The 227,397-nt window shown below is 60.2% G+C and carries 220 protein-coding genes, 4 tRNA genes and 1 riboswitch (1 of these 225 only partly in view); of the genes, 151 read left to right on the top strand and 73 right to left on the bottom strand.

The genetic code is table 11. The annotated features are described in order from the left end of the window. Window positions 1-8: 8 nt before the first annotated feature. The 3 genes from KSS91_RS21150 to phhA form a co-directional block, all read right to left on the bottom strand. Window positions 9-1,202 (bottom strand): amino acid aminotransferase, encoded by a 1,194-nt coding sequence (locus KSS91_RS21150; protein ID WP_217836017.1) that lies wholly within the window; start codon window positions 1,200-1,202, stop codon window positions 9-11. Further along, window positions 1,202-1,558, bottom strand: a complete 357-nt coding sequence (locus KSS91_RS21145; RefSeq protein ID WP_007975310.1) for a 4a-hydroxytetrahydrobiopterin dehydratase — start codon at window positions 1,556-1,558, stop codon at window positions 1,202-1,204. The genes KSS91_RS21150 and KSS91_RS21145 overlap by 1 nt, the downstream gene beginning before the upstream one ends. 105 nt (window positions 1,559-1,663) lie before the next feature. Beyond that, window positions 1,664-2,449, bottom strand: coding sequence for a phenylalanine 4-monooxygenase (gene phhA, locus KSS91_RS21140; protein WP_095963831.1), 786 nt, complete (start codon window positions 2,447-2,449; stop codon window positions 1,664-1,666). 384 nt (window positions 2,450-2,833) lie between these two features. On the opposite strand from phhA, the gene KSS91_RS21135 reads away from it, so the two are divergent. From KSS91_RS21135 to KSS91_RS20815, 65 genes are all read left to right on the top strand, one after another. Continuing rightward, window positions 2,834-4,393 (top strand): sigma-54-dependent transcriptional regulator, encoded by a 1,560-nt coding sequence (locus tag KSS91_RS21135; RefSeq protein ID WP_217836016.1) that lies wholly within the window; start codon window positions 2,834-2,836, stop codon window positions 4,391-4,393. Between the two features lie 318 nt (window positions 4,394-4,711). Beyond that, window positions 4,712-5,452: a flagellar basal body rod protein FlgF gene (locus KSS91_RS21130; protein WP_015096283.1), complete on the top strand. Its 741-nt coding sequence runs from the start codon at window positions 4,712-4,714 to the stop codon at window positions 5,450-5,452. Between the two features lie 45 nt (window positions 5,453-5,497). Beyond that, entirely contained in the window at window positions 5,498-6,283 is a 786-nt protein-coding gene (flgG, locus tag KSS91_RS21125; protein ID WP_007975316.1) for a flagellar basal-body rod protein FlgG, read from the top strand. A 52-nt stretch (window positions 6,284-6,335) separates the two neighbouring features. Further along, the gene (gene flgH / locus KSS91_RS21120) at window positions 6,336-7,031 is read left to right on the top strand and encodes a flagellar basal body L-ring protein FlgH (protein ID WP_015096281.1); all 696 of its coding nucleotides are present in this window, start codon (window positions 6,336-6,338) and stop codon (window positions 7,029-7,031) included. Between the two features lie 18 nt (window positions 7,032-7,049). Next, complete coding sequence (locus KSS91_RS21115) at window positions 7,050-8,159, top strand: flagellar basal body P-ring protein FlgI (RefSeq protein WP_217838458.1); 1,110 nt, start codon at window positions 7,050-7,052, stop codon at window positions 8,157-8,159. An 11-nt stretch (window positions 8,160-8,170) separates the two neighbouring features. Next, window positions 8,171-9,457, top strand: a complete 1,287-nt coding sequence (gene flgJ, locus KSS91_RS21110) for a flagellar assembly peptidoglycan hydrolase FlgJ (RefSeq protein ID WP_217836015.1) — start codon at window positions 8,171-8,173, stop codon at window positions 9,455-9,457. 23 nt (window positions 9,458-9,480) lie between these two features. Next, a complete protein-coding gene (gene flgK, locus KSS91_RS21105; protein ID WP_217836014.1) occupies window positions 9,481-11,526 on the top strand; it encodes a flagellar hook-associated protein FlgK in 2,046 nt (681 codons plus the stop codon). Window positions 11,527-11,539: 13 nt separating this feature from the next. Beyond that, a complete protein-coding gene (locus KSS91_RS21100) occupies window positions 11,540-13,111 on the top strand; it encodes a flagellar hook-associated protein 3 (protein ID WP_217836013.1) in 1,572 nt (523 codons plus the stop codon). Between the two features lie 115 nt (window positions 13,112-13,226). Next, a complete protein-coding gene (locus KSS91_RS21095) occupies window positions 13,227-16,820 on the top strand; it encodes a glycosyltransferase (protein WP_217836012.1) in 3,594 nt (1,197 codons plus the stop codon). Window positions 16,821-17,161: 341 nt separating this feature from the next. After that, a complete protein-coding gene (rfbF, locus tag KSS91_RS21090) occupies window positions 17,162-17,935 on the top strand; it encodes a glucose-1-phosphate cytidylyltransferase (protein ID WP_217836011.1) in 774 nt (257 codons plus the stop codon). After that, the gene (gene rfbG / locus KSS91_RS21085; RefSeq protein ID WP_217836010.1) at window positions 17,917-18,999 is read left to right on the top strand and encodes a CDP-glucose 4,6-dehydratase; all 1,083 of its coding nucleotides are present in this window, start codon (window positions 17,917-17,919) and stop codon (window positions 18,997-18,999) included. Before rfbF ends, rfbG begins: the two co-directional genes overlap by 19 nt. Further along, window positions 18,996-19,556, top strand: coding sequence for a dTDP-4-dehydrorhamnose 3,5-epimerase family protein (locus tag KSS91_RS21080; protein ID WP_217836009.1), 561 nt, complete (start codon window positions 18,996-18,998; stop codon window positions 19,554-19,556). The genes rfbG and KSS91_RS21080 overlap by 4 nt, the downstream gene beginning before the upstream one ends. Then, window positions 19,553-20,779: a class I SAM-dependent methyltransferase gene (locus KSS91_RS21075; RefSeq protein WP_217836008.1), complete on the top strand. Its 1,227-nt coding sequence runs from the start codon at window positions 19,553-19,555 to the stop codon at window positions 20,777-20,779. Before KSS91_RS21080 ends, KSS91_RS21075 begins: the two co-directional genes overlap by 4 nt. Beyond that, window positions 20,776-21,897 (top strand): DegT/DnrJ/EryC1/StrS family aminotransferase, encoded by a 1,122-nt coding sequence (locus tag KSS91_RS21070; protein ID WP_015096271.1) that lies wholly within the window; start codon window positions 20,776-20,778, stop codon window positions 21,895-21,897. Before KSS91_RS21075 ends, KSS91_RS21070 begins: the two co-directional genes overlap by 4 nt. Further along, a complete protein-coding gene (locus KSS91_RS21065) occupies window positions 21,894-22,559 on the top strand; it encodes an acetyltransferase (protein WP_217836007.1) in 666 nt (221 codons plus the stop codon). The genes KSS91_RS21070 and KSS91_RS21065 overlap by 4 nt, the downstream gene beginning before the upstream one ends. A gap of 30 nt (window positions 22,560-22,589) precedes the next feature. Continuing rightward, window positions 22,590-23,318 carry a cephalosporin hydroxylase family protein gene (locus KSS91_RS21060; RefSeq protein WP_015096269.1) on the top strand — a complete coding sequence of 243 codons (729 nt, stop codon included), beginning with the start codon at window positions 22,590-22,592 and terminating at the stop codon, window positions 23,316-23,318. A 52-nt stretch (window positions 23,319-23,370) separates the two neighbouring features. After that, entirely contained in the window at window positions 23,371-26,295 is a 2,925-nt protein-coding gene (locus KSS91_RS21055; RefSeq protein ID WP_217836006.1) for a TIGR00180 family glycosyltransferase, read from the top strand. A gap of 134 nt (window positions 26,296-26,429) precedes the next feature. Continuing rightward, window positions 26,430-27,620: a UDP-4-amino-4,6-dideoxy-N-acetyl-beta-L-altrosamine transaminase gene (pseC, locus tag KSS91_RS21050; protein ID WP_217836005.1), complete on the top strand. Its 1,191-nt coding sequence runs from the start codon at window positions 26,430-26,432 to the stop codon at window positions 27,618-27,620. Beyond that, window positions 27,620-28,240: a pseudaminic acid biosynthesis-associated methylase gene (locus tag KSS91_RS21045; RefSeq protein WP_015096266.1), complete on the top strand. Its 621-nt coding sequence runs from the start codon at window positions 27,620-27,622 to the stop codon at window positions 28,238-28,240. The genes pseC and KSS91_RS21045 overlap by 1 nt, the downstream gene beginning before the upstream one ends. Beyond that, window positions 28,237-28,944, top strand: coding sequence for a pseudaminic acid cytidylyltransferase (pseF, locus tag KSS91_RS21040; RefSeq protein WP_217836004.1), 708 nt, complete (start codon window positions 28,237-28,239; stop codon window positions 28,942-28,944). The genes KSS91_RS21045 and pseF overlap by 4 nt, the downstream gene beginning before the upstream one ends. After that, entirely contained in the window at window positions 28,941-30,446 is a 1,506-nt protein-coding gene (pseG, locus tag KSS91_RS21035) for a UDP-2,4-diacetamido-2,4,6-trideoxy-beta-L-altropyranose hydrolase (RefSeq protein ID WP_217836003.1), read from the top strand. The genes pseF and pseG overlap by 4 nt, the downstream gene beginning before the upstream one ends. Further along, window positions 30,439-31,491, top strand: a complete 1,053-nt coding sequence (gene pseI, locus KSS91_RS21030) for a pseudaminic acid synthase (protein WP_217836002.1) — start codon at window positions 30,439-30,441, stop codon at window positions 31,489-31,491. The genes pseG and pseI overlap by 8 nt, the downstream gene beginning before the upstream one ends. Window positions 31,492-31,718: 227 nt before the next feature. Beyond that, on the top strand, window positions 31,719-32,645 hold the full coding sequence (locus KSS91_RS21025) for a ketoacyl-ACP synthase III (protein ID WP_056721553.1): 927 nt from the start codon (window positions 31,719-31,721) through the stop codon (window positions 32,643-32,645). Window positions 32,646-32,734: 89 nt separating this feature from the next. Then, the gene (locus KSS91_RS21020) at window positions 32,735-34,027 is read left to right on the top strand and encodes a motility associated factor glycosyltransferase family protein (RefSeq protein WP_217836001.1); all 1,293 of its coding nucleotides are present in this window, start codon (window positions 32,735-32,737) and stop codon (window positions 34,025-34,027) included. Next, entirely contained in the window at window positions 34,024-34,290 is a 267-nt protein-coding gene (locus KSS91_RS21015) for a hypothetical protein (protein ID WP_217836000.1), read from the top strand. Before KSS91_RS21020 ends, KSS91_RS21015 begins: the two co-directional genes overlap by 4 nt. Before the next feature lie 244 nt (window positions 34,291-34,534). Then, window positions 34,535-35,386: a flagellin domain-containing protein gene (locus tag KSS91_RS21010; RefSeq protein WP_015096259.1), complete on the top strand. Its 852-nt coding sequence runs from the start codon at window positions 34,535-34,537 to the stop codon at window positions 35,384-35,386. A 72-nt stretch (window positions 35,387-35,458) separates the two neighbouring features. Beyond that, a complete protein-coding gene (locus KSS91_RS21005) occupies window positions 35,459-35,812 on the top strand; it encodes a flagellar protein FlaG (RefSeq protein WP_217835999.1) in 354 nt (117 codons plus the stop codon). Between the two features lie 83 nt (window positions 35,813-35,895). Then, window positions 35,896-37,332 (top strand): flagellar filament capping protein FliD, encoded by a 1,437-nt coding sequence (fliD, locus tag KSS91_RS21000; protein ID WP_217835998.1) that lies wholly within the window; start codon window positions 35,896-35,898, stop codon window positions 37,330-37,332. Window positions 37,333-37,461: 129 nt separating this feature from the next. Next, window positions 37,462-37,857, top strand: coding sequence for a flagellar export chaperone FliS (gene fliS, locus KSS91_RS20995; protein ID WP_217835997.1), 396 nt, complete (start codon window positions 37,462-37,464; stop codon window positions 37,855-37,857). A 10-nt stretch (window positions 37,858-37,867) separates the two neighbouring features. Next, window positions 37,868-38,164 carry a flagellar protein FliT gene (gene fliT / locus KSS91_RS20990; protein WP_015096255.1) on the top strand — a complete coding sequence of 99 codons (297 nt, stop codon included), beginning with the start codon at window positions 37,868-37,870 and terminating at the stop codon, window positions 38,162-38,164. A gap of 172 nt (window positions 38,165-38,336) precedes the next feature. Further along, complete coding sequence (locus KSS91_RS20985) at window positions 38,337-39,812, top strand: sigma-54 dependent transcriptional regulator (protein WP_102699435.1); 1,476 nt, start codon at window positions 38,337-38,339, stop codon at window positions 39,810-39,812. A 128-nt stretch (window positions 39,813-39,940) separates the two neighbouring features. Beyond that, complete coding sequence (locus KSS91_RS20980) at window positions 39,941-41,146, top strand: sensor histidine kinase (RefSeq protein ID WP_437179762.1); 1,206 nt, start codon at window positions 39,941-39,943, stop codon at window positions 41,144-41,146. Between the two features lie 5 nt (window positions 41,147-41,151). Then, window positions 41,152-42,537, top strand: a complete 1,386-nt coding sequence (locus KSS91_RS20975) for a sigma-54-dependent transcriptional regulator (RefSeq protein ID WP_217835995.1) — start codon at window positions 41,152-41,154, stop codon at window positions 42,535-42,537. A 240-nt stretch (window positions 42,538-42,777) separates the two neighbouring features. Next, the gene (fliE, locus tag KSS91_RS20970; protein ID WP_102674967.1) at window positions 42,778-43,104 is read left to right on the top strand and encodes a flagellar hook-basal body complex protein FliE; all 327 of its coding nucleotides are present in this window, start codon (window positions 42,778-42,780) and stop codon (window positions 43,102-43,104) included. Window positions 43,105-43,120: 16 nt separating this feature from the next. Next, window positions 43,121-44,908 (top strand): flagellar basal-body MS-ring/collar protein FliF, encoded by a 1,788-nt coding sequence (gene fliF, locus KSS91_RS20965; RefSeq protein ID WP_217835994.1) that lies wholly within the window; start codon window positions 43,121-43,123, stop codon window positions 44,906-44,908. After that, the gene (gene fliG / locus KSS91_RS20960) at window positions 44,901-45,920 is read left to right on the top strand and encodes a flagellar motor switch protein FliG (RefSeq protein WP_007983391.1); all 1,020 of its coding nucleotides are present in this window, start codon (window positions 44,901-44,903) and stop codon (window positions 45,918-45,920) included. Before fliF ends, fliG begins: the two co-directional genes overlap by 8 nt. 4 nt (window positions 45,921-45,924) lie before the next feature. Continuing rightward, complete coding sequence (gene fliH, locus KSS91_RS20955; protein WP_217835993.1) at window positions 45,925-46,722, top strand: flagellar assembly protein FliH; 798 nt, start codon at window positions 45,925-45,927, stop codon at window positions 46,720-46,722. Continuing rightward, window positions 46,712-48,070 carry a flagellar protein export ATPase FliI gene (fliI, locus tag KSS91_RS20950; protein ID WP_217835992.1) on the top strand — a complete coding sequence of 453 codons (1,359 nt, stop codon included), beginning with the start codon at window positions 46,712-46,714 and terminating at the stop codon, window positions 48,068-48,070. The genes fliH and fliI overlap by 11 nt, the downstream gene beginning before the upstream one ends. Before the next feature lie 6 nt (window positions 48,071-48,076). Then, window positions 48,077-48,526: a flagellar export protein FliJ gene (gene fliJ, locus KSS91_RS20945; RefSeq protein ID WP_102699429.1), complete on the top strand. Its 450-nt coding sequence runs from the start codon at window positions 48,077-48,079 to the stop codon at window positions 48,524-48,526. Between the two features lie 137 nt (window positions 48,527-48,663). Then, window positions 48,664-48,963, top strand: coding sequence for an STAS domain-containing protein (locus KSS91_RS20940; protein ID WP_126046775.1), 300 nt, complete (start codon window positions 48,664-48,666; stop codon window positions 48,961-48,963). Between the two features lie 5 nt (window positions 48,964-48,968). Beyond that, entirely contained in the window at window positions 48,969-50,675 is a 1,707-nt protein-coding gene (locus tag KSS91_RS20935) for an ATP-binding SpoIIE family protein phosphatase (RefSeq protein ID WP_217835991.1), read from the top strand. An 84-nt stretch (window positions 50,676-50,759) separates the two neighbouring features. Further along, the gene (locus KSS91_RS20930) at window positions 50,760-51,059 is read left to right on the top strand and encodes an Hpt domain-containing protein (protein WP_217838457.1); all 300 of its coding nucleotides are present in this window, start codon (window positions 50,760-50,762) and stop codon (window positions 51,057-51,059) included. 100 nt (window positions 51,060-51,159) lie between these two features. Next, window positions 51,160-52,527: a flagellar hook-length control protein FliK gene (locus KSS91_RS20925; RefSeq protein ID WP_217835990.1), complete on the top strand. Its 1,368-nt coding sequence runs from the start codon at window positions 51,160-51,162 to the stop codon at window positions 52,525-52,527. Window positions 52,528-52,734: 207 nt separating this feature from the next. Further along, window positions 52,735-53,238: a flagellar basal body-associated protein FliL gene (fliL, locus tag KSS91_RS20920; protein ID WP_095963853.1), complete on the top strand. Its 504-nt coding sequence runs from the start codon at window positions 52,735-52,737 to the stop codon at window positions 53,236-53,238. A gap of 9 nt (window positions 53,239-53,247) precedes the next feature. Then, window positions 53,248-54,216, top strand: coding sequence for a flagellar motor switch protein FliM (gene fliM, locus KSS91_RS20915; protein ID WP_015096242.1), 969 nt, complete (start codon window positions 53,248-53,250; stop codon window positions 54,214-54,216). Between the two features lie 66 nt (window positions 54,217-54,282). Then, the gene (gene fliN / locus KSS91_RS20910; protein ID WP_015096241.1) at window positions 54,283-54,729 is read left to right on the top strand and encodes a flagellar motor switch protein FliN; all 447 of its coding nucleotides are present in this window, start codon (window positions 54,283-54,285) and stop codon (window positions 54,727-54,729) included. Further along, entirely contained in the window at window positions 54,730-55,185 is a 456-nt protein-coding gene (fliO, locus tag KSS91_RS20905; protein ID WP_225923705.1) for a flagellar biosynthetic protein FliO, read from the top strand. Further along, a complete protein-coding gene (gene fliP / locus KSS91_RS20900) occupies window positions 55,185-55,943 on the top strand; it encodes a flagellar type III secretion system pore protein FliP (RefSeq protein ID WP_015096239.1) in 759 nt (252 codons plus the stop codon). Before fliO ends, fliP begins: the two co-directional genes overlap by 1 nt. Beyond that, window positions 55,940-56,209 carry a flagellar biosynthesis protein FliQ gene (gene fliQ / locus KSS91_RS20895; RefSeq protein ID WP_015096238.1) on the top strand — a complete coding sequence of 90 codons (270 nt, stop codon included), beginning with the start codon at window positions 55,940-55,942 and terminating at the stop codon, window positions 56,207-56,209. The genes fliP and fliQ overlap by 4 nt, the downstream gene beginning before the upstream one ends. Before the next feature lie 3 nt (window positions 56,210-56,212). Next, window positions 56,213-56,995, top strand: a complete 783-nt coding sequence (fliR, locus tag KSS91_RS20890) for a flagellar biosynthetic protein FliR (RefSeq protein WP_217835989.1) — start codon at window positions 56,213-56,215, stop codon at window positions 56,993-56,995. 3 nt (window positions 56,996-56,998) lie between these two features. Then, window positions 56,999-58,138, top strand: coding sequence for a flagellar biosynthesis protein FlhB (flhB, locus tag KSS91_RS20885; protein WP_217835988.1), 1,140 nt, complete (start codon window positions 56,999-57,001; stop codon window positions 58,136-58,138). Window positions 58,139-58,367: 229 nt separating this feature from the next. Further along, window positions 58,368-60,497, top strand: a complete 2,130-nt coding sequence (gene flhA, locus KSS91_RS20880; protein ID WP_217835987.1) for a flagellar biosynthesis protein FlhA — start codon at window positions 58,368-58,370, stop codon at window positions 60,495-60,497. A gap of 11 nt (window positions 60,498-60,508) precedes the next feature. Further along, the gene (flhF, locus tag KSS91_RS20875; RefSeq protein ID WP_217835986.1) at window positions 60,509-61,837 is read left to right on the top strand and encodes a flagellar biosynthesis GTPase FlhF; all 1,329 of its coding nucleotides are present in this window, start codon (window positions 60,509-60,511) and stop codon (window positions 61,835-61,837) included. A gap of 116 nt (window positions 61,838-61,953) precedes the next feature. Next, entirely contained in the window at window positions 61,954-62,784 is an 831-nt protein-coding gene (gene fleN / locus KSS91_RS20870; RefSeq protein WP_007975361.1) for a flagellar synthesis regulator FleN, read from the top strand. After that, complete coding sequence (gene fliA, locus KSS91_RS20865) at window positions 62,781-63,521, top strand: RNA polymerase sigma factor FliA (protein ID WP_007975362.1); 741 nt, start codon at window positions 62,781-62,783, stop codon at window positions 63,519-63,521. Before fleN ends, fliA begins: the two co-directional genes overlap by 4 nt. A 167-nt stretch (window positions 63,522-63,688) precedes the next feature. Beyond that, a complete protein-coding gene (locus KSS91_RS20860; protein ID WP_003183998.1) occupies window positions 63,689-64,060 on the top strand; it encodes a chemotaxis response regulator CheY in 372 nt (123 codons plus the stop codon). A 21-nt stretch (window positions 64,061-64,081) separates the two neighbouring features. Then, a complete protein-coding gene (locus KSS91_RS20855; protein ID WP_217835985.1) occupies window positions 64,082-64,870 on the top strand; it encodes a protein phosphatase CheZ in 789 nt (262 codons plus the stop codon). Window positions 64,871-64,918: 48 nt separating this feature from the next. Next, the gene (locus KSS91_RS20850; RefSeq protein WP_217835984.1) at window positions 64,919-67,180 is read left to right on the top strand and encodes a chemotaxis protein CheA; all 2,262 of its coding nucleotides are present in this window, start codon (window positions 64,919-64,921) and stop codon (window positions 67,178-67,180) included. Between the two features lie 48 nt (window positions 67,181-67,228). Then, entirely contained in the window at window positions 67,229-68,359 is a 1,131-nt protein-coding gene (locus tag KSS91_RS20845) for a protein-glutamate methylesterase/protein-glutamine glutaminase (RefSeq protein WP_217835983.1), read from the top strand. Continuing rightward, window positions 68,359-69,099, top strand: coding sequence for a flagellar motor protein (locus tag KSS91_RS20840; RefSeq protein ID WP_007980738.1), 741 nt, complete (start codon window positions 68,359-68,361; stop codon window positions 69,097-69,099). Before KSS91_RS20845 ends, KSS91_RS20840 begins: the two co-directional genes overlap by 1 nt. A 15-nt stretch (window positions 69,100-69,114) precedes the next feature. After that, complete coding sequence (gene motD, locus KSS91_RS20835; RefSeq protein WP_217835982.1) at window positions 69,115-70,005, top strand: flagellar motor protein MotD; 891 nt, start codon at window positions 69,115-69,117, stop codon at window positions 70,003-70,005. 43 nt (window positions 70,006-70,048) lie between these two features. Further along, a complete protein-coding gene (locus tag KSS91_RS20830) occupies window positions 70,049-70,837 on the top strand; it encodes a ParA family protein (protein ID WP_217835981.1) in 789 nt (262 codons plus the stop codon). Between the two features lie 126 nt (window positions 70,838-70,963). Continuing rightward, window positions 70,964-71,899, top strand: a complete 936-nt coding sequence (locus tag KSS91_RS20825) for a CheW domain-containing protein (RefSeq protein ID WP_217835980.1) — start codon at window positions 70,964-70,966, stop codon at window positions 71,897-71,899. A gap of 73 nt (window positions 71,900-71,972) precedes the next feature. Then, complete coding sequence (locus KSS91_RS20820) at window positions 71,973-72,458, top strand: chemotaxis protein CheW (RefSeq protein ID WP_007980742.1); 486 nt, start codon at window positions 71,973-71,975, stop codon at window positions 72,456-72,458. Continuing rightward, on the top strand, window positions 72,459-72,851 hold the full coding sequence (locus KSS91_RS20815) for a DUF2802 domain-containing protein (RefSeq protein WP_126046754.1): 393 nt from the start codon (window positions 72,459-72,461) through the stop codon (window positions 72,849-72,851). A 188-nt stretch (window positions 72,852-73,039) separates the two neighbouring features. Here the strand turns inward: KSS91_RS20815 and KSS91_RS20810 are convergent, their stop codons facing one another. Continuing rightward, window positions 73,040-73,327 carry an EscU/YscU/HrcU family type III secretion system export apparatus switch protein gene (locus KSS91_RS20810; protein ID WP_217838455.1) on the bottom strand — a complete coding sequence of 96 codons (288 nt, stop codon included), beginning with the start codon at window positions 73,325-73,327 and terminating at the stop codon, window positions 73,040-73,042. A 290-nt stretch (window positions 73,328-73,617) separates the two neighbouring features. On the opposite strand from KSS91_RS20810, the gene KSS91_RS20805 reads away from it, so the two are divergent. From KSS91_RS20805 to solA, 4 genes are read left to right on the top strand one after another with little or no spacing between them, the layout of a single operon-like run. Next, window positions 73,618-74,439 carry a pyrroline-5-carboxylate reductase family protein gene (locus tag KSS91_RS20805; RefSeq protein ID WP_217835979.1) on the top strand — a complete coding sequence of 274 codons (822 nt, stop codon included), beginning with the start codon at window positions 73,618-73,620 and terminating at the stop codon, window positions 74,437-74,439. After that, window positions 74,429-75,280 (top strand): methyltransferase, encoded by an 852-nt coding sequence (locus KSS91_RS20800; protein WP_015096225.1) that lies wholly within the window; start codon window positions 74,429-74,431, stop codon window positions 75,278-75,280. The genes KSS91_RS20805 and KSS91_RS20800 overlap by 11 nt, the downstream gene beginning before the upstream one ends. A 4-nt stretch (window positions 75,281-75,284) precedes the next feature. Next, window positions 75,285-76,205, top strand: a complete 921-nt coding sequence (locus KSS91_RS20795) for an EamA family transporter (RefSeq protein WP_217835978.1) — start codon at window positions 75,285-75,287, stop codon at window positions 76,203-76,205. Further along, the gene (gene solA / locus KSS91_RS20790) at window positions 76,195-77,355 is read left to right on the top strand and encodes an N-methyl-L-tryptophan oxidase (RefSeq protein ID WP_217835977.1); all 1,161 of its coding nucleotides are present in this window, start codon (window positions 76,195-76,197) and stop codon (window positions 77,353-77,355) included. Before KSS91_RS20795 ends, solA begins: the two co-directional genes overlap by 11 nt. A 63-nt stretch (window positions 77,356-77,418) precedes the next feature. Here the strand turns inward: solA and KSS91_RS20785 are convergent, their stop codons facing one another. Together KSS91_RS20785 and fliK are read right to left on the bottom strand one after the other, a co-directional pair. Next, entirely contained in the window at window positions 77,419-77,748 is a 330-nt protein-coding gene (locus tag KSS91_RS20785) for an EscU/YscU/HrcU family type III secretion system export apparatus switch protein (protein ID WP_217835976.1), read from the bottom strand. Further along, window positions 77,745-79,319 (bottom strand): flagellar hook-length control protein FliK, encoded by a 1,575-nt coding sequence (gene fliK / locus KSS91_RS20780; RefSeq protein ID WP_217835975.1) that lies wholly within the window; start codon window positions 79,317-79,319, stop codon window positions 77,745-77,747. The genes KSS91_RS20785 and fliK overlap by 4 nt, the downstream gene beginning before the upstream one ends. A 199-nt stretch (window positions 79,320-79,518) precedes the next feature. Here fliK and ccmA point away from each other — a divergent pair, with 199 nt between their 5' ends. From ccmA to phnN, 11 genes are all read left to right on the top strand, one after another. After that, complete coding sequence (ccmA, locus tag KSS91_RS20775; protein WP_217835974.1) at window positions 79,519-80,154, top strand: cytochrome c biogenesis heme-transporting ATPase CcmA; 636 nt, start codon at window positions 79,519-79,521, stop codon at window positions 80,152-80,154. Beyond that, window positions 80,151-80,819 (top strand): heme exporter protein CcmB, encoded by a 669-nt coding sequence (gene ccmB, locus KSS91_RS20770; protein ID WP_007980754.1) that lies wholly within the window; start codon window positions 80,151-80,153, stop codon window positions 80,817-80,819. The genes ccmA and ccmB overlap by 4 nt, the downstream gene beginning before the upstream one ends. A 73-nt stretch (window positions 80,820-80,892) precedes the next feature. Next, complete coding sequence (locus tag KSS91_RS20765; protein ID WP_015096219.1) at window positions 80,893-81,648, top strand: heme ABC transporter permease; 756 nt, start codon at window positions 80,893-80,895, stop codon at window positions 81,646-81,648. Further along, window positions 81,645-81,821, top strand: coding sequence for a heme exporter protein CcmD (gene ccmD / locus KSS91_RS20760; RefSeq protein ID WP_007980758.1), 177 nt, complete (start codon window positions 81,645-81,647; stop codon window positions 81,819-81,821). The genes KSS91_RS20765 and ccmD overlap by 4 nt, the downstream gene beginning before the upstream one ends. Continuing rightward, complete coding sequence (gene ccmE / locus KSS91_RS20755) at window positions 81,818-82,273, top strand: cytochrome c maturation protein CcmE (protein ID WP_217835973.1); 456 nt, start codon at window positions 81,818-81,820, stop codon at window positions 82,271-82,273. The genes ccmD and ccmE overlap by 4 nt, the downstream gene beginning before the upstream one ends. A 3-nt stretch (window positions 82,274-82,276) precedes the next feature. Beyond that, window positions 82,277-84,265: a heme lyase CcmF/NrfE family subunit gene (locus KSS91_RS20750; RefSeq protein ID WP_007980762.1), complete on the top strand. Its 1,989-nt coding sequence runs from the start codon at window positions 82,277-82,279 to the stop codon at window positions 84,263-84,265. After that, window positions 84,262-84,798 carry a DsbE family thiol:disulfide interchange protein gene (locus KSS91_RS20745; protein ID WP_126046738.1) on the top strand — a complete coding sequence of 179 codons (537 nt, stop codon included), beginning with the start codon at window positions 84,262-84,264 and terminating at the stop codon, window positions 84,796-84,798. The genes KSS91_RS20750 and KSS91_RS20745 overlap by 4 nt, the downstream gene beginning before the upstream one ends. Beyond that, window positions 84,795-85,268: a cytochrome c-type biogenesis protein gene (locus KSS91_RS20740; protein WP_217835972.1), complete on the top strand. Its 474-nt coding sequence runs from the start codon at window positions 84,795-84,797 to the stop codon at window positions 85,266-85,268. The genes KSS91_RS20745 and KSS91_RS20740 overlap by 4 nt, the downstream gene beginning before the upstream one ends. Continuing rightward, window positions 85,261-86,463, top strand: a complete 1,203-nt coding sequence (ccmI, locus tag KSS91_RS20735) for a c-type cytochrome biogenesis protein CcmI (protein ID WP_217835971.1) — start codon at window positions 85,261-85,263, stop codon at window positions 86,461-86,463. Before KSS91_RS20740 ends, ccmI begins: the two co-directional genes overlap by 8 nt. Before the next feature lie 14 nt (window positions 86,464-86,477). After that, window positions 86,478-86,885: a hypothetical protein gene (locus KSS91_RS20730; protein WP_007980770.1), complete on the top strand. Its 408-nt coding sequence runs from the start codon at window positions 86,478-86,480 to the stop codon at window positions 86,883-86,885. 795 nt (window positions 86,886-87,680) lie between these two features. Next, window positions 87,681-88,232: a phosphonate metabolism protein/1,5-bisphosphokinase (PRPP-forming) PhnN gene (gene phnN / locus KSS91_RS20725; protein ID WP_217838454.1), complete on the top strand. Its 552-nt coding sequence runs from the start codon at window positions 87,681-87,683 to the stop codon at window positions 88,230-88,232. A 111-nt stretch (window positions 88,233-88,343) separates the two neighbouring features. Here phnN and KSS91_RS20720 read toward each other — a convergent pair whose 3' ends face one another. From KSS91_RS20720 to gcl, 10 genes are all read right to left on the bottom strand, one after another. Further along, entirely contained in the window at window positions 88,344-89,231 is an 888-nt protein-coding gene (locus tag KSS91_RS20720; protein WP_217835970.1) for a LysR family transcriptional regulator, read from the bottom strand. 46 nt (window positions 89,232-89,277) lie between these two features. After that, the gene (locus KSS91_RS20715) at window positions 89,278-90,483 is read right to left on the bottom strand and encodes an MFS transporter (protein WP_217835969.1); all 1,206 of its coding nucleotides are present in this window, start codon (window positions 90,481-90,483) and stop codon (window positions 89,278-89,280) included. Window positions 90,484-90,728: 245 nt separating this feature from the next. Then, the gene (locus tag KSS91_RS20710; RefSeq protein ID WP_217835968.1) at window positions 90,729-91,724 is read right to left on the bottom strand and encodes a sulfate ABC transporter substrate-binding protein; all 996 of its coding nucleotides are present in this window, start codon (window positions 91,722-91,724) and stop codon (window positions 90,729-90,731) included. A 180-nt stretch (window positions 91,725-91,904) separates the two neighbouring features. Next, the gene (locus tag KSS91_RS20705; RefSeq protein ID WP_217835967.1) at window positions 91,905-92,729 is read right to left on the bottom strand and encodes an ion transporter; all 825 of its coding nucleotides are present in this window, start codon (window positions 92,727-92,729) and stop codon (window positions 91,905-91,907) included. Window positions 92,730-92,750: 21 nt separating this feature from the next. Continuing rightward, window positions 92,751-93,665 (bottom strand): urea transporter, encoded by a 915-nt coding sequence (locus KSS91_RS20700; protein ID WP_217835966.1) that lies wholly within the window; start codon window positions 93,663-93,665, stop codon window positions 92,751-92,753. 146 nt (window positions 93,666-93,811) lie between these two features. Next, on the bottom strand, window positions 93,812-95,227 hold the full coding sequence (gene pyk / locus KSS91_RS20695) for a pyruvate kinase (protein ID WP_217835965.1): 1,416 nt from the start codon (window positions 95,225-95,227) through the stop codon (window positions 93,812-93,814). Next, complete coding sequence (locus tag KSS91_RS20690; RefSeq protein ID WP_007971416.1) at window positions 95,217-96,497, bottom strand: glycerate kinase type-2 family protein; 1,281 nt, start codon at window positions 96,495-96,497, stop codon at window positions 95,217-95,219. Before KSS91_RS20690 ends, pyk begins: the two co-directional genes overlap by 11 nt. Before the next feature lie 204 nt (window positions 96,498-96,701). Then, window positions 96,702-97,595: a 2-hydroxy-3-oxopropionate reductase gene (locus KSS91_RS20685; protein ID WP_095963879.1), complete on the bottom strand. Its 894-nt coding sequence runs from the start codon at window positions 97,593-97,595 to the stop codon at window positions 96,702-96,704. Window positions 97,596-97,787: 192 nt separating this feature from the next. Further along, window positions 97,788-98,570: a hydroxypyruvate isomerase gene (hyi, locus tag KSS91_RS20680; RefSeq protein WP_217835964.1), complete on the bottom strand. Its 783-nt coding sequence runs from the start codon at window positions 98,568-98,570 to the stop codon at window positions 97,788-97,790. A gap of 137 nt (window positions 98,571-98,707) precedes the next feature. Then, window positions 98,708-100,483 carry a glyoxylate carboligase gene (gene gcl / locus KSS91_RS20675; RefSeq protein ID WP_015096202.1) on the bottom strand — a complete coding sequence of 592 codons (1,776 nt, stop codon included), beginning with the start codon at window positions 100,481-100,483 and terminating at the stop codon, window positions 98,708-98,710. Between the two features lie 268 nt (window positions 100,484-100,751). Between gcl and KSS91_RS20670 the strand changes: the two genes are divergently transcribed. Then, window positions 100,752-101,192, top strand: a complete 441-nt coding sequence (locus KSS91_RS20670; RefSeq protein ID WP_015096201.1) for a GlcG/HbpS family heme-binding protein — start codon at window positions 100,752-100,754, stop codon at window positions 101,190-101,192. 213 nt (window positions 101,193-101,405) lie between these two features. Further along, the gene (locus KSS91_RS20665) at window positions 101,406-101,864 is read left to right on the top strand and encodes an REP-associated tyrosine transposase (RefSeq protein ID WP_217835963.1); all 459 of its coding nucleotides are present in this window, start codon (window positions 101,406-101,408) and stop codon (window positions 101,862-101,864) included. 110 nt (window positions 101,865-101,974) lie between these two features. On the opposite strand, the gene KSS91_RS20660 is transcribed toward KSS91_RS20665, so the two are convergent. After that, window positions 101,975-102,583 carry a TetR/AcrR family transcriptional regulator gene (locus KSS91_RS20660; protein ID WP_217835962.1) on the bottom strand — a complete coding sequence of 203 codons (609 nt, stop codon included), beginning with the start codon at window positions 102,581-102,583 and terminating at the stop codon, window positions 101,975-101,977. Between the two features lie 134 nt (window positions 102,584-102,717). On the opposite strand from KSS91_RS20660, the gene KSS91_RS20655 reads away from it, so the two are divergent. Further along, window positions 102,718-103,632, top strand: a complete 915-nt coding sequence (locus tag KSS91_RS20655) for a DUF808 domain-containing protein (RefSeq protein WP_217835961.1) — start codon at window positions 102,718-102,720, stop codon at window positions 103,630-103,632. A gap of 141 nt (window positions 103,633-103,773) precedes the next feature. Here the strand turns inward: KSS91_RS20655 and KSS91_RS20650 are convergent, their stop codons facing one another. Together KSS91_RS20650 and KSS91_RS20645 are read right to left on the bottom strand one after the other, a co-directional pair. Continuing rightward, window positions 103,774-104,562, bottom strand: a complete 789-nt coding sequence (locus KSS91_RS20650; RefSeq protein WP_095963885.1) for an MlaA family lipoprotein — start codon at window positions 104,560-104,562, stop codon at window positions 103,774-103,776. Next, window positions 104,555-105,853: a serine/threonine protein kinase gene (locus KSS91_RS20645; RefSeq protein WP_217835960.1), complete on the bottom strand. Its 1,299-nt coding sequence runs from the start codon at window positions 105,851-105,853 to the stop codon at window positions 104,555-104,557. Before KSS91_RS20645 ends, KSS91_RS20650 begins: the two co-directional genes overlap by 8 nt. A gap of 225 nt (window positions 105,854-106,078) precedes the next feature. On the opposite strand from KSS91_RS20645, the gene KSS91_RS20640 reads away from it, so the two are divergent. Beyond that, window positions 106,079-106,447 (top strand): hypothetical protein, encoded by a 369-nt coding sequence (locus KSS91_RS20640; protein WP_015096195.1) that lies wholly within the window; start codon window positions 106,079-106,081, stop codon window positions 106,445-106,447. A gap of 126 nt (window positions 106,448-106,573) precedes the next feature. On the opposite strand, the gene KSS91_RS20635 is transcribed toward KSS91_RS20640, so the two are convergent. Continuing rightward, window positions 106,574-108,169: a glycoside hydrolase family 17 protein gene (locus KSS91_RS20635; RefSeq protein ID WP_217835959.1), complete on the bottom strand. Its 1,596-nt coding sequence runs from the start codon at window positions 108,167-108,169 to the stop codon at window positions 106,574-106,576. Window positions 108,170-108,457: 288 nt separating this feature from the next. Here KSS91_RS20635 and KSS91_RS20630 point away from each other — a divergent pair, with 288 nt between their 5' ends. From KSS91_RS20630 to KSS91_RS20620, 3 genes are all read left to right on the top strand, one after another. After that, complete coding sequence (locus tag KSS91_RS20630) at window positions 108,458-109,309, top strand: glycine betaine ABC transporter substrate-binding protein (protein ID WP_015096193.1); 852 nt, start codon at window positions 108,458-108,460, stop codon at window positions 109,307-109,309. Window positions 109,310-109,549: 240 nt separating this feature from the next. Further along, window positions 109,550-109,861: a DUF485 domain-containing protein gene (locus tag KSS91_RS20625; protein WP_007971395.1), complete on the top strand. Its 312-nt coding sequence runs from the start codon at window positions 109,550-109,552 to the stop codon at window positions 109,859-109,861. Continuing rightward, the gene (locus tag KSS91_RS20620) at window positions 109,858-111,516 is read left to right on the top strand and encodes a cation acetate symporter (RefSeq protein WP_015096192.1); all 1,659 of its coding nucleotides are present in this window, start codon (window positions 109,858-109,860) and stop codon (window positions 111,514-111,516) included. Before KSS91_RS20625 ends, KSS91_RS20620 begins: the two co-directional genes overlap by 4 nt. A 1,002-nt stretch (window positions 111,517-112,518) precedes the next feature. Here the strand turns inward: KSS91_RS20620 and gltA are convergent. Beyond that, window positions 112,519-113,808, bottom strand: coding sequence for a citrate synthase (gene gltA, locus KSS91_RS20615; protein ID WP_007977501.1), 1,290 nt, complete (start codon window positions 113,806-113,808; stop codon window positions 112,519-112,521). A gap of 363 nt (window positions 113,809-114,171) precedes the next feature. Between gltA and sdhC the strand changes: the two genes are divergently transcribed. The 12 genes from sdhC to KSS91_RS20555 all read left to right on the top strand — a co-directional run bounded on the left by sdhC (window position 114,172) and on the right by KSS91_RS20555 (window position 128,609). Then, the gene (gene sdhC, locus KSS91_RS20610) at window positions 114,172-114,546 is read left to right on the top strand and encodes a succinate dehydrogenase, cytochrome b556 subunit (RefSeq protein ID WP_015096190.1); all 375 of its coding nucleotides are present in this window, start codon (window positions 114,172-114,174) and stop codon (window positions 114,544-114,546) included. Beyond that, window positions 114,540-114,908, top strand: a complete 369-nt coding sequence (sdhD, locus tag KSS91_RS20605) for a succinate dehydrogenase, hydrophobic membrane anchor protein (protein ID WP_007977503.1) — start codon at window positions 114,540-114,542, stop codon at window positions 114,906-114,908. The genes sdhC and sdhD overlap by 7 nt, the downstream gene beginning before the upstream one ends. A 3-nt stretch (window positions 114,909-114,911) precedes the next feature. After that, window positions 114,912-116,684 carry a succinate dehydrogenase flavoprotein subunit gene (sdhA, locus tag KSS91_RS20600; protein WP_015096189.1) on the top strand — a complete coding sequence of 591 codons (1,773 nt, stop codon included), beginning with the start codon at window positions 114,912-114,914 and terminating at the stop codon, window positions 116,682-116,684. A gap of 11 nt (window positions 116,685-116,695) precedes the next feature. Next, the gene (locus tag KSS91_RS20595) at window positions 116,696-117,400 is read left to right on the top strand and encodes a succinate dehydrogenase iron-sulfur subunit (RefSeq protein ID WP_003223007.1); all 705 of its coding nucleotides are present in this window, start codon (window positions 116,696-116,698) and stop codon (window positions 117,398-117,400) included. Between the two features lie 253 nt (window positions 117,401-117,653). Then, window positions 117,654-120,485 (top strand): 2-oxoglutarate dehydrogenase E1 component, encoded by a 2,832-nt coding sequence (locus KSS91_RS20590; protein ID WP_015096188.1) that lies wholly within the window; start codon window positions 117,654-117,656, stop codon window positions 120,483-120,485. Window positions 120,486-120,527: 42 nt separating this feature from the next. Further along, window positions 120,528-121,745 (top strand): 2-oxoglutarate dehydrogenase complex dihydrolipoyllysine-residue succinyltransferase, encoded by a 1,218-nt coding sequence (gene odhB / locus KSS91_RS20585; RefSeq protein ID WP_217835958.1) that lies wholly within the window; start codon window positions 120,528-120,530, stop codon window positions 121,743-121,745. 98 nt (window positions 121,746-121,843) lie between these two features. Continuing rightward, window positions 121,844-123,280 carry a dihydrolipoyl dehydrogenase gene (gene lpdA, locus KSS91_RS20580; protein ID WP_007977515.1) on the top strand — a complete coding sequence of 479 codons (1,437 nt, stop codon included), beginning with the start codon at window positions 121,844-121,846 and terminating at the stop codon, window positions 123,278-123,280. A 181-nt stretch (window positions 123,281-123,461) separates the two neighbouring features. Then, window positions 123,462-124,628: an ADP-forming succinate--CoA ligase subunit beta gene (sucC, locus tag KSS91_RS20575; RefSeq protein ID WP_003223015.1), complete on the top strand. Its 1,167-nt coding sequence runs from the start codon at window positions 123,462-123,464 to the stop codon at window positions 124,626-124,628. Then, window positions 124,628-125,509 carry a succinate--CoA ligase subunit alpha gene (sucD, locus tag KSS91_RS20570; protein WP_003223019.1) on the top strand — a complete coding sequence of 294 codons (882 nt, stop codon included), beginning with the start codon at window positions 124,628-124,630 and terminating at the stop codon, window positions 125,507-125,509. Before sucC ends, sucD begins: the two co-directional genes overlap by 1 nt. A gap of 401 nt (window positions 125,510-125,910) precedes the next feature. Further along, window positions 125,911-127,224, top strand: a complete 1,314-nt coding sequence (brnQ, locus tag KSS91_RS20565) for a branched-chain amino acid transport system II carrier protein (RefSeq protein ID WP_015096185.1) — start codon at window positions 125,911-125,913, stop codon at window positions 127,222-127,224. 246 nt (window positions 127,225-127,470) lie between these two features. Then, on the top strand, window positions 127,471-128,208 hold the full coding sequence (locus KSS91_RS20560) for a DUF599 domain-containing protein (RefSeq protein WP_015096184.1): 738 nt from the start codon (window positions 127,471-127,473) through the stop codon (window positions 128,206-128,208). Further along, window positions 128,208-128,609, top strand: coding sequence for an MAPEG family protein (locus tag KSS91_RS20555; RefSeq protein WP_015096183.1), 402 nt, complete (start codon window positions 128,208-128,210; stop codon window positions 128,607-128,609). The genes KSS91_RS20560 and KSS91_RS20555 overlap by 1 nt, the downstream gene beginning before the upstream one ends. Window positions 128,610-128,676: 67 nt before the next feature. On the opposite strand, the gene KSS91_RS20550 is transcribed toward KSS91_RS20555, so the two are convergent. Beyond that, window positions 128,677-128,940 carry a hypothetical protein gene (locus KSS91_RS20550; RefSeq protein ID WP_217835957.1) on the bottom strand — a complete coding sequence of 88 codons (264 nt, stop codon included), beginning with the start codon at window positions 128,938-128,940 and terminating at the stop codon, window positions 128,677-128,679. 159 nt (window positions 128,941-129,099) lie between these two features. Between KSS91_RS20550 and KSS91_RS20545 the strand changes: the two genes are divergently transcribed. The 4 genes from KSS91_RS20545 (at window position 129,100) to KSS91_RS20530 (ending at window position 132,807) form a co-directional block, all read left to right on the top strand. After that, window positions 129,100-129,576 carry a PaaI family thioesterase gene (locus tag KSS91_RS20545; protein ID WP_217835956.1) on the top strand — a complete coding sequence of 159 codons (477 nt, stop codon included), beginning with the start codon at window positions 129,100-129,102 and terminating at the stop codon, window positions 129,574-129,576. After that, window positions 129,573-130,025: a PaaI family thioesterase gene (locus KSS91_RS20540; protein WP_217835955.1), complete on the top strand. Its 453-nt coding sequence runs from the start codon at window positions 129,573-129,575 to the stop codon at window positions 130,023-130,025. The genes KSS91_RS20545 and KSS91_RS20540 overlap by 4 nt, the downstream gene beginning before the upstream one ends. An 81-nt stretch (window positions 130,026-130,106) precedes the next feature. Then, window positions 130,107-132,011, top strand: a complete 1,905-nt coding sequence (gene htpG / locus KSS91_RS20535; RefSeq protein ID WP_095964057.1) for a molecular chaperone HtpG — start codon at window positions 130,107-130,109, stop codon at window positions 132,009-132,011. A gap of 67 nt (window positions 132,012-132,078) precedes the next feature. After that, window positions 132,079-132,807 (top strand): dienelactone hydrolase family protein, encoded by a 729-nt coding sequence (locus KSS91_RS20530; RefSeq protein ID WP_217835954.1) that lies wholly within the window; start codon window positions 132,079-132,081, stop codon window positions 132,805-132,807. A 146-nt stretch (window positions 132,808-132,953) separates the two neighbouring features. Here the strand turns inward: KSS91_RS20530 and KSS91_RS20525 are convergent, their stop codons facing one another. Both KSS91_RS20525 and KSS91_RS20520 read right to left on the bottom strand, forming a co-directional pair. Next, on the bottom strand, window positions 132,954-133,814 hold the full coding sequence (locus KSS91_RS20525) for a pirin family protein (protein ID WP_217835953.1): 861 nt from the start codon (window positions 133,812-133,814) through the stop codon (window positions 132,954-132,956). A gap of 62 nt (window positions 133,815-133,876) precedes the next feature. Beyond that, a complete protein-coding gene (locus KSS91_RS20520; RefSeq protein WP_217835952.1) occupies window positions 133,877-134,293 on the bottom strand; it encodes an OsmC family protein in 417 nt (138 codons plus the stop codon). Between the two features lie 235 nt (window positions 134,294-134,528). Between KSS91_RS20520 and KSS91_RS20515 the strand changes: the two genes are divergently transcribed. Next, entirely contained in the window at window positions 134,529-136,154 is a 1,626-nt protein-coding gene (locus tag KSS91_RS20515; protein WP_217835951.1) for a methyl-accepting chemotaxis protein, read from the top strand. Window positions 136,155-136,286: 132 nt separating this feature from the next. On the opposite strand, the gene KSS91_RS20510 is transcribed toward KSS91_RS20515, so the two are convergent. From KSS91_RS20510 to purM, 3 genes are read right to left on the bottom strand one after another with little or no spacing between them, the layout of a single operon-like run. Further along, window positions 136,287-137,000, bottom strand: a complete 714-nt coding sequence (locus KSS91_RS20510; protein WP_217835950.1) for a DUF3108 domain-containing protein — start codon at window positions 136,998-137,000, stop codon at window positions 136,287-136,289. A gap of 8 nt (window positions 137,001-137,008) precedes the next feature. Continuing rightward, window positions 137,009-137,659, bottom strand: a complete 651-nt coding sequence (gene purN / locus KSS91_RS20505; protein ID WP_007977542.1) for a phosphoribosylglycinamide formyltransferase — start codon at window positions 137,657-137,659, stop codon at window positions 137,009-137,011. Further along, window positions 137,659-138,717, bottom strand: coding sequence for a phosphoribosylformylglycinamidine cyclo-ligase (purM, locus tag KSS91_RS20500; protein WP_217835949.1), 1,059 nt, complete (start codon window positions 138,715-138,717; stop codon window positions 137,659-137,661). The genes purN and purM overlap by 1 nt, the downstream gene beginning before the upstream one ends. A 386-nt stretch (window positions 138,718-139,103) precedes the next feature. Between purM and KSS91_RS20495 the strand changes: the two genes are divergently transcribed. The 6 genes from KSS91_RS20495 to KSS91_RS20470 all read left to right on the top strand — a co-directional run bounded on the left by KSS91_RS20495 (window position 139,104) and on the right by KSS91_RS20470 (window position 144,456). Beyond that, entirely contained in the window at window positions 139,104-140,162 is a 1,059-nt protein-coding gene (locus tag KSS91_RS20495; protein WP_015096172.1) for a DUF2066 domain-containing protein, read from the top strand. A gap of 36 nt (window positions 140,163-140,198) precedes the next feature. Beyond that, the gene (locus KSS91_RS20490) at window positions 140,199-141,272 is read left to right on the top strand and encodes an AI-2E family transporter (protein WP_217835948.1); all 1,074 of its coding nucleotides are present in this window, start codon (window positions 140,199-140,201) and stop codon (window positions 141,270-141,272) included. A gap of 230 nt (window positions 141,273-141,502) precedes the next feature. Next, a complete protein-coding gene (gene hda, locus KSS91_RS20485) occupies window positions 141,503-142,207 on the top strand; it encodes a DnaA regulatory inactivator Hda (RefSeq protein ID WP_007898944.1) in 705 nt (234 codons plus the stop codon). Between the two features lie 221 nt (window positions 142,208-142,428). Then, complete coding sequence (locus tag KSS91_RS20480; RefSeq protein ID WP_217835947.1) at window positions 142,429-143,073, top strand: C40 family peptidase; 645 nt, start codon at window positions 142,429-142,431, stop codon at window positions 143,071-143,073. A gap of 165 nt (window positions 143,074-143,238) precedes the next feature. Further along, complete coding sequence (locus KSS91_RS20475; protein WP_102701790.1) at window positions 143,239-143,775, top strand: C40 family peptidase; 537 nt, start codon at window positions 143,239-143,241, stop codon at window positions 143,773-143,775. Window positions 143,776-143,793: 18 nt separating this feature from the next. Next, the gene (locus KSS91_RS20470; RefSeq protein WP_217835946.1) at window positions 143,794-144,456 is read left to right on the top strand and encodes an O-methyltransferase; all 663 of its coding nucleotides are present in this window, start codon (window positions 143,794-143,796) and stop codon (window positions 144,454-144,456) included. Between the two features lie 119 nt (window positions 144,457-144,575). Here the strand turns inward: KSS91_RS20470 and KSS91_RS20465 are convergent, their stop codons facing one another. Together KSS91_RS20465 and KSS91_RS20460 are read right to left on the bottom strand one after the other, a co-directional pair. After that, a complete protein-coding gene (locus KSS91_RS20465) occupies window positions 144,576-145,889 on the bottom strand; it encodes a PQQ-dependent sugar dehydrogenase (protein ID WP_217835945.1) in 1,314 nt (437 codons plus the stop codon). 66 nt (window positions 145,890-145,955) lie between these two features. After that, window positions 145,956-146,540, bottom strand: coding sequence for a hypothetical protein (locus KSS91_RS20460; protein WP_217835944.1), 585 nt, complete (start codon window positions 146,538-146,540; stop codon window positions 145,956-145,958). A gap of 153 nt (window positions 146,541-146,693) precedes the next feature. Then, window positions 146,694-146,926: riboswitch (cobalamin riboswitch) on the top strand. An 82-nt stretch (window positions 146,927-147,008) separates the two neighbouring features. On the opposite strand from KSS91_RS20460, the gene cobO reads away from it, so the two are divergent. The 14 genes from cobO to KSS91_RS20395 all read left to right on the top strand — a co-directional run bounded on the left by cobO (window position 147,009) and on the right by KSS91_RS20395 (window position 158,637). Next, entirely contained in the window at window positions 147,009-147,620 is a 612-nt protein-coding gene (gene cobO, locus KSS91_RS20455) for a cob(I)yrinic acid a,c-diamide adenosyltransferase (protein ID WP_007984541.1), read from the top strand. Then, a complete protein-coding gene (locus KSS91_RS20450; protein WP_217835943.1) occupies window positions 147,617-149,017 on the top strand; it encodes a cobyrinic acid a,c-diamide synthase CobB in 1,401 nt (466 codons plus the stop codon). Before cobO ends, KSS91_RS20450 begins: the two co-directional genes overlap by 4 nt. Further along, a complete protein-coding gene (bluB, locus tag KSS91_RS20445) occupies window positions 149,014-149,664 on the top strand; it encodes a 5,6-dimethylbenzimidazole synthase (protein WP_217835942.1) in 651 nt (216 codons plus the stop codon). The genes KSS91_RS20450 and bluB overlap by 4 nt, the downstream gene beginning before the upstream one ends. Continuing rightward, window positions 149,661-150,569 carry an adenosylcobinamide-phosphate synthase CbiB gene (gene cbiB / locus KSS91_RS20440; RefSeq protein WP_217835941.1) on the top strand — a complete coding sequence of 303 codons (909 nt, stop codon included), beginning with the start codon at window positions 149,661-149,663 and terminating at the stop codon, window positions 150,567-150,569. Before bluB ends, cbiB begins: the two co-directional genes overlap by 4 nt. Beyond that, window positions 150,562-151,554, top strand: coding sequence for a threonine-phosphate decarboxylase CobD (gene cobD, locus KSS91_RS20435; RefSeq protein WP_217835940.1), 993 nt, complete (start codon window positions 150,562-150,564; stop codon window positions 151,552-151,554). Before cbiB ends, cobD begins: the two co-directional genes overlap by 8 nt. After that, on the top strand, window positions 151,551-153,002 hold the full coding sequence (locus KSS91_RS20430; protein WP_217835939.1) for a cobyric acid synthase: 1,452 nt from the start codon (window positions 151,551-151,553) through the stop codon (window positions 153,000-153,002). Before cobD ends, KSS91_RS20430 begins: the two co-directional genes overlap by 4 nt. A 149-nt stretch (window positions 153,003-153,151) precedes the next feature. Further along, window positions 153,152-153,673 (top strand): bifunctional adenosylcobinamide kinase/adenosylcobinamide-phosphate guanylyltransferase, encoded by a 522-nt coding sequence (gene cobU / locus KSS91_RS20425; RefSeq protein WP_015096160.1) that lies wholly within the window; start codon window positions 153,152-153,154, stop codon window positions 153,671-153,673. Then, on the top strand, window positions 153,670-154,725 hold the full coding sequence (cobT, locus tag KSS91_RS20420) for a nicotinate-nucleotide--dimethylbenzimidazole phosphoribosyltransferase (protein WP_217835938.1): 1,056 nt from the start codon (window positions 153,670-153,672) through the stop codon (window positions 154,723-154,725). The genes cobU and cobT overlap by 4 nt, the downstream gene beginning before the upstream one ends. Beyond that, the gene (gene cobC, locus KSS91_RS20415; RefSeq protein WP_217835937.1) at window positions 154,722-155,297 is read left to right on the top strand and encodes an alpha-ribazole phosphatase family protein; all 576 of its coding nucleotides are present in this window, start codon (window positions 154,722-154,724) and stop codon (window positions 155,295-155,297) included. The genes cobT and cobC overlap by 4 nt, the downstream gene beginning before the upstream one ends. A gap of 2 nt (window positions 155,298-155,299) precedes the next feature. Then, complete coding sequence (locus KSS91_RS20410; protein WP_217835936.1) at window positions 155,300-156,031, top strand: adenosylcobinamide-GDP ribazoletransferase; 732 nt, start codon at window positions 155,300-155,302, stop codon at window positions 156,029-156,031. A 200-nt stretch (window positions 156,032-156,231) separates the two neighbouring features. Next, complete coding sequence (locus KSS91_RS20405) at window positions 156,232-156,636, top strand: MarR family winged helix-turn-helix transcriptional regulator (protein WP_007984513.1); 405 nt, start codon at window positions 156,232-156,234, stop codon at window positions 156,634-156,636. Window positions 156,637-156,688: 52 nt separating this feature from the next. Then, window positions 156,689-157,897 carry an MFS transporter gene (locus KSS91_RS20400; RefSeq protein WP_217835935.1) on the top strand — a complete coding sequence of 403 codons (1,209 nt, stop codon included), beginning with the start codon at window positions 156,689-156,691 and terminating at the stop codon, window positions 157,895-157,897. Further along, complete coding sequence (locus KSS91_RS28515; RefSeq protein ID WP_263288213.1) at window positions 157,894-158,016, top strand: hypothetical protein; 123 nt, start codon at window positions 157,894-157,896, stop codon at window positions 158,014-158,016. Before KSS91_RS20400 ends, KSS91_RS28515 begins: the two co-directional genes overlap by 4 nt. A 54-nt stretch (window positions 158,017-158,070) precedes the next feature. Continuing rightward, complete coding sequence (locus KSS91_RS20395; protein ID WP_217835934.1) at window positions 158,071-158,637, top strand: glutathione peroxidase; 567 nt, start codon at window positions 158,071-158,073, stop codon at window positions 158,635-158,637. Window positions 158,638-158,726: 89 nt separating this feature from the next. On the opposite strand, the gene KSS91_RS20390 is transcribed toward KSS91_RS20395, so the two are convergent. From KSS91_RS20390 to KSS91_RS20380, 3 genes are all read right to left on the bottom strand, one after another. Beyond that, window positions 158,727-159,998, bottom strand: a complete 1,272-nt coding sequence (locus tag KSS91_RS20390) for an OmpP1/FadL family transporter (RefSeq protein ID WP_217835933.1) — start codon at window positions 159,996-159,998, stop codon at window positions 158,727-158,729. A gap of 146 nt (window positions 159,999-160,144) precedes the next feature. Further along, window positions 160,145-160,627: a hypothetical protein gene (locus KSS91_RS20385; RefSeq protein ID WP_217835932.1), complete on the bottom strand. Its 483-nt coding sequence runs from the start codon at window positions 160,625-160,627 to the stop codon at window positions 160,145-160,147. 278 nt (window positions 160,628-160,905) lie between these two features. Beyond that, on the bottom strand, window positions 160,906-161,130 hold the full coding sequence (locus tag KSS91_RS20380; protein ID WP_007898912.1) for a hypothetical protein: 225 nt from the start codon (window positions 161,128-161,130) through the stop codon (window positions 160,906-160,908). A 996-nt stretch (window positions 161,131-162,126) separates the two neighbouring features. Here KSS91_RS20380 and KSS91_RS20375 point away from each other — a divergent pair. Next, window positions 162,127-162,450, top strand: coding sequence for an SEL1-like repeat protein (locus tag KSS91_RS20375; protein WP_367617146.1), 324 nt, complete (start codon window positions 162,127-162,129; stop codon window positions 162,448-162,450). A gap of 175 nt (window positions 162,451-162,625) precedes the next feature. After that, complete coding sequence (locus KSS91_RS20370; RefSeq protein ID WP_217838453.1) at window positions 162,626-163,990, top strand: DNA recombination protein RmuC; 1,365 nt, start codon at window positions 162,626-162,628, stop codon at window positions 163,988-163,990. A 147-nt stretch (window positions 163,991-164,137) separates the two neighbouring features. On the opposite strand, the gene KSS91_RS20365 is transcribed toward KSS91_RS20370, so the two are convergent. Then, window positions 164,138-167,608, bottom strand: coding sequence for a hybrid sensor histidine kinase/response regulator (locus KSS91_RS20365; RefSeq protein WP_217835930.1), 3,471 nt, complete (start codon window positions 167,606-167,608; stop codon window positions 164,138-164,140). Window positions 167,609-167,815: 207 nt separating this feature from the next. Between KSS91_RS20365 and KSS91_RS20360 the strand changes: the two genes are divergently transcribed. The 3 genes from KSS91_RS20360 (at window position 167,816) to KSS91_RS20350 (ending at window position 171,355) form a co-directional block, all read left to right on the top strand. Then, window positions 167,816-168,127 carry a cupin domain-containing protein gene (locus KSS91_RS20360; RefSeq protein ID WP_217835929.1) on the top strand — a complete coding sequence of 104 codons (312 nt, stop codon included), beginning with the start codon at window positions 167,816-167,818 and terminating at the stop codon, window positions 168,125-168,127. 105 nt (window positions 168,128-168,232) lie between these two features. Continuing rightward, window positions 168,233-169,384 (top strand): TDT family transporter, encoded by a 1,152-nt coding sequence (locus KSS91_RS20355; RefSeq protein ID WP_217835928.1) that lies wholly within the window; start codon window positions 168,233-168,235, stop codon window positions 169,382-169,384. 96 nt (window positions 169,385-169,480) lie between these two features. Beyond that, window positions 169,481-171,355 (top strand): MFS transporter, encoded by a 1,875-nt coding sequence (locus KSS91_RS20350; RefSeq protein ID WP_217835927.1) that lies wholly within the window; start codon window positions 169,481-169,483, stop codon window positions 171,353-171,355. 122 nt (window positions 171,356-171,477) lie between these two features. Here KSS91_RS20350 and sugE read toward each other — a convergent pair whose 3' ends face one another. From sugE to rdgC, 3 genes are all read right to left on the bottom strand, one after another. After that, window positions 171,478-171,792 carry a quaternary ammonium compound efflux SMR transporter SugE gene (gene sugE, locus KSS91_RS20345; protein WP_007977599.1) on the bottom strand — a complete coding sequence of 105 codons (315 nt, stop codon included), beginning with the start codon at window positions 171,790-171,792 and terminating at the stop codon, window positions 171,478-171,480. A 118-nt stretch (window positions 171,793-171,910) separates the two neighbouring features. Next, a complete protein-coding gene (locus KSS91_RS20340) occupies window positions 171,911-172,876 on the bottom strand; it encodes a bile acid:sodium symporter family protein (protein WP_217835926.1) in 966 nt (321 codons plus the stop codon). A gap of 147 nt (window positions 172,877-173,023) precedes the next feature. Beyond that, entirely contained in the window at window positions 173,024-173,944 is a 921-nt protein-coding gene (gene rdgC / locus KSS91_RS20335) for a recombination-associated protein RdgC (protein ID WP_007969735.1), read from the bottom strand. A 159-nt stretch (window positions 173,945-174,103) separates the two neighbouring features. Here rdgC and KSS91_RS20330 point away from each other — a divergent pair. The 4 genes from KSS91_RS20330 to KSS91_RS20315 all read left to right on the top strand — a co-directional run bounded on the left by KSS91_RS20330 (window position 174,104) and on the right by KSS91_RS20315 (window position 174,645). Beyond that, window positions 174,104-174,179: transfer RNA gene (locus KSS91_RS20330), tRNA-Val, on the top strand. 19 nt (window positions 174,180-174,198) lie between these two features. Continuing rightward, a tRNA-Asp gene (locus tag KSS91_RS20325) sits at window positions 174,199-174,275 on the top strand. Window positions 174,276-174,473: 198 nt separating this feature from the next. Then, window positions 174,474-174,549, top strand: a tRNA-Val gene (locus tag KSS91_RS20320). A 19-nt stretch (window positions 174,550-174,568) separates the two neighbouring features. After that, window positions 174,569-174,645: transfer RNA gene (locus KSS91_RS20315), tRNA-Asp, on the top strand. 128 nt (window positions 174,646-174,773) lie between these two features. Here the strand turns inward: KSS91_RS20315 and KSS91_RS20310 are convergent. Both KSS91_RS20310 and KSS91_RS20305 read right to left on the bottom strand, forming a co-directional pair. Continuing rightward, on the bottom strand, window positions 174,774-175,910 hold the full coding sequence (locus tag KSS91_RS20310) for a catalase family protein (RefSeq protein WP_217835925.1): 1,137 nt from the start codon (window positions 175,908-175,910) through the stop codon (window positions 174,774-174,776). A 28-nt stretch (window positions 175,911-175,938) separates the two neighbouring features. Beyond that, on the bottom strand, window positions 175,939-177,741 hold the full coding sequence (locus KSS91_RS20305) for a di-heme-cytochrome C peroxidase (protein ID WP_217835924.1): 1,803 nt from the start codon (window positions 177,739-177,741) through the stop codon (window positions 175,939-175,941). Between the two features lie 267 nt (window positions 177,742-178,008). On the opposite strand from KSS91_RS20305, the gene bamJ reads away from it, so the two are divergent. The 5 genes from bamJ (at window position 178,009) to KSS91_RS20280 (ending at window position 180,705) form a co-directional block, all read left to right on the top strand. Next, a complete protein-coding gene (bamJ, locus tag KSS91_RS20300) occupies window positions 178,009-178,725 on the top strand; it encodes a BamJ family beta-barrel-assembly machinery protein (protein WP_015096142.1) in 717 nt (238 codons plus the stop codon). A 292-nt stretch (window positions 178,726-179,017) separates the two neighbouring features. Next, window positions 179,018-179,473 carry a YkvA family protein gene (locus KSS91_RS20295; RefSeq protein WP_217835923.1) on the top strand — a complete coding sequence of 152 codons (456 nt, stop codon included), beginning with the start codon at window positions 179,018-179,020 and terminating at the stop codon, window positions 179,471-179,473. Between the two features lie 114 nt (window positions 179,474-179,587). Then, window positions 179,588-179,929: a helix-turn-helix domain-containing protein gene (locus KSS91_RS20290; protein ID WP_015096140.1), complete on the top strand. Its 342-nt coding sequence runs from the start codon at window positions 179,588-179,590 to the stop codon at window positions 179,927-179,929. Next, window positions 179,926-180,297 (top strand): hypothetical protein, encoded by a 372-nt coding sequence (locus KSS91_RS20285; RefSeq protein WP_003223109.1) that lies wholly within the window; start codon window positions 179,926-179,928, stop codon window positions 180,295-180,297. Before KSS91_RS20290 ends, KSS91_RS20285 begins: the two co-directional genes overlap by 4 nt. After that, the gene (locus tag KSS91_RS20280; RefSeq protein ID WP_217835922.1) at window positions 180,298-180,705 is read left to right on the top strand and encodes a sel1 repeat family protein; all 408 of its coding nucleotides are present in this window, start codon (window positions 180,298-180,300) and stop codon (window positions 180,703-180,705) included. It begins immediately after the preceding gene. Between the two features lie 100 nt (window positions 180,706-180,805). Here KSS91_RS20280 and KSS91_RS20275 read toward each other — a convergent pair whose 3' ends face one another. Next, window positions 180,806-182,596 (bottom strand): bifunctional diguanylate cyclase/phosphodiesterase, encoded by a 1,791-nt coding sequence (locus KSS91_RS20275; protein WP_217835921.1) that lies wholly within the window; start codon window positions 182,594-182,596, stop codon window positions 180,806-180,808. A gap of 146 nt (window positions 182,597-182,742) precedes the next feature. Further along, window positions 182,743-184,824, bottom strand: a complete 2,082-nt coding sequence (locus KSS91_RS20270) for a carboxy terminal-processing peptidase (RefSeq protein WP_217835920.1) — start codon at window positions 184,822-184,824, stop codon at window positions 182,743-182,745. Window positions 184,825-184,962: 138 nt separating this feature from the next. Between KSS91_RS20270 and KSS91_RS20265 the strand changes: the two genes are divergently transcribed. Then, window positions 184,963-185,925: a zinc-binding dehydrogenase gene (locus KSS91_RS20265; RefSeq protein WP_217835919.1), complete on the top strand. Its 963-nt coding sequence runs from the start codon at window positions 184,963-184,965 to the stop codon at window positions 185,923-185,925. 113 nt (window positions 185,926-186,038) lie between these two features. Here the strand turns inward: KSS91_RS20265 and KSS91_RS20260 are convergent, their stop codons facing one another. The 6 genes from KSS91_RS20260 to KSS91_RS20235 all read right to left on the bottom strand — a co-directional run bounded on the left by KSS91_RS20260 (window position 186,039) and on the right by KSS91_RS20235 (window position 191,391). Then, the gene (locus KSS91_RS20260) at window positions 186,039-186,692 is read right to left on the bottom strand and encodes an HAD family hydrolase (RefSeq protein ID WP_217835918.1); all 654 of its coding nucleotides are present in this window, start codon (window positions 186,690-186,692) and stop codon (window positions 186,039-186,041) included. 34 nt (window positions 186,693-186,726) lie between these two features. Next, entirely contained in the window at window positions 186,727-187,716 is a 990-nt protein-coding gene (locus KSS91_RS20255) for an ABC transporter ATP-binding protein (protein WP_007974966.1), read from the bottom strand. After that, window positions 187,713-188,513, bottom strand: a complete 801-nt coding sequence (locus tag KSS91_RS20250; RefSeq protein ID WP_015096134.1) for an ABC transporter permease — start codon at window positions 188,511-188,513, stop codon at window positions 187,713-187,715. Before KSS91_RS20250 ends, KSS91_RS20255 begins: the two co-directional genes overlap by 4 nt. After that, a complete protein-coding gene (locus tag KSS91_RS20245; protein ID WP_173900798.1) occupies window positions 188,500-189,336 on the bottom strand; it encodes an ABC transporter permease in 837 nt (278 codons plus the stop codon). The genes KSS91_RS20250 and KSS91_RS20245 overlap by 14 nt, the downstream gene beginning before the upstream one ends. 5 nt (window positions 189,337-189,341) lie before the next feature. Beyond that, window positions 189,342-190,148, bottom strand: a complete 807-nt coding sequence (locus KSS91_RS20240; protein ID WP_217835917.1) for an alkaline phosphatase family protein — start codon at window positions 190,146-190,148, stop codon at window positions 189,342-189,344. Between the two features lie 178 nt (window positions 190,149-190,326). Next, window positions 190,327-191,391, bottom strand: coding sequence for an ABC transporter substrate-binding protein (locus tag KSS91_RS20235; protein WP_015096131.1), 1,065 nt, complete (start codon window positions 191,389-191,391; stop codon window positions 190,327-190,329). Between the two features lie 363 nt (window positions 191,392-191,754). Here KSS91_RS20235 and KSS91_RS20230 point away from each other — a divergent pair, with 363 nt between their 5' ends. Further along, the gene (locus tag KSS91_RS20230) at window positions 191,755-192,468 is read left to right on the top strand and encodes a UTRA domain-containing protein (RefSeq protein ID WP_015096130.1); all 714 of its coding nucleotides are present in this window, start codon (window positions 191,755-191,757) and stop codon (window positions 192,466-192,468) included. Between the two features lie 65 nt (window positions 192,469-192,533). Here KSS91_RS20230 and KSS91_RS20225 read toward each other — a convergent pair whose 3' ends face one another. The 7 genes from KSS91_RS20225 to minC all read right to left on the bottom strand — a co-directional run bounded on the left by KSS91_RS20225 (window position 192,534) and on the right by minC (window position 199,420). Beyond that, window positions 192,534-194,636, bottom strand: a complete 2,103-nt coding sequence (locus KSS91_RS20225) for a mechanosensitive ion channel family protein (RefSeq protein ID WP_225923704.1) — start codon at window positions 194,634-194,636, stop codon at window positions 192,534-192,536. A 126-nt stretch (window positions 194,637-194,762) separates the two neighbouring features. Continuing rightward, entirely contained in the window at window positions 194,763-194,939 is a 177-nt protein-coding gene (locus KSS91_RS20220; protein ID WP_015096128.1) for a hypothetical protein, read from the bottom strand. A gap of 157 nt (window positions 194,940-195,096) precedes the next feature. Further along, on the bottom strand, window positions 195,097-196,386 hold the full coding sequence (locus KSS91_RS20215) for a M18 family aminopeptidase (protein ID WP_217835915.1): 1,290 nt from the start codon (window positions 196,384-196,386) through the stop codon (window positions 195,097-195,099). Between the two features lie 217 nt (window positions 196,387-196,603). Beyond that, window positions 196,604-197,239, bottom strand: coding sequence for an RluA family pseudouridine synthase (locus tag KSS91_RS20210; RefSeq protein WP_217835914.1), 636 nt, complete (start codon window positions 197,237-197,239; stop codon window positions 196,604-196,606). Window positions 197,240-197,409: 170 nt separating this feature from the next. Next, a complete protein-coding gene (gene minE, locus KSS91_RS20205) occupies window positions 197,410-197,664 on the bottom strand; it encodes a cell division topological specificity factor MinE (RefSeq protein WP_007974947.1) in 255 nt (84 codons plus the stop codon). A 3-nt stretch (window positions 197,665-197,667) separates the two neighbouring features. After that, entirely contained in the window at window positions 197,668-198,480 is an 813-nt protein-coding gene (gene minD, locus KSS91_RS20200; RefSeq protein ID WP_007974946.1) for a septum site-determining protein MinD, read from the bottom strand. Window positions 198,481-198,682: 202 nt separating this feature from the next. Further along, a complete protein-coding gene (gene minC / locus KSS91_RS20195; protein ID WP_217835913.1) occupies window positions 198,683-199,420 on the bottom strand; it encodes a septum site-determining protein MinC in 738 nt (245 codons plus the stop codon). 118 nt (window positions 199,421-199,538) lie between these two features. Between minC and KSS91_RS20190 the strand changes: the two genes are divergently transcribed. Together KSS91_RS20190 and KSS91_RS20185 are read left to right on the top strand one after the other, a co-directional pair. Beyond that, window positions 199,539-200,471: a lipid A biosynthesis lauroyl acyltransferase gene (locus tag KSS91_RS20190; protein ID WP_015096126.1), complete on the top strand. Its 933-nt coding sequence runs from the start codon at window positions 199,539-199,541 to the stop codon at window positions 200,469-200,471. Window positions 200,472-200,635: 164 nt separating this feature from the next. Continuing rightward, window positions 200,636-201,808, top strand: coding sequence for a patatin-like phospholipase family protein (locus tag KSS91_RS20185; RefSeq protein ID WP_217835912.1), 1,173 nt, complete (start codon window positions 200,636-200,638; stop codon window positions 201,806-201,808). 143 nt (window positions 201,809-201,951) lie between these two features. Here KSS91_RS20185 and KSS91_RS20180 read toward each other — a convergent pair whose 3' ends face one another. The 9 genes from KSS91_RS20180 to puuE all read right to left on the bottom strand — a co-directional run bounded on the left by KSS91_RS20180 (window position 201,952) and on the right by puuE (window position 210,117). Next, a complete protein-coding gene (locus KSS91_RS20180) occupies window positions 201,952-202,737 on the bottom strand; it encodes an outer membrane protein OmpK (RefSeq protein ID WP_095964010.1) in 786 nt (261 codons plus the stop codon). Between the two features lie 32 nt (window positions 202,738-202,769). Further along, entirely contained in the window at window positions 202,770-203,114 is a 345-nt protein-coding gene (locus tag KSS91_RS20175; protein ID WP_217835911.1) for a hypothetical protein, read from the bottom strand. Then, window positions 203,114-203,899 carry an outer membrane protein OmpK gene (locus tag KSS91_RS20170; RefSeq protein WP_126046605.1) on the bottom strand — a complete coding sequence of 262 codons (786 nt, stop codon included), beginning with the start codon at window positions 203,897-203,899 and terminating at the stop codon, window positions 203,114-203,116. The genes KSS91_RS20175 and KSS91_RS20170 overlap by 1 nt, the downstream gene beginning before the upstream one ends. Window positions 203,900-204,068: 169 nt before the next feature. After that, window positions 204,069-205,421 carry a nucleobase:cation symporter-2 family protein gene (locus KSS91_RS20165; protein ID WP_102699324.1) on the bottom strand — a complete coding sequence of 451 codons (1,353 nt, stop codon included), beginning with the start codon at window positions 205,419-205,421 and terminating at the stop codon, window positions 204,069-204,071. A 193-nt stretch (window positions 205,422-205,614) separates the two neighbouring features. Continuing rightward, window positions 205,615-206,919 (bottom strand): urate hydroxylase PuuD, encoded by a 1,305-nt coding sequence (locus tag KSS91_RS20160; protein WP_217835910.1) that lies wholly within the window; start codon window positions 206,917-206,919, stop codon window positions 205,615-205,617. Between the two features lie 50 nt (window positions 206,920-206,969). Continuing rightward, window positions 206,970-207,473: an ureidoglycolate lyase gene (locus tag KSS91_RS20155; RefSeq protein ID WP_007960046.1), complete on the bottom strand. Its 504-nt coding sequence runs from the start codon at window positions 207,471-207,473 to the stop codon at window positions 206,970-206,972. Between the two features lie 120 nt (window positions 207,474-207,593). Further along, window positions 207,594-208,589, bottom strand: coding sequence for an allantoicase (gene alc, locus KSS91_RS20150; protein WP_007974931.1), 996 nt, complete (start codon window positions 208,587-208,589; stop codon window positions 207,594-207,596). Window positions 208,590-208,678: 89 nt separating this feature from the next. After that, window positions 208,679-209,194, bottom strand: coding sequence for a 2-oxo-4-hydroxy-4-carboxy-5-ureidoimidazoline decarboxylase (uraD, locus tag KSS91_RS20145; protein WP_217835909.1), 516 nt, complete (start codon window positions 209,192-209,194; stop codon window positions 208,679-208,681). Then, on the bottom strand, window positions 209,191-210,117 hold the full coding sequence (gene puuE / locus KSS91_RS20140; protein ID WP_126046599.1) for an allantoinase PuuE: 927 nt from the start codon (window positions 210,115-210,117) through the stop codon (window positions 209,191-209,193). Before puuE ends, uraD begins: the two co-directional genes overlap by 4 nt. Before the next feature lie 433 nt (window positions 210,118-210,550). On the opposite strand from puuE, the gene uraH reads away from it, so the two are divergent. Then, window positions 210,551-210,904, top strand: a complete 354-nt coding sequence (uraH, locus tag KSS91_RS20135; protein WP_007974925.1) for a hydroxyisourate hydrolase — start codon at window positions 210,551-210,553, stop codon at window positions 210,902-210,904. 193 nt (window positions 210,905-211,097) lie between these two features. Here uraH and KSS91_RS20130 read toward each other — a convergent pair whose 3' ends face one another. From KSS91_RS20130 to KSS91_RS20120, 3 genes are all read right to left on the bottom strand, one after another. Further along, the gene (locus KSS91_RS20130) at window positions 211,098-211,724 is read right to left on the bottom strand and encodes a LysE family translocator (RefSeq protein WP_217835908.1); all 627 of its coding nucleotides are present in this window, start codon (window positions 211,722-211,724) and stop codon (window positions 211,098-211,100) included. 72 nt (window positions 211,725-211,796) lie between these two features. Further along, window positions 211,797-213,146, bottom strand: a complete 1,350-nt coding sequence (locus tag KSS91_RS20125; protein ID WP_015096117.1) for an NCS2 family permease — start codon at window positions 213,144-213,146, stop codon at window positions 211,797-211,799. A gap of 345 nt (window positions 213,147-213,491) precedes the next feature. Continuing rightward, window positions 213,492-213,938, bottom strand: coding sequence for a MarR family winged helix-turn-helix transcriptional regulator (locus KSS91_RS20120; protein WP_015096116.1), 447 nt, complete (start codon window positions 213,936-213,938; stop codon window positions 213,492-213,494). A gap of 82 nt (window positions 213,939-214,020) precedes the next feature. On the opposite strand from KSS91_RS20120, the gene KSS91_RS20115 reads away from it, so the two are divergent. Continuing rightward, on the top strand, window positions 214,021-215,187 hold the full coding sequence (locus KSS91_RS20115; protein WP_217835907.1) for an aminotransferase-like domain-containing protein: 1,167 nt from the start codon (window positions 214,021-214,023) through the stop codon (window positions 215,185-215,187). 159 nt (window positions 215,188-215,346) lie between these two features. Here KSS91_RS20115 and KSS91_RS20110 read toward each other — a convergent pair whose 3' ends face one another. The 5 genes from KSS91_RS20110 to KSS91_RS20090 form a co-directional block, all read right to left on the bottom strand. Further along, window positions 215,347-215,718, bottom strand: a complete 372-nt coding sequence (locus KSS91_RS20110; RefSeq protein WP_126046593.1) for a glutathione S-transferase N-terminal domain-containing protein — start codon at window positions 215,716-215,718, stop codon at window positions 215,347-215,349. Window positions 215,719-215,822: 104 nt separating this feature from the next. Next, window positions 215,823-216,368 carry a GTP cyclohydrolase I FolE gene (gene folE, locus KSS91_RS20105; RefSeq protein WP_003204506.1) on the bottom strand — a complete coding sequence of 182 codons (546 nt, stop codon included), beginning with the start codon at window positions 216,366-216,368 and terminating at the stop codon, window positions 215,823-215,825. 77 nt (window positions 216,369-216,445) lie between these two features. After that, the gene (locus KSS91_RS20100) at window positions 216,446-217,003 is read right to left on the bottom strand and encodes a Smr/MutS family protein (protein ID WP_217835906.1); all 558 of its coding nucleotides are present in this window, start codon (window positions 217,001-217,003) and stop codon (window positions 216,446-216,448) included. A gap of 78 nt (window positions 217,004-217,081) precedes the next feature. Further along, the gene (locus KSS91_RS20095; RefSeq protein ID WP_217835905.1) at window positions 217,082-217,402 is read right to left on the bottom strand and encodes a hypothetical protein; all 321 of its coding nucleotides are present in this window, start codon (window positions 217,400-217,402) and stop codon (window positions 217,082-217,084) included. Window positions 217,403-217,533: 131 nt separating this feature from the next. Further along, window positions 217,534-218,124: a cysteine hydrolase family protein gene (locus KSS91_RS20090; RefSeq protein WP_007974909.1), complete on the bottom strand. Its 591-nt coding sequence runs from the start codon at window positions 218,122-218,124 to the stop codon at window positions 217,534-217,536. Window positions 218,125-218,363: 239 nt separating this feature from the next. Here KSS91_RS20090 and prmB point away from each other — a divergent pair, with 239 nt between their 5' ends. Continuing rightward, window positions 218,364-219,272 (top strand): 50S ribosomal protein L3 N(5)-glutamine methyltransferase, encoded by a 909-nt coding sequence (prmB, locus tag KSS91_RS20085; protein WP_015096112.1) that lies wholly within the window; start codon window positions 218,364-218,366, stop codon window positions 219,270-219,272. A gap of 127 nt (window positions 219,273-219,399) precedes the next feature. On the opposite strand, the gene KSS91_RS20080 is transcribed toward prmB, so the two are convergent. Both KSS91_RS20080 and KSS91_RS20075 read right to left on the bottom strand, forming a co-directional pair. Further along, window positions 219,400-220,191, bottom strand: a complete 792-nt coding sequence (locus KSS91_RS20080) for a hypothetical protein (protein ID WP_217835904.1) — start codon at window positions 220,189-220,191, stop codon at window positions 219,400-219,402. Between the two features lie 99 nt (window positions 220,192-220,290). After that, a complete protein-coding gene (locus KSS91_RS20075; protein WP_041474930.1) occupies window positions 220,291-221,289 on the bottom strand; it encodes an alpha/beta hydrolase in 999 nt (332 codons plus the stop codon). 83 nt (window positions 221,290-221,372) lie between these two features. Between KSS91_RS20075 and aroC the strand changes: the two genes are divergently transcribed. Genes aroC through mtnC form a run of 5 tightly spaced genes read left to right on the top strand, consistent with a single transcriptional unit; the run spans window position 221,373 to window position 225,522 of the window. Further along, window positions 221,373-222,464 (top strand): chorismate synthase, encoded by a 1,092-nt coding sequence (aroC, locus tag KSS91_RS20070; RefSeq protein WP_217835903.1) that lies wholly within the window; start codon window positions 221,373-221,375, stop codon window positions 222,462-222,464. 29 nt (window positions 222,465-222,493) lie between these two features. Beyond that, window positions 222,494-223,645, top strand: a complete 1,152-nt coding sequence (locus KSS91_RS20065; protein ID WP_217835902.1) for an MFS transporter — start codon at window positions 222,494-222,496, stop codon at window positions 223,643-223,645. Then, the gene (locus KSS91_RS20060; RefSeq protein ID WP_217835901.1) at window positions 223,642-224,268 is read left to right on the top strand and encodes a methylthioribulose 1-phosphate dehydratase; all 627 of its coding nucleotides are present in this window, start codon (window positions 223,642-223,644) and stop codon (window positions 224,266-224,268) included. Before KSS91_RS20065 ends, KSS91_RS20060 begins: the two co-directional genes overlap by 4 nt. A 20-nt stretch (window positions 224,269-224,288) precedes the next feature. After that, window positions 224,289-224,834 carry a 1,2-dihydroxy-3-keto-5-methylthiopentene dioxygenase gene (locus KSS91_RS20055; RefSeq protein WP_217835900.1) on the top strand — a complete coding sequence of 182 codons (546 nt, stop codon included), beginning with the start codon at window positions 224,289-224,291 and terminating at the stop codon, window positions 224,832-224,834. Window positions 224,835-224,838: 4 nt separating this feature from the next. Further along, on the top strand, window positions 224,839-225,522 hold the full coding sequence (mtnC, locus tag KSS91_RS20050; RefSeq protein ID WP_015096105.1) for an acireductone synthase: 684 nt from the start codon (window positions 224,839-224,841) through the stop codon (window positions 225,520-225,522). 108 nt (window positions 225,523-225,630) lie between these two features. Here the strand turns inward: mtnC and KSS91_RS20045 are convergent, their stop codons facing one another. After that, window positions 225,631-225,909 (bottom strand): DUF3509 domain-containing protein, encoded by a 279-nt coding sequence (locus KSS91_RS20045; RefSeq protein WP_015096104.1) that lies wholly within the window; start codon window positions 225,907-225,909, stop codon window positions 225,631-225,633. Window positions 225,910-226,276: 367 nt separating this feature from the next. On the opposite strand from KSS91_RS20045, the gene KSS91_RS20040 reads away from it, so the two are divergent. Next, window positions 226,277-227,397: the 5' portion of a long-chain-acyl-CoA synthetase gene (locus KSS91_RS20040; protein WP_217835899.1), read on the top strand. Its footprint extends 718 nt past the window's final position; 1,121 of the gene's 1,839 nt are visible here — the first part of the coding sequence; its start codon is at window positions 226,277-226,279; the stop codon falls past the right edge of the window.

The raw sequence follows: 227,397 nt of genomic DNA, 5'->3' as shown, positions 1-227,397 counted from the left end.
TGGTGGTGTTATTTGCAGACTGCGGCAATCGCCTCGGCCAACAGATCCAGGCGCGTGGCATCGATGCCTGCAACGTTGGCTCGGCCGGAGTTGACCATGTACACGCTGTGATGATCCCGCAGGTTCTTCACTTGTTCTGGCGACAGGCCTGTGTAGGAAAACATCCCGCGTTGCACGCCAATGTGCGCAAACCGCTCGCGCAAACCGTGAGGCTCCAGTGCTTCCACCAGACCGCTGCGCAGTTGGGCGATACGCAAGCGCATGCCTTCCACCTCGTCAGCCCAGAGGTTTTTCAACTCCGGGTCGCCGAGGATGGTCGCGACCACGGCCGCACCGTGATCCGGCGGTGTCGACCACAGGTTGCGGGCGATGTTGGCCAGCTGGCTGCGGATATCGGTGAGCTTGTCCGCGGTTTTCGCACAGACAATCAGCGCGCCGGTGCGGTCGCGGTACAGGCCGAAATTCTTCGAGCAAGAGCTGGTGATCAGCAGTTCCGGCAACTCGGCAGCGAACAGCCGGGTCGACCAGGCATCCTGCTCCAGGCCATCGCCAAAGCCCTGGTAGGCAAAGTCGATCAGTGGCAGCAGTTCGCGCTTGCGTACGACCTCCAGCACCCGCTGCCAGTCATCCTGGGACAGGTCGAAACCGGTCGGGTTGTGGCAGCAGGCATGCAGCAACACCACGTCACCCTTGGGCGCTTCGTTGAGCACTGCCAGCATGCCGTCGACATCCAGTCGGTTGTCGCTGCCGACGTAGGGGTAATGGCTGACCTTGACCTTGGCGGCCGCGAAAATGCTTTCGTGGATCGGCCAGGTCGGGTTGCTCAACCAGACGCCGCGCCCTGGCAGGCACTGGGCGATGAAGTCAGCGCTCAGGCGCAAGGCCCCGGTGCCGCCCGGAGTCTGGGTGGCGCCGGCGCGTTGTGCGCTGATCAGCTTCGAGTCGGCGCCCAGCACCAGCTCATTGATCGCTTTGCCGAACGCCGGTTCGCCATGACCACCGATGTAGGTCTTGGTGGACTGGCGATCCACCAGGCGCTGCTCGGCAAGCTTCACCGACGCGAGAATCGGCGTCAGGCCCTGGGCGTCCTTGTAGACGCCCACGCCCAAGTCGAACTTGCGCGGGTTCGGGTCCTGCGCGTAGGCCTCCATCAGGCCCAGAATCGGGTCGCCAGGCACTCGACCGATGGCGTCGAAGTGCATTACTTGCGCCCCTCGGCGTCCTTCGCTACTTCGTCAGTGCGCGCGGCCATGATGAAGTCGTTGCGGTGCAGGCCCTTGATCGAGTGGCTCCACCAGGTCACGGTCACTTTGCCCCACTCGGTCAGCAGGCCCGGGTGATGGCCTTCAGCCTCGGAGATTTCACCGACGGCGTTGGTGAAGGCCAGTGCATGTTTGAAGTTCTTGAACAGGAAGACCTTTTCCAGCTGCATGATGCTGTCGCGTACTTCGATGTTCCAGTCCGGGATCTGCTTGATCAGGATCGGCAGTTCTTCGTCGCTGACTTGTGGGGCGTCGGCGCGGCAGGCTTCGCAATGGGCTTGGTTCAAGGTGGACATGGTGTGTTTCCTGTAATCGAGTGTTTTTATATCGGTCGACAGTGCCGTCACGCTAAACCAAAGCGACGGTGACTGACAGACTCACTTGTCAGCAAAAGTCGCGGTTCACGCGGCCTTTGGGGGAAATTTCGGCGTGTGCAGACCCATCTGCATCGCTTGCTTGACCATGCCCATGATGTCTTCGTGGGCCAAGTCGAACAGGCGCTTGAGGTTCGGCAGAACGAAATACAGGGGCTGCAGGATGTCGATGCGGTAAGGCGTGCGCATGCATTCCAGCGGGTCGAAGGCTTGGTGTTCAGGCTCGTTCGACAGGCTGTAGACGGTCTCTTTCGGTGAGGACAGGATGCCGCCGCCGTAGATGCGCTGGCCTTGCGGGGTGTCGAGCAGGCCGAACTCGATGGTCATCCAGTACAGGCGCGCCAGGTACACGCGTTCTTCCTTGGACGCCTTGAGGCCGAGCTTGCCGTAGGTGTGGGTGAATTCAGCGAACCAGGGGTTGGTCAGCAGCGGGCAGTGGCCGAAGATCTCGTGGAAAATGTCCGGCTCTTGCAGGTAGTCCAGTTCTTCGCGGGTACGAATAAAGGTCGCCACCGGAAACTGCTTGCTGGCCAGCAATTCGAAAAAGGTCTGGAAGGGAATCAATGCGGGAACCCGGGCAACCTGCCAGCCGGTGGTTTCACCGAGGACCTTGTTGATTTCACCGAGTTGAGGAATGCGGTCGTGGGGCAGACCGAGTTTTTCGATACCGTCCAGGTACTCCTGGCACGCACGCCCTTCGATCACTTTCAGTTGGCGAGTGATCAGCGTGTTCCACACCGCGTGTTCTTCGGCGGGGTAGTCGATAAAACCTTGCGCATCGGGCTCGCGAGCCACGTATTGCGTCTGCTTCATGCTGCTCTCCTGCTAGGGGATTTCGTTCTTGTTATGTACTGCTATGGACCTAGAAATACCCCAAGGATTGCACTGTTGCAGCAGGTGATCGGCGTCTCGGGCAGGAAAAACCCTCAATAATCGTAAAGTTTTCGTTACGTTATGGTGGTTGGCGCGTAGCTATTGAGATTTGCAGGTATGAAAAACGCTTTGTCTGTCACATAATCTTGACGACTTTCTGAGCTCCTCGGCAGAAAAATATGCCCGAAGGCGCTGCAATACCCTTGTGGGAGCGAGCTTGCTCGCGATGAGGGTGTGTCAGAAGAGATTAATTTGCATGACCCACCGCTATCGCGAGCAAGCTCGCTCCCACAGGTTCAATCACTGCTTTTTCAGGCCTTTTTCATGCGTATCAAAGTCCACTGCCAGAACCGCATCGGCATCCTGCGCGACATTCTCAACCTGCTGGTGGAGTACGGGATCAACGTGGCCCGCGGTGAGGTGGGGGGTGAGCATGGCAACGCCATCTACCTGCATTGCCCGAACCTGATCAACATTCAGTTCCAGGCCTTGCGTCCGAAATTCGAAGCGATTGCCGGGGTCTTCGGCGTCAAGCGTGTAGGGCTGATGCCCAGCGAGCGTCGGCACATGGAACTCAATGCCCTGCTCGGTGCGCTGGAGTTTCCGGTGCTGTCGATCGACATGGGTGGTTCCATCGTTGCGGCCAACCGGGCAGCGGCGCAGTTGCTGGGGGTGCGGGTCGACGAGGTGCCGGGTATTCCCTTGTCGCGCTACGCCGAAGATTTCGATTTGCCGGAACTGGTGCGTGCCAACAAATCGCGAATCAACGGGCTGCGGGTCAAGGTCAAGGGTGACGTGTTCCTGGCCGACATCGCGCCGTTGCAGTCGGAGCACGACGACAGCGAGGCCATGGCCGGTGCCGTGCTGACGCTGCACCGCGCCGACCGGGTGGGAGAGCGCATCTATAACGTGCGCAAGCAGGAATTGCGTGGCTTCGACAGCATCTTCCAGAGCTCGAAAGTGATGGCTGCGGTGGTGCGCGAAGCGCGGCGCATGGCGCCGCTGGATGCGCCGCTATTGATAGAGGGCGAAACCGGCACCGGCAAAGAGTTGCTGGCGCGGGCCTGCCATCTGGCCAGTCCGCGTGGGCAGTCGCCGTTGATGGCGCTCAATTGTGCCGGGCTGCCGGAGTCCATGGCCGAGACGGAACTGTTCGGTTATGGTCCCGGTGCCTTTGAAGGGGCGCGGGCCGAAGGCAAGCTCGGGCTGCTGGAGCTGACGGCGGGCGGTACGCTGTTTCTCGATGGCGTCGGGGAAATGAGCCCGCGCTTGCAGGTGAAATTGCTGCGCTTTTTGCAGGACGGCTGCTTCCGTCGTGTGGGCAGCGACGAGGAGGTCTACCTCGACGTGCGAGTGATCTGCGCGACCCAGGTCGACCTGTCCGAACTGTGCGCGCGCGGCGAGTTCCGCCAGGACCTCTATCACCGCTTGAATGTGTTGTCCCTGCACATCCCGCCGCTGCGCGAATGCCTCGACGGTTTGACGCCGCTGGTGGAGCACTTCCTTGATCAGGCCAGTCGGCAGATCGGTTGCCCGTTGCCCAAACTCGCCCCGGCGGCCATGGAGCGGCTCAGCCACTACCATTGGCCGGGCAACGTGCGGCAACTGGAGAACGTGCTGTTCCAGGCGGTTTCCCTGTGCGATGGCGGCACGGTCAAGGCCGAGCATATTCGCCTGCCGGATTATGGCGTGCGTCAGCCCCTTGGCGATTTTTCGCTGGAGGGCGGGCTGGACGAGATTGTCGGGCGTTTCGAGAAGGCGGTGCTGGAACGGTTGTATTCCGAGCATCCGAGCAGTCGGCAGCTGGGCAAGCGGTTGGGGGTTTCGCATACCACCATTGCCAACAAGTTGCGTGAGTATGAGGTGGGCAAGACCGAGACCTGACTTAAGCTCGCTGTGTTTGTGCCGGCCTCTTCGCGGGCAAGCCCGCTCCCACTGGTTTGGTGAACGCCACAGATCACTGTGGGAACGGGCTTGCCCGCGAAGGCGACAGATCAGTCACTCAAGAGGCCGGCACTTGCCACCCACCGGCATGACACCGCCGGTTTTTCGTCTTTGACACAAATCACCAATCCCCTCTGATCTCCTCAAGTCCCCTGTTTGCCGGCCCCCGCGCCGCCAAAAACAAGTTGGTCTGCAAATTGCTTATGGCTCAGCAACACAGCAGTGGGCGGCAAACGTCCGGCAGGCAGAGGATAGAGTGTGGACAAGTACCTTTATGTGGCAATGACCGGCGCCAGCCAGAATGCACTGGCGCAAAAGGCGCATGCCAACAACCTCGCGAACATCTCCACCAACGGCTTCCAGAAAGACCTGGAGCAGGCCCGTTCGATGCCGGTGTTTGGTGACAGCTTTCCGGCGCGTGCGTTTGCCATGTCCGAACGCCCGGCCACGGATTTCTCCCCGGGTTCACTGGTGGAAACCGGCCGGGACCTGGACGTTGCCGTGCAGGGCGGCGGCTGGATTGCCGTACAGAATCCCGATGGTGGTGAAAGCTACGTGCGCACCGGCAGCCTGAATGTTGACGCCCTGGGCGTTCTGCGTGCCGGCAACGGTATGCCGGTCATGGGCAATGGCGGGCCGATTGCCGTGCCGCCGGAGCAGCAGATCGAAGTCGGCGAGGACGGCACCATCAGCATCCGCGCGATGGGCGAAGGTCCGCGGGTGATGGCTGAAGTGGACCGCATCAAGCTGGTCAACCCGGACCTGAAGAACATGACCAAAGGCCTGGATGGTTCGATCCACACCAAGGACGGCAAGCCGGCGCAGGCCGATGCCGACGTCAAGCTGGTGTCCGGGTTCCTTGAGTCGAGCAACGTCAATGCCGTGGAAGAGATGACCTCGGTACTGGCCTTGTCCAAGCAGTTCGAGCTGCACATCAAGATGATGAACACCGCCAAAGACGATGACCAGGCCATGGCTCGGGTCTTGCAGATCAGCTAATTACCAGAACGTCGCGCCGTAAAACAGGCGCACGAGGAGAATCGAATGCTTCCGGCTCTATGGGTTGCCAAAACAGGTCTGTCCGCCCAGGACACCAACCTGACCACCATTTCCAACAACCTGGCGAACGTGTCGACCACGGGTTTCAAACGTGATCGCGCCGAGTTCCAGGACCTGCTTTACCAGATCAAGCGTCAGCCAGGCGCCCAGTCGACCCAGGACAGCGAACTGCCGTCGGGTCTGCAACTGGGTACCGGTGTGCGCATCGTCGGCACCCAGAAGAACTTCACCGCCGGCAGCCTGCAAACCACCGAGCAGCCACTGGACATGGCCATCGACGGTCGCGGTTTCTTCCAGATCCTGCAACCGGACGGCACCACGTCCTACACCCGTGACGGTACCTTCCACCTGGACTCCAACGGCCAGATCGTCAACGCCAGCGGCTTTGCCCTGGAGCCGGCGATTGTCATTCCGAACGACGCGCAGACCTTCACCGTCGGCCGCGACGGCACCGTGTCCATCACGGTTGCCGGCAACCCGGCTGCCCAGGTGATCGGCAACCTGCAGACCGCCGACTTCATCAACCCGGCCGGCCTGCAGGCAGTGGGCAACAACCTGTTCCTGGAAACCGCCGCCAGTGGTGCGCCGCAAGTCGGCACACCGGGCCTGAACGGTTTCGGCACCACGCTGCAGAACACCCTGGAAACGTCCAACGTCAGCACCGTTGAGGAGATGGTCAACATGATCACCACCCAGCGCGCCTACGAGATGAACTCCAAGGTGATCTCCACCGCCGACCAGATGCTCTCGTTCGTAACGCAGAACCTGTAATCAAGTCTATGGGGCGGCCATGAGGCTGCCTGCAACACCGTGAGGTAGGGTCATGAATCGCTATGTATCTGTTCTGGCACTGAGTGGGATCGCCGCGCTCGCAGGCTGCGTGCCTGCGACGCCCAAGCCCAATGACCCTTACTACGCCCCGGTGTTGCCGCGCACGCCGTTGCCGGCGGCCGCCAACAACGGCTCGATCTATCAGGCCGGTTTCGAACAGAACCTCTACAGCGACCGCAAGGCGTTCCGGGTCGGTGACGTCATCACCATCACCCTGAACGAAAGGACCCAGGCCAGCAAAAACGCCAACTCGCAAATCGGCAAGAACAGCAAGGCCAACATCGGCCTGAGTTCGCTGTTCGGCAGCAGCGCCACCACCAACAACCCGTTCGGCGATGGTGACCTGAGCCTGAGTGCCAGCTACGAAGGTGACCGCGCGACCAAGGGTGACAGCAAGGCGGCGCAGGGCAACACCCTGACCGGCTCGATCACCGTGACCGTTGCCGATGTGTTGCCCAACGGCATCATCGCGGTGCGCGGCGAGAAGTGGATGACCCTCAATACCGGCGATGAGCTGGTGCGGATTGCCGGCCTGGTTCGCGCCGATGACATCTCGACCGACAACACCGTGTCGTCGACCCGTGTCGCCGATGCGCGCATTACCTACTCGGGCACCGGCTCGTTTGCCGATGCGAGTCAGCCAGGCTGGTTCGACCGTTTCTTCCTCAGCCCGCTGTTCCCTTTCTAGGTGGCTTTCCAGTTGAGCATGTTGAACTTCAAACACCTTATGGTGGCCGCCCTGATGCTGTCGGCAGCCTTCAATGCTCAAGCCGAGCGCCTCAAGGACATCGCCAGCATTTCCGGCGTGCGTTCCAACCAGTTGATCGGCTACGGCCTGGTGGTCGGGCTTAACGGCACCGGCGACCAGACGACGCAGACCCCGTTCACCCTGCAGACCTTCAACAACATGCTTTCGCAGTTCGGCATCAAGGTGCCGCCGGGTTCGGGCAACGTGCAGTTGAAGAACGTGGCGGCCGTGTCGATCAGCGCCGATCTGCCGGCGTTTGCCAAGCCGGGTCAGCAGGTCGACATCACTGTTTCCTCCATCGGCAACTCCAAGAGCTTGCGCGGCGGCACCTTGCTGCTGACGCCACTCAAGGGGATCGACGGCAACGTCTATGCGGTGGCCCAGGGCAACCTGGTGGTCGGCGGTTTCGATGCGGAAGGGCGCGACGGCTCGAAGATCACCGTCAACGTTCCGTCGGCCGGGCGCATCCCCGGTGGTGCATCGGTGGAGCGCGCGGTGCCGAGCGGTTTCAACCAGGGCAACAGCCTGACGCTGAACCTCAACCGTTCCGACTTCACCACCGCCAAGCGCATCGTCGACAAGATCAACAACATGCTCGGCCCTGGCGTGGCCCAGGCCATCGACGGCGGTTCGATTCGCGTCACCGCGCCGCTCGATCCAAGCCAGCGGGTCGACTACCTGTCGATCCTGGAAAACCTCGAGATCGATCCGGGCCAGGCGGTGGCGAAAGTCATCATCAACTCCCGTACCGGCACCATCGTGATCGGCCAGAACGTCAAGGTTTCTCCGGCCGCCGTGACCCATGGCAGCCTGACCGTGACCATCACCGAAGACCCGATCGTCAGCCAGCCCGGCCCTCTGTCCAACGGCACGACGGCGGTGGTGCCGCGTTCGACGGTCAATGCCCAGCAGGAAGCCAAGCCGATGTTCAAGTTCGGCCCTGGCACCACCCTCGACGAGATCGTGCGGGCGGTGAACCAGGTCGGCGCGGCACCGGGTGACCTGATGGCCATCCTTGAAGCGCTGAAGCAGGCCGGTGCCCTGCAAGCCGACCTGATCGTGATCTGAGGACGGCCATCGTGGATATGCGCAAGAGCGGTCTGGTCAGCAGCAGCGATTCGGGTTCCTACTCGGACCTCAATCGTCTGAATCAGCTCAAGGTCGGCGACAAGAACAGCGACGACAACATGCGCAAGGTGGCGCAGGAGTTCGAGTCGCTGTTCCTCGGGGAAATGCTCAAGTCCATGCGTTCGGCCACTGAAGCGCTGGGCCAGGACAATCCGATGAACACCCCGGCAGCCAAGCAATATCAGGAAATGTACGACCAGCAACTGGCCGTTTCCATGTCCCGCGAGGGCGGTGGTATCGGCCTGGCTGACGTGCTGATGCGCCAGATGTCGAAGAACAAACCGCTGGCGCCGGGTGAAGCCGCCGCAGCGTCTCTGGCCAAGCAAGAGGCCGCGAAAGCCGCCGTGCAAACACCGGTGGCGGCCGGCACGGTGGCTATCAACGGACCGCTGTCGCGGGTCAATGGGCAGCGTCCGTTGTGGGCTTCGCGCTCGGTCCATGCGCCGCAGGAGGCGGGTGAGGGTGGTCATCGCAATGACATGGCGCTGATCAATCAGCGACGCCTGGCATTGCCGCCGAAGCTGGCTGATCGTCTATTGGCCGGGCTGGTGCCTTCAGCGACGCCCGCGGCCACGACGATCAACAAGACCCCGTTGCCTGAGCGCGCGACAAGCACCGGCACGGGACCGCTGTACAACGGCGACTGGCTGGCGACTGCGCAGCAATCCTCCTCTGGCGGCATGCAGATCTACGGTCGCGCCATGGCGCAGATTCCGCTGGCGCCAGCGAAGAAAGCCTTCGGTTCCGCTGACCAGTTCGTCAACACCATGTTGCCGATGGCCAGGGAAGCGGCGGCCCGCATTGGTGTCGATCCGCGTTACCTGGTGGCCCAGGCGGCCCTGGAAACCGGCTGGGGCAAGTCGGTCATGCGTGCTCAGGACGGCAGCAGCAGCCACAACCTGTTCGGCATCAAGGCCGGCAACAGTTGGCAGGGTAATTCGGCGCGGGCGATCACCAGCGAATTCCGAAACGGGCAGATGGTCAAGGAGACGGCCGAGTTCCGTTCCTACGACTCCTACAAGGACAGTTTCCATGACCTTGTGACTTTGTTGCAGACCAATAATCGCTATCAAGATGTCGTGAAGTCGGCCGATAACCCAGAACAGTTTGTACGCGAGTTGCAGAAGGCCGGTTACGCAACCGACCCGGACTACGCGAGCAAGATTTCGCAGATAGCCAAGCAGATGACGAGTTACCAGAACTACGCTGCGGCGGGCGTTTCCACCACGCCTTTATAGGCACAAGGTATAAGGTCTGAAACATGAGTTTGCTCAATATCGGGATGTCGGGGCTGAATGCTGGCCATAACTCGTTGGTGACGACGGGTAACAACATTGCCAACGTCGACACCGCCGGGTACTCGCGCCAGCAAACTGTGCAGGGCACCAAAGGCTCGATTCAGTACGGCAACGTGTTCATCGGTACCGGCACGACGCTGGCCGATGTGCGCCGCGTGTACAACTCCTATCTCGATTCTCAGCTGCGTACCGCCACCTCGCTCGACAGTGAAGCGGCGTCGTACAACGCTCAGGCCACTCCGCTGGACGCCACGCTTTCCGATACCAACACCGGGCTGACCGGTGTGCTGCAAAAGTTCTTCACCTCGATGCAGGGCGTTTCGACTTCGGCCACCGACGACACGTCCCGCCAGTCGGTGCTGACCGGTGCGCAGGCCCTGTCCGCCCGCTTCAATTCGATTGCCAAGCAGTTGAACGACCAGAACACCAACCTGAACGGCAGCCTGGGCGACATGGCGGATCAGGTGAACAAGCTGTCCACCAAGATTGCCACGCTCAATCAGAAGATTTCCGAACTCTCCACCGGCACCAACCAGCCCAACGACCTGCTCGATTCGCGCAACGAAGCCGTGCGTCAACTGTCCGAGCTGGTCGGTACCCAGGTGGTCGAGCGTGGCAACAGCTACGACGTCTACATCGGCAGCGGTCAGCCACTGGTGGTCGGCAACACTACCAACACCCTGCAAACCGTGCCGGGCAAGGATGACCCATCGCGCATGGCGTTGCAGCTCAACCGTGGCTCCAGCACCATCGACGTGACTTCGGTGGTCAGCGGCGGTGAAATCGGTGGCCTGCTGACCTACCGCAAGGAAGTGCTCGACCCGTCGCTCAATGAACTGGGGCGCGTTGCACTGGTGGTGGCGGACCAGATCAATCGTCAGCAGGCGCAGGGCATCGACAAGAACGGTGATTTCGGCGCGGCGATCTTCAGCAACATCAACAGTGCCGCGCTGATCAGTCAGCGCAGCATTGCGGCGGCGGGCAACAGTGCCGGCTCCGGCAACCTGGATGTCACCATCAAGGACACCGGCAAGCTGACCACCAGCGACTATCAGGTGACGTTCACCAGCGCGACCAACTACACCGTCAAGCGCTCGGACGGCACCGACATGGGCGCGTTCAGCACCACCACGACTCCGGCTCCGGTGATCGACGGCTTCAGCCTGAACCTGAACGGCGGTGCGCTGAGCGCCGGCGATTCGTTCAAGGTGACACCGACCCGCGGCGCGGCGGCCGGTATCCAGACCGTGCTCACCGACCCGAAAAAAATCGCGGCCGCAGCCCCCCTGACCGGCGTGACCAGTGCCAACAACACCGGCACCTACACCCAGCCGACGCTGACCAGCACCCTCGATATCTACAACCCGGCGGCCCAGGCGGAAATGCAGACCGCGCTCAAGTACTCGACACCGGTCAAGCTGGTGTTCGGGGCAGCCAGCGGCGGTAGCCAGACCTACAACATGGTCGATGCCAAGGGTAACTCGATCGGCGCCGGCACCATTGTTCCCGGCCAGAGCAACACCTTGAACCTGAAAGTGGGCATGGTCGATGCCAGTGGTGCTCCGGTCATGGACACCAGTGTCACGCCGGCCGTGCAGAAGACCTTCACCGTGCAGACCACGGTCGGTGCCACGCCGGCCAGCGGTGAAAGTTTCACCATCAACCTGACTGGCGCGGCGTCTTCGGACAACCGCAACGCCCAGGCGCTGGTCGGATTGCAAACCAGACAGACGGTAGACACCGGCACGGCGAGCAAGGGCATCAGCCTGACCGACGCCTACAACAAGCTGGTCACCAACGTCGGCGCCAAGGCAGCCCAGGGCAAGTCCGACAGCGAAGCCACCACGGCGATCCTGGCCAATGCCAAAGGGGCGCGGGATTCGAATTCCGGGGTAGACCTGGACGAAGAGACCGGCAACCTGGTCAAGTACCAGCAGTACTACACCGCGTCTTCGCAGATCATCAAGGCTGCGCAGGAAATTTTCACCACGCTGATCAACAGCCTTTAAGGAGTCGTAATTCATGCGCATTTCCACCGCCCAGTATTACGAAATCACCGCTGCCAATTACCAGCGCAACTTCAACAAGGCCATCGCGACCAGCAATGAAGCCAGCAGCCTGACCCGTATCAATACCGCTGCCGATGATCCGATCGGCGCCGGTCGTTTGCTGCAACTGGGCCAGCAGAGCGCGATGCTTGATCAGTACGGCACCAACATCGGCAGCACCAAGAATGCATTGAGCCTGCAGGAAACGACGCTCAACGCCATCGGTACTGCTTTGCAGCGCGCCAAGGAATTGGCCCTCGCCGCCAGCAACGGCATTGCCACCGACGCGGACCGCAAGGCCTATGCGTCGGAACTGGGGCAGATCCAGCAACAAGTGCTGGGCCTGATGAACTCCAAGGATTCGAGTGGCAACTACCTGTTCTCCGGTTCGAAAACCGACACCGCGCCTTACTCGCAGAACTCGGACGGCACCTACACCTACAACGGTGACCAGACCAGCGTCGACCTCGGCATCGGCGATGGCATGACGGTGGCGACCAACACCACCGGTTGGGATGCGTTCCAGCAGACCATCAACACCAGCCGTACCAAGGCGACCCTGACCGCTCCGGCGGTGGATGATGGTCGCGTGGTGTTGTCCAACGGGACGGTCGGCGCCAGCTCTACCTACAACGCCAAGTTCACGGGCGGCCAGCCCTACACCGTCAGTTTCCTCAGCAGCACCCAGTTGAAGATCACCGACTCGCTGGGCAACGACGTGACCACCGAAGCCAGCCAGAACGGCGTCATCAGCAACGCCAATGGTGCCAACCAGACGGTCAGTTTCCGTGGCGTCGACCTGAAACTGAACATCAACCTCAAAACCGGCGATACCAACCCGGATGCGGTGATCGCCGGTCACAGTTTCAACCTGTCTTCCTCGTCGGACACCTTCAACACGTCGCGCAGCGCCGGGAACCCGTCGACCGCGGTCATCACCGGCTCCAGCGTGACGGACCCGACGGCGTACACCAATGCGTTCCCGTCGGGCGGGGCGATCCTCAAGTTCACCAGCGCCACCGCTTTCGACCTGTATGCGGCGCCGATCACCGCCGACAGCAAGCCGGTATCGTCGGGCACCGTATCCGGCGGCAACGCGACTGCGGCGGGCGTGACCTTTGCCTTGGGCGGCGGCGTCCCGGCGTCCGGCGATCAGTTCGTGATTCAATCCAATAATCATCAGACCCAGAACGTGCTCGACACCCTGGGCCAGATGATCACCGCACTGAATACGCCAATCGACGGCGACCCGGTGGCCAAGCAGAAGTTTCTCGGCGCCATGGAGTCGGGAATGGGCAACATCGACAGTGCGGCCAACCAGATCGGCTCGGCCATCACCTCGATTGGTGCCCGTGGTCAGGCGCTGGATAACCAGACCGCGACCAACGAAAGCCTGACCCTTGCGAACACCGCGAGCCAGTCGTCGATTCGCGATTCGGACCCGGCTGAAGTCATGACCCGCCTGACCTTGCAGCAGACCATGTTGCAGGCTGCACAGCTGGCATTCAGCAAGATTTCCCAGCTGGGCCTGTTCAACAAGATCTGACGGTGGTCGGGCGCGCAGGTGCCCGCTTGCCTTGCCCCTTGAGCATTTATCGTCTTTTTTGCGGTAACAAAGGGCTCGCTTTTCAGGGCGGGCTCGCGCCGCCTGTGAGCCCGCCGTGAATTCACTTCCGCTTGTCAGCCTGGTCATCCCCGCCTTCAATCCACGCTTTTTCGGTCGTGCGTTGCACACGGCTGTGAGCCAGAGCTACGGCAATCTGGAAATCATCGTTTGCGATGACAGTCGCGGTCATGAGATCGAAGAGATCGTGGCTTCGGCGGTTGAGCAGGGCGCGACCGTGCGCTATGTGCGCAACGCCCGAACCCTGGGCCTGGTGGGCAACCTTCAGGCTTGCCTGGAGCAGGCGCAAGGCGAGTACATCAAGTTTCTTTGTGATGATGACCAGTTGTTCTCGGCCTGCATCGAGGTTCAGGCCCAGGCGCTCATCGACAGCGCTGACGTCAATCTGGTGGTGGCCCAGCGGCTGCTCTGGGATGCCGACGACATGCCGCTGCCTTCGCGCCTGGAGAACACTCCGCTTTCCCCGGTGGGCGGGGTGTTCAAGGGCGAGGACTTGCTGGCGATCTTCGAAAACTTCCCGGTCAACATCCTCGGTGGCTTCAGTAACGCGATGTTCCGTCGGGCTGACGTGCTCGAACTGTTCCCGGCGCTGACTCAGCCCGGCCATTGCTTCGTCGCGACCCTCGATTTCGCCTTGTACGTCTGCCTGATGCGGCGTGGCAATCTGGCGGTTTCCAATCACGTGCTCGGCGTGGAACGCTTGTATCCGGAGCGTTTGAGCGGCCAGCAATCGATGAAGGACGCGGCCGAAACCGAGCGGCAATGGTTGTCGCAAATGCTCAAGGCCCGTGGTGGCGAGTCCGCACCGGCTCAGGGTTGGGTACGCTACGTACCTCTGACCCAGGTGGACGAAACGCCACGGGTTTGGGAAGAGTTGCCGCTGAGCCGGACCCTGGGTACGAAACAGACCACCCAGGATTGGCACGTCGGCATCGCCAGTGTCAGTTTCGCCCAGTTGTATGCCCAGTGGCTGGCGTGTCGCACGCTCACTGACGGTCAGCGCGAACTGCTGCCGGACACGCTGGAAGCCTGGCCAACCCGACCCAAAATCGTGCCGATCATCATTGATGAGCAAGGCAGCCGTTCGGCGCTGGAACTCACCCTGCAATCACTGGCGGAGCAGGATTACGCCCCTGAACTGACGCTGGTGCTATCGGCATCCTGTACTGACGCCAGGCTGGACGAGCGTGTGTTCCGCTTGCCTTTGCAGGACGACTGGCAGCAGCAGCTCAACGAGCTGTTGCCACAACTGGAAGGCGCTGACTGGTTCTATCTGCTGCGAGCCGGTGATCGTCTGGTTGCGCCGGCCTTGCTGGTCATGGCTGAGCGAATTGCGCTGTCACGCGAATTGACCTGCCTGTACAGCGACGAAGGTGGCCTGCATCAGGGGGAGTCGGCCGAACCTGCATTCAAACCGGACTTCAACCTCGACCTCATGCGCAGCTACCCTTACGTCGGGCGAGCGCTGGCGTTCCAGCGCGAGCAGTTCCTGGCGCTCGGTGGTTTCGATTCGACCTACGGCGAACTGGCCCCTCACGATGTCTTGTGGCGAATGGTTGAAAGTGCCGGCACGCAGGTGATCGGGCACGTTTGCGAGGTGCTGCTGGAGTCGGCATTCGATTTGGCCAAATGGCTGTCGCTGCCGGACGTGGTGGACACCAATCCGCGCCTGCTGGAGGCGCATTTGCATCGCCTGGGTGTCGCCCACGACATTCGCCAGGGCAGTTCGCCGCTGCTCAACCGGGTCGATTACCTGCATGCCGATCGGCCGCTGGTGTCGATCGTGATCGTCGGCAAGGACCAGACCCTGGCGTTGCAACGCTGTGTCGAAAGCCTGCTGGAGAAAACCGCGTACGGCGAATACGAGTTGCTGTTGGTCGACAATGGCAGCCAGGGCGCAGAGGCGCTTGAGTGGTTCGCCGGCATGGCGCAATTGGGCAGCGAGCGGATACGGGTGCTGCGCTGTGAGTTGCAAGGCAATGCGGCAGCGGTGCGTAATTTCGCCGTGCAGCAGGCGGCTGGCGAATACGTCCTGATGCTCAATCCCTACACGGTGATCACCCAGGCGCAATGGCTGGGCGAGTTGCTCAATCATGCACAGCGTCCGGAAGTCGGCGTGGTCGGAGCCAAGCTGTTCAACCCCGATGGCCGCGTGCTGCATGCCGGCCTGATCCTCGGGTTGCAAGGGCCGGCCGGCGTGCCATTCCATGGTGAGACGCTGCACGCGGCGGGCTACATGTACCGCTTGCAGGTCGCTCACAATTTCAGTGCCGTCGGCGGCGATTGCCTGATGGTGCGCAAGGCGGTTTTTGATGCGGTCGGTGGCCTGGATGAGCAGGACCTGGCGCAGTCCCTCAACGAGGTGGATCTGTGTCTGCGCGTCGGCCAGGAAGGTTACCTGGTGGTCTGGACGCCTCACGCTCAACTGGCGTTGGGCGCGCAACCGGGTGCGGTTGCGCAGGAAGGTGATCAGGCCCGGGCCGAGCAGGAACAGGAAGTTTTCTATAAGCGCTGGCTGCCGATCGTGGCCCGTGATCCGGCCTACAACACCAACCTGGCGTTGCAGGGATTGGGCGGGGCGAGCTTCAGTCTCGAGCCCGGCCTGCGATCCGGCTGGAGCCCGTTTTCCAAGGCGCACTTGCCGAAGATTCTCGCGTTGCCGGTCAACGCATCCGCCATCGGCCATTACCGGGTCACGCAACCGCTGATCGAGCTCGAGGCGGCCGGCAGGGCTCAGGGGCGCATTCATTACAACCTGCCGACCATCATCGAAGTCGAACGCCATTCGCCTGACGTGATCATCTTGCAGGGGCGCTATTCCGAAGGTCCGATCAACGAAATCCCGAGCCTGCAAAAGTATTCCAGCGCACGGCGCATCTATGAGCTGGATGACTTCGTGATCAACGTCCCGCACCGCAATGCGCATATCCGCAACATGCCGGGCAAGGACGAAATGGAGAAGCTGGTCCGGCGCGCCATCGGCATGTGCGATCGGGTAGTGGTCTCCACCGAGCCGCTGGGTAACGCGCTGTCGGACATGCATCACGACATTCGCGTGGTGCCCAACATGTTGGCGTCGCACTTGTGGACCGACCTGCGCAGTCAGCACCGCACCTCGAAAAAACCTCGGGTCGGCTGGGGTGGCGGTACCAGCCACCACGGTGATCTGGCGGTGATCGCCGATGTGGTCCGCGAACTGGCCAATGAAGTCGACTGGGTGTTCTTCGGCATGTGCCCGGACGATCTGCGCCCGTACATGCATGAATTCCATGGCGTGATCGGACTGGACGTGTACCCGGCCAAGCTGGCCAGCCTGAACCTGGATCTGGCGTTGGCGCCGCTGGAGTTCCACATCTTCAACGACTGCAAGAGCAACCTGCGTTTGCTGGAGTATGGCGCCTGCGGTTACCCGGTGATCTGCACCGACACCGAAGCCTATCGCGGCTACTTGCCGTGCACCCGGATCAAGACCAACTCCACGGATGAATGGCTGCAGGCGATCCGCATGCACCTGGCCGATCCGGACGCCAGCTATCGCATGGGCGATGAGTTGCGCGAGATCGTGCTGCGTGACTACGTGCTGCGCGGCGACAATTTGCGCTACTGGGAAAATGGCTGGCTGGCGGACTGACCGTTCGCACCTCTCTCCAGACCAGGCAGGCGACGTTGAGTCGCCTGCCTTTTTTTTGCTTATTTCACTGGCTTGAGCATGGGCACGGCCCCTTGTAGGAGCCAGCTTGCTGGCGATGGTCGTTAACGATAACGCGGGTGAACGGGATGAACGGCTCCTACATGCCTGGTAGCGGATTGAGGGAGCTGGCGCGTTTCCTGCAAGTCCCCCTTATATCGCCATAAAACGAGCACTTCCGGTGAGTCCGGTGGCGTCCAGAACGGCGGCAGGTTTAACCCAGATGGCCCGCAAAAGCTTGATACAGCTTGGCTGAGCCCTGTGACGAACAAGAGGGAAAGGGGATGAAGGCAGTTATTTTGGCGGGTGGCCTGGGTACGCGCATCAGCGAGGAGTCACACCTCAAGCCCAAGCCGATGATCGAGGTCGGCGGCAAGCCAATTCTCTGGCACATCATGAAACAGTACTCCGCTCACGGAATCCACGATTTTGTGATCTGCCTTGGCTACAAGGGCTATGCGATCAAGGACTTTTTCGCCAACTATTTTCTGCACACATCCGACGTCACGTTCGACATGCGCAACAACCGCATGGATGTTCACCAGAACTACAGCGAGCCATGGCGCGTCACACTGATCGACACTGGCGAAGAGACCATGACCGGCGGCCGCTTGCGTCGCGCCCGACGCTACCTTGAAGACGAACAGGCCTTTTGCTTTACCTACGGCGACGGCGTGTCGGACCTTAATATCGGTGCCTTGGTGGATTTTCATCTCAAGCACGGAAAACTGGCGACCGTTACCGCGGTACAGCCGCCAGGTCGCTACGGCGCGCTCAACCGCGATGGCGACAAGGTCCTGGGATTCACCGAAAAACCTCGCGGCGACGGTGGCTGGATCAATGGCGGGTTCTTTGTCCTGTCGCCCAAGGTGCTGCCGTTGATCGACGGCGATGACACCTCGTGGGAGTCCGGCCCGCTGGACGGCCTGGCCGAGCGCGGCGAACTCATGTCGTTCCAGCACGATGGTTTCTGGCAACCGATGGACACCCTGCGTGACAAGAACCACCTCGAGGCGTTGTGGCAGAGCGGGGAGGCCCCATGGAAACAATGGGACTGAGCCCGCAATTCTGGCGCGGCAAGCGGGTGCTGGTCACCGGCCACACCGGGTTCAAGGGCAGCTGGCTGACGTTGTGGTTGCAAAGCCTGGGTGCCGAGGTCAGCGGGTTTTCCCTCGACCCGTCCACCGAGCCGAGCCTGTTCGAACTGGCTCGCGTTCACGAAGGCATCAACGATCAGCGCGGTGACTTGCGTGACCTGGGCGCGTTGCTGGAGCTGATCGCCGAGGTCCAGCCGCAAATCGTCCTGCACCTGGCGGCCCAGCCGCTGGTGCGCGAAGGTTATCGCGACCCGTTGGGCACGTACTCCAGCAACGTCATGGGCACCCTCAACCTGCTCGAAGCGATCCGTCAGGTCGGCGGCGTGCGCGCCTGCGTGCTGGTGACCACCGACAAGGTCTACGCCAATCAGGAATGGCTGTGGCCGTACCGCGAGAACGAAGCGTTGGGCGGGCACGACCCCTACAGCAGCAGCAAGGCGTGCTGCGAATTGCTGGCGCAATCCTATGCCGCCTCGTTCTTTGCGCCCCAAAAGCACGCCGAGCATGGCCTGGCGTTGGCCACGGCCCGCGCCGGCAACGTGCTCGGTGGCGGCGACTTCGCCCCGGAGCGGTTGATTCCAGATGTGCTACGGGCATGGTCGGCCGACGAGCCCGTGACCTTGCGTTATCCGCAGGCGGTGCGCCCGTGGCAACACGCGCTGGAACCCCTGGCCGGCTATCTGCAATTGGCTGCCGGCCTGTATGAGCAAGGCCCGAAATTCGCCGGCGCCTGGAATTTCGGTCCCGGTGAAGCGGACATGTGCAGCGTCGGTGAAGTGGTCGAACTGCTCGCCAGCCGTTGGCCGCAAGCGCGCGGACTGCGCATCGAACCGAGCGATATGCACGAGGCCGGCCTGTTGCGCCTGGACAGCAGCCGCGCCCGTCAATTGCTCGACTGGCAACCGCGCTGGTCGTTGCAGCAGTGCCTGACCCAGACCCTGGATTGGCATCTGGCATGGCAGAACGGCGATGACATGCGCGCCATCAGCCTGGCGCAATTGAACCTGTACCGAGGCGCGCTGTGAGTGAATTTCTACTGAAGGCGTTGCCGTTGAAGGGGTTGTTCTGCGTGCAGCACAAACGCTTCGAGGACGAGCGCGGGCACTTTTCCCGGTTGTTTTGCGAGGGCAGCCTGAGTGCGTTTGGCCAAGCGTTTCATATCCGCCAGATCAATCATTCCTGCACCCGCGAACGCGGCAGTGTGCGTGGCCTGCATTACCAGAATGAGCGCGCGCCGGAAGCCAAGTTGATCACCTGCCTGCGCGGTGAAGTCTGGGATGTCGCGGTGGATTTGCGTCCCGACTCCGAAACTTTCCTGCATTGGCACGCCGAACACCTGCGTGCCGGCGATGGCCGCAGCCTGTTGATTCCGGCCGGGTTCGCCCACGGCTTCCAGACCCTGAGTGCCGACGCCGAGCTGCTTTACCTGCACAGCAACGACTACACACCGGAACACGAAGGTGGTTTGTCGGTGCTCGATCCAAGGCTGGCGATTGCCTGGCCGTTGCCTGTCAATAATCTGTCGGTGCGCGATGCCAGTCATCCGCTGATCGATGAACACTTTGCCGGAGTGCGTCTATGAACTGCCGTGGTTGCGCGACAGCGCTGACCCTGCCGCTGATCGATCTGGGCACCTCGCCGCCGTCCAATGCCTACGTGCGTGCCGACCAGCTGGAGCAGGCCGAACAATGGGTGCCGCTGAAGGTTGCCGTGTGCCAGCAGTGCTGGCTGGTGCAAACCGAGGACTACACCAGCGCCGACAGCCTGTTCGACGCCGAGTACGCCTACTTCAGTTCGTTCTCCAGCACCTGGCTGGCCCATGCAGAGCGCTATGTGGCCGAGATGGTCGAGCGCTTCGGCCTGACCGCCGACAGTCGCGTGGTGGAAGTCGCGGCCAATGACGGATACCTGTTGCAGTACGTGGCCCGGCGCGGCATCCCTTGCCTGGGCGTCGAGCCGACCCGCAGCACCGCGCAAGCGGCGCGGGAAAAAGGCCTGGAGATCCGCGAACTGTTTTTCGGTCGCGACAGTGCCACGCAGCTGAAATGCGAAGGCTGGGGCGCCGACCTGATGGCCGCCAACAACGTGTTGGCCCACGTCCCGGACATCAACGATTTTCTGTGCGGTTTCGCAACCCTGCTCAAACCGACGGGCGTGGCGACCTTCGAATTCCCGCAATTGCTGACGCTGATGGCCGGCCAGCAGTTCGACACGCTGTACCACGAACACTATTCCTACCTGTCGCTGACCGCTGTGCAGACCTTGTGCGAGCGCAATGGCCTGCAAGTGTTCGACGTCAGCCAGCTCTCGACCCATGGCGGTTCGCTGCGGGTGTTCGTGCAGCGACTGGACGGCGAGCGTCGCGAAGTGCAACCGGCGGTCCGGCAACAACTGCAGGCCGAACTCGCCGCCGGAGTGAAAACACCGGCGTACTACACGACCCTGGCCCCCGCCGCCGAGCGCATCAAGCATGGCCTGCTGCGCTTTTTGTTGCAGGCCAAGGCCGATGGCAAGCGCGTGGTCGGCTACGGCGCCGCCGCCAAGGGCAACACCCTGCTCAACTACGCCGGGGTCAAGCCGGACCTGTTGGCCTGGGTTGCCGATGCCAACCCGCACAAGCAAGGCAAGTACCTGCCCGGCAGCCGCATTCCGATCGTGTCGCCGGCACAGATCGACATCGAGAAACCGGACTACGTGCTGGTGCTGCCGTGGAACCTGCTGGATGAGATCACCCAGGCCTTTGCCGGCATTCGCGCATGGGACGGTCGTTTTGTCATTGCCATTCCCGAGTTGATCATTCGATGAGCCGAATTCATTACACCAAACCCAGTGTCGGTGAGCTGGAAGCTGACTATGTACTCGATGCCGTCCGCCATGGTTGGGGAGAGCGTTGCTACGAATACCTGACGCGGTTCGAAAAGTCCTTTGCCGAGCACGTGGGTGCGACCTATGCGATTGCAACGTCCAGTTGCACCGGCGCGCTGCACATGGGGATGGCGGCACTGGGCATCGGTGCCGGCGACGAGGTGATCCTCGCCGATACCAACTGGATCGCTTCGGCCGCCCCAGTCACCTATCTGGGCGCGACGCCGGTGTTCGTCGACGTACTGGCGAACAGTTGGTGCCTCGACCCGCAGCAGGTTCGACGGGCGATTACCCCACGAACCAAAGCGATTCTGGCGGTGCACCTCTATGGCAATCTCTGCGACATGGATGCGTTGCTGGCCATCGGTCGCGAGTTTGGCCTGCCCGTCATCGAAGACGCAGCCGAGGCAATTGGCTCGCAGTGGCGCGGTCAGGCGGCTGGCTCGCTGGGCGCGTTCGGCGCGTTCTCCTTTCACGGCACCAAGACCATGACCACCGGCGAAGGCGGCATCTTCGTGACCTCGGACAAGGCCCTGTATGAGCGCGTACTGACCCTGTCCAACCATGGCCGGGTGGCGGGCAGCAGCAAACAGTTCTGGCCGGATTTCCTGGGGTTCAAATACAAAATGAGCAACCTGCAAGCGGCCGTCGGTTGCGCGCAGGTTGAGCGGATCGACGAGTTGATCGAACGCAAGCGTGCGATCTTCGCCAACTACGCCGACGCCCTGGCTGCATTGCCGGGTTTGTCCATGAACCCTGAGCCCGAGCATGTGCGCAACGGTTACTGGATGCCCACCGTGGTCTTTGACCGCGAACTGGGGATTACGCGGGACATGTTGATCGCAGCCTTCCAGGCCGCCGATATCGACGCGCGGGTGTTCTTCTGGCCGCTATCGTCCTTGCCGATGTTCAGCGAACTGACGGCTGACTCGCCCGTGGCGCATTCGCTGCCGGAGCGCGCGATCAATCTGCCGAGCTACCACGACATGACCGATGACGATCAACACCGGGTCATCGAGGTGTTGCGCGCGCTGGTGCTCAAAAGGACCCGGCTATGAAGTTTTACCTGCTGGGGGCGGCCAACCCTGAAGCGGTACGGATGATCCTCACCCTGCAACGCAGCCAGCCGGATGTGCAGTTCGCCTTTCTCGATAATGATCCGGCGAAGCAAGGCACGCTGTTTTATGGCGTGCCAGTGGTGGGTGGCACCGACAAGGTGGCCGAGCTGAACGGGCCCGACACACGTTTTGTCAATTTGATCACCGGTAGCACCGCGCTGCGTCATCGGACCACCTGCGAGATCGTCGAGGCGGGTGGCACCCTGGGCAACTTCATCCACCCGGGCATCGATCTGACGATGACCACGATGGGCGTCGGCACCTATCTGCAAGAGGGCGTGATCATGCAGGCGCAAGTCAGCCTGGGTGACAACACCAGTATCAGTGCTGGCAGCGTGGTCGGGCATGAAGGGCAGATCGGCCATTCGGTGTTCATGGCGCCGGGTGTCTGCATTGCCGGTTGTGTCGAGATCGGTGACGGCACCTTCATCGGCACCAACGCGACGATCCTGCCGCGTTTGCGCATTGGTCGTTGGGTCACCATCGGTGCGGGCGCCGTGGTGACCAGAGACGTTCCAGACTTCGCGGTTGTAGTGGGCAGTCCCGCCAGGACCATCAAGACCAATTCTGTTTCCATTCAAGACGGTCGGGTTTTCAAGTAACCACCGCGACTAATTTCCGGAGAGCCTGTAATGAATCCTCATGAGCAGTTTCGTGAAGAAGTAAAAGAGAACATCGAAGGCCTGCAACAGGACAAAGCGTTGCAAGCCACGTCGCTGGACTGGGTTGGGACGACCGCCAGGCATAAGTACACCTACAACTTCAGCTGGATGGGCCGCCCGATCATTCAGTTCCCCCAGGACATGGTCGCCATGCAGGAGATCATCTGGGCGCTGCGGCCGGACATCATTGTCGAGACCGGTATCGCCCACGGCGGCTCGCTGGTGTTTTACGCCTCGATGCTGGAACTGATCGGCCATGGTGAGGTGTTGGGCGTCGACATCGATATCCGTCAGCACAACCGTGAAGCGATCGAAGCGCATCCAATGAGCAAGCGGATCCAGATGATCCAGGGTTCGAGTATCGATCCGGCGATCGTCGATCAGGTCCGTCAGCGTGTCGAAGGCAAGAAAGTGCTGGTGGTCCTGGACTCCAATCACACCCACGAGCACGTCCTTGAAGAGCTGCGGGCCTACGCGCCGATGACCTCGGTGGGCAGCTACTGCGTGGTGATGGATACCGTGGTGGAAGACATGCCGGAAGACGCCTTCCCGGATCGCCCGTGGGGCAAGGGCGACAACCCGAAGACCGCGGTATGGGCCTACCTGGAAGAAAACCGTGATTTTGAAATCGACCAGGCCATTCACAGCAAGCTGCTGATCACCGTCGCGCCGGATGGCTATCTGCGTCGCGTGCGGTAATCGACAAGACATCGTTGGGTTTTTTCGGCGATAAGCCGTTGTGGGGAAAGGTATGCAAGGCAAGAACAATTCTGGACACGGGCTGGCACTCAACGAACAGTTGACCGTGGTGCTGATGTCTCACGAGCGGCCGGCGTTTTTACGTCGGGCTGCACGTTTCTACAGCGACTTGCCTTGCAGGATTCTGGTGCTCGATTCTTCGACTGAAGGCCAGCCAGGCCTGGCCGGGCAATTTGAAAATGTGGACTACCAGCATGTCCCGCAGTTTGGCTACTGGGGTGTTCGTGCCAAGCTGGCCTTTGGCGTGGAGCAAGTGACCACACCGTTCATGGTGTTCGCCGCCGACGATGACTTCCATGTGCATGACGCCCTGCGCGCAGCCGTGGCATTCATGGAGGCCAATCCTGACTACGGCCTGTGCCACGGTTACAGCATGATGTACCTGTCACAACCCAATAGCGTCAGCTACTTGCGGCGTGACAAGAAGGTTTGCGAAGACTATTGCTCCGAGCACGCCGAGGAGCGTGTGCTCGATTACATGCACCAGTACCTCCCGCCATTTTATGCCGTGCAGCGCACCGACCTGGTACGTGACTGGTATCAGGTCATGCCCCACGATACGTCCTTTCAATGGCAGGAAATCGGTCACACGCATTACATGCTGGCGCGGGGCAAGGCGCGGATTCTGCCGATCCCGTATGTCGTGCGTGAGATGAATTACGGGTACTCCGACCACAACACCGAGATCTTCCACACGCTGGCTCATACCGATGCCAAGTCGGTCGCCGAGCGTGAAGCCTTCGCCGCGTTCCTCTTCGGGCTGCCGACTCAAGTTCAAGGCCAAGACCCGGAGCAAGGCCGGCAGTTCGCGCTGCAAAGCTTTGAAGCCCTGGCCGATAGTTTGCGCACCGGTCGCGCACTGACCACCGAGCTGATTATCGAGTCCGCCTGGACGAACGTCGAGAAAGGCCCTGAGCGCCGTTTCGGCCCCAAGCAATATGTCGAAATGCCGTTCTACAACCAGGCGTTTTTCGATCAGTTGACCCAGTTCGAGTTCCTGTTGCACGCCATGCCGGCCGGTCGCGTTCAGTTGGCAGGCCTGGAGGGTATCTGGACCCGTCAGCAGAGCCTGATGCTGGCGCGTAACAACGACACGCCGGAAAGTGTGGTCGACCGTTTGTGGCAAGCCCACGACAGCAACGTTTTCAACCGCACGGTGGTCAAGCGTCTGGTCACTCAGCTGGAATTGCTGGGCGAAGATGAAGAGGCGCAGTCCCTGCGCGACTGGGCTGCACGCCTTGAGGCGGTGTCGGTCGAGGGTAATTGTGCAGCGTTCGACAAGATGCTCTCCGGTCGCCTGCTCAAATGGCTCGCGCCCCGCCAGCCTGATGCTGACGAGGCGGAGTCGATCGCCCAACACCTGGCGGTCAACGGTGGCGGTCCACAGTTCGGGATCTTCCTGCTGGACCTGGACAACGATATCGACAAGCTGCAAGTCTCTCTCGACAGCCTGCTCGAAGGTCACGCCAAGGCGTTCAGGATTGTGGTCTTCACCACCGGTGAAGCCCCAGCGGCGACCACCGCGCAGAACACTCTGCACTTTGTCCGGGTCACGCCAGGCAACTACGTCGACAAACTGAACCAGAGTGCTCGTCAGTCGCCTTGCGACTGGCTGATGCTGGCTGAAGCCGGCGACGAGTTCACCGCCGGCGGCCTGTTGCGCGCCAGCCTGGAACTGCTGTCTGACACGCAATGCCGTGCCGTCGCCACCGACGAAATCCAGCGCACCGCCGAAGGCGCGCTGGTGGACGTGTTCCGTCCGGGTTTCAACCTTGATTTGCTGCAAAGCCTGCCGGCCCTGATGGCGCGTCACTGGCTGATCCGCCGGGAAGTGTTTATTGAAGTCGGCGGCTACCAGCCTGACTTCAGCAAGGCGCTGGAATTCGACTTGTTGCTGCGCATCATCGAGCAGGGCGGCCTCAACGGGCTGGCCCACCTGGATGAACCGCTGGTGATTGCCCGGGCCCCGGTACTGGAAGAAAACGCCGATGAACGCCTGGCGTTGTTGCGCCACCTGGGCAATCGTGGCTACAAGGCCAAGGTCACTTCGACGGTGCCGGGTACCTGGCAGATCGACTACCGCCACAGCGAACGCCCGCTGGTGTCGATCATCCTGCCGGCCGGGGATGACCTGGCGGCACTGCAACAGTGCCTGCAAGCGGTGTTGCTGCGAACCCGCTACATCCAGTACGAAGTGCTGATCGCACTCAACCCGAATCAGTCGGCCGAGGTCAACGATTGGCTGGGTACCTACCAGCATCCGAAAGTCAGCGTACTGCGTGCCGACCGGACCCTGAGCGATGTGGCGTTGTACAACGCTGCCAGCCAGCAGGCGCGAGGCGAGTACCTGGTGCTGTTGGCTGCCGACAGTGAAGTGGTCAACCCGAACTGGCTGGAGTCGCTGCTCAATCACGCCCAGCGTCCTGAGGTCGGCGTGGTCGGTCCGAAGTTGATCGACCGCGACGGCAAGGTCACCCAGGCCGGCCTGATTCTTGGCATGAACGGTGGTGTGGGCTCAGCCTTTGTCGGTGAAAAACAAGATGCCAAAGGTTACCTGCACCGGTTGGCGCTGGAGCAGAACTACTCGGCGGTGTCGAAGGTGTGCCTGATGGTGCGTAAAGCGTTGTTCGACGAGCTGGACGGTCTGGACGGCGTGACGTTCGCCGACGGCTTGAGCGACGTCGATCTGTGCCTCAGGGCCGGTCAGGCCGGTTACCTCACCGTGTGGACGCCGCTGGTACAGGTCATTCATTGCGGTGAAGTGCCACAGGTGCCGCAGGCCCTCGATGCATTGCGTGACAAGTGGGCGGCAGCCTTTGCCCAGGACCAGGCCTATAACGCCAATCTGGCCTTGAGCGGTAAAGGCTTTGCCCTGGGTGAAGCTGCCCCGGTGAACTGGGTTCAGTTGCTCGGCTAGGCCCGGCGAACAGGTATAAGGATTCAAGGCATGTCCAACGGAACATCGATTTTCATCTCAGGCGACACCGGTTCGTACGGGCGTCATTTCGTCCGTCCTTTTCCGGGCAAACTCGCCCATGCCTGGATGCCAGCATGATTCCTTACGCTCGGCAAAGCCTCGATCAGGCGGACATCGACGCCGTGGTCAGCGTCCTGCAGTCTGACTGGCTGACCCAGGGGCCGACCATCGAGCGCTTCGAGCGGGCGATGGCCGAGCGCTGCGAAGCTGATTTTGCCGTGGCGGTGTGCAATGCCACGGCGGCCCTGCACATTGCTTGCCTGGCGGCCGGACTCGGCCCGGGCGACTGGCTGTGGACGACACCGAACACCTTTTTTGCCTCGGCAAACTGTGGGCGCTACTGCGGTGCCGAGGTGGATTTTGTCGATATCGACCCGCTCACCTGGAACCTCGACGCCGGTGCGCTGGCTGTCAAGCTGGAGCGGGCCGAGCGTGAAGGCAGGCTGCCGAAAGTGCTCGTGGCCGTGGCGTTCTCGGGGCAGAGTTGCGACATGCGCAGGATTGCCGCACTGGCCAAGCGCTATGGCTTTACGGTGATCGAAGACGCGGCCCATGCCGCCGGAGCATCCTACGCCGGGCGCCCGGTGGGGTGTGGCGAGTTTGCCGCGATGACCGTGTTCAGCTTTCACCCGGTGAAGATCATCACCAGTGCCGAGGGCGGCATGGTCATGACCAATTGCCCGGAACTTGCCGAGCGTTTGCAACGCCTGCGCAGCCACGGCATGACCCGGGATCCGCAGCAAATGACCGGACCCAGCCACGGTCCCTGGTACTACGAGCAGGTGGAACTGGGGTTCAATTACCGCATTACCGACCTGCAGGCGGCCCTTGGCTTGTCGCAGTTGAACAAGCTGGATGAGTTTATCGAGCGTCGACGTGAACTGGCGGCGCGTTATGACCGCTTGCTGGCGTATCTGCCGTTGACACTGCCCGGTGCACAACCTGAGGCCGAGTCGTCCTGGCACCTGTATGTGGTGCGGCTGCAACTCGATCAGATCACGCTCACCCATCGAGAGGTGTTCGAGAGATTGCGGGCCGCCGGGATTGGGGTGAACCTGCACTATATCCCCGTGCATTTGCAGCCTTACTACCGTGACCTGGGGTTCGCCGAAGGTGATTTCCCGCAGGCCGAGCGTTATTACGCCGAAGCCATCAGCTTGCCGTTGTATCCGTTGCTCAGTCATGAGCAGCAGGACTATGTGGTCGAGCAGATGCAGCAACTGATCGAAATCATCCAGCCATTGCGACGTGTGGGAAATGTGTGATGCGTGAACTGACTGAGCAGGAGGCTTTCTGGCAGGGCGAATTCGGCAACCAGTACGTTGACCGCAATCTCGGACAGCCGCTGGTGGCGGCCAACCTGGCGCTGTTCGCCAAGGCACTGACACGGGTCGGACGCCTCGACAGCCTGTTGGAACTGGGCACCAATGCCGGTAACAACCTGCAGGCTCTGCACCAGCTGTTGCCGCGCTGCGAGTTGTTCGGCGTGGAGATCAATGCCAATGCGTGCGCCGCTGCCAAGGCGTTGGGTATTGCCCACCTCTGGCACGGCTCGCTGTTCGATTTCCCTCGCGAGCGCACCTTCGACCTGACCCTGAGCAAAGGCGTACTGATTCACCTGGCACCGGAGTTGCTGCCGGCTGCGTACGCGCAACTGTATGAGCTGAGCCAGCGCTACATATTGATCGCCGAGTACTACAACCCGGCGCCGGTCGAGGTTCCGTATCGCGGCAACAGCGGCAAGTTGTTCAAGCGCGATTTTGCCGGTGAAATGCTCGATCGCTATGACGACCTGCAACTGCTCGATTACGGTTTTGGCTACCACCGCGATCCACAATTCCCGGTGGATGACATTACCTGGTTTGTCCTGGAAAAACGCCGTTGAACAACGTCGCCATCATCCCGGCCCGCGGTGGCAGCAAACGCATACCCCGCAAGAATCTCAAGCCGTTCGCCGGTGTGCCGATGATTGCCCGCTCGATTCAGGTTGCCCTGGAGTGCGGGTTGTTTTCCCGGGTGGTGGTCAGCACCGACGACGAGGAAATTGCCGGGCTGGCGCGCGACTGTGGCGCTCAGGTGCCCTTCATGCGCCCGGCGGAACTGGCCGACGACTTCACGGGCACCGCCGCGGTGATCGCCCATGCCCTGCAAGCATTGCGCGAACAGGGGGATAATTTTGACCGCGCCTGTTGCATCTACGCGACCGCACCGTTGTTGCAATCGCGATTTCTTGTCCAGGGGCTGAGTCTGCTGGAACAGCATCCCGACAAGTCTTTTGCATTCTCGGTGTGCGACTTCGGTTTTCCGGTCCAGCGAGCCCTGACCCTTGATGAGCAGGGCGCCCTGACGGCGCTGTACCCGCAGTATCGTGATACCCGCTCCCAGGATCTGCCGAGCGCCTATCAGGATGCCGGGCAGTTCTACTGGGGGCGCAGCGATGCCTGGCTGCGTGGCGAAGTGCTGTATTCACCGTACAGCCTGCCGGTCATCCTGCCGCGGCATCTGGTGCAGGACATCGACACACCGCAGGACTGGACGCGCGCGGAATACCTGTATGCCGCGCTCAAGGCCGCAGGTGAGCTGCAATGAGAGTGCTGATTCGTTCTGACGCCTCGCCGACCATCGGCAGCGGCCACATCGCGCGCTGCCTGTGCCTGGCCCGCGTATTGCGCCGGCAAGGCAGCCACGTGGCTTTCGCCTGTCGCTTGCTGCCGGGGCATCGGCTGGAGGCACTGCGGGCTGAAGGTTTTGAAACCTTTGAACTGCCCGAGCGCTACAGCGACGAAGACCCGGAGCAAGCCATCGAATCCATGTTGCCCTGGCAGGCGGACATCGCCGCGCTCGGGCCGTTGCTGGAACACCAGCCGGCGTTCGACTGGATCATTGTCGACCACTACGGCCTCGATCATCACTGGCAGACCGCCGCCCGGCGCTTTGCGCCACGGATCGCCGTGTTCGATGACCTCGCCACGCGGACCTACAGCGCCGACCTGTTGCTGAACCAGAATCTCTCGGGTACGCCAGAGGCTTATGCCTCGCTGCTGGCGCCCGGCTGCCGGACTTTGTTCGGTCCGCGGTTCGCCATGTTGCGCGACGAGTTCTGTTGCCCGGCCATCGAGATCAAGCCACTGGCTCGACGTGTACTGGTGAACTTTGGCGGGTTCGACGCGGCCATGCAGACCCATCATGCAATGCTGGCGCTGGCGGACTTTCCCGAGCTGGAAGTCGATTTTGTCGCCGGTGCGGGTAATCCGGCCTGGGCGCAGATGCAGGCGTTGGCGGCCAGTCGCCCGCATTGGCGCCTGCACAGTTTTGTCAGCGACTTTTATCGATTGATGACCGAAGCCGACCTGTTTGTCGGGGCGGGAGGCGGCACCAGTTGGGAACGGGCGGCCATGGGGTTGCCGACGATTTGCATTGCCGTATCGAACAACCAGCAGGCCAACGGCGAGGTCATGGCGGCCGCAGGCGCTCATGTGTTCATGGGGGCGCGCGAGCAAGTCAGTGTCGAGCAACTGCGCCTGGCCATCGGCTTTGTCGCGGGTAACCAGGGTTTACGCCAGAGCCTGGCGCGGCAATCGCGACAACTGGTCGATGGGCGGGGTGCGCAGCGGGTGGCGGCTGCACTGGCGGGAGCGGTGCTGAGGATGCGACCGGCGACCCAGGGGGATGCGCAACTCCTGTTCGACGGGCGCAACGCCGAGGCCGTGCGTCGCTGGTCGCTGGAGACCGGCGTGATCGAATGGTCGGCGCATCAGAACTGGCTGACGGCGAGCCTGAGCAATGTCCGGCGGCTGTTGTTGATTGCCGAGGCTGATGACGGCCCGGTCGGTGTGCTGCGCTATGACCTGCGTGGCTTTACCGCCGAAGTGTCGATTTATCTGTTCGAAGGCCGGTTCGGCCTGGGCTGGGGCAGGGCGCTGCTGGCCCGTGGAGAATCTGTTGTGAAGGCCCACTGGCCGGAACTGGAGTCGCTCAGCGCCCAGGTCATGCCCGCTAACCAGCCGTCGCTGAAGGTCTTTCGCGAAGCCGGTTTTACCCAGAGTGACTGCGCGTTCACGCGCGTATTGAAGGATCACGCAGATGACTAGCTTCAAGATTGGCGAGCGCCTGATCGGTGCCGATGCGCCGCCCTTCATCATTGCCGAGATGAGCGGCAACCATAACCAGTCCCTGGACATGGCGCTGCAAATTGTCGAGGCCGCGGCCAGGGCCGGCGCCCATGCGTTGAAGCTGCAGACCTACACGGCCGACACCATGACCCTGGATCTGGCCGAGGGCGAGTTTTTCATCAAGGACCCGAACAGCCTGTGGGCCGGTACTTCGTTGTACGCGCTGTACGAAAAGGCCCACACACCCTGGGAATGGCATGCACCGATTTTCGCACGGGCCAAAGAACTGGGCCTGCTGGCGTTCTCCACGCCTTTCGATGACAGCGCCGTGGACTTTCTCGAAAGCCTCGACGTGCCGGCCTACAAGATCGCCAGTTTCGAAAACACCGACCTGCCGCTGATCCGCCGCGTGGCCGCGACGGGCAAGCCGCTGATCATTTCCACCGGCATGGCCAGCATCGCCGAACTCGATGAAACCGTGCGCGCCGCCCGCGAGGCCGGGTGCAAGGATCTGGTGCTGCTCAAATGCACCAGCACCTATCCGGCATCACCGGCGAACAGCAACGTGCGCACGATTCCTCATTTGCGCGAGTTGTTCGATTGCCAGGTAGGGCTGTCCGATCACTCCATGGGCGTTGGTGTGTCCGTGGCGGCGGTGGCGCTGGGTGCAACGGTGGTGGAAAAGCATTTCACCCTCGAGCGTGCGGCCGGTGGCGTCGATGCCGCTTTCTCGCTGGAGCCCTCTGAACTGGCCAGCCTGGTGATTGAAACCGAACGCGCCTGGCAAGCCATGGGGCACGTGCATTACGGCGTCAGCGAGGCCGAGCGCCCATCCCTGATGTACCGTCGATCGCTGTATGTCACCCGGGACATGGAGGCCGGCGAGCCCTTCAATGCGACCAACCTGAGAGCCATCCGTCCGGGGCTCGGGCTGGCGCCCAGGCATGCCCCAAGCCTGCTGGAACGCCGTGCCCGTCAGGCCATCAAGCGTGGAACCGCGCTGGATTGGTCGTTGGTCGAATAACCCATAAGCGGGGTGAATCGGCAAAATAGAGTGACCTGCGAGTCATAACGCGCATCTTCACTGTATTGTATTGACCGGGAAGATGGCGCCTGACCCCTTTATCGGGTTCAGTGATAGCCCTTTGCGCTTCCCGGCCGTCGCCCCAGGGTGACGCAAATCCAGGTTTGTCGGCGCCCCTCGATTCCTGCGAGTGGTGGTATTGGGCTGTTTATTATTGGGAAGCCGTAATGATTGGCATAAAAAGCATTGCGAGCTACGTTCCTGTAGCCGGCGTGGACAATTACGCACAAGGTGCAAAATTCGAGAAGGATGAAGAATTCATCCTGGGCAAGATCGGTTCGGCTTTCCTGCCGCGCAAGGGCGTTGATCAGGAAACTTCCGATCTGTGCGTTGAAGCGGCCAATGCGCTGTTTGCCAGCAACCCTGATCTGAAACGTGAATCCATCGATGCGTTGATCGTCGTCACCCAGAACGGTGACGAAGAAGGCCTGCCGCATACCGCGGCCATCGTGCAAGACAAGCTCGGCCTGCCGACCAACGTCGCCGCGTTCGATATTTCCCTGGGCTGTTCCGGTTACGTCTACGGCATCTATGCGATCAAGGGCTTCATGGAGGCCGCCGGCCTGAAGAACGGCCTGCTGATCACTGCCGACCCGTATTCGAAGATCGTCGACCCGGAAGACCGCAACACCACCATGCTGTTCGGCGATGCCGCCACCGCCACCTGGATGGGTGAAAATCCGACCTGGGCACTGGGCAAGGCCAAGTTCGGCACCGACGGTTCCGGCGCTCCACACTTGAAAGTCACCGACGGCGTGTTCTTCATGAACGGTCGCCAGGTATTCAACTTCGCACTGCTCAAGGTGCCGGCGCATTTGCACGAGTTGCTGGGTGAGTCGCAACTGAGCGCTGACGACATCGATGCGTTCTGCATTCACCAAGGCAGCGCGGCGATTGTCGACGCGGTGGCACGGCGCTTCGAGGAGTGTCCGCAGAAGTTCATCAAGGACATGGTCGAGACCGGTAACACGGTGTCGTCGAGCATTCCATTGCTGCTGGAAAAGCATATTCTCGATTCCGAATGGAAGCGCGTTGCGCTCAGCGGTTTCGGAGTGGGGCTGTCATGGGGTTCGGCGATCATCTATCGTCCTTGAGTAAAAGTCTTTTCATAAAAGGCCGGTACAAAAAAGCGCCCAAGGGTTAACCTTGAGCGCTTTTTTGCTTGTAAGGAATGCGAGGTAGCATGAGCGAATGCTTTGAAGACAATGCTCAGGTTATCCAGCGGCGCTGGCCGCCGCTGTATGCGCGATTGAAAAAGGAAGATCGCCTGGCCGTCGAGGTCGACCTGATCGAGGGGCGGGACTCGACGTTGTGCGTGGGCGGTATCCAGCTCACCAGCCGGCATGATCGTCTGCACGAGGCGCGCCTGCAGGCCGCCAGCCTCCCGCTCGACAAACCACAGCTGCACGTTTACGGCACCGGTTTCGGCGATTTGCCTTGCGTTCTGCTGGAGCGCGCGGGGCTTGAAAAGCTATACGTCCATATTCTCAACGGCGCACTGTTCGCGCTGGTGTTGCAACTGATCGACCAGCGCCAATGGCTGAGTGATCCGCGCGTGCAACTGCTGTATGCCGGCGATATGTCGGACATCTGCACACCGTTTTTTGCATTGCCGGCCGAATTGCTGCTGGCGGATGACTTCAGCGCGAAGATTCGTGATCGCCTGGTCAGCGAAGTGCACCTGAGTTTCAACAATCGGGAATTCGATCCGCAGTCGCCGGCCATTCAGCAGCGCTTGCAGGATACCCTCGAAGTGCTGCTGGCCGATGATGATGTGGCACAGCTATTTGGCACCTGCTCCGATCGTGAAATCTATGTGATCGGCACAGGGCCCAGTCTTGAAGGGAATTTCGAGCGCCTGGCCGCCGTACGCAATCAAACGCCACGACCTCTGTTCATCACTGTGGATACCGCTTACAAACCCCTTCGCGAGCACGGGATCAAACCTGACCTGGTCGTGAGCATTGACCAGCGCATCAGTGTGCTGCACTTGCCGGGCGAGGGCTCCGAAGGCATTCCGCTGGTGTACTTGCCATTGAGCGATCCATACATGCTCAAGGCCTGGAAAGGCAAGCGATACGGCGGTTACTCCGCCAGCCCGATCTATGCGGCGTTGCGTGGGCAACACCCGCGTGCACAACTCTACGTCAGTGGCAGCGTGATCCATCCGGCGGTCGATCTGGCAGTGAAAATGGGCGCGCAGCGCATCACGCTTTTCGGTGCCGATTTTTCCTTTCCAATGAACAGGACGCATACCGGCTGGAATGATGGGGATCTGGGGCCACCCGTGAATCAGGCCAGGCACTGGGTGCACGATGGTCATGGGCAGAAGGTCAAGACACAGTTGAATTTCCGCAGCTACCTGTGCGAGCTCGAGCGATACATCGCCAGGCACCCCGAGGTGCGTTTTTTCAATAGCAGTCGGGCTGGGGCAATGATTGCCGGGACGCAGTTCAATCAGGATTTCGTGCAATGAAACCTCTAGTGGAAGGCATCGATGAGTGCCGGCAGTGCGCGGGGTTGTTTCGCCTTGGGCGTGATGTCGAAGCGGCGTTGATCATGGTTGATCTGTTCGATGAAACCCAGCGACTGTTTGCTAAGGCACCCCAGGATGCTCAGCAGGCCTGGGCTTTGATGCTCAGGCAAATGCTGGACTGTCAGGAGCGCCAGGATTGGCTGGGACTTGCCGACTTCATGGAGTATGAGCTGGTCGATTTGCTGGAAAGCCTGCCGGCCTGAATGGGTGGCGACGGCTTTGGCACGGGCCTTTGTGGGCCGGACAGTTTCATGGCGTCATTTTTTTACGGTTGAGGGGGCGCTAAGCCCTTGTTTTCTCGGAGGTGGCAGGGTGATGGCAATTTTTTTTAAAAAAGCCCTCAAGCAACCTGCCAACCCGACGATAACTATTACGAAGGTTCTCTAGGCCATACCCGGCGGTTGCCAGGGCCGGAAGCCGCAGTACCCAACCAACGAGGAATTCGTCATGGCTTTAACCGTAAACACTAACACCACGTCGCTGGGCGTTCAGAAAAACCTGAACCGTGCTACCGATGCACTTTCGACCTCGATGCAGCGTCTGTCTTCCGGCCTGAAAATCAACAGCGCCAAGGACGACGCCGCCGGCCTGCAGATCGCAACCCGCATGGCTGCACAGATCCGTGGTGGTACCCAGGCAATCCAGAACGCCAACGACGGTATCTCCGTTGCCCAGACCGCTGAAGGCGCTCTGCAGGCTTCGACCGACATTCTGCAGCGTATGCGTGAACTGGCTGTTAAAGCACGTAACGGTACCAACAGCACTGCTGACCAGACCGCTACCAACTCCGAATTCGCTCAGATGTCTGACGAGATCACTCGTATCTCTGCTTCGACCAACCTGAACGGCAAAAACCTGCTGGACGGTACGGCTGGCACCATGCAGCTGCAAGTTGGCGCCAACACTGGTTCGGCCAACCGCATCGACCTGGTACTGAGCTCCAAGTTCGACGCCGTTTCCCTGTCCGTAGGCAGCGGTACTGTTGTTCTGACCGGTGCAACTTCCGCCACCCTGTCGGCCAACATCGACAACGCGATCACCGCTATCGACGCTGCTCTGGCATCGATCAACGCCACCCGCGCAAACCTGGGTGCTTCGCAAAACCGTCTGACCAGCACCATCTCCAACCTGCAGAACATCGTGGAAAACACCACTGCTGCACAAGGCCGTGTTCAAGACACCGACTTCGCCCAGGAAACCGCGAACCTGACCAAGCAGCAAACTCTGCAACAGGCTTCTACCTCGGTTCTGGCGCAGGCCAACCAACTGCCTTCCGCTGTACTGAAGCTGCTTCAGTAATTTCGGAATGAGTTTGGGCGGGGGAGTGTGCTTGCACGCTCTCTCGCTTTTTTACTTTAAGAGGTGATGGGCATGGAGATGAGCGTAAAGCTTGGCGTGTCTTATCCGGCTCCCCAGCCAGCGAGCACCGTCACGGACAAGGCGCCGGAAAAGCCTAAGGCCGTCAACGTGGCTGCGGAGGCGGACAAGAAGCCGGACAAGGATGACACCCATCTGAAGCAGGCGGTGCAGCAGATCGAAAAGTTTGTACAGTCGATCAAGCGCAACCTGGAATTCTCGATCGACGAGCAATCCGGAAAGGTCGTCGTCAAAGTGATTGCAAGCGAAACGGGCGAAGTCGTGCGACAGATTCCCTCCGCAGAGGCCCTCAAGCTGGCAGAGAGCCTGAGCAATGCGAGCCACGTATTGTTCGACGCCAAAGTCTGATAGCTGGCATTAATAGTGTTTGTACGTTCTTTGGACGCAGGTAAAGGTCAAAAGAGTGGCAGCAACCTGAAGGGAGACTAAAAATGGCAAGTCCAATTTTGCCGGGCACGGGCCTTGGCTCTGGCCTGGATATCGGTGCGATCGTTACTGCGCTGGTCAACGCCGACAAATCGGCGAAACAGACGCAGATCGATACTCAGACCAAAACCAACACGCTGAGGATTTCCGGTGTCGGTTCCCTGAAAAGCGCACTGACGGCCTTTCAGACTGCACTGACCAATCTCGGTAGCAAGACCAATCCTGCGTTTGCGGGTTTTAGCGCCACTTCGGGTACCCCGTCGATTCTGGGTGCAACGTCCGACAATACTGCCGTTGCCGGTTCCTACAGCGTTGTTGTGAATAACCTGGCCACCAGCTCGAAAGTAGCCAGTGCTTCTTTTGCCGGCGGTGCCGCCAGTGCCATTCCGAGTGGTACTCTGAAAATCAGTCAGAATGGCACTGATTACGATGTCACGATTCCGGCCAATGCGACCTTGCAAAGCACCCGGGATGCCATCAACTCTGCACAGGCGAGCAATGGTATTTCTGCCAACATCGTGACCGACAGCACGGGTGCGTCGCGACTGGTGATCAGCTCGAACAAGACCGGTGCGGGTTCCGACCTTGTGGTCAGCGGTATCGCCGGCCTTGAAATCGATGGTACCCAACCGATGGGCGCCAACCCTTCGGCTTCCAGTTCAGGTGCGGTCAACGGGATTGCGGTGGACGCATCGTTGACCATCGACGGTCTGGCAGTGACCAGCAAGAGCAATACGGTGACCGGTGCAGTCAGTGGCCTGACCCTGAACCTGACGTCCGCCAGCCCCGGCACGCCGCCGGCTGCTGCGACCATCACTGTCGCGGCCAACACCACCGGTTTGCAGACATCGATCCAGACGTTCGTTGATTCCTACAACACCCTGATGAACACCATCAATTCCCTGTCCAAGGCGACGGCGGATGCCGATGGCAAGCTGACGGTCCAGGCGGCGTTTACCGGTGACTCGATGCCGCGCCAATTGATTTCCGATATCCGCGGCGTGTTGACGGCTCCGGGGGCGGGCGGTCCATTGGCCGTGCTGTCGCAGCTCGGCGTGATGACAGACGAGAAAACGGGCAATCTGGCGTTCAACACGACGACGTTCAACAAGGCGATGACCACTGGCGGCATGAGTGGCCAGGTGCAGCAGCTGTTCAACGGTACCAATGATACCAACGGCCTTCTGGCGCGCATGGGCACTGCCATCAAGCCTTACGTATCAACGGGCGGGTTGCTGGATCAGCGCAATACCAACCTGCAGAGCCTCAGCAAGAACCTTACGAACCAGCAGTTGGCGCTGGACTTGCGTGTCGAGAACATGACCAAGACGTTGACCGCCAAATACAACGCAATGGACCTTCTGGTCGGGCAAATGAAAGCGACGGCGACAAGCATCACCTCGTTCTTCACGACCTTGAACGCCCAGAAGTCCAACAACTAGTCATGAGCTGACGACAAAAACCCGGCTACGCCTTTTCGCGTGTGCCGGGTTTTTGTCTTCTGATCTAAAGTTTTTTGACTCGCTGACGATACACTGGTCATACGAGTCATTGTGGTAATGAGGTAGAACATGAATCCAATGTTAGCCCTTCGGCAATATCAGAAAGTGGGCGCGCACGCCCAGACGTCCGAAGCGAGTCCGCATCGTTTGGTGCAAATGCTCATGGAAGGTGGCCTGGACCGCATTGCGCAGGCCAAAGGCGCCCTGGAGCGCAAGGATGTTCCCGGCAAGTGTGTATCGATCAGCAAGGCGATCGGCATCATCGGTGGCTTGCGTGAAGGCCTGGATCTTGAAAATTGCGCCGATACCCTGGGCGAACTCAACAGTCTCTACATCTACATGATGAAGCGCCTGGCCGAGGCGAACATCAACAACGACCCGAAGATTCTCGATGAGGTCGCGGGCCTGCTTCGCACGGTGAAAGAAGGCTGGGACGGTATTGCTGAGCCGGGTCCGCAGTTCTAAGGAGATCGCCATGAGTCTTGTATTGCAGCGAATAGAACAAACTCGTGAAGCGCTGGTCGGTGCCCTGGCCGAGCGCGACTGGGAGGCTATCGGTCAATTGGACCTGGATTGCCGTTCCTGCATGGAAGACGTTTTGAGCGAGGCTTCGCTGGACGAGGAAGTTCTGCGCAGCAATCTTGAGGAGCTGCTGTATGTCTACAAGCAGCTGCTTGAGGTGGCGATGGGGGAGAGGCAGGCGATAGTCGACGAAATGTCTCAGATCCAGCAAGCGCGGAACGCGGCAAAGGTTTACCATCTGTTTGGTTAATTAACCCCAAGTTAATCCAGATATGTGCGCCATAAATTTGACTGTGCACGGTTTTTTGACTTAACTAGTGGCTGGTTCCAGAATTCAGTCGTCTTCAGGCATATCAGGCCTGCAAGCGTTTAGCTTGCCCCAGCATTTTGGGCATTGAGTTGACTAGGGAAGTTGCTATTGCATGTGGCGTGAAACCAAAATTCTGCTGATTGATGACGATAGCGTCCGCCGCCGCGACCTGGCGGTGATTTTAAATTTTCTCGGCGAAGAAAATTTACCCTGCGGTAGCCATGACTGGCAGCAGGCTGTCGGCTCTTTGTCGTCAAGTCGTGAAGTAATCTGTGTCCTGATCGGGACGGTCAATGCTCCTGGTGCACTTCTGGGCTTGCTAAAGACACTCTCGACCTGGGATGAGTTCCTTCCGGTTTTGTTAATGGGCGATAATTCTTCCATTGACCTGCCGGAGGACCAGCGTCGCCGGGTACTTTCGACCCTCGAAATGCCGCCCAGCTACAGCAAGCTGCTCGACTCGCTGCACCGTGCCCAGGTCTATCGCGAGATGTACGACCAGGCCCGCGAGCGCGGTCGTCATCGCGAGCCCAACCTTTTCCGCAGTCTTGTCGGTACCAGCCGGGCGATCCAGCACGTCCGCCAAATGATGCAGCAAGTCGCCGATACCGATGCCAGCGTGCTGATCCTCGGTGAGTCCGGTACCGGCAAGGAAGTGGTTGCGCGCAACCTGCATTACCATTCCAAGCGCCGCGAAGCGCCGTTCGTGCCGGTCAACTGCGGGGCGATCCCGGCCGAGTTGCTGGAAAGCGAATTGTTCGGTCATGAGAAGGGCGCCTTCACCGGGGCAATCACCAGCCGTGCCGGTCGATTCGAACTGGCCAATGGCGGCACCCTGTTCCTCGATGAAATCGGTGACATGCCGCTGCCGATGCAGGTCAAGCTGCTGCGCGTATTGCAGGAGCGCACCTTCGAGCGCGTGGGCAGCAACAAGACCCAGAGCGTCGACGTGCGCATCATTGCCGCGACCCACAAGAATCTCGAAAGCATGATCGAGATCGGCACTTTCCGCGAAGACCTGTACTACCGCCTGAATGTGTTCCCGATCGAGATGGCGCCGCTGCGAGAGCGGGTCGAAGACATTCCGCTGCTGATGAACGAGCTGATCTCGCGCATGGAGCACGAGAAGCGCGGTTCGATCCGTTTCAACTCGGCGGCGATCATGTCGCTGTGCCGGCATGGCTGGCCGGGCAACGTCCGCGAACTGGCCAACCTGGTGGAGCGTATGGCGATCATGCATCCATACGGCGTTATCGGTGTGGTCGAGTTGCCGAAGAAATTCCGCTACGTCGACGATGAAGACGAGCAAATGGTCGACAGCCTGCGCACCGATCTGGAAGAGCGCGTGGCCATCAACGGCCATACCCAGGACTTCACGGCCAACGCCATGTTGCCGCCGGAGGGCCTGGACCTGAAGGACTACCTCGGCGGCTTGGAGCAAGGGTTGATTCAGCAGGCGCTGGATGATGCCAATGGCATCGTGGCGCGCGCGGCCGAGCGTCTGCGTATTCGTCGTACCACGCTGGTGGAAAAGATGCGCAAGTACGGCATGAGTCGTCGTGATGGAGATGAACAGGCGGATGATTGACGCCTGTTTTTCAACACATTCATTTATAAGAAGTTTTTTTTAGGCATGGGTATTGCTATGTCCCTCGCAACGTTCCGTTTCACTGACGGTCAGCCAAGCGAGAGAGCACAATGCCCCCATCCGCCCAGATATCTCCTGCCTCAGATGCTTTTGGGGATGCTTCGCGGCAAACGTCGTCCGTAGAGCAGGCGAGCCGTCTGGGCCTTGAGCAGGCATTCGTGCTGTTCAATCAGATGTCCAGTCAGTTGACCGATTCCTACAGCATGCTTGAAGCCCGGGTCACCGAGCTCAAAGGTGAGCTGGCGGTGGTCAGCGCCCAGCGCATGCAGGAGCTGGCGGAAAAAGAACGCCTGGCCAACCGCCTGCAAAATCTCCTTGATCTGTTACCCGGTGGTGTCATCGTCATCGACGCTCAGGGCATCGTGCGCGAAGCCAATCCGGCGGCGTGCGAGTTGCTGGGCCTGCCGCTGGAAGGTGAATTGTGGCGCCACGTCATTGCCCGCTGCTTTGCGCCGCGCGAAGACGATGGCCATGAGGTCTCCCTCAAGGATGGCCGGCGTCTGTCGATCGCCACGCGCTCGCTGGACGCCGAGCCTGGCCAGTTGGTGTTGCTCAATGACCTGACTGAAACCCGTCATCTGCAGGATCAATTGGCTCGTCATGAGCGTCTGTCGTCGTTGGGGCGCATGGTCGCGTCCCTGGCTCATCAGATACGCACGCCGTTGTCCGCCGCGTTGCTGTACGCCAGTCATTTGACCGAACAAGAACTGCCGGTCGCTACCCAGCAGCGCTTTGCCGGACGTCTCAAGGAACGCCTGCACGAGCTCGAGCACCAGGTGCGTGACATGCTGGTATTTGCTCGTGGCGAGTTGCCGCTGACCGACCGCGTAACTCCTGGCCAACTGATGCAATCGCTGCAGGCGGCCGCACTGACCCACGTGCAGGATCTGCCGATCCGCTGGCAGTGCGACAGTCATTCGGGGGAGTTGCTGTGCAATCGCGACACCCTGGTCGGCGCGATCCTCAACCTGATCGAAAACGCCATTCAGGCCGGTGCCGGTCAATTGCGCCTGAAAATTCACCTCTACACCCGCGGCAACACCCTGCGCCTGTGTGTCAGTGACAGTGGCTCGGGTATCGATGCCGCGGTTCTGGCGCGATTGGGCGAACCCTTTTTTACCACCAAGACCACCGGTACAGGTCTTGGTCTGACCGTGGTCAAGGCGGTGGCCCGTGCGCATCAGGGAGAATTGCAGCTGCGTTCGCGGCTCGGTCGCGGCACTTGCGCGCAGGTGATCCTGCCGCTGTTCAGCAACGCTCAGGGAGCGGAGTGACAGAGATGGGCATCAAGGTTCTGTTGGTCGAGGACGACCGTGCGTTGCGCGAGGCACTGGCTGATACGCTGTTGCTCGCGGGGCACGATTACAAGGCGGTGGGTTCGGCGCAAGAGGCGCTGGTAGCTGTCGGCGGCGAGGCTTTCAGCCTGGTGATCAGCGACGTCAACATGCCAGGCATGGACGGCCACCAGTTGCTGGGCCTGCTGCGAGTGCGGCAGCCGCAGTTGCCGGTGTTGCTGATGACGGCTCACGGTGCGGTCGAGCGTGCGGTCGATGCGATGCGCCAGGGGGCGGCGGACTACCTGGTCAAGCCATTCGAACCCAAGGCGTTGCTCGATCTGGTGGCGCGCCATGCCCTGGGCAGTCTTGGCCTGGCCGAGGGTGAGGGGCCGGTAGCGTTCGAGCCGGCGAGCGCGCAGTTGCTCGAGCTGGCGGCGCGGGTTGCGCGCAGTGATTCCACGGTGTTGATCTCGGGGGAGTCGGGCACGGGCAAGGAGGTGCTGGCGCGTTACATCCATCAGCATTCTCATCGGGCCAGTCAGCCGTTCATTGCGATCAACTGCGCCGCGATCCCGGACAACATGCTCGAAGCGACGTTGTTCGGTCACGAGAAGGGTTCCTTTACCGGCGCCATTGCCGCGCAAGCCGGCAAGTTCGAGCAGGCCGACGGCGGCACCCTGCTGCTCGACGAAATTTCCGAAATGCCCCTGGGGCTCCAGGCCAAATTGCTGCGCGTGTTGCAGGAGCGCGAGGTCGAGAGGGTTGGGGCGCGTAAACCGATCACGCTGGATATTCGCGTGGTGGCGACCACCAACCGCGACCTGGCGGGTGAAGTGGCGGCGGGGCGTTTTCGCGAAGACCTCTATTATCGCCTGTCGGTGTTTCCGCTGGCCTGGCGTCCGCTGCGCGAGCGCACCGCTGACATTCTGCCGTTGGCCGAGCGTCTGTTGGCCAAGCACGTCAACAAAATGAAGCATTCGACTGCCAGGTTGTCGCCCGAGGCTCAGGCGTGCCTGATCGGTTATCCGTGGCCAGGTAACGTGCGTGAGCTGGACAACGCGATTCAGCGCGCGCTGATATTGCAGCAGGGCGGTCTGATCCAGCCGCAGGACTTCTGTCTGGCCGGGCCGGTGGCCTGCGCTCCGTTGCCTGTTTCGGTTGCGGCGCCGGTGCGGTCAGTCGAGGTCGAGTCCGAGTCGGCCGGTGCGCTGGGGGATGACCTGCGTCGCCGTGAGTTCCAGATGATCATCGATACCCTGCGCGCCGAGCGCGGTCGGCGCAAAGAGGCGGCTGAGCGCCTGGGGATCAGCCCGCGAACCCTGCGCTACAAGCTGGCGCAGATGCGCGATGCCGGCATGGATGTGGAAGCGTATTTATTCGCCACCTGAAAGTTGACGGAATCAACGCTGATCTAAATGTGGGAGCGGGCTTGCTCGCGAAAGCTGTAGACCAGTCAGCATCTCGGTTGAATGGAAAACCGTATTCGCGAGCAAGCCCGCTCCCACATTTGTTTTGCGTTGGTATTGGCTTTTGTTTAGAGCAGCCATGGAGCTGGCACCCTTGTTGCTAACACCTCATGACCCGCCGAGTGAGTGTCAAAAAATTGCGGGTCGTCAAAGAGAGAAACCATGAGCCAAGGTATTGAATTCAATCGGTTGATGCTGGATATGCGCGCTATGCAAATGGATGCCATGTCTGCGCCGAAATCGACTGCCGCCCCTGAAGTGGCGGGCAGCAGCTTTTCCGACATGCTCGGCCAGGCCGTCAATAAAGTGAACGACACCCAACAGGCTTCCACTCAGTTGGCCAGCGCCTTCGAAATCGGCAAAAGCGGCGTCGACCTGACAGACGTGATGATTTCCTCGCAGAAGGCCAGTGTGTCATTCCAGGCGTTGACCCAGGTGCGCAACAAGCTGGTTCAGGCCTACCAAGACATCATGCAGATGCCGGTTTAAAGGACGAGATTGAGTCATGGCAGAAGCAGTCGCCGATAATGTTCCGGCCAAGGCCACTCCAATAGACGGCAAACCGCCGCTGTTCGGGTTGTCCTTCCTGGAAAACCTTTCCGAGATGACCATGTTGCGTCAGGTGGGCCTGTTGGTCGGTCTGGCGGCGAGCGTGGCGATTGGTTTTGCCGTGGTGTTGTGGTCTCAACAGCCGGACTACCGGCCTCTGTACGGCAGCCTTGCCGGCATGGACGCCAAGCAGGTCATGGATACCCTGGCCTCCGCCGATATTCCGTATACCGTTGAACCCAATTCCGGTGCCTTGCTGGTCAAGGCCGAGGACCTGTCCCGTGCGCGGCTCAAACTCGCGGGCGCTGGTGTCACTCCCAGCGACGGCAACATCGGTTTTGAAATCCTCGACAAGGAACAGGGGCTGGGCACCAGCCAGTTCATGGAAGCGACCCGCTATCGTCGCGGACTCGAAGGCGAACTGGCCCGCACCATTTCCAGCCTGAACAACGTCAAGGGTGCCCGCGTGCACCTGGCGATCCCGAAGAGTTCGGTGTTCGTGCGCGACGAGCGCAAGCCGAGCGCTTCGGTGCTGGTTGAACTCTATTCCGGTCGCTCCCTCGAGCCAGGCCAGGTCGTGGCGATCATCAACCTGGTGGCGACCAGCGTTCCCGAGCTCAGCAAGTCGCAGATCACCGTCGTCGACCAGAAGGGCAACCTGCTCTCGGATCAGGCGGAGAACTCCGAACTGACCATGGCCGGCAAGCAGTTCGACTATAGCCGCCGCATGGAAAGCATGCTCACCCAGCGCGTGCACAACATCCTGCAGCCGGTGCTGGGCAACGATCGCTATAAAGCCGAAGTGTCCGCCGACGTGGACTTCAGTGCGGTCGAGTCGACTTCCGAGCAGTTCAACCCGGATCAACCGGCGTTGCGCAGCGAGCAGTCGGTCAACGAACAACGTACCGCCAGCAATGGTCCGCAGGGCGTGCCGGGTGCCTTGAGCAACCAGCCGCCATCGCCGGCCTCCGCGCCGCAAACCACGGGCGGCACGCCGGGTGCAGCCGGCATGGTGCAGCCAGGCCAGCCACTGGTTGATGCCAATGGCCAGCAAATCATGGACCCGGCGACCGGCCAGCCGATGCTTGCTCCGTACCCTGCGGACAAGCGTCAGCAATCGACCAGGAACTTCGAACTCGACCGTTCCATCAGCCACACCAAACAGCAGCAGGGCCGGTTGAATCGCCTGTCGGTGTCGGTGGTGGTCGATGATCAGGTCAAGATCAACCCGGCCAACGGCGAAACCACTCGTGCGCCATGGAGCGCCGATGAATTGGCGCGCTTCACACGCCTGGTTCAGGACGCGGTCGGCTTCGATGCCAGTCGTGGCGACAGCGTCAGTGTGATCAACATGCCGTTCTCCGCCGAGCGCGGTGAGGTGATTGCCGATATTCCGTTCTACTCCCAGCCGTGGTTCTGGGACATCGTCAAGCAAGTGCTGGGTGTGCTGTTCATTCTGGTGCTGGTGTTCGGTGTGCTGCGTCCGGTGCTCAACAACATCACCGGTGGTGGCAAAGGCAAGCAGTTGGTCGGTATCGGCAGCGACGTCGAATTGGGCGGCATGGGTGGTCTGGATGGCGAACTGGCCAACGACCGTGTCAGCCTCGGTGGCCCGACCAGCATTCTGCTGCCGAGCCCGAGCGAGGGTTATGACGCTCAGTTGAACGCAATCAAGAGTCTGGTGGCAGAAGATCCGGGTCGTGTGGCCCAGGTCGTGAAAGAGTGGATTAACGCAGATGAGTGATAACCGAGCCGTTGCCGCCAAACTGTCCAAGGTCGACAAAGCCGCGATCCTGTTGCTGTCCCTGGGCTCCACCGACGCGGCCCAGGTGCTGCGCCACATGGGCCCCAAAGAGGTTCAGCGCGTGGGCGTGGCCATGGCCCAGATGGGTAATGTGCACCGCGAGCAGGTCGAGCAGGTGATGAGCGAGTTCGTCGATATCGTCGGCGACCAGACCAGCCTGGGCGTCGGCTCCGACGACTATGTGCGCAAAATGCTCACCCAGGCCCTGGGCGAAGACAAGGCCAACGGCCTGATCGACCGCATCCTGCTCGGTGGCAACACCAGCGGCCTCGACAGCCTGAAGTGGATGGAGCCGCGCGCCGTCGCCGACGTGATCCGTTATGAGCACCCGCAGATCCAGGCGATCGTGGTGGCCTACCTCGATCCGGACCAGGCCGGCGAAGTGCTCGGCAACTTCGACCACAAAGTGCGACTGGACATCATTCTGCGCGTGTCCTCGCTGAACACCGTGCAACCGGCGGCCCTGAAAGAACTCAACCAGATTCTCGAGAAGCAGTTCTCCGGCAACTCGAATGCCTCGCGCACCACCCTGGGTGGCATCAAGCGGGCAGCGGACATCATGAACTTCCTCGACAGCTCGATCGAAGGCCAGCTCATGGATTCGATCCGCGAAGTCGACGAAGACCTGTCCGGTCAGATCGAAGACCTCATGTTCGTGTTCAACAACCTGGCCGATGTCGACGACCGCGGCATCCAGGCGCTGCTGCGCGAGGTGTCCTCCGATGTGCTGGTGCTGGCCCTCAAGGGGTCGGACGAAGGGGTCAAGGAGAAGATCTTCAAGAACATGTCCAAGCGTGCCGCCGAACTGTTGCGCGACGACCTGGAAGCCAAGGGCCCGGTGCGCGTCAGCGACGTGGAAACCGCGCAGAAGGAAATCCTCACCATCGCCCGCCGTATGGCCGAAGCCGGAGAAATCGTTCTCGGCGGCAAGGGCGGCGAGGAAATGATTTAACACCATGGTCAAGAATGATGATGCACCCACTGACCTGATCCGGGCCAGGGATGTCAGTGGCTTCGATACCTGGGCGTTGCCCAGTTTCGACCCGCCGGAACCCGAGCCGGAGCCTGAGCCTGAACCCGAGCCGCCGGAAATGGAGGAAGTGCCGCTGGAGGAAGTCCAGCCACTGACTCTCGAAGAACTCGAAAGCATTCGCCAGGAAGCCTACAACGAAGGTTTCGCGGTGGGTGAGAAGGAAGGTTTCCACAGCACCACGCTCAAGGTCCGCCAGGAGGCCGAAGTGGCCCTGACGGCCAAGATCGCGGCGCTGGAGCAATTGATGACGCATCTGTTCGAGCCCATCGCCGAACAGGACACCCAGATCGAAAAGTCCCTGGTCGACCTCGTGCAGCACATCACCAGACAGGTGATCCAGCGCGAACTGGCCATCGACTCGACGCAGATCGAACACGTCATGCGCGAAGCGCTCAAGCTCCTGCCGTTGGGCGTGGGCAATGTGCGGCTGTACATCAACCCGCAGGATTTCGAACAGGTCAAAGCCCTGCGCGAACGCCATGAAGAAACCTGGCGCATCGTCGAAGACGAGTCGCTGTTGCCCGGCGGTTGCCGGGTCGAAACAGAACACAGCCGTATCGATGCCACGGTGGAAACCCGTGTCGCGCGGGTGATGGACAAACTGTTCGACCAGTTGCACGAGCAGGCCCTGCACCCGGCCGCGCCAGACCTGAGCCTGGAACTGCCGGTCGATAGCAAGCCTGCTGCCGCACCAGCACCGGATGCACCTGATGCGCCTTGAACGCACCAGCTTCGCCAAGCGCCTGGGCAGCTACGCCGAGGCCACGGGGCTGGAGGGCGCACCGATCCTCGAAGGGCGCCTGCTGCGCATGGTCGGCCTGACCCTCGAAGCCGAAGGCCTGCGCGCCGCCATGGGCAGCCGCTGCATGGTCATCAATGACGACAGCTATCACCCGGTGCAGGTGGAAGCCGAGGTCATGGGCTTCTCTGGCAGCAAAGTCTTTCTGATGCCGGTCGGCAGTGTCGCCGGCATCGCACCCGGCGCCCGAGTGGTGCCGTTGGCGGACAACGGTCGCCTGCCCATGGGCATGAGCATGCTCGGAAGGGTGCTCGACGGTGCCGGTCGTGCGCTGGACGGCAAGGGCGGGATGAAGGCCGAAGACTGGGTGCCGATGGACGGCCCGACCATCAACCCGCTCAAGCGTGAGCCCATCAGCGAACCGCTGGACGTGGGCATCCGTTGCATCAACGGCATGTTGACGGTCGGTCGTGGTCAGCGGCTCGGCCTGTTTGCCGGTACCGGTGTCGGTAAATCGGTATTGCTGGGGATGATGACGCGCTTTACCGAAGCCGACATTATCGTCGTCGGCCTGATCGGTGAGCGGGGTCGTGAGGTCAAGGAATTCATCGAGCACATCCTCGGTGAAGAAGGACTCAAGCGTTCAGTGGTCGTGGCGTCCCCGGCGGACGATGCGCCGCTGATGCGACTGCGCGCCGCCATGTACTGCACGCGTATCGCCGAATATTTCCGCGACAAGGGCAAGAATGTCCTGTTGCTGATGGATTCCCTGACCCGTTTTGCCCAGGCCCAGCGGGAAATCGCCCTGGCCATCGGCGAGCCACCGGCGACCAAGGGCTATCCGCCATCGGTGTTCGCCAAACTGCCGAAACTGGTGGAGCGGGCCGGTAACGCGGAAAAGGGCGGCGGTTCGATCACTGCGTTCTACACCGTGCTGTCCGAAGGCGACGACCAGCAGGACCCGATTGCCGACTCGGCACGGGGTGTACTCGACGGGCACATCGTGCTTTCCCGGCGCCTGGCCGAGGAAGGGCACTACCCGGCCATCGATATCGAAGCGTCCATCAGCCGGGTCATGCCGGCGGTGGTGTCGCCGGAGCACATGGCTCGTGCGCAATATTTCAAGCAGCTGTGGTCGCGTTATCAACAGAGTCGCGACCTGATCAGCGTCGGCGCCTATGTCGCCGGCGGCGATCGCGAGACCGACCTGGCGATTTCCCTGCAACCGCAATTGGTCAAATACCTGCGGCAGGGCCTCAACGACAGCATCAGCCTGGGTGAAAGCGAAGCGTATCTCGCCTCGATCTTCGCGCCCGCGGCGAGCGGTTAAGCGGTTATGGCCCAGAGTCGGGCAGGAAGGCTGGCGCCGGTGGTGGAAATGGCCGAAAAGGCCGAGAAAACCGCGGTCCAGCGCCTGGGGCACTTTCAAGGGCAGGTTCGCCTGGCGGAAAGTAAACTCGCCGACCTCGAAGCCTTCCGCCTCGACTATCAGGAGCAATGGATCGTACGCGGCAGCGGCGGCGTCTCGGGCCAATGGCTGCTGGGTTATCAGGGCTTCCTGGCGCAACTGGGCACGGCCATCGACCAGCAGCGGCAAAGCCTGGCCTGGCATCAGAACAACCTGAACAAGGCCCGGGAAACCTGGCAGCAGGCATTTGCCCGGGTCGAAGGCCTGCGCAAGCTGGTTCAGCGCTATGCCGATGAGGCGCGGGCGCTCGAAGACCGGCGCGAACAAAAGTTGTTGGACGAATTATCCCAACGATTGCCACGGCAGGATCAGTATTGAATCGGGTGGACCGCGTTATCGTTCATCGCGGGCAAGCCACGCTCCCACAGGATTTGCGCCATTTCCAGCCTTGCCCCAACCTCTACCAGCTGCTAAACCTTGTACAGCAGGTTTACAAATGACAAGGAAGCCATGACATGCCAGTTGTTACAGAAGTCTCACCCGATGGGCGAAAGCTGACGATCTCGGTCAAGGGGCGTTTCGATTTCGCCAAGCATCAGGAGTTTCGTCAGTCCTACGAAGATAAAGAGCTATCGGCGGTTGTGGTCGACCTGAAAGACGCCACTTACCTCGACAGCTCGGCCCTGGGCATGCTGCTTTTGCTGCGCGATCACGCCGGTGGCGACGACTCCGATGTGCGCGTGGTCAACAGCAATACCGACGTGCGCAAAATCCTCGCCATCTCCAACTTCGACAAACTGTTCGACATCAGTTGATTGCCATGCAGCCACTGGAGCCGCTGACGATCCTGATTGCCGAGGACAGCGCCGCCGATCGTCTGCTGTTGGCGAGCATCCTGCGCCGCCAGGGGCACGAAGTGCTGACGGCGGCCAACGGCGCCGAAGCGGTCGACACGTTTCGCCAGCAACAACCGCACCTGGTGTTGATGGATGCGATGATGCCGGTCATGGACGGCTTCGAGGCAGCCCGGCAGATCAAGGCCCTGGCCGGGGAAACCCTGGTGCCGATCATCTTCCTCACGTCCTTGTCCGAAAGCGAGGCGCTGGCCCGTTGTCTGGAGGTCGGCGGTGACGACTTTCTGGCGAAACCCTATAACCAGGTGATTCTCGCGGCCAAGATCAAGGCGATGGATCGCTTGCGGCGCTTGCAGGATACCGTTCTGCGGCAGCGTGACCAGATCGCCAGGCACCACGACTACCTGCTCAACGAGCAGCGTGTGGCCAAGGCGGTTTTCGACAAGGTGGCGCACGCCGGCTGCCTGAACGCCGCGCCGAATATCCGTTATCTGCAATCACCCTATGCGCTGTTCAACGGCGACCTGTTGCTGGCCGCGTTCACCCCGGCCGGCGACATGCACGTTTTGCTGGGCGACTTCACCGGCCACGGTCTGCCGGCAGCCGTGGGCGCCATGCCCTTGGCCGAAGTCTTCTACGGGATGACCGCCAAGGGCTATGGCCTGGCGCAAACCCTGCGCGAAATGAATGCCAAGCTCAAGCGCATCCTGCCGGTGGACATGTTCTGCTGCGCCACCATGCTGTGCCTGAGTTTTCAGCGTCGTTCGGTGGAGGTCTGGAACGGTGGAATGCCCGACGGTTACCTGCATCGCATTGCCAGTGGCGAGCGTACGCCTCTGCCGGCTCGGCACCTGCCTTTGGGGGTGCTGAGCCCGGAATCCTTCGACGAGCGCACCGAAGTGTTTCCCATGGCGCTCGGGGATCGGGTGTTCCTCTTGTCCGATGGGGTGATCGACACCTGCGGCGCCAATGAACAGTTGTTTGGCGTGCAGCGATTGCAGCAGGTGTTCGCCGCCAATCGTCAGCCGGATGTGCTGTTCGAAGAGATCGAGCAGGCGCTGCGCGATTTCGGTGGTCAAGCGCGCGACGATGTCAGCATGGTCGAAATCAGCCTGCTGGAGCCGGAGCAGGTCACGCCACCGGCATTGGTCTACTCCGACAGCGGCCAGTCGTGCCCGCTGGACTGGTCGGTGAGTTTCGAGTTCCGCGCCGCCACGCTCAAGCGATTCAACCCCTTGCCCTATCTGTTGCAGTTGCTGCTTGAGGTGCATGGCCTGCGGGCTCAGAGCGGTGCGCTCTACAGTGTGTTGGCGGAGCTCTATTCCAATGCGCTGGAACACGGCGTGCTGGGGCTGGATTCGAGCCTCAAGCGCAATGCCTCGGGTTTTGCGCGATATTATCAAGAGCGCAATGCCCGGCTCGGCGAGCTGCAGGAAGGCTATGTGCGGATCCATTTGCAGGTGACGCCGACAGACGACGGCGGTTGCCTGACGATTCAGGTCGAAGACAGCGGTGAAGGGTTCGATGTCGAGCGGGTGATGGAAAGGCCTTTGGACGCCATCCGCCTGTCGGGACGCGGGATCAACCTGATCCGCCAGTTGGGGCGTAATGCCCGCTGGACCGACAATGGTCGAAGTGCACGCGTGGAGTTTATCTGGGAGGCTCTGGCATAATCCGCGCATTCTTGATCAAGGAGTGAGCAAGTGGACGACGACACACATGTGGATCGCAGCGTGCTGAGTGCATTGCGGGAAGTGATGGAAGAGGGTTATCCGGATCTGCTGGATATCTTTCTTGCGGACTCCGAAGAGCGCCTGGAAGTCCTGAGAGCGGCTGACAGTGCCGCACGGCTCGCTGAAACCGCCCATAGCTTCAAGGGCAGCAGCAGCAATATGGGCGCCCTCAGGCTGACCGAACTTTGCCGCCAGCTTGAGCAGCAGGCTGCCAGTTTGCCATGCGCGGCCGTTCAGGAACTGGTCGGCAAAATCGACCGCGAATTCGCCAATATCCGCCCTCTCTACGAAGCAGAGCGAAAGCGTTGCTCGGCGAAAATCTGAGCAAACGCTGCTTTGGTTCTCTATCGAGTGAAACTGGCTCGACCTTTGCAGTTATCTAACCCAACTGTACTTACGAGCCCTGTGCAGCGGAGACCGTTTCATGCCCGTTACCCCCAATATTCTGCTTCAGGCCTCCAGGCAGGCCAAGACTCAGGCTACCTGCGCCAATCCTCCGGCAGTAACCGCAGAGCCCGGGGACAAGGCCGCAAGCTTCGCTCATGTCTACGCCAATCAGGCCCAAAGCAAACCCAATGCGGTGGCCGATGCTCCGCTCAAACCTGATCGTGACAAAACCTCCGTTGTCGGCGCGAAGAAGGACGCTGGCGACGACAAGTCTGCCGAGGGGGAGCCAGTGGTTGCCGAAGGCGGCAAATCCTTGCCTGCCGACCAATCGGTGCAGGCTGACGACAAGACCGCCGGCGATGATGCTGCAGAGGTCGACCCGGCTCTGGTCGTCGATGCCGCGCCGGTCGATCCGGCGCTTGATCCCGCATTGCCGCAAGCCATACAGCCAGTGGTGTCAGCGCCAGCAACGCCAGCGGCGCCTGCCGTAGCCGATGCGGTGCAGCCAACGGTTGAAGCGCCGGTTGCTGCGGCGCTCTCGGCTGCAAATGCTCCGGTGCCGACCAGCGCTGACGGCGACTTCGATCCCGAGGCCGATCCACTCGACGCCCTGCCGGCGTTACGCCTGGCGATGGAGCAGAGCGGTCACGTGTCGGCTTCCAGTCAGGCGCAGCCAAAGGCCGCACCGACACAGGCGCCCGCCCAGGCGGACGGTGAGCTGACGTCGGCGCAAAACTTTGCCGCCGGCATGGCGACCATGCTGGATGTTCAGGTCGACAAGGACAGTGCCGGCAAAGGTGACGAAAAAGCTTTCAGCGGCTTGATCGATGACGGTCTGAAGGATCTCAAATCTGCCGGCAGCGACACCCGTGTCGATGATTTCACCAGCCGTCTGGCCGCGCTGACCCAGGCGGCCACACCGAAGACAGCCAATGCCTTGCCGGTAAACCAGCCGATCGCCATGCACCAGAGCGGCTGGACCGAAGAGGTGGTGAACCGGGTCATGTACCTGTCCAGCGCCAACCTCAAGGCCGCGGACATCCAGTTGCAGCCCGCTGAACTGGGGCGTCTGGACATTCGGGTGAACATGGTTCCCGATCAGCAGACCCAGGTCACGTTCATGAGTGCGCATCCGGGCGTCCGTGAGGCGCTGGACAGCCAGGTCCATCGCTTGCGCGACATGTTTGCGCAGCAGGGCATGGGGCAGGTCGATGTCAACGTTTCGGACCAGTCCCGTGGTTCGCAACAAGGGCAGGAACAAGCCCGGCAAAGCCAGACCGGACGGACCAGCGCCAGCGGCGGCCGCCTCGACTCCATGGATGATGAGCATGCACCATCGGTCGCAGAAGCGGCGACCAGCGTGACCAGCGTTATTGGTTCAAGCGCAGTCGATTATTACGCCTGATAATTTGCGGCGCCCTCTAAAAGATCGCAGCCTTCGGCAGCTCCTACATTGGAATGTGTACTTCCTGTAGGAGCTGCCGAAGGCTGCGATCTTTTGATTTTCGGCTTCAACCAGCCGCAGCTCATTTCCCTCCAACCGTTCTGGCATAACACTTGCTCTTGCCTTGCCGTGCGACTGTGAAACCCCGAATAGTGACGGATTATTGGCATGGCGAAGAGCGACGCAGCAGTAAAAGACCCCGCAACCAAAGGCAAACTCAAGCTGATTATCCTGATCGTGGTGGCCCTGCTGCTGGCGATCGGTGTGTCCGTGGGCGCGACCTGGTACTTCATGCACAGCGCTCAGAACAAGCCTGCCGCCGCCGTGGTGGACGCCGCTCCCGTCGGCAAGCAGCCAGCGATTTTCGAGCCGATGGCACCGGCTTTCGTGGCCAACTTCAACCAGAACGGCCGCCAGCGCTACATGCAGGTGAGCATCACCATGCTCGCGCGCAACCCGGCGGATCTGGAGGCGCTCAAGGTCCACATGCCGGTGATCCGCAACAACCTGGTCATGCTGTTCTCCGGCCAGGACTTTGCGACCCTCGCGTCGCCGGTCGGCCAGGAAATGCTGCGGCAGAAGGCCACCGCCAGCGTCCAGGAAGTGGCGCAGAAAGAGCTCGGCAAAGTGGTGATCGAACAGTTGCTTTTCACTAATTTCGTACTGCAGTAGGAACACGACATGGCCGTGCAGGACCTGCTGTCCCAGGATGAGATCGACGCGCTGTTGCATGGCGTCGACGATGGTCTGGTACAGACCGAAAACGCTGCCGAACCCGGCAGCGTCAAAAGCTACGACCTGACCAGCCAGGATCGCATCGTCCGTGGACGCATGCCGACCCTGGAAATGATCAACGAACGTTTCGCTCGTTATACCCGCATCAGCATGTTCAACATGCTGCGTCGCTCGGCAGACGTAGCGGTCGGCGGCGTGCAGGTGATGAAGTTCGGCGAATACGTGCACTCGCTGTACGTGCCGACCAGTCTCAACCTGGTCAAGATCAAACCCCTGCGCGGCACCGCGCTGTTCATCCTCGACGCCAAGCTGGTGTTCAAGCTGGTGGACAACTTCTTCGGTGGCGACGGCCGGCATGCCAAGATCGAAGGGCGTGAATTCACACCGACCGAACTGCGTGTGGTGCGCATGGTGCTGGAGCAGGCGTTCGTCGATCTGAAGGAAGCCTGGCAAGCGATCATGGAAGTCAACTTCGAGTACATCAACTCCGAAGTGAACCCGGCCATGGCCAACATCGTCGGCCCGAGCGAAGCCATTGTGGTGTCGACCTTCCACATCGAACTCGATGGCGGTGGCGGCGACCTGCACGTGACCATGCCGTACTCGATGATCGAGCCGGTGCGCGAGATGCTCGACGCCGGCTTCCAGTCGGACCTCGACGACCAGGACGAGCGCTGGGTCAACGCCCTGCGCCAGGACGTGCTGGATGTCGACGTGCCGATCGGTGCGACGGTGGCCCGTCGTCAACTGCGCCTGCGCGACATCCTGCACATGCAGCCGGGGGATGTGATCCCGGTCGACATGCCGGAAGAAATGATCATGCGCGCCAACGGCGTACCGGCCTTCAAGGTCAAGATGGGTTCGCACAAGGGCAACCTGGCGTTGCAAGTGATCGAGCCGATCGAGCGCCGTTGACCGGCGCTCCTACCCATTCGCGATTAACCGAATTCTGAACTTTTGCTCGCCGAGGACACTGACATTATGAACACGCAAGACGACCAGGCCCTGGCCGATGAGTGGGCCGCGGCCCTGGAAGAAACCGGTGATGCCGGGCAGGCTGACATCGACGCATTGCTTGCCGCCGATTCCGGCAATTCCGCGTCCAACCGCCTGCCAATGGAAGAGTTCGGCAGCGTGCCGAAAAACAACGATCCGGTGAGTCTCGAAGGCCCGAACCTGGACGTGATCCTCGATATCCCGGTGTCGATTTCCATGGAAGTGGGAAGCACCGACATCAACATCCGCAACCTGCTGCAACTGAACCAGGGCTCGGTGATCGAGCTGGATCGCCTGGCCGGCGAGCCGCTGGACGTGCTGGTCAACGGCACGCTCATCGCCCACGGCGAAGTGGTGGTGGTCAACGAGAAGTTCGGCATCCGCCTGACGGACGTGATCAGCCCAAGCGAACGCATCAAGAAGCTGCGCTGAGTGAAAAAGTTTCTCGGGGCTGTGCTGGGGAGCGCGCTGGCCATGCCGTTCAGCGTGCTGGCGGCCGAGCCGGTCGCTACGGCGACCACGGCTGCTGCGCCAGCGGTGAGCAGTGGTGTGGCAGGGCAACTGACGCAGTTGGTGTTCGGCTTGCTGCTGGTGCTGGGGTTGATCTTCTTCCTCGCCTGGTTGCTGCGTCGGGTTCAGCAGGCCGGTCCGGCCGGCAAGGGGCAGGTGATCGAGATTGTCGGCTCCCGCGCGCTGGGGCCGCGCGACCGCCTGATGCTGGTGCAGGTCGGCAACGAGCAGATTCTGCTTGGCCTGAGCCCAGGCAACATCACTGCGCTGCACGTCCTCAAGGAGCCGGTGCAGGTGCCGGGCACCGAGAAGCCGACGCCGGAGTTTGCGCAGCGCCTGCTGGAGATGCTGGGTAAAGATCAGAAGGATAAGAAGTAATGGGTGCGTTACGCATCGTCTTGACGCTGGCCCTGATGCTGGCCGCACCGCTGGCATTCGCCGCCGATCCGCTGTCGATCCCGGCCATCACCCTGGGCACCAATGCGCAGGGTGCGCAGGAATACTCGGTCAGCCTGCAAATCCTGCTGATCATGACCGCGCTGAGTTTTATCCCGGCGTTTGTCATGCTGATGACCAGCTTCACCCGGATCATCATTGTCTTCTCGATCCTGCGCCAGGCCCTGGGCCTGCAGCAGACGCCGTCGAACCAGATCCTCACCGGCATGGCGCTGTTCCTGACCCTGTTCATCATGGCGCCGGTGTTCGACCGGGTGAACCAGGATGCCTTGCAACCGTATCTGGCGGAAAAACTGACGGCCCAGGATGCGGTCGCCAAGGCGCAGGTGCCGATCAAGAATTTCATGCTCGCCCAGACCCGCACCAGCGATCTGGAGTTGTTCATGCGCCTGTCCAAGCGCACTGACATCGCGACACCGGATCAGGCGCCGTTGACCATCCTGGTGCCGGCCTTCGTGACCTCCGAGCTGAAAACGGCGTTCCAGATCGGCTTCATGATCTTCATTCCGTTCCTGATCATCGACCTGGTCGTGGCCAGTGTGCTGATGGCTATGGGTATGATGATGCTCTCGCCGCTGATCATTTCCCTGCCGTTCAAGATCATGTTGTTCGTGCTGGTGGATGGCTGGGCGCTGATCATCGGCACCCTGGCCAGCAGCTTTGGTGGTGTATCGCCATGACCCCTGAAGTCGCCGTAGACATTTTCCGCGAAGCCCTGTGGTTGACCACCATGATGGTTGCCGTGCTGGTGATTCCGAGCCTGCTGGTGGGGTTGTTGGTGGCGATGTTCCAGGCCGCCACCCAGATCAACGAACAGACCCTGAGCTTTTTGCCGCGCCTGTTGGTGATGCTGGTGACGCTGATCGTCGGCGGGCCTTGGCTGGTACAGACCTTCATGGAATACATCCTGCAGCTGTACGGCAGTATTCCTCAGGTCATCGGCTAAACCATGTCACTGCTAGCGCTGACCGATACGCAGATCAGCACCTGGGTGGCGACTTTCATGTTGCCGCTGTTTCGCGTCGGCTCCCTGCTGATGGTCATGCCGGTGTTTGGCACGACCCTGCTGCCTCGGCGCATCCGCCTGTATTTCGCGCTGGCCATTACCGTGGTCATCGCGCCGGGGCTGCCACCGATGCCGCCGGTCAATCCCCTGGATCTGAGCGGGCTGTTGCTGATCGCCGAGCAAATCCTCATCGGCGCGGTGATGGGGTTTTCCTTGCAACTGTTCTTCCAGGCCTTTGTGGTGGCCGGGCAAATTGTCGCCATCCAGATGGGCATGGGTTTCGCTTCGATGATCGACCCGGCCAACGGCGTCTCGACGGCGGTGATCGGGCAATTTTTCACCATGCTGGTGACGCTGCTGTTCCTGTCCATGAACGGTCATCTGGTGGTGTTCGAGGTCCTCACCGAGAGCTTCACCACGTTGCCGGTGGGTGGCGGCCTGATGGTCAACCATTACTGGGAGCTGGCCGGCAAGCTCGGCTGGGTGCTCGGTTCGGCGTTGTTGCTGGTGTTGCCGGCAGTCACCGCGCTGCTGGTGGTCAACATCGCGTTTGGCGTCATGACCCGGGCGGCGCCGCAACTGAATATTTTCTCGGTCGGCTTCCCGCTGATCCTGGTCCTGGGGCTGTTTATCGTCTGGGTCGGGCTGGCGGACATTCTCAATCAGTATCAACCGCTGGCCACCGAGGCCTTGCAGTTGTTACGCGAAATGGCGCGGGCGAGCTGAGTCATGGCTGAGAGCGAAAGCGGTCAGGACAAAACAGAAGACCCCACGGAGAAGCGCAAGCAAGACTCCCGTGAAAAGGGTGAGATAGCGCGGTCCAAGGAACTCAACACCCTGGCGATCATGCTGGTCGGTGCTTCGGCGTTGCTGATTTTTGGCGGCGCCATGGCGCAGGACATGATGGAGCTGATGCGCTTCAACTTCTCGCTGCCGCGGGAGGTGATTCTGGATCAGCGCTCCATGGCCACCTACCTGATGCGCTCGGGACAGATTGCCCTGTGGTCGATCCAGCCGGTGATGATCACCTTGGTGCTGGCCGCCATCATCGGTCCGATTTCCCTGGGGGGCTGGCTGTTCGCGGCAAGCTCCATGGCGCCCAAGTTCAGCCGTTTGAACCCCGGTCCCGGCCTCAAGCGCATGTTCTCGACCAAGGCGCTGGTCGAGCTGCTCAAGGCCCTGGCCAAGTTCATCATCATCCTGTTCGTAGCGCTGGCGGTGTTGTCGTCGGACATCGACGACCTGCTGCGTATCGCCCATGAACCCCTGGACATGGCAATCATCCACAGCCTGCAAGTGGTGGGCTGGAGCACCTTGTGGATGGCGTGCGGGCTGATCCTCATCGCTGCGGTAGATGTGCCGGTGCAGCTCTGGGAAAGCCACAAGAAACTGCTGATGACCAAGCAGGAAGTGCGCGACGAGCACAAGGACCAGGAGGGGCGGCCGGAGGTCAAGCAGCGGATTCGACAGCTGCAGCGTGAGATGTCCCAGCGGCGGATGATGGCCGCCATTCCCGAGGCTGACGTGGTCATCACCAACCCCACGCACTACGCTGTGGCCCTCAAATACGATCCGGAGAAGGGCAGTGCGCCGGTATTGCTGGCCAAGGGTAACGACTTCCTGGCCCTGAAGATCCGCGAGATCGCCGCGGCCAACGAGATCCTGCTGCTGGAGTCACCGGCGCTGGCGCGCTCGATTTATTACTCCACCGAACTGGAGCAGGAAATCCCCGGCGGGCTTTATCTGGCGGTCGCGCAGGTACTGGCCTACGTCTATCAGATTCGACAGTACCGGGCGGGCAAGGGCAAACGACCGGATCCGCTCAAGGATGACCTGCCGATTCCGCCGGATTTGCGCCGCGATTCCTGAGTCTAGCGCTGTCGCTGATGGCCCCTTCGCGGGCAAGCCCGCTCCCACAGGTTCGGCGATAACTTGTGGGAGCGTGGCTTGCCCGCGATGACGTCAGCCCAGGCAGCACATATCCCACTGAAAAATCGCTCTATTTCTCCCTTTGCAAAAGTTGGAAAGCTTCTTGCAGTAGCCGCCCTGCGCCTGCTTCAGGCGTCAAAAGTTTGCTTTAAAGGAACGGGGAAAACCGGTGGATCGCTCTCAGTTAATCAACAGTGCCCGCAGCAACATTGCCGACCTCAGTCGGGGCAATCTGGGCGTGCCGCTGTTGCTGCTGGTCATGCTGGCGATGATGATGTTGCCGGTGCCGCCGTTCCTGCTCGACGTGTTCTTCACCTTCAACATTGCCCTGTCCATCGTCGTGCTGCTGGTGTGCGTCTACGCCTTGCGCCCGCTGGATTTCGCGGTGTTTCCGACCATTTTGCTGGTGGCGACGCTGTTGCGCCTGGCATTGAACGTGGCCTCCACGCGGGTGGTGATGCTCCACGGCCAGGACGGTCACGCAGCCGCCGGCAAGGTGATCCAGGCGTTCGGTGAAGTGGTGATCGGCGGTAACTACGTGGTCGGTATCGTGGTCTTCGCGATCCTGATGATCATCAACTTCGTCGTGGTGACCAAGGGTGCGGGGCGGATCTCCGAGGTGAGCGCGCGTTTCACCCTCGATGCGATGCCCGGCAAGCAAATGGCGATCGACGCCGACCTCAACGCCGGCCTGATCGATCAGGCCCAGGCAAAGGCCCGCCGCTCGGAAGTCGCCCAGGAAGCCGAGTTCTACGGTTCCATGGACGGTGCCAGCAAATTCGTCCGTGGTGACGCCATTGCCGGCCTGTTGATCCTGTTCATCAACCTGATCGGTGGCATGGCAGTCGGTATCTTCCAGCACGGCATGACTTTCGGCGATGCCGGCAAGGTGTATGCGCTGTTGACCATCGGTGACGGTTTGGTGGCGCAATTGCCATCACTGTTGTTATCGACAGCAGCGGCGATCATGGTGACCCGTGCGTCCGGTTCGGAAGACATGGGCAAACAGATCAATCGCCAGATGTTCGCCTCGCCCAAGGCGCTGGCGGTGGCGGCAGGCTTGATGGCGGTCATGGGCCTGGTGCCCGGCATGCCGCACTTCTCGTTCCTGAGCATGGCGGCCCTGGCGGCCGGTGGCGCCTACCTGTTCTGGAAAAAGCAGAACGTCGCCAAGGTTCAGGCCCTGCAAGAGGTCAAGCGCCAGCAGGAGCTGCTGCCGTCGCCGGCCCGTGCCCAGGAAACCAAGGAGCTTGGCTGGGATGACGTGACGCCCATCGACATGATCGGCCTGGAAGTGGGCTATCGCCTGATTCCGCTGGTGGACCGCAACCAGGGCGGTCAGTTGCTGGCGCGGATCAAGGGGGTGCGCAAGAAGCTGTCCCAGGATCTGGGCTTCCTGATGCCGACCGTGCATATCCGCGACAACCTCGACCTGGCGCCGAGTGCCTATCGCCTGACCCTGATGGGGGTGATCCTGGCGGAAGCGGAGATTTACCCGGATCGCGAGCTGGCGATCAACCCGGGGCAGGTCTACGGCACGCTCAACGGCATTACCGCCAAAGATCCGGCTTTCGGCCTGGAGGCGGTCTGGATCGAAATCAGCCAGCGTACCCAGGCGCAATCCCTCGGTTACACGGTGGTCGATGCCAGTACAGTAGTGGCTACCCACTTGAACCAGATACTCTACAAGCATTCCAGTGAACTGATCGGTCACGAAGAAGTGCAGCAACTCATGCAATTGCTGGCCAAAAGCTCGCCGAAACTGGCTGAGGAGCTGGTGCCGGGCGTGGTTTCGCTGTCGCAACTGCTCAAGGTGCTGCAAGCGCTGTTGGCCGAGCAAGTGCCGGTTCGCGATATCCGCAGCATTGCCGAGGCCATCGCCAACAATGCCGCCAAGAGTCAAGATACCGCCGCGCTGGTGGCTGCCGTGCGGGTTGGCGTCTCCCGCGCAATCGTCCAAAGCATTGTAGGCACTGAGTCGCAGCTGCCAGTTATCACGCTGGAGCCAAGGTTGGAACAGATATTGCTCAATAGTCTGCAAAAGGCAGGACAAGGCTCGGAAGAGGGCGTTCTGCTGGAGCCAAGCATGGCTGAGAAACTGCAACGCTCGCTGATCGACGCGGCGCAGCGCCAGGAGATGCAAGGTCAGCCGGTGATTCTGCTGGTGGCCGGTCCGGTTCGCGCGATGCTCTCGCGATTCGGCCGACTCGCAGTCCCGGGTTTGCACGTGTTGGCTTACCAGGAAATCCCTGACAACAAGCAAGTGACCATCGTTGCGACAGTAGGGCCCAACGGCTGAGGTAGTGGTTTATGCAAGTTAAGCGTTTTTTCGCCGCCGATATGCGTCAGGCCATGAAGCTGGTTCGCGATGAGCTGGGCGCTGATGCAGCCATTATCGGCAACCGCCGGATTGCCGGGGGCGTCGAGCTGACGGCTGCGCTGGATTACAAGTTGTCGGCGCTGGCGCCGCGTGTTCCGAACATGGAGCTTGAAGACGAGCTGCGCAAGACTCAGTCGCGGATCGTCACCGCCCAGGCCGAATTGAGCCTGCGTGGCGATGGCGAGAGCGACAATGCGACCAACCGCCAGTTGTTCGCCGGTTTGCCGCTCACCGCAGCCGAGCCGCTGATCGAACCTACGTATGACCAACCTCGTCGCCCCGCACCGGCTGCTGTACCAGCGTCCGGTGGCGTGGACCCGCGTGCGTTCGACTCGATGCGCTCCGAGCTCAACAGCCTGCGCGAACTCATGGAAGTACAACTCGGGTCCCTGGCCTGGAACCAGCTGCAAGGCAGCCGTCCGGATCAGGCCAACCTATGGCGTCGCCTGCAACGCATTGGCCTGTCTGGCCCGCTGTCTCGAGACCTGCTGGCACTGATCAGCGAAATCCAGGAGCCTCGTCAGGCCTGGCGCATGTTGCTGGCACACCTGGCGCGCATGATCGTTACCCCGGAAGTCGAGCCGCTGGAAGAGGGCGGAGTCATCGCCATGGTCGGCCCAGCCGGCATGGGCAAGACCACCACCCTGGCCAAGCTGGCTGCCCGTTACGTGCTCAAGTACGGCGCGCAGAACATTGCGCTGGTGAGCATGGACAGCTTCCGCATCGGTGCCCAGGAGCAACTCAAGACCCTGGGGCGCATTCTCAATGTGCCGGTGACCCACGTCGATCCGGGCCAGTCCCTGGTGCAGGCGCTCGATCCATTGCTGCGCAAGCGCGTGGTGCTGATCGATACCGCCGGCCTGCAGGCCAGCGACCCGGCCCTGCGCATGCAGCTCGAAAGCCTGGCCGGTCGTGGCATCCGCTCAAAAAATTATCTGGTCCTGGCAACCACCAGCCAGAAACAGGTTCTAACTGCCGCTTATCACAGTTACAAGCGTTGCGGGCTTGCCGGCTGCATCCTGACTAAACTGGATGAAACGGCAAGCCTGGGCGAGGTGTTGAGCCTGGCCATCAGTCATGAGCTGCCAGTGGCGTACCTGACCGATGGCCCGCGGATTCCGGATGATCTCCATCTGCCGCGCCGTCATCAGTTGGTCAGTCGCGCCGTCAGTGTGCAAATGCAGGAAGAACCCAGCGAAGAAGCCATGGCTGACATGTTCGCTGACATCTACCACAGCCCGACCAAGCAGGTTGGCTGAGGTAATAATGAATCGTTTTTGTACCTACATCGATGGTCTGCCATGCATTGTTCCGTTTGTGAACGCGCAGCCAGTAATGTGGCCTCCGTCTATGCAAGACAAGGTAAAGAAATAACATGGGCAGCATGCATCCCGTACAGGTGATCGCGGTGACCGGCGGCAAAGGTGGCGTCGGGAAAACTAACGTGTCAGTGAACTTGTCCCTGGCTTTGGCTGAGCTTGGCCGGCGCGTCATGCTGCTGGACGCCGACCTGGGACTGGCGAACGTCGACGTTCTGCTGGGCCTGACACCCAAACGTACCCTGGCCGACGTGATCGAGGGCCGCTGCGAACTGCGCGATGTACTGCTGCAGGGACCTGGCGGCATCCGTATCGTTCCGGCCGCATCCGGCACTCAGAGCATGGTGCATCTGAGTCCTGCGCAACACGCGGGCCTTATCCAGGCCTTCAGTGATATCGGCGACAACCTCGACGTATTGGTGATCGACACCGCTGCGGGCATTGGTGAGTCGGTCGTCAGCTTCGTTCGTGCAGCCCAGGAAGTGCTGCTGGTGGTGTGCGACGAGCCGACCTCGATTACCGATGCCTACGCCTTGATCAAGTTGCTCAATCGCGACTACGGCATGAACCGCTTCCGCGTCCTGGCCAACATGGCCCAGAGCCCGCAGGAAGGGCGCAACCTGTTCGCCAAGTTGACCAAGGTCACGGATCGCTTCCTCGACGTCGCCCTACAATACGTCGGCGCGGTGCCCTACGACGAAAGCGTGCGCAAGGCTGTGCAGAAGCAGCGCGCCGTCTACGAGGCCTTCCCGCGTTCCAAGTGCTCGCTGGCGTTCAAGGCCATCGCGCAGAAGGTCGATACCTGGCCGCTGCCTGCCAACCCGCGCGGGCACCTGGAGTTTTTCGTCGAGCGTCTAGTGCAGCAAACAGCAGGACCTGTTCTATGACAGCCAGCGGTTACAACCTCTACAAAAAATCGGCTCGTGATGCGCAGTACGAGCTGATCGAGCGTTACGCGCCGCTGGTTAAACGCATTGCTTACCACTTGCTGGCGCGTTTGCCGGCCAGTGTCCAGGTCGAAGACCTGATCCAGGCCGGGATGATCGGCCTGCTTGAGGTATCGACCAAATATGACGCCAGCAAAGGCGCCAGTTTCGAGACGTACGCGGGCATTCGAATCCGCGGCGCCATGCTCGATGAAGTGCGCAAGGGGGATTGGGCGCCACGTTCGGTCCACCGCAATACGCGCATGGTCAGCGACGCCATTCGCTCGATTGAAGCGAAAACCGGCCGTGACGCTAAAGATCACGAAGTTGCGGCCGAACTCCAATTGAGTCTCGACGATTACTACGGAATTTTGAACGACACCCTGGGCAGCCGGTTATTCAGTTTCGACGATCTGTTGCAGGACGGCGAACACGAAGGGCTGCACGAGGATGGCGCGAGTGCTCATACCGAGCCGTCACGCGATCTGGAAGATGAACGCTTCCAGGCTGCGCTGGCGGATGCGATTGCCAATTTGCCGGAGCGTGAGCGACTGGTGTTGGCGCTGTACTACGACGAAGAGTTGAACCTCAAGGAAATCGGTGAGGTCCTGGGGGTCAGCGAATCGCGGGTCAGCCAGTTACACAGCCAGTGCGCGGCCCGCTTGCGGGGGCGTTTGGGGGAGTGGCGAGCGCGCTGAAGGCAGTGTGGGGACACTGCGAAAGAGGCTGGTGTGGTGTTGAGCTGCGCCGGTCCCGATCTGTTGTGCTCCAGACAGTCATTGAGTGCTTTGCCGGATTGATTGAAATGGCGCGTCCAGGTGCTGGGCGCGTTTAAGACTGCTTGGAGGTCGAATTGGACAAGAACATGAAAATCCTCATCGTTGATGACTTCTCAACGATGCGGCGGATCATCAAGAACCTGCTGCGTGACCTTGGGTTCACCAACACCGTCGAGGCCGACGATGGCACTACCGCCATTCCGGTGCTCAACAGCGGAAGCATCGACTTTCTGGTAACGGACTGGAACATGCCAGGTATGACTGGCATCGATCTGCTGCGTCACGTGCGTGCCGATGAAAAGCTCAAGCACCTGCCGGTGCTGATGGTGACCGCTGAAGCCAAGCGTGAGCAGATCATCGAAGCGGCCCAGGCCGGCGTTAACGGCTATGTGGTCAAGCCCTTCACGGCCCAGGCGTTGAAAGAAAAAATCGAGAAGATTTTCGAACGCATCGGTTGATGAGTGCGCCACGGGGGAGCTATGGGCAATAACGAAACTTCATTGGGCGACTTTGAATCGACCCTGAAAAAACACGCCGTCGAATTGGTCGAGAGCCTTGAAAAAGGCAAGTTCGGCGACGCGGTGCAATTGATCCATGAGCTCAACCAGACCCGAGACCGCGGCCTGTATCAGGAAGTGGGCAAGCTCACTCGCGAACTGCATAGCGCGATCGTCAATTTCCAGATTGACCCGCACATGCCGCAAGCCGAAGAAGTGTCGCAGATCACCGACGCCACCGAGCGCCTGGGCTATGTGGTCAAGCTGACCGAGGCGGCGGCCAACCGCACCATGGATCTGGTGGAAAATGCCACGCCGCTGGTCAACAGCCTGGCGGACGAAGCCCAGGCCTTGAGCACGGACTGGGGGCGCTTCATGCGTCGTGAAGTCGGTGCCGAAGAGTTTCGTGAACTGGCCCGTCGGGTCGACGGCTTCCTGGCACGCAGCGGCACGGACAATCGCGCGGTGTCGGGCAACCTCAACGACATCCTGCTCGCCCAGGATTACCAGGACCTCACGGGGCAAGTGATCAAGCGTGTGACCCAACTGGTCACCGAAGTTGAAAGCAACCTGCTCAAGCTCGTGCTGATGGCCAGTCAGGTGGACCGCTTTGCGGGCATCGAACATGACCGTGAAGCGATGCTTGCGCAAAAAGATCCACAAAAACATCTCTCTCAGGGTGAAGGTCCGCAGATTCATGCCGATAAAAGAGAAGACGTTGTGTCCGGTCAGGACGATGTGGACGATTTGCTATCCAGCCTGGGATTTTAGAATTTTAGGTATTTTGGGTTTTTAGACCTGTTAGGAGCACCCCCCCTGATGAGCTTCGGCGCCGATGAAGAGATCCTTCAGGATTTCCTGGTTGAGGCCGGCGAGATTCTAGAGCAACTGTCCGAGCAACTGGTCGAGCTGGAAAGCCGTCCGGATGATGCGGATTTGCTCAATGCAATTTTTCGCGGTTTTCACACTGTAAAAGGGGGCGCCGGCTTCCTCCAGCTCAACGAACTGGTGGAGTGCTGTCACATCGCCGAGAACGTGTTCGACATCCTGCGCAAGGGTGAGCGTCGCGTCGACTCGGAACTGATGGACGTGGTTCTCGAAGCGCTGGACGCGGTGAACGGCATGTTCAGCGAAGTCCGCGAGCGCAGCCCGATCACGGCTGCGACACCTGAACTGCTGGCGGCGCTGGCCCGTCTGGCCGAGCCGCAATCGGCTGACGAAGAGGTTACTGCACCTGTCGCCGCCGTGGTTGAAGCGCCGGTGGCTGAAGCCGATTCCGGCGATATTACCGATAACGAATTCGAGCAATTGCTGGACTCGCTCAATGCCGTCAAGGCACAGGCCGAGGCGCCGGCGGTTGCCCACGCACCTGCAAGCGAAGCACCTGCAAGCGACGAAATCACCGATGCCGAGTTCGAGTCGTTGCTCGATCAGTTGCACGGTAAAGGCCAGTTTGCCGTCGATGCGATTGCGCAGGCTCCGGCTGCGCCAGAAGCACCGAAAGCGCCGGGCGACAGTTCCGATATTACGGACGACGAATTTGAAGCACTGCTCGACCAGTTGCATGGCAAGGGCAACTTTGCTGTCGAGGCACTGGAGTCCGCCATTGCTTCGGTGCCTGCACCTGCTGCCCCAAGCGCGGTGGCGGCTGGCAGCGATCTGATTTCCGATCACGAGTTCGAAGCGCTGCTCGACGAATTGCATGGCAAAGGCAAGTTCAGCGAAGTCGGCACCGCGACGGCGGCCAATGGTTCGAGCGCTGCAGTTGCGGCACCGGCACCGGCAGCCAAGGCTGTGGCGCCCAAACCTGTGGCCAAGGCCCCCGAGCCAAAAGCCGAGGCCCCGGCCGCCGCTGCACCGGCTGCTGCCCGCGCCCCGGCCGCGCCACCGGCGGAAAAGCCGGCGAGCGAAGCCGAGACCACCGTACGGGTCGATACCGCGCGTCTGGACGAGATCATGAACATGGTCGGCGAGCTGGTGTTGGTACGTAACCGCTTGGTCCGCCTGGGTCTCAACAGTGGCGACGAAGCCATGTCCAAGGCTGTATCGAACCTCGACGTGGTCACCGCCGACCTGCAAACCGCGGTCATGAAGACCCGGATGCAACCGATCAAGAAAGTTTTTGGGCGCTTCCCGCGCCTGGTTCGCGACCTGGCTCGCCAGCTCAAGAAAGAGATCAACCTGGAGCTGGTCGGCGAAGAAACCGACCTCGACAAAAACCTCGTCGAGGCCCTGGCCGACCCGCTGGTCCACTTGGTGCGCAACGCGGTCGACCACGGCATCGAGTCGCCGGAAGAACGCGAAGCCTCGGGCAAGGCCCGTGGCGGCAAGGTGATTCTGGCGGCCGAGCAGGAAGGCGATCACATCCTGCTGTCGATCTCCGATGACGGTAAAGGCATGGACCCGAATGTCCTGCGTTCCATCGCGGTGAAACGCGGCGTGATGGACAAGGATGCGGCCGATCGACTGAGCGACACCGAGTGCTACAACCTGATCTTCGCCCCGGGTTTCTCGACCAAGACCGAGATCTCCGACGTGTCGGGTCGCGGCGTGGGCATGGACGTGGTGAAAACCAAGATTTCCCAGCTCAACGGTTCGATCAACATCTACTCGGCCAAGGGCCAGGGTTCGAAGATCGTCATCAAGGTGCCGCTGACCCTGGCGATCATGCCGACGCTGATGGTCATGCTCGGCAACCAGGCGTTTGCGTTCCCGCTGGTGAACGTCAACGAGATCTTCCACCTCGACCTGTCGACCACCAACGTCGTGGACGGCCAGGAAGTGGTGATCGTGCGGGACAAGGCGTTGCCATTGTTCTACCTCAAACGCTGGCTGGTCAGCTCCGCCGCTCACGAAGAGCAGCGCGAGGGCCATGTGGTGATCCTTTCGGTGGGCACACAGCGAATCGGCTTTGTCGTCGATCAACTGGTGGGCCAGGAAGAAGTGGTCATCAAGCCATTGGGCAAAATGCTCCAGGGAACGCCGGGCATGTCCGGCGCCACCATTACCGGTGACGGCCGCATCGCGCTGATTCTCGATGTTCCGAGCATGCTCAAGCGTTACGCCACCCGGCGTATTTGATTCTGCTGGAGCGGGGCGCCTGGCCTCGCTCCATCTAATGGAGTGTTTATGGCAGTCAAAGTCCTGGTGGTGGACGATTCGGGGTTTTTCCGCCGCCGCGTCTCGGAAATTCTTTCAGCGGATTCCAATATCCAGGTCGTCGGTACGGCGACCAACGGCAAAGAGGCGATCGATCAGGCGCTGGCCCTCAAGCCCGACGTGATCACCATGGACTACGAGATGCCGATGATGGACGGCATCACTGCCGTGCGGCACATCATGCAACGCTGCCCGACCCCGGTCCTGATGTTCTCCTCACTGACCCATGAAGGCGCCCGGGTCACCCTCGATGCGCTGGATGCCGGCGCCGTGGACTTCCTGCCGAAGAATTTCGAAGACATCTCGCGCAACCCCGAGAAGGTCAAGCAACTGCTGTGCGAGAAGATTCTCAGCATTTCGCGCAGTAATCGTCGTGTCAGTCACTACAGCGCTCCGGCGCCTGTCGCTGCGCCAGCGCAGACGCCTGCGCCTTCCAGCGTGGGCAGTTTTGCCAGCAGCGCGCCCGCGCGTCCGGCACCGGCACCGATTCCGGCGCGTGCGCATGCACCCGCTACGTCGTCGCCCGCGCCAAAACGCAAAAACTACAAACTGGTGGCCATCGGTACGTCCACTGGTGGCCCGGTGGCCCTGCAACGGGTGTTGACCCAATTGCCGGCCAACTTCCCGGCCCCGATCGTGCTGGTCCAGCACATGCCGGCCGCCTTCACCAAGGCCTTCGCCGAGCGCCTGGACAAGCTCTGCCGCATCAGCGTCAAGGAAGCCGAGGATGGTGACATCCTGCGTCCGGGCCTGGCGCTGCTGGCGCCGGGTGGCAAGCAGATGATGATCGACGGTCGCGGCGCGGTGAAAATCCTCCCGGGTGACGAGCGTCTCAATTACAAGCCGTGCGTGGACATCACCTTCGGTTCGGCAGCCAAGTCCTACGGTGACAAAGTTCTGGCGGTCGTCCTGACCGGCATGGGCGCCGATGGCCGCGAAGGCGCGCGCCTGCTCAAGCAGGGCGGCAGTTCGATCTGGGCGCAGGACGAAGCCAGTTGCGTGATCTACGGCATGCCGATGGCCATTGTCAAAGCTGAACTGGCCGACGCGGTGTACAGCCTCGACGACATTGGCAAGCACCTGGTCGAGGCCTGTATCTGATGGATGTTCTAAGCCTGATCGGCATCATCATGGCCTTTGTCGCGATCATCGGCGGCAACTACCTTGAAGGCGGTCATCTGGGCGCCCTGGCCAACGGCCCGGCAGCGTTGATCGTGCTCGGCGGAACCATCGGCGCGGCGCTGCTGCAATCACCGATGAGCGCCTTCAAGCGCGCCATGCAGATCCTCGCCTGGATCCTGTTCCCGCCGCGCGTCGACCTGGCCGGTGGCATCGACCGCGTGGTGAACTGGAGCCTGACCGCTCGCAAGGAAGGTTTGCTGGGGCTTGAAGGCATCGCCGACGCCGAGCCTGACAATTACGCCCGCAAAGGCCTGCAACTGCTGGTCGACGGCGCCGAGCCGGAAGCGATCCGCAGCATTCTGGAAGTGGATTTCTACACCCAGGAAAGCCGCGATATCGAAGCGGCCAAGGTCTTCGAAAGCATGGGCGGTTACGCGCCGACCATCGGCATCATCGGTGCGGTGATGGGCCTGATTCACGTCATGGGCAACCTGGGTGATCCGTCGCAACTGGGTAACGGCATCGCCGTGGCCTTCGTCGCCACCATCTACGGCGTGGCCAGTGCCAACCTGGTGCTGCTGCCGATTGCCGCCAAACTCAAAGCCATCGCGCTGCGCCAGTCGCGTTATCGCGAAATGTTGCTGGAAGGGCTGCTGTCGATCGCCGAAGGTGAAAACCCTCGTTCCATCGAGTTGAAGCTTCAGGGCTTCATGGATTGATGGGAGACATGGATCATGGCACGTCGTCGCCAGCATGAAGAACACGTCAACCACGAACGCTGGCTGGTGTCCTACGCGGACTTCATCACCTTGCTGTTCGCCTTTTTCGTGGTGATGTACTCCATCTCTTCGATCAACGAAGGCAAGTACAAGGTCATTTCCGAGGCGCTGGTCGGGGTCTTCACCGATTCCGATCGTTCGCTCAAGCCGATCCCCATTGGTGACGAGCGGCCGAAGACCGTGACCCCGGCCAAGCCGCTGGTCAAGGACAGTGACCAGGTCGATGCCGGTGTCTCCGGCGCCAGCGATCCGCTCAAGAGCATCGCCGACGACATCAGCGCGGCGTTCGGTGACCTGATCAGCTCCAACCAGATGACCGTGCGCGGCAACGAGTTGTGGGTCGAGATCGAGCTCAATTCCAGCCTGTTGTTCGGCAGCGGCGATGCCATGCCCAGCGACATCGCGTTCAGCATCATCGACAGGGTCGCAGCGATCCTGAAGCCGTTCGACAACCCGATCCATGTCGAAGGTTTCACCGACGATCAACCGATCCGCACCGCGCAGTATCCGACCAACTGGGAGCTGTCCTCGGCCCGCTCGGCCAGCATTGTGCGCATGCTGGCGATGCAGGGGGTGAACCCCGGTCGCCTGGCGTCGGTGGGCTACGGCGAGTTTCAGCCGGTGGCCAACAACGCCACCGCCGAAGGCCGCGCACGCAACCGTCGCGTGGTGCTGGTGGTGTCGCGCAACCTCGATGTTCGCCGCAGCCTCACCGGCACCGGAACCGCCCATGCGCAACCGGATGCCGCATTGAAGCGTGCTGGCACACAAACTGCACCGACCCCGGTCAAGTCGCCGGTACGAGAGAACGCCGTCAATTCTCCGTCACCGGCATTAACACGTTGAGCTATTTCTCGGCCGATCCGTTCGGCCGGGAGGAACAATCCGAATGAGAGTCTGGGCAGTCGCCAATCAAAAGGGTGGTGTCGGTAAAACCACTTCCTCCATCGCTTTAGCCGGGTTGCTGGCCGAGGCGGGCAAGCGCGTGGTCGTGGTCGATCTCGACCCCCACGGCTCCATGACCAGCTACTTCGGCTACGATCCCGACAGCCTGGAACACAGCAACTACGATCTGTTCCTGCACAAGGGCAACGTGCCGCAAGGCCTGCCGGGTCAACTGTTGCTGTCGACCAGCGACGAACGCATTTCCCTGTTGCCGTCCAGCACTGCGCTGGCCACCCTCGAGCGCCAGTCGCCGGGGCAAAGCGGTCTGGGCCTGGTGATTGCCAAGAGCCTGGCGCAACTGTGGCAGGACTTCGATTACGCCGTGATCGACAGCCCGCCCTTGCTCGGCGTGCTGATGGTCAATGCCTTGGCGGCGAGCCAGCAACTGGTGATCCCGGTGCAGACCGAACACCTGGCGGTCAAGGGCCTCGAGCGCATGGTCAACACCCTGGCGATGATCAACCGCTCGCGCAAGCAGGCATTGCCATTCACCATCGTGCCGACCCTGTTTGACCGCCGCACCCAGGCGTCCCTCGGAACCTTGCGCGTGCTGCGCGACAAATTCCCCGAGGAAATCTGGCAAGGCTATATCCCGGTGGACACGCGCCTGCGCGATGCCAGCCGTGCCGGGCTGACGCCTTCGCAGTTCGACGGCAAGAGTCGTGGCGTTCTCGCTTACCGTGCGTTGCTCAAGCATCTGCTGGCAGCGCAACTTGTTGCGCAGGTGGCGTGACATGACCTCGATCCCTGTAGGAGCGAGCCTGCTCGCGATGGACGTCAACGATGACGCGGGAAACCTGGCACCCCGTGGCGCTCACAGGTTCATCGCGAGCAAGCTCGCTCCTACAAGTGAGCGCTCATGAATCGACTGGTAAAGACAACATCGCGCCCGCAACTGGCGTTGCAGTCGTATCTGGATAACTTGCTGCAAGACGCAACCGAGGAGATGGCCGAGGTTGTCGAAGCGGTGAGCGTCGTCGAAGAGCAAGGCGTGCTGGACGAGTTCCAGGCTGCCGTTCTCGAAGAACAGGCCCGGGATGCGCAGCAATTCGCGGTAGCAGCCACTGCGGTGACTGCGCCTTTGGCCAGGACTTCCATCGTCGTGATCGATGCACCGGAACCTGTTCTGGCACCGATATCGACCATTGCGCCTTTGTTGCAAACCCTGGTGGCTCCGATCGAAGAGGCCGAAGTTCTGGAGACTCCTGTTATCGAGGAGCCTCAGGTACTTGTGCCGCCCGTCGTCGAAGTGCACCTGCCACCAAGCAATACGCCGCCACCGGTGGACACCGAAGGTCGTCCGTCCTGGGCCGCCGAGCCTTTCGAATGCCTGTTGTTCGATGTCGCCGGCTTGACCCTGGCGGTGCCGCTGGTGTGCCTGGGGTCGATCTATTCCCTGGCCGGTCACGAGCTGACGCCGTTGTTCGGCCAGCCGGAGTGGTTCCTGGGCATCCTGCCGAGCCAGGCCGGCAACCTCAAGGTGCTCGACACCGCGCGTTGGGTCATGCCCGACCGTTACCGCGACGATTTCAAGCAGGGCCTGCAATACGTGATTTCGGTCCAGGGCTATGAATGGGGCCTGGCGGTGCATCAGGTCAGCCGCTCGCTGCGTCTGGACCCGAATGAAATCAAATGGAGAAGTCACCGGGGCCAGCGGCCATGGCTCGCCGGCACGGTGATTGAACACATGTGCGCCTTGCTCGACGTGGCCTCCCTGGCGGAGTTGATCGCCAGTGGCGGGGCAAAGCACATGTCCGGCAGCAAGCCGAACCACAAACCGACAAACATCAAATAAACAACAGGTGACGTCATTCGATGGCGTTGCACGGAACACACACCGCCAGGGCGGTTTCTTGAGGGGTCAGGGTATGAATGACAAGGCAACGGCGGCAAAAGGTTCCGAAGATCCGATCCTGCAATGGGTCACCTTCAAGCTGGACAACGAGACCTACGGCATCAACGTGATGCGTGTCCAGGAAGTCCTGCGCTACACCGAAATCGCCCCGGTCCCGGGTGCCCCGAGCTACGTGCTGGGCATCATCAACCTGCGCGGCAACGTCGTCACCGTGATCGACACCCGCCAGCGCTTCGGCCTGATGAATGCCGAGATCAGCGACAACACCCGTATCGTCATCATCGAAGCCGACAAGCAGGTTGTCGGGATCATGGTCGACAGCGTGGCCGAAGTGGTTTACCTGCGTCAGTCGGAAATCGAAACCGCGCCGAACGTGGGTAACGAAGAGTCCGCCAAGTTCATTCAAGGCGTGTGCAACAAGAACAACGAATTGCTCATCCTGGTCGAGCTGGACAAGATGATGAGCGAAGAAGAATGGTCGGAACTGGAGAGTATCTGATTGATTCTCGAGGTTGCGGTCATTGTCCTGTTCCTGTTCTGGGCAGGCACGCTGGCAATGTTTCTGGCCTACATTCGCGCCCAGAAGCAGATCGCCGCGCAACAGGCCCAGGGCGATGCGCAGCGCGACCAGCGCATCAAGGACCTGGGCAAACGCGTTGACAACTACCAGAACGGCAACGTGCGCATGGGCGAAGACCTGCATGAACTGCGGGCGATCGTTGCGCCGTTGCCGGACAAACTGGCGCAGCTGGAACAGCGCGACCCGACCAGCCTGTCGTTTGCCCAGGCAGCACGATTGGTCGGGATGGGCGCCAGCGTCGACGAACTGACCCAGTCCTGCGGCTTGACCCAGGCTGAGGCAGAGTTGATGAGCAAGTTGCACAAGAACTAGTTACCTGTAGGAGCGAGCCTGCTCGCGATGGACGTTAACGATAACGCGGGCATTCTGAATGAACGCGTCGCACTTGAGTCCATCGCGAGCAGGCTCGCTCCTACAATGGTTCGGAGTCGTTCACAAACTCCGGAGCCACCTCTGCCCCCTGTGGGAGCGGGCTTGCCCGCGATGGCGTCCTCGAAACTTCAATAATCATCCCCGCGTTCGGTGATGTCCTTCTCGACCATCGGCGCATCCGGGTCCTGTCCCGCCGGAAACTTCCCCTTCAAACTCCACGCAAACGCAATGATCTCGGCAATCGTCAGATACAGCTCCTGTGGAATGCTGTCCCCAAGCTCCATGCGCGCCAGCAGCCTCACCAACTCGGCATTTTCGTAGATCGGCACTTCGCAGTCGCGGGCGATCCGCAGGATTTCTTCCGCCAGCTCTTCGTCGCCCTTGGCGGTGAGGGTGGGGGCGATTTGCCAGATCATTATTTGAATGATGGATGAAATACGTCGCTTGAGTGTTGCAGAATGATTCAAAAAATTCCCTTTATAGGAAAACCAGGTCCTACTTTAAGAAGTCCTGAATAGACCGTTGCGGTCAACTAAGTCCTACAGGATAAAGTATGACCGTTCCTACAGATGAATCTGTGTTTTAACGACTTGTTTGTGTTTGGCGGTAGTGGGCTTGTAGTTTGTGCGTTGACAGGTGGAAACATAATTATTTAAGTTTTGTTTGCGAGAGGTGTTCAAAAGGAATCGATAAAGGAAAGAGTTGGATGAAAAAAATTTATATTCTGGGCGCTGGTCATATGGGTGGCGCAATATTGTTCGGGTTAAGAGGCAGGTATGGAGCTGGCCATCTAAGGGCGGTTGAAACCAACGCAAGTCGAGCTGCATATCTCACAGCCTGTGGGTTCGAGGTGAGTGAACGGATTGAAGGCTTTGATTGCAATGATATTGTTGTTTTAGCAGTCCCGCCGCAGCGGTTTCAGATTGCAATTCAGGATAATCAGGTACTGCTTTCTCACGAAGGTCCGGTCATATCCGTAATGGCCGGTATTACGACTAAATCGCTTTGCAGGACTTTAGGACATTCACGAGTCATCCGTTCGATTCCAAACACGCCATCAGAAGTGCGGGAAGGAATTACTATTTACTACGCTCAAAAAAATTCTGGCACTGATGTGATTGCAGCTGCGCAGATGGTTTTTGGGGCGATTGGGGACTATATAAAAGTTGATGATGAATGCCTGATTGATTCGGGCACTGCACTCGCGGGGGGCGGCCCCGCACTGGTCGCTTATTTTGCTAACGCATTACAGCAGTATGCGGAGAATGAGGGATTTGACTCCGAGGTCGCTTGGCAAGTTTGTATGCAGTTGTTATATGGAACTGCATTGTTGATGAGGTCGACTGGCAAAACGTCGATGCAACTATGTGAAGAGGTGCAAACGGCTGGCGGTACAACTGAGCGTGCTATCCAGATTTTCGAGCGGAATGACTTGAATAGGACTGTTGCACTGGCTTTGACAGCTGCTGCTGAGCGGTCGGTAGAGTTGGGAAACAGTGCTTTTCAAGGGAGGGGTTATGAAAAGTGAACAACTGCCGTTTAAGTTTGCTCGAGCCAGTACCCCAAGCATGGAGGGGAGTTTATATAGTGTTTATTTTGGAATGGGTCTCAGCTTTAAGCTGATTGATGAGCCTGGAGTTTTTAAAGTCAGTCTTGCCGGATTGGCGTTTGGCTCGCTGTTGATGCGCTATTTGAATAAAGAATGCATTGGTTCCAGATTTTTGGATCTTGGGACTGGGAGTGGCGTGCATTCTTTTTTGTTGAAAGGAATGGGTGTTAAGTCCATAACCGCGACTGATATTTCCAAGGAAGCAGTTTTTGTAGCACGGAGGAACGAGTTGTATAATTTTGGGGCAAATACTATCGATTTTGCATTTGGTGATCTTTTTCAAGGACTTTCAAGCGGTTCAGAAAAATACGATGTTGTCTTGTTTAATGCGCCAGGCTGGAGAACTCCTTCTGCTTCCTTTCTGAAAGCTCTCAAAAAGTCAGGCTGTGGAGAAGGGCTTCCGATTGATTCGATGTTTTATGGCGATAGAACATTGGAGAGGTTTTTTGAGGAATTGCCAGATCATTTGAGCGATGGTGGCAAGGTCATAATAGGGCTGAATTCATTAGTCGGTATTCGGCAGGTAATGAGCAGGCTTCAAGAGTTGCATGCAGAAAAATATGTGATCGATTGTAGGCTTTTGGAACGACATGACTTTCCATTGCTTTTCTATACAGAAGAATGGGCGCGGATACGAAATCTTTTGGTTGATGAAGTAATGAGTTGGACAAGGAAGGGCGAAGCCTATTGCAGCATGCAGGAGGGTGGCAAAATAATATGGTCGTATGAAATAGTTGAAATAACTTTGTGGAGAAGGTAGAGGGATGGTGCCTTCAAATAGAGGTCAACATTTTTTTATCGGCGCGCTCAGTGGGATATTGGCGAACGTTCTATTGGGATTGTCTTCAGTTTTTTGGAAGTATATCGGGTCTTTGAGTGCAGTGGTGTTGCTCAGCTATAGGGTTTATTTGTCTTTGCTGACGGTGTTTCTTGTCGTGTACGCTGGTCGGGAGCTAAGACCACTTTTTGCTCAACTTAACATTAGGCTACTAGTGTTACATGCCGTCGCAGCCATACTGATAGCGATCAACTGGGGGACGTTCATTTGGGCATCTGTACACGGTCGAGTACTTGAAAGTAGTCTCGGTTATTTGGTGGCGCCTATTTTTAGTATCGCGGTTGGTGTTATTGTTTATAAAGAGCCAGTCACTGTGTTTAAAGCTGTGGCCGTGTTGGTTATGCTGATTAGTGTGATGAGTCTTTTCGTCTTGAGTAGCGATCTTGATGTGAGAGTTTATCTAGGTATCGGTCTCGCTTGGGGCTTTTATTCGTGTCTGAAAAAAATGACATCTTTGAATGTTTTTAGTGGTTTGTTGTTGGAGTCACTTGTGCTTTCTTTTTTGTGCACTTTGATTTTTGTTTTTTCAGATCTCGGTATGGCGATTCCCGATGATTTTGGTTTGTGGCGCACGCTTCTTGTTTTTAGTTGTGGGGTCGTATCAATTGTTCCGTTGGCGCTGTTTTCGTTTTCAGCTAAAAGACTTTCTGTGATGTCTATGGGGTTGTCGCAGTTTGTATTGCCACTCACGCAGTTTTTTGTGGCGACGATGATTTACAGGCAAACTGCTTCTCCAGTAACTGTAGTGGCTCTTTTAGCCGTAATAATTGGGCTGTTAGTAGTTGTGTTCGAGCCAATTCTTAAAAAGCTGTGTTTTTGTAATGGCGGAGGTCAAGATGAAGTGTAAATACAAAGTCGTCGTAGTTGGCCTGGGTGTTGTTGGAAGTGCTTCGCTTTGGAGGCTTTCGTGCTCTGAGCGCGAGGTGCTTGGCGTCGATTCAGGGGCACCTGTAAACCTGTCGGCATCATCGCATGGCGCTTCCCGTATTTTTAGGCGTGCTTATTGGGAAGGTCAGTCTTACCTGCCATTGCTTTCCCAATCAGATAAATTGTGGCGTGAGCTTGACAGAACTTGTAGTAGGCATCTGATTTTTCATACTGGAGGGCTGTTTATTGGGCCGGTTACTTCAGGTGTTGTGCCAAAAAGTGCAGCCACCGCTCAGCAGGGTAATATCAATCATGCGTTGTTTTCTGCGGAGCGGACTGCTGAATTTTTCCCCGCGTTTCACATTCTTGAGGGTATGGAAGCGGTTTATGAAGACGGTGCATACACTATTGCAGCGGATGATTCAAAGTTACATATGCTTAATTTGGCTGTCAGGAATGGTGCTGAAGTCCGATTTGGAACTTCAGTGGCGAGTATTATTAAAACCTCGCAGGGATTGGCGGTGCAGTTCGGTGGAGGGGAGCTTGTCCACACTGAACGAGTTATATTGTCGACAGGCGCTGCTTTAGGTAATACCCTGATTAGCGATCTCTCGGGATTGCTACAACCTAAAAGCGTACCCGTTTACTGGTTTAAACCAAAATCCAAGGGGGATTTGGATTTTTTAAAGGGATTCCCCGCTTTTTTGTATCAATTGCCAGACGGGCGCCTGCTTTATGGTACACCGGAAATCGGCACGGAAGAGCCAGGAGTAAAAATTGGGTTTCATAATTATCAACAGCGCCGATTTGATGCTAGCACGCACGCCCAGCCGGTAAAGGATAGTGATGTTGAGCAGATATCTGCCTGTGTCGAGCAGATATTTCCTGGATTGAATTCGATTCCATTTGCATCTAAAAAGTGCATATATACGATGAGTCAGGATGAGTCTTTTATAATCGACGAGTCGGTGGATTTGTCAGGCGTATTTTACGTTTCTGCATGCTCCGGGCATGGATTTAAATTCGCCACGGGCTTGGGGGATGTGCTGGCGAGAGCTGCTTTAAATGGTTTTCTTTCAGAGGAAGTGTCGATGTTTTACGCAAGCAGGTTTTCTGTTAATAATAAGTAATGGTGTTCAATAGTTACGAGGGGTATGTGCTGATCTCCGTTGTTGAGTGTTTCTCAGTGTTGATCAATAGTCGTCCCCACGATCCGTCACATCCTTCTCCACCATCAGCGCATCCGGCCCCATCCCCGCCGGAAATTTCCCCTTCAAACTCCACGCAAACGCAATGATCTCGGCAATCGTCAGATACAGCTCCTGTGGAATGCTGTCCCCCAGTTCCATGCGCGCCAGCAGCCTCACCAACTCGGCATTTTCGTAGATCGGCACTTCGCAGTCGCGGGCGATCCGCAGGATTTCTTCCGCCAGCTCTTCGTCGCCCTTGGCGGTGAGGGTGGGGGCGTGGGTGCCGTCGTATTTGAGGGCGATGGCCTGGCGTGGGGTGTTGGGGTTTTTCATGCGGTTTCGTCGACCCAGCGTTGTTCGAGGCGGGTTTGTGGGCCTTGGGGCGGTGTGCCGAGGTGGCAGTCCAGGTCACCGACGTTCAGGCCGGCGGCCAGCAGGCGATCACGCAGCCCGGCCAGGTTGCTTTCGATCAGGCTGGCGGTGTACGGCCGTTCGGCCCAGAGCTGGCTGGAGAGGCTGCCCTTGATCAATTGCGCCTGGATTTGCAGGGGGCCCAAGGGCTCCATGGCGAAGGCCAGTTCGACTCGCCACAGCTGTTGTTTGGGTTCGCCTTGTTCGCGACGTTCTTTTGGTTGTTCTTTCTCGGCGGCGTCCTCGCGCTGGAACTTGACCTGCAAGGGCACGATGTCCTGCATGTTGCGCATCGGGATTTCCAGTTGCCAGGTGCTCATCAGCCGTCCGTCGGCGGTGACGCCGGTTTGTTCCAGGCTCGACAGCTGATGGCTTTGCAGGCGTGAAACCGCAGCGGCGGCCAGGCGTAGCAAGTGTTCGAGGTCGTTTTCGCCTTCGCCGCTTTGCAGCAGGCGTTCGGGCAGCGGGAAACCGCTCGGCGACGGTTTGGCGCTGACCTGGCCGAGCATGCCCAGGGCATTGCGGACAAAATTCGGCATGGCCTGGGCCAGGGTGTTGGCGGCGATGATCGCGGCAAGGCTGGTGTTGGCCGGCAAGCCCTGGCTCAACTGCGCAACCAGCTTGAGCAGGTCGCCTTTCATGTCCGGCGCGAGTGTCGGGTTTTGCCCGTTCAGCAGTTTGCTTTCGAGGAACGCACCACTGCTGGCCAGCGCCAGGGCCAGGCCCTTGGGTGTGCTCAGTTGCTGGACATCCGGCAGGCCGGCGAGCAACCGGGCAGCGGCGCTGCGCAGTTCGGCTGAGGTCTGGTCCGAGGGCGCAAGGTTCTGCAGGCGCTGGAGCAAGCCATCCAGTGAGCCTTGGCGGCTTTGCTGGTCGACCAGTTGCCGGGTGACCGCCAGTTGTTCCTGGCGGCTGCTCAGGGGCACGAATTTCAATGTCTGGCTGTCTTGCACCTGCGCGCTCAACAAGGTGCCAAGGCGCAAGGGCTGCGGACTGTCGATGCTCAGGGTGCTGCCGCTCAGCGCGGTGTTGAGCAGGCTCACCATCGAGCGAAACACCAGGGGCTGGCCGGGCACTTGCGGCAACACTTGCGAGGTCAGCACCTTGCCCTGCAGCAGGGTGCCAACGGGCAGTTGCGCGGTGTCGAGGCGGGTGAGGGTGGCGACGCTGGAGGCGATGGCCTGTTGCACCGTCACGGCCAGGTTGCCGGCCGAGGGCTGGGTAACGACCAGCGTGGTGCCCAGGGCCAGCGGTTGATTGCTGGTGGTCTGGACTGTGGTCTGGTGGCCGCTGTCGAGGGTGACCTTGAGCAGCATCTGGAAAGTCTGATCCGCCTGCTTGAGCGACAACACTTCGGCCTGGGCGGTTTGACCGACGCTGATCAGCCCCTCCACCGGCGTCAGCAATTTGAGCAACTCACCGCTGAGCACCTGTGGGCGTGAAGTCGCCGGGAGGGCCTGCGGCAGCGGTAGGATGTTCATTTCGCCTGTCATACGCGGTCACAACCTGAGGAAAATGCACTCTTTAGAGTAGGGCCTGGCATGTATAATGCCGCGCCGTTGTATCCAAAAATGGCGAAAACTTTGCAATTGTTTGACGCAGCTCTCTAGAACAAGACGTCATTGCATCTATGCTGCATCTCTTTAACGGCCGCGCCAGTGCCGACTTGAACCGTATAAGGCCCGTGAACCCTTGACCAGTCCTGTCCTGCAAACCGTTGCCCTTGCCTGTGAGCGAGACCTTCGGCTGCTCTTTGAAAATCTCGATTTGAGACTGGCCAGTGGCGAAATGATGCAAATCAGTGGCCCCAACGGCAGTGGCAAGACCAGCCTGTTGCGCCTGCTCTCGGGGCTGATGCAGCCGACCGCCGGTCAGGTGCTGCTCAACGGCCAGCCGCTGAACGAGCAACGCGGCGAACTGGCGCGCAACCTGTTGTGGATCGGCCACGCAGCCGGGATCAAGGATTTGCTGACACCGGAAGAGAATCTGAGCTGGCTGTGTGCCTTGCATCATCCGGCGAGCCATGAGGCGATCTGGCAGGCCCTGGCTGCGGTCGGGCTGCGCGGATTCGAGGATGTGCCCTGTCATACGTTGTCCGCTGGTCAGCAGCGTCGCGTCGCGTTGGCGCGCCTGTACCTGGACAGCCCGCCGTTGTGGATCCTCGATGAACCCTTTACCGCCCTCGACAAGCAGGGCGTGGCGCAACTCGAGGAACACCTGGCCGGCCACTGCGAACGCGGCGGCATGGTGGTGTTGACCACTCACCACACACTGAGCCGGATGCCGGCCGGTTATCGCGATATCGATCTGGGGAGCTGGGCCGTATGAGTGTGTTCGGCCTGTTGGTCGCCCGCGAGGCGCGTCTGCTGTTCCGTCGTCCGGCGGAGCTGGCCAATCCGCTGGTGTTCTTTGCCATCGTCGTTTCGCTGTTCCCGCTGGCGGTCGGACCCGAGTCTCAATTGTTGCAAACCTTGTCTCCGGGCTTGGTCTGGGTGGCGGCACTTTTATCGGTCCTGCTCTCGCTGGACGGGCTTTTCCGCAGTGATTTCGAAGACGGATCCCTTGAACAGTGGGTCCTTTCGCCGCACCCCCTGGCTCTTCTGGTTTTGGCCAAAGTGCTGGCACACTGGGCTTTTTCCGGCCTGGCACTGGTTTTGCTGGCCCCCTTGCTGGCGCTGATGCTCGGTTTGCCTGCCGCCTGTCTGCCGGTGTTGCTGCTTTCGTTGCTGCTCGGTACACCGGTATTGAGCCTGCTCGGTGCGGTGGGCGCGGCGCTGACGGTCGGCTTGAAGCGCGGTGGCCTGTTGCTGGCCCTGCTGATTCTGCCGTTGTACATCCCGGTGTTGATCCTTGGCAGTGGCGCCTTGCAGGCAGCCTTGCAGGGAATGCCGGCGACCGGTTATCTCCTGTGGCTTGGTAGCCTGACCGCCCTGGCGATAACCCTGACACCTTTTGCAATAGCCGCTGGCCTGAAGATCAGCGTCGGCGAATAATGAGGTCTGGTTAAAAAACGACCAGTAAAGACCCTCGCTCTTCACAGTAAAGAGCAACCGTGATGGAAACAGTATGAACTGGACGTGGTTTCACAAGCTCGGCTCGCCCAAATGGTTTTACGGCATCAGCGGCAAAATGCTGCCCTGGCTGAGCGTCGCGGCGTTGCTGCTGATCAGCGTTGGCGTGGTCTGGGGGCTGGTCTTCGCGCCGCCGGACTATCAGCAGGGCAACAGCTTCCGCATCATCTATATCCACGTTCCGGCCGCCATGCTGGCGCAGTCCATCTACGTGATGCTGGCGGTGTGCGGCATTGTCGGGCTGGTGTGGAAGATGAAACTGGCCGACGTCGCCCTGCAGTGCGCGGCACCCATCGGTGCCTGGATGACTGCCGTGGCACTGGTCACCGGGGCGATCTGGGGCAAACCGACCTGGGGCTCGTGGTGGGTCTGGGATGCACGGCTGACGTCCATGCTTATCCTGCTGTTCCTGTACTTCGGTCTCATTGCGCTGGGCAACGCGATCAGCAATCGTGACAGCGCGGCCAAGGCCTGTGCGGTGCTGGCGATTGTCGGCGTGATCAACATCCCGATCATCAAGTACTCGGTGGAGTGGTGGAACACCCTGCACCAGGGCGCGACTTTCACCCTCACCGAAAAACCGGCAATGCCTGCCGAGATGTGGCTGCCATTGCTGCTGACGGCGCTGGGTTTCTACTGTTTCTTCGGTGCGGTGCTGTTGCTGCGCATGCGACTTGAAGTGCTCAAGCGCGAAGCCCGGGCCAGTTGGGTCAAGGCCGAAGTGGAAAACAGCCTGGAGGTCGCTCGATGAGTTTTGCTTCATTCGGCGACTTCATCGCCATGGGTCATCATGGCCTGTATGTCTGGTCAGCCTATGGCATCTGCCTGGCGGTATTGGCCCTCAACGTGGCGGCGCCGATCCTGGCTCGCAAGCGGTATCTGCAACAAGAGGCGCGTCGTCTGCGCCGGGAGAACGGCAAGTGAATCCGCTGCGCAAAAAGCGTCTTATCATCATTCTCGCGATCCTGGTCGGGGTCGGCGCTGCCGTCGGCCTGGCCCTGAGCGCCCTGCAGCAGAACATCAACCTGTTTTACACACCGACCCAGATCGCCAACGGCGAAGCCCCCCCTGACACGCGCATCCGCGCCGGTGGCATGGTCGAGGCCGGTTCCTTGCAGCGTTCCGGCGACTCGCTGGACGTGAAGTTCGTCGTCACCGACTTCAACAAATCCGTGACCATCACCTATCGCGGCATCCTTCCGGACCTGTTCCGCGAAGGGCAGGGCATCGTTGCCCTGGGCAAGCTCAATGCCGATGGCGTGGTGGTGGCCGATGAAGTGCTGGCCAAGCACGACGAGAAGTACATGCCGCCGGAAGTGACCAAGGCGTTGAAAGACAGCGGTCAATCGGCTCCAACGCCCGCGAAGGAGGGTTGATCCATGACATCCGGCATCTTTATTCCCGAGCTTGGCCATCTGGCGATGATCCTGGCCCTGTGCTTCGCTCTGGCCCAGGCCGTGGTGCCGCTGTTCGGTGCCTGGCGCGGTGACCGCCTGTGGATGAGCCTGGCCCAGCCGGCCGCGTGGGGGCAGTTCAGCTTTCTGCTCTTTGCCTTCGGTTGCCTGACCTACGCCTTCATGGTCGATGACTTCTCCGTGGCCTATGTGGCCAACAACTCCAACAGCGCCTTGCCGTGGTACTACAAGTTCAGCGCGGTGTGGGGTGCCCACGAGGGTTCCCTGCTGTTGTGGGCCTTGATTCTCGGTGGCTGGACCTTTGCGGTGTCGGTGTTCTCCCGGCAGCTGCCACAGGTCATGCTGGCCCGCGTGCTGGCGGTGATGGGCATGATCAGCACCGGTTTCCTGCTGTTCCTGATCATGACCTCCAATCCGTTCAAACGCATCCTGCCGCAAATGCCCAGCGACGGTGCCGACCTCAACCCCTTGCTGCAAGACATCGGCCTGATCGTGCACCCGCCGATGCTGTACATGGGCTACGTCGGTTTCTCGGTGGCCTTCGCCTTCGCCATCGCCGCGCTGATGGGCGGTCGCCTGGATGCCGCGTGGGCGCGCTGGTCGCGTCCGTGGACGATCGTGGCCTGGGCGTTCCTCGGCATCGGCATCACCCTCGGTTCGTGGTGGGCGTACTACGAACTCGGCTGGGGTGGCTGGTGGTTCTGGGACCCGGTGGAAAACGCCTCGTTCATGCCATGGCTGGTGGGCACCGCGCTGATTCACTCGCTGGCGGTCACGGAAAAACGTGGCGTGTTCAAGAGCTGGACGGTGTTGCTGGCCATCGCTGCGTTCTCGTTGAGCCTGCTGGGCACCTTCCTCGTGCGCTCCGGGGTGCTGACGTCGGTTCACGCCTTTGCCTCCGATCCGGAACGCGGCGTGTTCATCCTGATTTTCCTGCTGTTCGTGGTCGGCGGTTCATTGACGCTGTTCGCCCTGCGCGCGCCGGTGGTCAAGAGCCAGGTCGGCTTCAACCTGTGGTCCCGGGAAACCCTGCTGCTGGGCAACAATCTGGTGCTGGTGGTGGCCGCCTCGATGATCCTGCTGGGCACCTTGTACCCACTGATTCTCGATGCCATGACCGGCGCCAAGCTGTCGGTCGGCCCGCCGTACTTCAACGCGCTGTTCATTCCGTTGATGGCGTTGTTGATGGTGGTGATGGCGGTCGGCGTGATCGTGCGCTGGAAAGACACCCCGGTGAAATGGCTGCTGAGCATGCTGACGCCGGTATTGCTCGGCAGTGCGGCCATGGCCGTGGTGGCTGGCGTCGCGTACGGCGACTTCAACTGGGCAGTGCTCGCGACCTTCATGCTCGCCGCCTGGGTGCTGTTGGCCGGTGCGCGTGACATTGTCGACAAGACCCGCCACAAAGGCCTGATCAAAGGCCTGCCCACCCTGACCCGCAGCTACTGGGGCATGCAGATCGCACACCTGGGTATTGCCGTGTGTGCGCTGGGTGTCGTGCTGTCGAGCCAGAACAGTGCCGAGCGCGACCTGCGCCTGGCGCCGGGCGAGTCCATGGACCTGGCCGGTTATCACTTCATCTTCGAAGGCGCCAAGCACTTCGAAGGCCCGAACTTCACGTCCGACAAGGGCACCGTCCGGGTGATCCGCAACGGTAAGGAAATCAGCGTGCTGCACCCGGAAAAACGCCTGTACACCGTGCAGAACTCGGTGATGACCGAAGCCGGCATCGACGCCGGTTTCACCCGCGACCTCTATGTCGCCCTCGGTGAACCGCTGGGTAACGGCGCCTGGGCTGTGCGCGTACACGTCAAGCCGTTCGTGCGCTGGATCTGGTTCGGTGGTTTGCTGACAGGTGCAGGTGGTTTGCTGGCGGCGCTGGATCGGCGTTATCGGGTCAAGGTCAAAAGCCGTGTGCGCGAAGCACTGGGCATGTCGGGAGCCACTGCATGAAGCGTTGGTTGATGTTGTTGCCACTGGCGATTTTTCTGGTGGTTGCCGTGTTTCTCTACCGTGGGTTGTACCTGGATCCGGCCGAGTTGCCTTCGGCCATGATCAACAAGCCGTTTCCGGAGTTTTCCCTGCCGTCGGTGCAGGGCGACAAGACCCTGACCCGTGCCGACATTCTGGGCAAGCCGGCGCTGGTCAACGTCTGGGGCACCTGGTGCATTTCCTGCCGGGTCGAGCACCCGGTGCTGAACAAGCTGGCCAAGCAGGGCGTGGTGATCTACGGCATCAACTACAAGGACGTCAACGCCGATGCCTTGAAGTGGCTGACGGACTTCCACAACCCGTATGTGCTGGACATCCGTGATGACGAAGGCTCGCTGGGCCTGAACCTCGGCGTGTACGGCGCGCCGGAAACCTTCTTCATCGACGCCAAGGGCATCATCCGTGACAAGTTCGTCGGCGTGATCGACGAGCAGGTCTGGCGCGAAAAACTGGCGGGCAAGTACCAGGCGCTGGTCGACGAGGCCAAGCCATGAAGCGCTGGATTGCTGCCGCTGTCCTGGGCTTGAGTATGGCCGGTGTGGCCCAAGGGGCCATCGACACCTATGAGTTTGCCAAGGAAGGTGACCGCGAGCGTTTCCGCGAGCTGACCAAGGAGCTGCGTTGCCCCAAGTGCCAGAACCAGGACATTGCCGATTCCAACGCGCCGATTGCCGCCGACCTGCGCAAAGAGATTTTCCGCATGCTCGGCGAAGGCAAGGACAACCAGCAGATCATCGACTTCATGGTCGACCGCTACGGTGACTTCGTCCGCTACAAACCTGCGTTGAACGCCAAGACTGCCTTGCTCTGGTTCGGCCCCGCCGGCCTGTTGCTGGGTGGTGTCGTGATCATCGCGGTGATCGTCCGCCGTCGTCGCGTGCAACGCGCCGGCACCCCGGGCTCGCTGTCTGCCGAGGAGCGCTCGCGCCTCGACCACCTGTTGGATAAAACCAAGAATGATTGATTTCTGGCTCGCTGCAGGTCTGCTGCTTCTGGTTGCCCTGAGTTTTCTGTTGATCCCGGTTTTGCGCAGCCGTCGTGCCCAGCGTGAAGAGGATCGTACCGCCTTGAACGTCGCGCTTTATCAGGAGCGCGTGGCTGAGTTGCAGACTCAGCAGGAAGAGGGCGTGCTCGATGCGGCGCAAATGGACGCCGGTCGCGCCGAAGCCGCCCGTGAGTTGCTGGCGGACACCGAAGGCGTCGAAGCGCCGCGGGCGTCGCGACTGGGCAAACCCTTGCCGTTGCTGGCGGCCGTTCTGGTGCCGGTGCTGGGCCTGGGGCTGTACATGCATTACGGCGCCAGCGACAAGGTCGAACTGACCCGCGAATTCTCCCAGGCACCCAAGTCGATGGAAGAAATGACCCAACGCCTGGAGCGTGTGGTCGCCGCTCAACCGGATTCCGCCGAAGGCATGTACTTCCTCGGTCGTACCTACATGGCGCAGGATCGCCCGGCGGACGCGGCGAAGATGTTCGAGCGCACGGTGAACCTGGCCGGTCGTCAGCCCGAGCTGCTCGGTCAATGGGCCCAGGCCCAGTACTTCGCCGATGGCAAGAAGTGGTCGGACAAGGTCCAGGCCCTGACCGACGAAGCGCTCAAGGCCGATCCGAAAGAAGTCACCAGCCTCGGCCTGCTCGGCATTGCCGCGTTTGAAGGCGAGCGTTATCAGGACGCCATCGATTACTGGAATCGCCTGTTGGCGCAGTTGCCGCCGAACGACCCGTCCCGGGAGGCGCTGCAAGGCGGGATCACCCGGGCCACGGAGAAACTGGTGGCCAGTGGTGGCAAGGTTGCGCAAGCACCGGCGGCCAAGACCGCGGCGTTGCTCAAGGTCAGCGTCGATCTGGCTGCGGAGCTCAAAACCAAGGTCCAGCCGGGCGACAGCGTGTTCATCTTCGCCCGTGCTGTCTCCGGTCCGCCGGCCCCGCTGGCGGTCAAGCGCATGACCGTGGCCGACCTGCCGGTGACCGTCGAGCTGAGCGATGCCGACGCGATGATGCCGCAATTGAAACTGTCGAACTTCCCTGAAGTCCAACTGGTTGCGCGCATTTCCCGTGCCGGCAAACCGACCGCCGGCGAGTGGATTGGTCGCAGCCAGCCTTTGGCCAGCAGCACCACCGCGCCGCAAACACTGACCATCGACAGCCCGGACAAATAACAGGAAACGCTACCATGACCGCCATCGCTCGTATTGCCCTGCTCAGCGTCGTTTTGGGGTTAAGCGCTTGTGCGGTCCAGCGACCACCGGAGCAAACGGCTCCACCGCCGATTCCGCGGTCGCAGCCCAGCCCCACGCCATCGACGTCGCCGGTACCGAGCAAGCCGTCTGTTCCGGTAAAACCCTCCAAGCCGCTCCCGCGCACGTCCGCCAGCTTTGCGCCACCACCGGGGGGCAATAGTCATTGGGATCCGAAGCTTGGGGTTTATGTGCTTGATGATCAGCCCAATACCTTTTATCGCCAGCGTACCTATTACCGCTGGGATAACGGCTGGAGCCGGTCGATCAGTCCGAAAGGGCCGTGGGAGGAAACTGACATTCACGGTGTACCGGGTGGGCTTGGGCGGCAATTCGGGCAGTGAGGCACTAAGGCGACTTTCGGGTCGCCTTTTTTGTGCCTGCTGAAATGTGATCGTTGGGCTAGTGCTGAACCCCTGTGGGAGCGGGCTTGCTCGCGAAGGCGGCCTGACAGCCGACCTGTCTTTGTTGACTGTGTACATATCCGTTTCTTCGGTAACGGCGACTTACGGTTCCGCTCTTACAGCGGGTCACTTTGGCAAACGCCCCAAAGTAACCAAAGGTCTCGCCCCTTACGTACGGCCCCTCGCTGAGGCTCGGGGTTCCTTCGCTCCGGTGTCCATCCGGGGGCATTGCCCTCCGGTCGGCTTCGCTTCGACCTACATGCAATGAGTTCGACTGCGTCGAACGGCGCTGCGCGCCCATCCCCGGATGAACACCTGCGCTCAGCCTGCCGAGGGGGCGGGTGGATCAAGATCAAGAGCGGCAGGCGAGCTAACGCTCGGCCTGTTGAGTGGTGGGGTTGTAGGCATTCCCCCCTGTAGGAGCTGCCGCAGGCTGCGATCTTTTGATCTTGATCTTCCGCCCCTTCGACATTGTCAAAAATCAAATTCAAAAGATCGCAGGGTATGACTCACCCACATAGGTAACAAAACAGTTCAAGCACATAGGTAACAGTTTTTAACCGGCACTGGTCGAACACCCTGGGCCTATACCGTGATCGGGTGGAAAACCTGCTGGTGCAACGGGTGCAGGTGATGGATCATTCGCCGGGCCAGCGGGCTGATCGGGTGCAAGCGCAGTCAGGATGGTTTGCCGGTGGTCCAGCAAGCATGGCGACAAATGAAGAGGGTGTTTTGATGGCGGGCAGGTTGATCTATCTCATCGGGCCTTCAGGTTCGGGCAAGGACAGCCTGCTGGATGCCGCGCGAACGCGGTTGGCCGAACGCGGCTGTCGTATCGTGAGGCGGGTCATTACCCGCTCGGCCGAAGCCGTGGGCGAGGCGGCGCTGGGTGTTAGTGCGCAGCAATTCGCCGATATGGAAGCTCAGGGTGCGTTTGCCCTGAGCTGGCACGCCAATGGGTTGTCCTATGGCATCCCGCGGGAAATCGACGATTGGCTGGCCGCTGGCGAGGACGTGCTGGTCAATGGCTCTCGGGGGCATTTGCAGAGCACGCGCCTGCGCTATCCAGACGTGTTGGTGCTGTTGTTGACTGTGGATCAAGCGGTACTGCGCCATCGCTTGCTGGAGCGCGGGCGAGAATCGTTGATCGAGATCGATCAGCGCCTGGCGCGCAATGCGCGATTCAGCGAGCAACTTCTGGTGGACGACCCGACCGTACAGGTGCTCGACAACTCCGGGCCGCTTGAGCAAACGGTCGAGCGTTTGTTGGTCTGCATTGACGAGTGACACCGATTTACCTGACATTGCCGGGAACGGACGACGAGCAATTACCTTTGTACGCGGCCAATGCAGGCAATGGCGCAGCCTGTGAATTTTTGATCTTGATTGAGCTGCCTGTCAGGCCTTCCTGCCCAACAACCCCTGCACATACTCCACAAACGCCCGAGCCTTGGCGCTGGCCATCCTGCCTGTAGGAAACACCGCCCACAGGTCCTGGTTCGGCAATGCCCAGTCCTTCATCACTTCCCGGACCGAACCGTCGGCCAGTTCTGGCGCGAACATCCATTGCGAGGCCATGGTCAGTCCTTGATGGGCCAGCACGGCTTCACGCAGGCCTTCGGCGGCGTTGACTCGGATCCGGCCGCTGACGATCACCGATTGCTTCTCGCCGGCCTTGTTGAATTGCCAATTGGCGCCGTCACCGAGGGTGTAGACGATTGCCTGATGCTTGCACAGGTCGGCGGGGCAGGTGGGGTTGCCGTGTTTTTCGAAGTACGCCGGTGTACCCAGTACCATGCGCCGGCATTCGGCGATCTTGCGCGCAGTCAGGCCCGAGTCGCTCAACGCGCCCATGCGCAGGGCGATATCGACGCCCTCTTCCACCAGATTGACATTGCGATCGTCGAGCATCAGGTCGATGTTCAGCTCCGGGTGTTGCTCCAGGAAGGGGCCCAGGTGCGGAACGATGTGCAGCCGGCCGAAGGTGACCGCCGCGCAGATACGCAGTTTGCCACTCAGCCCGCTGGCGCAACCCCGTGCGGCGTTGTCGGCCTCGTCGGCTTCTTCGATGGCACGCTTGGCCCGCTCGAAAAAGGCCAGCCCGGCTTCGGTGGGCGTCAGGCCGCGGGGCGAGCGCAGCAACAATCGCACCGCCAGACGCGATTCGAGTTGCGCGATGGTTTTCGACACGGCCGGCTGGCCGATGTTCAGGCGTCGTGCCGCGGAGGAAAACGAGCCGGTTTCCACCACGTAGACGAAGGTTTCCATTGCGCCGAGGCGGTCCATTGAGGGTCCTTGTGCAAAATCTAGAGGATGTCGCAAGTCAACGGTTTCAAGCCGTCGCCAACGATGCCTTTGGCGAAACACTCAGGAACCGCAACAACGCCAGCAGCGGAAATGCACTGCCGACGATCACGATCCACAACCAGCCGCCCTGTTCGTACACTGCGCTGGCCACCGAAGAACCGAAGGCGCCGCCGATGAAGATGCTGGTCATGTACAGCGCATTCAGGCGGCTGCGGCTTTTGCCGTCGAGGGCGTACACCGCACGCTGGCCGAGGACCATGTTCATCTGCACGCAGAAGTCCAGCACCACGCCGGTCACGGCCAGGCCGATGACGCTGTAGGCCGGATGGATGAACGCCGGCATAAAACTCAGGCTGGCGAACAGCAGGGCCAGCAACGACGCGATGCGGGTGTGCCCGGCATCGGCCAGGCGTCCGGCGATCGGGGCGGCGATGGCGCCGATGGCCCCGACCAGGGCGAAAATCGCGATTTCGCTTTGCGACAAACCGTGATTGCGCGCCAACTCCAGCGGTACGGCGGTCCAGAACAGGCTGAAAGTGGCAAACATGCAGCCCTGGTAAAACGCCCGCTGACGCAGCACCGGTTGCTTGCGCAGCAGCGTCCACAGCGAGCCCAGTAACTGGCCATAGGAGGCGCTGTGATCAGGCTCACGCTTGGGAATGGTCACGGCCAGCACGATGCTGATGGCCGCCATCAACACGGCGGCAATTACAAACATCGCGCGCCAGCCGAAGTGGTCGGCCACCACGCTGGACACCGGCCGGGCCAGTAGAATGCCGAGCAGCAAACCGCCCATGATCCCGCCCACCACACGGCCACGGGTTTCCTCCGGCGCCAGGTGTGCGGCCAGTGGAATCAGGATCTGCACCGAAACCGAGCTGAACCCCACCAACAGCGAAATCAGCAAGAACACGTTCGGCTGATCGGTGAACGCCGCACCCAGCAGGCTGGCAATCGCCACCAGGGTGGTGATGATCATCAACCGGCGGTTCTCCAGCAGATCCCCTAGCGGCACCAGGAAAAACAGCCCCAGTGCATAGCCGATCTGGGTCAGGGAAACGATCAGGCTGGCCATGGTGTTGCTCAGGCCGATGTCCGGGGCGATCAGGCCGATGATCGGCTGGGCGTAGTAGATGTTGGCGACAATGGCGCCGCAGCAGAAAGCGAACAGCAGCACCATGCCTCGGGTCATTGTCGCGGTGCCGCGGGGCGCCTGGGTCGCTGGGTTCATAACGGGGCTCGCTGTACGGAAAGGAATGCGCGCAGGCTAACGGGCTGACTGAAACGGCGGAAGCGGGATCGGAGTGATAGCTATCATTCCATTGCGGAATGACTGGCGGACGCGTGTGTCGTCCGCCGAATGGCCTTGCCTGTAGGAGCGAGCCTGCTCGCGATGGAGTCACGGTCAACGCGTTTATTCAGAAAAAACGCATTATCGTTGACGTCCATCACGAACAAGCTCGCTCCTACAGGTGTTTATTGCGCATAAATCTGGTCGAAAACCCCGCCATCGTTAAAGTGGGTCTTCTGCACGGTACGCCAGTCACCGAATGTCTTCTCGACGGACAGGAAGTCCACTTTCGGGAATCGGTCGGTGTACTTGGCCAGCACGGCCGGGTCACGCGGACGCAGGTAATTGGCGGCAGCGATCTCCTGGCCTTGCGGCGACCACAGGTACTTCAGGTATTCCTCGGCGGCGGCGCGGGTGCCTTTCTTGTCGACGGTTTTGTCGACCACCGACACCGGTGGCTCGGCTTCGGCGGAAACGCTTGGGTAGATGACTTCGAACTGATCACGGCCGAACTCGCGGGCGATCATTTCCGCTTCGTTCTCGAAGGTCACCAGCACGTCGCCGATCTGGTTGGTCATGAAGGTGGTGGTGGCGGCGCGGCCACCGGTATCGAGTACCGGCGCTTGCTTGAACAGCTTGCCGACGAAGTCTTTGGCCTTGTTCTCGTCACCGCCGTTTTTCAGCACGTAACCCCAGGCCGACAGGTAGGTGTAGCGACCGTTCCCCGAAGTCTTCGGGTTCGGCACGATGACTTGCACGCCATCCTTGAGCAGGTCCGGCCAGTCTTTCAGGGCTTTCGGGTTGCCCTTGCGCACGATGAACACGGTGGCCGAGGTGAACGGCGCGCTGTTGTTCGGCAGGCGCGTGACCCAGTTCTCCGGAACCAGTTTGCCGTTGTCCGCCAGGGCATTGATGTCGGTGGCCATGTTCATGGTGATGACATCCGCCGGCAGACCGTCGATCACCGAGCGTGCCTGTTTGCTGGAGCCGCCAAAGGACATCTGCAGGGTGATGTTTTCGTTGTGCTCGGCTTGCCAGTGTTTCTGGAACGCAGTGTTGTAGTCCTTGTAGAAATCGCGCATCACGTCGTAGGAAACGTTGAGCAGCGTCGGTGCAGCCTGGGCGATGTTGCCCAGGGCCAGGCCAGCGGCGAGAAGTGAGGCGCCAAAGAGTTTTTTCACTGCGAATTCCTTGTTCTATGTAGGAGCTGCCGAAGGCTGCGATCTTTTTATCTTGCTTCTAAAAAACGAAAAATCAAAAGATCGCAGCCTGCGGCAGCTCCTACAGGTTATTTGTTGGTTTCAGAGCACGCGACTATAGCCGGGCTCGTTTAGTCCTTTAAAGATTAAAAAGCTCTTTGCTTATTCCAGTTTTTTGAACAGTGCGCTGCCGCAACGGGAGCAGAATGCAGCACCCTGTTCGTGGCTGTTTTTCTTGCACACCGGGCAGTCGTGTTGAAGTTGATCGCCGCGCATGGCGTTGGCCAGTTCAGCGGTGAAAATCCCGGTTGGCACCGCGATGATCGAGTAACCGGTGATCATCACCAGCGACGAAACAACCTGGCCCAGCGGCGTCTTCGGCACGATGTCGCCGAAGCCCACGGTGGTCAGTGTCACGATAGCCCAATAGATGCCTTTGGGAATGCTGGTGAAGCCATGTTCCGGGCCTTCGATCACATACATCAGCGTGCCGAATACCGTCACCAGCGTGCAGACGCTGACCAGGAACACCACGATTTTCTGCTTGCTGCCGCGCAGCGCCGACATCAGGTAGTTGGCTTGCTTGAGATATGGGCTGAGCTTGAGCACGCGGAAGATCCGCAGCATGCGGATGATCCGGATAATCAGCAGATACTGCGCATCGGCGTAATACAGCGCGAGGATGCCGGGCACAATGGCCAGCAGGTCCACCAGTCCGTAAAAGCTGAAGGCGTAGCGCAGCGGTTTGGGCGAGCAGTACAGGCGCAGGATGTATTCGCCGAGGAAGATCACCGTGAAGCCCCACTCGATATAGGCGAGTACATCGGCGTAGTTACGGTGAATGCTGTCGATGCTGTCGAGCATCACGATCACCAGGCTGGCGAGGATGATCAACAGCAGGATGCCGTCGAAGCGCCGACCCGCCTGGGTGTCGGTCTGGAAAATCATGACGTAAAGGTCTTCACGCCAGTGTTTGTTGCTGTCCATGGATAACGCCTGACTCGATGATCAGCGCAGCCTAGGTTGATTCTCCCCGTTAGCGCAAGGCGCGCTTTCGACCCGGGCTTTGCCGAGCATCTGAATAGCCGTGCGGATCAGCCAGCAGCCAAGAATGAACGGCGCGGTCAGCGTGGGCAGACCAATGGCGGCAAACACCGGCGTCAGCAACAGCGCCAGGCCGATGCCAACCAGCGGCAGCCACGGTTGGCGACGCTGCGAGCTGAAGGCGAGGGCGGCGAGTACGGCGTTGTAGCCGCCGAGGCCGAGCAGTGCGGTGTAGAAATCGTGCTGCAGCAGGCTCCAGCCCATGCCCGCGGCAGATGCCAATAATGCCCAGCAGAAGGCGCGGCGATCAGCGATCAGCAAACCGGCGGCAATCATCGCACCGGCCAGCGGATGACCGAGGAACATCACCTGACCGATGCCTTTGAAAGGGGCAGCGAGCATGTTCAGGGTGCTGACCTCGATCAAGTGCGCCTCTGTCGAGGGAGTGGCGAAGCACAGCAGCACCCAGCTCAGCAGCACGAATGGTGTGGTGTAGGCGGGGAGGTATTGGCTGAGCCGGACGCGCTTGAGCCACTGCTGGGTGAGCATCGCGCTCAGGCCGCCGGCGGCCAGAATCAGCGGCGGCATCATCGCCGACCAGGGGAAGTACAGGCTCAGCAACAGACCGAGCAGAACGCCGTTGTAGCTGAACAACCCGGCCTGACGGTCAGCCTTGGCGTAGTTGCGACGTTGTGCGGTGAACAACCCGGCGACACCGCCGAGTAAGGCGCCGCCCAGCAAGGCGGGCGCAGTGAACAAAATGGCCAACAGACACAGCAGGCCGCACAGCGGATTACGCTGGAGAAAGATCTGGCTGAAGCCGTTGAGCAAGGCCTCGGCCCAGTCGGGGCAGTGGGTGTTGAAGTGATTGGCAGGCATGGCAGTTCTGAAAGTCAATGAAACCGAGTTGCCTGCATCGCGAGCAAGCTCGCTCCCACATTGAGTCTTTGCTCAGTCATTGTATTTGTGCCGTACACAAATCAATTGTGGGAGCGAGCTTGCTCGCGATGAGGCCGGTATGGGCGCTAGATCAATGTCTCGATACGCAGAGAGTTAGTCGATCCCGGCTGCCCAAAGGGCACACCGGCGGTGATCAATAAGGTGTCGCCACGCTGCGCCATGCCTTGGGCCTGGGCGATCTCCAGCGCTGTGGAGCAGACTTCATCGACCTGGCGCAGGCGATCGTTGACCACCGAGTGCACGCCCCACGCCACGCTCAGGCGACGGGCGGTCTGCAGGTTCGGCGTCAGGTTGAGGATCGGCACGGTCGGCCGCTCCCGCGCCGCACGCAGGCTCGACGCGCCGGATTCGCTGTAATTGACCAGCACCGCCACCGGCAGCACGTTGCTGATACGGCGAATGGCGCAGCTGATCGCGTCGGAAACGGTGGCTTCGGCTTTCGGTCGGCTGACGTCGAGTTGAGTCTGGTAGTCCGGACCGTTTTCCACCTGGCGGATGATCTTGCTCATCATCTGCACGGCTTCGAGCGGGTATTCGCCGGATGCGGTTTCCGCCGACAGCATCACCGCGTCCGCACCTTCGGCCACGGCGTTGGCGACGTCTGTGACTTCGGCGCGGGTGGGCGCCGGCGAGAAGCGCATCGACTCCAGCATCTGCGTGGCCACCACCACCGGTTTGCCGAGCTGGCGGCAGGTGCTGATGATGTTCTTCTGGATCTGCGGCACGCTTTCGGCCGGCACTTCCACACCCAGGTCACCGCGGGCGACCATGATCGCATCGCTCAATTCGGCGATCTCGCGCAGTTGTTCGACAGCCGAGGGCTTCTCGATCTTGGCCATCAGGAAGGCCTTGTCGCCGATCAGGCTGCGGGCTTCGCGGATGTCGTCGGGACGCTGCACGAACGACAGCGCCACCCAGTCCACGCCCAGCTCCAGACCGAAGGTCAAGTCGCGGCGATCCTTGGCGGTCAGCGGGCTCAGGTCGAGCACCGCTTGCGGTACGTTCACGCCTTTGCGGTCCGACAGTTCGCCGCCATTGAGCACGGTGGTGTCGATGGCGTCGGCGTATTTGGTCACGACCCGCAGGCGCAATTTGCCGTCATCCAGCAGCAGGTCCATGCCCGGCTCCAGCGCAGCGATGATTTCCGGGTGGGGCAGGTTGACCCGGCGCTCATCGCCCGGCGTGGCGTCGAGGTCCAGGCGCAAGGCCTGGCCACGTACCAGTTGCACCTTACCTTCGGCGAACTTGCCGACCCGCAGTTTCGGGCCTTGCAGGTCCATCAGGATGCCCAATGGATAATTCAGTTGGCGCTCGACTTCACGAATCCACTGGAAACGCTGGGCGTGGTCGGCGTGATCGCCATGGCTGAAGTTCAGGCGGAAGATGTTGACCCCGGCCAGCACCAGCTCACGGATGTCGTCGATACCATTGATGGCGGGGCCGAGCGTGGCGAGGATTTTGACCTTTTTGTCAGGCGTCATGTTTAGTGCTCTCAAGGATCAGAATGGCGCGGAAGTCGTTGACGTTGGTTCGGGTCGGCTCGGTGACGATCAGGGCGTCGAGTGCCTCGAAGTAGCCGTAGCCGTTGTTGTTGTCCAACTCGTCGCTGGCGCTCAGGCCCTTTGCGGCGGCGCGGGCGTAGCTGTCCGGGGTCATGATCGCGCCGGCGTTGTCTTCCGAGCCGTCGATGCCGTCGGTGTCACCGGCCAGTGCGTAGACGCCGGGCAGGCCTTTGAGGCTGTCGGTCAGGCTCAGCAGGAACTCGGCGTTGCGCCCGCCACGGCCATTGCCGCGCACGGTGACGGTGGTTTCACCGCCCGAGAGAATCACGCAGGGCGCCGCCAGCGGCTGCCCGTGCAGGACGATCTGTCGCGCGATGCCGGCGTGGACCTTCGCCACCTCGCGGGATTCGCCTTCGAGGTCGCCGAGGATCAGCGGGCTGAACCCGGCCTGACGGCATTTCACTGCCGCCGCTTCCAGGGATTGCTGCGGACGGGCGATCAATTGGAAGTGACTGCGCGCCAGGCTCGGGTCGCCGGGTTTGACGGTTTCCGACTCGGGGCTTTGCAGCCAGGTGCGCACCGACGCCGGAACCTCGATGGCATAACGCTTGAGGATCGCCAGGGCTTCGGCCGAGGTGCTCGGGTCGGCCACGGTAGGGCCAGAGGCGATGACCGTGGCGAGATCGCCCGGTACATCGGAAATCGCATAGGTGTAGACAGTGGCCGGCCAGCAGGCTTTGCCCAGGCGGCCGCCCTTGATCGCCGAGAGGTGCTTGCGCACGCAGTTCATCTCGCCGATGGTCGCGCCGGACTTGAGCAGGGCTTTGTTGATCGACTGCTTGTCGGCCAGGGTGATGCCTTCGGCCGGCAGTGCCAGCAGGGCAGAGCCACCACCGGAGAGCAGGAAGATCACGCGGTCGGATTCGTTGAGGTCGCTGACCAGTTCCAGCACACGCTTGGCCACGGCCAGGCCGGCGGCGTCCGGTACCGGGTGCGCGGCTTCGACCACTTCGATTTTTTCGCAAGGTGCGCCGTGGCCGTAACGGGTCACCACCAGGCCTGACACTTCACCCTGCCAGCAGCGCTCGACCACCTGGGCCATGGCGGCTGCGGCTTTGCCGGCGCCGATGACAATGACGCGACCGCTGCGGTCGGCAGGCAGATGGGCTTCGAGGACTTGTTGCGGATGCGCCGCGTCGATGGCTGTGGCAAACAGCTCGCGCAGCAATTGTTGCGGATCGACCGACATGGCGGGCTCCCGGAATTCTTGTTATTTGAAGGGCAACTCGGTCCAGTGTGGGAGCGAGCCCTGTGGCGAGGGGGCTTGCCCCCGTTTGAGTGCGTAGCACTCACAAGATCTTCGGTTCATCAGAGATTTTGGGGCTGCTTCGCAGCCCAACGGGGGCAAGCCCCCTCGCCACAGGCCCGCTCCCACATGGGGATGGGGCAGGACTTACTTCTTGTCGCGAATCGAGAAGTTCGCCATGTGTTCCAGACCCTTGATCAGCGCCGAGTGATCCCAGTTGCTGCCACCGATGGCTGCGCAGGTGCTGAACACTTGCTGGGTGTTGGCGGTGTTCGGCAGGTTGATGTTCAGCTCCTTGGCGCCTTGCAGGGCCAGGTTCAGGTCCTTCTGGTGCAGGCTGATGCGGAAGCCAGGGTCGAAGGTGCCCTTGATCATGCGCTCGCCGTGCACTTCGAGGATCTTCGAGGAGGCGAAACCGCCCATCAGTGCTTCACGTACCTTGGCCGGATCGGCACCGTTTTTCGAAGCGAACAGCAGGGCTTCGGCCACGGCCTGGATGTTCAGCGCCACGATGATCTGGTTGGCCACCTTGGCGGTTTGACCGTCGCCGTTGCCACCGACCAGGGTGATGTTCTTGCCCATGGCCTGGAACAGCGGCAAGGCGCGTTCGAAGGCGTCGGCATCGCCGCCGACCATGATGCTCAGGGTCGCCGCCTTGGCGCCGACTTCACCGCCGGAGACCGGAGCGTCGAGGTATTGCGCACCTTTTTCGTTGATCTTCGCGGCGAAAGCCTTGGTGGCGGTCGGCGAGATCGAGCTCATGTCGATCACCACTTTGCCTTTGCCCACGCCAGCAGCGATACCGTCGGCACGGAACAGCACGTCGTCGACCTGCGGGGTATCCGGCACCATGACGATGATGAATTCAGCTTCCTGGGCGACTTCTTTCGGGTTCGCCAGAGCAACGGCGCCAGCGGCGACCAGGTCGGCAGGGGCGGCGTCGTGATGCGCCGACAGGAACAGGCTGTGACCGGCTTTCTGCAGGTTCAACGCCATTGGGTGGCCCATGATGCCGGTGCCGATAAATCCGATTTTAGCCATGAGAAAATCCTCTTGTTTTTGTGTTGCTCCCGGTTTTGGGCCGATGAGCTCTTTGTGGCGAGGGGGCTTGCCCCCGTTGGGTCGCGAAGCGGCCCCAATTGTTTTCGTCAGTTGAGGCGCGGGTGCAGCGCTACGACTGCTTCGCAGCCGAACGGGGGCAAGCCCCCTCGCCACAAGGGCACAACTTCAATCTCAGATTGCGTTATGGGTTTTGAGCCAGCCCAGGCCTGCTTCGGTGGTGGTCAGCGGCTTGTATTCGCAACCGACCCAGCCCTGATACCCGATGCGGTCCAGGTGTTCGAACAGGAAGCGGTAGTTGATTTCACCGGTGCCTGGTTCGTTGCGCCCCGGGTTGTCCGCGAGCTGCACGTGGTTGATCTCGCCCAGGTGCGATTGCAGGGTGCGGGCCAGGTCGCCTTCCATGATTTGCATGTGGTAGATGTCGTATTGCAGGAACAGGTTGGCGCTGCCGACCTGCTCGCGAATCGACAGGGCTTGCGCCGTGTTGTTCAGGTAGAAGCCTGGAATGTCACGGGTGTTGATCGCTTCCATCACCAGCTTGATGCCCGCCGCTTGCAGCTTGTCGGCCGCGTACTTGAGGTTGGCGATGAAGGTTTTCTCCACGGTGGCATCGTCAAAGCCCTGCGGCCGGATACCGGCCAGGCAGTTGACCTGGGTGTTGCCCAGCACTTGCGCGTAGGCGATGGCCAGATCGACACCGGCACGGAACTCCTCAACCCGGTCCGGCAGGCACGCGATACCGCGCTCGCCCTTGGCCCAGTCACCGGCCGGCAGGTTGAACAGCACTTGGGTCAGACCGTTGGCGTCGAGCTTGGCCTTGATTTCGGCGGAGCTGAAGTCGTACGGGAACAGGTACTCGACACCACTGAAGCCGGCTTTGGCGGCCGCTTCGAAACGGGCAAGAAAGTCCTGTTCGGTGAACAGCATGGACAGGTTGGCTGCGAAACGCGGCATGGTGGTCTCCCGTATATGTATGAGGTCCCTTGTGGGAGCGGGCTTGCTCGCGAAGGCGCAGTGTCAGTCGACATCAATGGTGAATGTCAGACCGCCTTCGCGAGCAAGCCCGCTCCCACAGGGAGAGCGGTCAGCAGTTAGTCCAGCAGCGAAATCGCGGTTGGTGCGTCGTTGCCGACCAGCGCCAGGTCTTCGAATTCGTTGACGGCGTTGATCTCGGTGCCCATGGAAATGTTGGTCACGCGCTCCAGGATGATCTCGACGATCACCGGCACCTTGAACTCTTCGATCAGTTCCTGAGCCTTGCGCAGGGCAGGCTGGATCTGAGCCGGTTCGAACACACGCAGCGCCTTGCAACCCAGGCCTTCGGCCACTGCAACGTGGTCGACACCGTAGCCGTTGAGTTCCGGCGCATTGAGGTTGTCGAAGGACAGCTGTACGCAGTAGTCCATGTCGAAACCGCGCTGCGCCTGGCGAATCAGGCCCAGGTACGAGTTGTTCACCACGACATGGATGTACGGCAGCTTGAACTGCGCGCCCACCGCCAACTCCTCGATCATGAACTGGAAGTCATAGTCCCCCGACAGGGCCACGACTTTACGGTTCGGATCAGCCTTGACCACGCCCAGCGCTGCCGGAATGGTCCAGCCCAGAGGGCCTGCCTGACCGCAGTTGATCCAGTGACGCGGCTTGTAGACGTGCAGGAATTGCGCGCCGGCAATCTGCGACAGACCGATGGTGCTGACGTAGCAGGTGTCCTTGCCGAACACCTGGTTCATCTCTTCGTAAACGCGTTGCGGCTTGACCGGCACGTTGTCGAAGTGAGTCTTGCGCTGCAGGCTGGCTTTACGCTGCTGGCAGTCTTGCAGCCAAGCGCTGCGGTTTTTCAGCTTGCCGGCGGCTTGCCATTCGCGAGCGACTTCGATGAACACGGTCAGCGCGGCAGCGGCGTCGGACACGATGCCCAGGTCCGGGGTGAACACGCGGCCGATCTGAGTGCCTTCGATGTCGACATGGATGAACTTGCGGCCTTCGGTGTAGACGTCAACCGAACCGGTGTGACGGTTGGCCCAACGGTTACCGATGCCCAGTACCACGTCCGACTTGAGCATGGTCGCGTTGCCGTAGCGGTGCGAGGTCTGCAAGCCAACCATGCCCACCATCAGTGGGTGATCGTCCGGGATGGTGCCCCAGCCCATCAGGGTCGGGATCACCGGAATACCGGTCAGCTCGGCGAACTCCACCAGCAGGTCGCTGGCGTCGGCGTTGATGATGCCGCCACCGGCCACCAGCAATGGACGCTCGGCCTGATCCAGCAAGGCCAAGGCCTTCTCGACCTGAACCCGGCTAGCGGTCGGCTTGGCCAGTGGCAGTGGCTGGTAAGCGTCGATGTCGAATTCGATTTCCGCCATTTGAACGTCGAACGGCAGGTCGATCAGCACCGGGCCTGGACGGCCGGAGCGCATTTCATAGAAGGCTTTCTGGAACGCGTAAGGCACCTGGCCCGGTTCCAGAACAGTGGTCGCCCACTTGGTGACTGGCTTGACGATGCTGGTGATGTCGACAGCCTGGAAGTCTTCCTTGTGCATACGGGCGCGGGGTGCTTGCCCTGTGATGCAGAGGATTGGAATCGAGTCGGCCGAGGCGCTGTAGAGCCCGGTGACCATGTCGGTGCCGGCAGGGCCGGAAGTACCGATGCACACGCCGATGTTGCCGGCCTTGGTGCGGGTGTAGCCCTCGGCCATGTGCGAGGCGCCTTCAACGTGGCGAGCGAGTACGTGATCGATGCCGCCGACCTTTTGCAGGGCGGAGTACAGCGGGTTGATGGCGGCACCCGGGATGCCAAAAGCGGTATCGACCCCTTCACGGCGCATCACCAGAACGGCGGCTTCGATTGCTCTCATTTTGCTCATGGTTTTGTGCCTCTTTACGTTTTGTAATTGTATACAAGTGGCTTTGCGCAGAGTGTATTCACGGCGGACGGCGCAGGTCAATCCATTTTCTCAAGCGCTTGTTTCATTCGTCGGAAGCCCTTTCCACTGTGGCTTTTCGTCGCATGTGGCGCCTTTCGAGAATTATTGTATACAAAAAAATAATTCATTGTGTTCTATTTGTTGCATCGGGCTGCGGCACAAACGCGCAGCCCCACGACTTTCCCTATAACAAAATGAGGACGGCACCATGAGCGCTTTAACCTTGAAAGTCGCAGTCAACCTGGTCAACGAGGCCATCACCGCCGGGCGAGCAATCGCCGCGGCACCCTTGACCATTGCGGTACTGGATGCCGGCGGGCATCTGATCACCTTGCAACGCGAAGACGGCGCCAGCCTGCTGCGCCCGCACGTCGCCATCGGCAAAGCCTGGGGCGCCATCGCCCTGGGCAAGGGCTCACGCCTGCTGGCGCTGGACGCCCAGCAACGCCCGGCGTTTATCGCCGCGTTGAACAGCCTGGGGCAGGGCAGCGTCGTGCCGGCACCGGGTGGTGTGCTGGTGCGGGATCAGGACGGGAACGTGCTGGGGGCGGTGGGGATCAGCGGCGATCTGTCGGATGTTGACGAGCAGTGCGCGATCAATGCCATCGAGGCGTTGGGGTTGGTGGCGGATGCGGGGGTGGCGGCTTGATCTGTAGCGCCTGATCAATCGCCTTCGCGAGCAAGCCCGCTCCCACATTGGATTTTTTGCGTACACAAATTTTGTGAACGTCAGCGATCAAGTGTGGGAGCGGGCTTGCTCGCGAAGGCGATCTCCCAGACACATCCAGCTAAGGGTCTACCCCCATAGTCCCGTAGCGGCTGAACTAGCCTTTCATGGCTTCAACATGAGAGAGGGCAAGGAATGCCTGAGCTGTCAGCATCACACCGCCTGCGCATCGGCCGCTACGCCGAGCAAAATCGCATTTACCTACTGACTGCCAATACCCTGAAGCGGGAACCTGTTTTCAGGGATTACACCCTTGGCAGACAGGTTGTTCACCAATTCAGGCAAGCACAGGATGACGGCTTTGCCGACACACTGGCATGGGTGGTCATGCCGGATCATTTCCATTGGCTGGTTCAATTGCAAAAGGGGACGCTGGCGCAATTGATGTGTCAGGCGAAATCCCTGAGCACTCGTGCAGTCAATTCGGCGCTCGGTAGAACAGGTAGCCTTTGGCAGCAAGGCTTTCATGATCATGCGCTACGAAAAGAGGAAGACCTGGTGAAGCTGGCTCGATATGTCGTGGCTAACCCATTGCGGGCAGGGCTGGTCGGGAAGCTGGGTGACTATCCGTTGTGGGATGCGATCTGGGTTTGATCTAAAACCGGGTTGCCGCCATTCGCGAGCAAGCCCGCTCCCACATTGGATCTATGGTGTTGCAAATCCCCCTGTGGGAGCGGGCCTGCTCGCGAAGGTCGCGACTCGGTCTACCGCTCCGGCTCACACCCCTTGAGCACCAACCGGATAATCGTCTGCGCCGCGGCTTCGTAATCTTCTTCATCCAGCTTGGCCTTGCCGGTGATGGCGGTGATCTGCCAGTCGAAGTCGGCGTAGGTCTGGGTAGCGGCCCAGATGCTGAACATCAGGTGGTTGGGGTCGATGGGGGCGATTTGTCCGCGGTCGATCCAGGTCTGGATGCACTCGATGTTGTGTTTGGCCTGGCCATTGAGTTGTTCGACCAGGTCGCTGCTCAGGTGGGGCGCGCCGTGCATGATTTCGCTGGCGAACACCTTGGAGGCGAAAGGCAGGTCGCGGGAGATGCGGATTTTCGAGCGAATGTAGCCGCTGAGCACTTCACCGGGTTCGCCGTCCGGATTGAACGGTGTCGAAGCCTGCAGGATCGGTTCGATGATGCTTTCCAGGACCTCGCGGTAGAGGTTTTCCTTGGATTTGAAGTAGTAGTAGACGTTGGGCTTGGGCAATCCCGCCTTGGCTGCGATGTCGCTGGTTTTGGTCGCAGCGAAGCCTTTGTCGGCGAACTCCTCACTGGCGGCACGCAGGATCAATTGTTTGTTGCGCTCGCGGATAGTGCTCATAAACCCGGTGATTCCTTGCCTGTTCTGGCGGTTGCGCATGGTATCACCGGCCTCGCGCGGCGCTCAAGAATGCACCGTAGGCTCTTATGTCGCGCTATGCTGCTGCGCATTCATTGCAGAAGGAAACCCGATTCATGGCAGGAAGCAGTTTGCTGTTGCTGATCGACGATATCGCGGCCGTGCTGGACGACGTGTCGGTAATGACCCAAATGGCCGCCAAGAAAACGGCCGGCGTACTCGGTGACGACCTGGCACTCAATGCCCAGCAAGTCAGTGGTGTGCGGGCCGAGCGGGAAATCCCGGTGGTCTGGGCGGTCGCCAAGGGTTCGTTCATCAATAAATTGATCCTGGTGCCGTCGGCATTGGCGATCAGTGCGTTCATTCCGTGGCTGGTCACGCCGTTGTTGATGGTCGGCGGCGCTTATCTGTGCTTCGAAGGCTTTGAAAAGCTCGCCCACAAGTTCCTGCACAGCAAGGCTGAAGACGCCGCCGAGCATGCGCAACTGGTCGAGGCGGTGGCCGATCCTGCCATTGACCTGGTGGCGTTCGAGAAGGACAAGATCAAAGGCGCGATCCGCACCGACTTCATTCTTTCGGCGGAGATCATCGCCATCACCCTCGGCACCGTGGCCGGTGCTCCGTTGACCCAGCAGATCATCGTGCTTTCGGGCATTGCCATTGTCATGACGGTCGGCGTGTACGGATTGGTGGCGGGTATCGTCAAGCTCGACGACCTTGGCCTGTGGTTGACCCAAAAACCCGGGCAGATGGCGAAAAGCATCGGCGGCGCGATTCTGCGTGCGGCACCGTACATGATGAAGAGCCTGTCGGTGATCGGTACCGCGGCGATGTTCCTGGTGGGCGGCGGGATTCTCACGCACGGTGTGCCGGTGGTGCATCACTGGATCGAAAGTGTCGGTGCGGCGGCGGGAGGCGGCGGATTTATCGTGCCGGTGTTGCTCAATGGCGTGGCGGGGATTGTGGCGGGTGCGGTGGTGTTGGTTGGCGTGATGGCCGTCAGCAAAATCTGGAAAGCCCTGAAAGGCTGAAGGCAACGCTAAACAAATGTGGGAGCGGGCTTGCTCGCGAAGAGGGCGTGTCAGTCACCAAAAAGGTTGTCTGACACCCCGCTTTCGTCGGAACGCCGCCCGGAGCAAGCCCGCTCCCACAGTGTTTTTCGGCTACCGGGTTTACTCGGCAATCTGCAACTTGCGCGCTTCGGTGTACACGTAACGCACTTTCTCGTACTCGAACGGCGAGTTCATCTGGCCATAACGGAAGCTGGTCTGGTTGCGCTTGTCGATGCCGCGCAGGATCAAGACTTCCGGATGGTTGGAGCTGACCTCGGCCACGTTGAGGAAATTGATCGCATTCTCGGCCGTGTAATCCACCAGCAGGCCGCCTGTATCACGCAGGTTCGACGGACCGAGGACCGGCAGCACGAAGTAAGCGCCGCCCGGCACGCCGTAGAAGCCCAGCGTCTGGCCGAAGTCCTCGCTCTGGCGCGGCAGGCCCATGGCGGTGGCCGGGTCCCACAGGCCGGCGATGCCGATGGTGGTGTTGAGCAGCAGTCGCCCGGTGGTTTCCAGTGAGCGCTGGCCCTTGAGTTGCAGCAGGCTGTTCAACAGGTTCGGCACGTCGCCGAGGTTGTTGAAGAAGTTGCTGACGCCGGTGCGCAGGAAGCTCGGGGTGACGTAGCGGTAACCATTGACCACCGGCAGGAACACCCATTGGTCAAAGCGGTAGTTGAAGTGATAGACGCGACGGTTCCACTCTTCCAGTGGATCGTAGACGGCCAGTGCACCGAGCGTCGAACGCTCGAACTCGCGCTGATCCAGGCCCGGGTTGAATTTGAGTTTGCTCAATGGTTCCTTGAAGCCGTCACTGTCGACGACTACGGGGGCGTTGGCTTTGCTGTTGTCTGCATGGGCGACGCCTGCACAGAGTAACGCTGCGAAAAGCAGGAGAAATTTAGCCACGGAAGAACTCCAGCATGGCGTCGCTGTTGACGCGGTAGTTAATGTTGCCGCAGTGGCCCCCGTACGGGTAAACGGTCAGGCGATCACCGAAGGTCTTGCGCAGGAAGCCCAGGTCGCCTGGACCGAGGATCACGTCGTCGGCGTTGTGCATGACGGCGATTTTCGGGCTTTCGTGCAGATAGTCCTTCAGCGCATACAGGCTGACCTGATCAATCAGTTGCAGCAGGCTGCCGCCATCGGTGCGGGCGCGCCACATAGGGATGACTTGTTCGGTGATGTAGCAGTCGAAGTCGCATTGCAACGCACGCTTGAGGAATGGCGTGAGGCTGGTGCCTTCGGTGATCGGGAACTTGGGCGGGGTGATCAGGCCGCGACGGTTGACCAGGTCCGAAGTGAAGGCGATGTCCGCCGCCGAAAAGCGGAACGAGGTGCCGATTAGCATGGCCATCTGTTCGTTGGTCAGGTGCTGTTTGGACTGCTGGAAGTCGTAGAGCAGGGCATCGTTGAGGTCGATGTAGCCCTTCTGCTGGAAGTAGCGGGTCAGTTTGTTCAGAACCAGTTCATAGAACGTGGTGCTGTTGTTGATGCCCTTGACCTCGGTCTGGACCAGCTTGTCGAGGTTGGTGATCGAGGTGTAGAGGTTGACCGGCGGGTTGAGCAGCAGGACTTTCTTGAAGTTGAAGCTGCGGCGGGTTTCGTCCAAGTGTGCGACGAAGGCGGCATCCAGTGCCCCCAGGCTGTACCCGGTCAGGTAGTAGTCGGTGACCGGTACGTTCGGGTTCTGTGCCCGCACGGCCTGCATCACCCGGTACAGATCTTCGGCATCCTCCTTGGATACGCCCGGCGTGGCGAAGCGCGAGGCGGCGCTCATGAAGTCATAGCTGGTGGGCGATGACAACTGCACCACGTGGTAGCCGGCTTTGTAATAGAGCTTCTTCAGGTATTCGTTCAGGGTACTGTCATAGCGCGCACCGGTGCCGGCGATCAGGAAAATCAGCGGCGCGGCGTGATCCTGCGTGGCAATGCGGTAGTCGAGTTTCTTGACCGCCCAGAAATTGTCCGGCAATTCGAAGGCCCGTTCCGGACGCAAGGTGACGCTGCGCACTGTCTGATCGATGTCATCGTCCAGGGGGAGCTCCGGACGCAGGTCCGGCGGCGTGGTCGCGATGGTCGCCTCGAACGGGTTGGTCAGGGGGTAGCCATAACTGGCGGCGTCAATGTCGACCGCCAGTGCGGACGCACTCAAAATAAGGCCGCCAAACAGGGCGGCGAAGCGCAAGGAACGGAGCATGACTAAATCCCTTAGAAGAAGGTGTCAAATGAATTTCGCAGGCTATGACCACCGGATATGCGCCAAAGTGCCAACCCTCGGCACCAAACAGGCCTGATTTCGAAGTTATAGTAGCTGGACGATACACTTTGCAGCGATTGAATGCCCAGTTAACAGTTGTTATCGCTTGCGAAACGCTTAAGGGCGATTAAGCTGGCCGCCGTTTTTCGCCAATTGGAGTGTTTCATGTCCCGCCACCTGCCCGTGATCCTGCTGCTTGTTTTGTTGCCTGTATGGCTGGCCGCCAGTTATGGCGCACGTTATGGCTTCATGGAGGATGCACAGTGGGTCGGCATTTGCGTGGATGAGGCGAGCCGTTGGGAATGCCAGGTGCGTTCGAACCTGGGTCTGATGATTCACTTCGCAGTCCTGGGATGGGTTGCGTTGGCGGCTGCGATCGTCGGCTTCGTTGTTCCGGGGCGGGCAGGGTGGTGGCTGGCGGTGCTGGCGCTGGTGTTCGGGTTTCCGGCATTGGCGTTGTACAACACGACGCTGGCGGTGTTTGCGGTGGTGATTGCGGGGTTGCGGTTGGTCAGGGCTTCCCGCAGCGCCTGATAGTTCGCTATCGCGAGCAAGCTCGCTCCCACAGTGGATCTTCAGTGAACACAAAATCCGTGTGCGACAAAGATCAATTGTGGGAGCGAGCTTGCTCGCGATGAGGCCGGTCGGGTCAATGCAACATCAAGCTGTGCGAACCCGCAAGCAGCGCCACAACGCCGCCACCATCATCACACTCACCAGCGCCCAGCCCCAGGCCTGCTGGTTCAGCAAACCTTCACGAAACAGTTGCGGTGCAATGCCGGCGCCAATGATGAAGGTCAGCAGGGCGATTTCCCGGCGCGGCACGCTCACCGGGCGGCACAGGTAGACCAGCGCCGGCACGATGAACGCCACGCTCGGGAAGCTGCGATAGCGCGGGTCGAATACCAGTTCCAGCATCATCACGGCCGCCGCGAAACCTGCCGTTGCAACCAGCCAGCCAGCACGGCGCTCCAGTAAATCGAAAGCCTGCCCGCGCCACCCGTCACGTGGACTCAGTGTCAGTGCTGCATGGGCCAGCACCAGCAGATTCAGCACGGTCAGCAACCCGACCCACAGCCATTCACTGGTGAAGCGAGTGGTGACGCGTGCCAGGTCGCCCCAGGCACCAATCGAGCAAGCGGCCACTGCGCCGAGCAGTGGCAGCACCAGCGCCGCTCGCGTCGTGCGAGTCCGGCCGCCAAGCAGCAGGGTACCGATAAAGATCAGGCCGCCCACCACCAGCCATTGCGACCAGTACGGGACGTTTGTCACTGGCCCGGCCAGCACGCCCTTGTCCTGGCGATCGGCATCGAACAGTCCCCAGTAGCCGCCGACCGCGCCTTCACTGGCGCGCTTCCATGGCTGGTCGAAGGCTTCGATCAGGTTGTAATGCCAGCCTTGCTGCTCGGCCATGGCGACAAAACCACGAATGAATTTGGCTTCATTGACCCTGCTCGGCAGGGCGGTTTCGCGCTGGCGGCCTTCGCTCGGCCAGCCGGTTTCGCCGATCAATACGTCCTTGGGTGCGAATTTGTTGCCGAACACCTGACGCACTTCGGCCACATGCTGCAGGGCGGCGTCGATGTTCGATGGGTCGTCCTCCCAGTAAGGCAGCAAATGGATGGTCAGGAAGTCCACGGCAGGGGCAATTTCAGGGTGCTTGAGCCAGAACTCCCACACGTCGGCATAGGTGACGGGCTGTTTGACCTGGCTCTTGACCTTGTTGATCAGCTTGGCCAATTGCGCACCGGTGACTTCCTTGCGCAGCAGGGTTTCGTTGCCGACGATCACTGCGCTCACCACATCCGGGTTGGCGTTGGCCGAAGCGATCAGCAGGTCGACTTCTTTTTCCGTGTCCACCGGGTTGCTGTTGACCCAGGCGCCGATCATCAGCTTCAAGCCGTGTTTGCGCGCAAGGTCCGGCAGGGCTTCAAGGCCGGTCATGGAATAGGTGCGGATGCACTCGAAACGGGTCGCCAGCAACGCGAGGTCGGCGTCCATGCGCTCGGGGCGCAGCTTGAAGGGTTGGTCGAACGGCGATTGATCCTTGTCGAACGGCGTATAGGACGCGCATTGCAGCTTGTGCGTGGCGCTGGTCGCGTCCGGCAGGATCACCGGTTTGCCGAGGCCGTACCAGAAGCCGCCAAGGGCGAACAGCCCGAGCAGGCAAGCGAATAGATAAGCAGCAAGAGGGAAGCGGTATGTCGCGGACATGGTCAGGCCGTGTGGGAGCAAAGCGGCGCATGTTACCTGCATTTACCGCGTGCTTGGTGGCCTGCATGATTTTGACATGCAAAGTTCGGGCGGTTTGGCAGGCGCGTTTTCCGTGGTCAGGATTAATGGCTTTCTGATGTCGTTTCTCGATGCCTTGAGGTCGCTGGCAGAGCAGGTCGCGATGAGCGTCAGGTTGATCATCGAAGGCGTCAGTACTCCGCTGATGTCGGGACGAGTTTGCTGTGAGGCGTGATGGGGGCGCTGTGCACCATAACTATACGTTTAAGCGACTCGGCATCCGTCGAGCGCAGCACTTTCGGGGAAGTAACGATGAAGATGCGACGACTCTTGGGCGCAGGTGCCGCTTTGGTGCTGGCGATCAGCTCTACCGTGGCCAGTGCCGCCGGAAAGGAAGTGACGATCGGTTACGTTGACGGCTGGTCGGACAGCGTTGCCACGACCAACGTGGCCGCTGAAGTGATCAGGCAGAAACTCGGTTATGACGTGAAGTTGCAAGCCGTTGCCACCGGGATCATGTGGCAGGGCGTGGCGACCGGCAAACTCGACGCCATGCTGTCGGCCTGGCTGCCGGTGACCCACGGCGAATACTGGACGAAGAACAAGGATCAGGTCGTCGATTACGGCCCGAACTTCAAGGACGCAAAAATCGGATTGATCGTGCCGGAGTACGTCAAAGCCAAGTCGATCGAGGACCTGAAAACCGACGACACCTTCAAGAATCGCATCGTCGGCATCGACGCCGGTTCAGGCGTGATGCTCAAGACCGACCAGGCAATCAAGGACTACGACCTGACCGGTTATCAACTCAAGGCCAGTTCCGGTGCCGGCATGATTGCCGAGCTGACCCGTGCCGAGAAGAAAAACGAATCCATCGCCGTCACCGGCTGGGTACCGCACTGGATGTTCGCCAAGTGGAAACTGCGCTTCCTCGAAGATCCGAAAGGCGTGTATGGCGCGGCAGAAACCGTGAACAGCATCGGCAGCAAAGGGCTTGAGGCCAAGGCACCGGAAGTGGCCAAGTTCCTGAAGAACTTCCAGTGGGAATCCAAGGATGAAATCGGCCAGGTGATGCTGGCTATTCAGGATGGTGCCAAACCTGAAGCCGCGGCGAAGGACTGGATCGCCAAGCACCCTGAGCGCGTGGCTGACTGGACCAAATAACAGTCGCGTCGCTTTAAATTGTGGGAGCGGGCTTGCTCGCGAAAGCGGTCTGACAGTCAACTTTGATAGTGACTGATACGGCCTCTTCGCGAGCAAGCCCGCTCCCACATTGATTTGTGGTGTGCTGATAATTGGCGAAAACGTCATGTCGTTCTAAGACTAAGGTCGTCTGGAACCTGCCCCGCAGCCGCATAGAGTGGATACCGTTCCAACTCAATCTGTGCTGCGAGGATAAAAACAATGAACGACAGCATTTACCTCTCGATTCAAAACAGCCCGCGCTTCAAGGAGCTGGTTAGCAAGAGGGAACGATTCGCCTGGATTCTTTCGGCGATCATGCTAGGGCTTTACTCCGGATTCATTCTTCTGATTGCCTATGGGCCGCAGGTGCTTGGGGCGAAAATCAACCCTGAGTCCTCGATTACCTGGGGCATACCGATTGGCGTCGGGCTGATTGTTTCGGCGTTCGTCCTGACCGGTATCTACGTACGACGCGCCAATGGCGAGTTTGACGACCTGAACAATGCGATTCTCAAGGAGGCTCAGCAATGATCCGCCGTCTAATGGCTCTTTTGAGCATCGCAGCCTTCGCGCCTGGTGCCTGGGCAGCTGAAGCCCTGACCGGTGCCGTACAGAAGCAACCGCTTAACGTGTCCGCGATCGTGATGTTTGTCGCCTTCGTCGGTGCCACCCTGTGCATCACCTACTGGGCCTCCAAGCGTAACAAGTCGGCTGCCGACTACTACGCCGCTGGCGGCAAGATCACCGGGTTCCAGAACGGCCTGGCGATTGCTGGCGACTACATGTCGGCGGCGTCTTTCCTGGGTATTTCCGCGCTGGTGTTCGCTTCAGGCTACGACGGGCTGATCTATTCGATCGGTTTCCTGGTGGGCTGGCCGATCATTCTGTTCCTGATTGCCGAGCGCCTGCGTAACCTGGGCAAGTACACCTTTGCCGACGTGGCGTCCTACCGCCTGGGGCAAACCCAGATCCGTTCGCTGTCCGCCTGCGGTTCGCTGGTGGTGGTGGCGTTCTACCTGATCGCCCAGATGGTGGGTGCCGGCAAGCTGATCCAGCTGTTGTTCGGCCTCGATTACCACGTCGCGGTGATTCTGGTGGGCGTGCTGATGTGCCTTTATGTGTTGTTCGGCGGCATGCTGGCGACCACCTGGGTGCAAATCATCAAGGCTGTTCTGCTGCTGTCCGGCGCTTCCTTCATGGCGCTGATGGTGATGAAGCACGTCAACTTCGACTTCAATATGCTGTTTTCCGAGGCGATCAAGGTTCACCCTAAAGGTGAAGCGATCATGAGCCCGGGCGGTCTGGTGAAAGATCCGGTATCGGCGTTCTCCCTCGGGCTGGCATTGATGTTCGGTACCGCGGGTCTGCCGCACATCCTGATGCGCTTCTTCACCGTGAGTGATGCAAAGGAAGCTCGCAAGAGTGTGCTGTACGCAACCGGCTTCATTGGCTACTTCTACATCCTGACCTTCATCATCGGTTTCGGCGCGATCCTGCTGGTCAGCACCAATCCGGCCTTCAAAGACGCGGCCGGCGCGTTGCTCGGCGGTAACAACATGGCGGCGGTGCACCTGGCCAATGCGGTTGGTGGCAGTATCTTCCTGGGCTTCATCTCGGCCGTGGCGTTCGCGACCATTCTGGCGGTAGTCGCTGGCCTGACCCTGGCGGGTGCTTCGGCGGTGTCCCACGATCTGTATGCCAGTGTGATCAAGAAGGGCAAGGCCAACGAAAAGGATGAGATTCGCATTTCGAAGATCACCACCGTTGCCTTGGCTGTGCTGGCCATCGTTCTGGGCATTCTGTTCGAAAGCCAGAACATCGCGTTCATGGTGGGCCTGGCGTTCTCCATCGCGGCGAGCTGCAACTTCCCGGTACTGCTGCTTTCCATGTACTGGAAAAAGCTGACCACTCGCGGCGCGATGATCGGCGGCTGGATGGGCCTGATCAGTGCAGTAGGCCTGATGGTCCTTGGTCCGACCATCTGGGTGCAGATCCTGCATCACGAGAAGGCTATCTTCCCGTATGAGTACCCGGCGTTGTTCTCGATGATGATTGCCTTTGTCGGGATCTGGTTCTTCTCGGTCACTGACAAGTCGACTGCGGCTGACAATGAGCGGGCGCTGTTCTTCCCGCAGTTTGTTCGTTCGCAGACTGGCCTTGGGGCGAGCGGGGCGGTATCGCACTAAGTCTTGATGCTTTGATATAGCTGGCGATGTTTTATGAAGTGCTCCGGTCGAGAGATCGGGGCACTTTTTTATTGTGCGTTAATCGACCTGAATTTTGCGGATGTACCGATTTACTGTGGGAGCGGGCTTGCTCGCGAAGGCGGTCTGTCAGCCGACCTGTCTCTTGTTGACCGTGTACATATCCATTGCTGCGGTAACGGCGGCTTATGGTTTCGCCCTTACGGCGACTCCCTTTTTTACAAGCGCCTAAAAAAGGAAGCAAAAAACGCTCGCCCCGAACGTACGGCCCCTCGCTGAGGCTCGGGGTACCTTCGCTCCGGTATTCATCCGGGGGCATTGCCCTCCGGTCGGCTTCGCTTCGACCTACATGCAATGAGTTCGACTGCGTCGAACGGCGCTGCGCGCCCATCCCCGGATGAACACCTGCGCTCAGCCTTCCGAGGGGGCGGGTGGATCAAGATCAAGAGCTGCAGGCGAGCTAACGCTCGGCCTGATGAGTGGTGAAGAGCTAAGATGTACGCCGACCTGCCTTTGCTCTTCTGTGGGAGCGAGCTTGCTCGCGATGGCGGCCTTTCAGCCGGCCGAAATCTCGCGGATCCAAGCCAGCAAACAGGCCGGCCGGTAGGCCGCCTCGGGCGTTGTTGCGGTACACGCCCCCTCGTGAGGCCGAGCGCAGGTACTGCGCAGTGGGCAACCCGGCATGGATGCCGGGTTAGCCGCCCCCGGCCATGGATGGCCGATGGCGGCGGGCCCACGGAGCAGGACCGGAGCGAGGGCATGCCGAGCCACAGCGAGGCACCGAATGTAAGGGGCAAAAGCGTTTGGTTACTTGGCGCTTTTCCAAGTGACCCGCCGTAAGGGCGGAACCAATAGCGGCCGTAACCGCAGAAACGGATATGTACACCATCAAAAAGCCGCACAAACAAAAACGGCCTCCTGCTCTTTATATAAAAAGCAGAGGCCGTTCCCGGTACAACTCAACGCGCTACAGCAAGACAGATCTTACTTGCGGTCTTCCAGCTTGGTGATGTCACGCGACTCGTAGCCGGTGTACAGCTGGCGCGGACGGCCGATCTTGTACGGGCTGGAGAGCATTTCTTTCCAGTGGGAGATCCAGCCGACGGTCCGCGCCAGGGCGAAGATCACGGTGAACATGCTGGTTGGAATGCCGATCGCCTTGAGGATGATCCCCGAGTAGAAGTCGACGTTCGGGTACAGCGAGCGCTCGATGAAGTACGGGTCGGTCAGGGCGATCTCTTCCAGGCGCATGGCCAGTTCGAGTTGCGGATCGTTCTGGATGCCCAGTTCCTTCAATACTTCGTCGCAGGTCTGCTTCATGACGGTGGCGCGCGGGTCGCGGTTTTTGTAAACGCGGTGACCGAAGCCCATCAGTTTGAACGGATCGTTCTTGTCCTTGGCCTTGGCGATGAACTTGTCGATGTTCGAAACATCGCCGATTTCATCGAGCATGGTCAGTACGGCTTCGTTTGCACCGCCGTGGGCAGGGCCCCACAGTGCGGCGATGCCGGCAGCGATACAGGCGAACGGGTTGGCGCCCGAGGAACCCGCCAGGCGCACGGTGGACGTCGAGGCGTTCTGCTCGTGGTCGGCATGGAGGATGAAGATCCGGTCCATGGCCTTGGCGAGTACCGGGCTGATCGGTTTGATCTCGCACGGGGTGTTGAACATCATGTGCAGGAAGTTTTCCGCGTACGACAGGTCGTTGCGCGGGTACATCATGGGTTGGCCCATGGAGTACTTGTAAACCATCGCTGCCAGGGTCGGCATCTTGGCAACCAGGCGGATCGCGGAGATTTCGCGATGCTGCGGGTTATTGATGTCCAGGGAGTCGTGGTAGAAGGCCGAGAGGGCGCCGACTACGCCACACATGACGGCCATCGGGTGGGCGTCGCGACGGAAACCGTTGAAGAAGGTCTTCAACTGCTCGTGAACCATGGTGTGGTTTTTCACGGTGCTGACGAACTGGGCCTTCTGTTCTGCGGTCGGCAGTTCGCCGTTGAGCAGCAGATAGCAGGTTTCCAGGTAGTCCGACTTTTCAGCCAGCTGTTCGATCGGGTAGCCGCGGTGCAGCAGGATGCCGTTGTCGCCGTCGATATAGGTGATCTTCGATTCGCACGAGGCGGTCGACATGAAACCTGGGTCAAAAGTGAAACGGCCCGTGGCCGTCAGGCCCCGAACATCGATAACATCGGGACCAACGGTGCCGGTTAAAATGGGCAGCTCGACGGGGGCTGCGCCCTCGATGATCAACTGCGCTTTTTTGTCAGCCATGTGGCCTCCTATTTATGCTTGAAATCATCAGACAGACCCCCCACGCAGGGCCCGCACCACTATAGTGAGATAAATTCGAATGTCAATTTGCCTAAAGTCTTGCTCCAGAAGGCTTTAACCGGACTTTTTTCTCGAAATTGGCTGCCATTTACGCCTTTTATGTCAGTTGCGCAATCAGCTGTTTGGGTTAGGTCTTTGCGTTGTCATTAGTAGCCTAACTGTCTATACTCGGCCACCGACCGCCAGGGGCTTTTGGGCCTGCTTTATTGGGGGTCGCATCCCTGGGTGGTGGTTACCTGACCAGTGCACTCCCCAACAACTTTGCCCTGATTGTTAGGGGCTCTTCAGTGTGAAAAAAAAGCCGTGAAAAGCCAACGACCTGTAAACCTAGACCTAAGGACCATCAAACTCCCCATCACCGGCGTTACGTCGTTTCTTCACCGTGTTTCCGGCATCATCCTCTTCCTGGGCCTTGGCTTCATGCTTTATGCATTGGGCAAATCCCTGGGTTCCGAGGAAGGTTTTGCCGAGGTGAAGGCATGCTTGACCAGCCCGCTGGCCAAGTTCGTAGCATGGGGCCTCCTGTCCGCTCTTCTGTATCACCTGGTAGCCGGTGTGCGCCACTTGATCATGGATATGGGCATCGGTGAGACGCTGGAAGGCGGCCGCCTGGGCTCGAAAATTATCATCGCCGTTTCCGTGGTGTTGATCGTTCTGGCAGGAGTTTGGATATGGTAACCAGCGTTACGAACCTTTCGCGTTCCGGTCTTTATGACTGGATGGCGCAACGTGTGTCTGCGGTCGTTCTCGCGGCTTATTTCATCTTCCTGATCGGATACCTCGCAGCGAACCCGGGCATTGGCTACGACCAATGGCACGGCCTGTTCGCCCACAACGGGATGCGTATCTTCAGTCTGCTGGCCCTCGTTGCCCTGGGCGCTCACGCCTGGGTCGGCATGTGGACCATCGCGACCGACTACCTGACGCCAATGGCGCTGGGCAAGTCCGCGACTGCAGTACGTTTCCTTTTCCAGGCAGTATGCGGCGTTGCGATGTTCGCTTACTTCGTCTGGGGTGTGCAGATTCTCTGGGGTATCTGATTCATGGCTAACATTCCAACGATTTCTTTCGACGCCATCATTATTGGTGGTGGCGGTGCCGGCATGCGCGCAGCGCTGCAACTGGCACAAGGTGGTCACAAGACTGCCGTGATCACCAAAGTGTTCCCGACCCGTTCGCACACTGTATCCGCCCAGGGCGGCATCACCTGCGCGATCGCGTCTGCGGATCCGAACGATGACTGGCGCTGGCACATGTACGATACCGTCAAGGGTTCCGACTACATCGGTGACCAGGACGCTATCGAATACATGTGTCAGGAAGGCCCGGCCGCCGTTTTCGAACTGGACCACATGGGTCTGCCGTTCTCGCGTACCGAACAAGGCCGTATCTATCAGCGTCCGTTCGGTGGCCAGTCCAAGGACTACGGCAAGGGCGGCCAGGCTGCGCGTACTTGCGCTGCCTCCGACCGTACCGGTCACGCACTGCTGCACACCCTCTATCAGGGCAACCTGAAAGCCGGTACCACGTTCCTGAACGAGTACTACGCTGTCGATCTGGTGAAGAACGGCGAAGGCGAGTTCGTCGGTGTGATCGCGATCTGCATCGAAACCGGTGAAACCACCTACATCCGCGCCAAAGCCACCGTGCTGGCGACCGGCGGTGCAGGCCGTATCTACGCGTCGACCACCAACGCCCTGATCAACACCGGTGACGGCGTTGGCATGGCGCTGCGTGCCGGTGTACCGGTACAAGACATTGAAATGTGGCAGTTCCACCCGACCGGTATCGCCGGCGCCGGTGTACTGGTTACAGAAGGCTGCCGTGGTGAAGGTGGATACCTGATCAACAAGCACGGCGAGCGTTTCATGGAGCGTTATGCTCCGAACGCCAAAGACCTTGCCGGTCGTGACGTTGTTGCCCGTTCGATGGTTAAAGAGATCATCGCCGGCAACGGTTGCGGTCCGAATGGCGACCACGTGATGCTCAAGCTCGACCACCTGGGCGAGGAAGTGCTGCACAGCCGTCTGCCAGGCATCTGCGAACTGTCGAAGACTTTCGCACACGTTGACCCGGTGGTTGCTCCGGTTCCGGTTGTTCCGACCTGCCACTACATGATGGGCGGCGTTGCCACCAACATTCATGGCCAGGCGATCACCCAGAACGCCGAAGGCGTCGACCAGATCATTCCTGGTCTGTTCGCTGTGGGTGAAGTGGCTTGCGTATCGGTTCACGGTGCCAACCGTCTGGGCGGCAATTCGCTGCTCGACCTGGTGGTATTCGGCCGTGCTGCCGGCCTGCACCTGGAAAAGGCGCTGACCGACGGTATCGAGTACGACGACGCTACCGAAGCCGACATCGAAGCTGCCCTGTCGCGTCTGAACGCACTGAACAACCGTACTGATGGCGAAGACGTGGCTACCCTGCGTCGCGAGCTGCAAAGCTGCATGCAGAACTACTTCGGTGTATTCCGTACCGGCGAATACATGCAGAAAGGTATTGCCCAGCTGGCTGAGCTGCGCAAGCGCATTGCCAACGTGAAGATCAACGACAAGTCGCAGGCGTTCAACACTGCCCGTATCGAAGCGCTGGAACTGCAAAACCTGCTGGAAGTGGCCGAAGCTACCGCTATCGCTGCTGAAGTTCGCAAAGAGTCCCGCGGCGCTCACGCCCGTGAAGACTTCGAAGATCGTGACGACGAAAACTGGCTGTGCCACACCCTGTACTTCCCGGGTGACAAGCGCGTCACCAAGCGTGCCGTGAACTTCTCGCCGAAGACTGTTCCGACTTTCGAACCTAAAGTCCGGACTTATTAAGGGTGACCGCCATGTTGCAAGTCAGTGTATATCGTTACAACCCTGATCAGGACGCTGCGCCGTTCATGCAGGAATTCCAGGTCGATACCGGTGGTAAAGACCTGATGGTGCTGGACGTGCTGGCCCTGATCAAAGAGCAGGACGAAGGTTTCTCCTATCGTCGCTCTTGCCGTGAAGGTGTTTGCGGTTCCGACGGCATGAACATCAACGGCAAAAACGGCCTGGCGTGCATCACGCCGCTGTCTGCCGTCGTAAAAGGTAACAAGTTGATCGTTCGTCCTCTGCCAGGTTTGCCGGTTATCCGTGACCTGGTCGTCGATATGAGCATCTTCTACAAGCAATACGAGAAGGTTAAGCCATACCTGCAGAACGACACGCCGGCTCCGGCCATCGAGCGTCTGCAGTCCCCTGAAGAGCGTGAAAAGCTGGACGGTCTGTACGAGTGCATCCTGTGCGCTTGCTGCTCGACTTCCTGCCCGTCCTTCTGGTGGAACCCGGACAAGTTCCTGGGTCCGGCTGCCCTGCTGCAAGCGTACCGCTTCCTGGCAGACAGCCGTGATACCAAGACGTCCGAGCGTCTGGCTTCGCTGGATGACCCGTTCAGCGTATTCCGCTGCCGCGGGATCATGAACTGCGTCAACGTATGTCCGAAAGGCCTGAACCCGACTAAGGCCATCGGTCACATCCGTAACATGTTGCTCTCGAGCGGCGTGTGATTCAGCTGCTGTACCCGCTGTACCCGTAGATGCTGCGGCGCAGGCTTCAACCGGCGCCGTAGTTTTAACCTGAGCAGCAGCTTAAAAGGCTGCGGCTCTTATTTTGAAGAAATGAGACAAGCAGGGGCATCCGGGCTGGTACCCGGACTATCAGTGTGATCCTAGTGGCTTGTTTTGGTCGCTGCATTCGGACTTCTGCAAGTTTGCTCGGTGTCGACACCGGTGGTGTTCCCCTAACCGAGGGTGACCAAGCATGCAAGAAAGCGTGATGCAGCGCATGTGGAACAGTGCCTACCTATCCGGTAGTAACGCTGCCTATGTGGAAGAGCTTTATGAGCTCTACCTGCACGACCCTAACGCTGTGCCAGAAGAGTGGCGCACCTACTTCCAGAAGTTGCCTGCTGACGGCAACTCTGCCACCGATGTTTCGCACTCCACAATTCGCGATCATTTCGTCTTGCTGGCAAAGAACCAGCGCCGCGCCCAACCGGTTTCCGCCGGCAGCGTGAGCAGTGAGCACGAGAAGAAGCAAGTTGAAGTGCTGCGATTGATCCAGGCCTACCGTATGCGTGGCCACCAGGCAGCCCAGCTTGACCCGCTGGGACTGTGGCAGCGTCGTGCACCTACAGACCTGTCGATCAATCATTACGGCTTGACCAATGCCGATCTTGATACGACCTTCCGTGCCGGCGACCTGTTCATCGGCAAAGAGGAAGCGAGCCTACGCGAAATTCACGAAGCGTTGCAGCAGACATATTGCCGCACCATCGGCGCCGAGTTCACGCATATCACCGATTCCGAGCAGCGCCAGTGGTTCCAGCAGCGTCTGGAAAGCGTGCGCGGCCGTCCGACGTACTCCGCCGACATCAAGAGCCACCTGCTCGAGCGCGTGACCGCCGGTGAGGGCCTGGAAAAATACCTGGGCACCAAATACCCGGGTACCAAGCGTTTCGGTCTGGAAGGCGGCGAAAGCCTGATTCCGATGCTCGACGAGCTGATCCAGCGTTCCGGTTCCTACGGCACCAAGGAAATCGTCATCGGCATGGCCCACCGTGGCCGTCTGAACGTGCTGGTCAATACCTTCGGCAAGAACCCGCGCGAGCTGTTCGACGAGTTCGAAGGCAAGAAGAAGGTCGAGCTCGGTTCCGGTGACGTGAAATACCACCAGGGCTTCTCGTCCAACGTGATGACCACCGGCGGTGAAGTTCACCTGGCGATGGCGTTCAACCCGTCCCACCTGGAAATCGTTTCCCCGGTGGTCGAAGGTTCGGTTCGCGCCCGTCAGGATCGTCGCAACGACCCGACCGGCGAGAAGGTTCTGCCGATCTCCATCCACGGTGACGCTGCTTTCGCAGGTCAGGGCGTGGTCATGGAAACCTTCCAGATGTCGCAGACCCGCGGTTTCAAGACCGGCGGTACCGTGCACATCGTGATCAACAACCAGGTCGGTTTCACCATCAGCAACCCGCTGGACTCGCGTTCCACCGAGTACGCGACCGACGTTGCGAAAATGATCCAGGCGCCGATCCTCCATGTGAATGGTGATGATCCGGAAGCCGTATTGTTCGTGACCCAGCTGGCCATCGACTACCGCATGCAGTTCAAGCGTGACGTGGTGATCGACCTGGTCTGCTACCGTCGTCGCGGCCACAACGAGGCCGACGAGCCAAGCGGCACCCAGCCTCTGATGTATCAGCAGATCACCAAGCAGCGCACCACCCGTGAGCTGTATGCCGATCGCCTGACTCAGGCCGGTGTGCTGGATGCAGAGCGTGTTCAGGCGAAAGTCGACGAATACCGCAACGCGCTGGACAACGGTCTGCACGTTGTGAAGAGCCTGGTCAAAGAGCCGAACAAGGAACTGTTCGTGGACTGGCGTCCGTACCTGGGTCACACCTGGACCGCGCGTCACGACACTCGCTTCGATCTGAAGACCTTGCAGGAACTGTCCGCCAAGCTGCTGGAAATCCCGGAAGGCTTCGTGGTTCAGCGCCAGGTTGCCAAGATCTACGAAGACCGCCAGAAGATGCAAGCCGGTGGCCTGCCGATCAACTGGGGTTACGCCGAAACCATGGCGTACGCGACCCTGGCGTTCGAAGGTCACCCGATTCGCATGACTGGCCAGGACATCGGCCGCGGTACGTTCTCGCACCGTCACGCTGTCCTGCACAACCAGAAAGACGCGGGCACCTACATCCCGCTGCAGAACCTGTACGACGGTCAGCCGCGTTTTGACCTGTACGACTCGTTCCTGTCCGAAGAAGCGGTATTGGCGTTCGAGTACGGTTACTCGACCACCACGCCGAATGCCCTGGTTATCTGGGAAGCCCAGTTCGGCGACTTCGCCAACGGCGCCCAGGTCGTAATCGACCAGTTCATCACCAGTGGCGAGCACAAGTGGGGCCGTCTGTGCGGTCTGACCATGCTGCTGCCGCACGGTTATGAAGGTCAGGGTCCGGAGCACTCCTCGGCTCGTCTGGAGCGTTACCTGCAGCTGTGCGCCGAGCACAACATTCAGGTGTGCATGCCGACGACGCCGGCTCAGATCTACCACTTGCTGCGCCGTCAGGTGATTCGCCCGCTGCGCAAACCACTGGTAGTCCTGACTCCGAAGTCGCTGTTGCGCCACAAGTTGGCCATCTCGACGCTGGAAGATCTGGCCGAAGGTTCGTTCCAGACCGTCATCCCGGAAATCGATGCCCAAGACCCGAAAAAGGTCGAGCGCGTTGTTCTGTGTAGCGGCAAGGTCTACTACGACCTGCTGGAAAAACGCCGTGCCGAAGGTCGTGACGACATCGCCATCGTGCGTATCGAGCAGCTGTACCCATTCCCTGAGGACGACTTGAAAGAAGTCCTGGCTCCTTATACCAACGCCAAACATGCCGTCTGGTGTCAGGAAGAGCCGATGAACCAGGGTGCGTGGTACTGCAGCCAACACCACATGCGTCGCAGCATCAGCAACCTCAACAAGTCTCTCGTACTCGAGTACGCGGGCCGTGAGGCTTCTGCTGCACCAGCATGCGGTTACGCATCGATGCACGCCGAACAGCAGGAAAAACTGCTGCAAGACGCCTTTACTGTTTAACGCCTTCGCGCACCTGAAACCGAATTTAAGGAACCACAGACAATGGCTATCGAGATCAAAGCCCCCACTTTCCCGGAATCGGTTGCCGATGGCACCGTTGCCACCTGGCACAAACAACCGGGCGATGCGGTCAAGCGCGACGAACTGATCGTCGACATCGAAACCGACAAAGTCGTGCTGGAAGTGCTGGCTACTGCTGACGGCGTGCTGGGCGCTATCGTCAAGAACGAAGGCGACACCGTTCTGTCCGACGAAGTCCTGGGCTCCATCGTTGAAGGCGGCGCTGCTGCCGCTCCGGCTGCCGCTGCTGCTCCGGCCGCTGCTGCCGCAGCTCCGGCTGCCGGCGCTGACGAAGACGCTATCGCCGCTCCAGCCGCTCGCAAGCTGGCCGAAGAGAACGGCATCAACCTGGCTTCCGTCAAAGGCACCGGCAAAGATGGCCGTGTCACCAAGGAAGACGTGGTTGCCGCTGTCGAAGCCAAGAAAGCCGCTCCTGCTGCCGCACCTGCCAAGGCGGCTGCTCCGGCTGCCGCTGCTCCTGTGTTCGCTGCTGGCGACCGCATCGAGAAGCGCGTGCCGATGACCCGCGTTCGTGCCACCGTGGCCAAGCGTCTGGTTGAAGCCCAGTCGAACATGGCGATGCTGACCACTTTCAACGAAGTCGACATGACCGAAGTCATGGCGCTGCGTTCGAAGTACAAGGACCTGTTCGAGAAGTCCCACAACGGTGTGCGCCTGGGCTTCATGTCCTTCTTCGTGAAAGCGGCTACCGAAGCACTGAAGCGCTTCCCGGCTGTCAACGCCTCGATCGACGGCGGTGACATCGTTTACCACGGCTACGCTGACGTCGGCGTTGCAGTTTCCAGCGATCGCGGCCTGGTTGTACCGGTTCTGCGTAACGCCGAACTGATGAGCCTGGCTGAAATCGAAGGCGGCATCGCCACCTTCGGCAAGAAAGCCCGCGACGGCAAACTGTCGATGGACGAAATGACCGGTGGTACGTTCACCATCACCAACGGCGGTACTTTCGGTTCGATGATGTCGACCCCGATCGTCAACCCGCCACAAGCCGCCATCCTGGGCATGCACAACATCATCCAGCGTCCTATGGCCATCAACGGTCAGGTCGTTATCCGTCCGATGATGTACCTGGCACTGTCCTACGATCACCGCCTGATCGATGGCAAAGAAGCTGTGACCTTCCTGGTGACCATCAAGAACCTGCTGGAAGATCCGGCTCGTCTGTTGCTGGATATCTGATAGAAGCAGCCATGAGCTGCAAGCCCGTGCTGTCGGAAAACCCGCAGCCTGGCTTGCCGCTCGCGGCTTGAAGCTTTTCGCTAAAGAGGATTTTTTGAATGTCGCAGAAATTTGACGTAGTAGTGATCGGCGCTGGCCCTGGCGGCTATGTGGCTGCCATCAAGGCCGCCCAGCTTGGTCTTTCGACGGCCTGCATCGAGAAGTACACCGACAAGGAAGGCAAACTGGCTCTGGGCGGTACTTGCCTGAACGTCGGCTGCATTCCATCCAAGGCCCTGCTGGACAGCTCGTGGAAATTCCACGAAGCCCAGGACGGTTTCGCGATCCACGGTATCAATCACGCTGGCGTGACCATGGACGTACCAGCGATGGTCGGCCGTAAAGCCAACATCGTCAAAGGCCTGACCTCCGGCGTTGCGACCCTGTTCAAAGCCAACGGTGTGACCTCCATCCAGGGTCACGGCAAGCTGCTGGCCGGCAAGAAAGTCGAAGTCACCAAGCCTGATGGCTCGGTAGAAATCATCGAAGCCGAAAACGTCATCCTGGCACCAGGTTCGCGTCCGATCGACATTCCGCCAGCTCCGGTTGACCAGAATGTGATCGTCGACTCCACCGGCGCCCTGGAATTCCAATCCGTTCCAAAACGTCTGGGCGTGATCGGCGCTGGCGTGATCGGTCTGGAACTGGGTTCGGTCTGGTCGCGTCTGGGTGCAGAAGTGACTGTCCTGGAAGCCCTGGACACCTTCCTGATGGCAGCTGACACCGCTGTTTCCAAGGAAGCGCTGAAAACCCTGACCAAGCAAGGTCTGGACATCAAGCTGGGCGCTCGCGTCACCGGTTCCAAAGTGAACGGCGACGAAGTCGTGGTGAACTACACCGATGCCAACGGCGAACAGAACATCACTTTCGACAAGCTGATCGTAGCCGTTGGTCGCCGTCCGGTGACCACTGATCTGTTGGCTGCCGACTGCGGCGTGACCCTGGACGAGCGTGGTTTCGTGCACGTTGACGATCACTGCGCCACCACCGTACCGGGCGTTTACGCCATTGGCGACGTGGTTCGCGGCATGATGCTGGCGCACAAGGCGTCCGAAGAAGGCATCATGGTTGTCGAGCGCATCAAGGGCCACAAGGCCCAGATGAACTATGATTTGATCCCGTCGGTTATTTATACTCACCCGGAAATCGCGTGGGTTGGTAAAACCGAGCAGGCCTTGAAAGCCGAAGGCGTTGAAGTTAACGTCGGCACCTTCCCGTTCGCAGCCTCCGGCCGTGCCATGGCTGCCAACGACACCGGTGGTTTCGTCAAGGTCATCGCAGATGCCAAGACAGACCGCGTACTGGGCGTCCACGTGATTGGCCCAAGCGCTGCCGAACTGGTTCAGCAGGGCGCGATCGGTATGGAATTCGGCACCAGCGCTGAAGACCTGGGCATGATGGTTTTCTCCCATCCGACCCTGTCTGAAGCCTTGCACGAAGCTGCTTTGGCAGTGAATGGCGGCGCCATCCACATCGCCAACCGCAAGAAGCGTTAAGAGATAATAAGAAACCACGGCGGTTTGGCCCGTCGTGAGCCTTGCATGCAAGACTCACCGCGGAATATCCGCTGGACGCAGTCTTGCATAGCTCAGCTATGCAAGCAGCAGTCACAGGTGGTGCGGCACTTGAATAAGTGCAGCACCGAATGCGCAGTACCTAACGAAGACGGTAATAAGCATGAATCTTCACGAGTATCAGGGTAAGCAGCTGTTCGCTGAGTACGGCCTGCCAGTATCCACCGGTTACGCGGTAGACACCCCGGAAGCAGCAGCAGAAGCTTGCGACAAAATCGGCGGCAGCGAGTGGGTTGTCAAAGCCCAGGTCCACGCCGGTGGTCGCGGTAAAGCGGGCGGCGTAAAGCTGGTTCGCAACAAAGAAGACGCCAAAGCCTTCGCACAGCAGTGGCTGGGCAAGCGTCTGGTGACTTACCAGACTGACGCCAATGGTCAGCCAGTCACCAAGATCCTGGTTGAATCGTGCACTGATATCGCTAAAGAGCTGTACCTGGGCGCTGTCGTTGACCGTTCGAGCCGTCGCATCGTGTTCATGGCTTCCACCGAAGGTGGCGTGGACATCGAGAAAATCGCTCACGACACTCCAGAAAAAATTCTGAAGGCCACTATCGATCCACTGGTTGGCGCTCAGCCATTCCAGGGTCGCGAACTGGCTTTCCAGCTGGGTCTGGAAGGCAAGCAAGTTGCCCAGTTCGCCAAGATCTTCGTAGGTCTGGCCAAACTGTTCCAGGATCACGATCTGGCCCTGCTGGAAGTGAACCCGCTGGTGATCAAGGCTGACGGCGATCTGCACTGCCTGGACGCCAAGATCAACATCGACGCCAACGCCATGTACCGTCAGCCTAAGCTGAAGACTTTCCACGATCCGTCGCAAGACGATCCGCGCGAAGCGCACGCTGCCAAGTTCGAACTGAACTACGTAGCGCTGGAAGGCAACATCGGTTGCATGGTCAACGGTGCTGGCCTGGCCATGGGTACCATGGACATCGTCAACCTGCATGGCGGCAAGCCAGCCAACTTCCTCGACGTGGGCGGCGGTGCTACCAAGGAACGCGTTACCGAAGCGTTCAAGATCATCCTGTCCGACACTAACGTCGCAGCAGTACTGGTCAACATCTTCGGCGGCATCGTTCGTTGCGACATGATTGCCGAAGGCATCATCGGCGCGGTGAAAGAAGTCGGCGTGAAAATCCCGGTTGTTGTTCGCCTTGAAGGCAACAACGCTGAGCTGGGCGCTAAAGTACTGGCAGAAAGCGGTTTGAACATCATCGCTGCTACCAGCCTGACCGACGCTGCTCAACAAGTCGTTAAAGCTGCGGAGGGCAAATAATGAGCGTCCTGATCAATAAAGACACCAAAGTTATCTGCCAGGGTATTACCGGTTCGCAAGGTAGTTTCCACACCCAGCAAGCCATCGAGTACGGCACCAAGATGGTTGGTGGTGTAACTCCAGGCAAAGGCGGCACCGAGCACCTGGGTCTGCCAGTGTTCAACACCGTTAAAGACGCAGTCGCTGCCACTGGCGCTACCGCCAGCGTGATCTACGTTCCGGCTCCTTTCTGCAAGGACTCGATCCTGGAAGCTGCTTTCGGCGGCATCAAGCTGATCGTCTGCATCACCGAAGGCATTCCTACCCTGGACATGCTGGACGCTAAAGTTAAGTGCGACGAGCTGGGTGTTACCCTGATCGGCCCTAACTGCCCAGGCGTGATCACTCCAGGCGAATGCAAGATCGGCATCATGCCAGGTCACATTCACTTGCCAGGCAAGGTCGGTATCGTTTCCCGTTCCGGCACCCTGACCTACGAAGCTGTGAAGCAGACTACTGACGCCGGTTTCGGTCAGTCGACTTGCGTCGGCATCGGTGGTGACCCGATCCCGGGTTCGAACTTCATCGACATCCTGAAGCTGTTCCAGGAAGACCCGAAGACCGAAGCGATCGTGATGATCGGTGAGATCGGCGGTTCGGCTGAAGAAGAAGCGGCTGCCTACATCAAGGCACACGTGACCAAGCCGGTTGTTTCCTACATCGCTGGTGTGACTGCTCCTCCGGGCAAGCGCATGGGCCATGCTGGCGCAATCATCTCTGGCGGCAAAGGCACTGCAGACGAGAAATTCGCTGCTCTGCAAGACGCAGGCGTTAAAACCGTGCGTTCGCTGGCAGACATCGGCAAGGCCCTGGCCGAGCTGACTGGTTGGGCTGTCAAGTAAGCCTCGTGCTTGGCTGACGCTTTACCAGACAAAGGCCACCTTCGGGTGGCCTTTGTCGTTTCCGGCATTTGTGTTGGCTCTGCTGGCCCCTTCGCGGGCAAGCCCGCTCCCACATTGGAATGCGTCCACCTGTGGGAGCGGGCTTGCCCGCGAAGGCGGACTTACAGACACCAACCATTTATATGCATAAACGCGACACGGAAATGTCGTGTATCGGATAGTTCGCCCTCTAACAGTGCGTTTCTGATCCAAATTCGTTAGGCTACGCGCCATTTTTGCGTCTGCGGCCCACAAGGCACCAACGCGCTAAAAGGGTCGGTCTTATACGGACTGACAGCATTTCCCTCACCCATAGGGAAATCCCTCTCTAAATTCCGATTCAGTAGTGTGGTATTTCCTTAATGAAAGTGTTGAAAGGCCAGGACATCCTGGCACTTGGTTTTATGACGTTTGCCCTGTTCGTCGGGGCTGGCAACATCATCTTCCCGCCTATCGTCGGTTTACAGTCCGGGCCTAATGTCTGGATGGCGGCGCTGGGTTTCCTGGTCACGGCCGTTGGTCTGCCGGTGATCACCGTTGTGGCGCTGGCGAAGGTCGGCGGCGCAATGGATGCCTTGAGCAGCCCGATCGGTAAAGTCGCCGGTGGCCTGTTGGCAGCGGCCTGCTACCTCGCTGTTGGCCCGCTGTTCGCGACGCCACGTACCGCGACGGTATCCTTCGAAGTGGGCCTGGCACCGCTGACCGGCGAGAGCCCGCTGGCATTGTTCCTGTACAGCTCGGTTTACTTCCTGCTGGTGTTCTTCATCTCGCTGTACCCAGGCCGTTTGCTGGATACCGTAGGGCGCTTCCTCGCTCCGCTGAAGATCATCGCCCTGGCCGTGCTGGGCATTGCAGCATTCGCCCTGCCGGCCGGAGACATTGGCCAGGCCACGCCTGAATACGTGGCGGCGCCGTTTTCCCAAGGTTTCATCAATGGTTACCTGACCATGGATACCCTGGGCGCCCTGGTGTTCGGCATCGTCATCGTCAACGCAATTCGCTCCCGCGGCGTCGAGTCGCCAGCACTGATCACCCGTTATGCGATCATCGCCGGCCTGATCGCCGGCGTCGGCCTGGCGCTGGTTTACGTCAGCCTGTTCCGTCTCGGTTCGGGCAGCCATGAAGTGGCCGCTGGTGCTACCAATGGCGCGGCGGTGCTGCACGCTTACGTGCAGCACACCTTCGGTTCGCTGGGCAGTGGTTTCCTGGCCGTGCTGATTTCCCTGGCGTGCCTGGTGACCGCGGTCGGCCTGACCTGTGCCTGCGCCGAGTACTTCAGCCGAGTGCTGCCGCTGTCCTACAAGACACTGGTGATCATCCTCGCGGTGTTCTCGCTGCTGGTGTCCAACCTGGGCCTGACCAAGCTGATTGCGTTCTCGATCCCGGTGCTCACCGCGATCTACCCACCGTGCATCGTTCTGGTGGCGTTGAGCTTCTGCAAGGACTTCTGGCATGAGCAGGGTCGTATCCTCGGCCCGGTCATGCTGGTGTCGTTCCTCTTCGGCCTGATCGACGCCCTCAAGGGTGCAGGCCTGGCGGACTGGATGCCGACGCAAATGGCCCACCTGCCGCTGAGCGAGCAGGGCCTGGCCTGGCTGGTGCCCTCGGTGATGACGCTGGTGGTTGCCGTTGTCTGCGACCGTCTGCTGGGCAAGCGCGAAGAAGCGCTGGCTTAAGCTTTACCGGCCCGTCACAAAACAGAAATGCCCCGTATCAATCGATACGGGGCATTTTTTTTGTGAGGGATGCGGTGTCTTTTGCGTTGAGCTAACGTCGAAGCATTGCAAATCCTGATGTGGGAGCGGGCTTGCTCGCGAAGACGGTGGGTCAGTCAACATCAATGTTGAATGATAAGCCGCCTTCGCGAGCAAGCCCGCTCCCACAGGGATTCGGTACTCCTCTTGCACATCACAAGGACCTGCATGTCGTTCATCCAAGCCAACCTGATCCACATACTTGCCGCAATCTGGTTCGTCATCTGCTGGGGCGGGTACACCCGTTATGCCACTTGGAAAGGCCGTGACACCGCGTGCCTGGCCAGTGTGCTGCACCTCTATCGTGAAGACTGGATGCGCCGCATGCTGCTGCGCGACAACCGCATCGCCGATGCCAGCGTGATCGGCAACCTGGAGCGCAACGCTTCGTTCTTCGCTTCCAGTACGTTGATTATCCTGGCCGGTATTCTCACGGTGCTGGGGGCTTCGGAAAGGGCGGTATCGTTGCTGGCGGATATCCCGATGGTGCAACAGGCGTCCCAGGGCATGTCGGAAATCAAGTTACTGTGCCTGGCGCTGGTGTTTGTCTATGCGTTCTTCACGTTCAGCTGGTGCATGCGCCAGTACAACTTTGCGGCGGTACTGGTGGGGTCGGCGCCAATGGTCGGCGAGCGTCTTGTGTCGGAGCAAGAGCGCAAGGCGTTTGCTTCCCGTGCGGCCCGCGTCATCTCCATGGCCGCCAACCAGTTCAACTTCGGGCTGCGTTCCTACTACTTCGGCATGACCATGCTGGCCTGGTTTGTCAGCCCCTGGTTGTTCATGTTGATGAGTGCCGGCGTGGTATTTGTGTTGTACCGTCGCGAGTTTCATTCCGACGTTCTCGACGTGATGGTCTATACCCCTACAGAGGCGCCATCGCCCGAGGTGATCAAAGAGGCTGCTTGATGAGTGTTCCGTTCTGGTGTGTGTTTATCAGTGCCGTGCTGATTTACGTGGCGCGTATGCCTGTGACCAAGGCCATGAAAGAGCAGGGCGGTTACAACAATCACCTGCCGCGCCAGCAGCAGGGCCAACTCACAGGTTTTGGTGCCCGTGCGCTGGCGGCGCATCAGAATAGTTTTGAAGCCTTCATATTGTTTGCGGTGGGTGTGCTGATGGCGCATACAACGCAGACGGCAGGCTGGCTCATCGATTTGCTCGCGATCATCTTTGTGATCACTCGGGTTATTTATCTGGTGTGTTACTGGAAGGACCTTGCCTGGCAACGCAGCCTGGTCTGGCTGGTGGGATTAATCTGCTCGCTGTTGCTGATGATTAGTCCGACTTTTCGAACGATTTTGCTCTAAGCATTTTTTTGAAGGCAAAAGAAAACCCGCACTTGGCGGGTTTTCTTTTATCACGCTAAAAACCGGATTAGTTCTTAGGCGCTTCCGGAGCGGCTGGAGCGGCCGGAGCAGCCTCTTTTGCCGCTTCCGCGTTCGATTCAGCCTGAGCTTTGGCAGCTTCGGCGTTTTCTTTCGCGGCGTCGTTCACTTTATCCTGAGCTTTGCTCATGTCTTGCTGAGCTTGCTCAGCATGTTTGTTAGCTTCTTGAGCTTTGTCCTCGGATTTTTTATCGCAGGCAGCGAGACCGAGGGAAGCGGTCAACATCAAGGCAATAGCTAAAGTCTTACGCATGGGGTGTTTCTCCTGATGAAAAGCATGTACTGGCATTAAGAGCTCACACATCAGGGTTAAGTTCCTTAATTCTTTCAGATATATAAGTTTTGTTCTAATGCGGAACTTTTACCCCGACTGCCACCGCATTGCACGAACGTAAACAAGAGTGTTTATCAAATGGCTGAGAACCCCGTTTTTGAGCAAGCGAAGCGCTTTTTGTCGGCGCTGCGACATTGTCAGGTACTTGGACTAAGCGTTCACAGCGCCAGCAACGAAGGACTGACGATCGTGCTGCCGTACAGCCCACAGATCGTTGGCAATCCCGAAACCGGCGTGATTCATGGCGGGGCACTGACCTCGCTGATGGACACGGCCTGTGGCATGGCGACGCTCTGTGTGCTCCCGGAGTTCGAAGTCTGTCCGACCCTCGACCTGCGCATCGACTACATGCACGCCGCCGAACCGCACAAGGACGTCTATGGCTTCGCCCAGTGCTACCGGGTCACCACCGACGTGATTTTTGCCCGTGGCTTCGCCTATCAGGATGATCCCGGGCAACCCATTGCCCATGTGATGGGCACATTCATGCGCATGGGCAAGAACATTAAAGGCACCAAGGGCTTTGGTGGCGCGGTTGCCGGAGGTGCGCAATGAGCGAGTCGCTGAAGGATCAATTGCAAAAGGCCCATGAGCAGGGTGATTACGCCTCGCTGCTGGGTTTGATTCCCTATGCCCGGCTGATCGGCGTCGAATGTTCACGGGTGGGCGATGAGCTGCTGTTCAAGCTGCCGGCGAGCAAGGACAACATCGGTAACCCATTGCTGCCGGCGATTCATGGCGGTGTGATCGCCGGGTTCATGGAATTGGCAGCGGCGCTGCACCTGCTGGTGTTTACCGGATCGCCCGGGGTGCCGAAGATCATCGACTTCTCCCTGGATTACCTGCGAGCCGGGCAGTTTCGCGACACCTGGGCCCGATGCCAGGTTTGCCGCCAGGGGCGGCGGGTTGCCAACGTGGCGATTACCGCCTGGCAAAGCACTGAGGCCGAACCCATCGCCACGGCCCGTGCACATTTCAAACTCGAGGAGCCCTTGAAATCCTGAACTCAGCCCCAAACTCTGATGACAACCCGCCGCTGACCCTCAAGGTCGCGGCTTATGCCATCTGATTGGAGTTTGATGACCATGAGTGTGGAAACTCAAAAGGAAACCCTGGGCTTCCAGACCGAGGTGAAGCAACTGCTGCATCTCATGATCCATTCGCTGTATTCCAACAAGGAAATTTTCCTTCGCGAATTGATCTCGAACGCCTCTGACGCTGTCGACAAATTACGTTTCGAAGCCCTGGCCAAGCCAGAGCTGCTGGAAGGCGGCGCCGAACTGAAAATCCGCGTGAGCTTCGACAAGGACGCTAAAACCGTCACCCTCGAAGACAACGGTATCGGCATGAGCCGCGAAGATGCGATCACCCACCTGGGTACCATCGCCAAGTCCGGCACCGCCGATTTCATGAAGCACCTGACCGGCGACCAGAAGAAAGACTCGCACCTGATCGGCCAGTTCGGTGTCGGTTTCTACTCCGCCTTCATCGTCGCCGACAAGGTCGATGTGTACAGCCGTCGTGCCGGCAGCGCTGCCAGCGAAGGCGTGCACTGGTCGTCCAAGGGCGAAGGTGACTTCGAAGTCGCGACAATCGACAAGGCTGAGCGCGGCACTCGCATCGTCCTGCACCTGAAATCCGGTGAAGACGAGTTCGCCGATGGCTGGCGCCTGCGCAACATCATCAAGAAATACTCCGACCACATCGCCTTGCCGATCGAGTTGCCCAAAGAAGTGGCAGCCGCCGAAGGCGAAGAGAAGCCTGCCGTTGAATGGGAAACCGTCAACCGCGCCAGCGCTCTGTGGACCCGTCCGCGTACCGAGATCAAGGACGAGGAATACCAGGAGTTCTACAAGCACATCGCTCACGATTTCGAAAACCCGCTGAGCTGGAGCCACAACAAGGTCGAAGGCAAGCTGGAATACAGCTCGCTGTTATACGTGCCGACCCGTGCTCCGTTCGACCTGTACCAGCGTGAAGCGCCAAAAGGCCTGAAGCTGTACGTGCAGCGCGTGTTCGTCATGGATCAGGCCGAGTCCTTCCTGCCGCTGTACCTGCGCTTCATCAAGGGTGTGGTCGACTCCAACGACCTGTCGCTGAACGTGTCGCGGGAAATCCTGCAGAAAGACCCGATCATCGACTCCATGAAGTCGGCGCTGACCAAGCGCGTGCTGGACATGCTGGAAAAACTGGCGAAAAACGAGCCTGAGCAATACAAGGGCTTCTGGAAAAACTTTGGTCAGGTCATGAAGGAAGGCCCGGCAGAAGATTTCGCCAACAAGGAAAAAATCGCCGGTCTGCTGCGTTTCGCATCGACCCACGGCGACGATGGCGAGCAGGTTGTCGGTCTGGCCGAGTACCTGGCGCGCGCCAAGGAAGGTCAGGACAAGATCTACTACCTGACCGGCGAAACCTACGCACAGGTCAAGAACAGCCCGCACCTGGAAGTCTTCCGCAAGAAAGGCATCGAAGTGCTGCTGTTGACCGACCGCATCGACGAATGGCTGATGAGCTACCTCAGCGACTTCGACGGCAAGAGCTTCGTCGACGTGGCGCGCGGTGACCTGGACCTTGGCAACCTGGACTCGGAAGAAGACAAGAAGGCCGCGGAAGAAGTCGCGAAGTCCAAGGAAGGTCTGGTTGAGCGTCTGAAAACTGCACTGGGCGAATCCGTTGCGCAAGTTCGGGTGTCCCATCGCCTGACCGATTCGCCGGCGATCCTGGCCATCGGCGAGCAGGACCTGGGCCTGCAGATGCGCCAGATCCTCGAAGCCAGCGGGCAGAAGGTTCCGGATTCGAAGCCGATCTTCGAGTTCAACCCGGCTCACCCGCTGATCGAGAAGCTCGACAACGAGCAGAGCGATGAGCGCTTCGGCGATCTGTCGCACATCCTCTTCGATCAGGCGGCCCTGGCGGCCGGCGACAGCTTGAAAGATCCGGCGGCCTATGTGCGCCGTCTGAACAAACTGTTGGTCGAGCTATCAGCTTAACTGTGTTGTAGAAAAACCCGCTTCGGCGGGTTTTTTCATTCTGGTGTTCAACAATCAGGAGTCAGAAATGAGCCAAATCACTGTACGTTCCGTTGCCTATCAGATTGATGGCCAGGCCTACGAAAGCCGTCTGGCCTTCGATGCCGACCATAAAGGCCCGCGTCCGGGCTTGTTGATGGCACCGAACTGGATGGGCGTCAGCGCCGGTGCCGAGGAGATCGCCAGGTCCGTGGCGGCCAAGGGCTACGTGGTGCTGATCGCCGACCTTTACGGGCAATCACTTCGTCCGTCGAACAATGACGAGGCCGGGGCGGCAATGATGCCGTTGAAGAATGACCGTGGGTTACTGCGCAAGCGCATGCAGGTGGCGTTTGAGCAGTTGCAGAGCCAGGGCGAGGCGGCAGTCGATACGTCGAAGCTGGCGACCTACGGTTTCTGTTTCGGCGGCTGCTGTGCCCTGGAATTTGCCCGTACCGGTGCGCCGGTGAAGGCCGCGGTATCCTTCCACGGCACGCTGGACACACCGAATCCGGCCGACGCGAAAAACATCAAGGGTAAGGTCCTGGTCCTGCACGGTGCCTCCGATCCACTGGTGCCGAAGGAGCAGTTGCCGGCGTTCGAAGATGAAATGAACGCGGCCGGTGTGGACTGGCAGTTGCTGAGCTACGGCGGTGCGTTTCACTCGTTCACCGACCCGCACGCCAAGGTGCCGGGCATGATGATGTATGACGCGAAGATCGCCGCTCGGGCGTTCACGTCGATGCATAACTTGCTGGATGAAGTGTTCAGGGGCTGACCATGACTTGGTCGGTGTGAGTGCCGGCTCCTTCGCGGGCAAGCCCGCTCCCACAAGGATTTGGTCCATGCGCAATTTTTGCGGACAACATGGAAACTGTGGGAGCGGGCTTGCCCGCGAAGGCGGCCTGACTAACGATAGAAAAACTAAGGCAATTCGATCCTCTCACTTTCTCCCGGCACCGTCGGCCAGTCCCCGGCCGCCCAACGCCGGCGTGCTTCATCAATCGCCGCCGGATCGCTTGCGACAAAATTCCAGTTGATCCGCCGTGGCCCGTCCAGCGGCGCGCCGCCAAACAGCACGGCGTGACTGTCGCTTTCAGCAAACAGGGTCAACTCTTCTCCGGCAGGCAGTACCACCAGCGAAAGCGGTTCTATCAGCTCGCCATCCAGTTGCACCTCGCCGCTCAACACATACAGCGCACGTTCTTCATGCTCGGTGGGAATCAGCAATGTCGTCGCCGTTTGCAGGTGCAATTCTGCGTACAACGTAGGAGAAAGCACCGGGACCGGTGACTCCAGGCAAAAGCCCGACCCGGCAATCATGCGGATCTTCACCCCCAGGTTTTCGCTGACTGGCAAGGTGGACGCTGGATGGTGGCTGTAATGCCCCGGCCCCTGTTCTTTTTCCTTGGGCGATGCCAGCCAGATCTGCAAACCGTGCATCGTGAAGCCGCTCTCCTTGAGAGCCTCGGGCGTGCGTTCGACGTGGGCAATGGCGCTGCCGGCCGTCATCCAGCTGACATCGCCGGTATCAACAACCTGATCGGAACCCAGGCTGTCCTTGTGCTGGATTTGCCCCTGGAACAAATAGGTCAGGGTGGACAGGCCGATGTGTGGGTGCTGGCGGATATTCATGCCTTTGCCCGGCGGATAACGGGTTTCCAGCATGTGATCGAAAAACACGAATGGCCCGACGCTGCGGCACTTGGCGGATGGCAGTGGACGCAGGATCGGCTGACCTTCGACGTCTTCGATGCGGGGGCGGATCACGAGCGGAGTGTTCATGGTGCGTTCCAGGCTGAGCGGGCGATGCGTTCGAGCATAACCCGCTCGCGCAGCCCTTGCCGCTATTGGCTGAAGGCGCCTTCGGACAAATGCGTTTCGATGCTGACTTCAGACGTGGTCATCAGCTTGTGGATCGGGCAGCGATCGGCCACGCGGTGCAGCTCGTCGCGCTGGGCGTCGGTGAGTACACCCTTGAGGGTCAGTTTGACGTGCAGCTTGTATTGGCCTTTCTGTTCCAGGCTGTTGTCGCGCTTGACCTCGACGCCGACACCGGTCAATGGGATGTCCTTCTTCTTTGCATAGAGCTTGAGGGTCAGGGCTTTGCAGGCGCCGAGCGCGGCATCGAAATAGTCGTGCGGTTCCGGCGCTCTGCCTTCACCGCCCGCTGTGACGGGAACGTCGGCGAAGAGTTCATGGTCATCGATTTGTACGCTGTGGCGAAAGCCTTCGGCAGAAACGGTGTTGACGGTAACGGTCATGGGAAACCTCGCAAGCGACAGATATTTGTTCGATCAAAAAGACCTTGAAGGTATAGAGCATGGTGCCGGATGTGCGTTCCGGTTTTCTTGTACGGGTGAGTCTTTTCGCTGAATCGTTACCGTAGCAGTAATGTTGTTTTGATATCACTTTTTCGTCTTACGCAAATTTTCAACAGTCCGATACCGTCTAAAGAACCAGCTGCCTGACGCAGCGCTTTTGGAAGGAACCAGGGGAATGAGTATCAGAAGTCTCAATATTGCGCCGCGCGCGAGTCTCGGTTTTGGCCTGTTGGCGTTGATGGTTTTTGGCTTGGGCGCGTTCGCTCTGCTGCAAATGTCCAACATGCGGGCACAGTCCGATCAGGTCGATGACAACTGGCTGCCCAGTGTCATGGCGGTCGGTGATATGAGTCAGGACATGTTGCGGCTGCGAGCATTGACCATGCGTCTGTTGATCAATCGCGACCCGCAGGTACAGGCGCAGAACGTCAACAAGATCAATGAACTCAAAAGCGTTCTCGAAGAGGCTCAGCAACGTTATGACAAGTTGATCGTGCTGCCTGAAGAGCGCGTATTGTTCGACCGCTTCAAGGCCGCCGAGGCCAGGTACATGCAGTTTCAGAGTCAGGTGATGGCCGAAGCTACCCAGGGGCAGGTGGAAGAGGCGGCGGCCATTCTCAATGGCGAGATGAATCCTCTGGCCGATGAAATCACGGTTGCGCTCAGGGAGCTGGTCGAGCTCAATCGGCACAACGCCAATCTGGCAACCGAAGCGGGTCGCCTGGTGTTCAGCCAGTCGCGGGTCTGGGTCGGGGTAATGATCGGTGTGACCGCGTTGATCACCATTGGCCTGGCACTGCTGTTGACGCGCAGCATCGTGTTGCCGCTGTCACAGTCATTGAAAGTGGCCGAGGTGGTCGCCGGCGGCGACCTGACTGCAGCCATCACCATTTCCGGCAAGGATGAACCCGCGCGTCTGCTGCACGCGCTCAAGAGCATGCAACAGAGTTTGCGCGAAACCATCCGGCGTATATCCGATTCATCCAGTCAATTGGCTTCGGCTTCGGAAGAGCTCAGTTGCGTCACGCAAGACGCTACCCGAGGCCTGCATCAGCAGAGCCTGGAGATCGAGCAGGCGGCCACGGCGGTCAACCAGATGACCGCCGCCGTGGAGGAAGTGGCGAGCAATGCCGCAGCAACGTCGCAAGCTTCGCGCGAGTCCGACCGCATTGCCCAACACGGCCGCGAACAAGTGCACCAGACGGTGCTGTCGATCGAGTCGCTGGCTGAAGATGTCACCACCAACGTCGCTCAGGTCGAAGATCTGGCGCAGAAGGTGTATGGCATCACTACCGTGCTGGACGTGATTCGCGCGATTGCCGAACAGACCAACCTGCTGGCCTTGAACGCGGCGATCGAAGCCGCGCGAGCCGGGGAGGCCGGGCGCGGGTTTGCGGTAGTGGCTGATGAGGTGCGGGCCCTGGCGCACCGGACCCAGCAGTCGACCAGGGAAATCGAGCAGATGATCACCGGTATCCAGCAGGGTACCGATCTGGCTGTCAGCTCGATGCAGCAGAGCAACACCCGGGCGCGTTCGACGCTGGAGGCGGCAAAAGCAGCGGGCGTTGCCCTGGAAGACATCGCCTCGGCATTCACCGTGATCAATGAGCGCAACATCGTGATTGCCAGTGCCTCGGAGGAGCAGGCGGCGGTGGCGCGGGAGGTCGATCGCAACTTGATGAACATCCGTGACCTGGCGCAACAGAGCTCGACCGGAGCGAATCAGACGAGTGCGGCGAGTCAGGAGTTGTCGCGGTTGGCGGTGGACCTGAACACGCTGGTGGCGCGGTTTTCGGTCTGATTGAAGATCAACAGATCGCAGCCTTCGGCAGCTCCTACAGGTTTATGCGATCCATGTAGGAGCTGCCGAAGGCTGCGATCTTTTGATTAGAAAAAAGCCCCGCGATGGCGGGGCTTTTCGTGTCGATCCGGATCAGCTGCCTTTAACGGTCTTGCCGTTGACCTTACCGTCCAGGAGCATGATGTTGTACTCCTTTCCGTCGGTTTCGACCTGTTGCAGGCGGACCAGCAGGTGATCCCAGTCCTTGGCGAACCACATTACGGTGATGCGTTTGCTCTGCGTCGGGTCGCGCACGCGCTCAACCTTGATCGCATCGATCTGACCGGCCTTGGTGTCGACTTTTTCCGGGCCCAGCACGCGGAAGTCATAGGTGTCGACTTCACCGCCATCGACCACTTGATAGCTCATGGTCTTTTTGCCGGCAGCGACATCATGTTGCAAAGCCAACTGGTAGGTGGACTTGTCGAGCATGCCGCGGTTGAGGGGGAGCTTGACGGCATCACCGCGGTCGGTGCCGGTGATCATCTTGGTGTTCCAGTCGAAATCCAGGTCCGATTTCTTGGCCTTGCCCAGGCCGCCACGTTCAAAGTGGTAGGACTCCGGAAGCAGCGTGTCCTTGTCCAGGGTCAGGGTGCTTTCCTCGGACAGGCTGGCAATCATCATCGATGCCTTGAAACTCAGTTTCCATTTGCCGTCGCTGGTTTTTTCGAGGCTGCGCTCGGCAGTGCCGCTCATGGGGAGCTGTTTCCAGTCGGCGGTGTAGCTGGCGGAGAAGGGTTGAAGTTCTGCCGCCTGAGCGAAGGGCAAAGCGAGCAGAGCGCAAGCGAAGAGCAGGGCGCGACGCATAAAATCTCCTAGTTACGAATCAAGTGGCCGCTGGCCGCAAGTAGCTGTCCATCCAGTAAAGCACCTTGCTCGCCGAGGGCCAGACGACCTTCGGCAAACCAGCGTACGGCCATCGGGTAGATCAGGTGTTCCTGAACATGGACCCGCTGCGCCAGACTCTGCGGCGAATCCTGTAACTCTACCGGTATTACAGCTTGTACGACCAGTGGTCCGCCATCGAGTTCCTCGGTGACGAAGTGCACGGAGCAGCCGTGCTCGGCGTCGCCAGCCTCCAGCGCGCGCTGATGAGTGTGTAACCCTTTGTATTTGGGTAGCAGCGAGGGATGGATATTGAGCAGGCGACCCTGATAGTGGCGTACGAAACCCGCGCTGAGAATGCGCATGAATCCGGCCAGTACCACGAGTTTGGGATTGAAGGCGTCGATCAGTTCGATCAGCGCGGCATCGAAGGCCTCGCGACCTTCGAAAGCCTTGTGATCCAGGGTGCGGGTGTCGATACCCGCGTCCCTGGCGCGTTGCAGGCCGTAGGCGTCGGCGCGGTTGGAAATCACCGCAGCGATGCGGACCGGGCTGTCGCCGGTCCGCGTGCTGTCGATCAGGGCCTGCAAGTTACTGCCGGTGCCGGACAACAGCACCACCACATCACAGGTCTGAGACATCAATGAGCCTTGAGGTTCTTCAGTTCTACCTGAGCCGCGCCTTCGGCAGCGGTGGAGATCTGGCCGATGACCCAAGGCTGCTCGCCCGCTTCACGCAGAACGTTCAGCGCGGTTTCAACGTGCTCTTGAGCGACGCAGATAACCATACCGACGCCGCAGTTCAGCACGCGGTGCATTTCGTTCTCTTCGACGTTGCCTTTCTCTTGCAGCCAGTCGAACACGGCCGGACGGGTCCAGCTCGCCACGTCAACCACGGCTTGAGCGCCTTTTGGCAGAACGCGCGGGATGTTGTCCAGCAGGCCACCGCCGGTGATGTGGGCCATGGCTTTGACCGCGCCGGTTTCCTTGATCAGCTTGAGCAGCGGCTTCACGTAGATGCGGGTCGGGGCCATCAGCAGGTCGGTCAGCGGTTTGCCGTCGAGCTGGGTGTTTTCGATGTCGGCGCCGGACACTTCGATGATCTTGCGGATCAGCGAGTAGCCGTTGGAGTGCGGGCCGGAAGACGGGAGGGCGAGCAGGGCGTCGCCGGCAGCAACCTTGGAGCCGTCGATGATTTCGGATTTTTCCACGACGCCGACGCAGAAGCCGGCCAGGTCGTAGTCTTCGCCTTCGTACATGCCCGGCATTTCAGCGGTTTCACCGCCAACCAGCGAGCATCCCGACAGTTCGCAGCCAGCGCCGATGCCGGTAACAACCTGGGCAGCGGTGTCGACGTTCAGTTTGCCGGTGGCGTAGTAGTCGAGGAAGAACAGTGGTTCTGCACCGCACACCACCAGATCGTTGACGCACATGGCAACCAGGTCGATGCCGATGCTGTCGTGCTTGTTCAGGTTCAGTGCCAGGCGCAGCTTGGTGCCGACGCCGTCAGTACCGGAAACCAGCACAGGCTGTTTGTAGCCAGCCGGGATTTCGCAGAGGGCGCCGAAACCGCCCAGGCCGCCCATGACTTCCGGGCGCGCAGTGCGCTTGGCGACGCTCTTGATGCGTTCGACCAATGCTTCACCGGCGTCGATGTCTACACCGGCGTCCTTGTAGCTCAGGGAGGGTTGCTTGCTCATGATCCAGGCCTTTAGGGGGGGGATTTCTGGGTAACGACCGAGTCCGTCGGGAGCGCCGAAACTGCGTAGGCGAGAACCATGCACGCTATTCGGACACTACCCGGCTGTTGCCGGTCTGCGAAGGCGCGCGATTTTATCAGGCTTGAGCCGCAGCGGCCATCCTCAGGCCGACAGCAGGGCCATATCCGTTAAAAAAAACCGTTGATGCACGGTGTCGGTGGCATCCTGCCTGGCTGTATAAGGTGTCGCGATTAACCGTCTATCGTTATGACAGTGCGAAAACTTACCCGGAGCGTGTGAATGTTTTGCATCGGGCAATGGTCACAGCCTTGCTCGATCGTCTTCATGCGGTCTGTTCCAGCCGCTCTTGTCGTCAGGAATCTTCCATGCGTTTTTGTAAATTTTTGCTTGTGAGTTGTTTGTCAGTGGTCAGCCTGGTCAGTCAAGCCGAAACCGTCAAAGGCCTTTATCAGGTGCGCGAGCCGGTGAATGGCCAGTCGCCCGAGGAGCGTGAGCAGGCGACTCAACGTGCATTGGACACTTTGGTGTTGCGCCTGACCGGCGATCCCAAGGCCGCTCAAAATCCGGGGCTGGCGGCCATTCGTAAAGAGCCGCAACAGATCATCAGCCAATACGGCTTTGAAGCCGGTCCGCCGGAAGTTCTGAAAGTCGATTTCGACCCGGGTACCACCGAGCAGGCCTTGCGCCGCGCCGGCCTGGCCATGTGGGGGGCCAATCGGCCGTCGATCCTCGGCTGGTGGCTCAACGATTCCACCGAGGGTTCAAGCCTGGTGGGCGACGGCCAGGCCAGCGCGGCACCGCTGCGTCGGGCTGCCCAGCACCGGGGCTTGCCATTGCGCTTGCCGTTGGCGGACCTGAACGAACAGATCGTCGCGACCGCACCGAATCTGGAAGGCGCAGATTCCGGCCCTTTGCTTGCGGCATCGGAACGCTACAACGCCGACGCCCTGCTCGCGGTACACGCCAAAGAGGAGGGCGGGCAGTGGCAAGCCAAGTGGCAATTGTGGCTGGGAGATAAAAAAGAGGCAGGCAGCGTGCAGGGTGCCGATCAGGCCGCCGTGGCCGATGCGGTGATGCTGGCGGTCAATGAGCGGCTGGCGCCGCGGTTTGTCGCCAAGCCCGGTGCTTCAAGTGCGCAATTGCTGGAAGTGCAAGGCATGAATCTTGAACACTACGCGTCCCTTGGGCGCTTGCTGGAGCCATTTGGCGGGCGCGTGCAAAGCGTTGACGGCGACCGGATCGTCTACCGGGTCAATGGCAGCGCCGAGCAGTTGCGTGCTCAACTGTCGCTGGCAAGGTTGCAGGAAGCGCCGGCGGCTCAGGCACCGACTCCGGCAGTGCCGGTTCAGCCTGCCGTCGGTGGTGCGGTGCCTACCCCGGCGCCTGCGCCAGCCCCGACACCGCAACTGCGGTTTCGCTGGTAGTTTTTCTCTCTTTATATAGAAGCAATGGAGTGGTTCATGGCCGATACGCGGCGTTGGTTCTGGCTCGGCGGGGTGGTCCTGCTTTGTGTTTTTGTCTGGTTGTTGCATCCGATCCTGACGCCGTTCCTGGTGGCCCTGCTGTTGGCCTATCTGTTCGACCCGCTGGTGGATCGACTGGAGAAGGCGGGGCTGTCTCGAACCTGGGGTGTAGTGGCGGTGTTTGCCCTGTTTACATTGATCCTCACCGCGCTGCTGTTGGTCCTGGTGCCGTTGCTCGCCCGGCAGCTGTTTCGTTTGTATGAACTGGCCCCGCAAATGCTTGACTGGCTGCAGCACACGGCGTTGCCCTGGGCGCAATCGAAGTTCGGCCTGTCGGAGGGCTTCTGGAAGTTCGACCGGCTCAAGGCAGCCATCGGCGAGCATATGAGTCAGACCTCCGATGTTGTCGGCGTGGTACTGAGTCATGCCACTGCCTCCGGGCTGGCGTTGATTGGCTGGTTGGCGAATCTGGTGTTGATCCCGGTGGTGAGCTTCTATCTGTTGCGCGATTGGGACCTGATGATGGCCAAGGTCCGCAGCCTGCTGCCCCGGGATCGTGAAGCGCGCGCGATGTCGCTGGCGGGTGAATGCCATGAAGTGCTCGGAGCGTTCATTCGTGGCCAGTTGCTGGTCATGGTGGCCCTGGGGGTGATCTATGCAGCAGGCCTGATGCTGGTCGGGCTGGAGCTGGGCTTGCTGATTGGCGTCATTGCCGGTCTGGCAGCGATCGTGCCGTACATGGGATTTATCATCGGCATCGGTGCGGCGCTGATTGCAGGGCTGTTCCAGTTCGGTGGTGATCTTTACCCGATGCTCGGCATTGTCGCGGTGTTCATGGTCGGTCAGGCGCTGGAGGGTATGGTGCTGACGCCGTTGCTGGTCGGTGACCGGATTGGTCTGCACCCGGTGGCGGTGATTTTCTCGATTCTGGCCGGGGGTGAGCTGTTTGGCTTTACCGGTGTGCTGCTGGCATTGCCGGTCGCCGCGGTGATCATGGTGTTGGTGCGCCATGTGCAAGATTTGTATAAGGATTCCGATATCTACGGGGGTGTCGACGAACCGCAGGGGTAAAAGGTGTCGATGGGCGATGGCGGGCTGCCCGGGTTCGTGCCGGGTCAGCCTGATTACACAGCGCGAGTGTTACATGCACCGCCAAAGAAACTGTCATAAAACCGGTGCGTTAACGCAAACCTTTGATTTTGCTTGTGGTCTATCGCATTGTGCGGCCCGCTTCACGGGTATAAACTTCGCAAACTTTACACAGAGGCCACTAACGGTTCCTTTGGAACTGTTCAGTCAGCATGAAACCGATTCAGCTGCCCCTAGGTGTGCGTCTGCGTGACGACGCCACCTTTATCAACTACTACCCAGGCGCCAATGCCGCTGCACTCGGCTATGTCGAGCGGCTATGCGAAGCCGACGCCGGCTGGACCGAAAGCCTGATCTACCTTTGGGGCAAGGATGGGGTAGGGCGTACGCACCTGTTGCAGGCTGCCTGCCTGCGCTTCGAGCAATTGGGAGAGCCTGCGGTGTATCTGCCGCTGGCCGAGTTGCTCGATCGCGGTATCGAGATTCTCGATAACCTTGAGCAGTACGAACTGGTCTGTCTCGATGACCTGCAGGCGGTTGCCGGCAAGGCGGACTGGGAAGAGGCGCTGTTCCATCTGTTCAATCGCCTGCGCGACAGTGGCCGGCGCCTGCTGATTGCTGCGTCGACATCCCCGCGCGAATTGCCAGTGAAGCTGGCGGACCTCAAGTCACGCCTGACCCTGGCCTTGATCTTCCAGATGCGCCCACTGTCCGACGAGGACAAATTGCGTGCCCTGCAATTGCGCGCATCCCGTCGCGGACTGCACCTGACCGATGAGGTCGGGCATTTCATCCTGACTCGCGGCACCCGCAGCATGAGTGCACTGTTCGAGCTGCTTGAGCGCCTCGATCAGGCCTCCCTCCAGGCTCAGCGCAAGCTGACAATCCCGTTTTTGAAAGAAACCCTCGGCTGGTAGACCCGCTGAAACCGGGGCTTATAGCCAGTTCGGCATATTTCAGGCGCCAGAAAATCCGCTTTCCTGCAAGGTTGCAGGCCGCGTGCATGTTTAAAATGGGCTTAAGCGCTTAGATGTAAACGAGAAACCAATAAGTCACAAAAAGATTGATTGAATTTGCAAATGAGGTCGATAGCGGGCATAGTCTCGACTTCTTTACAACTTCAGCCACGGTCGTGCCCATGCTAAATCGCTTCGCACCCCTCGTGCCTCTCGCACTCGTCACCCTGTTGTTCGGTTGCGCTGCCCACACTCCAGTGGTCCAGCAGCAGCAACAGCAGGTTCAAAACCCGGCCACTGCCCAGTCTTCCGCTCTCTTTCAGGAAGCTCTTTACCAAGAAGAGAAGGCTACCGAAAAAGAACTCGCAGACTTCGCTGGCGGCAAGTCCTACCAGCTTCCAGTCCTGGCCGACAGCATCCTCGAACGCGGCATGTCCCTGATCGGTACCCGTTACCGTTTCGGCGGCACTTCTGAAGCCGGCTTCGATTGCAGCGGTTTCATCGGCTACCTGTTCCGCGAAGAAGCGGGCATGAACCTGCCGCGCTCCACCCGCGAAATGATCAACGTGGACGCTCCGCTGGTCTCGCGCAGCAAGCTTGAGCCGGGCGATCTGCTGTTCTTCGCAACCAACGGTCGTCGTGGTCGCGTCAGTCACGCCGGGATCTACCTGGGCGACAATCAGTTCATCCACTCCAGCAGCCGCCGCAGCGGTGGTGTGCGCATCGATAGCCTGGGCGACAGCTACTGGAGCAAGACCTTCATCGAGGCCAAGCGCGCCCTGGCGATGGCACCTAACACGTCGCCAATTGTCACTGCACGTAAATAAGCGGACATTTTGTAAGGCGAACTTAAAGTCTTACTTGAAGTTTGTCGTGTAGCCGCTAGAATCTTGATCTACAAATGATGGCAAACCGCCTGCGTCCTACGCAGGCGGTTTTCTTTTCTGCGCTCCCCGCAGAAAAAGCCGCAGCCAGATCAGGATGTTCTGCTTATGACGACGTCGGCCCGCCTCGCAATCATGTTCTTCGCAGCGCTGCTCAGTGCCTGCGCCAGCCGCACACCGCCTCCTGCGCCGGTGGTTCGCGCGCCCATCGTATTTGGTTCCCCACAAGCGTTTTCGCCCGAAGCGGAGGACGTGCTGTTTCGCGCGCTCGGCCTGGTGGGTACGCCTTATCGCTGGGGTGGCAACACGCCGGATTCCGGGTTTGATTGCAGCGGCCTGATCGCGTACGTGTACCGCGATGTAGCCGGTATTGCCTTGCCGCGCACCACGCGCGAGATGATCTCCATGCAAGCGGCGAGTGTTGGCAAGGAAGGCCTGCAGACTGGCGACCTGCTTTTCTTCGCTACCAATGGCGGTTCCCAGGTCAGTCATGCCGGCATCTACGTGGGAGAAGGGCGTTTCGTCCACGCGCCGGCCACTGGCGGCACCGTGAAGCTCGACAGTCTGTCCAAGGCGTATTGGCAAAAGGCTTACCTGAGCGCCAAGCGTGTTCTGCAGCCTGAACATCTGGCGCGCAACCCGTAACGTCCGGAGCTGCTGCTCATGACTGCTCGTACGCTGAATCTCGACGACGCCCTGTATCAATACCTGCTCGATGTTTCCCTGCGCGAAACACCACTGCTCAAGCGCTTGCGCGATGAGACCCAGGCGCTGCCGATGGCGCGCTGGCAGGTGGCGCCGGAGCAGGGACAGTTTCTCGCCTTGCTGGTTAAGCTGACAGGCGCCAGGCGCTTGCTCGAAGTCGGTACTTTCACCGGATACAGCGCGCTGTGCATGGCGGCGGCATTGCCGGCTGAAGGTTCGCTGATTTGCTGTGATATTCCCGGCGACTACAACGCCATCGCACGGCGCTACTGGCAGGAAGCGGGACTCACCGGGCGGATCGACCTGCGCCTGGCCCCCGCACTGGAAACCCTCGGCGATCTTGAGCGGCAAGGTGGGGGCGAGCAGTTCGACCTGGTGTTCATCGATGCCGACAAGGCCAACTATCCGAGTTATCTGGAGCATGCCCTGCGTTTGCTGCGGGTCGGTGGGCTGGTGCTGTTCGACAACACCCTGTGGAGCGGGCGCGTGCTTGAGACCAGCCCCGAGAGCGCGGACACCCGGGCTATCCAGGCGCTCAACCTGGCGTTGAAGGATGATGTGCGGGTGGATCTGTCGTTGTTGCCGATCGGCGATGGATTGACGCTCTGTCGCAAGCGCTGAACCCCTGTGGGAGCGGGCTTGCTCGCGAATGCGCAATGTCAGACGCCACATCTGTTGACTGATACACCGCCTTCGCGAGCAAGCCCGCTCCCACAGGGGAATATGTTGGCAGTTGGTTTTTATTTCACTGCCGACACCCGCCACACCTTGTTCCCCACATCATCGGCCACCAGCAGATCGCCCTGCCGGTCGATCACCACGCCCACCGGGCGGCCCATGGCTTCTTCCTTTTCGTTGAGAAAACCGCTGAGCACTTCAATCGGTTGTCCCGCAGGTTTGCCTGCGCTGAACGGCACGAAAATCACTTTGTAGCCACTGTGGGGGTTACGGTTCCAGGAGCCGTGCTGGCCGATGAAGGCCCCTTGGGTGAACGGCGGCGGCAGCTTGCTGTTTTCAGCGAAGGTCAGGCCCAGTGATGCCGTGTGCGGGCCGACGGCATAGTCCGGAGCGATGGCCTTGGCCACCAGGCCGGGGTTTTGCGGCTCGACGCGGCTATCGACATGCTGGCCGTAATAGCTGTAAGGCCAGCCATAGAATGCGCCGTCCTTGACCGAGGTGATGTAGTCCGGGACCAGGTCGCTGCCAATTTCATCCCGCTCGTTGACCGCAGTCCACAGCGCGCCACTGTGCGGTTCCCAGGCCATGCCGTTGGGGTTGCGCAGGCCGGAGGCGAAGATCCGCTGCTGGCTGGTGGCACGATCCACTTCCCAGATCGCTGCGCGACCTTCTTCCTTGTCCATGCCGTTTTCCGCGACGTTGCTGTTGGAGCCCACGGTGACGTAGAGCTTGCGGCCGTCCTTGCTGGCGATGACGTTTTTGGTCCAGTGATGGTTCAGCGGGCCACCCGGCAGGTCGACCACTTTGACCGGTGGCGATTTGATCTGCGTATCGCCACTTTCATAGTGAAAGCGCAGCAGGCGATCAGTGTCGGCCACATACAGGTCCTTGCCGACCAGGGTTATGCCGAAGGGCGAGTTGAGGTTTTGCAGAAACACCGTGCGGGTTTCCGCGACGCCATCGTGGTCCTTGTCGCGCAGCAAGGTGATGCGGTTCGCGCTGGGCACCCTGGCCCCGGCGCGTCCCATGACTTGCTTCATGACCCAGCCGCGAATGCCTTTGCCGTCTTCGGGTTTGGGTGGCGCGTTGGTTTCCGCCACCAGTACGTCGCCGTTGGGCAGTACATAAAGCCAGCGGGGGTGATCGAGGTTTTCGGCAAAAGCGGCCACTTGAGTGCCCGCGGCGGCGACGGGTTTCGCGCCCTGTGGCCAGCCGATGGCCGGGGCGATGTTCACAGTCGGGATCAGGGTTTTGTTGGGGGGCGGCAGTTGGGGTGAAGGGCCGGTGCCGTCGGAGACTTGCAGGCCGGCGGTCTCACTACAACCGGCGAGCCCTCCGCAGATCGCGATAACGAGAACGAGCGGGGGCGTGCGCATACGGGTGTTCCCTATGAATGCCTTGTTCTAATCATAGAGACGCGTTGTCGTCCAATGGTTCAACCCCTAGCCACGTGCTTCCTTGAACAGCACCGCAATGCCAGGGTGATAGTTGCCGGCTTCATTGCGCAACTTGCGGTAGGCATACGGGAAATACCAGGCGACCGCGCAGGTGTGTTCCTTTTGCAGGTCGTCGACCATGTCCTGGAGTTCTTCCGGTGTCGCGCCTTGCTGGGCTTTTTGCGGGGCGACGAACAGGCAGCCGAGTTTCAGGTCGCTGGCGTGGCTCAGGCGCTTTGCATCGCTGGCGATGTCGAGCAGGGCCTGCGTCAGATTGAGGCTGTTGACCCGTGGCCAGCGCTGGCTGGTCTGGATGTAGGCGCGGGTTTCGGGCGAGGCGAGGAACAGGTCGGCGCGGCTGTTGCGTTCGCCTTCTTCGGTCTGCTTGCGGGTAGGCGTCTGTTGCAGTGTGACCATCTCGGCCATCCAGGCGGCGGCAGACAACAGTCCGAGATTGGCTTTTTCGTCGTGCCAGTAGGGTGTGTCGCCATCACCGCGGATGGCGTTGTAGCGGTCGATGCATTCGAACCAGCGCTCGAGCACAGGGCGCAGGAATTCCAGCTTTGGATTGCTGATGATCATGCCTTGCATGGGCTCACCCTTGTTATTGTGTTGTGAGGTTGTGGCTCTTTGATATCACTGCTGAGAGCGAGGCACAAGATTGACGTCAGTTTTTTGATTGACGACAGTTATTCGGCAGTTGGCCTCCCGGCTTTAATTGACGCTCCACCCCCAACCCTCTAACCTTCGCGGCTTGTTTCAGGTGCTCTGTGACTTGGGTCGACAGAGTGAAACAGGGAAGCCGGTGAGCGAGTTCTTCTGTTGGTCGAGGAACCGTAATTCCGGCGCTGCCCCCGCAACGGTAAATGAGTGAAAACTGTGTCTGATGCCACTGTGTCGATTCGATGCGGGAAGGCGCACAGTCTGGCTTTGCGCCACTCATGAGCCCGGAGACCGGCCTGATTCATCCAGCGGCATCACGGTGGGCGATGCCAGGCTTGTTGCCTTCTATTGCTGTGCCTGCCCGCCGTTATTCCTGCCTCAACGGAGAGCTCCCCCATGACTGATACCCCCGATCGTGACGAACGCCACCTGGCGCGCATGCAGCGCAAAAAAGCCGTGATCGACGAGCGCATCGCCAATTCCCCGAACGAGTGTGGTCTGTTGCTGGTGCTGACCGGCAACGGTAAAGGCAAGAGCAGTTCGGCCTTCGGCATGCTCGCCCGCGCCATGGGGCACGGCATGCAATGCGGTGTGGTCCAGTTCATCAAGGGCCGCAACAGTACCGGCGAAGAGTTGTTTTTCCGGCGCTTTCCCGAGCAGGTGCGTTTTCATGTGATGGGCGAAGGGTTTACCTGGGAAACCCAGGACCGTCAGCGCGACATCGCTGCCGCCGAAGCGGCGTGGGCGGTGTCCCGGGAACTGCTGCGCGATCCGTCCATCGGCCTGGTGGTGCTGGATGAGCTGAACATCGCCCTCAAGCACGGCTACCTCGATCTCGATCAGGTACTCAGCGACTTGCAGGCCCGGCCGCCGATGCAACACGTGGTGGTCACCGGGCGTGCCGCCAAGCCGGAAATGATCGAGATGGCCGACACGGTCACCGAAATGGGCATGATCAAACACGCCTTTCAGGCTGGGATCAAAGCGCAGAAAGGCGTCGAGCTGTGAGCCAGCCTCGTCATTGCCCGGCGGTTCTGATTGCCGCGCCGGCCTCCGGCCAGGGCAAGACCACCGTTACTGCGGCGCTGGCCCGCTTGCATCGCAATCAGGGGCGCAAAGTTCGCGTGTTCAAGTGCGGCCCCGACTTTCTCGATCCGATGATCCTCGAACGCGCCAGCGGTGCGCCGGTGTATCAACTGGACATGTGGATGGTCGGCGAGCAGGAGAGTCGCCGGTTGCTGTGGGAAGCCGCCGCTGACGCCGACCTGATCCTGATCGAAGGCGTCATGGGGCTGTTCGACGGTACGCCGTCGAGCGCCGATCTGGCACGGCATTTCGGTGTGCCAGTACTGGGTGTGATCGACGGTACCGCCATGGCCCAGACCTTCGGCGCACTGGCCCTGGGGCTGGCGCGTTATCAGCCGGACTTGCCGTTCGCCGGCGTGCTGGCCAACCGCGTCGGCACGCTGCGCCACGCGCAACTGCTCGAAGGCAGCCTGACTGAAGGCTTGCGCTGGTACGGCGCGCTGTCCCGGGAAACCGGGATTGAACTGCCGAGCCGACACCTGGGGCTGGTTCAAGCCAGTGAACTGAATGATCTCGACCTGCGCCTCGATGCGGCAGCCGATGCCCTGGCCAACAGTTGCGAGGTCGCGCTGCCACCGGCAGTCGAGTTCGCCGCCCCCGATGTCATCGTCGCCGAACCGCTGCTGGCCGGTGTGCGCATTGCGGTGGCCCGTGATGAAGCCTTTGCGTTCACCTACGGTGCGAGCCTGGATTTGCTGCGGGCGATGGGCGCCGAGCTGTCGTTTTTCTCGCCGATCCGCGACCGTGCGTTGCCGCAGGCGGACAGCCTGTATCTGCCGGGTGGTTACCCGGAACTGCACCATGTTGCGCTGGCACAAAATACCGCGATGCTCGACGCGATCCGCGCGCACCACGCCGCTGGCAAACCCTTGCTCGCCGAGTGTGGTGGCATGCTGTATCTGCTCGACTCCCTGACCGATGTCGAGGGCACTCGTGCCGAACTGGTTGGTTTGCTGACCGGTGATGCGGTCATGCAAAAGCGTCTGGCAGCGTTGGCGTTGCAAGCGGTGGAGTTGCCGGAAGGTTCGCTGCGCGGGCACACCTATCACCATTCACTGACCAGCACTGAATTGGCGCCGATTGCCCGGGGCGTGAGCCCTAACGGCGGGCGCGGTGCGGAAGCGGTTTATCGCGAGGGGCGGATGACTGCCTCTTATGTGCACTTTTATTTTCCGTCGAACCCCTCGGCGATTGCTGCGCTGTTTGCGCCGGACCTTGAAGCCGCCTTCGCGAGCAAGCCCGCTCCCACAGAGGAATGCATTTCTTCAGGCAGCTCACTTCTAAATGTGGGAGCGAGCCTGCTCGCGAAGAGGCCATGACAGACAACGCATTCACCGAAGCCGAACGCGCAGCGGTCTATCGCGCCATCGGCGAGCGCCGCGACATGCGCCACTTTAGTGGCGGCACGGTCGAGCCCGAGTTGCTCCAGCGCCTGCTCGAGGCTGCGCATCAGGCACCCAGCGTCGGCCTGATGCAGCCCTGGCGCTTCATCCGCATCAGTGATCGCGCCTTGCGCGGGCAAATCCAGGGGCTCGTGGAGGAGGAGCGCGTGCGCACCGCCGAAGCCCTCGGCGAGCGCAGCGACGAGTTCATGAAGCTCAAGGTGGAAGGCATCAACGATTGCGCCGAGGTACTGGTCGCCGCACTGATGGACAACCGCGAACAGCATATCTTCGGCCGTCGCACCTTGCCGGAAATGGACATGGCCTCGCTGTCCTGTGCCATCCAGAACCTGTGGCTCGCGTCCCGCGCCGAAGGGCTGGGGATGGGCTGGGTGTCGCTGTTCGAACCCCAGGCACTGGCGGACCTGCTGAGGCTGCCGCCGGGAGCCAAACCGCTGGCGGTGCTGTGCCTGGGGCCGGTAAAGGCGTTCTACCCGGCGCCGATGCTGGTGCTCGAAGGCTGGGCGCAGGCGCGTGCGCTGCATGAATTGCTGTATGAAAATTATTGGGGAGTGAGTCCATGAGTGTGGCGTTGTTGAGTGTCGCCGCGGTTGCGCTGGATGCGCTGCTGGGTGAACCCAAACGCTGGCATCCGCTGGTGGCGTTCGGCCGTTTTGCCGATCGCATCGAGCAACGTTTCAACGGTGGCGGTCGCGGCTGGCGCAGCCATGGCGTCACCGCGTGGGTGATCGCCGTGCTGCCACTGGTGCTGCTGGTCACGGCATTCTCCTGGGCGCCTTACGTTGGCTGGATCGTCGAGATTCTCGCGCTCTATTGCGCCCTCGGCATGCGCAGCCTCGGTGAACACGTCACGCCGGTAGCCAAGGCCTTGCGCGGCGATGATCTGGATGAAGCACGCAAACGTGTGAGTTATCTGGTCAGCCGTAAAACCAGTGACCTGGATAAAACCGAAGTCGCCCGTGCCGCCACCGAGTCGGTGCTGGAAAACGGTAGCGACGCGGTGTTCGCCGCGTTGTTCTGGTTTGTCGTGGCCGGTGCGCCGGGCGTGGTGCTCTATCGCCTGAGCAATACGCTGGATGCGATGTGGGGCTATCGCAATGAGCGCTTCGAACGGTTCGGCTGGGCGGCGGCGAAGATCGACGACGTGCTCAATTACATTCCTGCGCGTCTGGTGGCACTGACTTACGCGCTGCTGGGCAAAACCCGGCTGGCGTTCAAATGCTGGCGCACCCAGGGCCCGACCTGGGACAGTCCGAACGCCGGCCCGGTAATGGCGGCAGGGGCAGGGGCCCTTGGCGTTGAATTGGGCGGCGCGGCGATTTATCACGGTGAACTGCACCAGCGTCCGCAACTGGGCGAAGGCGTGCCGGCGGACGCCGACTCCATTGACCAAGGCTGGCAACTGGTCCAGCGCGGGGTATGGTTATGGCTGCTGATTCTCTGCCTGGGGGCTGAATTTTATGCTTGAGCACGGTGGCCGATTGCGCAAGGCGGCGCTCGAATACGGCATAGATGAAGCCGACTGGCTGGACCTGTCGACAGGCCTTGCACCCTGGCCGTTCCCGGTGCCGGATATTCCGCTGCGGGCCTGGGCTCGTTTGCCGGAGGCGGACGATGGTCTGGAACAGGCCGCCTGTGATTACTACGGCACCTTGCAGGCATTACCGGTGGCCGGTTCGCAAATGGCGATCCAGCTGCTGCCGCGATTGCGGCGGGCAGGCAAGGTGGGTGTGTTGTCGCCGTGCTACGCCGAGCACGCCGAAGCCTGGCGTCGCAACGGCTACATCGTGCGCGAAGTGCTGGAGCAGGAAGTCGACTTCTTTATCGACAGTTTCGACGTGCTGGTGGTGGTCAATCCGAATAATCCCACGGGCCTGAGCCTCCCCCCCAGTCGCCTGCTCGACTGGCACACGCGACTGGCCCAGCGCGGTGGCTGGCTGGTGGTGGACGAAGCGTTCATGGATAACACGCCACAACTGAGCCTGGCGCCGTTTGCCCATCAGGTCGGGCTGATCGTCTTGCGCTCATTCGGCAAGTTTTTCGGCCTGGCCGGTGTGCGCCTGGGGTTTGTGCTGGCCGAGCGCAAGTTGCTCAAGTTGCTGGCAGAACAAGTGGGGCCCTGGGCCGTGAGCGGGGCAACCCGGGTAGTGGGGCAGGCCTGTCTGCGCGATACGCAGGGGCAAACGCGGCAACGGCTGCGCACCGAAGAGGCCAGCGAGCGCCTGGCGTCGTTGCTGCAGCAACACGGCTTCGAGCCCCAGGGCGGCTGTGCGCTGTTCCAGTGGCTGATCACCGAGCGCGCCGAAGCACTGCATGAATTCATGGCCCGGCGCGGTATTCTCCTGCGGTTGTTCACGCACAACAGCAGCCTGCGATTCGGCCTGCCCGGTGACGAAGCCGCCTGGGTGCGACTGGCGCAAGCCTTCGAAGATTTCGCCAAGGAAAACCAATGACCACGCTGATGGTGCAGGGCACCACGTCGGATGCCGGGAAAAGCACGCTGGTGACTGCGTTGTGCCGTTGGGCCACGCGTCAGGGCGTCAAGGTGGTGCCGTTCAAGCCGCAGAACATGGCACTCAACAGTGCGGTGACCGCCGACGGCGGCGAGATTGGCCGTGCCCAGGCGGTTCAGGCCCAGGCCGCGCACCTCGCACCGCACACCGACATGAATCCGGTATTGCTCAAGCCCAACAGTGACACCGGTGCCCAGGTGATCATCCATGGCCGCGCCGTCACGACCATGAACGCCGTCGCCTATCACGACTACAAAAGCATCGCCATGCAAGCGGTGCTGGCCTCCCACGAGCGCTTGAGCGCGGCGTATCCGCTGGTGATGGTCGAAGGCGCAGGCTCGCCGGCGGAAATCAATTTGCGCGCCGGCGACATTGCCAACATGGGCTTCGCCGAAGCGGTGGATTGCCCGGTGTTGCTGATTGCCGATATCAATCGCGGCGGGGTTTTCGCCCATCTGGTGGGTACCCTCGAACTGCTGTCGCCGAGCGAACAGGCGCGGGTCAAAGGCTTCATCATCAATCGTTTTCGCGGTGACATCGCGTTGCTGCAACCCGGTCTCGACTGGCTTGAAGAACGCACCGGCAAACCGGTGATTGGCGTGCTGCCGTATGTGATGGACCTGCACCTGGAGGCCGAAGACGGCATCGATCAGCGCCAGACCGATAAAGCCGAACGGGTGCTGAAAGTCGTGGTGCCGGTGCTGCCGCGCATCAGCAATCACACCGATTTCGATCCGCTGCGCCTGCATCCGCAAGTGGACCTGCAATTCATCGGGCCCGGCCAGGCGGTTCCACCTGCCGACCTGATCATTCTTCCTGGTTCGAAAAGTGTCCGCAGCGACCTCGCGTACCTGCGGGCCAACGGCTGGGAAACCGCGATTGCCCGGCATCTGCGTTACGGCGGGAAACTGCTGGGGATCTGTGGCGGCCTGCAGATGCTCGGTGAGCAGGTGCATGACCCGCTGGGCCTCGAGGGCGCGCCGGGTTCCAGTGCCGGTTTGGGGCTGTTGGCGTTCCAGACCCGGCTCGAACAAGAGAAACAGCTGCGCAATGTGTGCGGTCGCCTGGCGCTGGAAGATGCGCCGGTATCAGGCTATGAAATCCATGCCGGCGTGACCACCGGACCGGCTCTGGAAAATGCCGCCGTGCATCTGGATGACGGCCGCTGCGACGGTGCGCAAAGTGCGGACGGGCAGGTTTTCGGCACCTACCTGCACGGGCTGTTCGAATCGCCGGCGGCGTGCAGTGCGCTGTTGCGCTGGGCCGGTTTGCAGGAGGTGCAGGACGTGGATTACCACGCGTTGCGCGAGCGCGATATCGAGCGGCTGGCGGATCTGGTGGAGAAGCATCTGGATACCGGGCTGTTGCGGCAGCTCTGTGGAATCTGAGGTGAAAGCTCTGGCCTCTTCGCGGGCAAGCCCGCTCCCACAGAGATTTGGGTTGATCGTGAAATTTGAGTACACCTCGTAATCCTGTGGGAGCGGGCTTGCCCGCGATGAGGCCAGTCGCCTCAGCGAAAATTTCAAGGAAAACAACCATGCTCCAACTGATCCTCGGCGGCGCCCGCTCCGGCAAGAGTCGTCTGGCTGAAAAACTCGCCATCGACAGCGCCCTGACCGTCACTTACATCGCCACCAGCCAGCCACTGGATGGCGAAATGAGCGAGCGGGTGGCTCATCACCGCGCCCGTCGTCCTGCCGAATGGGCACTGATTGAAGAACCCCTGGAACTGGCCCGGGTACTGCGTGAAAGCGCCCGTGCCGACCACTGTCTGCTGGTGGATTGCCTGACCCTGTGGCTGACCAACCTGCTGATGCTCGACGATGCCGGGCGCTTGCAAGCCGAGCGTGATGCCCTGCTGGACTGCCTGGCAGCGTTGCCGGGTGAAATCATTTTTGTCAGCAACGAGACCGGAATGGGTGTCGTGCCGCTGGGCGAATTGACTCGCCGCTATGTCGATGAAGCCGGTTGGCTGCATCAAGCTCTGGCTGAGCGCTGTCAGCGTGTCGTCCTGACCGTCGCCGGCCTGCCCCTGACTCTGAAAGGAACTGCGTTATGACTCAATCCTGGTGGCTGAACCCGTGCAGGCCGGTCGATACCCAAGCGCTCGAACAGGCCCAGGCGCGGCAACAGCAACTGACCAAGCCGGCCGGCTCCCTCGGCCAGCTGGAGTCGGTGGCGGTGCAACTGGCGGGATTGCAGGGACGGGTCAAGCCGAGTCTGGAACAGGTGTGGATCGCGATATTTGCCGGCGACCATGGCGTGGTCGCCGAGGGCGTGTCGGCCTATCCCCAGGAAGTCACCGGGCAGATGCTGCTCAACTTCGTCAGCGGTGGTGCGGCGATCAGCGTCCTGGCGCGACAACTGGGCGCTTCCCTTGAGGTGGTTGACCTTGGCACGGTGACGTCGTCGCTGAACCTGCCCGGTGTGCGTCACCTGAACGTCGGCCCGGGCACGGCGAATTTTGTACAGGGGCCGGCCATGACCGCAGCCCAGGGACAACTCGCTTTGCAGGCCGGCCGTGACAGCGTGCAACGGGCGATTGCCAGCGGTGCGCAGTTGTTCATCGGTGGCGAAATGGGCATTGGCAACACCACCGCCGCCAGCGCCCTGGCCTGTGCCTTACTCGATTGCCCGGTGGGCCATTTGACCGGGCCTGGCACCGGGCTCAACGCCGAAGGTGTCAGCCATAAAGCCCGGGTGATCGAGCGTGCCCTGGTATTGCATGGCCCGCAGCGTGGCGATGCCTTGCAGACCCTGTTCAACCTCGGTGGCTTCGAGATTGCGGCGCTGGTCGGTGCCTATCTCGCCTGTGCTCAAGGCGGTGTCGCGGTGCTGGTGGACGGCTTCATCTGCAGTGTCGCTGCGCTGGTCGCGGTGCGCTTGAATCCCGAATGCCGTCAGTGGCTGTTGTTCGGTCATCGTGGCGCAGAGCCGGGGCACCGTCATGTGCTGGAAACCCTGGGTGCGCAACCCTTGCTTGATCTTGGTCTGCGGCTCGGTGAAGGCAGTGGTGCGGCATTGGCTGTGCCGCTGTTGCGTCTGGCGTGCGACCTGCACGGGCAAATGGCGACCTTCGCCGAAGCCGCCGTGGCAGATCGTCCGGCATGACCCTGCGCCTGGATCTGTTGCGTCACGGTGAAACCGAATTCGGCGGTGGCCTGCGCGGCAGCATCGATGATGCGTTGACCGAAACGGGCTGGGCGCAGATGCGAGCCGCCGTGGTCGGGCAAGGGCCATGGGACCGGTTAGTCAGTTCGCCATTGCAGCGTTGTGCGCGGTTTGCCGAGGAGCTCGGTGCACAACTGGGTGTACCGGTGCAGTTGGATAAAGACCTGCAAGAGTTGCATTTCGGCGCCTGGGAAGGGCAGAGCGCGGCGGCGTTGATGGAAACCGACGCGCAGGCGCTCGGCTTGTTCTGGGCCAATCCTTACTCGTTCACGCCGTCTCAGGGTGAGCCGGTTGCAGGCTTTTCGACACGGGTATTGGCAGCGCTGGAGCGTTTGCACGCGACCTGTGCCGGTGAGCGCATTCTGCTGATCAGCCACGGCGGGGTGATGCGCCTGTTGCTGGCACAAGCGCGCGGGCTGCCGCGAGAGCAGCTGCTCAACGTTGAGGTCGGGCATGGCGCACTGTTTTCGCTGATGATGGAGTCCGATGGTTTGTTGAAGGAAGTGCTTTGACCATGTTGCCATTCTGGATCGCCCTGCAATTTCTCAGCAGCCTGCCGATTCGCCTGCCCGGCATGCCTGAGCCTGGGGAACTGGGGCGGTCACTGCTGTTTTATCCGCTGGTGGGATTGCTCTTTGGCGCAATTCTGTGGGCAGTGAGCTGGCTGTTGCAGGGTGCGCCGGCGTTGTTGCACGCGGCGTTATTGCTGAGCGTCTGGGTACTGCTCAGCGGCGGGTTGCATCTCGATGGCCTGGCGGACAGCGCCGACGCCTGGCTCGGCGGTTTTGGCGACCGTGAGCGTACGCTGACCATCATGAAAGACCCGCGCAGCGGGCCGATCGCGGTGGTGACGCTGGTGCTGGTGTTGTTGCTCAAGTTCACTGCGCTGCTGGCGTTGATCGGGCAACCGGATTCGCTGGCATTGATCATCGTGCCGTTGATCGGTCGCAGCGCGTTGCTCGGCTTGTTCCTGACCACACCCTATGTGCGTGCCGGTGGCCTGGGGCAGGCCTTGGCCGATCATCTTCCGCGCTCGGCGGGCAGGCAGGTGTTGGCGGTCAGTGCACTGGCCTGTGTGCTGATTGCCGGTTTGAGTGGTGTGCTGGCGGTGGTGTTGGCGGTTCTCGGGTTTGTCTGGTTGCGCCAGGTGATGCTGCGGCGGCTCGGTGGAACGACTGGCGATACGGCAGGGGCAATGCTGGAGTTGCTGGAAGTTGCAGTGCTGGTAGGCTTGGCGCTGTTCTGATGGGGTTGTATTGAATGTTCTGGCCCCTTCGCGGGCAAGCCCGCTCCCACAGGGTTTCTGTTTTGTTGGCAAAATAGTGGGCACACCGAAAATCTCTGTGGGAGCGGGCTTGCCCGCGATGGCGATCTAGCAGGCGCCGCTCAGTCACTGAAAAAACCATGTAACTTGATTTAACACGCTCGCGGGTATATACACGCACCATGCTCGATTCCCAATGTTTATGCATCAACCTGCGTCGCGCCGCCCGTGGCGTCAGCAGGCATTACGACGGCGCTCTCGACGGCTTCGGGATCAACGTTGCGCAGTATTCTTTGCTGTGCAATCTGCAGCGTCTGGATCAGCCGAGCATTTCAACCCTGGCCGAGGCCATGGGCCTGGACCGCAGCACCTTGGGGCGCAATTTGCGGGTGCTGGAGGGGGAGGGCCTGGTGACACTGGTCGAGGGCGAAGACATGCGTAACCGTATCGTCCTGCTGACCGAGGCCGGGGCGGAGCGTCTCAAGGCTGCCTTGCCGGCCTGGGAAGCCGCACAACAACGCTTGATCGATCGCCTGGGGGCCGAGAAGCGCGAAATCTTATTGAAGCTGCTGGACGAACTGGCGTGACGCCAGTTTTTCCGAACATAAGCGGGTATATACCCGCTACCGGAGAACAACAATGACATCGATGTGGCGTACGTGCGGTTGGGTTCTGTTGGGGAGTGCGCTGATCCTTGCGTTGTCTCTGGGGGTTCGACATGGCTTCGGGCTGTTTCTGGCGCCGATGAGTGCCGAGTTCGGCTGGGGTCGTGAAGTCTTTGCCTTCGCCATCGCCTTGCAGAACCTGATCTGGGGCCTCGCCCAGCCATTCACCGGTGCGCTGGCCGACCGCTTCGGCGCGGCGAAAGTGGTGCTGATCGGTGGCGTCCTGTACGCGGCCGGGCTGATTTGCATGGGGCTCTCCGACTCGGCAGTGACGCTGTCCCTGAGCGCCGGCCTGCTGATCGGTATCGGTCTGTCCGGCACGTCGTTCTCGGTGATTCTGGGTGTGGTCGGCCGCGCAGTACCACCGGAAAAACGCAGCATGGGCATGGGGATCGCCAGTGCTGCCGGCTCGTTCGGCCAGTTCGCGATGTTGCCCGGTACTCTTGGTTTGATCGGATGGCTTGGCTGGTCCGCGGCGTTGCTCGCGCTGGGCTTGCTGGTGGCGTTGATCGTACCGCTGGTGAGCATGCTCAAGGACACGCCATTACCCGTCCTGGGCCATGAACAAACCCTTGGCGAAGCACTGCGCGAAGCCTGCTCGCATTCCGGATTCTGGCTGCTGGCGTTCGGCTTTTTTGTCTGCGGATTCCAGGTGGTGTTCATCGGTGTGCACTTGCCGGCCTACCTGGTGGACCAGCATCTACCGGCCACGGTCGGCACCACGGTGCTGGCGCTGATCGGCCTGTTCAACATTTTCGGCACCTATACCGCCGGGTGGCTCGGCGGGCGCATGTCCAAACCGCGTTTGCTCACCGGTCTGTACTTGTTGCGGGCGGTGGTCATTGCGTTGTTCCTGTGGGCACCGGTGACCACCACCACGGCCTACCTGTTCGGCATGGCCATGGGCTTCCTGTGGCTGTCGACGGTGCCATTGACCAACGGTACGGTGGCGACCTTGTTTGGCGTGCGAAACCTGTCCATGCTCGGCGGGATTGTTTTCCTGTTTCACCAGCTCGGTTCGTTCCTGGGCGGCTGGTTGGGCGGGGTGGTGTATGACCGAACCGGGAGTTATGACTTGATCTGGCAAGTGGCAATTCTCTTGAGCCTGTTGGCCGCGGCCCTCAACTGGCCGGTGCGTGAACGGCCGGTGGCGCGCCTGCAAACACCGATGAGTGCGACATGAACAGACTTTGGCCCCGGATCGCTGTAGCCGCCGTCTGCGCCTTGTTGCTGGCGTTGTCGTGGTGGGGCTGGCATCAGGGCGGGCTGGCGCTGATGCAGTTGGGCATGGGGGCTTGCTAGTGAGCGGCGAGGGCGAGTAACGTCGCTTTTGACGAATTATCAAGGAGGCTCGAGATGCTCAAGCGCTGGTGTGTTGTTCCCGCGTTGCTGATGGCGTTGTCCGGGCCGGCCTGGGCCGCTGACTGTCCGGAGGTGCTGCAGGGCTCGCTGCCGAAGTTGCGGGCCAAGGAGTCCATCGACCTGTGCCAGCGTTTCGCCGACAAGCCGCTGGTGGTGGTCAATACCGCCAGTTTCTGCGGCTTCGCACCGCAGTTCGAGGGCCTTGAGGCACTCAATCAGCGCTACAAGGGGCAAGGGCTGGAAATACTCGGCGTGCCGTCAAACGACTTCAAGCAGGAGTCCAAAGACAGCGCCGAGACTGCGAAAGTCTGCTATGCCAACTACGGCGTGACCTTCACCATGACTGAGCCACAGAAGGTTCGCGGCGAAGACGCAACGCACTTGTTCAAAGTCCTCGCCAGTCAGGCCAGTGCGCCGAAGTGGAATTTCTACAAGTATGTGGTCGATCGCCAGGGCAAGGTGATCGCCAGTTTCTCCAGCCTGACCAAGCCGGATGATCCCGAGTTCATCGCCGCGGTAGAAAAAGCCCTGGCTTCGCCTCCGCTCGCTTCGACCCCCTGATCGATGCCCACTGAAAAGCCCCGCCTCTATAAAGAGAGCGGGGCTTTTTTTGATTCCGGTGGCGAGCGATTCAGGATCGCCGGGAATCATCAGAAGCGGTAGGTTGCACCGAGGCCGAAACCGTTCGCGTAGTTTTCATACTTGGCGTTGTAGTTCTGGCCACGGTCGTTGCTGTTGTTGACCTTGACCGACTCTTCGCGCAGGTACGAATACGCCAGGTCGATGGTCAGGTCGTCGGTCGGACTCCAGCCGGCGCCCACGCTGAAAATCTTGCGATCGCCCGTCGGGATGCGAGGGGAACGGTCAACGTTGTTGGTCGGTGCCTGGTCAACGGACAGACCGGTACGCAGTACCCACTGCTTGTTCAACTGGTAGGACGCGCCGATGGCGTGAGCCCAGGTGTCGTGCCAGTTCTGTTCTTCGGTGATGGTACCGAACTGGCCATTCAGAGCGGCTGGAACACCTGTGTTTTCAACGGTGATTTCTTTCAGGCGGCTCCAGCGGGTCCAGGTGCTGCCTGCGTACAGAGTCCACTTGTCGTCGAGCTGGTGAGTGACCGAGAAGTCCACCGATTCAGGTGTGGTCAGGTCCAGCGAAGCGTCGTACTTCTGATTCGGGTTCTGGCCGATCAGGCCCAGCAAGCCGTAGTTGACCTTGGTGTTGCCTTCGAGCTTGTACTTCACTTTCGAGTGGTAGGTCAGGCCGACACGCGTGCTGTCGGTGGCTTGAACCAGAACGCCGATGTTGTAGCCCAGCGCAGTGTCGTCACCTTCGATCTTGACCTTGCCGTCTGGCGCGGCCTGGGTGATCGACAGGTTCGATTCCAGGGTGCCGTCGATGCGGTTGATGGTCGGGCCGAAACCGATGGAAACCTTGTCGTTGAAGGCGTAGCTGACAGTCGGTTGCAGGGTGACGATTCTAACTTCGCTCTTGCTGCCGAAGTAGCGGCCGGCAAAGTTGTTTTCGTAGTCGGTGACCAGACCGAATGGTGCGTACACGCCGATACCGAATGCCCAGTGGTCGTCGATTGGTTTGACGTAGTAACCCATCGGCACGCCCATGAAAGGGACCATGTCACCTTTGTTGGTACCGCCGTTCGGACGGGAGTTGGCGTCACTGATGTCAGTGTGCGCGTCGATGAATGCAACACCGCCGGTCACTTGTTCGCGCTTGATGCGGGACATGCCGGCAGGGTTGCCAGCAATGGTGGATGCGTCGTCGGCAGAGGAAGATCGCCCGGCAAAACCTGTCCCCATCCCGCTGATGCTTTGTTCGTTCAGGGCAAAGCCACTTGCGAAAATCTGGGTGGATGCCATGGCAACGGCGAGACTAATGGTGGTTTTGAGCATTACTTTTTTCATTATTAGGACTCCTGGTGATCAGCGGGGCGAAAATTACCAACATTTTCGTCCCGGCGCCATAGGCTGTATGCCTTGATTTAGAGCGGTTTTGTAGGACAATCCGACCAAAATCACCACATGTTTCGCGATGTTTGGATCCAGAGGTGTCAGCAGGCTACCTGATTCAGGGGTGAAACACAGGTTTGCCAGGCGCTGGTGAAATCACGCAGACGCCCCTGGGGATGAAATGTCTGGCGCCAGATCCTGGCCATGCCCAACAAATCATCAGGGGAGGGGAGGGGGGTATTCTGTTCTTCCACCAGCAGCCAGGCGATGGCTGTGGCGTAACGCAGGTTGACAGTCAACTCGAGGTGCGGCCCGCTCAGAAACGCATGTTGGCTGGCCAGGCCGCGGACCAGGCTTGCACGCTCCGGATCAAGGGCCAGGTAATGGTCCCAAAGTGCCTGGTGGCGGGGTTCGGCGATGCGGTACAGGCCGTGCCCACGGCGGTCATGCAGGGCGGAACCAAGGGCTGACTGGCTGGCGGCAATGCCCAGCAGCAGGGATTCGGCAGTAGCGCTTTGGCGTCCGAGGTAGATCAATGTCGGACGAATCACATAGCGGCACAGTTCGCTGGCAGCGATACCCATAAAACCCTCGAAACCTGAATTGGACGGCGATGCCTGAAGGGGGGGGCTTGGCAGCTGTGAATCGGTTCAGGCTCGCCGCAAGCGGGTCAAGCCGCTTGAGTTGAAGTGTAGTGTCATATTCGCGCTGTAAAGGACTGTTTTTAAAATATTTCCAGCGACCAGTTATAACCCTTATATCGGATCGTGCTTAGTCGTGGTTCGAGTGCGGGGAAACATCGGGCAATAAAAAGCCCTGCTTTTCGGGCAGGGCTTTCGGGTTTTTCAGCCTTTCTGGCGTTTCAGGCAACCAGGGCCTGACGGGTACGCTCGATCACGGCCTGCAGCGGCTCGGCGCTGGAGTATTGATCGGGGTACAGGCGTTCGCTGTGACGAGCGATGCCGTGTTCGTTGACCAGGGTGAAGCTGAAGCAGCCTTTGCGAGCGGCCATGATCAGGCAGTTCATTGGTGCAAAAGCGTTGGTTAGGGTGCGAATGGCATCCTGAGTGTGGATTTGAGTAGACATTATTGGTGTTCCTACAAATGACACGGATAAGAACCGTGCAACGTTAAAACGTTCCAGTAACGTCGATCACCATTGATCGAACGAAGAACCCGACTGGAACAAAGCAGCCAGTTTGAAGCGCTGATAAGTTGGCGCGCTTGGGCTGGCAGGTAGGTACTTAGGAGGGCAGGCAACACATCGAGGGCAAAGGTTCTGGGCCCGGGGTGAAGATCCTGATCAATTTGCAGGTTGGTTCGAGCAGAGTAAGCAGGCGGAGCAACACCCTTTGCTTTCGATTCAAAGGTTGTGTCGGCGCAAGATTTACCTGGAAACCATCGAGGTGGTCGATCCCGCTTGTTCGGTGGAGGCTTCCGTCGGGAAGGCTGACCGGGGGGATTTGTTCGACCAGAATTGACTTTCAGCTTGGTACTAACGCCGCGGATACTAACGGATTGAACTGCCCAAGGGAAGTGTGATAGCAAAAAGAATTTCCGTGCGGGTGCTGTTTTGCCTTGTAGATAAGCGTATGAAGCGGCACTGCCTCCAATTGATACGCCCTGTAGCAGAGCAAAATCCGACCATCGGTCATCGATGTTGCTAGCAACGCAGCTGTCTAAATACCGGGTTTGCCAGGGCTTATCCCCAGGCATGACCAAAAAACGCGCCGAAAAAGTGCATTGATATAACCGTCGCAAAGGCACTTGTGCACATTAGTTGCAGAGTCTGTCACCCCGCTGTCATCTCACGTTCAAGCGCAATCGCTGCCTGTAACCAAAATTTAAGTCAATGAAAAACATCGCTTTTTTTTACTGGTGAAAAAATCGTCAGTTTGACTGCGAACCCCATTCCACAGGGCTTTGAGCGGGTTCAAGGACGGTTGTCCACTGAGTTATCCACAGCTTCTGTGGATTGTCCCGAGCGCTTGCTCTAGGACGGGCGTGCCGGGACATTTTCAGCTTTACCTGTAAGAAAAAGAGAGTAAAGTTGCGCGCCTTCCGATCTGCCCCACAGTGCTTTATGAAGTTTCGCTCAGCCCCTGTTTCCTCTACCTCCACACCACCCTCTGTTGCCCCTACCAAGCGCTTTTCCATGCGCGTGGCAGAGTGGCTGTTGGACAGTCCGCACCTGGGCGAAAACCCTGGCGTCAAACACATTGCCGGACGTCTGCTCAAGCAACCGGCCCGTGAGGGCGTGGTTGCTGCGCAAAGTCGCCTTGGCCAGTTGATGTGCCGCGAATGCGGGAATGCCCGGGACCGCCGTATCGGTCAGGACCTGTTGCGTCAGGCCGCCCGCGCAGGCGATCGCCGCGCTCAACAGGAACTGGGGCTGATCGAAGACTGAGCTGTCCAAGACCGGACGCCTTGGTTAACCTTCAGGCTTTACCCGAATGGCAGGAGTGGCTATGGCAATGGACTTGACCAGCGTATTGCTGGGTCTGGCAGCGGCAGGGTTGCCGTTGCTGGTATTGGCCTGGCAACTTCAGCGGCGGGCCAGCACCACGCAGGCAGACGTTGCACTGCTGCAGGAGCGCCTGGCCATGGCGCAACTGGCACAGGACGGCTTGAATGCACAACTCGAGTCCAGCCGCGATGAAATCGCTGATCTGACCCAAGCCAACTCCGCCAAGCAGGCTGATCTGGCTGCACTGCGTCGTGAAGTCGAACTGCTGCAGATTGAGCGCGACGACGCCCGGGACGCCGCCCATGCGTGGAATATCGAGCGCGCTGGCAAGGAAGCCGAACTGCGCCGTCTGGATGCCCAGGCCGCGTCGCTCAACGCCGAATTGCGCGAGCAACAGGACAGCCATCAGCAACGCCTTGACGACCTGCAAGGTTCGCGGGACGAATTGCGCGCGCAGTTTGCCGAGCTGGCGGGGAAGATTTTCGATGAGCGCGAGCAGCGTTTTGCCGAAACCAGCCAGCAGCGCCTGGGACAGTTGCTCGATCCGCTCAAGGAGCGCATCCAGTCCTTCGAAAAGCGCGTCGAGGAAAGCTATCAGAACGAAGCTCGTGAGCGTTTCTCCCTGGCAAAGGAACTGGAGCGCCTGCAACAGCTGAATTTGCGCTTGAGCGACGAAGCCACCAACCTGACCCGCGCCTTGAAAGGGCAGAAGACCCAAGGCAATTGGGGCGAACTGATCCTTGAGCGCGTGCTCGAGCATGCCGGGCTGGAGAAGGGTCGCGAGTACCAGACTCAGGTCAATCTCAAGGGACCGGACGGTGAACGCTTCCAGCCGGACGTGATCATTTACCTGCCGGGCGACAAGCAGGTGGTGGTCGACTCCAAGGTCAGCCTGACGGCCTATCAGCAATACGTGGCGGCTGAGGACGAGGCCATCGGCCAGATCGCCATCAAGCAGCACGTGCTTTCATTGCGCAATCACGTCAAAGGCCTGGCCGGCAAGGATTACAAGCGCCTCGATGGCTTGCACAGCCTGGATTTCGTGCTGCTCTTCGTGCCGATCGAGGCGGCGTTTTCTGCTGCGTTGCAGGCTGAGCCGACGCTGTTTCAGGAGGCATTCGACCGCAACATCGTGATCGTCAGCCCCACCACGTTGTTGGCGACCCTGCGTGTCATCGACAGTTTGTGGAAACAGGAGCGCCAGAGCCAGAACGCCCGGGAAATCGCCGAGCGGGCCGGGTGGCTGTACGACAAGTTCGTGCTGTTCATTCAGGATCTGGACGAGGTCGGCAATCGCCTGCAGCAACTGGACAAGGCTTACAGTTCGGCACGCAACAAGCTGACAGAGGGGCGTGGCAACCTGGTCAGTCGCAGTGAACAACTCAAGCTTCTGGGGGCACGGGCGAGCAAGAGCCTGCCGGCGGATTTGCTGGAGCGGGCGATGACCGATGTCGATGGGTTGGTCGAGTTGCCGGAGTAGCCCTAGGTCGAGCGTGGACCCTGTGGCGAGGGGGCTTGCCCCCGTTGGGCCGCGCAGCGGCCCCCATACCATTTGGATTGTCTGACGACTGCTACGCAGCCGAACGGGGGCAAGCCCCCTCGCCACAGGGTTTTGAGTCAGCCCGGGTTACAACGGCAAATACCGACTCAACAACGCCCGCAACGCCGCCGGTTTCACCGGTTTGGCCAGGTAATCCAGCCCTGCTGCATGGACCTTGTCGACCGTCTCCGGCCGGCCATCGGCGCTGATCACCACACCAGGAACCGGCTCGCCCATTTGCGTGCGCAACCAGGCCATCAGATCGGTTCCGGTTTCGCCATGATCGAGGTGGTAATCCACCAGCGCCAATTGCGGGCGCATGCCTTCGCCCAGCAGCGTTGCGCACTCCTCGCGATTGCGTGCGGTCCAGACCTGGCATCCCCAGCGGCTGAGCAAGCTGTTCATGCCGATCAGGATGCTGTCCTCGTTATCGATGCACAGCACCTGCGCGCCATTGAGCAATTTGCCATTGAGCTCGGCGACTTTGACCGGCGCTGCGGTTTGCGCCCGGGCCAGCGGCACGCTGACGCTGAACACGCTGCCACGTCCCGGCCAGGAGCGCACGCGCAAGGTATGGCCGAGCACGCGACATAGCCCGTCGGCAATCGCCAGCCCCAGGCCGAGGCCTTTTTCGGCCCGTGTCTGGTGGCTGTCGAGGCGCTTGAACTCTTCGAAAATCACCTGTTGTTTATCTTCCGGAATACCCGGCCCGCGGTCCCAGACTTCCAGGCTCAATGTTTCCTTGTGCCGGCGAACGCCCAGTAGTACCGGCCCTTTGCCGTAGCGAAACGCATTGGTCAGGAAGTTCTGCAAAATTCGCCGCAGCAGTTTGATGTCGCTGTCGACTCGCAGCATGCTGCCACGAACGCGGAACTCCAGGTCTTGTTCCTGCGCCAGCACCTTGAACTCTGCACCGAGGGTGTCGAACAGTTCGTTGAGCGCGAACGGCTGGCGATTCGGGTTGATCTTGCCGTTCTCCAGGCGGGAAATGTCCAGCAGGTCGCTGATCAGGTCCTCGGCCGAGCGCAGCGAGCTGTCCAGGTGTCCGACCAGTTTCTGCGCTTCGCCGGAGAGTCCATCGTGCTGATGGGAGAGGGCGGCGGAGAACAGGCGTGCCGCATTGAGCGGTTGCATCAAGTCATGGCTGACGGCCGCGAGGAAACGGGTCTTGGACTGGTTGGCCGCCTCGGCGGTGCCTTTGGCTTCGGTCAGGGCGACGTTGAGCTGCGACAGTTCGTGGGTCCGTTCGGTGACCCGTTGCTCCAGGCCTTCGTTGGCTTCGGTCAGCGCCTGTTCGGCTTCGCGGAATGCGGTGATGTCGGTGAAACTCATGACGAAGCCACCGCCCGGCATCGGGTTGCCGATCAACTCGATGACCCGGCCGTTGGGGAATAGGCGCTCGGAGGTATGCGCGCGGCCCTGGCGCATCCAGTGCAGGCGACGTGCGACGTGGACTTCGGCTTCGCCGGGGCCGCACAGGCCGCGCTCGGCATTGTGGCGAATGATGTCGGCGATCGGCCGACCGACACTGATCAAGCCGTCCGGGTAGTTGAACAACTCCAGGTAGCGACGGTTCCAGGCCACCAGTTTCAGCGACTGGTCGACCACGCTGATGCCCTGGGTGATGTTCTCGATGGCGCCTTGCAGCAAGGCACGGTTGAATTGCAGCACCTCCGAGGCTTCGTCTGCGATGCGCACGACGTCTTCCAGTTGCATCTCCCGGCCTTCGATGGCGGCTTTGACCACCGCGCGGGTCGAAGAGGCACCGAGTACACCGGCCAGCAGGCGTTCGGTGTGGGCGATCCATTCACCGTCGGCGTTCTGGTTCGGGTTGAAGCCTTTGCCCTGGCGATAGGCAAAGCGGATGAAGCTTTGACGGGCGCGTTCTTCGCCGACGAAGCGCGCCGCCAGTTGCAGCAGGTCGTTGATCTGCACCGCCAGCATCGAGCGTGCGCTGGGGCGGGCACTGATTTCCTGGCCGATGAAGCGGCCTGCCTGCCAGTGCTCGGAAACCCGGGTGCGCGACAACACCGAGACCCAGGCGAACAGTGTGAAGTTGCCAGCCAGCGACAGCACCACGCCTTGGGTCAGCGGGGTGATCGGCAGGTTCAGTGGATTGCTGTGCAACCAGGCCAGCCCCGGGAATGTGCTCAAGGAAAGGCCGAGGCTGAGGGCGGCAATCGGCAGGATCAGGGTGTAGAACCACAGGAAGGTGCCTGCGGCGAGGCCGGCGAAAACGCCGCGGCGGTTGGCCTGTTTCCAGTACAGCGCACCGAGCATGGCGGGGGCCAGTTGGGTCACGGCAGCGAAGGCGATCTGGCCGATGGTCGCCAGGCTGGCGGTCGAGCCCAGCAGGCGGTAACTGACGTAGGCCAGCAACAGAATGACCACGATGCTGACGCGGCGCACCGACAACATCCACTGGCGGAACACTTCGAACGGGCGCTCGGCGTTGTTGCGACGCAGCAGCCAGGGCAACAGCATGTCATTGGATACCATGGTCGACAGCGCCACGCTGGCCACGATCACCATGCCGGTGGCCGCCGATGCGCCACCGATAAACGCCAGCAGGGCCAGCGCCGGATGCGCCTGCGCCAGGGGCAGGCTGATGACGAACGAGTCCGGCAATACCGAGCTGGGCAGCAGCATCTGGCCGGCCAGGGCGATCGGCACGACAAACAATGCAGCCAGGGCGAGGTAGGCCGGGAATACCCACTTGGCCAGGCGCAGATCCTGGGGATCGATGTTCTCGACAACGGTCACGTGGAACTGCCGTGGCAAGCAAATGATCGCCATCATTGCCACACCGGTCTGCACCACCATCGACGGCCAGTTGATGGTTTCCTTCCAGTACTGTTCCAGACGCGGCGCCAGCATGGCCTGGTCGAACAGGTCGTCGAAACCGTCGTACAGGCCGTAGGTCACGAACGCGCCGACCGCGAGAAACGCGAACAGCTTGACCAGTGACTCGAAGGCAATGGCCAGCACCATGCCGCGGTGGTGCTCCGTGGCGTCGAGGTTGCGGGTACCGAAGACGATGGTGAACAGCGCCAGCACCAGCGACACTATCAGCGCCGTGTCCTGGGCCCGGGTGCCCATGGCATCGGCGCCAGCACCGATCAGCAGGTTCACACCGAGCACAATGCCTTTGAGCTGCAACGCGATATAGGGCAGCACGCCGACCAGGCAAATCAGTGCCACCACCACCGCCAGCGACTGGGATTTGCCATAGCGCGCGGCGATGAAGTCGGCGATCGAGGTGATGTTCTCCTGTTTGCTGATCATCACCATTTTCTGCAGGACCCACGGCGCGCCGACCAGCAACAGGATCGGCCCGAGGTAGATCGGCAGGAATGACCAGAGCTGTTCGGCGGCCTGACCCACGGCGCCGAAGAACGTCCAGCTGGTGCAATAGACCGCCAGCGACAGGCTGTACACCCAGGCACGCACACGCGGCGGCAAGGGCGCGCTGCGACGGTCGCCATAGAAGGCGATGGCGAACATGATGGCCATATAGGCCAGGGCGACGACGGCAATCAGCCCGGTGGACAGCGGCATGGGGACTCCAGACAAAGACACCCGGGCCTCTCGCCCGGACAGACAGTCTCGCACGACCGCCAGCGTTAGTCAGTTTCGACCAAGGTCGTGGCGTGGCGGGGTGTCGCAGGTTGATTTTCAGTGTCTGGACTGGCCTTGCCACATTCCACCAGCACTTGTATCCGGGTTAGCCTTGGCCTCTTCTCAGCTCACTCGAAGGATCGGACCATGAAGATCATCCGCAGCAAATCTTTCACTGGCGAGCGTGCCTGGGTCGCGCTGGACATCGCCAGCATGAACGGCATCACCACGCGGCTGCATTGGACCGATCAACCCTACAAATGGCACGTCAACGACGGCGAGGAAGTGTTCGTGGTGCTCGATGGCCAGGTGCGGATGCGTTATCGCGAAGAGGGGGTGGAGCGGGAAGCGTTGCTGGAAGTCGGTGACATTTTTCATGCCTCGGTCGGTACTGAGCATGTGGCGCATCCGGTAGGGCCGGCTCGGATATTGGTGGTCGAATCGGAGGGGAGTGTCTGACCATATATAAGTAATATCGATAAGATATAGAGATATTACCCGTTATATAGATATTCTATTCGGATCTAACATGGGCTCCACCTCACGAGAGGACAGGAGTTCGCCATGACATGCGCCAATAGCATCAAGCCCGGAATCAAACCTTTCAGTCACTTGCAGCATCCCCGCGAAGTGATCCGCCAGTTCACCCCCAACTGGTTCGCGGCCACCATGGGTACCGGCGTACTGGCGTTGGCACTGGCGCAATTGCCGGTCGCCATGCCCGCCTTGCGCGCCTTTGCCGAAGCCCTGTGGCTGTTCAACATCGCGTTGTTCCTGCTGTTTACAGCGCTGTACGCCGCGCGTTGGCTGCTGTTTTTCGACGAAGCACGACGGATCTTCGGCCATTCCACGGTCTCGATGTTTTTCGGCACCATCCCGATGGGCCTGGCGACCATCATCAACGGCTTCCTGGTGTTCGGCCTGCCGCGCTGGGGCGACGGTGTGATTCACCTCGCCGAGGCGCTGTGGTGGCTGGATGTGGCGATGTCGCTGGCCTGCGGTGTGCTGATTCCCTACATGATGTTCACACGTCAGGAGCACAGCATCGACCAGATGACCGCCGTCTGGTTGTTGCCGGTGGTCGCTGCAGAAGTGGCGGCCGCCAGTGGTGGCCTGTTGGCGCCGCATTTGCCCGACGCTCACTCGCAACTGGTGGTGCTGGTGACCAGCTATGTACTCTGGGCCTTCTCCCTGCCGGTGGCCTTCAGCATCCTGACCATTCTGTTGCTGCGCATGGCCTTGCATAAGCTGCCCCACGAAAACATGGCCGCCTCGAGCTGGCTGGCCCTTGGCCCGATCGGCACCGGCGCGTTGGGCATGCTGGTACTGGGCGGCGATGCACCGCTGATTTTCGCGGCCAACGGTTTGCCGGGCGTCGGTGAGATTGCTGCGGGATTGGGCCTGGTGTCCGGTATCACCCTGTGGGGTTTCGGCCTGTGGTGGATGCTGATGGCGTTGCTGATCACTGTGCGCTACCTGCGTGCCGGCATCCCCTTCAATCTGGGCTGGTGGGGCTTCACCTTCCCGTTGGGCGTCTATTCTCTGGCGACGTTGAAGCTGGCCAGCACCTTGAACCTGACGTTTTTCAGTGTGTCTGGCTGTGTGCTGGTGGCGTTGTTGGCGGTGATGTGGCTGATCGTCGGCAAGCGCACGGTGCTGGGCGCCTGGCGTGGTGAACTGTTTGTCTCGCCATGCATTGCCGGATTGAAGAAATAACCGGCAAAGATTAGGTAAGGTGTGGCCTGGATCGAGTTTCGATACTCCAATTACAGTATCCAGGCCACTCTCTACATAATCAGGGACACATGGAAGATGAGTCACCCCTCACAGTTCACCTTGTTGCGTACCCGGCGCTTCCTGCCGTTCTTCATTACCCAGTCCCTTGGGGCATTCAACGACAATGTGTTCAAGCAGTCGTTGATCCTGGCGATTTTGTACAAGCTGACCATCGAGGGTGACCGCTCTGTCTGGGTCAACCTGTGTGCGCTGCTGTTTATCCTGCCGTTTTTCCTGTTCTCGGCCCTGGCCGGGCAATTCGGGGAAAAGTTCGCCAAGGATGCGTTGATCCGCCTGATCAAGCTTGGGGAAATTGCCATCATGGCGGTCGGCGCCGTCGGTTTTCTGTTCGATCACCTGTCGTTGATGCTGCTGGCGCTGTTCGCCATGGGCACCCATTCGGCGCTGTTCGGGCCGGTGAAGTACTCGATCCTGCCGCAGGCCCTGCGTGAGGAAGAACTGGTCGGCGGCAACGGCCTGGTGGAAATGGGCACCTTCCTGGCGATCCTCGCCGGCACCATTGGCGCCGGAATCATGATGTCTTCAGCGCATTACGCACCGGTGGTGTCCACGGCGATCATCGGCATTGCCGTGCTCGGCTACCTGGCCAGCCGCAGCATTCCCCGGGCGGCGGCCGCCACACCGCAAATGCGCCTGAACTGGAACATCTTCAGCCAGTCCTGGGCCACATTGAAACTGGGCCTGGGGCAAACACCGGCGGTGTCACGCTCGATTGTCGGCAACTCATGGTTCTGGTTTGTCGGGGCGATCTATCTGACGCAGATCCCGGCCTATGCCAAGGAATGGATGCACGGCGACGAAACCGTGGTGACGCTGATTCTGACGGTGTTCTCGGTCGGCATCGCATTGGGTTCGATGCTGTGCGAGAAGCTTTCCGGGCGCAAAGTCGAGATTGGCCTGGTGCCGTTCGGATCGTTCGGCCTGACCGTCTTCGGTCTGCTGTTGTGGTGGCATTCCGGTGGAATTCCGGACAGCGCCGCCGGCCATGGCTGGATCGACATCCTCGGTTTCGGCCACACCTGGCTGGTGTTGCTCGATATCCTCGGCCTGGGCGTCTTCGGCGGTTTCTACATTGTGCCGCTGTACGCGCTGATCCAGTCGCGCACAGCGGAGAACGAGCGGGCGCGGGTGATTGCCGCCAACAACATCCTCAACGCGCTGTTCATGGTGGTGTCGGCGATTGTCTCGATCGTCCTGTTGAGCGTGGCCAAGCTGTCGATCCCGCAGTTGTTCCTGGTCGTGTCGTTGCTGAACATCGGGGTCAACGCCTACATCTTCAGGATTGTCCCGGAGTTCACCATGCGTTTCATGATCTGGCTGCTCAGCCATTCCATGTATCGCGTGGAGCACCGCAATCTGGACCTGATCCCCGACGAAGGCGCAGCGCTGCTGGTGTGCAACCACGTGTCGTTCGTCGACGCCTTGCTGATTGGCGGCGCGGTACGTCGGCCGATTCGCTTTGTGATGTATTACAAGATCTACAACCTGCCGGTACTGAACTTCATCTTCCGTACCGCGGGGACGATTCCTATTGCCGGGCGCCAGGAAGACATCCAGATATATGAACAAGCCTTCACGCGCATTGCCCGGTATCTGAAGGACGGTGAGCTGGTGTGCATCTTCCCCGAGGGCAAATTGACCGCCGACGGCGAGATCAACGAGTTCAAGGGCGGGCTGACGCGGATTCTCGAGGAGACACCGGTGCCGGTGATTCCGTTGGCCTTGCAGGGGTTGTGGGGGAGTTTCTTCAGTCGCGATCCGAATAAAGGGCTGTTTCGCCGGTTGTGGTCGCGGGTGACGTTGGTGGCCGGGCCGGCGGTGGCGGTTGAGGTGGCGGAGCCGGTGAAGTTGCAGGCGTTGGTGGGGGATTTGCGCGGGGCAGTTAGATAGTCGGTGACAGTTCGGCCTCTTCGCGAGCAAGCCCGCTCCCACAATAATCGCAGGTGTACACAAAATGTGTGATTCACCTCCGGCCCTGTGGGAGCGGGCTTGCCCGCGATGGCGTCAGTGGCCTAAGCGCTGACCTTCAGGCCAACAAGCCCGGAAATGATCAACGCCACACTCGCCAACCTCACCAGCGCCATCGACTCGCCAAACAGAATGATCCCGGCGATCACTGTGCCAACGGCGCCGACACCGGTCCAGATCGCATAGGCTGTGCCCAGCGGCAATTCCTTCATTGCAAGGCCGAGCAAGCCAAGGCTGATAGCCATGGCCGCAACGGTCAATACGGTGGGGAGCGGGCGGGTGAAACCGTCGGTGTACTTGAGGCCGACGGCCCAGCCCACTTCGAAAAGGCCGGCGAAAAACAGAATGATCCAGGACATGAAGACCTCCATCGTCTGACGGGGTCGTCCCCTGATTAATGACTCGATCGAGCCGCGAGGTCGTCCTCGCGTTGCGCAATATAGTGCCCAGCATTAACCCAGGGATCAAGTTTTCCAGTCAGTCGCTGACCTGTTGCGCCGTCATTTCCCGATCCTGCTTTTCACTCATGCGGCGGAAGTACGTCGAGAGCAATGCCCCGGAAATGTTGTGCCAGACACTGAACAATGCACTGGGCACTGCCGCCAGCGGCGAGAAGTGCGCACTGGCCAGCGCGGCGCCCAAGCCGGAGTTCTGCATGCCGACTTCCAGGGCCAGGGACTTGCGCTGGGCCAGTGGCAGCTTGAACAGGCGCCCTGTGAAGTAACCCAGCAGGTAGCCAAAGCAGTTGTGCAGCATGACCACGGCCATGATCAACAGGCCCGACTCGGCAATCTTCGCCTGGCTGGCGGCCACCACTGCCGTGACAATGATCACGATGCTGACCACCGACACCAGCGGCAATACGTCCACAGCGTGGCGAACCTTGTCGCCGAGCACCCGTTGGGCAACCACGCCCAGCACGATCGGCAACAGCACCACTTGCAGGATCGACCAGAACAATTCCATGAACGACACCGGCAACCATGCCGAGGCCAGCAACCAGATCAGCGCCGGCGTCAGCAGGGGGGCGAGGAGGGTGGTGACGGCGGCGATGGCCACCGACAGCGCCAGGTCGCCACGGGCCAGCCAGGTCATCACGTTCGACGAGGTGCCGCTTGGGCAGCAGCCGACCAGAATCACACCGACGGCGATTTCCGGCGGCAAGTGGAACGCCTGGCAGAGCAACCACGCCACGTCCGGCATGATCACGAAATGGGCAACCACGCCCAGGGCCACGCGCCAGGGATGGCGGGCGACTTCGGCGAAGTCTTCGAGCTTGAGGGTCAGGCCCATGCCGAACATCACCAGCCCCAGCAGCGGCACGATGGTGCCTTTGAGACCGAGGAACCATGCCGGCTGCAGGAACGCCACGACAGCGAAAATCAGTACCCAGTAAGCGAAGGTGTTGCCGACAAAACGACTCAATGCAGCCAGTGCGCGCATGGCCATATCCTTTTTATTGAGTAGCACCACAAAACCAAATGTGGGAGCGGGCTTGCTCGCGAAAGCGGAGTGTCAGTCGACATAAGTTCTGACTGATACTCCGCTTTCGCGAGCAAGCCCGCTCCCACAGTTTGAGATCACAAGGCTTTAGATACCCTGAGGCGTCTCTTCTCCACCCAACGCTTCAACCAGCGCCGGCAGGAAGTCGCCGAAGGTCAGCATCATCAGGGTGAAGCTGGCGTCCAGTTGGCCCAGGGCTTCGTCGCCGCCGTCCTGTTCCGCCTGGTCTTGCAGAAGGTCTTCGAACTTCAGGCGCTTGACCACCATCTTGTCGTCGAGGACGAACGACAGTTTGTCCTGCCAGGCCAGGGACAGTTGAGTGACCACTTTGCCGGTGCTCAGGTGCAGCTGGATTTCTTCGCTGGTCAGGTCCTGGCGCTTGCAACGCACAATGCCGCCGTCTTCGTGGGTGTCGCGCAGTTCGCACTCGTCCAGCACAAAGAAATCGTCCGCGGCTTTCTGCGTGGTGACCCACTCGGTCATGGTTGCGGTCGGCGACATTTTCACGGTCAGCGGACGCACCGGCAGGGTGCCGATCACTTCACGCAGGGTCGACAGCAAGTCTTCGGCGCGTTTCGGGCTGGCCGAGTTGACCAGGATCAGGCCCTGTTTCGGCGCGATGGCAGCGAAGGTCGACGAGCGGCGGATAAAGGCGCGGGGCAGGAAGGCCTGGATGATTTCATCCTTGATCTGATCGCGTTCCTTCTTGTAGACCTTGCGCATTTGCTCGGCTTCGATCTCTTCGACCTTTTCCTTGACCGCGTCACGCACGACGCTGCCCGGCAAAATACGTTCTTCCTTGCGCGCGGAAACCAGCAGGAAGTCACCGCTGACGTGCACCAGTGGCGCATCTTCGCCTTTGCCGAACGGCGCGACGAAACCGTAGGTGGTCAACTCCTGGCTTGCACATGGGCGCGCCAGTTTGGTGGCCAGTGCAGTTTCCAACGCCTCGGCATCAACAGGCAGATCTTGGGTCAGGCGATAGATAAGCAGGTTTTTGAACCACATGGGGTGAGTCTCTCCTTTATACAAAGGGGGGCATTATTGTCTTCGCCGTGCCATAGGCCAACCTTTCTCTAAGCCTTTGGAAGGCCTGAGAAAATTATTTTAAAAAGTGCTTGCCAGAGGTTGGGTCGCTCCGTAGAATGCGCGCCACACCGAAGCGAAGGGTGATTAGCTCAGCTGGGAGAGCGTCTGCCTTACAAGCAGAATGTCGGCGGTTCGATCCCGTCATCACCCACCATTCGTTTCATGTGTTTAGCGCAGCGGTAGTTCAGTCGGTTAGAATACCGGCCTGTCACGCCGGGGGTCGCGGGTTCGAGTCCCGTCCGCTGCGCCATATTCGGTAACCTGGAACACTGAACGCCAGGTCACCACGGAAAAACCCGCGATAGCGGGTTTTTTTCTGCCTCAAGTTTGTACGTTGTACCCGCGGGATGTGTCGTTTTTCCGGTTTTCGGATTTATTTGAAAAAAACTTCAAATAAATCAACACTTTACGAAAACTTGTGGCATAATGCGTCCCGTAACGAAGCGAAGGGTGATTAGCTCAGCTGGGAGAGCGTCTGCCTTACAAGCAGAATGTCGGCGGTTCGATCCCGTCATCACCCACCATTCGTTTCAAGCGTTTCGCGCAGCGGTAGTTCAGTCGGTTAGAATACCGGCCTGTCACGCCGGGGGTCGCGGGTTCGAGTCCCGTCCGCTGCGCCATATTCGGTAACCTGGAACACTGAACGCCAGGTCACCACAGAAAGCCCGCCTTGTGCGGGCTTTTTGCTGTCTGGCATTTGGCCGGCCTTCAAAGCGATCCCGGGATCGCTTTTTTTGTGTCTGCGCAGTTATTGCTCGGCGTTGCGGCTGTGTCGGTAGTCGCTGACAGCTTCATAGACGGCTTTGCGCAGGCGATTGATTCCGCCGATGGGGCGGTGTGCCTCGATACCGAACCAGGGATTGAATGACTGGTTGTCGCATTGCAGGTTCAGCGCCGGTGTATCGAAGTCCTGCGCCGGCACCTTGATCTGCGCCACCGTCTCGAAGGGCGCATCGCTTTCGCGCCATTCAATGCTGGTGTCTTCAATCGGCATGTACTTGTTGGCGTCCTGTCGCTGGATTTGCAAGACGAAACACGCGGGTACCCGGTCGGTCGACAACTGTTGATTGAGCGCATTGCGCAGGAAGTTCGGCAACTCGCGGTTTTGTTCCGGCAGGTTGTAGGCCGGGCAACTGCCCGGATCGGGCATGACCCGGAACTTCGCATTGGCTTCACCGAATTTGTAGGGTGAAACCGAAAAGTACGTTGTCCGGGTTGGGCTCGATGGAGCAGGGGACAACGTCGCCAGGGCAGTAAACAGGTGGCGAACCTGCCACGAACGCGGATCCCACCCCGGAAAGAACGCCATCATTTTTTTACCCTCGGCCTGGGCAGCGACGTTCTGACGGTATTCGGCCACGTTACTTACAAAGAAATTCGGATGGCTGAACATCACAAAGTCCTGTTCGCTTCGCCCCGGCTGATCGCTCAATAGTTGTTTGCCCGGAACATCGAACAGCTTGATCGCCATGCCCCGGGCATCGCGGATGCTGTCGAACTGCGGGTAGGCATTGCCATTGGACAGGCGCATCGTCGCTTGCCAGGTTTTGCCCGGTTCGCTGAACACGCCCTGGCGCAATTCGCTGGCCAGTTCCGGTAACACCTGGACTTCGGCTTTGACGCAACCGTGGGCCTTGGCGTGGGCATCGCGCAGGTAGCGGGTGCTTTCGCGGTGCTGATCGACGATGCGCAAGGCGGTCTGGATGATATCCCGGGTCATTGCGGCTTCACCGTCCGCAATCGACTCTTGCGCCGAGACCGGTCCGCGCTGCTGCCAGGCAAACCAGGCGGTGGCCAATGCCCAGCCAAGCGCGCCGAGAACCAGCAGCCACAGCAACAGCTTGCCGATGAAGGCGCCCAGGCGCAGCCAGAGTGTAATCAGCATGAGAGCGTCCTTTTGGCCGAGTTCATGGTCATGGCAATTGCGCTTCCAGCGGGCCGCCCAGCACTTTCAGATACTCCAGCAGTGCCCAACGCTCCTGTGGCTGCAACCAGCGGCCGATCACGCCATTGCCGAGTTTGCCGGCACGGAATTCATGACCACTGTTGTGGTTGCCGGTGATTCGCGTGTCGAACAGAAAACCATTGGTAAAGGCTTCGGTGCGGTAACCCAGGTGTCTCGGGTCATATTCGAAAGTGCCTTTGTAGAACGTGGTTGCTCGCTCATCCTGAGGCGACAGCAATTGATAAAGGCTCGGTACCGAGCCGTTGTGCAGAAACGGCGCTGTCGCCCATACACCCGCCAACGGCCTGGCCTTGTACGAACGCAATTCGCGTACGCCGATTGGCAGGCCGAAACCGTCCATTTCCGGGTGCTCGGCGGGGGGGACATTGGCGTCCTGATAGGCACGGTTGCGGACAAATGCAGTGACATAGGCCAGCCCCGAGGCCACGGACATCTTGCTCAGGTCCAGTGGCTCGTCGGGTTTTGGCTCTACATCAAGTTTTTCCAGTTCCGCCTGCTTCCATTGCAGCGCCGTCAGGTCAAAGCGATGGTCGGCGATGTTGTTGGCCGCACCCGGGTCTGTGCCGATGGCATCCACCGGGAGCATTTTCAGGTGCTGAACGTATCGTCCCTCGCCCTGGGTGGTTCGCGGTACATGACAGCCCGCGCAGTTTTCCGCGAACAGGGTACGTCCCTTGGCGGCCAGCGGTTTGTCGATCGCGCCCAGCAGGTCTTCCGGCCAGGCCGGAGGCGAGAGTCGTTGCAGGGTTTCTTCGATCAGGTGCAGGTCGCGCACACGGACACTGGAGGGATAGCGGGCATCGCCCATCAGCGGCTGGCCGTTCTGGTCGAAGAAGTTCAGCGTGGCACCGACGCCCAACGCCTCGCCGATGTTGCGGGCCATCGGTTGTTTCGCCGAGCCGTTCCACTGCACCCATTCGAACGTCCACATGTCCCACAGTTGCGGATAATCGACCGGAGCGTTGGCCACGCGATAGTTGTCGGGGGAAATCGCGTCACCGAAGCTGGCGTTGGCAATGCGCCCGAAGGCATCGGTGCGGCCCGGGCCTTCCTCGGTTGGATAGAGCCCGCGATGGGTGTCGTTCCAGGCCACTTTGAGGAATGTATCGAGTGAAGCCTTGAATTCTTTGCGCAGTTGCTTGTGGTGCGTCTCGTAGTCCTGGCCCAGTACGTTGCGTGCGAAACGTTCGAATTTCCACGGGTTGTAGTAGGTCGAGACCAGGCTGGCGACCAGGGCTTGTCCGAAACTGCCCCCTTTGAGCGTAGGAACACTGGACGGCAGGACATGCTGCGCCGAACCACCGTCTATACGCACGGCTTGCCCCTTGAAGCGCAGTTCACCGGTGTGGCAGGCCGCACAGGTGATATCCAGAAACACATCCGGGCTGCCGGCATTCTGATGCCGGGTAAAGCCTGCGGGGAGGTTGCCGGGGTTGTTCGGTGTCGGTTTCTGGCCGGGGTCCACCAGAAAACCGAAGCGCGCGAGGTACTCGGGGGCGGCGAAGCGTTGCTGCGAGAAGGGCAGTTCGAGGGCGGTGAACCAGTCATAGCGCAAGCCTTTGACCTGGGTGCCCTGGGGTGTGAAGTAATAAGTCTCTCGGTCGACGGCGCTCCATTGCTCCAGGTAATGCACCTGTTGGGCAGGCGACCAGGCCGGCAATTTCGGGTTGGCGACGTAATAGAGAACCACGGCCAGGGCCAGCCCGAGCAGGACTGCGATGAGAACCAGCAAGCGTAGGAAGAGGCGCAAGATAAACATCCTTGTCGAATTATCATGCCGTTATGCCCGAGTGCCCAAGATGCGGCAAGAGGCCATTACGCCAGATTGCAGGTTCAGCAATCAGCCTCTGTCGGAGCAAGATGAAAGAAGCTTCATCACTCCAATTATGAAAAGCGTTTAAACACCTGAACTTATCAATTGATTCCGGCTCTCATGCCGGTAGCCATTGGTCGTGGCGGCCTGATAAGCTCGCGGCTTTACTCGATTGCCCTTTAGGCGCATGAACAAGGAAATAGCATGAAACAGCATCGGTTGGCGGCGGCGGTGGCCCTGGTTGGCCTGGTACTCGCGGGTTGTGATTCGCAGACCAGCGTAGAGCTGAAAACTCCGGCGCAAAAAGCTTCCTACGGCATTGGCCTGAACATGGGCAAGAGCCTGGCTCAGGAAGGGATGGATGACCTGGATTCCAAGGCTGTAGCCCAGGGCATCGAAGACGCCGTCGGCAAGAAAGAGCAGAAGCTCAAGGACGAAGAACTGGTCGAGGCGTTCGCCGCACTGCAAAAACGTGCCGAAGAACGCATGGCCAAGATGAGCGAAGAGTCGGCCGCTGCCGGCAAGAAATTCCTCGAGGAAAACGGCAAGAAAGCCGGCGTGACAACCACTGCTTCGGGCTTGCAGTACGAAGTCGTGCAGAAAGCCGATGGCCCTCAGCCAAAGCCGACTGACGTAGTGACTGTTCACTACACCGGCAAGCTGACCAACGGCACCGTATTCGACAGCTCCGTCGAGCGCGGCAGCCCGATCGATCTGCCGGTCAGCGGTGTGATCCCGGGTTGGGTCGAAGGCCTGCAACTGATGCACGTTGGCGAGAAGTACAAGCTGTACATCCCTGCTGACCTGGCTTACGGCGCCCAGAGCCCGAGCCCGGCGATTCCGGCCAACTCGGTGCTGGTATTCGACCTGGAACTGATGGCCATCAAGGACCCGGCAAAAGAAGACGCCGCTGCCAAGTAAGTAGCGCCTGCTTCGATAACAACGCCTCGCTCATGCGGGGCGTTGTTGCATCTGGCGTTCGGCAGGGGTAAACAAAACGAACAGACGCTCTAGGCCGGAGTCTTAGGCATAGTAGTGTCGGCGGTAGACGCACAAGGCCGCCAAGTCAATGAAATTATGGGTTTTTTTTGATGAGTAAAAAACGCCCGATCTGAACGCAGGCCTTGTAAAACGGGGCTTGCAGCGATGAAAAGCAGCTCTGTTCACAAGGTTATCCACAATTTGTGTGGATAACATTTCAACGGGAGGAATGATGAAAGCACCCTGGAGTTTCGCTCGTTTCCTGCCACTGGCCGGACGTCTGCTGGCACGCGGTCGATTGCCGACCCTGTTGTTCGCGGTCGCCAGTAAAGGCGTAAGCCAGGGCAATCGACTAGGCAAGATCAAGGACGACCTGAAGCTGTTGCAGGCACTCTGCCTGGCCTACTGGCGTGGCGAGTATCGCGCCATCAGCCCCAAGGCGCTGGTTTCGGTTGTCGCGGGCCTGATGTACTTCCTCAGCCCGTTGGATGCGGTCCCGGACTTCATTCCGCTGTTCGGCATGTTCGACGACATCGCAGTCCTGGCGTGGTTGATGAAAGTGCTCGACGACGAGCTCAATGCCTTCCGCGCCTGGCGCAAACGGCAGGTCCCGGAGAAGCTCGCGGTGGTTGAGCGTCTACCCGATACCCCCGAGCAACTTCAACTGCAAGGCCCGAGAAAACGCTGAGTCGATTTCGACGACTTCATAGATTGATGCCCCCCGCGACCTTGGCCGCTGTTAGGATTACACTTCTAGGGAAAAGTGCCGACTCGCTAAGTGTTGTTGTCCTACGGGGTAGTGATGGATATTCAGATAATTACACGCGAAGGCGAGCCCGAGTATGCGGTTCTGCCATGGGCTCAGTATCAGGCGTTATTGAACGCAGCGGGCATCAAGGAGCAAGCGTCGCCTCAAGCCACGAAGCCTCAGGCGGCGACACCAGACGCGATTCTTCCGGGTCTGGATCAACTACGCAGTTTGCGCGAGGGGAAGGGCATCGCCATCGAGGCGCTGGCCCGCACGGTAGGCATCAGCCCGTCTTACCTGGCCATGATCGAAAGTGGCGAGCGTCTGCCCGACGCCGCGATTCGCCGCAGCCTGGCTTGGGAATTGACGGTGCCAGGATGGAGGGATGAATCGTGAGTGTACGCATCAGCCGTCAACACTGGGACGGATTGCTGGGCGAACTGGATCAGGCGCGGCGCCAGCGCCATCTGTTGACGTATCGGGCATTGCTGGAGCGTTTGCAGTTGCCGACCCCGGCCATGCAGACCCTGACGGCGGCCCTTGAGCATCTGGCGGCTCTGGACGCCAAGGCGGAGCAGCCACTGCGCAGTTCGCTGGTGATCAGCCAGGGCGCCAGCCGTTTGCCGCGCACCGGATTCTTTGAGTGTGTCGAGCGTCTCGGGCGTTTTTCCGGGCCGTCGGACGGCGTTGCCGCCGCGTCCTGGCACGCTTCGGAAGTGGTGCGGGTGTTCGAGTACGAATACCCGGAATCGGCCGAGGCCTGAATGTTTTTGCAACTCAAGGCGCGAGCCGGGTACTGGCTCGCGCGCCGGTTGTTTCACTGGTCGTGGTTTGTTCGCCAGCCGCAGGGCTGGCGCTGGCTCGAAGGCCAGTTTGCACGCATGGCCAACCTGGGCGACGTCGGCGCCCAGAGCTTCTATGGGCACATCCTGACGTTTCGCGGTGTCGGCCTCGGCGCTCGTGAAGAGGGCCTACGTTTGTTGCGCCTGGCGGCATTGGCGGGCGATGGCAAGGCGGCGTATCAAGTGGGCGTGATCAGTCTGGCCGGGACGGCGAGCAAGGCGCCGGATCCGCTTGAAGCGGCTCGGTTTTGGGAGATCGCGGCGAAGGCCGGGCATCCGTTGGCGCCGATCAAGTTGCAAGAGCTGGCGTCTCGCGAGTCTGAGCTATAACCCTGGGCTGGCGGGGATGAAGGGGGTAGTCGAGGATCAATTCAAGTTTCGGGTTGTTTGATCGGACGCCTTCGACTTGCCCGCGAAAGCGTCCTGTCAATCACCGCTGCCCCATCAGGCAAGCACCTTCACGTTCCTGCACCACCCGGCTATCAATCACATGCACGCTATAGCCCTGCACATTCTTCGCATGGTGCTTGGCTTGTGACGCCATTTCCGCCAGCTGGCTCGCATCGAGTTGTCCACAGGCCTGTGGATGAAGATGCACCACGCCGATCGACAGCGACAACAGCGCAAACTCCTGTCGCATGCCCTGGCGATTCGGTGCGATGAAGCAGCCGGCTTCCAGGTGCTCGCTGCGGTAGAAGCGCCGGCACTGGCTCTGGAAGTCGTCGAGCAACTGGTTCAATCGTTTGCGCCAGTCTTCCGGGCCGAGCACCAGCAGGAAATCATCACCGCCGATGTGGCCGACGAAGTCGCGGGACGGGTCGACGCGGTCGTTCAGGCATTGCGCCAGGCACAGCAGGACTTCGTCGCCGCGGCCATAGCCGTAGATGTCGTTGAAGGGTTTGAAGCTATCGATGTCCACGTAGCAGATCACCGACTCCCGTTGCTGTTGCAGCAGCCGCGTCAGGCATTGCTGGATCGGCACGTTGCCCGGGAGCAAGGTCAGCGGGTTGGCGTAGCGGGCTTGCTGGATCTTCAGTTCGGTAATCAGCTTGAGTACGTCTATCACGCGGCCCAGCCCGAGATAGCCGCCATTGAGGGTGATGATGAAATCTTCTTCGATGCGCTGGCGGGCACGGCCTGTGATCAGGCGACTGACTTGTTGCAGCGACTGACTCAGTTCGACGGCGAGGAAGTCATCGTTCATCAGGCGGCTGATGGGTTTGCGGGCGAACAGATCAGTGGCAAAGGGCTTGAGCAGGGCATCGGAGAGCGAATGCCGATGGACGATACCGCAAGGCTGACTCTGTGCATCCAGGACCGCCAGCGAGTTCAGGTTGGCCTGGCGGCGAAAGGCTTCGAGCACCGTGGCGGTCGGGGTGTCCCGGTTCACGGCGGGTTGCTCGTTGAGAAGTGCGCTGAGGTCGCTGCCGTCTTCGCTCAGTACAACGCTGGTGCTGTCCTGGCGTGGCATCAATGCCCGGGCATCCCGTGGCGGGTGTTCCTGAGGGCGGCAGAGCAGATAGCCCTGGACCAGATCGACGCCCATCTCGGTCAGTACCGTGAGCTCTTCCGGTAACTCGATACCTTCGGCTATGACTTGCGCCCGCGAGGCCTTGGCGATTTGCAGGATCGAGCCGACGAACTCGCGCTTGAGCGCATCCTGATGAATGCCATCAATGAAATGCCGGTCGATTTTGACGTAATCCGGCCGCAGTTCGGACCACAAACGCAAGCTCGAATAACCCGCTCCCAGATCGTCCAGCGCAATCGAAAATCCCATCGCCCGATAGTGATGCAGGGCGGTTTGCAGCAGCTGGAAATCATCCGTCGGCGTCTGTTCCGTGAGCTCGATGACCACCTGACTCGGCGCAATGCCGAAGTCCTGCAGCAATTGCAGGGTGCGTCCCGGTTGATGGGCCGCTTCGAGCAGGGATTCGGGGGATACGTTGAGGAACAACAGGCCGGGCAGTTGTTGTTCATTGAAACGTCGGCAAGCGCTTTGGCGGCAGGCAATTTCCAGCTCGCTCAAACGACCGGCTTGGCGGGCGACGGCGAACAGGGCGACAGGGGAGTGCAAAGGGCTGTTGGACGGCCCGCGACTGAGGGCTTCGTAGCCGAGAATGCGCCGCTCAGAGAGGCTGATGATCGGCTGGAACAAACTGTGCAAACCGCCTTGAGTCAGGATCGAGCTCAATGCACTCAGTTGTTCGGTTGTGGTCATGGCGATCTCTGGCGATAAAAAAAGGACTGGCGTGGTCCCTTTCGACAAGGAGCACGCCAGTCCCGTATTTCACGACAGAATGATGACTGTTTGATGACGCCCCGGAGGGCGCTGGCATTAAATTGCCATCATCTGTTTGTAAGCACTCAGTGCTTCGCCACTGCCGTATTGAGTTTCAGGTAGTCCAGCAGAATCCGCCCTGTTTCGCTGAGGTAGGCGTCGTCTTCCGGTTTGGTCTTGTCGTCCTCGGCCGCCAGGGCGTCCTCGTCTTCTTTCTTCAGCTCTTTGAGCGGTTCTTCGCCCTTGGCCTTGCGACGGATGTTCTCCATGGCCAGCTGTTTGGCTTCGATGTCGGCGTGCTGGGCACGACGCTCGACTTCATTGAGGCTGACGGTTTTCTCGGCCATCAGTTTCTGCGCCAGGGCCAGCTTGTCGCGGATGAATACGAACTCCGCATCTTTGGCCGTACGCACGTCATGCTCGGACTGGAGTTGCGTAATGTACGGCTTGAATGGGTCGACCGCCGGCTTGATCGCTGCCTTGATGGTGTCCCACGGCATGGCTTCGGGCAGGGCGCTTTCGCCGATTTCCTTGGTGTCGATGATCGACGGGTAATCGATGTCCGGCAAGACGCCCTGATGCTGGGTGCTCTGTCCGGAAACCCGGTAGAACTTGGCCAGGGTCAGTTTCAGCTCGCCATGGTTGAGTGGCTGAATGGTCTGCACGGTACCTTTGCCGAAGGTCTGGCCGCCGATGATCAGTGCGCGGTGGTAGTCCTGCATGGCGCCGGCAAAAATCTCCGAAGCCGAGGCGGACAGGCGGTTGACCAGCAACGCCATCGGGCCTTTGTAGAACGCGCCCGGGTTTTCATCTTCCAGCACGTCAACACGGCCATCGGCGTTACGCACGAGCACGGTCGGGCCTTTGTCGATGAACAGGCTGGTCAGCTCGGTGGCTTCCTGCAAGGAGCCGCCGCCGTTGTTGCGCAGGTCGATGACCACGCCGTCGACTTTGTCTTTCTGCAGTTCGGTCAGCAGTTTCTTGACGTCGCGGGTGGTGCTCTTGTAGTCCGGGTCGCCGGCACGAAAGGCCTTGAAGTCCAGATAGAACGCCGGGATCTCGATGACGCCGAGCTTGTAGTCCTTGCCGTCCTGCTTCAGGTTCAAGACCGATTTCTTCACGGCCTGGTCTTCGAGCTTCACCGCTTCACGGGTGATCGGCACGATCTTGGTGGTCTGGTCGTTCGGGGCATTGCTGGCCGGGATCACCTCCAGGCGTACCACGGTGCCTTTCGGGCCACGAATCAGCTTGACCACTTCGTCCAGGCGCCAGCCCACCACGTCGACCATTTCCTTGTTGCCCTGGGCAACGCCGATGATCTTGTCGGCCGGTGCCACCTGCTTGGTCTTGTCTGCCGGACCTGCCGGCACCAGGCGCACGACTTTCACCTGGTCGTTATCGCTCTGCAACACGGCGCCGATGCCCTCGAGGGACAGGCTCATGTTGATGTCGAAGTTCTCCGCGTTATCCGGCGACAGATAGTTGGTATGCGGGTCGTAGGACATGGCGAAGGTATTGATGTACGCCTGGAAGATGTCTTCCGCGCGGGTCTGGTCCAGGCGCGCCAACTGGTTCTTGTAGCGCTTGGTCAGGGTTTCCTGGATCTGCTTGGAATCCTTGCCGGCGATCTTCTGGCGCAGGACCTCGTCCTTGACGCGTTTGCGCCACAGGTCGTCGAGTTCCGCGGTGGATTTGAGCCAAGGGGCGTCCTTGCGGTCGATCAGCAAGGTTTCCTTGGCGGTGAAGTCGATCTTGTCGACGCCCTTGTTCAGCTCGGCAAGGGCAAAGTCCAGACGCGCCTTTACGCGGTCCAGGTAGCGCTTGTAGATGGTGAACCCGGCGTTCAGGTCGCCGCTCTTGAGGAAGTCGTCGAACTGCGTCTTCCACTTGTCGAATTCGGCAATGTCGCTGGCCATGAAATAGCTGCGCGATGGATCCAGCAGCTTGAGGTAGCTGTCGTAGATGATCACCGAGCGCGCGTCATCGAGTGGCGGCTTGCTGTAGTGGTGGCGTTTGAGCAATTCCACGACGTTCAGACTGGCGATCACTTCGTCACGATCGGGTTGAAGCTTGTCCCAGCTATTGGCTGCGAATGTATTGCTCGACAGCGGCAGCAAGCCGATACCGATGAATAAGGCGAGGGCAGTGCTGGGGAACAGATGCTTCATGCTGATTCGACGCGGGGACAATTGATAACGCATATTAGGCCGTCTTTGAAGTCGCCGGCTCTTTGGGAACCGGTCGCATAATGCAAAAAGCCCGGCGATATAGCTTCGGGCTCAGTCCAGACTCACTATGGAGGCACTGTGAAAGCATTGCAAGGCGTTGACGGTCAAGTGGTATGGGTTGATGAGCCCGGTCCTGCATGCGATGTAGGGCAAGTTCGTATTCGAGTGGCGGCAGCGGGCCTCAATCGCGCCGATTTGTTGCAGAAAGCCGGTCTTTATCCGCCGCCACCAGGGGCCAGCAAGGTGCTCGGTCTAGAGTGCTCGGGGGTCATCAGCGAGGTTGGCGCCGGCTCCTCCTGGCAGGTGGGCGATCGGGTTTGCGCCTTGCTGGCCGGGGGCGGGATGGCCGAAGAGGTGGTTGTCGACGGGCGGCATGTGCTGCCGGTTCCCGACGGAATGTCACTGGTCGAAGCGGCGGCATTGCCTGAAGTTTATGCAACAGTCTGGCTGAATTTGTTTCAACTGGCTGCGCTCAAGCCGGGACAGAAAGTTTTGCTGCACGCCGGAGCAAGTGGCATTGGTTCAGCGGCCATTCAGCTGTGCAAGGCCTTCGGTAACCCGTGCTGGGTCAGCGTCGGCTCTGCCGAACGACTGGCGTACTGCGAAGGGCTGGGTGCCCAGGGTGGCGTGGTGCGTAACGGTGATCTGGAGGGCTTGCGGGATCTGGGGCCGTTCGACGTGATTCTCGACCCGGTGGGTGGCAATTACGCGGCATTGAACCTGAAGTTGCTGGCTCAGGATGGTCGCTGGGTGTTGATCGGTCTGATGGGCGGGCGCGAGGCCAAGCTGGATCTGGCCCAGGTACTGGCCAAGCGCGTGCAGTTGCTGGGCTCGACCCTGCGCAGCCGGGATGATCAGTTCAAGGCAGATCTGTTCAGCGATCTGGGCCTGCACGTGTGGCCGTTGTTCGCCGAGGGGCGCTTGAGTGCGCAACTGGCCAGGACATTCCCGATCAAGGATGCCGAGGCAGCGTTTGCCGAGCTGGCGAGTAATAACGTGGCGGGGAAGGTGGTGCTGGTGATTGATGAGAGCCTGAGCTGACAACGAGAAACCTGTGGGAGCGAGCTTGCTCGCGATTAGCGGAGTGTCAGTTGATATTAATGCAACTGACTCGCCGCCATCGCGAGCAAGCTCGCTCCCACAGGGGGGCCGGGTTATTTCCAGTCGTGGATCGGCCACCCGGCCTTTTCGGCCTGCTCGCGCAACACGGGGTCAGGATTGACCACATGCGGGTAGTCCACCTTCAGCAATAGCGGCAAATCATTACGTGAGTCGGAATAGAAACTCGCGCCTTCGAGGTTTTCCTCCTCCGCATCCAGCCACTCCAGCAAGCGGGTGATCTTGCCTTCGCGGTAGGTCAGGGTGCCCACGGTATGGCCGGTGTAAGCGCCGTGGGCCACTTCCAGTTCGATGCCCAGAATTTCGTCGATGCCCAGGCGCTCGGCGATGGGACCGACCAGGTGGGTGCCCGAGGCCGAGATCACCAGAATCCGGTCGCCGGCCTTGCGATGCGCCGCGATGGTCTTGGTGGCGTCACTGAAAATGATTGGCTCGATGTAGTCCTCTACCCACGGACCAATCAAGTGCGCGACTTCTTCAGGCGTACGACCAATCAACGGTTCCAGGCTGAAGGCCATGTAGTCTTCCATGGCCAGATGGCCCCTGCCGTAGGCATCCATCAATTCCTTGTCGCGACGCAGGAACGATTCGCCGTCGACCCAGCCGAGGCGGACCATTTGCTCGCTCCACAGTGAGGCGCAGTCGCCGTGGATCAGGGTTTCGTCCAGATCAAAAATTGCCAGGGCCATCAGTGCAGTTCTCTCTTCAGCATAAGCAAAGGCATCAGGCTACCTCACACAGGGCCGTCGGATCGATGGAAAGCGCCAGTCGCTGACCATCGGGATGCAGGTCGGCCGCCGAGCGGTTCAGCACATCCACCACCAGTTCCACGCCCCGGGCTTCGACCCGGTAGCGGATTACGTTGCCCAACAGGCTGTGGCTGCGCACCTGCGCGTCCAGTTCGCCGTTGAGGCTCAGTTCGATGGCTTCCGGGCGAATGGCGATGCGCTTGTTGATTGGCCGCTGCAGCAGCTTCGAGGCGCTGTCGGCGTCCAGCAGGTTGTAGTTGCCGATGAAACCGGCAGCGAACACATCCACCGGCGCAGTGTAGAGGGTTTCGGCGTCGCCGCTTTGTACGATTTTCCCCTGATTCATCAGGAAAATGCGGTCAGACATGGTCAGGGCTTCTTCCTGATCGTGTGTGACGAAAATCGTGGTCAGGCCCAGTTCGCGCTGGATCTGACGGATCTGTTCGCGCAGGTGCTTGCGAATGCGCGCATCCAGCGCCGACAGCGGTTCGTCCAGCAGCAACAGGCGTGGCCGGGTCACCAGCGAGCGGGCGAGGGCGACGCGCTGGCATTGGCCGCCGGACAGCTGATGTGGATAGCGTGCGGCGAAGTCCTGCAGCTCCACCAGTTTCAGTACTTCGGCGACGCGTTTGTGGCTGTCATCGGCATTGACCTTTTGCATGCGCAGACCGAAGGCGACGTTTTGCTCCACGGTCATGTTGGGGAACAGCGCATAGCTCTGGAACACCATGCCGATCCCGCGTTTCTGCGGGCTCACCGGCACGATATCGGCACCATCGAGCAGGATTTTGCCGCCATCCACCGAAGTCAGGCCGGCGATGCAGCGCAGCAGGGTGGATTTGCCGCAGCCGGAGGGGCCAAGCAGGGTGACGAACTCACCTTTCTGGATTTCGCAATTGATGTCGCTGAACACCGTGGTGCCGGCGAAGCTTTTCTGAAGATGTTGGACGCTGACATAGCTCATTCGCTTTTGTCCCTGTTCAAGATATTGGCAATCCAGGTCAGAACCAGCACAAAGAAGAAGTAGGAAATCACCAGCGCACTGGTGAAATGACCGCTGCTGTTGCGCATGTTGTTGAGGTAGACCTGCAGGGTTTCGTAGCGGGTGCCGACGAGGATGTTGGCGAACACGAACTCACCGAACAGGAACGAGAACGACAGCAGCAGCGCCACCATCAGGCCCTTGCGCAGGTTCGGCAGCACCACCAGGAAGGCGGCTTGCCAGGTACTGGCGCCGAGCAACTGGGCGGCGTCCATCAGGTCGCGCAGGTTGATCGCCTGCAGGTTGTTGGTGATCGCCCGGTACATGAACGGCAGCGCCACGGTGAAGTAGCAACCGATCAGGATCCAGGGTGTACCGACCATGGCGAACGGTCCGGAACCATAGAGCTGCAGCAGCCCCACCGACGACACTACCGGTGGCACGGCGAAGGGCAGCAGGATCAGGATGTTCATCAGCGCATCGAGTTTCGGGAAGTGGTAATGCACCACGAACAGCAACGGCAGGATCAGCACCACGGAAAGAATCAGTGAGCCGACGCAGACCAGCAGCGATTGCCCGAACGCATGCAGGAAGCGCGGATCGCTCCACAGCTGGATGTACCACTTGAGGGTGAAGCCGCTGGGCAGAATGGTGGCCGACCAACTGCTGGCGATCGAATAGACCAGTGTGCCGGCCAGCGGCAACAGCAGGATGGCAAACAACAGGTAAACCACGACGCGGTGGTAGACACCGGCGGGCCCCAGTTCAGCGCGAGACATGGTAGCTCCTCTTCAACAGCAACTGATGCACGATGGTCACCAAGGTCATCAAGGCCACCAGCACCACGGCCAGGGCGCTGGCCAGGTTCGGGTCCAGGGAAATGTCACCGGACACCATCGCCGCGATACGGATCGGCAGCACGTTGAAGTTGCCGGTAGTCAGGGCGTACACCGTGGCGTAGGCACCGAGGGCGTTGGCCAGCAGGATCACGAAGGTGCCCAGCAGTGCCGGCGTCAACACCGGCAATCCGATGTGCCGCCAGTACTGCCAACTGTCGGCGCCGAGTAACGCAGCGGACTCACGCCAGTCTTCGCGCAGCGCATCGAAGGCCGGGTACAGCAGCAGCACGCCGAGGGGAATCTGGAAGTAGGTGTAGAGAATGATCAGCCCGGTTTTCGAGTACAGGTTGAAATCCTGGATGATGCCAGCCTGCTTGAGCATGATGGTGAAGCTGCCGTTGAAGCCGAGCAAAATGATGAACGCAAAGGCCAGGGGCACGCCGGCGAAGTTGCTGGTCATGTTGGCGAAGGCGTTGACGAAGTTGCGCAGTTTCGAATCGACCCGGCGCAGGGAGTAGGCGCCCAGTATCGCGATGATGATCCCGAACACGCTGGACCAGAAGCTGATCTCAAGGCTGTACTGGATCGCCTGCAGGTAAAACTTAGAACTGAAGATCTTGCTGAAGTTGGCCAGGCCCCAGCCGAATTCTTCCGATTGCAGGCTGTTGATCATCACCCAGGTCAGCGGTGCGATCTCGAACACGATGAAGAACAGTGCGAACGGGACCAGGCATAAGGCTGCCAGCCATTTACTGCGGGTCATGGCATTCACTTGAGCAGCTCCCGGCAGACCGGTTTGTCGTGGGGCGCACCCAGCAACTCGCAGACGGTGCCGCAGATCTCGGTCTGTTTCGGCGCTGCGCCGGCGTCGAAGCTGAATGCGTCACCGAGAACGAACAACGGCACCTCACGTTCTTCCGGCAGCAGGCCGTTGTGGGAGCGGTCGTTGTTCATGCCGTGGTCGGCAGTGACCAGCACCTGATAACCGGCATCGAGCCAGCCTTGCAGGTAATCGGCCAGGATGATGTCGACCGAGCGCGCGCTGTTGCGGTACTGCGGGGTGTCGAGGCCGTGCTTGTGCCCGGCGTCGTCGATGTTCATCGGGTGGATCAGTAAAAAGTGCGGCGCATGGCGCTGGCGCAGATTTTCGGCGTCGGCGAACAGGTGCGAATCGGGGTAGTGGTCGTTCCAGTAGAAATGCCCATGCTGGATCGGCAGTTGCGGGTCGTCGGTGTGGCGGTCCCGTGCCGCCACGAAGGGCGAACGGTTGTACAGTTCGCTGACCCAGTGATAGGCCGCCGCCGCGGTGACAAGACCTGCGTCGCTGGCGTAGTGATAGATGCTGCGCTGGTTGGACAGGCGCGAAACGTTGTTGTGGACGATACCGCTGTCGATGGGCGAAACGCCGGTCAGGATGCATTCGTACAGCGGGCGGGACAGGGCCGGCAATTCGCACTCCAGCTTGTAGAGTGCCGCTCGTCCTGCACCGACGTACGCCTGCAGGTGCCCCATGGCGTGACGGGCGACCTCGTAGTTGAGGCCGTCGAGCACCACAAGGATGACGTTGTGCTTCATAGGGGGCAAAACTCCGTGAAACAGATATTCGAAGCTCACTCGATCCACTGTGGGAGCGGGCTTGCTCGCGAAAACGGACTGACATCCTGCATCGATGTCGACTGACACACCGCTTTCGCGAGCAAGCCCGCTCCCACATTTGGATCGCCATCAGATCCCGAAATGGGGATCTTCCCGGTTATTGCATATTGATAATGACTTCTTCCTGCCACTTCTGAGGAAGGGCCTTGGAGGTCTTTTCCCACGCATCCGCGTCTTTGATCGGCGTCACTTTCTTGTACTGCTCATTAGGCAGCAGCTTGGCCTTCACGTCGGCCGGCAGTGTGATGTGCTCGGCACGGATCGGACGGGCGTTGCCCTTTGCCAGGTTGATCTGGCCGGCGTCGCTGAAGATGTATTCGCGGGTCAGTTTGGCGGCGTTCGGGTTTTTCGCGTATTTGTTGATGATGGTGGTGTAACCGGAAATCACCGAGCCGTCGGACGGGATCAGCACCACGTAGTCATCCGGGTTGGCCATCTTGGCCTTGTAGCTCAGGCCGTTGAAGTCCCAGACCACGCCGACTTCGATTTCGCCTTTTTCCATGGTGGCAATCGTCGGGTTGGACATCGACAGGCGACCTTGCTTGGCGATGTCGGCGAACAGATCCAGGGCGGGCTTGAGGTTTTTCTCGTCGCCACCGTTGGCCAGTGCCGCAGCCAGTACGCCGTTGGCTGCCTGGGCTGCAGTGCTCACATCACCGATGGACACCTTGTATTTGCCGCTCTTGAGGTCAGCCCATTTGGTCGGGGCTTCGGAGCCGTGCAGCAACTTCTTGTTGACGATGAAGGCGATGGTGCCGGTGTAGGCCAGTGCCCAGTTGCCGTCCTTGTCCTTGGCCCAGGCTGGCACCTGATCCCAGGTGGAAGGCTTGTAGGGCTGGACCACGCCTTGCTTGACCGCGATCGGACCGAACGCTGCACCGACGTCGCCGATGTCGGCGCTGGCGTTGTCTTTCTCCGCGGCGAACTTGGCGATCTCCTGGGCCGAGCTCATGTCGGTGTCGATGTGCTTGAGGCCGTACTTGTCGCTCAGGTCTTTCCAGGTGCCGGCCCAGTTGGCCCAGTCATCGGGCATGCCGACGCTGTTGACGGCGCCTTCCGCTTTCGCAGCGGCTTCCAGGGTTTTCAAATCATCGGCCGCCATGGCGGCAGTGCACATTGCGATAGTCGAGCCTAACAGTGATGCCAGGAAAAGCTTTTTCATTCCGAAGCTCCTTGGGTCGTGTTCAACGCTGCGATTGCGGTTTGTGTTGGTCTAGGTCAGCAATACCTGAGCCAATTTAAGGGGGCTGGATGACACTTTGATGTCGCTCGTCGCCCTGGAGGACTTTTTGTTCAGCGGTATCGCGACTGGCCTGATAAGCGTAGACCATGGTCAAGGCCTCGGTTGGCAAGGGACTTGGCCGATGAATTGCAGGTTTTTGAGCTCGCAGAATGGCGACCGTTGGGCAGCTTTGTCACATCTCGGTCATCTACGCTGCCTACGCTTGCAGACTATTGAATGAGCCGGTTTGCGCGGCGGTTCTGCCCTGAATTGGTGCTGGTCTAGTCCAGATAGGAAACATTGATGCGTGACGAGGCAACAAAAGCGGTAACAGCCATCGGCCAGGTGCTTCAGGAGCAGATCGACCACGGACTGTTGACCCCCGGCAGCAAATTGCCGGCCGAGCGCAAGCTCAGTGAATTGTTCGGCACCACGCGGATCACTTTGCGTGAGGCGTTGTTGCAGCTGGAGTCGCAGGGGCAAATCTACCGCGAGGAGCGTCGTGGCTGGTTCGTCTCGCCGCCACGCCTGGCGTACAACCTGATGCAGCGCAGCCACTTTCACGCGATGGTCAGTGCCCAGGGGCGGGTGCCGTCCACCGAGGTGATTTCGGCGCGATTGCAACCGGCGTCGGCGGCCGTTTGTGCCTGGCTGCAATTGCCGGCGCTGTCGAGCGTGATCCAGATCTGCCGCTCACGGCGGATCGACGGGCGGCTGGTGCTGTATGTGGAGCACTATCTGAACCCGCAGTACTTTCCGGGAATCCTCGATTTCGATTTGAATCAGTCGATCACCGAGTTGTATGCGCGGCATTACGACTTGCACTACGGGCGGGTGCGCTTCGAGATTGTGCCCACGGCGTTGTCGGTGGATGCGGCGGCGGCGTTGAAGGTGTCGGCGGGTAGCCCGGGCTTGCGGATTGCCCGTGTCAACTATGACCAGCATGAACGCCTGATCGACTGCGACCTGGAGTTCTGGCGGCATGATGCGATTCATGTCGGCGTTGACGTGGTTTGACTTTGTAGGAGCTGCCGCAGGCTGCGATCTTTTGATTTTTAAAAGATCGCAGCCTGCGGCAGCTCCTACGAGGGTTGTTCCGGGGAGCCGGCGGTGACCTGAATGCTCATCCGCGGTGTCGCCAGGTCCAGCCCGGCTTCATCCATGTGCCGCTTGAGTGACAGGTTGAACGCTCGCGACACTTCCCACTGCTTGATCGGCGCGGTCTTGAATCGGGCGCGCAGGATCGCGTTGCCCGACTCGAAACTTTCCACTCCCTGGAACTCCAGCGGCGACCAGATATTGCGCCGCTGCAACGGATCGGTGCGCATTTTCTGGCCGACTTCGCGCATCAGTTTGATGGCGTTGTCGATGTCCATGTTGGCCGGCACCGCGACCCGGAAGATCGCGTAGCCGAATTCCCGGGAGTAGTTCTTGATGCTTTTGATTTCACTGAACGGAATGGTGTGGACGATGCCGTCGATGTCCCGCAGGCGCACGGTGCGGATGGTCAGGCCTTCGACCGTGCCGAGGTGACCGCCGACATCCACGTAGTCGTCGATGGCCAGTGAGTCTTCGATGATGATGAACAGCCCGGTAATCAGGTCGGCTACCAGCGATTGCGCACCAAAGCCGATGGCCAGACCGATCACCCCGGCACCGGCCAGCAGGGGCGTGACGTTCATGCCCATGTTCGCCAGGGCAACGATCAGCGCGACAATGAAAATGGCCACGAACAGCACGTTGCGAATCAGCGGCATCATCGTCTGCGCGCGGGCATTGGCCAGGCCTTTGCGTGAGCGGGTCAGTGCGTGGTGCACGGCGGTGTCGCTGAGAATCCAGATCAACCAGGCGAACAGCAGGGTGCCGGCGAGGCTGAACAACTTGACGCTGACTTCGTGGCCGTCGCCTTCGGTAAAGCGGATCAACGATATGCCCCAGACCCGCAGGCCGAGTTCGATAAAGGCCAGCCACACCAACAGGTGGAGGATTGTGTAGAAGAAATTCTTCAGCCGTTCCGAATACACGGCGTAACGCCGGATGCCACGCTGGGGTTTGAGGGCGTGGCGGCGTACCAGGCCGTTGATGACCATGCACAACACCAGCAACACGGTGCAGATCAGCGACTGGCGTAGGGCCGTGCTGGTGTCGCCGGCGGAAATAAAGGTCGCGAACAGGGAAATGGCCACCAGCACCAGCGCCGGCACGTACCAGAAGGTGCCGAGAATCGAGAGGGTGTCGTTGAGGGCGCGGCGGGTCAGGCGTCGGGACAGCGGCTGGTTGCGGATCAGGTGGGCGATCGGGCGGCGGAAACGCAAGATGAACCGGGCGGTGGACAAGGCTGCCAGGACGTTGGCAATCGTGGCTGCCGTATGGGCCAGATGGCTGCCGAGGCTGTCGACCAGTTTTGGATCGCTCAGTGCTTCGCCAAACGCAGCGAAACTGCCGATCAGCCACAGCGGTCGAAACGCCTGGTGCCGCAGAATGTACAAGGCGCGGTGGCGGTGTGGGCCGTCGAGCAGGGAAAAGGCAATCACGCAGATGGCCGAGAAGCAGGTGCCGACGACCAACGCATAGGCCAGCACCATGGCCAGGCTTTTACCCAGGGACGAGGGCAGGGCATAGCTCATGTAGATCGTGATCACCAAGGCGATCAGCCATGGCCCGAGCTTGCGCAAGGCAAAGCGCAACATGTCCAGGGCACGGGGGTGCTGCGGCAGTTCTTCAGTCAGGCCGAAACGCATGCGCACGCGGTGGCTGATCCAGATCAGCGCGGCGGCCAGCAGGCTCCAGACCATCAGGATCATGGCGAACGCAAAGAGCATCGGCAGCCATTCATTGGCCGGCAGCGCCAGGGCCATCAACTCTTCCTGGGCCTGGTCGAACTCGCTGGACCAGCGCGTGAGCGGACTGTCGTCGCCGGAAAATTTCTTTTCGATCGTGGCCAGGGTTCCGCCAATCAGGCCCAGCACGCCTTCTTCGGTAATCGGCTGGGCCTGTTTGGTGGTGTCACGCAGCCTTTTCAGATCGGCCAGCAGCTTTGTGCGTTGCTGATCGTTTTCCAGTGACTTGATCACTTCGTCCAGGGACTGCCCCAGCGGTTCCTGTGCTTCGGGCTGTGCCTTGGCCTGGCCGCCGAGCAGGCTTGGCAGGCCGGCCGCCTGGGCAGGTGCCATTGGCAACAGCATCAGGCAAACAAGGAAAAAATACGGAAGGGCAAAAAGACGAGCGAACACTAGGCGGTCAACCTCGCAAGGAGCGGATCGACCGAGTGTACGAGCCCGTCAAAATCAATGCGAGCCAAGGGCGATGAATTATTCGTTGAGTTTGGCGAGGATCTTGATCACCACGGTCGCGAGGATGGTCAGCATGCCGATCCACATGGCGAACACACCGGCATTTTTGTCGCGAAAGTTGAAACCGACGGCCAGCAGGAGCATCCCGGCAAGAATCGGGATCAGCATGGCGTGAAAGGAGGACATCGAGATCATGGAGACAGCCTTGTCGAAGGGATACTTGAAGTCTAGGCCGCTTTTGACGCGGCCGAAGTGATGTGCGTGTGTAGGAGCTGCCGCAGGCTGCGATCTTTTGATCCTGATCTTAAAAACAAAATCAAAAGATCGCGGCCTGCGGCAGCTCCTACAGGGTTTACGGCAATTCGCGGCAGGCGTAGAACGCGCTCAGTACCTTGACCAGGTGCGCCAGGTCGTGGCTGCCGCACAGTTCGCGGATCGAGTGCATGGCGAACGTCGGCAGGCCGATGTCCACGGTGCGCACGCCCAGGTGGCTGGCGGTGATCGGGCCGATGGTCGAGCCACAACCCATGTCACTGCGCACCACGAAGCTTTGCACCGGCACTTCTTCAGCCATGCACAGATGGCGGAAGAACCCGGCGGTTTCGCTGTTGGTGGCGTAGCGCTGGTTGCTGTTGACCTTGATCACTGGGCCGGCGTTAAGTTTCGGGCCGTGGTTGGCATCGTGCTTGTCGGCGTAGTTGGGGTGCACGCCGTGGGCGTTGTCAGCCGAAACCAGCAGGGATTTCTGAATTGTGCGTACGAGTTCATCCCCTTCAGGCAGCAGGCGACGCAGGGTTTGCTCAAGCATCGGGCCGTCGGCACCGCAGGCCGAGCAGGAACCGACTTCTTCGTGGTCGTTGCAGACCAGCACGCAGGTTTCGTCGGTGTCGGCCGTCAGCAGCGCTTGCAGGCCGGCGTAGCACGACAGCAGGTTGTCCAGGCGCGCGCCGGCGATGAAATCGCCATGCAGGCCAATGACCGCAGCGCTTTGGGTGTCGTAGAAACTCAGCTCGTAATCGAGCACCACATCAGCGTTCAGGCCGTGTTCGCGGGCGAGCTGGTCGGTGAGCACCGCGCGGAAGTCCACGCGCTCGTCACCGGCGAATTGCGCGAGGATCGGCGGCAGTTCGGTCTGGGCGTTGATGGCCCAGCCCATGTTGGCTTCGCGGTTGAGGTGAATCGCCAGGTTCGGAATGATCGCGACCGGGGCCTTGAAGTCGATCAACTGGCTCTCGACCTTGCCGTCACGCCGGAAGGTCACGCGGCCGGCCAGGGACAGGTCGCGGTCGAACCACGGTGCCAGCAGTGCGCCGCCATAGACTTCGACACCCAACTGCCAGAAACCCTGGCGCTGCAGCTCCGGTTGCGGCTTGACGCGCAGGCACGGGCTGTCGGTGTGGGCGCCGACCAGGCGAATGCCGCCGTGCAGCGGCGAATGGCGGCCCATTTTGATCGCGACAATCGAAGAGTCATTGCGGGTGACGTAGTAGCGGCCGTTGGCTTCGGTATTCCACGGCTCGCGCTCGTCGAGGCGTTGATAACCCGCCGCTTCCAGGCGCTGAACAAGGCTGGCGGTGGCATGGAACGGGGTAGGGGAGGCCTTGAGGAAATCGATCAGGCCTTGGTTCAACTCTTCGCGCATAAAGTAGCTCCAGACAGCAGTGGCGCCAGTTTAACGTATTGGTCAGGGAATTGGCGGTGGTGTGCGGGTGGAGTGGCGCCCCCCCTGTAGGAGCGAGCTTGCTCGCGATGATCCCAAGAACGCCGCGGGGCGCCAGGCTTCCCGCGTTATCGTTGACGACCATCGTCGGAACGCCGCCCGGAGCAAGCTCGCTCCTACAGGGGGGAGTGCGTTGCGTTCAGAACGGTGCCGGGCACTCGAAGCGCAGGCGCTCACCGGTCTGGGGATGGGTGAAGGTCAGCATGCTCGCGTGCAGGCACAGGCGCGGCCAGGCCGCCAGCGCCTGCTCGTGGGCATAGAGCCCGTCACCCAGCAGCGGATGACCGATCGAAAGCATGTGCACGCGCAACTGGTGGGAGCGGCCGGTAATCGGTGTCAGCTCAACGCGGCACCAGTCGCCGCTACGCTCCAGCACGCGCCAGAAGGTCAGCGCATGTTTGCCGAACTCATGATCGACCACATGCCGCGGCTTGGTCGGCGGGTCGTAGCGCAAGGGCAGGTCGATGCTGCCGCTGTCCAGTTCCGGTTGACCCCAGCACAGGGCGGTGTAGGCCTTTTCGGTTTCGCGGTCGTGAAATTGCCGGGACAGCTCGCGATGGGTATCCGGGTCGCGGGCCAGCAGGATGATGCCGGAAGTTTCCCAGTCCAGCCGATGGACGATTCGCGCTTCCGGGTAGCCGTTTTCCTGCAGGCGGGTAATCAGGCAGTCCTTGTTGTCATCGGCCCGGCCAGGGACAGAGAGCAACAGGGTCGGTTTGTTCACTACCAGTACGGCAGCGTCCTGATGGATGATGTGGATGTTGGACAACGGCATTAAAACAGCCTCGTAACAAACGCCAACGGCGGCTCAGGCCCCTCGTTTCTGTTGCCGCAGGCTGCGATCTTTGATCTTGTTTTTGAAATGCAAAATCAAAGATCGCAGCCTGCGGCAGCTCCTACAAAGGCTTGAAGGGCCTGAGCCGCCGTGGCTCCTGGCGGATCGACTCAGCGATCAGGCAGGGTGATGTTGAGTTCCAGAATCGAGCAGCTGCCCTGGCTTTCCAGTGCGACGTGCACGTCATCGGACCCGATATTGACGTACTTGCGGATCACCTCGACCAGTTCCTTCTGCAAGGCCGGCAGGTAGTCCGGGGTGCTGCGTTGGCCGCGTTCGTGCGCCACGATGATCTGTAGACGCTCTTTCGCTACCGACGCGGTGCTTTGCTTTTTGTTGGCACGAAAGAAGTCAAAAAGGTTCATTGCTTAGTTGCCTCCAAACAGGCGCTCGAAGAATCCCTTCTTCTGTACATCAAGGAATCGATGATCCACGGTCTTGCCCAGCAGGCGGTCAACGGTATCGCTGTAGGCCTGGCCGGCATCGCTCTGGTCGTCGAGAATCACCGGAACACCCTGGTTGGATGCCTTGAGCACCGCCTGGGATTCAGGGATCACGCCGAGCAGGGTCACCGAAAGGATTTCCTTGACGTCTTCTACGCCGAGCATTTCGCCTTTGCTCACACGCTCCGGGTGATAACGGGTAATCAGCAGGTGTTCCTTGATCGGGTCTTCGCCGCGTTCGGCGCGACGGGACTTGCTGGCCAGCAGGCCGAGCATGCGGTCGGAGTCACGTACCGAGGAGACTTCCGGGTTGGTCACGACGATCGCTTCATCGGCGAAGTACATGGCCAGGTGGGCGCCTTTCTCGATGCCCGCCGGGGAATCGCAGACCACGAACTCAAAGTCTTCCTTGAGTTGCATCAGGACTTTTTCCACGCCTTCGACGGTCAGCGCGTCTTTGTCGCGGGTCTGGCTGGCGGCCAGCACGTAGAGGTTTTCCAGGCGCTTGTCTTTGATCAGGGCCTGTTGCAGGTTGGCTTCGCCGTTGACCACGTTGACGAAGTCATACACCACGCGGCGCTCGCAACCCATGATCAGGTCGAGGTTACGCAAGCCCACGTCGAAGTCGACGATAACTGTTTTGTGGCCGCGCAGAGCGAGGCCGGTACCGATAGCGGCGCTGGTGGTGGTCTTACCCACACCACCCTTGCCGGATGTAACCACGAGAATCTTGGCCAAGGTGTTTCACCCCTAAGGAAAAAGGACTTTTCAGCCCCTGAAAAACATCTCCTGAAAAACTACTGCAGTCGGACAGCCTTGGCTGGAATCCGGTTTTGAGCGGCGCTTACCCCCGGTAAACACTGCTTTCGGCCTTTTTCCTACTTCGTTTGAGCCGTTTTCGCTACGTTTTAGAGATGCTTGGAAAATGCGGCAGTATCCGTTAAAGCCGAATGATGTTCAACACGTCGCCGGACAGGCTGACCTGCACACCCGAACCCCACAGAGGATCGCGGCGCAGATCTTCGGAAACCTTGTAATGTCCGGCAATGGAAATCAGTTCAGCACTCATTTGCTGACAGAAAATCCGCGCCTTGGTGTCGCCCTTGACGCCGGCCAATACGCGACCACGCATCGGGCCGTATACATGGATGTTGCCATCGGCGAGAAGTTCCGCCCCCGGGCTGACCGAGGAGATCACCACCAGATCGCTGCCCTGGGCATAAATCTGCTGGCCACCACGTACCGGCGAGGTGATGATTTTTGTCGGCTTGATGGTCGGTTCAGGCGGTTTTTCCGGTTTTTTCTTCGATTCGCCTTCGGTCAGGTCCAGTGGACGCTCCCGGGCACCGGACGGTGGCAGCACCGGCAGGTCGACCGCAATGGCGGCGGCAATGTCTTCGATGCGGCTGGCTCGGATCGCCAGGGTGCGCAGGCCGTGCTGGCGGCATACGCGCATCAGGCCGGGCAGATCGACGGCGCCTTCGTTGGCCGGGAGTTTGTCCAGGGCCAGTACCAGCGGCGCGTTGCTGAAGAAGTTGGGCGCCTGGGCGACCTTGGCGGCCAGTTGCCGATCAAGGCTTTCCAGGTCGTTACGGGCCAGTTCCAGCACCGTAATGGCCAGCATGCTGCCCTTCAACTGGAACACGGGATCTTGGTCTAGCGGTTCGGTTTGGCTCATGGTCGGCATACAACGACTTGTCACTAAAAGTGCCGAGACTTATAACGAGAACGCCCGCAGGCCGCAAGCCGGGTCGAACGATGTAGAATGCGCGGCCATTGTCATTCCGGAAGCATTAATGGACCGCCCGCGTTTTCGAAAAGCATTTCTATCTCCACGTTTCTGGCCGCTGTGGTGTGGCCTGGGGCTGTTGTGGCTCATCGTCCAGTTGCCGTATCCGGCACTGCTGTGGATCGGCCGAGCATTGGGCGCATTGATGTATCGCGTGGCCGGCGACAGACGGCGCATTGCCAAGCGCAATCTGGAACTGTGTTTTCCGGAAAAAACCGCCGCCGAACGCAAACGCCTGCTCAAGGAAAACTTCGCCTCCACCGGTATCGCGTTTTTTGAAATGGCGATGAGCTGGTGGTGGTCGCGCAAGCGCCTGGCGAGTCTCGCTCACGTTGAAGGGCTGGAGTACTTGCAGCAGGCCCAGCGCGAAGGCAAGGGCGTGATCCTGATGGCGCTGCACTTCACCACGCTGGAAATCGGCGCGGCGTTGCTCGGTCAGCAGCACACCATCGACGGCATGTACCGCGAGCATAAGAATCCGCTGTTCGACTATATCCAGCGCCAGGGCCGCGAGCGGCACAACCTCGATTCGCTGGCGATAGAGCGTGAAGACGTGCGCGGCATGCTCAAATTGCTGCGCTCGGGCCGCGCGATCTGGTACGCGCCGGATCAGGACTACGGCGCCAAGCAAAGCATCTTCGTGCCGCTGTTCGGCATTCAGGCGGCGACCGTTACTGCCACGAGCAAGTTTGCGCGGCTGGGCAAGGCGCTGGTGGTGCCGTTCACCCAGGAGCGTCTGGCGGACGGCAGCGGTTATCGCCTGGTGATCCATGCGCCGCTCGAAGGCTTCCCCGGAGAAACCGAGGAAGAAGACTGCATTCGCATCAACCAATGGATCGAAGGCGTCCTGCGCCAATATCCCGAGCAATACCTGTGGGCCCACCGCCGCTTCAAGAGCCGTCCACCGGGCGAGCCGAAGCTGTACGCCAAACGCCGTTGAACCCCGATCCCCTGTAGGAGCGAGCCTGCTCGAGATGGACCAGAGAGCGCCACGGGGCGTCAGGCTCCCAGCGTCATCGTTAACGTCCATCGCTCGCAAGCTCGCTCCCACAAGGGAACAGGCCGAAACAACGAAATCCCATCAAGCACCATGGAGAGTTGTGCATGAGTCCAGTTGAACCGGTTACAGGGTTGATTCTTTCCGGTGGCGGGGCTCGGGCGGCTTATCAGGTCGGGGTGCTGGCAGCGATTGCCGAATTGCTGCCGCCGGGGGCGAGCAATCCGTTTCCGGTGATCGTCGGCACCTCGGCAGGCGCGATCAATGCCGTCAGCCTCGCCAGCGGGGCAATGGACTTTCGTCATGCCATCCAACGCCTGACGGCCTTCTGGCAGGGCTTTCGCAGCCCTCTGGTATTGCGCAGCGACTGGCCCGGGGTCATTCGCCAGGCCACTCGCTTTGTCAGCCACAGCTTGCTCGGCATCGGCTCCCAGGTTCCGGTGGCGCTGCTCAACAGTTCGCCGCTGCGGGATCTGCTCAACGACAAGCTGCATATGGAGGGCATCGCCGAAGCGATCGCACAGAAGCAATTGCATGCGGTGGCGGTCACGGCGTTCGGCTATGAGTCCGGCCAGGCCGTCACGTTCTATCAGGGCGGCGGCAAGATCGATGCCTGGTTGCGCCATCGACGCATCGGCGTTCCCACCCGACTGTCGGTTGAACACTTGCTCGCCAGTTCAGCGATTCCGCTGCTGTTCGCCCCGGTGAAAATCGGCGAAGAGTATTTCGGTGATGGCGCGGTGCGTCAGTCGGCGCCGATCAGCCCGGCGCTGCATCTGGGCGCCAGTCGGGTGCTGGTGGTGGGCGTCAGCGGCAACCCCCGCGGTATCGACCCGCAACAACCCTTGCAGCGCAGCTACACCGGTCAGCAGCCGACCCTGGCGCAGATCGGCGGGCACATGCTCAACAGTACGTTCATTGACAGCCTGGAAAGTGACATCGAGTTGTTGCAGCGCCTGAACCAGTTCAGTCACCTGATGCCTGATGGCACACCGACCCGCGCATTGGGCGTGGCGCCGGTGGACGTGCTGGTGATTTCACCGAGCCAGCCGATTGATGAGATTGCCGCGCGACATCGTCAGGAGTTGCCGGCGGCGCTGCGTCTGTTCCTGCGGGGGCCGGGTGCGACCAAGACCAGCGGGGCAGGGGTACTGAGCTACCTGCTGTTCGAGGCGGGGTATTGCAGCGAGTTGATCGAACTGGGGCGCAGCGATGCGTTGGCCAAGCGCGGGGAGTTATGCCGGTTTCTCGGCTTGGCGGAGCCTGCAGTCTCGGCTTGAGATAGGTGGTGCAGCCATTCGCGAGCAAGCCCGCTCCCACACTCGATTTTCAGCGAACACAATAATTGCGTACGGCGCAGATCAAATGTGGGAGCGGGTTTGCTCGCGAAGGCGCCCATACAGACGCCTACAGAATTAAATGATCAGAAGTGAACCTTGACCAGGAAACTGGTCACGCTCTGATCCGTCTTGAAGCCTTGGCTGTCTTCAATCCCGTACTTGTTTTTCCAGTAGTCATATTCGACACCGACGTACAGCTGCTTGGCACCCAGGTTCAGCGCCTTGCCCAGGTCGTATTTGACCTGTGGGTTGAAGTGCAGGTTGGCGTGGTATTCGCCTTTGCTGTTGACATCGTTGTCGACGACCCAGTCCATGAAGCCGTCGATCAGCACATCCGAGTCACCCACCGGGATGGTGTAGGACCAGACCGGCGAGACCTGCCAGATGTTGTCGCCCGGGCGGTCGCCTTCGGTGTGACGGTTGTAGAAGTTCAACTGGAAGTAGTCGAAGCCGGGGATGGCCAGGTCGAAACCCGGACCGATCAGGTACGACTCGGTGTCGTCTTCGCCGAACTCATAGGTCATGGCCAGCAGGACGTCCTTGATCGGGCCTAACTCGAACTTCTGGTCGAAGATCTTGTTGAACGACAGGCGCGGGCTGAGCTCGCCATAGTGGGTGTTTTCACCCGCGAAGTGGTCTTCCTTGCCGTTGTAGAAGATCTTGTCGATGAAGAAGAAGTTGTCACCGTACTTCCAGCCATCGGCGTGTTCGAAGGTCACCGTTTGCTGGATGCGCGGGTTGACCTGAAAGTCCTTGCCATACAGGTAGGTCAGGCTGTTGTTCTGCCACTGCAGCAAATCGCCGGCCATGGCCTGGCCCCCGGCCAGCATCGATCCCGCCAGCATCAGGCTAGTGCACGTACGTTTCATTCGGTTGCTCCCAAAAAGTAGGTGGTTCCACGTTATTTTTTTAAGGTCGGCGCTCTGGTGTGGCGCCTTTTTCCGTAGCGGTAAAAAATCATCCAGTCGGTCAGCTTTGTGCTGATAGCAAGAGCTGAGCCAAGGCTTTCAAAAAGCAAAAAAACTCCCGCTCGACGGCTCAAAAGCGGTCGATTGAGAGGGGGGTTGGAGTGCCTTGGTGCCTGCCAGCGCCGGGATAAGTTGGCCTGCTGGTCAGGTTTTACATCCGGGCTTTTTTTTAAACCGGATTCGGGCGGCCGCGGAGAATACTGACTCCTCGGCCAGGTCTCAAGTGCTCCGCAACGGCGCACCGACGACAGGTTTGGCGCACGGTTGCGGGGCAGCATCAGAAATGCACCTTCACCAGCAGGCTGGTGGTGTTTTCATTGGTGTCGAATTTGCCGCTGTTTTCGATGCCGTACTTGTCTTTCCAGTAGCTGTATTCGGCGCCGACGTACACTTGTTTCTCCCGCCAGCCCAAGGCCTTGCCCAGGTCGTACTTGATCTGCGGGTTGAAGTGCAGGTTGGCGTGATAGGTGCCATGGGCGTTCTGGTCGTTATCCACTACCCAGTCCATGTAGCCGTCGATCAACAGGTTCGAGTTGCCCAATGGCAGGGTGAAGGACCAGGCCGGCGTGATCTGCCAGACATCGTCGCCGGGACGCGAGCCTTCGGTCTGGCGGTAATAGAAGTTCAGGGTGAAAAAATTGAAGCCCGGTACTGCCAGGTCGAATCCGGGGCCGATCAGGTAGGCCTCGGTGTCGTCTTCGCCATTTTCGTAGGTCATGGCCAGCAGCACGTCCTTGATCGGGCCGAACTCGAAGCGACGGTCGAGGATCTTGCCCAGGGAGAGGCGCGGGCTGAACTCGCCGTAGTAGGCGTGGACGCCTTTGTTCCGGTCTTTCTCGCCGTTGTAGTAGGTGCTGTCGATGAACATGAAGTTGTCGCCGTACTTCCAGCGGTCGGCGTGCTCGAAGGTTATCGTCTGCTGGATCGACGGATTGACCGCGAAATCCTTGCCGTACAGATAGCTCAGGCTGTTGGTTTGCCACAGCAGTAAATCGCCGGCCATGGCCTGACTCGCGGCCAGCAGGCCTGCACCCAACAGCAGGTTGGTTTGTGTCCGAATCATCTGTTGCTCCCTCTTGTTTTTATTTTCAAGGCGCAGGAAACCCCTACCCCTGTAGGAGCGAGCTTGCTCGCGATGGTCGTCAACGATTACGCGTGTTATCTGGATAAACGCGGTGTTCTCGGGTTCATCGCGAGCAGGCTCGCTCCTACAGGGGGTGTGTATTTCTGTCTTAGTGGGCGTGGCAGTCGTTGATGGCCGCGCGTTCGGCGCCACCGAGGATGTTGAACAGCAGGTTCAGCGTCAGCGCGCTGAGGGTGGCCATGGCGATGCCGCTGTGGGTGATCGGGCTCATCCACACGGGCAGGTGGGCGAAAAACTCCGGGCGCACCACCGGGATCAGGCCCATGCCGATGCTCACCGCCACCAGCAATTGGTTGCGACGATCACCGATATCGGCTTCCTGGAGAATCTTGATCCCGGTGGCGGCGACCATGCCGAACATCGCAATCGCTGCGCCGCCCAGGACTGCCGGAGGGATCGAGGCCACCAGGAACGCGGCCTTGGGGAGCAGGCTCAGGACGATCAGCAAACCGCCGGCGACGATGGTCACGGAGCGGCAGCGCACGCCGGTCATCTGCACCAGGCCGATGTTCTGGGCAAAGGAGGAGTGGGTGAAGGTGTTGAAGAACCCGGCGAAGAACGAGGCGCCGGCATCGCACAGCAAGCCGCGACGCAGCATCCGTGGGCAGACTTCCTGGCCGGTGATCTTGCCCAGCGCAAGAAACATCCCGGTGGACTCGACGAAAATAATCACCACCACCAGGCACATCGACAGGATCGGTGCGAGTTCGAATTTCGGCATGCCGAAATGCAGCGGGGTGACGAATTGCAGCCATGGCGCCTGAGCCATGCCGCTGAGGTCGACCATGCCGAGCAGGCCGCAGAGCACGTAGCCCAGGCACATGCCGATCAGCACGGAAATATTGACCCAGAAGCCGCGCATGAAACGGTGGACCAACAGGATGGTGCCCAGCACCAGGGCGGCGATGGTCAGGTAGATAGGCGAGCCGAACTGAGCGGCGCTGGCACCGCCGCCGGCCCAGTTCACGGCCACGGGGAACAGCGACAAACCAATCGAGGTGATGACCGTGCCGGTCACCAGCGGCGGGAAGAAGCGCACGACCTTGGACATGAACGGGGCGATGAGCATGCCGAAGAAACCGGCGGCGATGGTCGCGCCGAAGATCCCTTGCAGGCCGATACCGGGCATGCCGGCCATGGCGACCATGCTGCCGACAGCGGCGAAACTGGCCCCCATCATCACCGGCATGCGAATGCCCATGGGGCCGATGCCGAGGGACTGGACGATGGTGGCAATACCGGCCACCAGCAGGTCGGCGTTGATCAGAAAGGCGATTTCTTCACGACTCAGGCCAGCGGCCTGTCCGATGATCAGCGGCACCGCGATGGCGCCACCGTACATCAGCAGAACATGTTGCAAACCGACCAGGATCAGTTGCAAGAGGGGCAAACGCTGAATGGCGGGTGCGTCGGGGATGCGCGCTGCGGATAGCTCGGACATGCAACACCTCGGATCTTTTTTATTCTTGTGATTTTGTGCATTGGGCAAACCTGTGGGAGCGGGCTTGCTCGCGAAGAGGCCATAACATTCAACATCGTTGTTGACTGACCCGACGCTTTCGCGAGCAAGCCCGCTCCCACAGGGATTGATGGTGTCCATGTGGGAGCGAGCCTGCTCGCGAAGCGTTCAGCGATTAATTGGTCTGGGCTCCCTGCACAATCCAGGCACCGATCAGGTCACGTTCCTGCTGGGTCATCTGGGTGATGTTGCCCAGTGGCATGATCTGGCTGGTGACGGCTTGCGCCTGGATCCGCGGTGCGTTCTGGCGGATTTGCTCGGGAGTGTCCAGCATCACACCGGCCGGTGCTGCACTGAACAGCGGGCTGGTGGGCTTGGCCGAGTGGCAGACCGTGCAGCGTTCCTGAATCACGCTGTGCACCTTGTCGAAACCCGGGCCGGCATTGGAGGCCTGAGCCGCAGCGGCAGCAGGCGCTTGTGCAGGTTTGGCTTCAGCAGGTTTCAATCCACCGCCCACTGCGGTTTCCGGTAGCGGCTGGTATTCGATTTTCACTGGAGCGTTGGCCACTTCAGGGGCGCTGGACATCGGCTTCGGACCGGACACATAAGCCAGGCAGATCATGCCCACCGCTGCCACCGGCAGGGTCCAGGCAAACTTGTGGCTGTCATGACGGGTGTTGAAGTAGTGACGCACCAACACCGCCAGTACCGCGATCCCGGCCAGGATCAACCAGTTGTACTGGCTGCCGTAGGTGCTCGGGAAGTGGTTGCTGATCATGATGAACAGCACCGGCAAGGTGAAGTAGTTGTTGTGACGCGAGCGCAGCAGGCCTTTGGCCGGCAGGGCCGGATCCGGCGTGCGGTTCTCGGCGATTGCCGCCACCAGTGCGCGTTGCGCCGGCATGATGATGCGGAACACGTTGCCGACCATGATGGTGCCGATGATCGCGCCGACGTGCAGGTACGCACCGCGACCGCTGAACACCTTGCTGAAGCCGTAGGCTGCGCCGATGATCAGCACGAACAGGATGAAACCGAGCAGGGCAGGGCGTTTGCCCAGGGCCGAGTCGCACAGGAAGGAGTAGATGAACCAGCCGATGAACAGCGAGCCGAGACCGATGGCCACGCCTTCAGGACCGCTCAGGGTGCTGCCCGGAGCCAGCAGGTAGAGCGTCGGGTTGGAGTAGAACACCACGCACAGCAGCGCGATCCCCGACATCCAGGTGAAGTAGGCTTCCCATTTGAACCAGTGCAGGTTGTCCGGCATGGTCGGTGGAGCCAGTTTGTATTTTTCCAGGTGGTAGATACCGCCGCCGTGGATCGCCCACAAATCGCCGGCCAGGCCGGTTCTCGGGTTGACCCGGTTGAGGTTGTTTTCCAGCCAGACGAAGTAGAACGATGCGCCGATCCAGGCCACACCAGTAATCATATGAACCCAGCGCACGCTCAGGTTCAGCCATTCCAACAGATGTGCTTCCACAGTCTTTACCTCTCGCCTGTCACTCTGTTGTCGAGTGATCAGACCTTCTCTTATTGGTGGGGGGCGAGGATCAAACGCTCATCCTCTTTGAAAAAATGCTCATCGCAGTTATTGCCTGTGCCACTGCGATCAACCACCAGGAAGTCATCCCGCTTTTCGATCGTCAGCACCGGGTGGTGCCAGACGCCGCGATGGTAATTAATGCCCTGCCTGCCGTTGGTGACGAAGGCGCGGACCAAGCCTGATACAGGTTCATCGCCAAGTGGCGCGACCACGATCAGAAAGGGGTTGCCGAGCAGCGGAATGAAAGCCTGGCTGCCCAGCGGATGGCGCTCCAGCATGCTGACGGTCAGCGGCATGTCCTGCGCGTCGGCGCGGAAGATGCTGATGATCGCGTTGTCCTCTGGCGTTGCGGTTTCGACCGTCGCCAGTTTATGGAAGCGCATGGTCGAACCGTTGTTGATCATGAAGTGATCGCTGCCGTCGGTTTCGATCACGTCACCGAAAGGGGCGAAGGCTTCTTTGGTCAGCGGTTCAATCGTCAGTGTGCGCATGCTGGTCTTCTTATCCGAATTCGTTGTTGTCTGTTCTATTGTCTTCGCGAGCAGGCTCGCTCCCACATTTCGACCGCGTACCCCTGTGGGAGCGAGCCTGCTCGCGAATGGCCTCACCGCTTATTTAGCGACCTTGCCCAATACGCGCAGGCGGCTTACACCACCATCCGGGAACACGTTCAGGCGGATGTGGGTGATCGGGCCCAGTGCCTTGATCTGCTCGGCGAAGGTGTGTTCGGCGTGCATTTCCAGCTTCTGGCTTGGCAACAGTTCGCGCCAGAACAGCGATTGGGTTTCGATCTGGCTGTCGGTGCCGCCCTTCACGAAGGCGCCCTGGATCGAGCAGCTGTCCGGGTAGTTGCCCTTGAAGTGCAGGGTGTCGACGATGACTTTCTCGACTTCACCGGCATGACCCAGCGCGACGATGACCCAGTCATTGCCCGGGGTACGGCGACGCGCGGTTTCCCAGCCGTCGCCCATGTTGATGCCACGGCCCGGGTTGAGGATGTTGCTCATGCGGCCGAAGTGTTCATCGGAGCAGGCGAGGGCACGGCCGCCGTTGAGGGCGGCGGCCAGGTCGACTTGCTCGTTGTCGCCGATGGCCGACCAGTCGCGGAACGGCACGCCGTACACACGCAGGCGGGCCACGCCGCCATCCGGGTAGATGTTGAAGCGCAGGTGGCTGAAGGCCTGGTCGTTGCTGATTTCGTGGTAGTGGTGGCTGTTGCCTTGCAGCTCGACAGCGGACAGCACTTCAGTCCACTGGGTGTTTTCATCAGGCTCGCCCGACGCCAGGAAGCAGGCTTCCAGGGACGCCGATGGCGGGAAGTTGCCGGTGAAGAATGAAGTGTCGATGTCGACGCCCTTGATCGAACCCGGTACGCCCAGGCGGATCACGGCGCTGTCGAAGCCTTCGAAGCGCTTGCGGCGCGATTCCCAGCCGTCCATCCACTTGCCGTTGTCATCGAACACGCCCTCCTTCCATACGGCCGGGGTCGGTTGGAACAGACGGTTGGCGTCTGCGAACCAGTCATCGGTGACCGAGATGATTTTGGTGCCCAGGCGGGCGTCGGCCAGGTTGACGAACTTCTCGAAAGGTACGGCGTAAGCTTTCATTCTTCTTGTCTGCCTTTAATAAGTTGGCTTGGGATGCTTGCAAGGCCCTGGGCGGTTTCGGCGTTCATGAAATCGCTGGGCCAGGCTTGCTATAGGGTCAGTAATCGGAACAGGGCGATCTTGTTGATCTGCGCCAGCGCGCATTTGAACTCGGTGTCGACCGGGTTGTGGATGCGCGTTTCGAACGCTGCGAGGATCTGATGCCGGTTGCTGCCTTTTACCGCCATGATGAAGGGAAACTTGAACTTGGCTTTGTAGGCGTCGTTCAGCTCGGTGAAGCGCTGGAACTCTTCGGCCGTGCATTGGTGAATACCGGCGCCAGCCTGTTCATTAGTGCTGGCTTCGGTCAACTGGCCCTGGACGGCGGCTTTGCCGGCCAGGTCCGGGTGAGCGTTGATCAGAGCCAACTGGCTTTCGTGATCGGCGCTCAACAGGATGTCGCTCATGCGCTGGTGCAGGGTTTCGATCTCGTCGATCGAGGCATCCTGGCCCAGGTCGAAGGCCTTTTCGGCCACCCATGGCGAATGTTCGTAGATGTCGGCGAAGGCTTTGACGAAGGCGTCACGGCTCAATGTCGATGGTTTCAATGTTTGAAAGGCGCTCATTTCGCGGCCCCTTGGTACGGGTGGGTTTGCTGCCAGTGGCGGGCAATGTCGACGCGACGGCTGAACCACACCTGTTCATGACTTTTAGCGTATTCGATAAAGCGCTTGAGCGAAGCCAGACGCGCCGGACGGCCGATCAGGCGGCAGTGCAGGCCGATCGACAGCATCTTCGGTGCTTCGGCGCCTTCGGCGTAGAGCACATCGAACGCATCCTTGAGGTATTCGAAGAAGTCGTCGCCCTTGTTGAAACCCTGAACCTGGGTGAAGCGCATGTCGTTGGTGTCCAGGGTGTACGGGATCACCAGGTGCGGCTTGCCGGTCGGGTTGTTCGGTTCCCAGTAGGGCAGGTCGTCGTCGTAGGTGTCGCAGTCGTAGAGGAAACCGCCTTCTTCCATCACCAGGCGACGGGTGTTCGGGCCGGTGCGGCCGGTGTACCAGCCCAGCGGGCGTTCACCGGTGATTTCGGTGAGGATGCGGATCGCTTCGAGCATGTGCTCGCGTTCCTGGGCTTCGTCCATGTACTGGTAGTCGATCCAGCGGTAGCCGTGGCTGCAGATCTCGTGGCCGGCATCGACCATGGCGCGGATCACATCCGGGTGACGCTGGGCGGCCATGGCCACGGCGAAGATGGTCAGCGGAATGTCGAATTCCTTGAACAGCTTCAGGATCCGCCACACGCCGGCACGGCTGCCATACTCGTAAAGCGATTCCATGCTCATGTTGCGCGCGCCTTGCAGCGGCTGGGCAGACACCATTTCCGAGAGGAAGGCTTCGGACTCTTTGTCGCCGTGCAGGATGTTGCGCTCGCCGCCTTCTTCGTAATTGAGTACGAACGACAGGGCTATGCGGGCATTGCCCGGCCAGTGTGGATGAGGAGGGTTACTGCCGTAACCGACCAGGTCGCGTGGGTAGTCAGCGCTCACTGCAGGCTTCCTTCTTGTTCGATGATGACGGTTGGTGTGACGCAGCTGGAGATTGGTGGCAGGCTGGCGTCACAGCGATGGGCTGATTGTATACAACTTTATATTCACTTTGTAAGCCTGAATTTTCGCATTTTTAACCGACTGTCATCTTTTACTGCTATTGGCGTGAGCCTGCAAGAAATCTGCCTGACTGGTCAGTAATTTGATGACGGGTCTATGGAGTGTGCAGTTCGGCGGGAAATCGCCGGTAAATGTGCAAGTGCCGGGTATAACGCGAAAAATGTCGTTTTTATTGTGTACAATTTTTTTTAAAAGTGTCTTAATCAGTCGCTCGCCGCAACTTTTCGTGCTCCGAATCGGTGCGGTCTCCTTTTCAACTGACTTCGGGAGGCGCGAAGTCTGACTGCTCCACGCAGGCAGGCGCGCAGAATCAATGGGACGTTTGACTACACACGTTTTGGACGCAGCACACGGTTGCCCGGGCAGCTCGATCAAGGTCGAGTTGTACCGCGTTGAAGGATCGCACCTGGAATTGGTCGCCAGCGCGATAACCAACAGCGATGGCCGTGTCGATGCACCGCTGCTGCAAGGTGATGACTACCGCACCGGGGTCTATCAGGTTCAGTTTCATGCCGGCGATTACTACCGCGCCCGCGGCGTCAAGCTGCCGGAGCCGGCCTTCCTGGATGTCGTGGTGCTGCGTTTCGGCATCTCCGCCGAGCAGGATCACTACCATGTGCCGTTGTTGATTTCGCCTTACAGCTACTCCACCTATCGCGGCAGCTGATCCCCCAAGCAGCTGCTGCACCCTGGAAGCGACTGCGCATATAGCTTCTTTGGTCTTTCGCCCGCTCACACTGCGGGCTTTTTTTCGTCTGTAGGAGCGAGCTTGCTCGCGATGGAGGCCCAGACAAAGCGGGCATTCAGATGGCCCGCGTCATCGTTGACGTCCATCGCGAGCAAGCTCGCTCCTACAGCTTTTAGCGGCTCAGCAGGGACGCAGTCCCCGCACCACTGAACAACCCCGCACTGATCCGGTTAAACCAGCTCTGGCCCTTGCCACTGCGCAGATACCGCGCCGCACCATGGGCACCGAGGCCATAAGCCAGCTTGCAGGCCAGATCCAGCAGTGTCCAAGTGACAATCATCACCAGCAGCTGCGGCAGGAACGGCTGTTCGGCACTCAAGAACTGCGGCAGGAAAGCGGCGAAGAACAGGATGTCCTTCGGGTTGCTGGCGCCGAGCATGAAGGCACGGCCGAACAGTGCACGAAAGCGAGGCACCGGCGCTGTTTGCGGCACTTCGGCGCCGTGGGAAGGCAGGCGCGATTGCCGCCAGCTCTGCCAGGCGAGGTAGAACAGGTAAAGGGCACCAAGAATCTTCAGGGCGCTGAACAGCTGTTCCGACGCCAGTAGCAACGCCCCCAGGCCCAGCGCCGAAGCGCTCAGCAGGCAGATCGATGCGGACACGCCGCCGAGAAAGGCCGGGTAAGAGCGGCGCAGGCCGTAATTCAGACTGTTGCTGATCATCAGCAAAGACAGCGGCCCCGGGATCAGGATCACTATCAGCGCAGCGCCGCTGAACAGCAGCCAGGTTTCCAGATTCATCACTTTCCTCCATTTGCACAAAAGCCTCACCCGACGGGGTGAGGCTGTTTTGAAGCGGGTCCCGCGTAAGGTTTAAAGGAAGATGAACTTGGCGATGAAGATCGCGCAGAGCACCCACAGGCTTACGGAGATTTCCTTGTACTTGCCGGTGCCGGCCTTCAACGCCACGTAGGTGATGAAGCCCAGCGCGATGCCATCGGCGACCGAGAAGGTCAGAGGCATCATGATTGCAGTGACGATCGCCGGGATGCTGTCGGTCGCTTCATCCCATTCGATGTGGGCCATGCCGCCCATCATCAGCATTGCTACGTAGATCAGTGCACCCGCGGTTGCATAGGCAGGGATCATCCCGGCCAGCGGCGCGAAGAACATGGCTGCAATAAATAGCACACCTACGGTCACTGCGGTAAGACCAGTCCGACCACCCGCTGCAACACCGGCAGCACTTTCCACGTAGCTGGTGACCGGCGGAACGCCGACTACTGCACCGAATACGCTGGAAGCACTGTCGGCTTTCATGGCGCGGGAGAGGTTTTCGATCTTGCCGTCAGCGCCTACCAGGTTGGCGCGTTGAGCAACACCCATCAGGGTGCCGGCGGTGTCGAACATGTGTACGAAGAGGAACGCCAGGACCACGCTGATCATGCTGACGTTGAACACGCCGGCGACGTTCATGGCCATCCAGGTCGGAGCCAGGCTTGGCGGGGCCGACATGATGCCCTCGTAGTGCACCAGGCCCAGACCCCAGCCAGCGAGGGTCACGGTGATGATGCTGATGAGGATTGCGCCGAACACCTTGTGATAGCTGAGGATGGCGATCATCAGGAAGCACACGGCAGCGAGCAGCGGGCCGGGTTCGCGCAGGGAGCCGAGCTTGATCAGCGTGGCCGGGCTATCGACGACGATACCCGCGGTTTTCAGGCCGATCAGCCCCAGGAACAGACCCACGCCGGCGCCCATGGCGAAGCGCAGGCTGACCGGGATGCTGTTGAGCAGCCATTCGCGGATCCGCGAGAAGGTCAGGATCATGAACAACACACCGGAAACAAACACCGCGCCGAGGGCGGTTTCCCAGTTGTAGCCCATGGTGCCGACTACGGTGTAGGTGAAGAAGGCGTTGAGCCCCATGCCTGGCGCCAGGCCGACCGGCCAGTTGGCGTACAGGCCCATCAACAGGCAACCGAGTGCTGCAGCGATACAGGTGGCGACGAATGCCGCACCATGATCGATCCCGGCGTCAGCCATGATGTTGGGGTTGACGAAAATGATGTAAGCCATGGTGATGAAGGTTGTCAGACCGGCAATCAGCTCGGTCTTCACCGTGGTGCCGTGCAAGCTGAGTTTGAACAGACGCTCCAGCAAGCCATTGCGTAATGGCGGCGAGAGATCCAGCGTCGATGCTTCGGATTTGCGGCTTTCCACAGCGAATACTCCTCAAGAGTTTTATTTTTATTTCCAGGGCCGGACCCATGAGGGTGGCAGCGGCCCTTTGAGGCACTTGCGAATTTGTTGACCGCTTGGTCAGGAACTCGCACGAAGTGGATTATGCTTTTGTATACAAAGAATGCAAATAATGTTTTTGATTTTGTCGACGAAAAGTTTGGCAATAGGGATATATCGCCTGTACCGGCCCCTTCGCGGGCAAGCCCGCTCCCACAGGAAACCCGGTCAGGCACAAGATTTGTGGACACCATCCATCACTGTGGGAGCGGGCTTGCCCGCGAAGAGGCCGGAACAGCCAGCATAAAAATCAGCAGGCAGACTGATTCAGTCGGTAAGCGCCTGACTTTTCCCCAACGCCAGATTCACCGCCAACCACCCATTCACCGCCGTCTCCCCAGCCTCGGCAAACACCCGCTCCAGCAATTTCACCTGCTCGCGCCTCAACGCTTGCTCAAACCGCGCGCCTTCCGCAGTCAACTCCAGCAACCGCTTACGCTTGTCCGATTCGGACGCGACGCTGTCGACCAGATGCATCTCCAGCAATTGCCGCAACGGCATGTTCAGCGCCTGCTTGCTTACGCCAAGCAAGGCCAGCAATTCCTTGACGCTCAGGTTCGGATAACGAGCGATGAAAAACACAATGCGTTGATGCACCCGGCTCAGGCCGCGGCGTTCGAGCATTTCATCGGCCTTGGCGGTGAAAGCCTGGTAGCCGAAGAAAAACGCTTCCATGGCTTGCTGTTGGGAAAGCGGGTTTTTAAGGTCAAGCATGTTGACGTATCCATTCGAAGAAGCGTAATTTCGGTCAACAAGTTTGACTCATTTTCCTCATGCCTCGCTACCGGTGATCCCCATGGCTTTTTCCGAACGTGTCTCACGCCTTAAAAGTTCTTTGATCCGTGAAATCCTCGCCGCGGCCCAGCGCCCGCAAGTGATGTCGTTCGCCGGAGGTCTGCCGGCTGAAGCCATGCTGCCGAAGGTCGATTGGGCCGAGATGCCGCTTTCCATGGGGCAATACGGCATGAGCGAGGGCGAACCGGCGCTGCGTGAGGCGTTGGCCGCCGAGGCGCGAGCGTTGGGGGTGGCATGTGAGGCAAGTCAGGTACTGGTGGTCAGTGGTTCACAGCAAACTCTGGATCTGGCTGCCAAGCTCTACATCGACAAGGGCGCCGAAATCCTGCTCGAAGCGCCGACTTATCTGGCGGCATTGCAGATTTTCCAGCTGTTCGGCGCCGATTGCCTGACCGTGCCGCTGGAGGCTGACGGGCCGGACCTGGCAGAGCTGCGCGCTCGCCTGGAGCAACACCGCCCGGCCTTCATCTACCTGATCCCGACCTTCCAGAATCCTTCGGCGGTGCGTTACAGCGAAGCCAAGCGCGACGCGGTGGCAGCGCTGCTCGACGAGTTCGGCGTCACCCTGATCGAAGACGAGCCTTATCGCGAACTGACTTTCGACGGTGGCAGCGCCACGCCGATTGTCGGTCGCTTGAAGAAGGCCAGCTGGATCTATACCGGTACGGTGTCGAAAACCCTGTTGCCAGGTTTGCGCGTTGGCTATCTGATCGCCAGCCCGGACCTGTTTCCCCATCTGTTGAAACTCAAGCAGTCGGCGGACCTGCACACCAACCGGGTTGGCCAGTGGCAGGCACTGCAATGGATCGGAACCGAGAAGTATCAGCAGCATCGCAGTGAACTACGGGATTTTTACCGGGAACGCCGGGATGCGTTCCAGCTGGTGCTACAAACCCACTTCTCTGATCTGGCGGACTGGAACGAGCCACAGGGCGGGCTGTTTTTCTGGTTGAAACTCAAGCAGCCGCTGGACACTCGAACCTTGCTCAATGCGGCGTTGGCCAAGGATGTGGCGTTCATGCCGGGCGAGCCGTTCTTCCCCGAGCCGGACAAGCATCACGGGTATTTGCGGTTGAACTTCAGCCACATTGACCCGGTGCGGCTGGAGGAGGGGCTCAAGCGGCTGGCGGCGGTGGTGCGTCAGGCGCAGGCGGCGCAAGCGGCCTGAAAACAAATAAACCGGCGCAAGGGCCGGTTTACTTTTGTCTGAAGTTTGCGGTGCCTGTGCCGGCCTCTTCGCGAGCAAGCCCGCTCCCACAGGTGTCTGCATTCCCACTGTGGGAGCGGGCTTGCCCGCGAAGAGGCCATCAGCCTCACCGAAAAAACATCAGGCTGCCGCGAAACGCTTGTCCAGATAATCAATGATCACCTTGGACTCATACATCCAGGTGGTCTGGCCATTTTCTTCGATACGCAGGCACGGCACCTTGATCTTGCCGCCTTGCTCGAGCAAGGCCTGGCGATCCTGTTCGTTGTTCTTCGCATCGCGAAGGGCCACCGGCACGTTCAGGCGGCGCAGGGTGCGGCGAGTCTTCACGCAGAACGGGCAGGCGTGGAATTGATACAGCGTCAGGCCTTTGGCGGCCGCTTCGACCTGGGCCTGAGCCGCGGCGGGGCGCTTTTTCTTGCCCGGGCGCGTGATGAAGTCGATGAAGATGATCAGTTGGCCAAGGCCGACACGAAGCGCTTTTACGAACACGTTGAAAGCCTCACGGTGCTAACGAAGAAGGGCGCGCAGCTTACCTGATTTTTCACGGACGAAAAAAAACCGGCGATGAATGCCGGTTTTCTTCGTGCCGCGAATTACTTGATGAGGCTGAGGAATTCGCTGCGGGTGGCGGCGTTCTCGCGGAATTCACCGAGCATCACCGAAGTGATCATCGACGAATTCTGCTTTTCCACGCCGCGCATCATCATGCACATGTGCTTGGCCTCGATCACCACTGCAACGCCCAGGGCGCCGGTGACTTGCTGGACCGCATCGGCGATCTGGCGGCTGAGGTTTTCCTGGATCTGCAGGCGACGGGCGTACATATCAACGATCCGCGCCACCTTCGACAGGCCCAGGACCTTGCCGCTCGGAATGTAGGCAACGTGCGCCTTGCCGATGAACGGCAGCAGGTGGTGTTCGCACAACGAGTACAACTCGATGTCCTTGACCAGCACCATTTCGCTGTTGTCGGAGCTGAACAGGGCACCGTTGGTGACCTCTTCCAGTGTCTGTTCATAGCCGCGGCAGAGGTACTGCATGGCTTTGGCGGCACGTTTTGGCGTGTCGAGCAGGCCTTCGCGGGAAACGTCCTCGCCGAGCTGGCCGAGGATCGCCGTGTAATTCTGTTCCAGGGACATGAAACTACCTGTGGGATTTTACGCAAAGGGCAAGGGTACGGTGACGGACACGACGCTGCAAGCGTGGCGCATCAGCTTTACTCGTCGCGACCTTCCATCATGGTGCGTTTGAGCATCACATAGACCGCCCCGGCACCGCCGTGTTTGGCCTGGCACGAGGTGAAGCCGAGCACCTGCGGATGCTGGCGCAGCCAAGTGTTGACGTGGCTTTTGATCATCGGCCGCTTGCCGTCCAGGCGTACTGCCTTGCCATGGGTGACGCGCACGCAGCGGATTTCGAATTTGGTTGCTTCGGCGAGGAACGCCCAAAGGGTTTCCCGGGCCTTTTCCACGCTCATGCCGTGCAGGTCGAGGCTGCCTTCGAATGGAATCTGACCGATCTTGAGCTTGCGCATCTGGCTTTCCTGCACGCCATCGCGGGCCCACATCAGCTCATCTTCAGGGCCGACGTCGATGACGAACTGATCGGACAGACCGTCAACGGTGGTGGCATCGGTGCGCACGGTGGCCGCTTGACGCAGCTTGGCAATCTGCGCACGGTCAGCCTTGGGTTTGCCGGTTTCGGCGCGATCGTGCTTGATCGGCTTGACGCCTTGGATCGCGCTTTTGAACAGGGAAAAATCGTCGTCTTGCATGTCAGCCTCCGCGAAGGGCGGCCAGTTTACCCAACTCGAAGCGAATCGGGCGCGACAAAAACGCGCGCGGCGCTTGTCTCAGTCGTGTTTTTTCATCAGGTGCGGGGACATGGCCAGTTCCCGCGACTGCCGCGAGCGACGGCGGCAACGGCGCCACAACCAGACACCGAGGTACAGCACGAACAGGCCGATGGCCAGGATCACGGCAGCACCGGTGCGGCTGGTGTTCAGTTCACCCAGGGCAGGTACGTGGCCGAACAGGCTGGCGGTACCGGCCATGGCGAGCAACACGCCGCACATCGCCAGCAATGCCGCGAACGTCGCGCCGATTCGAAAACGCCAGTTGTGTTGGCCTTTGGGCCGCAAGCGGCGAGCGTCAAAACCATCGGATAACTTCATTCCGACCTTCCTCAATGGGTATCGGCCCTTCGACCGGGAGTTGACCGGGATGTTCCTGAGGCTAAGACAATTACGGCAAATGAGAGGTTTTTGCGGATGAGCGGCGTTCCAGGCCGCTCATTGAGCGTCGATCAGATCAGTTCACAGGTCAGCGCAAGGGTGGCGAAGTTGTCGCCCATGATCGCCATTTCGGTCTGATGAACGTGCGCGGCGCTCAGGACACCGCCCTTGTAGGGCAGGTCGCGTGTGGCGCAGGCGTCTTCGATAAGCGTGCAGCGGAAACCCAGGTTCTTCGCGGCGCGCACAGTGGTGCTGACGCTCGAGTGACTCATGAAGCCGCAGACGATGAGGTCGAGGGCGCCGAGGTCCTCCAGGCGTTTGGCCAGTTCGGTACCGTGGAACGCGCTCGGCAGCAATTTGCCGATGATGGTTTCGTCGCTCTGTGGCTCAAGACCCGGAATGAATTCACCACCGACGCCTTGCGGGTTGAACATGCCACCGAGCGTGCCGAGGTGGCGCACATGCACGATCGGCCGGCCGGCGGCACGGGCCGCGGCGAGTAACTGCTTGATGTTCGCGACGGCCTCATCCATGCCGCTGAGGGCTAGCGGCCCGCTCAAATACTCTTTCTGGGCATCGATGATGATAAGGGTCGCATGACTCAGTTTGGCTGCCGGATAACCGCGACCGCTGAGTTGAAACATCGTTTTTGGAACGGACATTCTGGGGCTCCTTGGAGTGGGGCTTTTGCGCCATTGTCCTCTGGCTGAGCGGTTCTGTGAATCGCTACGATCGTAGGTGCCGTGGTTGCTGGCCTCTAGCCTTGTCAATAGTCACGTTTTGTTCAATAGCCCGGCTAAAAAACGGATAACTCCTACATTTGAGTCGGTCGTTTTCCTGCGTCGTCGTGGCGCCGTTTGACTGGTAGAATCGCCCGTCGATTTTTCTGGAGTTTGCCGTCGTGATCACTTCCCGCCTTCGCACCCTGCGTGACCATATCCGTTGGGCCGTCAGCCGCTTCCATGGGGAGGATCTGTTTTTCGGCCATGGCACCGACAATGCCTGGGACGAAGCCCGTCAACTGGTGCTGGGCGCGCTGCACCTGCCGTGGGAAATCGCCGACAGCTACCTCGACTGCAATCTGGAAGAAGACGAAGTGGTCCACTTGCAGCTGCTGCTCAAGCGCCGCATCGAAGAGCGGGTGCCAACGGCCTACCTGCTGGGCGAGGCCTGGTTCTGCGGCATGTCGTTCATCGTCGATCAGCGTGTGTTGATCCCGCGTTCGCCGATTGGCGAGCTGATCGAAAACCGTTTTACCCCGTGGCTGGCCAACGAGCCGGCGCGGATTCTCGATTTGTGCACCGGTTCCGGCTGCATTGGCATCGCCTGTGCTTACGAGTTCCAGAACGCCGAAGTGGTGCTGGCGGACCTCTCGTTCGAAGCACTGGAAGTGGCCAATCAGAACATCGAGCGCCATGGTGTCGATGAGCGCGTGTACACGGTGCAGGGCGACGGCTTCGAGGGCTTGCCTGGCCAGCGTTTCGACCTGATCGTGTCGAACCCGCCCTACGTCGATGCGGAAGATTTCGCCGACATGCCGGACGAATACCAGCACGAGCCGGAACTGGGCCTGGCGTGCGGCGATGACGGTTTGAACCTTGTACGTCGCATGCTTGCCGAAGCGGCGGATCACCTGACCGAGAAAGGCTTGCTGATTGTCGAAGTGGGCAACAGCCAGGTGCACGTCGAGGCGTTGTACCCGGAAGTCGACTTCGCCTGGCTGGAGTTCGAGCGCGGTGGTCACGGTGTGTTCATGCTGAGCGCGCAGCAGTGCCGTGAGCATCAGGCGTTGTTCGCTTCCCGCGTCTGATTGGTTGAAATCCTATCGCTGGCAAGCCAGCTCCCACAGGTTCAGTGTGTGCCGCATCATTTGAGTACGGCGCGAATCCTGTGGGAGCGTGGCTTGCCCGCGATAGCCGCACCGCGGTCTCAAGCCTTCAGCGGTGCGTGGCAATCCAGATCAACAACCCCGCCTGAAACACCGCAAACGCCACCAGGCACGTAATGGTGAAACGCAGCCCGGCGTCTTCGCGTTTGTATTTGCTGACCTTCTCTTCGTGTTTCTTGAGTTTGACTTCCTGCTCGGCCAGGTTCTGCTCGGCTTGCTGGAGCATCTGTGCCGCCTCGAGAATCTCCACGACCTGCAGTTTTTCGCTGTTCCAGTCCCCCGCGAGGTCGCCGACCTTGACTGCTTTGACGCTGCCTTTCAAATGCTGGGCATCGGCATACACCACGTCGAAACCGTGCACACGCAAAAAATGATCGCGGCGCAGGCGGGTGTCTTCGTTGAGCGCTTCCTTGTTGTTCAGGTCAAAGCCGTCGACGGTGTAGGTGGGCCAGCGCTTCTTCGCCCAATTGATGCCCTGGGCGATCATGAATCGGCCGATGCCGCGGTTCAGCGGTTCGACCTGCAAACCGCTTTCCGGTCCGAAATGCACGCGCTTTTCGGCGTGATCGACCCACACATCCAGATGATTCTGTTCCTTGCGCACGCGTTGGGAGGGCAGGGTGATGCTCATGCGCATCAGGCTGCGCGCCTTGTCGTTGCGCTCGGCATAGCCGAACTCGACAAAGCGCAATGGGCGCCCGCCTGTATTGCGATCAGTCTTCAGCGGCGCCAGACGGAGCATCTTGTGGTGCTCGACGTGGACGTCCGCCCAGGGCAGCTCGACCGCTGGCGGTGCTTCTGTTTCAGCGGTGGTGTCGGTTGAAGTCTGGGTGTCAGTCATAACGGCGAGATCCTGTCCAAGCTCAGCTTGTTGCCAACCAATGTGTTGGCGACAAAGGCTTATCGGCCGTTTTTCCCGGGACTGGAGGGTAAGGAGCCGTTAACTGGTGCGAATTCCGTCAATAAACCCGAGGATTCGCGCGCCCAGTTCCGCTGCCAGAGGCAATTGCGGGTCTTTATAGGAGGCCAGCTGGCGTTTGACGTCGTTGGGCACGATGCGCATGACGTGGTTCATGCCCTCGATCAGTGCCAGTTCGGCGTCCGGTTTGGCGGCCTTGAGCAGCCTGGCGTCATTGACGCCGACCTGGATGTCGTTGCTGCCCTGGATGATCAGCGCCGGCATCTTCAACCTGGCAAACGCTGCAGCCGGTTCCTGGCGGAACAGTGAAATCAGGTACGGCTGCACGCTCGGACGGAAAATGGCCTGCAAGGGTGGTGGCACATTGTCGTCGGGCTTCCCGGCCTTGAGGCTGTCGAGCAACTCATTACTGCGCAGCAGCAACGGCGGTGGCAGGCGATTGCCCAGTTGCTGGCGGATCACCTGATCGACCGGTCGCGCGCTACCCGAGACGGAAATCACCGCATCGGCGTCGATGGTTGGCGCGGCCAGGCTGGCGATCAAGGCGCCTTCGCTGTGTCCGAGCACGATCAGTTTGCCGAAACGCGGATCCGTCTTGAGCTTCTGGCCCCAGGCCTCGGCGTCGGAAACGTACGCGTCGACCGTCAGATTGCGTTCGTCCGGTGTCGCGGCCAGGCTTGCTGCAACACCGCGTTTGTCGTAACGCACACTGGCGATGTTGTGTTTGGCCAGCACCCAGGCCAGGCGCTTGAGACTGTCGTTGCGCCCGCCGTCAGGGTTGTTTCCGTCGCGATCCGTAGGGCCGGAACCGGAAATGATCAGGACAACGGGTACCGGGTTGTCGGACTTGGGCAGCAGCAAAGAGCCGAAAAGCTCGCCGGTGCCGGTGTCCAACGTGATCGGCCGTTGCAGGACAGTCGCCTGGGCGAAGCCGGAAATCAGGGTAAGGCTCAAGGCTAGAACTCGCAGCATCATCACGCCATCATCAAGAAGATGCCGGTTGGACTCACAGGCACCCATAAGGTTCGAGGATGAACTACTTGGGTAGCCTGCGTATACTGGCGCGCATTACGTATTCAGGTTCATTTCACGGAGCGTCCTGCATGTCCGGCAATACCTACGGCAAGCTGTTCACTGTCACCACCGCGGGCGAAAGCCATGGCCCGGCGTTGGTCGCCATTGTCGATGGCTGCCCGCCGGGCCTGGAGATATCCCTGGAGGATCTGCAGCGGGACCTGGACCGCCGCAAGCCCGGCACCAGCCGCCACACCACCCAGCGCCAGGAAGCCGACGAAGTCGAAATCCTCTCTGGCGTGTTCGAAGGCCGCACCACGGGGTGCGCCATCGGTTTGTTGATCCGCAACACCGACCAGAAGTCCAAGGACTACTCGGCGATCAAGGATCTGTTCCGCCCGGCCCACGCCGACTACACCTACCACCACAAGTACGGTGAGCGCGACTACCGCGGTGGCGGTCGCAGCTCGGCCCGTGAAACCGCGATGCGCGTTGCGGCCGGTGCGATTGCGAAAAAATACCTGGCCAGCCAGGGCATCGTGATTCGCGGCTACATGAGCCAGCTCGGGCCGATTGAAATCCCGTTCAAGACCTGGGAATCGGTCGAGCAGAACGCTTTCTTCAGCCCGGATCCGGACAAAGTGCCGGAACTGGAAGCCTACATGGACCAGTTGCGCCGCGACCAGGATTCGGTCGGCGCGAAAATCACCGTGGTGGCCGAAGGTGTGATGCCAGGCCTGGGCGAACCGATCTTCGACCGTCTCGATGCCGAACTGGCCCATGCGCTGATGAGCATCAACGCAGTCAAAGGCGTGGAAATCGGCGCCGGTTTCGCCAGCGTCGCCCAGCGCGGCACCGAGCATCGCGATGAAATGACTCCGGAAGGTTTCCTCAGCAACAACGCCGGCGGCATTCTCGGCGGTATTTCCTCCGGGCAGCCTATCGTTGCGCACCTGGCGCTGAAGCCGACGTCGAGCATCACCACGCCGGGCCGTTCCATCGACATCCATGGCAACCCGGTGGAAGTGATCACCAAGGGACGTCATGACCCGTGCGTCGGTATCCGTGCCACGCCGATCGCCGAGGCGATGATGGCCATCGTGCTGATGGATCATCTGCTGCGTCACCGTGGGCAGAACGCCGATGTGTGTGTGAGCACGCCGGTGCTGGGTCAGCTGTAAATGGCTGACCTCCTGGTCGCAGCCGTCTGATGGCGACTGCGGCGCTCCCGTACTGGCGGCTCTCCAGTTTCTATCTGTTCTATTTCGCCTTGCTCGGTTCGACAGCGCCGTTTCTGGCGCTGTATTTCGATCACCTGGGATTCAGCGCCGCCCGCATCGGCGAGCTGGTGGCGATCCCGATGCTGATGCGCTGCGTGGCGCCGAACATCTGGGGCTGGCTGGGCGACTTCACGGGGCAGCGGCTGGCCATCGTGCGTTTCGGCGTGGTGTGCACGCTGCTGACCTTCTCGCTGATTTTCGTCAGCAAGACCTACGCCTGGCTGGCGATGGTCATGGCCTTGCATGCGTTCTTCTGGCACGCGGTGTTGCCGCAGTTCGAAGTCATCACCCTGGCGCACTTGCAGGGGCAGACCGCGCGTTACAGCCAGATTCGTCTGTGGGGATCGATCGGTTTCATCATCACCGTGGTCGCACTGGGCCGGCTGTTCGAATGGCTGAGCCTCGACATCTACCCCGCGGCGCTGGTGCTGATCCTGGTCGGCATCGTGCTCAGCAGCCTGTGGGTGCCCAATGCCCAACCGACACCGGGTAATCGGGTGGCGGGGGAAGGATTTCTCAAGCAACTGCGCAGCCCCGGTGTATTGGCGTTTTACGCCTGCGTGGCGTTGATGCAGATGAGCCATGGACCGTATTACACGTTTCTGACCCTGCACCTTGAGCGGTTGGGTTACAGCCGCGGCGTGATTGGCATGCTCTGGGCGGTCGGTGTGGTCGCCGAAGTGCTGATGTTTCTGGCCATGAGCCGGATACTCGCTCGCATTTCGCTGCGTAGGGTGCTGATGGCCAGTTTTCTGCTGGCGGCGTTGCGCTGGCTGTTGCTGGGCTCGCTGGCGGAGTTTCTCTGGGTGCTGTTGTTTGCCCAGGTGTTGCACGCGGCGACATTCGGCAGCTTTCACGCCGCTGCCATTCAATTCGTGCAACGTAGCTTCGGTGCGCGCCAGCAAGGTCAGGGTCAGGCACTGTATGCCGCATTGGCCGGCACCGGTGGGGCATTGGGCGCGTTGTACTCCGGTTACAGCTGGAACGCCCTTGGCGCCGCATTGACCTTTAGTATTGCCAGCCTCGCAGCGCTCGCGGCTGCCGTTATCATTGCCACATGTATGCAAGAGGACAGGCCATGAGCCTTACCCGTGAACACCTCGCCCAACAAATCATCGACGCCGGGCGTTTTCTCTATGGCCGCGGCTGGTCGCCGGCCACCAGCAGCAATTACTCGACCCGCCTGTCGCCGACCGAAGCCTTGCTGACCGTCTCCGGCAAGCACAAGGGCCAGTTGGGCATGGACGATGTACTGGCCACCGACCTGTCAGGCAATAGCCTGGAGCCGGGCAAGAAGCCGTCCGCCGAAACCCTGCTGCACACTCAGCTTTACAGCTGGCGGCCCGAGATCGGCGCGGTGCTGCACACCCATTCGGTGAATGCCACCGTGCTGTCACGCCTGACGCCGCAAGACTTCATCGAATTCGAAGACTACGAACTGCAAAAAGCCTTCAGCGGTGTGACGACCCACGAGTCCCGGGTGCGTGTGCCGATTTTTGACAACGACCAGGACATTGCGCGCCTGGCCGCCAAGGTGCAGCCTTGGCTGGACGCCCATCCCGATTGCGTCGGCTACCTGATTCGCGGGCACGGCCTGTACACCTGGGGTGCGCGCATGAGCGATGCCCTGCGGCAGATCGAGGCCTTTGAATTTTTGTTCGAGTGCGAGTTGAAGATACGCTCGCTCTCGAACGTTAAAGCATGAACCGTTAAGGAGTTGCCCTGATGAGCAGCCTGTCCGTTTATCACGTCTCCAGCCCTGAAATCCCCAACAAGGTGCTGACCCATTTCGAAGACATCGCCTCGACCCTGGCTGAACAAGGCGTGCGCTTCGACCGTTGGCAAGCCGCCACCAGGCTTCAGCCGGGCGCCACTCAGGAAGAAGTGATTGCCGCCTATCAAGAGCAAATCGACCAGCTGATGACCGAGCGCGGTTACATCACAGTCGATGTGATCAGCCTCAACAGCGATCACCCGCAAAAAGCCGAACTGCGCGCCAAGTTCCTCAACGAACACCGCCATGGCGAGGACGAAGTACGATTTTTCGTTGCCGGCCGTGGTCTGTTTACCCTGCACATCGACGATTACGTCTACGCCGTGCTGTGCGAGAAAAACGATCTGATCTCGGTGCCGGCCGGAACCAAACACTGGTTCGACATGGGCGAGCACCCGCACTTCATTGCGATCCGCCTGTTCAACAACCCGGAAGGCTGGGTGGCCAATTTCACCGGTGAAGACATCGCCAGCCAATTCCCGCGTCTGGAGGACTGAGTCGATGCCGATCAAAGCGATTCTCACCGACATCGAAGGCACCACCAGCGCGGTGAGTTTTGTGTTCGACGTGCTGTTTCCCTATGCCGCCAAACACCTGCCGGCGTTTGTTCGTCAGCAGGCCGGGCGCGCTGACGTAGCCGAACAACTGGCCGCCGTACGCCGCGACAGCAATGAGCCGGACGCCGACGTTGAACGGGTCGTCGAGATCCTGTTGGGCTGGATTGCCGAAGACCGCAAGGCCACGCCGTTGAAAGCGTTACAGGGCATGGTCTGGGAGCAGGGATATAAGGCCGGGCAGTTGCAGGGCCACGTGTACCCGGACGCCGTTGAAGCGCTCAAGCGCTGGCATCAGGATGGCTTTCAACTGTTCGTTTATTCGTCCGGCTCTATCCAGGCCCAGCGGTTGATCTTCGGCTGTTCGGAGGCGGGGGACCTGACGCCGCTGTTCAGCGGCTATTTCGATACGACTTCGGGGCCAAAGCGCGAGGCGCAGTCCTACGCCAACATCACCCAGGCGATCAACCTCCAGGCGCGGCAGATTCTGTTCCTGTCGGACATCGTCGAAGAGTTGGATGCGGCGCGTGCAGCAGGGATGGCCACTTGCGGCCTGGCTCGTGAAGGTGGTGAGCTGGCGGGGCACGTGACCGTGGACAGCTTTGCGCGGATAAACCCCGCAACTTTCTAAACGCCACAAACCCTGTGGGAGCGGGCTTGCTCGCGAAAGCGGTGTGTCATTCAACGTTGATGTTGACTGACACACCCTCTTCGCGAGCAAGCCCGCTCCCACATTTTTTTACAGCGAGTGATAAGTCGGCAAGGCAAACCGTTGCTGGCTTTGCAGCAAGGAAATCTGCGGCAGTTCACTGGCTTGTTCGGCGAGGTCGCGGCGAATCGCACTGATGACCCACGTCAGTTGGTCGCCGTTGTGCAATTGCTGGTAGGAAATCGAGCGTTTGAACACTTTGCCTTCGCCGCCGCTCAGGGTCAGCAGGATCCCGCCGTCAGGACGGGCCTGGGTGGCGACTGTGTAGTTGGAGAACAGGGACGAAAACTTTTCCTGGATCAGGCTCATGTCGTTCAGCTCCGTGATGACTTGAATGGCGTGGAGAGACCGTTGCAGCCTTTGTGCCAGTGTTTTTGTTTGATAAATATCAATAAAAATCAATTGCTTACTGTTTTTGGCGATTTTTGCATTCGTGCAATCTGCATGAATGGCCATCGTGCATCCTGCATTTTGCGAGGTCGCTCGGCGATTCGATGGAACCATTGTTCATGGCAGGGTTCACGCGGGGCATCGTATCGACCGTGGATCAGATCGCGGATCAAGATCGCAGATACAAAACATTTCAAAAACCGCGTGTACAGCTCAAGAACCGTTGACGTATTTTCGGCCTCAGACATCGCCGCCCGACAATAAAAAAACAGCGAACGGGAGCATCATGAGCCGCACGTCGAACGACACGATTACCTGGGGCATGATGCTCCGCAAGCTGCCTTCCATCGCCAAAACCATCCCCCGGTTGGTCAAGGGCATGAAGGCCGCCAACGTCAAGGACCCGACCCAGGCGTGTGGTTTGGGCTGGAGTTTCGAGCAAGCCACATTGCGCAACCCGGATGGCCCGGCGCTGTTGCAGGACAACGTCACGCTCAGTTACTGCGAGGTCAACCAGTGGGCCAACCGCATCGCCCATCACCTGATCGGCCAAGGTATCGGCAAGGGTGACGTGGTGGCGGTCTTCATCGAGAACCGCCCGGAACTGCTGGTGACGATTCTGGCGGTGGCCAAGGTCGGCGCGATCAGTGCTTTGCTCAATACCTCGCAGACCCGCGACACCCTGGTGCACAGTGTGAATCTGGTGGCGCCGGTGGCGATCATTGTCGGTGAGGAGCTGGTTCCGGCGTATCTGGCGATACGAGATCGGGTGGCGATCCAGTCTGCCCGAACCTGGTTCGTCGCCGATCAGGACACCTCTCGCCAACCGGGTATCGCGCCTGAAGGGTTCATCAACCTGATGACCGTCAGCCTCGACGAAGCCTGCGACAACCCGGCCAGCAGCCAGCAGATTTTCTTTGACGATCCCTGCTTTTATATCTACACCTCGGGCACCACGGGGCTGCCCAAGGCCGGAGTGTTCAAGCATGGCCGCTGGATGCGCAGCTGCGCGAGCTTCGGCATGATCGCGCTGGACATGCGCCCGGACGATGTCGTCTATTGCACCTTGCCGCTGTACCACGCCACCGGCCTTTGCGTGTGCTGGGGCTCGGCCGTCAGTGGTGCCAGCGGGTTCGCCATCCGCCGCAAATTCAGCGCCAGTCAATTCTGGAGCGATGTACGCAAATACCAGGCAACCACCATCGGTTATGTTGGCGAACTGTGCCGCTACCTGGTCGATCAGCCACCGAGCGTCGACGACAGCCGGCACGATGTGAAGAAGATGATCGGCAACGGCCTGCGTCCCGGCGCCTGGAACGAGTTCAAGACCCGCTTTGCGGTGAATCACATTTGCGAACTCTATGCCGCCAGCGACGGCAATATCGGGTTCACCAACATTCTCAATTT

Source organism: Pseudomonas azerbaijanorientalis (assembly GCF_019139795.1).
Classification (GTDB): Bacteria; Pseudomonadota; Gammaproteobacteria; order Pseudomonadales; family Pseudomonadaceae; genus Aquipseudomonas; species Aquipseudomonas laurylsulfatiphila.
The sequence above is the reverse complement of the archived record's forward strand: the minus strand, read 5'-3'. Positions and strand labels throughout refer to the sequence as shown.

Coding starts and splice junctions, on each gene's coding strand:
- KSS91_RS20215 (WP_217835915.1), bottom strand. CDS start 196,386: ATGCGCGAAGAGTTGAACCAAGGCCTGATCGATTTCCTCAAGGCCTCC.
- KSS91_RS20765 (WP_015096219.1), top strand. CDS start 80,893: ATGAACTGGACGTGGTTTCACAAGCTCGGCTCGCCCAAATGGTTTTAC.
- lpdA (WP_007977515.1), top strand. CDS start 121,844: ATGTCGCAGAAATTTGACGTAGTAGTGATCGGCGCTGGCCCTGGCGGC.
- KSS91_RS20165 (WP_102699324.1), bottom strand. CDS start 205,421: ATGTCCGAGCTATCCGCAGCGCGCATCCCCGACGCACCCGCCATTCAG.
- KSS91_RS20495 (WP_015096172.1), top strand. CDS start 139,104: ATGCGTTTTTGTAAATTTTTGCTTGTGAGTTGTTTGTCAGTGGTCAGC.
- KSS91_RS20120 (WP_015096116.1), bottom strand. CDS start 213,938: ATGCTTGACCTTAAAAACCCGCTTTCCCAACAGCAAGCCATGGAAGCG.
- KSS91_RS20860 (WP_003183998.1), top strand. CDS start 63,689: ATGAAAATCCTCATCGTTGATGACTTCTCAACGATGCGGCGGATCATC.
- odhB (WP_217835958.1), top strand. CDS start 120,528: ATGGCTATCGAGATCAAAGCCCCCACTTTCCCGGAATCGGTTGCCGAT.
- folE (WP_003204506.1), bottom strand. CDS start 216,368: ATGTCCCTGGAACAGAATTACACGGCGATCCTCGGCCAGCTCGGCGAG.
- KSS91_RS21150 (WP_217836017.1), bottom strand. CDS start 1,202: ATGCACTTCGACGCCATCGGTCGAGTGCCTGGCGACCCGATTCTGGGC.
- minE (WP_007974947.1), bottom strand. CDS start 197,664: ATGAACCTTTTTGACTTCTTTCGTGCCAACAAAAAGCAAAGCACCGCG.
- KSS91_RS21145 (WP_007975310.1), bottom strand. CDS start 1,558: ATGTCCACCTTGAACCAAGCCCATTGCGAAGCCTGCCGCGCCGACGCC.
- KSS91_RS20925 (WP_217835990.1), top strand. CDS start 51,160: ATGCCCGTTACCCCCAATATTCTGCTTCAGGCCTCCAGGCAGGCCAAG.
- KSS91_RS20625 (WP_007971395.1), top strand. CDS start 109,550: ATGAACGACAGCATTTACCTCTCGATTCAAAACAGCCCGCGCTTCAAG.
- KSS91_RS20360 (WP_217835929.1), top strand. CDS start 167,816: ATGAAGATCATCCGCAGCAAATCTTTCACTGGCGAGCGTGCCTGGGTC.
- aroC (WP_217835903.1), top strand. CDS start 221,373: ATGTCCGGCAATACCTACGGCAAGCTGTTCACTGTCACCACCGCGGGC.
- KSS91_RS20180 (WP_095964010.1), bottom strand. CDS start 202,737: ATGAAACGTACGTGCACTAGCCTGATGCTGGCGGGATCGATGCTGGCC.
- fliE (WP_102674967.1), top strand. CDS start 42,778: ATGAGCCAAGGTATTGAATTCAATCGGTTGATGCTGGATATGCGCGCT.
- fliI (WP_217835992.1), top strand. CDS start 46,712: ATGCGCCTTGAACGCACCAGCTTCGCCAAGCGCCTGGGCAGCTACGCC.
- KSS91_RS20740 (WP_217835972.1), top strand. CDS start 84,795: ATGAAGCGCTGGATTGCTGCCGCTGTCCTGGGCTTGAGTATGGCCGGT.
- pseI (WP_217836002.1), top strand. CDS start 30,439: ATGACTAGCTTCAAGATTGGCGAGCGCCTGATCGGTGCCGATGCGCCG.
- cobC (WP_217835937.1), top strand. CDS start 154,722: ATGACCCTGCGCCTGGATCTGTTGCGTCACGGTGAAACCGAATTCGGC.
- flhF (WP_217835986.1), top strand. CDS start 60,509: ATGCAAGTTAAGCGTTTTTTCGCCGCCGATATGCGTCAGGCCATGAAG.
- KSS91_RS20475 (WP_102701790.1), top strand. CDS start 143,239: ATGACGACGTCGGCCCGCCTCGCAATCATGTTCTTCGCAGCGCTGCTC.
- fliR (WP_217835989.1), top strand. CDS start 56,213: ATGTCACTGCTAGCGCTGACCGATACGCAGATCAGCACCTGGGTGGCG.
- KSS91_RS20240 (WP_217835917.1), bottom strand. CDS start 190,148: ATGAAGCACAACGTCATCCTTGTGGTGCTCGACGGCCTCAACTACGAG.
- KSS91_RS20665 (WP_217835963.1), top strand. CDS start 101,406: ATGCCTGAGCTGTCAGCATCACACCGCCTGCGCATCGGCCGCTACGCC.
- KSS91_RS20390 (WP_217835933.1), bottom strand. CDS start 159,998: ATGAAAAAAGTAATGCTCAAAACCACCATTAGTCTCGCCGTTGCCATG.
- KSS91_RS20630 (WP_015096193.1), top strand. CDS start 108,458: ATGAAGATGCGACGACTCTTGGGCGCAGGTGCCGCTTTGGTGCTGGCG.
- fliL (WP_095963853.1), top strand. CDS start 52,735: ATGGCGAAGAGCGACGCAGCAGTAAAAGACCCCGCAACCAAAGGCAAA.
- htpG (WP_095964057.1), top strand. CDS start 130,107: ATGAGTGTGGAAACTCAAAAGGAAACCCTGGGCTTCCAGACCGAGGTG.
- KSS91_RS20310 (WP_217835925.1), bottom strand. CDS start 175,910: ATGCTGATTACACTCTGGCTGCGCCTGGGCGCCTTCATCGGCAAGCTG.
- fliN (WP_015096241.1), top strand. CDS start 54,283: ATGAACACGCAAGACGACCAGGCCCTGGCCGATGAGTGGGCCGCGGCC.
- KSS91_RS20810 (WP_217838455.1), bottom strand. CDS start 73,327: ATGATCTGGCAAATCGCCCCCACCCTCACCGCCAAGGGCGACGAAGAG.
- cobT (WP_217835938.1), top strand. CDS start 153,670: ATGACTCAATCCTGGTGGCTGAACCCGTGCAGGCCGGTCGATACCCAA.
- KSS91_RS20220 (WP_015096128.1), bottom strand. CDS start 194,939: ATGATCTCGATGTCCTCCTTTCACGCCATGCTGATCCCGATTCTTGCC.
- fliJ (WP_102699429.1), top strand. CDS start 48,077: ATGGCCCAGAGTCGGGCAGGAAGGCTGGCGCCGGTGGTGGAAATGGCC.
- KSS91_RS21070 (WP_015096271.1), top strand. CDS start 20,776: ATGAGCCGAATTCATTACACCAAACCCAGTGTCGGTGAGCTGGAAGCT.
- bamJ (WP_015096142.1), top strand. CDS start 178,009: ATGAAACAGCATCGGTTGGCGGCGGCGGTGGCCCTGGTTGGCCTGGTA.
- rfbF (WP_217836011.1), top strand. CDS start 17,162: ATGAAGGCAGTTATTTTGGCGGGTGGCCTGGGTACGCGCATCAGCGAG.
- flhB (WP_217835988.1), top strand. CDS start 56,999: ATGGCTGAGAGCGAAAGCGGTCAGGACAAAACAGAAGACCCCACGGAG.
- KSS91_RS20055 (WP_217835900.1), top strand. CDS start 224,289: ATGAGCAGCCTGTCCGTTTATCACGTCTCCAGCCCTGAAATCCCCAAC.
- ccmI (WP_217835971.1), top strand. CDS start 85,261: ATGATTGATTTCTGGCTCGCTGCAGGTCTGCTGCTTCTGGTTGCCCTG.
- fliD (WP_217835998.1), top strand. CDS start 35,896: ATGGCAAGTCCAATTTTGCCGGGCACGGGCCTTGGCTCTGGCCTGGAT.
- KSS91_RS21020 (WP_217836001.1), top strand. CDS start 32,735: ATGAGCGAATGCTTTGAAGACAATGCTCAGGTTATCCAGCGGCGCTGG.
- KSS91_RS20705 (WP_217835967.1), bottom strand. CDS start 92,729: ATGGACAGCAACAAACACTGGCGTGAAGACCTTTACGTCATGATTTTC.
- minC (WP_217835913.1), bottom strand. CDS start 199,420: ATGAGCCAAACCGAACCGCTAGACCAAGATCCCGTGTTCCAGTTGAAG.
- flgK (WP_217836014.1), top strand. CDS start 9,481: ATGAGTTTGCTCAATATCGGGATGTCGGGGCTGAATGCTGGCCATAAC.
- KSS91_RS20210 (WP_217835914.1), bottom strand. CDS start 197,239: ATGCCGTTGTCCAACATCCACATCATCCATCAGGACGCTGCCGTACTG.
- KSS91_RS20245 (WP_173900798.1), bottom strand. CDS start 189,336: ATGACCCGCAGTAAATGGCTGGCAGCCTTATGCCTGGTCCCGTTCGCA.
- flgH (WP_015096281.1), top strand. CDS start 6,336: ATGAATCGCTATGTATCTGTTCTGGCACTGAGTGGGATCGCCGCGCTC.
- cbiB (WP_217835941.1), top strand. CDS start 149,661: ATGAGTGTGGCGTTGTTGAGTGTCGCCGCGGTTGCGCTGGATGCGCTG.
- KSS91_RS20405 (WP_007984513.1), top strand. CDS start 156,232: ATGCTCGATTCCCAATGTTTATGCATCAACCTGCGTCGCGCCGCCCGT.
- KSS91_RS20685 (WP_095963879.1), bottom strand. CDS start 97,595: ATGGCTAAAATCGGATTTATCGGCACCGGCATCATGGGCCACCCAATG.
- fliM (WP_015096242.1), top strand. CDS start 53,248: ATGGCCGTGCAGGACCTGCTGTCCCAGGATGAGATCGACGCGCTGTTG.
- KSS91_RS20645 (WP_217835960.1), bottom strand. CDS start 105,853: ATGCTCCGTTCCTTGCGCTTCGCCGCCCTGTTTGGCGGCCTTATTTTG.
- fliK (WP_217835975.1), bottom strand. CDS start 79,319: ATGACAGGCGAAATGAACATCCTACCGCTGCCGCAGGCCCTCCCGGCG.
- pyk (WP_217835965.1), bottom strand. CDS start 95,227: ATGACGCCTGACAAAAAGGTCAAAATCCTCGCCACGCTCGGCCCCGCC.
- fliF (WP_217835994.1), top strand. CDS start 43,121: ATGGCAGAAGCAGTCGCCGATAATGTTCCGGCCAAGGCCACTCCAATA.
- KSS91_RS21060 (WP_015096269.1), top strand. CDS start 22,590: ATGAATCCTCATGAGCAGTTTCGTGAAGAAGTAAAAGAGAACATCGAA.
- sucC (WP_003223015.1), top strand. CDS start 123,462: ATGAATCTTCACGAGTATCAGGGTAAGCAGCTGTTCGCTGAGTACGGC.
- KSS91_RS20560 (WP_015096184.1), top strand. CDS start 127,471: ATGTCGTTCATCCAAGCCAACCTGATCCACATACTTGCCGCAATCTGG.
- KSS91_RS20555 (WP_015096183.1), top strand. CDS start 128,208: ATGAGTGTTCCGTTCTGGTGTGTGTTTATCAGTGCCGTGCTGATTTAC.
- hyi (WP_217835964.1), bottom strand. CDS start 98,570: ATGCCGCGTTTCGCAGCCAACCTGTCCATGCTGTTCACCGAACAGGAC.
- KSS91_RS20855 (WP_217835985.1), top strand. CDS start 64,082: ATGGGCAATAACGAAACTTCATTGGGCGACTTTGAATCGACCCTGAAA.
- KSS91_RS20550 (WP_217835957.1), bottom strand. CDS start 128,940: ATGCGTAAGACTTTAGCTATTGCCTTGATGTTGACCGCTTCCCTCGGT.
- purN (WP_007977542.1), bottom strand. CDS start 137,659: ATGTCTCAGACCTGTGATGTGGTGGTGCTGTTGTCCGGCACCGGCAGT.
- hda (WP_007898944.1), top strand. CDS start 141,503: ATGAAACCGATTCAGCTGCCCCTAGGTGTGCGTCTGCGTGACGACGCC.
- KSS91_RS20295 (WP_217835923.1), top strand. CDS start 179,018: ATGAAAGCACCCTGGAGTTTCGCTCGTTTCCTGCCACTGGCCGGACGT.
- pseC (WP_217836005.1), top strand. CDS start 26,430: ATGATTCCTTACGCTCGGCAAAGCCTCGATCAGGCGGACATCGACGCC.
- KSS91_RS20045 (WP_015096104.1), bottom strand. CDS start 225,909: ATGAGCCTGATCCAGGAAAAGTTTTCGTCCCTGTTCTCCAACTACACA.
- KSS91_RS20690 (WP_007971416.1), bottom strand. CDS start 96,497: ATGTCGGTCGATCCGCAACAATTGCTGCGCGAGCTGTTTGCCACAGCC.
- fleN (WP_007975361.1), top strand. CDS start 61,954: ATGGGCAGCATGCATCCCGTACAGGTGATCGCGGTGACCGGCGGCAAA.
- KSS91_RS20520 (WP_217835952.1), bottom strand. CDS start 134,293: ATGACCGTTACCGTCAACACCGTTTCTGCCGAAGGCTTTCGCCACAGC.
- KSS91_RS20480 (WP_217835947.1), top strand. CDS start 142,429: ATGCTAAATCGCTTCGCACCCCTCGTGCCTCTCGCACTCGTCACCCTG.
- KSS91_RS20340 (WP_217835926.1), bottom strand. CDS start 172,876: ATGCGCGCACTGGCTGCATTGAGTCGTTTTGTCGGCAACACCTTCGCT.
- KSS91_RS20260 (WP_217835918.1), bottom strand. CDS start 186,692: ATGGCCCTGGCAATTTTTGATCTGGACGAAACCCTGATCCACGGCGAC.
- KSS91_RS20365 (WP_217835930.1), bottom strand. CDS start 167,608: ATGCCGCTGTCCACCGGGCTGATTGCCGTCGTCGCCCTGGCCTATATG.
- KSS91_RS20935 (WP_217835991.1), top strand. CDS start 48,969: ATGCAGCCACTGGAGCCGCTGACGATCCTGATTGCCGAGGACAGCGCC.
- KSS91_RS20190 (WP_015096126.1), top strand. CDS start 199,539: ATGGACCGCCCGCGTTTTCGAAAAGCATTTCTATCTCCACGTTTCTGG.
- KSS91_RS20745 (WP_126046738.1), top strand. CDS start 84,262: ATGAAGCGTTGGTTGATGTTGTTGCCACTGGCGATTTTTCTGGTGGTT.
- KSS91_RS20395 (WP_217835934.1), top strand. CDS start 158,071: ATGCTCAAGCGCTGGTGTGTTGTTCCCGCGTTGCTGATGGCGTTGTCC.
- KSS91_RS20380 (WP_007898912.1), bottom strand. CDS start 161,130: ATGTCTACTCAAATCCACACTCAGGATGCCATTCGCACCCTAACCAAC.
- bluB (WP_217835942.1), top strand. CDS start 149,014: ATGACAGACAACGCATTCACCGAAGCCGAACGCGCAGCGGTCTATCGC.
- KSS91_RS20065 (WP_217835902.1), top strand. CDS start 222,494: ATGGCGACTGCGGCGCTCCCGTACTGGCGGCTCTCCAGTTTCTATCTG.
- KSS91_RS20060 (WP_217835901.1), top strand. CDS start 223,642: ATGAGCCTTACCCGTGAACACCTCGCCCAACAAATCATCGACGCCGGG.
- ccmB (WP_007980754.1), top strand. CDS start 80,151: ATGAGTGTGTTCGGCCTGTTGGTCGCCCGCGAGGCGCGTCTGCTGTTC.
- KSS91_RS20525 (WP_217835953.1), bottom strand. CDS start 133,814: ATGAACACTCCGCTCGTGATCCGCCCCCGCATCGAAGACGTCGAAGGT.
- fliQ (WP_015096238.1), top strand. CDS start 55,940: ATGACCCCTGAAGTCGCCGTAGACATTTTCCGCGAAGCCCTGTGGTTG.
- motD (WP_217835982.1), top strand. CDS start 69,115: ATGGCACGTCGTCGCCAGCATGAAGAACACGTCAACCACGAACGCTGG.
- KSS91_RS20750 (WP_007980762.1), top strand. CDS start 82,277: ATGACATCCGGCATCTTTATTCCCGAGCTTGGCCATCTGGCGATGATC.
- KSS91_RS20670 (WP_015096201.1), top strand. CDS start 100,752: ATGAGCGCTTTAACCTTGAAAGTCGCAGTCAACCTGGTCAACGAGGCC.
- KSS91_RS20350 (WP_217835927.1), top strand. CDS start 169,481: ATGAGTCACCCCTCACAGTTCACCTTGTTGCGTACCCGGCGCTTCCTG.
- KSS91_RS20375 (WP_367617146.1), top strand. CDS start 162,127: ATGAAGTTTCGCTCAGCCCCTGTTTCCTCTACCTCCACACCACCCTCT.
- gltA (WP_007977501.1), bottom strand. CDS start 113,808: ATGGCTGACAAAAAAGCGCAGTTGATCATCGAGGGCGCAGCCCCCGTC.
- cobU (WP_015096160.1), top strand. CDS start 153,152: ATGCTCCAACTGATCCTCGGCGGCGCCCGCTCCGGCAAGAGTCGTCTG.
- fliT (WP_015096255.1), top strand. CDS start 37,868: ATGAGTCTTGTATTGCAGCGAATAGAACAAACTCGTGAAGCGCTGGTC.
- KSS91_RS21115 (WP_217838458.1), top strand. CDS start 7,050: ATGTTGAACTTCAAACACCTTATGGTGGCCGCCCTGATGCTGTCGGCA.
- uraD (WP_217835909.1), bottom strand. CDS start 209,194: ATGAGCGCCTTTCAAACATTGAAACCATCGACATTGAGCCGTGACGCC.
- KSS91_RS20940 (WP_126046775.1), top strand. CDS start 48,664: ATGCCAGTTGTTACAGAAGTCTCACCCGATGGGCGAAAGCTGACGATC.
- KSS91_RS20490 (WP_217835948.1), top strand. CDS start 140,199: ATGGCCGATACGCGGCGTTGGTTCTGGCTCGGCGGGGTGGTCCTGCTT.
- KSS91_RS20290 (WP_015096140.1), top strand. CDS start 179,588: ATGGATATTCAGATAATTACACGCGAAGGCGAGCCCGAGTATGCGGTT.
- KSS91_RS20230 (WP_015096130.1), top strand. CDS start 191,755: ATGCGTGACGAGGCAACAAAAGCGGTAACAGCCATCGGCCAGGTGCTT.
- KSS91_RS20785 (WP_217835976.1), bottom strand. CDS start 77,748: ATGAAAAACCCCAACACCCCACGCCAGGCCATCGCCCTCAAATACGAC.
- purM (WP_217835949.1), bottom strand. CDS start 138,717: ATGAGCAAGCAACCCTCCCTGAGCTACAAGGACGCCGGTGTAGACATC.
- KSS91_RS21015 (WP_217836000.1), top strand. CDS start 34,024: ATGAAACCTCTAGTGGAAGGCATCGATGAGTGCCGGCAGTGCGCGGGG.
- KSS91_RS20800 (WP_015096225.1), top strand. CDS start 74,429: ATGAAAAGTGAACAACTGCCGTTTAAGTTTGCTCGAGCCAGTACCCCA.
- fliP (WP_015096239.1), top strand. CDS start 55,185: ATGGGTGCGTTACGCATCGTCTTGACGCTGGCCCTGATGCTGGCCGCA.
- KSS91_RS20430 (WP_217835939.1), top strand. CDS start 151,551: ATGACCACGCTGATGGTGCAGGGCACCACGTCGGATGCCGGGAAAAGC.
- fliG (WP_007983391.1), top strand. CDS start 44,901: ATGAGTGATAACCGAGCCGTTGCCGCCAAACTGTCCAAGGTCGACAAA.
- KSS91_RS21010 (WP_015096259.1), top strand. CDS start 34,535: ATGGCTTTAACCGTAAACACTAACACCACGTCGCTGGGCGTTCAGAAA.
- KSS91_RS20635 (WP_217835959.1), bottom strand. CDS start 108,169: ATGCAGGTAACATGCGCCGCTTTGCTCCCACACGGCCTGACCATGTCC.
- KSS91_RS20595 (WP_003223007.1), top strand. CDS start 116,696: ATGTTGCAAGTCAGTGTATATCGTTACAACCCTGATCAGGACGCTGCG.
- KSS91_RS20090 (WP_007974909.1), bottom strand. CDS start 218,124: ATGTCCGTTCCAAAAACGATGTTTCAACTCAGCGGTCGCGGTTATCCG.
- KSS91_RS20400 (WP_217835935.1), top strand. CDS start 156,689: ATGACATCGATGTGGCGTACGTGCGGTTGGGTTCTGTTGGGGAGTGCG.
- flgG (WP_007975316.1), top strand. CDS start 5,498: ATGCTTCCGGCTCTATGGGTTGCCAAAACAGGTCTGTCCGCCCAGGAC.
- KSS91_RS20100 (WP_217835906.1), bottom strand. CDS start 217,003: ATGCAAGACGACGATTTTTCCCTGTTCAAAAGCGCGATCCAAGGCGTC.
- KSS91_RS20840 (WP_007980738.1), top strand. CDS start 68,359: ATGGATGTTCTAAGCCTGATCGGCATCATCATGGCCTTTGTCGCGATC.
- alc (WP_007974931.1), bottom strand. CDS start 208,589: ATGAAAGCTTACGCCGTACCTTTCGAGAAGTTCGTCAACCTGGCCGAC.
- KSS91_RS20460 (WP_217835944.1), bottom strand. CDS start 146,540: ATGCAAGGCATGATCATCAGCAATCCAAAGCTGGAATTCCTGCGCCCT.
- KSS91_RS20250 (WP_015096134.1), bottom strand. CDS start 188,513: ATGTCTCGCGCTGAACTGGGGCCCGCCGGTGTCTACCACCGCGTCGTG.
- sdhD (WP_007977503.1), top strand. CDS start 114,540: ATGGTAACCAGCGTTACGAACCTTTCGCGTTCCGGTCTTTATGACTGG.
- KSS91_RS20170 (WP_126046605.1), bottom strand. CDS start 203,899: ATGATTCGGACACAAACCAACCTGCTGTTGGGTGCAGGCCTGCTGGCC.
- phhA (WP_095963831.1), bottom strand. CDS start 2,449: ATGAAGCAGACGCAATACGTGGCTCGCGAGCCCGATGCGCAAGGTTTT.
- KSS91_RS21075 (WP_217836008.1), top strand. CDS start 19,553: ATGAACTGCCGTGGTTGCGCGACAGCGCTGACCCTGCCGCTGATCGAT.
- uraH (WP_007974925.1), top strand. CDS start 210,551: ATGGGACGTTTGACTACACACGTTTTGGACGCAGCACACGGTTGCCCG.
- KSS91_RS20225 (WP_225923704.1), bottom strand. CDS start 194,636: ATGCTGTTGCCAATGGCACCTGCCCAGGCGGCCGGCCTGCCAAGCCTG.
- KSS91_RS20975 (WP_217835995.1), top strand. CDS start 41,152: ATGGGCATCAAGGTTCTGTTGGTCGAGGACGACCGTGCGTTGCGCGAG.
- KSS91_RS20795 (WP_217835978.1), top strand. CDS start 75,285: ATGGTGCCTTCAAATAGAGGTCAACATTTTTTTATCGGCGCGCTCAGT.
- KSS91_RS20825 (WP_217835980.1), top strand. CDS start 70,964: ATGAATCGACTGGTAAAGACAACATCGCGCCCGCAACTGGCGTTGCAG.
- KSS91_RS20720 (WP_217835970.1), bottom strand. CDS start 89,231: ATGGACCGCCTCGGCGCAATGGAAACCTTCGTCTACGTGGTGGAAACC.
- KSS91_RS20280 (WP_217835922.1), top strand. CDS start 180,298: ATGTTTTTGCAACTCAAGGCGCGAGCCGGGTACTGGCTCGCGCGCCGG.
- gcl (WP_015096202.1), bottom strand. CDS start 100,483: ATGAGCAAAATGAGAGCAATCGAAGCCGCCGTTCTGGTGATGCGCCGT.
- KSS91_RS20080 (WP_217835904.1), bottom strand. CDS start 220,191: ATGACTGACACCCAGACTTCAACCGACACCACCGCTGAAACAGAAGCA.
- rdgC (WP_007969735.1), bottom strand. CDS start 173,944: ATGTGGTTCAAAAACCTGCTTATCTATCGCCTGACCCAAGATCTGCCT.
- rfbG (WP_217836010.1), top strand. CDS start 17,917: ATGGAAACAATGGGACTGAGCCCGCAATTCTGGCGCGGCAAGCGGGTG.
- ccmD (WP_007980758.1), top strand. CDS start 81,645: ATGAGTTTTGCTTCATTCGGCGACTTCATCGCCATGGGTCATCATGGC.
- KSS91_RS20270 (WP_217835920.1), bottom strand. CDS start 184,824: ATGAAGCATCTGTTCCCCAGCACTGCCCTCGCCTTATTCATCGGTATC.
- KSS91_RS20850 (WP_217835984.1), top strand. CDS start 64,919: ATGAGCTTCGGCGCCGATGAAGAGATCCTTCAGGATTTCCTGGTTGAG.
- cobO (WP_007984541.1), top strand. CDS start 147,009: ATGACTGATACCCCCGATCGTGACGAACGCCACCTGGCGCGCATGCAG.
- KSS91_RS21100 (WP_217836013.1), top strand. CDS start 11,540: ATGCGCATTTCCACCGCCCAGTATTACGAAATCACCGCTGCCAATTAC.
- KSS91_RS21005 (WP_217835999.1), top strand. CDS start 35,459: ATGGAGATGAGCGTAAAGCTTGGCGTGTCTTATCCGGCTCCCCAGCCA.
- KSS91_RS20175 (WP_217835911.1), bottom strand. CDS start 203,114: ATGCTGCCCCGCAACCGTGCGCCAAACCTGTCGTCGGTGCGCCGTTGC.
- KSS91_RS20590 (WP_015096188.1), top strand. CDS start 117,654: ATGCAAGAAAGCGTGATGCAGCGCATGTGGAACAGTGCCTACCTATCC.
- KSS91_RS20545 (WP_217835956.1), top strand. CDS start 129,100: ATGGCTGAGAACCCCGTTTTTGAGCAAGCGAAGCGCTTTTTGTCGGCG.
- KSS91_RS20235 (WP_015096131.1), bottom strand. CDS start 191,391: ATGAAAAAGCTTTTCCTGGCATCACTGTTAGGCTCGACTATCGCAATG.
- KSS91_RS20470 (WP_217835946.1), top strand. CDS start 143,794: ATGACTGCTCGTACGCTGAATCTCGACGACGCCCTGTATCAATACCTG.
- KSS91_RS20985 (WP_102699435.1), top strand. CDS start 38,337: ATGTGGCGTGAAACCAAAATTCTGCTGATTGATGACGATAGCGTCCGC.
- KSS91_RS21025 (WP_056721553.1), top strand. CDS start 31,719: ATGATTGGCATAAAAAGCATTGCGAGCTACGTTCCTGTAGCCGGCGTG.
- KSS91_RS20805 (WP_217835979.1), top strand. CDS start 73,618: ATGAAAAAAATTTATATTCTGGGCGCTGGTCATATGGGTGGCGCAATA.
- cobD (WP_217835940.1), top strand. CDS start 150,562: ATGCTTGAGCACGGTGGCCGATTGCGCAAGGCGGCGCTCGAATACGGC.
- fliS (WP_217835997.1), top strand. CDS start 37,462: ATGAATCCAATGTTAGCCCTTCGGCAATATCAGAAAGTGGGCGCGCAC.
- KSS91_RS20830 (WP_217835981.1), top strand. CDS start 70,049: ATGAGAGTCTGGGCAGTCGCCAATCAAAAGGGTGGTGTCGGTAAAACC.
- KSS91_RS21045 (WP_015096266.1), top strand. CDS start 27,620: ATGCGTGAACTGACTGAGCAGGAGGCTTTCTGGCAGGGCGAATTCGGC.
- sugE (WP_007977599.1), bottom strand. CDS start 171,792: ATGTCCTGGATCATTCTGTTTTTCGCCGGCCTTTTCGAAGTGGGCTGG.
- KSS91_RS20540 (WP_217835955.1), top strand. CDS start 129,573: ATGAGCGAGTCGCTGAAGGATCAATTGCAAAAGGCCCATGAGCAGGGT.
- KSS91_RS20640 (WP_015096195.1), top strand. CDS start 106,079: ATGTCCCGCCACCTGCCCGTGATCCTGCTGCTTGTTTTGTTGCCTGTA.
- KSS91_RS20820 (WP_007980742.1), top strand. CDS start 71,973: ATGAATGACAAGGCAACGGCGGCAAAAGGTTCCGAAGATCCGATCCTG.
- fliH (WP_217835993.1), top strand. CDS start 45,925: ATGGTCAAGAATGATGATGCACCCACTGACCTGATCCGGGCCAGGGAT.
- KSS91_RS20385 (WP_217835932.1), bottom strand. CDS start 160,627: ATGGGTATCGCTGCCAGCGAACTGTGCCGCTATGTGATTCGTCCGACA.
- sdhA (WP_015096189.1), top strand. CDS start 114,912: ATGGCTAACATTCCAACGATTTCTTTCGACGCCATCATTATTGGTGGT.
- KSS91_RS20660 (WP_217835962.1), bottom strand. CDS start 102,583: ATGAGCACTATCCGCGAGCGCAACAAACAATTGATCCTGCGTGCCGCC.
- KSS91_RS21055 (WP_217836006.1), top strand. CDS start 23,371: ATGCAAGGCAAGAACAATTCTGGACACGGGCTGGCACTCAACGAACAG.
- KSS91_RS20130 (WP_217835908.1), bottom strand. CDS start 211,724: ATGAATCTGGAAACCTGGCTGCTGTTCAGCGGCGCTGCGCTGATAGTG.
- KSS91_RS20155 (WP_007960046.1), bottom strand. CDS start 207,473: ATGCGCACACTGACGATTGAACCGCTGACCAAAGAAGCCTTCGCCCCT.
- KSS91_RS20255 (WP_007974966.1), bottom strand. CDS start 187,716: ATGAGCTATGTCAGCGTCCAACATCTTCAGAAAAGCTTCGCCGGCACC.
- KSS91_RS20275 (WP_217835921.1), bottom strand. CDS start 182,596: ATGACCACAACCGAACAACTGAGTGCATTGAGCTCGATCCTGACTCAA.
- KSS91_RS20355 (WP_217835928.1), top strand. CDS start 168,233: ATGACATGCGCCAATAGCATCAAGCCCGGAATCAAACCTTTCAGTCAC.
- KSS91_RS20115 (WP_217835907.1), top strand. CDS start 214,021: ATGGCTTTTTCCGAACGTGTCTCACGCCTTAAAAGTTCTTTGATCCGT.
- KSS91_RS28515 (WP_263288213.1), top strand. CDS start 157,894: ATGAACAGACTTTGGCCCCGGATCGCTGTAGCCGCCGTCTGCGCCTTG.
- KSS91_RS20730 (WP_007980770.1), top strand. CDS start 86,478: ATGACCGCCATCGCTCGTATTGCCCTGCTCAGCGTCGTTTTGGGGTTA.
- KSS91_RS20410 (WP_217835936.1), top strand. CDS start 155,300: ATGTTGCCATTCTGGATCGCCCTGCAATTTCTCAGCAGCCTGCCGATT.
- KSS91_RS20075 (WP_041474930.1), bottom strand. CDS start 221,289: ATGGGTGCCTGTGAGTCCAACCGGCATCTTCTTGATGATGGCGTGATG.
- KSS91_RS20510 (WP_217835950.1), bottom strand. CDS start 137,000: ATGCGTCGCGCCCTGCTCTTCGCTTGCGCTCTGCTCGCTTTGCCCTTC.
- sucD (WP_003223019.1), top strand. CDS start 124,628: ATGAGCGTCCTGATCAATAAAGACACCAAAGTTATCTGCCAGGGTATT.
- KSS91_RS20700 (WP_217835966.1), bottom strand. CDS start 93,665: ATGCCTGCCAATCACTTCAACACCCACTGCCCCGACTGGGCCGAGGCC.
- KSS91_RS20465 (WP_217835945.1), bottom strand. CDS start 145,889: ATGCGCACGCCCCCGCTCGTTCTCGTTATCGCGATCTGCGGAGGGCTC.
- KSS91_RS20715 (WP_217835969.1), bottom strand. CDS start 90,483: ATGAACCCAGCGACCCAGGCGCCCCGCGGCACCGCGACAATGACCCGA.
- KSS91_RS20930 (WP_217838457.1), top strand. CDS start 50,760: ATGGAAGAGGGTTATCCGGATCTGCTGGATATCTTTCTTGCGGACTCC.
- brnQ (WP_015096185.1), top strand. CDS start 125,911: ATGAAAGTGTTGAAAGGCCAGGACATCCTGGCACTTGGTTTTATGACG.
- KSS91_RS20185 (WP_217835912.1), top strand. CDS start 200,636: ATGAGTCCAGTTGAACCGGTTACAGGGTTGATTCTTTCCGGTGGCGGG.
- phnN (WP_217838454.1), top strand. CDS start 87,681: ATGGCGGGCAGGTTGATCTATCTCATCGGGCCTTCAGGTTCGGGCAAG.
- KSS91_RS21065 (WP_217836007.1), top strand. CDS start 21,894: ATGAAGTTTTACCTGCTGGGGGCGGCCAACCCTGAAGCGGTACGGATG.
- pseG (WP_217836003.1), top strand. CDS start 28,941: ATGAGAGTGCTGATTCGTTCTGACGCCTCGCCGACCATCGGCAGCGGC.
- KSS91_RS20845 (WP_217835983.1), top strand. CDS start 67,229: ATGGCAGTCAAAGTCCTGGTGGTGGACGATTCGGGGTTTTTCCGCCGC.
- KSS91_RS20620 (WP_015096192.1), top strand. CDS start 109,858: ATGATCCGCCGTCTAATGGCTCTTTTGAGCATCGCAGCCTTCGCGCCT.
- fliA (WP_007975362.1), top strand. CDS start 62,781: ATGACAGCCAGCGGTTACAACCTCTACAAAAAATCGGCTCGTGATGCG.
- KSS91_RS20530 (WP_217835954.1), top strand. CDS start 132,079: ATGAGCCAAATCACTGTACGTTCCGTTGCCTATCAGATTGATGGCCAG.
- mtnC (WP_015096105.1), top strand. CDS start 224,839: ATGCCGATCAAAGCGATTCTCACCGACATCGAAGGCACCACCAGCGCG.
- KSS91_RS20655 (WP_217835961.1), top strand. CDS start 102,718: ATGGCAGGAAGCAGTTTGCTGTTGCTGATCGACGATATCGCGGCCGTG.
- KSS91_RS21135 (WP_217836016.1), top strand. CDS start 2,834: ATGCGTATCAAAGTCCACTGCCAGAACCGCATCGGCATCCTGCGCGAC.
- KSS91_RS20515 (WP_217835951.1), top strand. CDS start 134,529: ATGAGTATCAGAAGTCTCAATATTGCGCCGCGCGCGAGTCTCGGTTTT.
- solA (WP_217835977.1), top strand. CDS start 76,195: ATGAAGTGTAAATACAAAGTCGTCGTAGTTGGCCTGGGTGTTGTTGGA.
- KSS91_RS20095 (WP_217835905.1), bottom strand. CDS start 217,402: ATGAAGTTATCCGATGGTTTTGACGCTCGCCGCTTGCGGCCCAAAGGC.